The organism is Candidatus Pantoea symbiotica (assembly GCF_056491525.1).
On sequence record NZ_JBSZHR010000002.1, the window covers coordinates 1,550,350 to 1,779,937 of the forward strand.

The 229,588-nt window shown below is 55.5% G+C and carries 213 protein-coding genes, 3 tRNA genes, 1 other RNA gene and 1 other annotated feature (1 of these 218 cut by a window edge); of the genes, 123 read left to right on the forward strand and 94 right to left on the reverse strand.

All coding sequences use genetic code 11. The features are described from left to right. Positions 1–106: 106 nt before the first annotated feature. A complete protein-coding gene (gene spy, locus ACXIZX_RS07780; protein WP_479403884.1) occupies positions 107–604 on the forward strand; it encodes an ATP-independent periplasmic protein-refolding chaperone Spy in 498 nt (165 codons plus the stop codon). A gap of 78 nt (positions 605–682) precedes the next feature. Here spy and cho read toward each other — a convergent pair whose 3' ends face one another. From cho to ACXIZX_RS07795, 3 genes are all read right to left on the reverse strand, one after another. After that, positions 683–1,543, reverse strand: coding sequence for an excinuclease Cho (cho, locus tag ACXIZX_RS07785; protein WP_179451161.1), 861 nt, complete (start codon positions 1,541–1,543; stop codon positions 683–685). A 154-nt stretch (positions 1,544–1,697) separates the two neighbouring features. Next, positions 1,698–2,525, reverse strand: a complete 828-nt coding sequence (gene nadE, locus ACXIZX_RS07790) for an ammonia-dependent NAD(+) synthetase (RefSeq protein WP_479403885.1) — start codon at positions 2,523–2,525, stop codon at positions 1,698–1,700. Positions 2,526–2,642: 117 nt separating this feature from the next. Beyond that, on the reverse strand, positions 2,643–3,833 hold the full coding sequence (locus ACXIZX_RS07795) for a multidrug effflux MFS transporter (RefSeq protein ID WP_479403886.1): 1,191 nt from the start codon (positions 3,831–3,833) through the stop codon (positions 2,643–2,645). Between the two features lie 192 nt (positions 3,834–4,025). On the opposite strand from ACXIZX_RS07795, the gene osmE reads away from it, so the two are divergent. After that, positions 4,026–4,361: an osmotically-inducible lipoprotein OsmE gene (gene osmE / locus ACXIZX_RS07800; RefSeq protein WP_007892614.1), complete on the forward strand. Its 336-nt coding sequence runs from the start codon at positions 4,026–4,028 to the stop codon at positions 4,359–4,361. Between the two features lie 55 nt (positions 4,362–4,416). Here the strand turns inward: osmE and ACXIZX_RS07805 are convergent, their stop codons facing one another. From ACXIZX_RS07805 to hxpB, 6 genes are all read right to left on the reverse strand, one after another. Beyond that, positions 4,417–4,800 (reverse strand): DUF6515 family protein, encoded by a 384-nt coding sequence (locus ACXIZX_RS07805; protein ID WP_479403887.1) that lies wholly within the window; start codon positions 4,798–4,800, stop codon positions 4,417–4,419. Positions 4,801–4,997: 197 nt separating this feature from the next. Beyond that, positions 4,998–6,389: an L-cystine transporter gene (locus ACXIZX_RS07810; RefSeq protein ID WP_008102914.1), complete on the reverse strand. Its 1,392-nt coding sequence runs from the start codon at positions 6,387–6,389 to the stop codon at positions 4,998–5,000. A gap of 153 nt (positions 6,390–6,542) precedes the next feature. After that, positions 6,543–7,133 (reverse strand): metal-dependent hydrolase, encoded by a 591-nt coding sequence (locus ACXIZX_RS07815; protein WP_008102915.1) that lies wholly within the window; start codon positions 7,131–7,133, stop codon positions 6,543–6,545. 140 nt (positions 7,134–7,273) lie between these two features. Then, positions 7,274–8,035, reverse strand: coding sequence for a 2-dehydro-3-deoxy-D-gluconate 5-dehydrogenase KduD (gene kduD, locus ACXIZX_RS07820; RefSeq protein ID WP_061716712.1), 762 nt, complete (start codon positions 8,033–8,035; stop codon positions 7,274–7,276). Positions 8,036–8,048: 13 nt separating this feature from the next. Continuing rightward, positions 8,049–8,885, reverse strand: coding sequence for a 5-dehydro-4-deoxy-D-glucuronate isomerase (kduI, locus tag ACXIZX_RS07825; RefSeq protein ID WP_179451155.1), 837 nt, complete (start codon positions 8,883–8,885; stop codon positions 8,049–8,051). Positions 8,886–9,042: 157 nt separating this feature from the next. After that, positions 9,043–9,711: a hexitol phosphatase HxpB gene (gene hxpB / locus ACXIZX_RS07830; protein WP_179451153.1), complete on the reverse strand. Its 669-nt coding sequence runs from the start codon at positions 9,709–9,711 to the stop codon at positions 9,043–9,045. Between the two features lie 142 nt (positions 9,712–9,853). On the opposite strand from hxpB, the gene ACXIZX_RS07835 reads away from it, so the two are divergent. Further along, a complete protein-coding gene (locus ACXIZX_RS07835; RefSeq protein WP_179451150.1) occupies positions 9,854–10,390 on the forward strand; it encodes a YniB family protein in 537 nt (178 codons plus the stop codon). A gap of 4 nt (positions 10,391–10,394) precedes the next feature. Here the strand turns inward: ACXIZX_RS07835 and ACXIZX_RS07840 are convergent, their stop codons facing one another. Continuing rightward, positions 10,395–11,288 carry a fructosamine kinase family protein gene (locus ACXIZX_RS07840; RefSeq protein WP_179451148.1) on the reverse strand — a complete coding sequence of 298 codons (894 nt, stop codon included), beginning with the start codon at positions 11,286–11,288 and terminating at the stop codon, positions 10,395–10,397. 89 nt (positions 11,289–11,377) lie between these two features. Next, on the reverse strand, positions 11,378–11,668 hold the full coding sequence (gene ghoS / locus ACXIZX_RS07845; RefSeq protein WP_179451144.1) for a type V toxin-antitoxin system endoribonuclease antitoxin GhoS: 291 nt from the start codon (positions 11,666–11,668) through the stop codon (positions 11,378–11,380). Between the two features lie 331 nt (positions 11,669–11,999). Here ghoS and ACXIZX_RS07850 point away from each other — a divergent pair, with 331 nt between their 5' ends. The 16 genes from ACXIZX_RS07850 to ACXIZX_RS07925 all read left to right on the forward strand — a co-directional run bounded on the left by ACXIZX_RS07850 (position 12,000) and on the right by ACXIZX_RS07925 (position 26,341). Continuing rightward, positions 12,000–12,761 carry a DUF481 domain-containing protein gene (locus ACXIZX_RS07850; RefSeq protein WP_061716706.1) on the forward strand — a complete coding sequence of 254 codons (762 nt, stop codon included), beginning with the start codon at positions 12,000–12,002 and terminating at the stop codon, positions 12,759–12,761. A gap of 246 nt (positions 12,762–13,007) precedes the next feature. Then, positions 13,008–14,945, forward strand: coding sequence for a threonine--tRNA ligase (gene thrS, locus ACXIZX_RS07855; RefSeq protein ID WP_179451142.1), 1,938 nt, complete (start codon positions 13,008–13,010; stop codon positions 14,943–14,945). Next, positions 14,941–15,492 (forward strand): translation initiation factor IF-3, encoded by a 552-nt coding sequence (gene infC, locus ACXIZX_RS07860; protein WP_036647992.1) that lies wholly within the window; start codon positions 14,941–14,943, stop codon positions 15,490–15,492. The genes thrS and infC overlap by 5 nt, the downstream gene beginning before the upstream one ends. 99 nt (positions 15,493–15,591) lie before the next feature. Next, a complete protein-coding gene (gene rpmI / locus ACXIZX_RS07865; RefSeq protein ID WP_004157374.1) occupies positions 15,592–15,789 on the forward strand; it encodes a 50S ribosomal protein L35 in 198 nt (65 codons plus the stop codon). Between the two features lie 94 nt (positions 15,790–15,883). After that, on the forward strand, positions 15,884–16,240 hold the full coding sequence (gene rplT / locus ACXIZX_RS07870; RefSeq protein WP_007892678.1) for a 50S ribosomal protein L20: 357 nt from the start codon (positions 15,884–15,886) through the stop codon (positions 16,238–16,240). A gap of 116 nt (positions 16,241–16,356) precedes the next feature. Further along, positions 16,357–16,482, forward strand: a sequence feature (Phe leader region). Then, entirely contained in the window at positions 16,362–16,406 is a 45-nt protein-coding gene (gene pheM / locus ACXIZX_RS07875; protein WP_106120997.1) for a pheST operon leader peptide PheM, read from the forward strand. Its footprint overlaps the feature before it by 45 nt. 71 nt (positions 16,483–16,553) lie before the next feature. After that, entirely contained in the window at positions 16,554–17,537 is a 984-nt protein-coding gene (gene pheS, locus ACXIZX_RS07880; protein WP_061716705.1) for a phenylalanine--tRNA ligase subunit alpha, read from the forward strand. 14 nt (positions 17,538–17,551) lie between these two features. Further along, complete coding sequence (pheT, locus tag ACXIZX_RS07885) at positions 17,552–19,939, forward strand: phenylalanine--tRNA ligase subunit beta (RefSeq protein ID WP_479403889.1); 2,388 nt, start codon at positions 17,552–17,554, stop codon at positions 19,937–19,939. A gap of 4 nt (positions 19,940–19,943) precedes the next feature. Beyond that, positions 19,944–20,246, forward strand: coding sequence for an integration host factor subunit alpha (gene ihfA, locus ACXIZX_RS07890; RefSeq protein WP_007892687.1), 303 nt, complete (start codon positions 19,944–19,946; stop codon positions 20,244–20,246). Between the two features lie 190 nt (positions 20,247–20,436). Further along, positions 20,437–20,811, forward strand: a complete 375-nt coding sequence (locus ACXIZX_RS07895; RefSeq protein ID WP_479403890.1) for a DUF2502 domain-containing protein — start codon at positions 20,437–20,439, stop codon at positions 20,809–20,811. A gap of 90 nt (positions 20,812–20,901) precedes the next feature. Then, on the forward strand, positions 20,902–21,885 hold the full coding sequence (gene btuC / locus ACXIZX_RS07900; protein ID WP_479403891.1) for a vitamin B12 ABC transporter permease BtuC: 984 nt from the start codon (positions 20,902–20,904) through the stop codon (positions 21,883–21,885). 39 nt (positions 21,886–21,924) lie between these two features. Continuing rightward, positions 21,925–22,470, forward strand: a complete 546-nt coding sequence (locus tag ACXIZX_RS07905; protein WP_479403892.1) for a glutathione peroxidase — start codon at positions 21,925–21,927, stop codon at positions 22,468–22,470. Continuing rightward, positions 22,471–23,217 (forward strand): vitamin B12 ABC transporter ATP-binding protein BtuD, encoded by a 747-nt coding sequence (gene btuD, locus ACXIZX_RS07910; protein ID WP_479403893.1) that lies wholly within the window; start codon positions 22,471–22,473, stop codon positions 23,215–23,217. Between the two features lie 69 nt (positions 23,218–23,286). Next, entirely contained in the window at positions 23,287–23,745 is a 459-nt protein-coding gene (locus tag ACXIZX_RS07915) for an NlpC/P60 family protein (RefSeq protein WP_008102952.1), read from the forward strand. Between the two features lie 314 nt (positions 23,746–24,059). Next, a complete protein-coding gene (locus tag ACXIZX_RS07920; RefSeq protein WP_293798047.1) occupies positions 24,060–24,803 on the forward strand; it encodes an EAL domain-containing protein in 744 nt (247 codons plus the stop codon). Positions 24,804–24,901: 98 nt separating this feature from the next. Next, positions 24,902–26,341: a protein adenylyltransferase SelO gene (locus ACXIZX_RS07925; protein WP_479403894.1), complete on the forward strand. Its 1,440-nt coding sequence runs from the start codon at positions 24,902–24,904 to the stop codon at positions 26,339–26,341. A 7-nt stretch (positions 26,342–26,348) separates the two neighbouring features. Here the strand turns inward: ACXIZX_RS07925 and ACXIZX_RS07930 are convergent, their stop codons facing one another. Beyond that, positions 26,349–27,395: a 3-deoxy-7-phosphoheptulonate synthase gene (locus ACXIZX_RS07930; protein WP_479403895.1), complete on the reverse strand. Its 1,047-nt coding sequence runs from the start codon at positions 27,393–27,395 to the stop codon at positions 26,349–26,351. A 233-nt stretch (positions 27,396–27,628) separates the two neighbouring features. Further along, positions 27,629–28,456 (reverse strand): posphoenolpyruvate synthetase regulatory kinase/phosphorylase PpsR, encoded by an 828-nt coding sequence (ppsR, locus tag ACXIZX_RS07935; protein ID WP_008102960.1) that lies wholly within the window; start codon positions 28,454–28,456, stop codon positions 27,629–27,631. A gap of 449 nt (positions 28,457–28,905) precedes the next feature. Here ppsR and ppsA point away from each other — a divergent pair, with 449 nt between their 5' ends. Beyond that, on the forward strand, positions 28,906–31,293 hold the full coding sequence (gene ppsA / locus ACXIZX_RS07940; protein ID WP_479403896.1) for a phosphoenolpyruvate synthase: 2,388 nt from the start codon (positions 28,906–28,908) through the stop codon (positions 31,291–31,293). Positions 31,294–31,392: 99 nt separating this feature from the next. On the opposite strand, the gene rprA is transcribed toward ppsA, so the two are convergent. After that, an RNA gene (rprA, locus tag ACXIZX_RS07945) (antisense sRNA RprA) lies at positions 31,393–31,500 on the reverse strand. A gap of 339 nt (positions 31,501–31,839) precedes the next feature. Continuing rightward, the gene (ydiK, locus tag ACXIZX_RS07950; RefSeq protein ID WP_008102965.1) at positions 31,840–32,952 is read right to left on the reverse strand and encodes an AI-2E family transporter YdiK; all 1,113 of its coding nucleotides are present in this window, start codon (positions 32,950–32,952) and stop codon (positions 31,840–31,842) included. A gap of 205 nt (positions 32,953–33,157) precedes the next feature. On the opposite strand from ydiK, the gene ydiJ reads away from it, so the two are divergent. Beyond that, positions 33,158–36,211 carry a D-2-hydroxyglutarate dehydrogenase YdiJ gene (gene ydiJ, locus ACXIZX_RS07955; protein WP_479403897.1) on the forward strand — a complete coding sequence of 1,018 codons (3,054 nt, stop codon included), beginning with the start codon at positions 33,158–33,160 and terminating at the stop codon, positions 36,209–36,211. A gap of 30 nt (positions 36,212–36,241) precedes the next feature. Here ydiJ and ACXIZX_RS07960 read toward each other — a convergent pair whose 3' ends face one another. Continuing rightward, on the reverse strand, positions 36,242–36,646 hold the full coding sequence (locus ACXIZX_RS07960; protein WP_008102969.1) for a hypothetical protein: 405 nt from the start codon (positions 36,644–36,646) through the stop codon (positions 36,242–36,244). Positions 36,647–37,035: 389 nt separating this feature from the next. Between ACXIZX_RS07960 and sufA the strand changes: the two genes are divergently transcribed. The 7 genes from sufA to ACXIZX_RS07995 all read left to right on the forward strand — a co-directional run bounded on the left by sufA (position 37,036) and on the right by ACXIZX_RS07995 (position 43,640). Then, positions 37,036–37,410 carry a Fe-S cluster assembly scaffold SufA gene (gene sufA / locus ACXIZX_RS07965; protein ID WP_007892717.1) on the forward strand — a complete coding sequence of 125 codons (375 nt, stop codon included), beginning with the start codon at positions 37,036–37,038 and terminating at the stop codon, positions 37,408–37,410. Positions 37,411–37,417: 7 nt separating this feature from the next. Next, positions 37,418–38,911: a Fe-S cluster assembly protein SufB gene (gene sufB, locus ACXIZX_RS07970; protein WP_008102971.1), complete on the forward strand. Its 1,494-nt coding sequence runs from the start codon at positions 37,418–37,420 to the stop codon at positions 38,909–38,911. 34 nt (positions 38,912–38,945) lie between these two features. After that, positions 38,946–39,692, forward strand: a complete 747-nt coding sequence (gene sufC, locus ACXIZX_RS07975) for a Fe-S cluster assembly ATPase SufC (RefSeq protein ID WP_008102973.1) — start codon at positions 38,946–38,948, stop codon at positions 39,690–39,692. Then, entirely contained in the window at positions 39,667–40,944 is a 1,278-nt protein-coding gene (gene sufD, locus ACXIZX_RS07980) for a Fe-S cluster assembly protein SufD (RefSeq protein WP_479403898.1), read from the forward strand. Before sufC ends, sufD begins: the two co-directional genes overlap by 26 nt. After that, positions 40,941–42,164, forward strand: a complete 1,224-nt coding sequence (gene sufS, locus ACXIZX_RS07985; RefSeq protein WP_479403899.1) for a cysteine desulfurase SufS — start codon at positions 40,941–40,943, stop codon at positions 42,162–42,164. Before sufD ends, sufS begins: the two co-directional genes overlap by 4 nt. Positions 42,165–42,184: 20 nt before the next feature. Then, positions 42,185–42,601, forward strand: a complete 417-nt coding sequence (sufE, locus tag ACXIZX_RS07990) for a cysteine desulfuration protein SufE (protein ID WP_008102979.1) — start codon at positions 42,185–42,187, stop codon at positions 42,599–42,601. Between the two features lie 61 nt (positions 42,602–42,662). Further along, entirely contained in the window at positions 42,663–43,640 is a 978-nt protein-coding gene (locus tag ACXIZX_RS07995; RefSeq protein ID WP_154194138.1) for a L,D-transpeptidase family protein, read from the forward strand. A gap of 73 nt (positions 43,641–43,713) precedes the next feature. On the opposite strand, the gene ACXIZX_RS08000 is transcribed toward ACXIZX_RS07995, so the two are convergent. From ACXIZX_RS08000 to ACXIZX_RS08025, 6 genes are all read right to left on the reverse strand, one after another. Beyond that, the gene (locus tag ACXIZX_RS08000; protein ID WP_007892735.1) at positions 43,714–43,950 is read right to left on the reverse strand and encodes a major outer membrane lipoprotein; all 237 of its coding nucleotides are present in this window, start codon (positions 43,948–43,950) and stop codon (positions 43,714–43,716) included. 304 nt (positions 43,951–44,254) lie between these two features. After that, positions 44,255–45,667 (reverse strand): pyruvate kinase PykF, encoded by a 1,413-nt coding sequence (gene pykF / locus ACXIZX_RS08005; protein ID WP_061716691.1) that lies wholly within the window; start codon positions 45,665–45,667, stop codon positions 44,255–44,257. Between the two features lie 342 nt (positions 45,668–46,009). Next, a tRNA-Val gene (locus ACXIZX_RS08010) sits at positions 46,010–46,086 on the reverse strand. Between the two features lie 19 nt (positions 46,087–46,105). After that, a tRNA-Val gene (locus ACXIZX_RS08015) sits at positions 46,106–46,182 on the reverse strand. 3 nt (positions 46,183–46,185) lie between these two features. Next, positions 46,186–46,262, reverse strand: a tRNA-Val gene (locus tag ACXIZX_RS08020). Positions 46,263–46,396: 134 nt separating this feature from the next. Beyond that, entirely contained in the window at positions 46,397–47,770 is a 1,374-nt protein-coding gene (locus ACXIZX_RS08025; RefSeq protein ID WP_179451122.1) for an MATE family efflux transporter, read from the reverse strand. Between the two features lie 198 nt (positions 47,771–47,968). On the opposite strand from ACXIZX_RS08025, the gene ACXIZX_RS08030 reads away from it, so the two are divergent. Further along, positions 47,969–48,613, forward strand: a complete 645-nt coding sequence (locus ACXIZX_RS08030; protein WP_479403900.1) for a riboflavin synthase subunit alpha — start codon at positions 47,969–47,971, stop codon at positions 48,611–48,613. A gap of 49 nt (positions 48,614–48,662) precedes the next feature. Here the strand turns inward: ACXIZX_RS08030 and cfa are convergent, their stop codons facing one another. Continuing rightward, positions 48,663–49,811 (reverse strand): cyclopropane fatty acyl phospholipid synthase, encoded by a 1,149-nt coding sequence (gene cfa / locus ACXIZX_RS08035; RefSeq protein WP_008110314.1) that lies wholly within the window; start codon positions 49,809–49,811, stop codon positions 48,663–48,665. Between the two features lie 311 nt (positions 49,812–50,122). Beyond that, the gene (gene punC / locus ACXIZX_RS08040; protein ID WP_258144994.1) at positions 50,123–51,325 is read right to left on the reverse strand and encodes a purine nucleoside transporter PunC; all 1,203 of its coding nucleotides are present in this window, start codon (positions 51,323–51,325) and stop codon (positions 50,123–50,125) included. A 110-nt stretch (positions 51,326–51,435) separates the two neighbouring features. Here punC and punR point away from each other — a divergent pair, with 110 nt between their 5' ends. Next, on the forward strand, positions 51,436–52,347 hold the full coding sequence (gene punR / locus ACXIZX_RS08045) for a DNA-binding transcriptional activator PunR (RefSeq protein ID WP_479403901.1): 912 nt from the start codon (positions 51,436–51,438) through the stop codon (positions 52,345–52,347). Here punR and purR read toward each other — a convergent pair. After that, the gene (purR, locus tag ACXIZX_RS08050; RefSeq protein ID WP_479403902.1) at positions 52,344–53,369 is read right to left on the reverse strand and encodes an HTH-type transcriptional repressor PurR; all 1,026 of its coding nucleotides are present in this window, start codon (positions 53,367–53,369) and stop codon (positions 52,344–52,346) included. The genes punR and purR overlap by 4 nt on opposite strands. Positions 53,370–53,642: 273 nt before the next feature. On the opposite strand from purR, the gene cydH reads away from it, so the two are divergent. Beyond that, on the forward strand, positions 53,643–53,732 hold the full coding sequence (gene cydH, locus ACXIZX_RS08055) for a cytochrome bd-I oxidase subunit CydH (RefSeq protein ID WP_007892756.1): 90 nt from the start codon (positions 53,643–53,645) through the stop codon (positions 53,730–53,732). A 56-nt stretch (positions 53,733–53,788) separates the two neighbouring features. Here cydH and ACXIZX_RS08060 read toward each other — a convergent pair whose 3' ends face one another. Next, positions 53,789–54,580 (reverse strand): C40 family peptidase, encoded by a 792-nt coding sequence (locus tag ACXIZX_RS08060; protein WP_479403903.1) that lies wholly within the window; start codon positions 54,578–54,580, stop codon positions 53,789–53,791. A gap of 364 nt (positions 54,581–54,944) precedes the next feature. Here ACXIZX_RS08060 and ACXIZX_RS08065 point away from each other — a divergent pair, with 364 nt between their 5' ends. Further along, a complete protein-coding gene (locus ACXIZX_RS08065; protein WP_175501675.1) occupies positions 54,945–55,280 on the forward strand; it encodes a Grx4 family monothiol glutaredoxin in 336 nt (111 codons plus the stop codon). A 35-nt stretch (positions 55,281–55,315) separates the two neighbouring features. On the opposite strand, the gene rnt is transcribed toward ACXIZX_RS08065, so the two are convergent. The 5 genes from rnt to eptA all read right to left on the reverse strand — a co-directional run bounded on the left by rnt (position 55,316) and on the right by eptA (position 60,022). Beyond that, positions 55,316–55,984: a ribonuclease T gene (gene rnt / locus ACXIZX_RS08070; RefSeq protein ID WP_061716684.1), complete on the reverse strand. Its 669-nt coding sequence runs from the start codon at positions 55,982–55,984 to the stop codon at positions 55,316–55,318. Between the two features lie 107 nt (positions 55,985–56,091). After that, complete coding sequence (gene gloA / locus ACXIZX_RS08075; RefSeq protein WP_007892766.1) at positions 56,092–56,499, reverse strand: lactoylglutathione lyase; 408 nt, start codon at positions 56,497–56,499, stop codon at positions 56,092–56,094. Between the two features lie 101 nt (positions 56,500–56,600). Then, positions 56,601–57,698, reverse strand: coding sequence for an alkene reductase (gene nemA / locus ACXIZX_RS08080; RefSeq protein ID WP_277966037.1), 1,098 nt, complete (start codon positions 57,696–57,698; stop codon positions 56,601–56,603). A gap of 50 nt (positions 57,699–57,748) precedes the next feature. Further along, on the reverse strand, positions 57,749–58,345 hold the full coding sequence (locus ACXIZX_RS08085; protein WP_479403904.1) for a TetR/AcrR family transcriptional regulator: 597 nt from the start codon (positions 58,343–58,345) through the stop codon (positions 57,749–57,751). A 39-nt stretch (positions 58,346–58,384) separates the two neighbouring features. Beyond that, positions 58,385–60,022, reverse strand: coding sequence for a phosphoethanolamine transferase EptA (gene eptA, locus ACXIZX_RS08090; RefSeq protein WP_479403905.1), 1,638 nt, complete (start codon positions 60,020–60,022; stop codon positions 58,385–58,387). A gap of 228 nt (positions 60,023–60,250) precedes the next feature. On the opposite strand from eptA, the gene ACXIZX_RS08095 reads away from it, so the two are divergent. The 4 genes from ACXIZX_RS08095 to ACXIZX_RS08110 all read left to right on the forward strand — a co-directional run bounded on the left by ACXIZX_RS08095 (position 60,251) and on the right by ACXIZX_RS08110 (position 62,656). Then, positions 60,251–60,490, forward strand: a complete 240-nt coding sequence (locus ACXIZX_RS08095; RefSeq protein ID WP_008110296.1) for a DUF1289 domain-containing protein — start codon at positions 60,251–60,253, stop codon at positions 60,488–60,490. Positions 60,491–60,562: 72 nt separating this feature from the next. Then, positions 60,563–61,459, forward strand: a complete 897-nt coding sequence (locus tag ACXIZX_RS08100; protein ID WP_479403906.1) for an aldo/keto reductase — start codon at positions 60,563–60,565, stop codon at positions 61,457–61,459. 80 nt (positions 61,460–61,539) lie between these two features. Beyond that, the gene (gene sodC / locus ACXIZX_RS08105; RefSeq protein ID WP_479403907.1) at positions 61,540–62,058 is read left to right on the forward strand and encodes a superoxide dismutase [Cu-Zn] SodC; all 519 of its coding nucleotides are present in this window, start codon (positions 61,540–61,542) and stop codon (positions 62,056–62,058) included. Between the two features lie 130 nt (positions 62,059–62,188). Continuing rightward, the gene (locus ACXIZX_RS08110; RefSeq protein WP_479403908.1) at positions 62,189–62,656 is read left to right on the forward strand and encodes a hypothetical protein; all 468 of its coding nucleotides are present in this window, start codon (positions 62,189–62,191) and stop codon (positions 62,654–62,656) included. Here ACXIZX_RS08110 and ACXIZX_RS08115 read toward each other — a convergent pair whose 3' ends face one another. The 3 genes from ACXIZX_RS08115 to ACXIZX_RS08125 are packed head-to-tail and all read right to left on the reverse strand — an operon-like array spanning position 62,657 to position 65,765. Beyond that, positions 62,657–64,657: an FUSC family protein gene (locus ACXIZX_RS08115; RefSeq protein ID WP_265296895.1), complete on the reverse strand. Its 2,001-nt coding sequence runs from the start codon at positions 64,655–64,657 to the stop codon at positions 62,657–62,659. It lies immediately after the preceding gene. A 7-nt stretch (positions 64,658–64,664) separates the two neighbouring features. Then, on the reverse strand, positions 64,665–65,522 hold the full coding sequence (locus ACXIZX_RS08120; protein ID WP_154194157.1) for an HlyD family secretion protein: 858 nt from the start codon (positions 65,520–65,522) through the stop codon (positions 64,665–64,667). 6 nt (positions 65,523–65,528) lie between these two features. Then, entirely contained in the window at positions 65,529–65,765 is a 237-nt protein-coding gene (locus ACXIZX_RS08125; protein ID WP_479403909.1) for a DUF1656 domain-containing protein, read from the reverse strand. A 151-nt stretch (positions 65,766–65,916) separates the two neighbouring features. Between ACXIZX_RS08125 and slyA the strand changes: the two genes are divergently transcribed. Then, complete coding sequence (gene slyA, locus ACXIZX_RS08130) at positions 65,917–66,354, forward strand: transcriptional regulator SlyA (RefSeq protein ID WP_007892783.1); 438 nt, start codon at positions 65,917–65,919, stop codon at positions 66,352–66,354. 40 nt (positions 66,355–66,394) lie between these two features. Here the strand turns inward: slyA and slyB are convergent, their stop codons facing one another. Continuing rightward, positions 66,395–66,862: an outer membrane lipoprotein SlyB gene (slyB, locus tag ACXIZX_RS08135; RefSeq protein ID WP_008110282.1), complete on the reverse strand. Its 468-nt coding sequence runs from the start codon at positions 66,860–66,862 to the stop codon at positions 66,395–66,397. Between the two features lie 275 nt (positions 66,863–67,137). Between slyB and anmK the strand changes: the two genes are divergently transcribed. The 5 genes from anmK to pdxY all read left to right on the forward strand — a co-directional run bounded on the left by anmK (position 67,138) and on the right by pdxY (position 71,608). Further along, positions 67,138–68,259, forward strand: coding sequence for an anhydro-N-acetylmuramic acid kinase (anmK, locus tag ACXIZX_RS08140; RefSeq protein ID WP_479403910.1), 1,122 nt, complete (start codon positions 67,138–67,140; stop codon positions 68,257–68,259). A 9-nt stretch (positions 68,260–68,268) separates the two neighbouring features. Further along, the gene (locus ACXIZX_RS08145; protein ID WP_479403911.1) at positions 68,269–68,598 is read left to right on the forward strand and encodes an MliC family protein; all 330 of its coding nucleotides are present in this window, start codon (positions 68,269–68,271) and stop codon (positions 68,596–68,598) included. A 22-nt stretch (positions 68,599–68,620) separates the two neighbouring features. Next, a complete protein-coding gene (gene pdxH / locus ACXIZX_RS08150; RefSeq protein WP_479403912.1) occupies positions 68,621–69,277 on the forward strand; it encodes a pyridoxamine 5'-phosphate oxidase in 657 nt (218 codons plus the stop codon). Between the two features lie 139 nt (positions 69,278–69,416). Next, positions 69,417–70,691 carry a tyrosine--tRNA ligase gene (gene tyrS / locus ACXIZX_RS08155; RefSeq protein WP_479403913.1) on the forward strand — a complete coding sequence of 425 codons (1,275 nt, stop codon included), beginning with the start codon at positions 69,417–69,419 and terminating at the stop codon, positions 70,689–70,691. 56 nt (positions 70,692–70,747) lie between these two features. Further along, the gene (gene pdxY / locus ACXIZX_RS08160; protein WP_008110272.1) at positions 70,748–71,608 is read left to right on the forward strand and encodes a pyridoxal kinase PdxY; all 861 of its coding nucleotides are present in this window, start codon (positions 70,748–70,750) and stop codon (positions 71,606–71,608) included. A 69-nt stretch (positions 71,609–71,677) separates the two neighbouring features. On the opposite strand, the gene gstA is transcribed toward pdxY, so the two are convergent. The 3 genes from gstA to dtpA all read right to left on the reverse strand — a co-directional run bounded on the left by gstA (position 71,678) and on the right by dtpA (position 74,906). Continuing rightward, positions 71,678–72,283: a glutathione transferase GstA gene (gstA, locus tag ACXIZX_RS08165; RefSeq protein WP_179451782.1), complete on the reverse strand. Its 606-nt coding sequence runs from the start codon at positions 72,281–72,283 to the stop codon at positions 71,678–71,680. A 99-nt stretch (positions 72,284–72,382) separates the two neighbouring features. Then, positions 72,383–73,264 carry a LysR family transcriptional regulator gene (locus tag ACXIZX_RS08170; protein WP_008110268.1) on the reverse strand — a complete coding sequence of 294 codons (882 nt, stop codon included), beginning with the start codon at positions 73,262–73,264 and terminating at the stop codon, positions 72,383–72,385. Between the two features lie 136 nt (positions 73,265–73,400). Then, the gene (dtpA, locus tag ACXIZX_RS08175) at positions 73,401–74,906 is read right to left on the reverse strand and encodes a dipeptide/tripeptide permease DtpA (protein ID WP_277966047.1); all 1,506 of its coding nucleotides are present in this window, start codon (positions 74,904–74,906) and stop codon (positions 73,401–73,403) included. Between the two features lie 652 nt (positions 74,907–75,558). Here dtpA and ACXIZX_RS08180 point away from each other — a divergent pair. Then, positions 75,559–76,248, forward strand: a complete 690-nt coding sequence (locus ACXIZX_RS08180; RefSeq protein ID WP_479403914.1) for a CTP synthase C-terminal region-related (seleno)protein — start codon at positions 75,559–75,561, stop codon at positions 76,246–76,248. Positions 76,249–76,280: 32 nt separating this feature from the next. Here the strand turns inward: ACXIZX_RS08180 and ACXIZX_RS08185 are convergent, their stop codons facing one another. The 10 genes from ACXIZX_RS08185 to ydgT form a co-directional block, all read right to left on the reverse strand. Then, positions 76,281–77,264, reverse strand: coding sequence for a zinc-dependent alcohol dehydrogenase family protein (locus tag ACXIZX_RS08185; protein WP_479403915.1), 984 nt, complete (start codon positions 77,262–77,264; stop codon positions 76,281–76,283). Further along, complete coding sequence (gene nth, locus ACXIZX_RS08190) at positions 77,236–77,871, reverse strand: endonuclease III (protein WP_008110262.1); 636 nt, start codon at positions 77,869–77,871, stop codon at positions 77,236–77,238. The genes ACXIZX_RS08185 and nth overlap by 29 nt, the downstream gene beginning before the upstream one ends. Further along, positions 77,868–78,569, reverse strand: coding sequence for an electron transport complex subunit E (locus ACXIZX_RS08195; RefSeq protein WP_061716666.1), 702 nt, complete (start codon positions 78,567–78,569; stop codon positions 77,868–77,870). The genes nth and ACXIZX_RS08195 overlap by 4 nt, the downstream gene beginning before the upstream one ends. Next, complete coding sequence (rsxG, locus tag ACXIZX_RS08200; protein WP_479403916.1) at positions 78,562–79,197, reverse strand: electron transport complex subunit RsxG; 636 nt, start codon at positions 79,195–79,197, stop codon at positions 78,562–78,564. The genes ACXIZX_RS08195 and rsxG overlap by 8 nt, the downstream gene beginning before the upstream one ends. Positions 79,198–79,199: 2 nt before the next feature. Beyond that, positions 79,200–80,258: an electron transport complex subunit RsxD gene (gene rsxD / locus ACXIZX_RS08205; RefSeq protein ID WP_179451087.1), complete on the reverse strand. Its 1,059-nt coding sequence runs from the start codon at positions 80,256–80,258 to the stop codon at positions 79,200–79,202. After that, positions 80,259–82,442, reverse strand: coding sequence for an electron transport complex subunit RsxC (gene rsxC, locus ACXIZX_RS08210; RefSeq protein ID WP_479403917.1), 2,184 nt, complete (start codon positions 82,440–82,442; stop codon positions 80,259–80,261). After that, complete coding sequence (rsxB, locus tag ACXIZX_RS08215; protein ID WP_008110257.1) at positions 82,435–83,016, reverse strand: electron transport complex subunit RsxB; 582 nt, start codon at positions 83,014–83,016, stop codon at positions 82,435–82,437. Before rsxB ends, rsxC begins: the two co-directional genes overlap by 8 nt. Then, on the reverse strand, positions 83,016–83,597 hold the full coding sequence (gene rsxA / locus ACXIZX_RS08220; protein ID WP_008110256.1) for an electron transport complex subunit RsxA: 582 nt from the start codon (positions 83,595–83,597) through the stop codon (positions 83,016–83,018). The genes rsxB and rsxA overlap by 1 nt, the downstream gene beginning before the upstream one ends. 123 nt (positions 83,598–83,720) lie before the next feature. Next, positions 83,721–84,164, reverse strand: a complete 444-nt coding sequence (locus tag ACXIZX_RS08225; RefSeq protein ID WP_479403918.1) for a DUF2569 domain-containing protein — start codon at positions 84,162–84,164, stop codon at positions 83,721–83,723. Between the two features lie 110 nt (positions 84,165–84,274). After that, positions 84,275–84,490, reverse strand: a complete 216-nt coding sequence (ydgT, locus tag ACXIZX_RS08230; protein WP_036650139.1) for a transcription modulator YdgT — start codon at positions 84,488–84,490, stop codon at positions 84,275–84,277. A gap of 674 nt (positions 84,491–85,164) precedes the next feature. Here ydgT and ytfQ point away from each other — a divergent pair. Genes ytfQ through yjfF form a run of 4 tightly spaced genes read left to right on the forward strand, consistent with a single transcriptional unit; the run spans position 85,165 to position 89,690 of the window. Next, positions 85,165–86,121 (forward strand): galactofuranose ABC transporter, galactofuranose-binding protein YtfQ, encoded by a 957-nt coding sequence (ytfQ, locus tag ACXIZX_RS08235; protein ID WP_008110249.1) that lies wholly within the window; start codon positions 85,165–85,167, stop codon positions 86,119–86,121. A 56-nt stretch (positions 86,122–86,177) separates the two neighbouring features. Next, positions 86,178–87,698, forward strand: a complete 1,521-nt coding sequence (locus ACXIZX_RS08240; RefSeq protein ID WP_479403919.1) for a sugar ABC transporter ATP-binding protein — start codon at positions 86,178–86,180, stop codon at positions 87,696–87,698. Next, entirely contained in the window at positions 87,691–88,707 is a 1,017-nt protein-coding gene (gene ytfT / locus ACXIZX_RS08245; RefSeq protein ID WP_008110246.1) for a galactofuranose ABC transporter, ATP-binding protein YtfT, read from the forward strand. The genes ACXIZX_RS08240 and ytfT overlap by 8 nt, the downstream gene beginning before the upstream one ends. Continuing rightward, positions 88,704–89,690: a galactofuranose ABC transporter, permease protein YjfF gene (yjfF, locus tag ACXIZX_RS08250; RefSeq protein WP_008110244.1), complete on the forward strand. Its 987-nt coding sequence runs from the start codon at positions 88,704–88,706 to the stop codon at positions 89,688–89,690. Before ytfT ends, yjfF begins: the two co-directional genes overlap by 4 nt. Positions 89,691–90,126: 436 nt before the next feature. Here yjfF and araA read toward each other — a convergent pair whose 3' ends face one another. Together araA and ACXIZX_RS08260 are read right to left on the reverse strand one after the other, a co-directional pair. Continuing rightward, on the reverse strand, positions 90,127–91,629 hold the full coding sequence (gene araA / locus ACXIZX_RS08255; protein ID WP_479403920.1) for an L-arabinose isomerase: 1,503 nt from the start codon (positions 91,627–91,629) through the stop codon (positions 90,127–90,129). A gap of 12 nt (positions 91,630–91,641) precedes the next feature. Further along, on the reverse strand, positions 91,642–93,327 hold the full coding sequence (locus tag ACXIZX_RS08260) for a ribulokinase (protein ID WP_479403921.1): 1,686 nt from the start codon (positions 93,325–93,327) through the stop codon (positions 91,642–91,644). 365 nt (positions 93,328–93,692) lie between these two features. On the opposite strand from ACXIZX_RS08260, the gene ACXIZX_RS08265 reads away from it, so the two are divergent. The 5 genes from ACXIZX_RS08265 (at position 93,693) to ACXIZX_RS08285 (ending at position 99,402) form a co-directional block, all read left to right on the forward strand. Beyond that, positions 93,693–94,676: an arabinose ABC transporter substrate-binding protein gene (locus ACXIZX_RS08265; protein WP_061720153.1), complete on the forward strand. Its 984-nt coding sequence runs from the start codon at positions 93,693–93,695 to the stop codon at positions 94,674–94,676. A 98-nt stretch (positions 94,677–94,774) separates the two neighbouring features. After that, positions 94,775–96,295, forward strand: a complete 1,521-nt coding sequence (gene araG / locus ACXIZX_RS08270; RefSeq protein ID WP_479403922.1) for an L-arabinose ABC transporter ATP-binding protein AraG — start codon at positions 94,775–94,777, stop codon at positions 96,293–96,295. 17 nt (positions 96,296–96,312) lie between these two features. Beyond that, positions 96,313–97,299 (forward strand): L-arabinose ABC transporter permease AraH, encoded by a 987-nt coding sequence (gene araH / locus ACXIZX_RS08275; protein WP_008110235.1) that lies wholly within the window; start codon positions 96,313–96,315, stop codon positions 97,297–97,299. 67 nt (positions 97,300–97,366) lie between these two features. Continuing rightward, positions 97,367–98,284, forward strand: a complete 918-nt coding sequence (gene araC, locus ACXIZX_RS08280; protein ID WP_008110234.1) for an arabinose operon transcriptional regulator AraC — start codon at positions 97,367–97,369, stop codon at positions 98,282–98,284. 77 nt (positions 98,285–98,361) lie between these two features. After that, the gene (locus tag ACXIZX_RS08285) at positions 98,362–99,402 is read left to right on the forward strand and encodes an oxidoreductase (RefSeq protein ID WP_008110233.1); all 1,041 of its coding nucleotides are present in this window, start codon (positions 98,362–98,364) and stop codon (positions 99,400–99,402) included. A 66-nt stretch (positions 99,403–99,468) separates the two neighbouring features. Here ACXIZX_RS08285 and add read toward each other — a convergent pair whose 3' ends face one another. From add to malX, 3 genes are all read right to left on the reverse strand, one after another. After that, a complete protein-coding gene (add, locus tag ACXIZX_RS08290) occupies positions 99,469–100,467 on the reverse strand; it encodes an adenosine deaminase (protein WP_179451077.1) in 999 nt (332 codons plus the stop codon). A 118-nt stretch (positions 100,468–100,585) separates the two neighbouring features. Further along, positions 100,586–101,764: a MalY/PatB family protein gene (locus ACXIZX_RS08295; protein WP_479403923.1), complete on the reverse strand. Its 1,179-nt coding sequence runs from the start codon at positions 101,762–101,764 to the stop codon at positions 100,586–100,588. Next, a complete protein-coding gene (malX, locus tag ACXIZX_RS08300; RefSeq protein WP_479403924.1) occupies positions 101,764–103,350 on the reverse strand; it encodes a maltose/glucose-specific PTS transporter subunit IIBC in 1,587 nt (528 codons plus the stop codon). Before malX ends, ACXIZX_RS08295 begins: the two co-directional genes overlap by 1 nt. A 174-nt stretch (positions 103,351–103,524) precedes the next feature. Between malX and malI the strand changes: the two genes are divergently transcribed. Continuing rightward, positions 103,525–104,553, forward strand: a complete 1,029-nt coding sequence (malI, locus tag ACXIZX_RS08305) for a Mal regulon transcriptional regulator MalI (protein WP_479403925.1) — start codon at positions 103,525–103,527, stop codon at positions 104,551–104,553. A 142-nt stretch (positions 104,554–104,695) separates the two neighbouring features. Here malI and ACXIZX_RS08310 read toward each other — a convergent pair whose 3' ends face one another. Together ACXIZX_RS08310 and manA are read right to left on the reverse strand one after the other, a co-directional pair. Further along, entirely contained in the window at positions 104,696–106,195 is a 1,500-nt protein-coding gene (locus ACXIZX_RS08310) for a YdgA family protein (protein WP_479403926.1), read from the reverse strand. Between the two features lie 132 nt (positions 106,196–106,327). After that, positions 106,328–107,503, reverse strand: coding sequence for a mannose-6-phosphate isomerase (manA, locus tag ACXIZX_RS08315; protein WP_479403927.1), 1,176 nt, complete (start codon positions 107,501–107,503; stop codon positions 106,328–106,330). A 197-nt stretch (positions 107,504–107,700) separates the two neighbouring features. Between manA and fumC the strand changes: the two genes are divergently transcribed. Continuing rightward, positions 107,701–109,098 (forward strand): class II fumarate hydratase, encoded by a 1,398-nt coding sequence (gene fumC, locus ACXIZX_RS08320; protein ID WP_154152367.1) that lies wholly within the window; start codon positions 107,701–107,703, stop codon positions 109,096–109,098. 90 nt (positions 109,099–109,188) lie between these two features. Here fumC and ACXIZX_RS08325 read toward each other — a convergent pair whose 3' ends face one another. The 4 genes from ACXIZX_RS08325 to tus all read right to left on the reverse strand — a co-directional run bounded on the left by ACXIZX_RS08325 (position 109,189) and on the right by tus (position 112,015). Further along, a complete protein-coding gene (locus ACXIZX_RS08325; protein ID WP_479403928.1) occupies positions 109,189–109,833 on the reverse strand; it encodes an anti-sigma factor in 645 nt (214 codons plus the stop codon). Then, entirely contained in the window at positions 109,830–110,384 is a 555-nt protein-coding gene (locus tag ACXIZX_RS08330; protein ID WP_179451065.1) for a sigma-70 family RNA polymerase sigma factor, read from the reverse strand. Before ACXIZX_RS08330 ends, ACXIZX_RS08325 begins: the two co-directional genes overlap by 4 nt. A gap of 43 nt (positions 110,385–110,427) precedes the next feature. Then, the gene (locus ACXIZX_RS08335) at positions 110,428–110,991 is read right to left on the reverse strand and encodes a fasciclin domain-containing protein (RefSeq protein WP_008110148.1); all 564 of its coding nucleotides are present in this window, start codon (positions 110,989–110,991) and stop codon (positions 110,428–110,430) included. A 94-nt stretch (positions 110,992–111,085) separates the two neighbouring features. Further along, the gene (gene tus / locus ACXIZX_RS08340; RefSeq protein WP_479403929.1) at positions 111,086–112,015 is read right to left on the reverse strand and encodes a DNA replication terminus site-binding protein; all 930 of its coding nucleotides are present in this window, start codon (positions 112,013–112,015) and stop codon (positions 111,086–111,088) included. A 157-nt stretch (positions 112,016–112,172) separates the two neighbouring features. Between tus and ACXIZX_RS08345 the strand changes: the two genes are divergently transcribed. After that, a complete protein-coding gene (locus ACXIZX_RS08345; RefSeq protein WP_479403930.1) occupies positions 112,173–113,372 on the forward strand; it encodes an MFS transporter in 1,200 nt (399 codons plus the stop codon). Positions 113,373–113,530: 158 nt separating this feature from the next. Beyond that, complete coding sequence (locus tag ACXIZX_RS08350) at positions 113,531–114,016, forward strand: RrF2 family transcriptional regulator (protein WP_008110154.1); 486 nt, start codon at positions 113,531–113,533, stop codon at positions 114,014–114,016. A gap of 216 nt (positions 114,017–114,232) precedes the next feature. On the opposite strand, the gene oqxB is transcribed toward ACXIZX_RS08350, so the two are convergent. Together oqxB and ACXIZX_RS08360 are read right to left on the reverse strand one after the other, a co-directional pair. Then, positions 114,233–117,385 carry a multidrug efflux RND transporter permease subunit OqxB gene (gene oqxB, locus ACXIZX_RS08355; RefSeq protein WP_061720138.1) on the reverse strand — a complete coding sequence of 1,051 codons (3,153 nt, stop codon included), beginning with the start codon at positions 117,383–117,385 and terminating at the stop codon, positions 114,233–114,235. An 18-nt stretch (positions 117,386–117,403) separates the two neighbouring features. Beyond that, complete coding sequence (locus ACXIZX_RS08360) at positions 117,404–118,558, reverse strand: efflux RND transporter periplasmic adaptor subunit (RefSeq protein WP_479403931.1); 1,155 nt, start codon at positions 118,556–118,558, stop codon at positions 117,404–117,406. Between the two features lie 293 nt (positions 118,559–118,851). Here ACXIZX_RS08360 and ACXIZX_RS08365 point away from each other — a divergent pair, with 293 nt between their 5' ends. The 3 genes from ACXIZX_RS08365 to ACXIZX_RS08375 all read left to right on the forward strand — a co-directional run bounded on the left by ACXIZX_RS08365 (position 118,852) and on the right by ACXIZX_RS08375 (position 119,995). Continuing rightward, positions 118,852–119,199: a helix-turn-helix domain-containing protein gene (locus tag ACXIZX_RS08365; RefSeq protein WP_008110158.1), complete on the forward strand. Its 348-nt coding sequence runs from the start codon at positions 118,852–118,854 to the stop codon at positions 119,197–119,199. Between the two features lie 86 nt (positions 119,200–119,285). After that, complete coding sequence (locus tag ACXIZX_RS08370; RefSeq protein ID WP_479403932.1) at positions 119,286–119,720, forward strand: ribonuclease domain-containing protein; 435 nt, start codon at positions 119,286–119,288, stop codon at positions 119,718–119,720. A gap of 2 nt (positions 119,721–119,722) precedes the next feature. Further along, complete coding sequence (locus ACXIZX_RS08375; protein ID WP_479403933.1) at positions 119,723–119,995, forward strand: barstar family protein; 273 nt, start codon at positions 119,723–119,725, stop codon at positions 119,993–119,995. Position 119,996: 1 nt separating this feature from the next. On the opposite strand, the gene ACXIZX_RS08380 is transcribed toward ACXIZX_RS08375, so the two are convergent. The 4 genes from ACXIZX_RS08380 to ACXIZX_RS08395 form a co-directional block, all read right to left on the reverse strand. Further along, the gene (locus ACXIZX_RS08380; RefSeq protein ID WP_479403934.1) at positions 119,997–122,369 is read right to left on the reverse strand and encodes a virulence factor SrfC family protein; all 2,373 of its coding nucleotides are present in this window, start codon (positions 122,367–122,369) and stop codon (positions 119,997–119,999) included. Continuing rightward, the gene (locus ACXIZX_RS08385; RefSeq protein ID WP_479403935.1) at positions 122,366–125,338 is read right to left on the reverse strand and encodes a virulence factor SrfB; all 2,973 of its coding nucleotides are present in this window, start codon (positions 125,336–125,338) and stop codon (positions 122,366–122,368) included. Before ACXIZX_RS08385 ends, ACXIZX_RS08380 begins: the two co-directional genes overlap by 4 nt. A 2-nt stretch (positions 125,339–125,340) precedes the next feature. Then, a complete protein-coding gene (locus ACXIZX_RS08390; protein WP_479403936.1) occupies positions 125,341–126,681 on the reverse strand; it encodes an SrfA family protein in 1,341 nt (446 codons plus the stop codon). Positions 126,682–126,833: 152 nt separating this feature from the next. Continuing rightward, positions 126,834–128,012, reverse strand: a complete 1,179-nt coding sequence (locus tag ACXIZX_RS08395) for a benzoate/H(+) symporter BenE family transporter (RefSeq protein WP_479403937.1) — start codon at positions 128,010–128,012, stop codon at positions 126,834–126,836. Positions 128,013–128,108: 96 nt separating this feature from the next. On the opposite strand from ACXIZX_RS08395, the gene ACXIZX_RS08400 reads away from it, so the two are divergent. The 4 genes from ACXIZX_RS08400 to ACXIZX_RS08415 all read left to right on the forward strand — a co-directional run bounded on the left by ACXIZX_RS08400 (position 128,109) and on the right by ACXIZX_RS08415 (position 131,365). After that, on the forward strand, positions 128,109–128,654 hold the full coding sequence (locus ACXIZX_RS08400) for a helix-turn-helix domain-containing protein (protein WP_479403938.1): 546 nt from the start codon (positions 128,109–128,111) through the stop codon (positions 128,652–128,654). Positions 128,655–128,774: 120 nt separating this feature from the next. Next, a complete protein-coding gene (locus ACXIZX_RS08405; protein WP_154152344.1) occupies positions 128,775–129,200 on the forward strand; it encodes a MarR family transcriptional regulator in 426 nt (141 codons plus the stop codon). A gap of 17 nt (positions 129,201–129,217) precedes the next feature. Next, the gene (locus tag ACXIZX_RS08410; RefSeq protein WP_179451048.1) at positions 129,218–129,772 is read left to right on the forward strand and encodes an isochorismatase family protein; all 555 of its coding nucleotides are present in this window, start codon (positions 129,218–129,220) and stop codon (positions 129,770–129,772) included. 441 nt (positions 129,773–130,213) lie between these two features. Continuing rightward, entirely contained in the window at positions 130,214–131,365 is a 1,152-nt protein-coding gene (locus tag ACXIZX_RS08415; protein ID WP_479403939.1) for a DDE-type integrase/transposase/recombinase, read from the forward strand. Positions 131,366–131,451: 86 nt separating this feature from the next. On the opposite strand, the gene pqqU is transcribed toward ACXIZX_RS08415, so the two are convergent. After that, positions 131,452–133,563, reverse strand: coding sequence for a TonB-dependent receptor PqqU (gene pqqU, locus ACXIZX_RS08420; RefSeq protein WP_479403940.1), 2,112 nt, complete (start codon positions 133,561–133,563; stop codon positions 131,452–131,454). A gap of 218 nt (positions 133,564–133,781) precedes the next feature. Here pqqU and ACXIZX_RS08425 point away from each other — a divergent pair, with 218 nt between their 5' ends. Next, positions 133,782–134,645: an NAD(P)-dependent oxidoreductase gene (locus tag ACXIZX_RS08425; protein ID WP_479404858.1), complete on the forward strand. Its 864-nt coding sequence runs from the start codon at positions 133,782–133,784 to the stop codon at positions 134,643–134,645. A 1-nt stretch (position 134,646) separates the two neighbouring features. Beyond that, positions 134,647–135,429 (forward strand): AraC family transcriptional regulator, encoded by a 783-nt coding sequence (locus ACXIZX_RS08430; protein ID WP_061720126.1) that lies wholly within the window; start codon positions 134,647–134,649, stop codon positions 135,427–135,429. Here ACXIZX_RS08430 and leuA read toward each other — a convergent pair. After that, positions 135,380–137,065, reverse strand: coding sequence for a 2-isopropylmalate synthase (gene leuA, locus ACXIZX_RS08435; protein ID WP_479403941.1), 1,686 nt, complete (start codon positions 137,063–137,065; stop codon positions 135,380–135,382). The genes ACXIZX_RS08430 and leuA overlap by 50 nt on opposite strands. A 922-nt stretch (positions 137,066–137,987) precedes the next feature. Here leuA and ACXIZX_RS08440 point away from each other — a divergent pair. From ACXIZX_RS08440 to pqqF, 8 genes are all read left to right on the forward strand, one after another. Continuing rightward, positions 137,988–138,920: an ABC transporter substrate-binding protein gene (locus ACXIZX_RS08440; protein ID WP_479403942.1), complete on the forward strand. Its 933-nt coding sequence runs from the start codon at positions 137,988–137,990 to the stop codon at positions 138,918–138,920. A 78-nt stretch (positions 138,921–138,998) separates the two neighbouring features. Then, positions 138,999–140,024 (forward strand): dipeptidase, encoded by a 1,026-nt coding sequence (locus ACXIZX_RS08445; protein WP_479403943.1) that lies wholly within the window; start codon positions 138,999–139,001, stop codon positions 140,022–140,024. Positions 140,025–140,172: 148 nt separating this feature from the next. Continuing rightward, complete coding sequence (gene pqqA / locus ACXIZX_RS08450) at positions 140,173–140,244, forward strand: pyrroloquinoline quinone precursor peptide PqqA (RefSeq protein WP_002905689.1); 72 nt, start codon at positions 140,173–140,175, stop codon at positions 140,242–140,244. A gap of 55 nt (positions 140,245–140,299) precedes the next feature. Next, complete coding sequence (gene pqqB, locus ACXIZX_RS08455) at positions 140,300–141,226, forward strand: pyrroloquinoline quinone biosynthesis protein PqqB (RefSeq protein ID WP_061720123.1); 927 nt, start codon at positions 140,300–140,302, stop codon at positions 141,224–141,226. Next, a complete protein-coding gene (pqqC, locus tag ACXIZX_RS08460; RefSeq protein ID WP_179451032.1) occupies positions 141,223–141,978 on the forward strand; it encodes a pyrroloquinoline-quinone synthase PqqC in 756 nt (251 codons plus the stop codon). The genes pqqB and pqqC overlap by 4 nt, the downstream gene beginning before the upstream one ends. 4 nt (positions 141,979–141,982) lie before the next feature. Then, positions 141,983–142,261: a pyrroloquinoline quinone biosynthesis peptide chaperone PqqD gene (gene pqqD / locus ACXIZX_RS08465; RefSeq protein ID WP_061720121.1), complete on the forward strand. Its 279-nt coding sequence runs from the start codon at positions 141,983–141,985 to the stop codon at positions 142,259–142,261. Continuing rightward, positions 142,248–143,387, forward strand: a complete 1,140-nt coding sequence (pqqE, locus tag ACXIZX_RS08470) for a pyrroloquinoline quinone biosynthesis protein PqqE (protein ID WP_479403944.1) — start codon at positions 142,248–142,250, stop codon at positions 143,385–143,387. Before pqqD ends, pqqE begins: the two co-directional genes overlap by 14 nt. After that, a complete protein-coding gene (gene pqqF / locus ACXIZX_RS08475) occupies positions 143,387–145,708 on the forward strand; it encodes a pyrroloquinoline quinone biosynthesis protein PqqF (protein ID WP_479403945.1) in 2,322 nt (773 codons plus the stop codon). The genes pqqE and pqqF overlap by 1 nt, the downstream gene beginning before the upstream one ends. A 159-nt stretch (positions 145,709–145,867) precedes the next feature. Here the strand turns inward: pqqF and dld are convergent, their stop codons facing one another. Further along, entirely contained in the window at positions 145,868–147,568 is a 1,701-nt protein-coding gene (dld, locus tag ACXIZX_RS08480; RefSeq protein ID WP_479403946.1) for a D-lactate dehydrogenase, read from the reverse strand. 436 nt (positions 147,569–148,004) lie between these two features. Here dld and ACXIZX_RS08485 point away from each other — a divergent pair, with 436 nt between their 5' ends. The 12 genes from ACXIZX_RS08485 (at position 148,005) to ACXIZX_RS08540 (ending at position 157,547) form a co-directional block, all read left to right on the forward strand. Then, positions 148,005–148,985, forward strand: coding sequence for a 6-phosphofructokinase (locus ACXIZX_RS08485; RefSeq protein WP_256696386.1), 981 nt, complete (start codon positions 148,005–148,007; stop codon positions 148,983–148,985). 10 nt (positions 148,986–148,995) lie between these two features. Next, positions 148,996–149,310 (forward strand): PTS sugar transporter subunit IIB, encoded by a 315-nt coding sequence (locus tag ACXIZX_RS08490; RefSeq protein WP_008110086.1) that lies wholly within the window; start codon positions 148,996–148,998, stop codon positions 149,308–149,310. Further along, positions 149,303–150,676, forward strand: coding sequence for a PTS sugar transporter subunit IIC (locus ACXIZX_RS08495; protein WP_008110085.1), 1,374 nt, complete (start codon positions 149,303–149,305; stop codon positions 150,674–150,676). The genes ACXIZX_RS08490 and ACXIZX_RS08495 overlap by 8 nt, the downstream gene beginning before the upstream one ends. Then, on the forward strand, positions 150,663–151,505 hold the full coding sequence (locus tag ACXIZX_RS08500; protein ID WP_008110083.1) for a class II fructose-bisphosphate aldolase: 843 nt from the start codon (positions 150,663–150,665) through the stop codon (positions 151,503–151,505). Before ACXIZX_RS08495 ends, ACXIZX_RS08500 begins: the two co-directional genes overlap by 14 nt. 62 nt (positions 151,506–151,567) lie before the next feature. Further along, entirely contained in the window at positions 151,568–151,837 is a 270-nt protein-coding gene (locus tag ACXIZX_RS08505) for a hypothetical protein (RefSeq protein WP_061720115.1), read from the forward strand. Positions 151,838–151,846: 9 nt separating this feature from the next. Next, positions 151,847–152,284, forward strand: coding sequence for a PTS sugar transporter subunit IIA (locus ACXIZX_RS08510; protein WP_091003163.1), 438 nt, complete (start codon positions 151,847–151,849; stop codon positions 152,282–152,284). Further along, the gene (locus tag ACXIZX_RS08515) at positions 152,281–152,865 is read left to right on the forward strand and encodes a P-loop nucleotide/nucleoside kinase family protein (RefSeq protein ID WP_179451027.1); all 585 of its coding nucleotides are present in this window, start codon (positions 152,281–152,283) and stop codon (positions 152,863–152,865) included. The genes ACXIZX_RS08510 and ACXIZX_RS08515 overlap by 4 nt, the downstream gene beginning before the upstream one ends. A 124-nt stretch (positions 152,866–152,989) precedes the next feature. Then, positions 152,990–153,784 carry an SDR family NAD(P)-dependent oxidoreductase gene (locus ACXIZX_RS08520; protein WP_479403947.1) on the forward strand — a complete coding sequence of 265 codons (795 nt, stop codon included), beginning with the start codon at positions 152,990–152,992 and terminating at the stop codon, positions 153,782–153,784. A 140-nt stretch (positions 153,785–153,924) separates the two neighbouring features. Next, a complete protein-coding gene (locus ACXIZX_RS08525; protein ID WP_154152305.1) occupies positions 153,925–154,281 on the forward strand; it encodes a hypothetical protein in 357 nt (118 codons plus the stop codon). Between the two features lie 49 nt (positions 154,282–154,330). After that, positions 154,331–156,331, forward strand: coding sequence for a protein-disulfide reductase DsbD family protein (locus ACXIZX_RS08530; protein ID WP_479403948.1), 2,001 nt, complete (start codon positions 154,331–154,333; stop codon positions 156,329–156,331). After that, positions 156,331–157,053 (forward strand): DsbA family protein, encoded by a 723-nt coding sequence (locus ACXIZX_RS08535; RefSeq protein ID WP_479403949.1) that lies wholly within the window; start codon positions 156,331–156,333, stop codon positions 157,051–157,053. Before ACXIZX_RS08530 ends, ACXIZX_RS08535 begins: the two co-directional genes overlap by 1 nt. Beyond that, the gene (locus ACXIZX_RS08540) at positions 157,050–157,547 is read left to right on the forward strand and encodes a protein disulfide oxidoreductase (RefSeq protein WP_179451023.1); all 498 of its coding nucleotides are present in this window, start codon (positions 157,050–157,052) and stop codon (positions 157,545–157,547) included. Before ACXIZX_RS08535 ends, ACXIZX_RS08540 begins: the two co-directional genes overlap by 4 nt. A 16-nt stretch (positions 157,548–157,563) precedes the next feature. On the opposite strand, the gene ACXIZX_RS08545 is transcribed toward ACXIZX_RS08540, so the two are convergent. Further along, positions 157,564–157,893 carry a cupin domain-containing protein gene (locus ACXIZX_RS08545; protein ID WP_008110063.1) on the reverse strand — a complete coding sequence of 110 codons (330 nt, stop codon included), beginning with the start codon at positions 157,891–157,893 and terminating at the stop codon, positions 157,564–157,566. Between the two features lie 128 nt (positions 157,894–158,021). On the opposite strand from ACXIZX_RS08545, the gene ACXIZX_RS08550 reads away from it, so the two are divergent. Beyond that, a complete protein-coding gene (locus tag ACXIZX_RS08550) occupies positions 158,022–158,660 on the forward strand; it encodes an RpiB/LacA/LacB family sugar-phosphate isomerase (RefSeq protein WP_008110061.1) in 639 nt (212 codons plus the stop codon). 69 nt (positions 158,661–158,729) lie between these two features. Here the strand turns inward: ACXIZX_RS08550 and ACXIZX_RS08555 are convergent, their stop codons facing one another. Genes ACXIZX_RS08555 through ACXIZX_RS08580 form a run of 6 tightly spaced genes read right to left on the reverse strand, consistent with a single transcriptional unit; the run spans position 158,730 to position 165,112 of the window. Next, a complete protein-coding gene (locus ACXIZX_RS08555; protein ID WP_061720157.1) occupies positions 158,730–159,485 on the reverse strand; it encodes an ABC transporter ATP-binding protein in 756 nt (251 codons plus the stop codon). 18 nt (positions 159,486–159,503) lie between these two features. Further along, complete coding sequence (locus ACXIZX_RS08560; protein WP_179451019.1) at positions 159,504–160,370, reverse strand: ABC transporter ATP-binding protein; 867 nt, start codon at positions 160,368–160,370, stop codon at positions 159,504–159,506. Next, entirely contained in the window at positions 160,342–161,247 is a 906-nt protein-coding gene (locus ACXIZX_RS08565; RefSeq protein WP_061720102.1) for an ABC transporter permease, read from the reverse strand. The genes ACXIZX_RS08560 and ACXIZX_RS08565 overlap by 29 nt, the downstream gene beginning before the upstream one ends. Next, positions 161,244–162,269, reverse strand: coding sequence for an ABC transporter permease (locus ACXIZX_RS08570; RefSeq protein WP_479403950.1), 1,026 nt, complete (start codon positions 162,267–162,269; stop codon positions 161,244–161,246). Before ACXIZX_RS08570 ends, ACXIZX_RS08565 begins: the two co-directional genes overlap by 4 nt. After that, positions 162,266–163,897, reverse strand: a complete 1,632-nt coding sequence (locus ACXIZX_RS08575) for an ABC transporter substrate-binding protein (protein ID WP_479403951.1) — start codon at positions 163,895–163,897, stop codon at positions 162,266–162,268. Before ACXIZX_RS08575 ends, ACXIZX_RS08570 begins: the two co-directional genes overlap by 4 nt. A gap of 60 nt (positions 163,898–163,957) precedes the next feature. Beyond that, the gene (locus ACXIZX_RS08580) at positions 163,958–165,112 is read right to left on the reverse strand and encodes a mandelate racemase family protein (RefSeq protein WP_179451015.1); all 1,155 of its coding nucleotides are present in this window, start codon (positions 165,110–165,112) and stop codon (positions 163,958–163,960) included. Between the two features lie 323 nt (positions 165,113–165,435). Here ACXIZX_RS08580 and ACXIZX_RS08585 point away from each other — a divergent pair, with 323 nt between their 5' ends. The 4 genes from ACXIZX_RS08585 (at position 165,436) to ACXIZX_RS08600 (ending at position 170,368) form a co-directional block, all read left to right on the forward strand. Further along, on the forward strand, positions 165,436–166,551 hold the full coding sequence (locus ACXIZX_RS08585) for an ABC transporter substrate-binding protein (protein ID WP_479403952.1): 1,116 nt from the start codon (positions 165,436–165,438) through the stop codon (positions 166,549–166,551). A gap of 132 nt (positions 166,552–166,683) precedes the next feature. Continuing rightward, a complete protein-coding gene (locus ACXIZX_RS08590) occupies positions 166,684–167,106 on the forward strand; it encodes a DUF2231 domain-containing protein (RefSeq protein ID WP_008110043.1) in 423 nt (140 codons plus the stop codon). Further along, complete coding sequence (locus tag ACXIZX_RS08595) at positions 167,103–168,395, forward strand: PQQ-dependent sugar dehydrogenase (protein WP_479403953.1); 1,293 nt, start codon at positions 167,103–167,105, stop codon at positions 168,393–168,395. The genes ACXIZX_RS08590 and ACXIZX_RS08595 overlap by 4 nt, the downstream gene beginning before the upstream one ends. Positions 168,396–168,985: 590 nt before the next feature. Next, positions 168,986–170,368 (forward strand): M24 family metallopeptidase, encoded by a 1,383-nt coding sequence (locus ACXIZX_RS08600; RefSeq protein WP_479403954.1) that lies wholly within the window; start codon positions 168,986–168,988, stop codon positions 170,366–170,368. A 21-nt stretch (positions 170,369–170,389) separates the two neighbouring features. Here ACXIZX_RS08600 and ACXIZX_RS08605 read toward each other — a convergent pair whose 3' ends face one another. Further along, entirely contained in the window at positions 170,390–171,220 is an 831-nt protein-coding gene (locus ACXIZX_RS08605) for an SDR family oxidoreductase (RefSeq protein WP_479403955.1), read from the reverse strand. A gap of 155 nt (positions 171,221–171,375) precedes the next feature. Further along, the gene (locus ACXIZX_RS08610) at positions 171,376–172,269 is read right to left on the reverse strand and encodes a LysR family transcriptional regulator (RefSeq protein WP_479403956.1); all 894 of its coding nucleotides are present in this window, start codon (positions 172,267–172,269) and stop codon (positions 171,376–171,378) included. Between the two features lie 286 nt (positions 172,270–172,555). Between ACXIZX_RS08610 and ACXIZX_RS08615 the strand changes: the two genes are divergently transcribed. The 3 genes from ACXIZX_RS08615 to ACXIZX_RS08625 are packed head-to-tail and all read left to right on the forward strand — an operon-like array spanning position 172,556 to position 177,240. Then, positions 172,556–172,906 (forward strand): helix-turn-helix domain-containing protein, encoded by a 351-nt coding sequence (locus tag ACXIZX_RS08615; protein WP_179451001.1) that lies wholly within the window; start codon positions 172,556–172,558, stop codon positions 172,904–172,906. A gap of 33 nt (positions 172,907–172,939) precedes the next feature. After that, positions 172,940–174,112: an efflux RND transporter periplasmic adaptor subunit gene (locus ACXIZX_RS08620; RefSeq protein WP_479403957.1), complete on the forward strand. Its 1,173-nt coding sequence runs from the start codon at positions 172,940–172,942 to the stop codon at positions 174,110–174,112. Beyond that, entirely contained in the window at positions 174,112–177,240 is a 3,129-nt protein-coding gene (locus ACXIZX_RS08625; protein WP_479403958.1) for an efflux RND transporter permease subunit, read from the forward strand. The genes ACXIZX_RS08620 and ACXIZX_RS08625 overlap by 1 nt, the downstream gene beginning before the upstream one ends. Positions 177,241–177,367: 127 nt before the next feature. On the opposite strand, the gene uxuR is transcribed toward ACXIZX_RS08625, so the two are convergent. From uxuR to uxuA, 3 genes are all read right to left on the reverse strand, one after another. Further along, positions 177,368–178,144: a Uxu operon transcriptional regulator gene (gene uxuR / locus ACXIZX_RS08630; protein ID WP_179450996.1), complete on the reverse strand. Its 777-nt coding sequence runs from the start codon at positions 178,142–178,144 to the stop codon at positions 177,368–177,370. Positions 178,145–178,267: 123 nt separating this feature from the next. Beyond that, positions 178,268–179,683, reverse strand: a complete 1,416-nt coding sequence (uxaC, locus tag ACXIZX_RS08635; RefSeq protein WP_479404859.1) for a glucuronate isomerase — start codon at positions 179,681–179,683, stop codon at positions 178,268–178,270. After that, a complete protein-coding gene (gene uxuA / locus ACXIZX_RS08640) occupies positions 179,680–180,873 on the reverse strand; it encodes a mannonate dehydratase (RefSeq protein ID WP_061720093.1) in 1,194 nt (397 codons plus the stop codon). Before uxuA ends, uxaC begins: the two co-directional genes overlap by 4 nt. 230 nt (positions 180,874–181,103) lie before the next feature. On the opposite strand from uxuA, the gene ACXIZX_RS08645 reads away from it, so the two are divergent. From ACXIZX_RS08645 to ACXIZX_RS08690, 10 genes are all read left to right on the forward strand, one after another. Further along, positions 181,104–182,408, forward strand: coding sequence for an MFS transporter (locus tag ACXIZX_RS08645; protein ID WP_479403959.1), 1,305 nt, complete (start codon positions 181,104–181,106; stop codon positions 182,406–182,408). Positions 182,409–182,422: 14 nt separating this feature from the next. Beyond that, complete coding sequence (locus tag ACXIZX_RS08650) at positions 182,423–184,810, forward strand: glycoside hydrolase family 31 protein (RefSeq protein ID WP_479403960.1); 2,388 nt, start codon at positions 182,423–182,425, stop codon at positions 184,808–184,810. Between the two features lie 199 nt (positions 184,811–185,009). Continuing rightward, positions 185,010–185,219: a glycine zipper 2TM domain-containing protein gene (locus ACXIZX_RS08655; RefSeq protein ID WP_008110024.1), complete on the forward strand. Its 210-nt coding sequence runs from the start codon at positions 185,010–185,012 to the stop codon at positions 185,217–185,219. Positions 185,220–185,377: 158 nt separating this feature from the next. Next, entirely contained in the window at positions 185,378–185,596 is a 219-nt protein-coding gene (locus ACXIZX_RS08660) for a response regulator (RefSeq protein WP_479403961.1), read from the forward strand. Positions 185,597–185,732: 136 nt separating this feature from the next. Then, positions 185,733–185,990 (forward strand): response regulator transcription factor, encoded by a 258-nt coding sequence (locus ACXIZX_RS08665; protein WP_479403962.1) that lies wholly within the window; start codon positions 185,733–185,735, stop codon positions 185,988–185,990. Positions 185,991–186,067: 77 nt separating this feature from the next. Further along, positions 186,068–186,706, forward strand: coding sequence for a glutamate racemase (locus ACXIZX_RS08670; protein ID WP_479403963.1), 639 nt, complete (start codon positions 186,068–186,070; stop codon positions 186,704–186,706). 275 nt (positions 186,707–186,981) lie between these two features. Then, entirely contained in the window at positions 186,982–188,124 is a 1,143-nt protein-coding gene (locus ACXIZX_RS08675) for an efflux RND transporter periplasmic adaptor subunit (protein ID WP_258145068.1), read from the forward strand. Positions 188,125–188,126: 2 nt separating this feature from the next. Further along, a complete protein-coding gene (locus ACXIZX_RS08680) occupies positions 188,127–191,282 on the forward strand; it encodes an efflux RND transporter permease subunit (protein ID WP_479403964.1) in 3,156 nt (1,051 codons plus the stop codon). 1 nt (position 191,283) lies between these two features. Continuing rightward, positions 191,284–192,717: an efflux transporter outer membrane subunit gene (locus tag ACXIZX_RS08685; protein WP_479403965.1), complete on the forward strand. Its 1,434-nt coding sequence runs from the start codon at positions 191,284–191,286 to the stop codon at positions 192,715–192,717. A gap of 196 nt (positions 192,718–192,913) precedes the next feature. After that, on the forward strand, positions 192,914–193,495 hold the full coding sequence (locus tag ACXIZX_RS08690; RefSeq protein ID WP_479403966.1) for a TetR/AcrR family transcriptional regulator: 582 nt from the start codon (positions 192,914–192,916) through the stop codon (positions 193,493–193,495). Between the two features lie 2 nt (positions 193,496–193,497). Here the strand turns inward: ACXIZX_RS08690 and ACXIZX_RS08695 are convergent, their stop codons facing one another. Next, a complete protein-coding gene (locus tag ACXIZX_RS08695) occupies positions 193,498–194,061 on the reverse strand; it encodes a TetR/AcrR family transcriptional regulator (protein ID WP_479403967.1) in 564 nt (187 codons plus the stop codon). A 205-nt stretch (positions 194,062–194,266) separates the two neighbouring features. Between ACXIZX_RS08695 and ACXIZX_RS08700 the strand changes: the two genes are divergently transcribed. After that, the gene (locus ACXIZX_RS08700; protein ID WP_479403968.1) at positions 194,267–194,929 is read left to right on the forward strand and encodes a pirin family protein; all 663 of its coding nucleotides are present in this window, start codon (positions 194,267–194,269) and stop codon (positions 194,927–194,929) included. A 114-nt stretch (positions 194,930–195,043) separates the two neighbouring features. Continuing rightward, positions 195,044–195,760 (forward strand): GntR family transcriptional regulator, encoded by a 717-nt coding sequence (locus tag ACXIZX_RS08705; protein WP_179450975.1) that lies wholly within the window; start codon positions 195,044–195,046, stop codon positions 195,758–195,760. Position 195,761: 1 nt separating this feature from the next. Here ACXIZX_RS08705 and ACXIZX_RS08710 read toward each other — a convergent pair whose 3' ends face one another. Then, positions 195,762–196,961 (reverse strand): enolase C-terminal domain-like protein, encoded by a 1,200-nt coding sequence (locus ACXIZX_RS08710; RefSeq protein ID WP_479403969.1) that lies wholly within the window; start codon positions 196,959–196,961, stop codon positions 195,762–195,764. A gap of 304 nt (positions 196,962–197,265) precedes the next feature. Here ACXIZX_RS08710 and ACXIZX_RS08715 point away from each other — a divergent pair, with 304 nt between their 5' ends. Continuing rightward, positions 197,266–198,657 (forward strand): PTS transporter subunit EIIC, encoded by a 1,392-nt coding sequence (locus ACXIZX_RS08715; protein WP_479403970.1) that lies wholly within the window; start codon positions 197,266–197,268, stop codon positions 198,655–198,657. Between the two features lie 96 nt (positions 198,658–198,753). Here the strand turns inward: ACXIZX_RS08715 and ACXIZX_RS08720 are convergent, their stop codons facing one another. Continuing rightward, the gene (locus ACXIZX_RS08720; RefSeq protein WP_479403971.1) at positions 198,754–199,770 is read right to left on the reverse strand and encodes a lipoate--protein ligase A; all 1,017 of its coding nucleotides are present in this window, start codon (positions 199,768–199,770) and stop codon (positions 198,754–198,756) included. Positions 199,771–199,972: 202 nt separating this feature from the next. Between ACXIZX_RS08720 and ACXIZX_RS08725 the strand changes: the two genes are divergently transcribed. From ACXIZX_RS08725 to ACXIZX_RS08735, 3 genes are all read left to right on the forward strand, one after another. Beyond that, entirely contained in the window at positions 199,973–200,653 is a 681-nt protein-coding gene (locus ACXIZX_RS08725; RefSeq protein WP_277966106.1) for a type 1 glutamine amidotransferase domain-containing protein, read from the forward strand. 69 nt (positions 200,654–200,722) lie between these two features. Beyond that, positions 200,723–201,478, forward strand: a complete 756-nt coding sequence (locus tag ACXIZX_RS08730) for an alpha/beta fold hydrolase (protein ID WP_479403972.1) — start codon at positions 200,723–200,725, stop codon at positions 201,476–201,478. 54 nt (positions 201,479–201,532) lie between these two features. Continuing rightward, the gene (locus tag ACXIZX_RS08735; protein WP_179450970.1) at positions 201,533–202,138 is read left to right on the forward strand and encodes a TetR/AcrR family transcriptional regulator; all 606 of its coding nucleotides are present in this window, start codon (positions 201,533–201,535) and stop codon (positions 202,136–202,138) included. A gap of 113 nt (positions 202,139–202,251) precedes the next feature. On the opposite strand, the gene tkt is transcribed toward ACXIZX_RS08735, so the two are convergent. Further along, a complete protein-coding gene (tkt, locus tag ACXIZX_RS08740; RefSeq protein ID WP_479403973.1) occupies positions 202,252–204,243 on the reverse strand; it encodes a transketolase in 1,992 nt (663 codons plus the stop codon). 29 nt (positions 204,244–204,272) lie between these two features. After that, on the reverse strand, positions 204,273–204,731 hold the full coding sequence (locus tag ACXIZX_RS08745) for an RpiB/LacA/LacB family sugar-phosphate isomerase (RefSeq protein ID WP_008104031.1): 459 nt from the start codon (positions 204,729–204,731) through the stop codon (positions 204,273–204,275). Between the two features lie 446 nt (positions 204,732–205,177). Here ACXIZX_RS08745 and ACXIZX_RS08750 point away from each other — a divergent pair, with 446 nt between their 5' ends. The 6 genes from ACXIZX_RS08750 (at position 205,178) to ACXIZX_RS08775 (ending at position 211,877) form a co-directional block, all read left to right on the forward strand. Beyond that, complete coding sequence (locus ACXIZX_RS08750) at positions 205,178–206,512, forward strand: MFS transporter (RefSeq protein ID WP_479403974.1); 1,335 nt, start codon at positions 205,178–205,180, stop codon at positions 206,510–206,512. 1 nt (position 206,513) lies between these two features. Then, complete coding sequence (locus tag ACXIZX_RS08755; RefSeq protein ID WP_179450966.1) at positions 206,514–208,259, forward strand: dihydroxyacetone kinase family protein; 1,746 nt, start codon at positions 206,514–206,516, stop codon at positions 208,257–208,259. 3 nt (positions 208,260–208,262) lie between these two features. Further along, a complete protein-coding gene (locus ACXIZX_RS08760) occupies positions 208,263–209,039 on the forward strand; it encodes a triose-phosphate isomerase family protein (protein ID WP_479403975.1) in 777 nt (258 codons plus the stop codon). Continuing rightward, positions 209,036–209,845: a sugar phosphate isomerase/epimerase family protein gene (locus ACXIZX_RS08765; protein WP_179450962.1), complete on the forward strand. Its 810-nt coding sequence runs from the start codon at positions 209,036–209,038 to the stop codon at positions 209,843–209,845. The genes ACXIZX_RS08760 and ACXIZX_RS08765 overlap by 4 nt, the downstream gene beginning before the upstream one ends. Before the next feature lie 4 nt (positions 209,846–209,849). Beyond that, positions 209,850–210,707, forward strand: coding sequence for a phosphogluconate dehydrogenase C-terminal domain-containing protein (locus ACXIZX_RS08770; RefSeq protein WP_265296762.1), 858 nt, complete (start codon positions 209,850–209,852; stop codon positions 210,705–210,707). A 195-nt stretch (positions 210,708–210,902) separates the two neighbouring features. Next, complete coding sequence (locus ACXIZX_RS08775) at positions 210,903–211,877, forward strand: sugar-binding transcriptional regulator (RefSeq protein WP_008104043.1); 975 nt, start codon at positions 210,903–210,905, stop codon at positions 211,875–211,877. On the opposite strand, the gene ACXIZX_RS08780 is transcribed toward ACXIZX_RS08775, so the two are convergent. Next, positions 211,878–212,459: a nuclear transport factor 2 family protein gene (locus ACXIZX_RS08780; protein WP_479403976.1), complete on the reverse strand. Its 582-nt coding sequence runs from the start codon at positions 212,457–212,459 to the stop codon at positions 211,878–211,880. A gap of 107 nt (positions 212,460–212,566) precedes the next feature. Between ACXIZX_RS08780 and ACXIZX_RS08785 the strand changes: the two genes are divergently transcribed. Beyond that, a complete protein-coding gene (locus ACXIZX_RS08785) occupies positions 212,567–213,457 on the forward strand; it encodes a LysR substrate-binding domain-containing protein (RefSeq protein WP_479403977.1) in 891 nt (296 codons plus the stop codon). Between the two features lie 545 nt (positions 213,458–214,002). Further along, entirely contained in the window at positions 214,003–215,610 is a 1,608-nt protein-coding gene (locus ACXIZX_RS08790; protein ID WP_479403978.1) for a dipeptide ABC transporter ATP-binding protein, read from the forward strand. Here ACXIZX_RS08790 and ACXIZX_RS08795 read toward each other — a convergent pair. From ACXIZX_RS08795 to ACXIZX_RS08825, 7 genes are read right to left on the reverse strand one after another with little or no spacing between them, the layout of a single operon-like run. Beyond that, positions 215,596–216,414 carry a sulfurtransferase gene (locus ACXIZX_RS08795; protein WP_179450952.1) on the reverse strand — a complete coding sequence of 273 codons (819 nt, stop codon included), beginning with the start codon at positions 216,412–216,414 and terminating at the stop codon, positions 215,596–215,598. The genes ACXIZX_RS08790 and ACXIZX_RS08795 overlap by 15 nt on opposite strands. Beyond that, positions 216,404–217,387, reverse strand: a complete 984-nt coding sequence (locus tag ACXIZX_RS08800; RefSeq protein ID WP_479403979.1) for an ornithine cyclodeaminase — start codon at positions 217,385–217,387, stop codon at positions 216,404–216,406. Before ACXIZX_RS08800 ends, ACXIZX_RS08795 begins: the two co-directional genes overlap by 11 nt. Next, a complete protein-coding gene (locus tag ACXIZX_RS08805; protein ID WP_479403980.1) occupies positions 217,387–218,385 on the reverse strand; it encodes a 1-aminocyclopropane-1-carboxylate deaminase/D-cysteine desulfhydrase in 999 nt (332 codons plus the stop codon). Before ACXIZX_RS08805 ends, ACXIZX_RS08800 begins: the two co-directional genes overlap by 1 nt. Further along, positions 218,385–219,788 carry a M20 family metallopeptidase gene (locus ACXIZX_RS08810; protein WP_479403981.1) on the reverse strand — a complete coding sequence of 468 codons (1,404 nt, stop codon included), beginning with the start codon at positions 219,786–219,788 and terminating at the stop codon, positions 218,385–218,387. Before ACXIZX_RS08810 ends, ACXIZX_RS08805 begins: the two co-directional genes overlap by 1 nt. Beyond that, positions 219,785–220,699, reverse strand: a complete 915-nt coding sequence (locus ACXIZX_RS08815; protein WP_479403982.1) for an ABC transporter permease — start codon at positions 220,697–220,699, stop codon at positions 219,785–219,787. Before ACXIZX_RS08815 ends, ACXIZX_RS08810 begins: the two co-directional genes overlap by 4 nt. A 1-nt stretch (position 220,700) precedes the next feature. Further along, positions 220,701–221,561, reverse strand: coding sequence for an ABC transporter permease (locus ACXIZX_RS08820; RefSeq protein WP_479403983.1), 861 nt, complete (start codon positions 221,559–221,561; stop codon positions 220,701–220,703). Next, positions 221,558–223,048, reverse strand: a complete 1,491-nt coding sequence (locus ACXIZX_RS08825) for an ABC transporter substrate-binding protein (RefSeq protein WP_479403984.1) — start codon at positions 223,046–223,048, stop codon at positions 221,558–221,560. The genes ACXIZX_RS08820 and ACXIZX_RS08825 overlap by 4 nt, the downstream gene beginning before the upstream one ends. A 168-nt stretch (positions 223,049–223,216) precedes the next feature. Here ACXIZX_RS08825 and ACXIZX_RS08830 point away from each other — a divergent pair, with 168 nt between their 5' ends. From ACXIZX_RS08830 to ACXIZX_RS08855, 6 genes are all read left to right on the forward strand, one after another. Beyond that, entirely contained in the window at positions 223,217–223,879 is a 663-nt protein-coding gene (locus tag ACXIZX_RS08830) for a GntR family transcriptional regulator (protein ID WP_479403985.1), read from the forward strand. Between the two features lie 178 nt (positions 223,880–224,057). Then, entirely contained in the window at positions 224,058–225,158 is a 1,101-nt protein-coding gene (locus ACXIZX_RS08835; protein ID WP_479403986.1) for an ABC transporter ATP-binding protein, read from the forward strand. A gap of 27 nt (positions 225,159–225,185) precedes the next feature. Then, positions 225,186–226,460, forward strand: a complete 1,275-nt coding sequence (locus ACXIZX_RS08840; RefSeq protein ID WP_479403987.1) for an ABC transporter substrate-binding protein — start codon at positions 225,186–225,188, stop codon at positions 226,458–226,460. A 2-nt stretch (positions 226,461–226,462) separates the two neighbouring features. Continuing rightward, a complete protein-coding gene (locus ACXIZX_RS08845) occupies positions 226,463–227,374 on the forward strand; it encodes a carbohydrate ABC transporter permease (RefSeq protein WP_008104070.1) in 912 nt (303 codons plus the stop codon). After that, positions 227,371–228,189 (forward strand): carbohydrate ABC transporter permease, encoded by an 819-nt coding sequence (locus ACXIZX_RS08850; protein WP_008104071.1) that lies wholly within the window; start codon positions 227,371–227,373, stop codon positions 228,187–228,189. The genes ACXIZX_RS08845 and ACXIZX_RS08850 overlap by 4 nt, the downstream gene beginning before the upstream one ends. Before the next feature lie 12 nt (positions 228,190–228,201). Beyond that, on the forward strand, positions 228,202–229,143 hold the full coding sequence (locus ACXIZX_RS08855) for a metallophosphoesterase (RefSeq protein WP_479403988.1): 942 nt from the start codon (positions 228,202–228,204) through the stop codon (positions 229,141–229,143). On the opposite strand, the gene ACXIZX_RS08860 is transcribed toward ACXIZX_RS08855, so the two are convergent. Continuing rightward, positions 229,113–229,588, reverse strand: partial view of an HPP family protein gene (locus ACXIZX_RS08860; protein ID WP_479403989.1) — the 3' portion only. It continues 262 nt past the right edge of the window; only the last 476 of its 738 coding nucleotides appear in the window; the start codon falls outside the window, past its right edge; its stop codon occupies positions 229,113–229,115. The genes ACXIZX_RS08855 and ACXIZX_RS08860 overlap by 31 nt on opposite strands.

The window sequence follows — 229,588 nt, forward strand, 5'->3', positions numbered from 1 at the left end:
CAGGGCTTTACTCAGCCTCTGAGTAGTTGACGTTCAGCGTCGTATGCTTGTTTCCGAAGACGCGACACAGGCTGTCGTCATTAAACTGATAAGTAAGGACAATATTATGCGTAAATTAACTTCTGTGTTCCTGGCTACCGCAATGGCTCTTGGTGCTGCAAATATCGTCCATGCAGCGGCAGACAACCTGACACCGCCGCCAGCAGGCAGCGAAAAACCGATGCACAAGCCGCCGATGCGCCATCACGGTATGGAGATGATGTTTAAAGGTCTGAACCTGACCGATACGCAGAAAGCGCAGATCAAAACTATTCTGCGTGATGGTCACAAAGATATGAAACGCCCGTCGCTGGAAGAGCGTCGTGCTGACCATGCCATCATCGCTTCCGATACCTTCGACCGTGCGAAAGCCGAAGCGCAGGCTGAGAAAATGACAGCAAACGCCAAAGACCGCGCGCTGCAGATGATGGAAACCCAGAACAAGATCTACAACGTGCTGACACCAGAGCAGAAGAAACAGTACAACGCGAATTTTGAGAAGCGCTTAACTGAGAAAGGCCCGCACGATGGCAAAATGACGCCACCGCCGGCTGATGCTGAATAAGTTCTTTCGCTAACTGAATAGAGACCGCCGGGGTTGTCCATCGCATCTGATGCTTTGGGCAACCTCGGCGGTTTTATTTTACAGCTCGATCAGCGGGAACACGCCAGAAAGCAGTGGACGGCAGAGGATTTTGTAGCCGTCATGATCGAAGCCGTGCGAGGCGCGCTGCAGCTGGCGTGCTTCGGCTTCACTGTTTACCGATCCCAGCCAGAACCAGTGATCGATCACATGGATTTGGGTGAGGTCTGTCCCCGTTTCCACCATGCCAACCGGGCCTTGCCACGGCCAGCACTGAATGCGCATCTGCTCTAACGCCGCATGCAAGCGCTGCTGATGCTCAGCAACCGATTCGTTGCCACAACAGGCACCGGCGCAGCGTTTTAGCGCGGCGCGAAAACAGCCACGTCCCGGACGTAACGATTCCAGCCCCAGCAAGCCGTGACACAAGCGCTGCTCATCGGCGATGGCTTTTAGCTTCTCCAGCGCGGCAAAGCGACTGCGAAACAGGCCATAAAGATTGGGCGAGCGCGAGAAGTCGAGATCCTTTGCGTATACCACCTGTGGCGCACCGTCTCCCAGCTGCAGCGAACAGAGCTGGCGGTTCTTACGCAGGCGCTTATTAAACAGCGGCTGTTGCGTTTTGATCATCTGCGCTTCCAGCAGCTGTGCGCCGACGTCGCCAGCGGTGGGAATCCAGGTGACGCGTCGCGCCTGACGCAGCATTTTGGCTTCATCCGGCGTGCGGAAATGCGCCATCACCCGACTGCGCAGGTTGACGCTTTTGCCGATATACAGCGGCAGGTTTTCGCTTTCACCGTGAAAGGTATAGACGCCCGGCTGGTTGGGTAAACCTTCCAGCCACTGACGTAAATGTTCGGGATATTGATAGATTGCTGCCGCATCGAAATCGAGGCGGTGGCTGGCTGCACGTCTGACCAAAGCACACTCCAATTACTGGTTGTCTATCCAGTGTATCAAGCTGTGCTTTTTCTCGCCACTTTAGGTTTTGATTTGAATTAGGTCGCCATGAATGGCGACCCTACAGTGATTTGGCGAGGCGCATTTATGCGCACTTGCGTAACTTACGAGTAAATTACGGTTTCCAGAAATCGTCAAACACGGTGATTGGCGGGCGACGTTTATGCTCGGTTTTCAGATACCAGCCTTCGATGGTTTTTGCTGCTGCGGCATCGATGGTTTTGCCTTCCAGATAAGCATCGATTTGCTGATAAGTGACGCCTAGCGCCACTTCATCCTGCAAGCCGGGACGATCATCTTCCAAATCGGCGGTCGGATGTTTGAGATAGAGATGCTCCGGGCAGCCCAAAGTTTTCAGCAGCTGTTTGCCCTGGCCTTTGTGCAGACGGAAGATCGGGTTGATGTCGCTGCCGCCGTCACCGTACTTGGTGAAGAAACCGGTGATTGCTTCTGCTGCGTGATCTGTCCCGACCACAACGCCTTTGGTCATGCCAGCAATGCTGTACTGCGCTTTCATGCGCTCACGCGCTTTTTCATTGCCGCGCACGAAATCCGACACCGTGATACCTGCGTCTTTCAACGCACGTTCGCTGGCCAGAATCGCTTCTTTGATGTTTACCACCAGCGTGCGGTCCGGCTGGATAAACGCCAGCGCATCCTGACAATCCTGCTCATCGGCCTGCACGCCATACGGCAAACGCACGGCGATAAAGGTGTAATCGTTATCGCCGCTCTCTTCACGCAGTTCGCGAATCGCGGTCTGCGACAAGATGCCGGTCAGCGTCGAATCCTGGCCGCCGCTGATGCCAAGCACCAGCGTTTTCAAAAAGGGATGGGCTTTCAGGTAAGACTTCAGAAAATCAACGCTGACGCGGATCTCCTGCTGCGGGTCGATAACCGGTTTTACACCAAGGGCTTGAATGATTTCCTGTTGCAGTGACATGAACCTCTCCTCAAGTCAGTAGCCTGACGGCACAATGCGAATCATCTGCTAAAGCTAACGCCTCTCCCCACAAACAACAAGCCGCACGGCTTGTTGTCCAGGTTATTTGCTGGCAAATCAGGCGTTTTTTGCCTTCTGCACCAGCAAATTGAACGACACAATCGCCAGCATAAAGCAGCCAAAGATGGTGCCGGTCATGCTCGCCACCGAGGTGCCGCCCAGGCCGGTGATCGGCACGCTGATGGCACCAAAGGTGAACATGCACACGCCAATCACCGCCGAGGCACTGCCCGCTCGCTGGCCCTGGCTTTGCATCGCCAGCGAAGAAGCGGTGGTGGCGATTACGCCGTTACTGGCGATGGTGAAGAACAGCGCGACCAGCAGAATCGGCAGCGCGGCGCCTGTCAGTCCCGCCAGCAGCAAACAGCTCGAAGCGACAAACGCCAGCGTCAGGCCGCCTTTAAGTACACGGTATTCACCCCACAGCGGACAGAGGCGCGCACTGGTTTGTGATGCAATAATCAGGCCGAGGCCGTTAGCAGCGAAGCAGAAGCTGAAGGCTTGCGGTGTCAGGCCGTACAGCTGTTGCAGTACAAACGGCGAGGCGCCGATATAGGCAAACATGCCGGACATCATAAAACCTTGCGTCAGGCAGAAGCCCATAAACTGACGATGCGTGACGACCTGGCCGAGCGCCGCCCAGGTAGAAAAGATCGAGCCCTGGCTGCGGCGCTCTGGCGGTAAGGTTTCATGCAATTTCCAGCGGGCAAGGAAGATCAACACGATGGCGATGCAGCCGAGCACCACGAAAATGCCGCGCCAGTTGAGCACTGTCATCAAGGCACCGCCCAGCACCGGCGCACCAATTGGCGCTAAACCGTTGACCAGCATCAGCAGTGCAAAGAAACGCGTCAGTTCATGCCCGCTGTACATATCACGGGCAATGGCACGTGACAGCACCGCGCCGCCTGCGCCCGCCAGGCCTTCAAACAGACGCGCCACTAACAGCGAGTTGATATCTTTTGCCAGCGCACAGCCAATCGAGGCAATAAACAGCAGCACCAGCGATACCAGCAGCGGACGCAGGCGACCAAACTTGTCGCTCATTGGCCCAAACAGCAACTGACCGGCACCCAAACCGAGCAAGCCGGCGGTGAGGCTCAGCTGCGCTGTGGCGGTTTCGGTGTGCAGGTCGCGCGCCAGTTCCGGTAGCGCCGGCAGGTAAAGATCGATACAAAGTGGCCCGAGCGCCGCGAGCAGGCCCAGCGTGATGGCATAAACCAGCCGATTAGAAGGTGCAGGTGTCATTAATCCTCTGTCTTTATTCATTACTATAGGTATTTTTTCGCGGGTGATTATACGAACCGTAGCGCATCAACACAGCATTTTTACCAAATCCTAACGCTTCGGAATTTGGCTAAATTTATCCCATAAAGTTGATAAATCTGGGTTTATGTTCCAGGCTTACTCCACATGGACAAAAAAATGAGGAACAACAACATGAATAAAGTGATGGGATGTATCGCTGCCGCTATGACGCTGGCAGCCCTGTCTGGTTGTACGACTTATGACAAAGCTGAAAGCTACGTAACCAAGCCGGTGGTGAAGGATGTGAAGAAAGGCATGACACGTGATCAGGTTCGCCAGATTGCCGGTCCAGCCTCCACTGAAATCACCATGGTTCACGCCCGCGGTACTTGCCAGACTTACGTGATTGGCGAGCGCGACGGTAAACCGCAGACCTATTTCGTTAGCTATAACGATACCGGTCGCGTCATGAACTACGGTTTCCAGAGCTGTAAAGACTACGATACCGATCCGCAAGCGGCGCAGTAATCGCAGCAGAATAAGAAACGGCCCGTCATTGACGGGCCGTTTTTCGTTGTGGCGCTTATAAACCGTAGGGACGCGGCACTTCGATATAATCACCACCGATCTCACGCTGGTAGTAGTGACCTTCCTGCACGTAATAGCGCTTGCCGCTGAAATCCAGCACGCGCATTCCGCCGCCCGGCGGGGCTTCAGGCGGTTGCACCACGACATAGGTGTCGCCCTGGCGCTGATAGTAGTTGCCGTTCAACATGTAATAGGTCAGGCCGCCCAGCAAAACTGCGGTTGCCGCTTCTGGTAAGAAGCGCAGCGGGCCGGGACCGCCCCAATGTGAACCTCCACCCCAATGCGGACCTGGACCAGGGCCCCAACCGCCGGGATGGGCGAAACTGATTGCTGGTGTTAATAAGGTTAACGCCAGCACCGAGGCGATAACTGTTTTCATCGGTGATTCTCCTGCTGTGACTGACAGCAGAATTGGCCTTCCTGAGCGAAAACTCAAGCGAAAAGCAGCTGATTTTTCCTCTGTTTACCATGCTTAACGTTTTCCTGACGCTAGCGCCATGATTGGGTGGAATTGGGGAGAGCAGGGCATAAAAAAACGGCAGACCAATTGGCCTGCCGTTGTGGTATTGAGGAGTGTTAGCGGTGTGCCAGTTCGGCGTGCTCGTCGCTCTCCAGCACTTTTTTGTCGGTCAATCCGAGCCAGCGGCTGGTGAGTGAACCGGCGGTCATTGAACCATTTACGTTGAGCGCGGTACGGCCCATATCGATCAGCGGTTCGATGGAGATCAGCAGCGCCACCAACGTCACCGGCAAGCCCATCGCTGGCAGCACAATCAGTGCGGCGAAGGTAGCACCGCCGCCGACGCCGGCCACACCGGCAGAACTCAGCGTCACGATACCCACCAGCGTCGCAATCCACATTGGGTCAAACGGGTTGATGCCCACGGTTGGCGCAACCATCACCGCCAGCATGGTCGGATAGAGACCCGCACAACCATTCTGACCGATGGTGGCACCGAACGACGCCGAGAAGCTGGCGATCGATTCCGGCACGCCAAGGCGACGCGTCTGGGTTTCCACGTTCAGTGGAATACTGGCGGCGCTGGAGCGGCTGGTGAAGGCAAAGGTGATCACCGGCCACACTTTACGGAAGAAGCGCATTGGGTTGATGCCGTTAACCGACAGCAGCAGCGCGTGAACGGCAAACATAATTGCCAGACCGAGATAAGAAGCCACCACGAAGCCACCCAGCTTGATGATGTCTTGCAGGTTGGAACCGGCCACCACTTTGGTCATCAGCGCCAGTACGCCGTACGGCGTCAGCTTCATGATCAAACGCACCAGCTTCATCACCCAGGATTGCAGGGTGTCGATTGCAACCAGCACGCGCTCGCCTTTTACCTTGTCATCTTTCAGCAGTTGCAGCGCGGCTACACCGAGGAAGGCAGCGAAAATCACTACGCTGATGATGGAAGTTGGATTGGCACCCGCCAGATCGGCAAACGGATTTTTAGGAATGAAGGAGAGCAGCAGCTGCGGCGTGCTGAGGTCAGCCACTTTGCCTACATAGTTGCTCTGAATCGCGCTCAGACGCGCGGTTTCCTGCGCACCTTGCACCAGACCTTCCGCGCTCAGGCCAAACAGCCCAGTCACCAGCACGCCGACCAGCGCGGAGATTGCGGTGGTAAACAGCAGTACGCCAATGGTCAGCACGCTGATTTTACCCAGCGATGAGGCATTGTGCAGACGTGCGACCGCACTCAGGATCGAGGCGAACACCAGCGGCATCACGATCATCTGCAACAGTTGCACATAGCCGTTACCGACGATGTTGAACCAGCCAATCGACGCTTTTACGGTTGGGCTGTTTTCGCCATAGATGGTTTGCAGCGCCAGACCAAAGGCCACACCGAAAACTAATCCGGTCAACACGCGCTTTGACAGGCTCCAGCTTTGGTTGCCAATGCGATTCAGCAGAATCAGCAGCGCGATAAACGCCACGATATTAATAATGAGGGGAAAATCCATGCTCAACTCCAGAGTGTGACGCGCCATCGCCCTGGGATGGCACGTAAAACAGTAAGTCCCCGTTAGGGAATATTTAGAATGTTATCAGTTCAGCGTGGGGCGGGCTTATACCCAAAAAGAATGTTTTATAACTTTATCGCTTGATTCGACTGGTTATTGACCGCTTTGACCATTAACCAACCGACCGACGCCATTTTGTAGCGTATTGAACAGTTGTTCCGGCCAGCCGTTGGCACCAAAAGAGGGCATGCCGGGCGGGAACCACAAGGCATAACCGACCAGCGCCAGGCAAAGTGCGCGTTCCAGCTGATTACCTTTCTGGCTATTGAGGATTGGCAAACGGAAGCGCCAGCGGCAAGGCCACAGCAATGGCACGCCAGCGGGCGTTAGCATATCGGCGACAATATGGCTGAGATAGCCGAGCGTCATACCTTGCAGCACATCGGCGGGCAGAAACCAGTCGGCGGGCACATTGATTTGAAATAGCCACAAACTCACCGCTACCGCCAGCAAACTGTGGGTAAAACCGCGATGACCAAAGGCGCGGGCGATGGGATGCGACAGCCACTTTAATCGCTGGCCTAACACTGATTTAGGGTGATCGATATCGGGCAGCAGGCAGGTTAACAGCGCAGCAGGCACTAAATGCCACCAATCGGCGCTGGCCAAAACTGGCGTCAGCTCCGCGCGCTTGGCAAAAATGGCGCTGGCAATGGCAAAAATGATATGGCCTTCGGCCGTCATGATGAAACCTGGCTGCATAAAACTGTCGATGCATCCAGTATAGGGATTTATCCAGTGAATGAGAATGGTGACGCTGTAACGAAGCGTTAATATTTTTCACTTTCCCGCGTCACAATGACGCGGGAAAAGAACGGGTTAGCTTAGCGCGCTAACCATCCACCATCGACGGCCAATGTATAACCTTGCACATAATCGGAGGCGCTGGAGGCGAGGAACACAATCGGGCCCATCATGTCGTCCGGGACGCCCCAGCGACCTGATGGAATGCGGCCCAAAATTTCCTCGTTGCGTGACTCATCGCTGCGCAGCTGTTCGGTGTTATTGGTGGCCATGTATCCTGGCGCAATGGCGTTAACGTTGATGCCGTGCTTGGCCCATTCGTTGGCCATCAGGCGGGTTAACCCCATCACCGCGCTTTTAGATGCGGTATAAGAAGGCACGCGAATGCCGCCCTGGAACGACAGCATTGAGGCGATATTGATGATCTTGCCGCCGTTGCCTTGCGCGATAAACTGACGCGCGACCTGCTGCGACAGGAAGAACAGGCTTTTGCTGTTGATGTTCATCACATCATCCCAATCCTGTTCGCTGAAGTTGAGTGCATCCTCGCGGCGGATGATGCCGGCATTATTCACCAGGATGTCGATACGGCCGGCCTGCGCCACCGCCTGTTCAACAATGTGCGGCACGATGGACGGTTTAGTCAGATCGGCCTGAATCGACCAAAAACGGCGGCCTAACGCCTCAACTTTGGCCTGCGTATCATCTGGCCCAGCGCGATTGACGCCAATAACGTCACAACCTGCCTGCGCCAAACCCAGCGCCATGCCTTGTCCTAAACCGGTATTGCAACCGGTGACCAGTGCGACTTTGCCTTCAAGACTAAATGCGTTAAGTATCATGATTCGCTCCTTGTTAGCGCAGCGCGCTGATGGCGACGTGGTCCATGTCATCGAAAACCTGGTTTTCGCCCACCATGCCCCAGATAAAGGTGTAGCGCTGCGTTCCCACGCCCGCGTGAATCGACCAGCTCGGTGAAATCACCGCCTGCTCGTTGTGTACTAATAGATGACGCGTCTCCTGCGGCTGGCCCATCATGTGGAACACGGCGCTGTCGTCGGCCATATCGAAGTAGAAGTAGACTTCCATGCGGCGTTCGTGGGTGTGACACGGCATGGTGTTCCACAAGTTGCCATCATCGAGGCGGGTTAATCCCATGGTTAATTGGCAGGTTGGTAACACGTCGGGCACGATGAATTTATTGATGGTGCGGCGATTCGAGGTGGCCGCGTCGCCCAGCGTGGCTTTCACCGCTTCGGCGAGGGTGATTTTTTTGTCCGGATAATGAGTGTGTGCCGGCGCGCTGTTGTAGTAAAACTTCGCCGGATGATTGGCATCGCTACTGCGGAAAATCACGCTCTGCGCGCCTTGTCCGACATACAACGCTTCCTGATTACCTACTTCCCAGGTTTTGCCATCCACTTCAATCAATCCCGGTCCACCGATGTTGATTACGCCGAGCTCGCGGCGTTCGAGGAAGTAACTGACGCCCAGTTGTTTACCCACTTCATGGCCGATGGTCACGGATTTCTGCACCGGCATTACGCCGCCGATGATGATGCGATCGATATGGCTGTAAGTGAGGGTGTAATTGTCGGCGTCGAAAATCTTGTCGATCAGAAACTCACGGCGTAGGCCGTCAGTGTCCAGCGTTTTGGCATGTTCGCTATGAATGCTTTGACGAATGTCCATCTCAGGCCTCTCAAGAGTCAAAGGAAGTGGTCCCGATGCGGGTCTTTGGGCATCTTAGGCAGGATGGGATATGAATTCAATAAAAATGAAACGATGTTTTATTTATTTGCGTGTGCGATCAAATTGCACAAAAAAGCCCGCGATAAGCGGGCTGCGGTTAACCGTGCAGATGTTCGGGTTTGAGCTGAGTTAAATTATCAAGAATCACATTGGCTAACGCCCAACGCGCATCATCGCGATGATCGGCTGCTGGCACCACGATCGAGCGCATGCGTGCGGCTTTGGTGGCAATCATGCCGTTGAAGGAATCTTCCAGCGTCACACAGTTCAGTGGGTCGATACCCAGTTTGGCTGCGGCGTCGAGATAGACCTGCGGGTGCGGTTTGCTGTACGGCAGCGCTTCCGCAGACGCCAGCACATCAAAGTATTTGCGCAGGTCAAACATCTCCAGCACGCGCTCCAGCATGTGCAGCGGCGAGGCGGAGGCGAGGCCGATTTTCAAACCTTGCTGCTGGCACAGTTGCAGTGCCTGCTCCACGCCAGGCAGCAGCGGACGCGTCTCTTCAACCAGCGCCAGCGCGCGGGCAATGATGCGTTGGGTCACTTCCTGCTGATCCGGGCCGTTCCACGGCAGCGCTTCAAACCACATGCGCACGGTTTGATCGATGCGCAGACCCAGCGTATCGGGCAATTCGTGACGGCGGGTGATGTCGACGCCAAGGCTGGCGAAGATATCCAATTCCGCCTGATCCCACAGCGGTTCTGAGTCGATCAACAATCCGTCCATATCAAAGATGGCGGCCAAAACAGGACGACGATATGACATACAACTGCTCCCTTGGAAATTTGGCTTACCTTAGCACGAGTGCCGGAGAAAGCCGACTTGCGGCAGGCCACGCATTTTTCAGGAAAAATTGCAGTAGTGCAGGTAGACTTAGGCAAAACTATTATCGGTTCAGGGAGACACCATGACTTACCAACAGGCTGGCCGCATCGCCATCCTTAAGCGAGTGGCTGGCTGGGTGATTTTTATACCAGCACTGTTATCCACCCTTATTTCGCTGCTGGGCTTTATGTTTAAGCACAGTGAAAAGCAGCCAGGCATTGATGCCGTGATGCTCGATTTTGTCCATGTTATGGTCGACATGGTGAAGTTCAATACGCCGTTCCTTAATGTGTTTTGGCAGAACTCGCCGGTGCCGGAGTTTAATGGCGGCGCGAATATCGGCTTTTGGCTGATCTATATCCTGATTTTTGTCGGGATTGCGCTGCAGGCTTCGGGGGCGCGGATGTGGCGTCAGTCGCGCCATATTAAAGAGGGCATTGAAGATCAGCTGATCATGGAACAGGCGAAAGGCAGTGAAGGGCGTACGCGAACGCAGCTGGAAGAGAAAATCCATATGCCGCGTCACACCATTTTCTTGCAGATTTTTCCGCTCTACATTTTGCCGATTATCATCGCGATTGCCGGCTACTTTGTGCTGAAGCTACTCGGCATGCTGTAACGCGTCAGGCCGGTCTGGCCTGACGTTCTCCCAACACATCTTCATCCAACAACTGGCCGATGGCGAACTGCGCTTCGCCCGTCCAGTTGCCGCCGAACACATTGGCGCGATTGAGCAGGTAATAAAGCTGATAGACCGGCTGACGCTGTGAGAATCCGTCCTCCAGTGGCCAAACCGCGTGGTAGCCATCATAAATCTGGCGCGGTAAATCGGCGTAGTAGCTCAGCATCGCCAGATCGCATTCGCGGTCGCCCCAATAGCAGGCGGGATCGAACAGCCACGGACCGGTTGCGCTGCCAGCGCAGTTGGCGGGCCATAAATCGCCGTGTAATAAAGAGGGTTGCGGATGATGGTTGGCTAACGTGCGCTGCACACAATCGACAATCAGCTCGGTATCGCCATAATGCACGCCTTTTTCGGCAGCCAGTTGCAGCTGCCAGCCGATGCGCTGCTCAGCGAAGAACACCGACCAGCGGCGTAACCAGCTGTTCGGCTGAGGTGAGGTGGTGATGTTGTTGTCGTAATCAAGACCAAATTGCGGTTGCTCGCTCCATTGGTGCAGATGCGCTAACTGTTGGCCGAGCTGGAAGGCACTCTGATCGGTAAAGGGTTGAGGCGGAATATATTCCAGCAGTAGGAAGCTGGTATCACGATCGTTGCCGACGCCATACACTTTCGGTACGCGAACGGTTTGCGTGCGCGCCAGCAGGTCGAGTTGATCGGCTTCCCAGCTAAACAAGGTGAGCATGTCGCGGGTGTTACATTTGACGAACACATCTAACTCGCCATAGCGGATACGCCAGGCAGGATGGACATCGCCACCGGGAAGTTCCTGACGGTCGGTGATTTCAGCATCACCGGCGTGCTCGCTTAACAGACGACTAATGGCTGACCACATCGGGTAATCCTCTTTGTTCGCTGCGTGAGTTCGATTGTAACGCGCAAAACCTGAGCAAACCTGGCGTCGATGCCGTTTTTTGCACTGCGTCAGGATTGGTCTTTCAAAAATGCCTCTAGCGTGGTGACGGTGACTTCAGGTTTTTGGTCGAGAGCGATTTGCGCGTATCCTGCGGCCTGCTCCGCCACTTCATGTTCCTCTAAAGCGCTGACAATGCCAAAGCTGTTAGTGCCCAGCTCATGCGGATGACCTTCATCATCACTTAACGTGGTGCTATATCCGCCATTGATCATGGCGCTATTCACTGACTGCAAGTCGCCAAGTCCATTTTCCTGATACTTTAGCGTGACAATGTAACGTTTGACATCATGGTCACTCATTATTCACCTCATTGTTATCGAACAGATTTCAGCGTAGACCAGCGGGCAGGATAGAGCGAATTTTAGGCGATTGATCAGCAGGAATGGCAGGTAAAGCTCTGTCAAAAAAGTTCAGAAAATTCTTCTGGCTTTTGGGCTGCTATTTGAGTAATTGCCCCCTATAATGCGCAACGAAAATGGGAAAAGTCCCATTAAAAGAGCGGTCCAGCGACTTTCCTGGCTTTTTTTGCGGGTACATAATTTTTTACAAAACTTACGGTAAATTGCATTGATTGACCGGAGAAACGCTTCAGACTCTTCGTTTTTTAAACTGTCGTACGGGTTACTTTTAATGAAAGCCTTTAACAAGCTGTCCGCTGTTTTATTGCTCTCTGCTGGAGCATTTTGTCACCAGGCATTTGCAGATAACGCCGTTTTCACCTCCATGGATGACCCTTCAACGGCGAAAAAACCGTTTGAAGGCAGTGCGTCAGCGGGTTACCTGGCTCAAACCGGTAACACCACCAGTTCTTCGCTGAGTGCGGCTACCAATATGACGTGGTACCAAACCAACACCGCACTGAGCCTGTGGGGTAACGCCTCGAACAACTCCTCTAACGATGAGCGTTCATCTGAGACCTACAACATCGGTGGCCGTAGCCGTTATAACCTCAACAGCGCCGATTACCTGTTTGGTCAGGCGAGCTGGTTGAGCGACCGTTTCAACGGTTATGACTCACGCGATGTACTGACCGCCGGTTACGGTCGTCAGCTCCTCAACGGTCCGGTTCACTCACTGCGTGCTGAATTCGGTCCGGGTGTGCGTTACGACGATTTCCATGATGGCGGCCATGAAACCAAAGCATTGGGTTATGGTGCAGTGAGCTATCAATGGCAGCTGACAGATACCACCAAATTTATCCAGGGTGTTTCTGTGCTGAGCAGCTTCGGTGAAGACACCACGCTGAACTCAGAAACTGCGCTGCAGGTGGCCATCAATGCGCACTTCGCGCTGAAGTTGGGCTACAACGTGACCTGGAACAACAATCCGCCAGAATCTGCGCCGGATCGTACCGATACCAAAACCACGATCCAGCTCTCATACTCAATGTAAGCGAGACGGATGTGAATCACCGCTGCCAGGCCTGCGCCTCGCAGCGGTTTTTTTTATTTCTCTTTAGCTTAGCGAATTTCCGCACGGGTTTTGATCGGCGGCGAAAGCTGCTATTATCATCGCCGCTTTACATTCCTGGCGTCATTCCGACAACGTGGGTCTGACATCACGCCGGGTTACACACTACAAAACTCATTTTTGCATGTAGGCTTTCGTGTGGCTTACCACTGCAATTAAGGATATGAAATGCCAGTAATTACTCTTCCTGATGGCAGCCAGCGCAGCTTTGACCGTCCGGTCAGCGTGATGGATATTGCGTTGGATATTGGACCGGGTTTGGCGAAAGCCTGTATCGCGGGTCGCGTGAATGGCGAGTTGGTTGATGCGGTTGATCCGATCACCGAAGACGCTCAGGTCGCGATTATTACCGCTAAAGACGACGCCGGTTTAGAAATCATTCGTCACTCTTGCGCGCACCTGTTAGGGCATGCGATTAAGCAGCTGTGGCCAAACACCAAGATGGCTATCGGCCCGGTGATTGATAACGGTTTCTATTATGACGTCGACCTGGAACATACCTTAACCCAGGAAGATCTTGAGCTGCTGGAAAAGCGTATGCACCAGTTGGCTGAAAGCAACTACGATGTGGTGAAGAAAAAGGTGAGCTGGCAGGAAGCACGTGACGTGTTTGCTGAGCGTGGCGAAAGCTACAAAACCACCATTCTTGACGAGAACATCAGCCACAACGATCGTCCTGGCTTGTATCACCATGAAGAATACATCGACATGTGCCGCGGTCCGCACGTGCCGAACATGCGTTTCTGCCATCACTTTAAACTGCAGAAAATCTCCGGGGCTTACTGGCGCGGCAACAGCGATAACAAAATGCTGCAGCGTATTTACGGTACGGCCTGGGCGGATAAAAAGCAGCTGGCTGCTTATTTGCAGCGTCTGGAAGAAGCGGCGAAGCGCGATCACCGTAAAATCGGTAAGCAGCTTGATCTCTACCACATGCAGGAAGAAGCTCCGGGCATGGTGTTCTGGCACAATGACGGCTGGACCATCTTCCGCGAACTGGAAGTGTTTGTGCGTACCAAGCTGAAAGAGTACGACTACCAGGAAGTGAAAGGTCCGTTCATGATGGACCGCGTGCTGTGGGAAAAAACCGGGCACTGGGAGAACTATAAAGAAGCAATGTTCACCACCTCTTCAGAGAACCGTGAATATTGCATCAAGCCGATGAACTGCCCAGGCCACGTTCAGATCTTTAATCAGGGTCTGAAATCCTACCGCGACCTGCCGCTGCGTATGGCGGAATTTGGTAGCTGCCATCGTAACGAGCCATCAGGTGCCTTGCATGGTCTGATGCGCGTACGCGGCTTTACCCAGGATGATGCTCACGTCTTCTGTACCGAAGATCAGGTACGTGATGAAGTGAACAGCTGTATCCGCATGGTCTACGACATGTACAGCACCTTCGGTTTTGAAAAAATCGTGGTGAAACTGTCGACCCGTCCGGAAAAACGTATCGGTACCGACGAAATGTGGGATCGTGCGGAAGTGGATTTGGCAGAAGCGCTGAAAGAGAATGACATTCCATTCGAATATCAGCCGGGAGAAGGTGCCTTCTACGGCCCTAAAATTGAGTTTACCCTGTACGATTGTCTCGACCGCGCCTGGCAGTGTGGTACCGTTCAGCTAGACTTCTCCCTGCCGAAACGTCTGGACGCGACTTTTGTCGGTGAAAACAACGATCGTCAGACACCGGTGATGATTCACCGCGCAATTCTCGGTTCAATGGAGCGCTTTATCGGCATCCTGACCGAAGAGTTCGCTGGATTCTTCCCGAGTTGGCTGGCACCAGTGCAAGCTGTGGTGATGAATATCACCGACAGTCAGTCAGAATACGTCAGCGAATTGACAAAGAAACTGCAGAATGCAGGTATTCGTGTCAAAGCGGACTTGAGAAACGAGAAGATAGGCTTTAAAATCCGCGAGCACACATTACGTCGCGTCCCTTATATGCTGGTTTGCGGTGACAAAGAGGTGGAAGCAGGCAAAGTTGCCGTGCGCACCCGCCGTGGTAAAGACCTTGGGAGCATGGACGTAGATGTGTTTGTTGAGAAGCTGCAACAAGAGATTCGCAGCCGACATCTTCACCAATTAGAGGAAACAGGTTATTAAAGGCGGAAAACGAGTACAACCAACACGTCCGAACCGTATCAACGGCGAAATCCGTGCTACCGAAGTGCGCTTATCTGGCGTAGACGGCGAGCAACTTGGCATTGTCACCCTGCGTGAAGCCATTGAGAAAGCTGAAGAAGCCGGCGTAGATTTAGTTGAAATCAGCCCGAACGCCGAACCGCCGGTTTGCCGTATCATGGATTACGGCAAGTTCCTTTATGAAAAAAGCAAGTCTTCTAAGGAACAGAAGAAGAAGCAGAAAGTTATCCAGGTTAAGGAAATCAAATTCCGTCCTGGTACCGATGATGGCGACTATCAGGTCAAACTACGCAACCTGATTCGCTTTCTGGAAGAGGGCGATAAAGCCAAAATTACGCTGCGTTTCCGCGGTCGTGAGATGGCGCACCAGCAGATCGGTATGGAAGTGCTTAACCGCGTCCGTAAAGATCTGTGTGAAGACATGGATCTGGCGATTGTCGAATCCTTCCCTTCGAAGATCGAAGGTCGTCAGATGATCATGGTGCTCGCTCCTAAGAAGAAACAGTAGGCCTTCAAGTAATAAAGCCGCGCAGCGCTTGCGTTGTGCGGATTTTTATTCGCCTGTCTGATTCATTTTATTAACAATGCGAAGTGGATATTTGTAAAAATGCCAAAGATTAAAACTGTACGTGGCGCCGCTAAGCGCTTCAAGAAGACCGCTTCTGGCGGCTTCAAGCGTAAGCACGCGAACCTGCGTCATATTCTGACTAAAAAGTCTACTAAGCGTAAACGTCACCTGCGTCCGAAAGGCATGGTGTCTAAAGGCGATCTGGGTCTGGTTATTGCCTGCCTGCCGTACGCATAAGTAAGTTTTTTATAAATTTGCCCGAAAACTTTGCGTACTGGCCTTTGGCTTGCAAGGAATAGGGCGTCACAGAATATGATATAGGAGAGCTCACATGGCTCGCGTTAAACGTGGTGTAATTGCTCGCGCACGTCACAAGAAAATCTTAAAACAAGCTAAAGGCTACTATGGTGCACGTTCACGTGTATACCGCGTTGCCTTCCAGGCTGTTATCAAAGCTGGTCAGTATGCTTACCGTGACCGTCGTCAACGTAAGCGTCAGTTCCGTCAACTGTGGATCGCGCGTATCAACGCTGCGGCTCGTCAGAACGGTATCTCTTACAGCCGTTTCATCAATGGCCTGAAAAAAGCCTCTATTGAAATCGACCGTAAGATTCTGGCTGACATCGCTGTATTCGACAAAGTGACATTTACTGCACTTGTTGAAAAAGCAAAATCAGCTCTGGCGTAAGTCAGTTGAAAAAGGGAGCTTGCTCCCTTTTTTATTACCCGCAACTCACGCAAAAGATTGACATTTTGGCCGCTGCGCATTTCAATAGTGCGGTTTCTAAATATGACAAGGTAACGCAAGCATGAATGCTGCTATTTTCCGTTTCTTTTTTTACTTTAGCGCCTGAACATCAGGGGCTTTTGCGCATAAGAAAAGAAACGAAAAATCGCGCTAAAAGCCTCCCTCGTGGAGGCTTTTTTGTTTCTGGCGACACTTAATCGGATCAGCTGATCCCAACGAGAACTGACCAGCCCGGCTGGAAGAAGAGGAAATCATGTCCCAACTCGCAGACCTGGTGGCTCGTGCCACGGCCGCCATCGACGAGGCGGCGGATATCGCTGCTCTGGACGCCGTGCGCGTCGAATTTCTGGGTAAGAAAGGGCATCTGACGCTGCAAATGACCACCCTGCGTGAACTGCCAGCAGAAGAGCGTCCGGCAGCGGGTGCGGTCATCAACGATGCCAAACAGCAAGTGCAGGATCACCTTACCGCGCGCAAAGATACGCTGGAAAGCGCCGAGCTGAATGCGCGTCTGGCTGCAGAAACCATCGACGTGTCGCTGCCTGGCCGTCGCGTTGAGAATGGCGGCTTACATCCGGTGACCCGCACGATCGACCGTATCGAAACCTTCTTCGGCGAACTGGGTTTCGCGGTAGTGACAGGTCCGGAAATTGAAGACGATTATCACAACTTTGATGCGCTAAACATTCCCGGCCATCACCCGGCGCGTGCCGATCACGATACCTTCTGGTTCGATGCCACGCGTTTGCTGCGCACCCAAACCTCAGGCGTGCAGATTCGCACCATGAAAAACCAGCAGCCACCGATCCGCATCATCGCGCCAGGCCGTGTTTATCGTAACGACTACGATCAGACGCACACGCCGATGTTCCATCAGATGGAAGGTTTGATTGTCGATAAGGACATCAGCTTTACCAACCTGAAAGGCACGCTGCACGATTTCCTGAACAATTTCTTCGAAGAGAATCTGCAAATTCGCTTCCGTCCTTCTTACTTCCCGTTCACTGAACCGTCCGCAGAAGTGGATGTGATGGGTAAAAACGGCAAGTGGCTGGAAGTGCTAGGTTGCGGCATGGTGCACCCGAACGTGTTGCGCAATGTTGGCATCGATCCGGAAATTTATTCGGGCTTTGCGTTTGGCATGGGCATGGAGCGTCTCACCATGCTGCGCTACGGTGTGACCGATCTGCGCGCCTTCTTCGAAAATGATTTACGTTTCCTCAAACAATTTAAATAAGGGCAGGTTATCCAATGAAATTCAGTGAACTCTGGTTACGCGAATGGGTAAATCCAGCCCTGGACAGCGCTGCGCTGTCTGAGCAAATCACCATGGCCGGCCTTGAAGTGGACGGCGTGGATCCGGTTGCCGGCGCTTTCAACGGTGTTGTGGTGGGTGAAGTGGTTGAGTGCGGCCAGCATCCAAACGCCGACAAACTGCGCGTCACCAAAATCAACGTCGGTGGCGATCGCCTGTTGGATATCGTCTGCGGCGCGCCAAACTGCCGTCAGGGACTCAAAGTGGCGGTGGCGACCGTTGGCGCTGTGCTACCGGGCGATTTCAAAATCAAAGCGGCAAAACTGCGTGGCGAACCCTCTGAAGGCATGCTGTGTTCCTTCTCCGAGCTGGGGATTTCCGACGATCACAGTGGCATTATCGAGCTGCCAGCCGATGCGCCAATTGGTACCGACATCCGCAGCTATCTGCAGCTGGATGACAACACCATCGAAATCAGCGTTACGCCAAACCGCGCCGATTGCCTGGGCATCATCGGGGTTGCGCGTGATGTAGCGGTACTGAACGGTTTGCCGCTGACGGCGCCTGCCATTGAGCCGGTAAAAGCCACCATCACCGATACTTTCCCGATTCGCGTCGATGCCACCGCCGCGTGCCCGCGCTACCTTGGCCGCGTGGTGAAAGGTATCAACGTCAAAGCCGCTACGCCATTGTGGATGCGTGAAAAGCTGCGTCGTTGCGGTATTCGTTCAATCGATCCGGTGGTCGACATCACCAACTTTGTGTTGCTGGAGCTTGGCCAGCCGATGCACGCCTTTGATCTCGACCGTATCGACGGCGGCATCGTGGTGCGTATGGCAGAAGAGGGCGAAGTGCTGACGCTGCTGGATGGAACCGAAGCCAAACTCAGCAGCGACACGCTGGTGATCGCCGATCACCACAAAGCGCTGGCGATGGGCGGCATCTTTGGTGGCGAGCATTCAGGTGTGAATGAAGAGACGCAAAACGTGCTGTTCGAATGCGCCTACTTTGATCCGCTGGCGATTACCGGCCGCGCACGCCGTCAAGGCCTGCATACCGACGCATCACATCGTTATGAGCGTGGCGTCGATCCGGCGCTGCAGCACAAAGCGATTGAACGCGCGACGCAGCTGCTGCTCGACATCTGTGGCGGCGAAGCGGGCCCGGTCATCGATCAAACTGACGCGAGCGCGCTGCCGCCACGCGCCACCATCACGTTGCGCCGTGAAAAGCTCGATCGCCTGATTGGTCACGTGATTGCTGACGATCAGGTAACTGACATCCTGACGCGTCTCGGCTGTGAAGTGACGGTCAGTGCAGGCGAGTGGCAAGCCGTTGCGCCGAGCTGGCGTTTCGATATGGCCATCGAAGAAGATCTGGTCGAAGAAGTTGCACGCGTTTATGGCTACAACAACATTCCTGATGTGCCGGTGAAAGCCAGCCTGATCATGACGCAACATCGTGAAGCTGATCTGTCGCTGAAGCGTGCGAAAAATCTGCTGGTGGATAAAGGCTATCAGGAAGCGATTACTTACAGCTTCGTCGATCCAAAAATGCAGCAGTTGCTGCATCCTGGCGAAGAAGCGCTGATCCTGCCAAGCCCAATCTCCAGCGATATGTCGGCCATGCGCCTGTCGCTGTGGACCGGTTTACTAGGCGCGGTGGTGTACAACCAAAACCGTCAGCAGGGCCGCGTACGCCTGTTTGAAAGCGGTTTACGCTTTGTTCCTGATACACAGGCCGATCTGGGTATCCGCCAGGATCTTATGCTGGCCGGTGTTTTAAGCGGTAATCGCTATGAAGAGCATTGGGATCTGGCGCGTCAGACGGTTAACTTCTATGATTTGAAAGGCGATTTAGAATCGCTGCTGGATTTGACCGGTAAACTTGATGAGATTTCCTTCCGTGCGGAAGCCAATCCGGCGCTGCATCCAGGACAAAGCGCCGCAATTTATTTACGCGGCGAACGAATCGGATTTATCGGGGTGGTTCATCCAGAGCTGGAACGTAAGCTGGATCTTAACGGCCGCACCTTAGTGTTTGAACTGCTTTGGAATAAGGTCGCAGACCGCGTCCTGCCTGATGCGCGCGAGATTTCCCGCTTCCCGGCAAACCGTCGTGATATCGCCGTTGTCGTGGCTGAAAACGTGCCTGCAGCAGATATCATTGCGGAGTGTAAGAAAGTTGGCGTAAATCAGGTAGTTGGCGTAAACTTGTTTGACGTGTACCGTGGTAAGGGCGTGAACGAGGGTGAAAAGAGCCTTGCGATTAGCCTGATTTTGCAGGATACCAGCCGGACACTCGAAGAAGAGGAGATTGCCGCGACCGTTGCCAAATGCGTTGCGGCATTAAAAGAGCGATTCCAGGCAACCTTGAGGGATTGAACCTATGGCGCTTACAAAAGCTGAAATGTCAGAGTACCTGTTTGAAAAACTCGGGTTGAGCAAACGCGATGCCAAAGAGTTGGTAGAACTTTTTTTTGAAGAGGTTCGCCGCGCGTTGGAAAACGGAGAACAGGTAAAACTGTCCGGATTTGGTAATTTTGATCTGCGTGACAAAAACCAACGTCCGGGCCGTAACCCGAAGACGGGGGAAGATATTCCTATCACCGCGCGCCGAGTGGTGACATTCCGTCCGGGACAGAAGTTGAAAAGTCGCGTCGAGAACGCGACACCCAAGGATGCTGACTAATTTCAGTACGACAAAAAGGCCGCTTAGCGGCCTTTTTTTTGCCTTAAATTTGGTCGTTCTACACGATTTATCCACGATGTAAGGATTTCGTAAGTATCCGGAAAATAGGGCGAAAATCGGTCCTCACTGATAGTGACGGCGTCGACACTTTTGTTATAACAGCGCCATCACATAGCAAATGGTTTGAATAATGAAAAAGACAGCACTTTTATTAAGCATCCTGTTAAGCATGCCGCTGCTGGCTAGCGCCAATGTTTCCGTCAACATCAACACACCGGGCGTTTCGATTCATATCGGCGACCAGGATAAGCGTGGCTACTATTGGGATGGTTACGACTGGCGTGCACCAACGTGGTGGAAACAGCACCATAACCAGCGCATTGGCACCAAAGGTCCGCATGGTTACTGGAACGGTAACGGCTGGCAGGCGCAGCATCCGGGCAATGGACCGCATCGGGATGACAAACGTCAGCCACAGCATCAGCCGCAACCGCAGCATCACGACCAGCATGATAATCAGCAGAAGCGTGATAACCACGGTCAGCCGCTTCCTCCGCATCAGTAATGCTTCTCTGGCGGCGCCTCCACAGCGCCGCTTTCTTTTTGCTGTAATCCCACTACAATCAAATCTCTGTTTTCTCAGCCAATCTTATCTATGACTCTGCTGGATCAGCTTGCTTCACAGGCAAATCGCCGCAGCCAGCGCTGGCTCATCGCACTCAGTGCGCTGTTGTTGCTGCTCATTGGGCTTAGCCTGTCTGCCGGTGATAGCTGGATCTCCCCCACACAATGGTTTTCGGCGCAAGGCGATCTGTTCGTTTGGCAACTGCGCATGCCGCGTACGCTGGCGGTGCTGCTGGTGGGTGCGGCGCTGGCGGTGTGCGGCGTGGTGATGCAGGCGCTGTTCAACAATCCGTTAGCGGAACCTGGCTTACTGGGCGTGTCGAATGGGGCGGGGATTGGTCTGGTATTGGGCGTAATGCTCGGTAACGGTTCGTTATGGAGTTTAGCGCTGGCGGCAATGGCCGGTGCGCTGCTGATCACGCTGATTCTGCTGCATTTTGCTCACAAACAACTCTCGGTGAGCCGACTACTGTTAACCGGCGTGGCGCTCGGCATTATCTGTAGCGCCATCATGACGTGGGCGGTGTACTTTAGCACCAGCCTCGATCTGCGCCAGCTGATGTACTGGATGATGGGCGGCTTTAGCGGCATCGACTGGCGCTATGGCTGGATGATGCTGGCGCTGCTGCCGGTTACGCTGCTGCTGATCGCTACCGCGCGCATACTGAATTTGCTGGCGCTAGGTGAAACCTCGGCGCGTCAGCTCGGATTACCGCTGCTGCTGTGGCGCAACCTGCTGGTGCTGGCGATGGGCTGGTTGGTGGGCGTGAGCGTGGCGATGGCAGGGGCAATCGGCTTTGTCGGTCTGGTGATCCCGCATTTGTTGCGGCTCAGTGGTTTCAGCGATCATCGTTATTTGTTGCCTGCGGCGGCTTTAGCCGGTGCCGCAGTGCTGCTGGGCGCGGATATTATTGCGCGGCTGGTGTTAACCTCCGCCGAACTGCCAATTGGCGTGGTAACGGCCACGCTCGGCGCGCCGCTGTTTATCGTGTTATTAGTGAAGTCTTCGCGCTAGCTACGGCTGGCAACGTGTTATCAACAACAGGAATCGACTATGAGCATTTATCAAACAGAACTGGTGACGCTGGACGGTGAAAAAACCTCGCTGGCTGCCTATGAAGGCAAGGCGCTGCTGGTGGTGAACGTGGCATCGAAATGCGGCCTGACGGCGCAGTACGAACAGTTAGAATCGCTGCAAAAAGCCTGGCAGGATAAGAACTTCAGCGTGCTGGGATTCCCGTGCAATCAGTTCCTCGAGCAAGAGCCAGGCAGCAACGAAGAGATCAAAACCTTCTGCAGCACCACTTACGGCGTGACTTTCCCGATGTTCGATAAAACTGACGTCAACGGCGAGCATCGTCATCCGCTCTATGCCCAGCTGACGGCGGCGCAGCCAGTGGCGCAGCGCCCGGAAGGCAGCGGTTTCCTTGAGCGCATGGAGAGCAAAGGCCGCGCGCCGAAAGCGCCAGGCGATATCCTGTGGAACTTCGAGAAGTTCCTGATTAATAAGCAGGGCAAAGTGATTGCGCGCTTCTCACCGGATATGACGCCGGACGATCCGATCATCCTGAAAAGTGTAGAGCAGGCGCTGGCCGAGTAAATGCTATTGCAGTGTCAGGGAGTCAGCATCACAGGGCGCCTGGCTCCCGTTGAACTTAGCGTTAACGCCGGTGAATTAGTGCATCTGGTGGGGCCGAACGGTGCCGGCAAAAGTACCTTGCTCAACGCGCTGTCCGGTTTGTTGCCGAGCCAGGGCAGCATTCTGCTGGATGGCGCGCCGCTGTCCACGTTAAACGGTGCGGCATTGGCTCAGTTGCGTGGTTGGCTGCCACAGCAGCAGATGGCGCCGGGACAAATGCCTGTGTGGCATTACTTACACATGCATGTCTCCGCCCAGACGGCGGAAACAGACCGCATTTTACAGGATGTGTTCGCGCAGTTAGCTCTGCAGGACAAACTGACGCGCAGCCTGACCCAGCTTTCTGGTGGCGAATGGCAACGCGTGCGGCTGGCTGCCGTGGTGTTACAGGTTCATCCGGCGATCAATCCACGCGGCAAGCTGCTACTGCTGGATGAGCCGATGAGCGCACTCGATGTGGCGCAGCAACGCGCGGTTGATAAGTTGCTGGCTGAACTGTGTCGCAGCGGTCTGGCGATTGTTGCCAGTGGGCACGACCTCAACCACAGCTTGCGCCATGCCGATCGCGTGTGGTTAATGCACCAAGGCGCGGTTGTGCATCAGGGTAACGCCCGCGACGTGCTGACTGCTGCGCAGTTAACGCCGCTTTACCAAACCCCGTTTGAACAAATCGATACTGCACAAGGCCCGCTGCTGTTTATTCCCTGACGGAGGATTGCGTGGCGTGGCGCTTTGCCGCTAAAGTGACTGCCGGACGAGGGAGAGAGGAAAAGGCTGATGCGGCTGACAATTTTGATTTTGGCACTGTTGCTGGCGGGCTGTAGCCATCATGCGCCGCCGCCTAATGGTCGCCTTTCTGATTCCATCACCGTGATTGCCCAACTCAACGATCAACTGAGCCGCTGGCGCGGAACGCCATATCGCTATGGCGGGTTAAGCCGCGGTGGCGTGGATTGTTCCGGTTTCGTCTATCTGACCTTCCGCGATAAATTCGAGATGCAATTGCCGCGCTCGACCATTGACCAAACCGACATTGGTACGCGCATCGACAAAGGCGATCTGCTGCCTGGCGATCTGGTGTTCTTCAAAACCGGCAGCGGAGAAAACGGTTTGCACGTGGGTATTTACGATACCGACAACACCTTTATTCACGCCTCGACCAGCCAGGGTGTGATCCGCTCTTCGCTGGATAACGTATACTGGCGCAAAGTATTTTGGCAGGCGCGTCGCATCTAAATAGTGCTTTTATCGCTTAATAAAGACGCGGAAAAAGAAAGGTTATCTCACCCTGAATTAATTCCGAATCGTGCCGATATTTAACTATCATTTAGAATGGCACTTTACCCGCCATCGATTTAATACTAATAATAAAGCTAAATTTATTTAATTGGTATGGACATTAACCCCGGCTTATTTGGCTTAAGTATTATTTGCGGCTTAAATCGGCGTAATAAGACCTAAAACGGCACCTCTTCAAACGTTTGGTCCTATTGCCTGGTGGTATTTGTTGATATACGATGCGCCAATTGCCATTGCTTCTGGCTTGAAAAATGAAAGTCCATTTGTCTGCCGACTATCAGTCGGAAACCTGGTTTTATCCAGTTTACTCTCTGGCGGGCCAGCTGACTGCGGTCGAGCTGGTGACGCAATTTGTCCACGACAGTGCACCTATTACGCTGCCGCAGGATTTGCTATTGCCACAATTGGACGATGCGCAGCAATTACGTTTGCTGCAGAGCCAGCTTTCATTGCTGGAAAAGTACCGCGACTTTTTTGAGGTTAATCAAATTACCGCTTTGGTACGTATCGATGATTCCATGGCCAATACACTTTTAGCCAGCGAATTTCTGTTAAGGAAATTCCGACAAATTCCTTTTATTGTTTTGGATATCAGCGAAACGTTTCCGCAATTATCTTTGGGTAAATCCCATCCATTGCTCGCCGCATTACAAAGTGAATTTCGTTTATCGCTTTCACAATTTGGTGCAGGAAAAGCACCGGCAACGGCGGTATACGATAATCTGTTTAGCGTGTTAAAACTGGATAAAGTCTTTATTCAGAACCTGGCGAAACGTGCCTCGTTTACGCCTTTTATTCAGACGGTTATCAATAATTTTTCTGATTTTGCGGAGCAGATCATTATTTGTGGTATTGACGATAACCAAATGATGGAAAAGATGAGCACGTTGAGCGGTGCGCAGCTGCAGGGCAGTTTGTTCCCGGTGGTTAAAGCTGAACGCCTTAGCGATCTCATCTATTCCGATCTGAATTTACACACGCCTTCGCAGCAGTAATCCTTTCGCCTGTCTTCCGCGCCGCGTCGGCGTTACAATCCTGGTTATCTTAAAACTCAATGCAGGTGCCTTCATTAAGCGCACCTTCCGGAGTGTCGATGCAATTTACCAATAGCTGGCAGCAAGAATTAGCCGGATTCTACACCGCGCTGGACCCAACGCCATTGGCAGGTGGACGGCTGTTTTATCACAATGCGCCGCTGGCACAACAGATGGGTTTAGACGATGCGCTGTTCGCCGGCAGCGGGCATGGCGTGTGGTCAGGGCGCGAACTGTTGCCCGGCATGTCGCCGCTGGCGCAGGTGTATAGCGGCCATCAGTTTGGCGTCTGGGCCGGACAACTGGGCGATGGGCGCGGCATTCTGCTGGGTGAACAGCAGCTGGCAAACGGTCGTAAGCTCGACTGGCACTTGAAAGGCGCTGGATTAACTCCTTATTCGCGCATGGGCGACGGTCGCGCGGTGATCCGCTCCAGCGTACGCGAATTCCTCGCTTCCGAAGCGCTGCACCATCTTGGCATTCCCACCACGCGCGCGCTGGCGCTCGCCATCGGCGATGAGCCGGTGCTGCGCGAAACCCAGGAACGCGGTGCGATGCTGATGCGCATTGCCGACAGCCATCTGCGTTTCGGCCATTTTGAGCATTTCTATTACGGCGGTGAACAAGACAAAGTGCGCCAGCTGGCGGATTACGCTATTCGCCATCACTGGCCGCAGCTGAAAGAGGAAGCGGACCGTTATCTACTGTGGTTCACCGATATCGTTAAACGCACCGCCAGCCTGATCGCCCATTGGCAAAGCGTGGGCTTTGCGCACGGTGTGATGAACACCGATAACATGTCGATTCTGGGCTTAACGCTGGATTACGGTCCGTACGGTTTCCTCGACGACTATCAGCCGGATTACATCTGTAATCACAGTGATTATCAGGGCCGCTACGCCTTTGAAAATCAGCCGATGATTGGCCTGTGGAACCTTAATCGCCTGGCGAATGCCTTGTCGGGTCTGATGACCACCGAGCAACTCAAACTGGCGCTCGGTCATTATGAAAACGAGCTGATGCGCGTCTGGGGCGAGAAAATGCGCGCCAAACTTGGCTTGCTGACGGCGGATGCCAATGACAACACGCTTCTGACCGGCTTACTGTCGATGATGTCGGCGGAACGCAGTGATTACACGCTGACCTTCCGCATGCTAAGCGACACGCAGCAAGATGAAAGCCGTTCGCCGTTGCGTGATGAGTTTATCGATCGTGACGCTTTTGATCGCTGGTACAGCGATTATCGCCAGCGTTTGTTGCAAGATCACGCCAGCGATGCGCAGCGTCAGGCGGTGATGAAGGCGGCCAATCCGGCGCTGGTTTTGCGCAACTATCTGGCGCAGCAGGTGATTGAAGAGGTCGAGAACGGCGAGACCACGGCGTTAGCCAGGCTGCACCGCGCGTTACAGCAGCCGTTTAGCGATGTGGCCGTCAGCGCGGAGTTGCGCCAACGGCCACCAGAGTGGGGCAAAACGCTGGAAGTGAGCTGTTCCAGCTAGGTCGAAATTAAAAACGGCTGTCGACTGCGGCAGCCAGTTTCGCCAGCACCTCGGCGCTGTCTTCCCAGCCGAGGCACGGATCGGTGATCGATTGGCCGTAGGTCAGCGCTTCACCGCTCACCACTTTCTGATTTCCTTCCTGCAGGAAGCTCTCGATCATCACGCCCGCGACTGCGCGCGATCCGGCACGGATTTGCGCCGCCACGTCATCGGCAACATCACGCTGACGACCATGTTGCTTCAGGCAGTTGCCGTGGCTGAAGTCGATCACCAGCTGCTCCGGCAGATTGAAGTCGCGCATATTGGCCGCCGCAGCCGCCACATCTTCGGCGTGATAGTTCGGCTGACGACCGCCGCGCAGGATCACGTGACCATGCGGATTGCCGCTGGTTTGATAAATGGTCATCTGACCGTTTTTATCCGGTGACAGGAACATGTGGCTGCCGCGCGCGGCGCGAATCGCATCGACGGCGATCTGCACGTTGCCGTCGGTGCCGTTCTTGAAACCGACCGGGCAGGAGAGCGCCGATGCCATCTCACGGTGAATCTGGCTTTCGGTAGTACGCGCGCCAATCGCGCCCCAGCTGATCAGGTCGGCAATAAACTGGCCGATCACCATATCAAGGAATTCGGTGGCGGTTGGCATGCCCAGCGCGTTGATATCCAGCAGCAGTTTGCGCGCGATGGCGATGCCGCGATTTACATCATAGCTACCATCCAGATCCGGATCGGAAATCAGGCCTTTCCAGCCAATCACGGTGCGCGGTTTTTCAAAATAGGCGCGCATCACGATTTCCAGACGATCTTTATGGCGCTCACGCAGCACGTTCAGACGTTCTGCATACTCAATCGCCGCTTTAGGATCGTGCAGAGAGCAAGGTCCAATAATCACTAAAAGACGCGGATCTTCGCCGGTCAGAATGCGCGCGATGCGTTGACGGGAAGCCGTGACGTTGGCGGCAATCTCTGCCGAAATAGGGTGTTCATGCGCGAGCGCAGCCGGAGTTAACAGGCTACCGATGCGCGCGGTACGCAGTTCATCAGTCTTGTTCATTGGGATTCTCAAAAATTTTTTCTTCGCAGCGGTGAAATACCGGGAAGTGATGGTGGTCACAATAAACTAATAGCCTGCGAATTCAACCTGCTAAAAACAAAGGTCATCAAATCGGACGGAAGCGTGGCTTTACATTGGAATTACAGTGAGATCAGGTCGCCATAAATGGCGACCCTACGAATGTGTAGTGCGGTTTTTGTAGGGCCGCCATTTATGGCGACCGCCAGCAACACCTAATACATGTTGCGGTTCAGGCCCATGATGTCGAGGATTTTGGTGGCGATCTCCTCCACCGAATAGTTGGTGCTGTTGAGATAACGAATCTGATTGGTGCGGAACAGTGCTTCCACTTCGCCCACCTCGAGACGGCATTGGCGCAGCGAGGCGTAACGGGTATTTTCCGCGCGCTCCTGGCGAATCGCCGCCAGCCGTTCCGGATCGATGGTCAACCCAAACAGCTTATGCTGATGCGCACGCAGCGCCGGCGGCAGTTTCAGGTTATCCATATCATCGGCAATAAACGGATAGTTAGCGGCGCGCACGCCAAACTGCATTGCTAAATACAAGCTGGTGGGCGTTTTCCCGCAGCGAGACACGCCGAGCAAAATCACCTGCGCATCTTCCAAACCGCGCAAAGAAATGCCGTCATCATGCGCAAGGGTGTAATCGATGGCCGCGATACGCGCGTCATATTTGCCGAGGTTGCTGGCGGTTAAACCGTGTGTGCGGTGCGCCACTGGCATTGACGCCACGCCCAACTCGCTCTGCAGCGGTGCCACCAGCGCCTGCACGATGTCCTGACAAAAGCCTTCGCTCTCGAGAATAATTTCGCGTACATCGGGCGTGACAATGGAGAAGAACACCAGCGGGCGTACGCCGCTCTGCTGATAGAGCGCATTGATTTGTGCTTTAACCGCTTGAGCGCGCTGCACATTCTCAACAAACGGCAGCGTCACGCTGTGGGCCATTACCGGGAACTGAGATAACACCGCATGGCCCAGTACTTCGGCGGTTATGGCGGTGCCATCAGAAATGTAGAATACGCTGCGTTCAGTGTTCATTGTGCAAATATCCTCTTGCGTATCAATGCCTAAATTATCGATGACAACATTTCATTTTAATTAATAGTAAAATGAAATATCCATATTATCCGCTATTGCGCTCACAAAGATGAATCAGCGAATAATCAATATTAGATGAAATGCTGTTTTGAAAAGCGTTATTTTCGCGCATTTTCCTTTTCGCGCATGAAATAAAGTGTGAAGCCGTTGCGCAACAAAAATCAATCGCTAACCCTCTGAAAAGGGGAAAAATATCGTTGCAGCAATCCATTAGCGTGAAATAGCCAGGTTGCGCAACTCAATTAATTCTAAGTACTAATCCGATTTTGCCTTTCTTTTCCTGCTTTAACGATTCAACACTTAGTCTTTATTTATCGGTTGTGCCAGGCTGTTTTGGCGAATAGCAAAATGTTCCATGTGTATTCACATCATTTAAAAGGATAATCTCAATGTCCAATCAAGACCAACAGTCGCTAGTGCTCTGGTACAACCAGCTTGGCATGCATGATGTTGATCGGGTGGGAGGCAAGAATGCTTCCCTGGGAGAAATGATTACGAATTTGTCGTCGCTGGGTGTTTCCGTGCCAAACGGTTATGCGACCACATCTTATGCGTTTAATCTGTTCCTCGATCAAAGCGGACTGAACCAGCGTATTTATGATTTGCTGGATAAAACGGATGTTGATGATGTTGCTGAGCTCGCGCAAGCGGGTAAACAGATTCGTCAATGGGTGGTCGATACGCCATTCCAGCCTGAGCTGGAAGCGGCGATTCGTAGCGCCTACGAACAACTCTCTGCTGATGATGCCGACGCCTCTTTTGCGGTGCGCTCGTCAGCCACCGCCGAGGATATGCCCGACGCCTCGTTTGCGGGCCAGCAGGAGACTTTCCTTAACGTGCAGGGCTATGACGCGGTGATCATCGCGGTGAAGCACGTTTATGCGTCCTTGTTTAACGATCGCGCTATCTCTTACCGTGTGCATCAGGGCTACGACCATCGCGGCGTAGCGCTCTCGGCCGGTATTCAGCGCATGGTGCGATCGGATCTCGCCTCCTCAGGCGTAATGTTTACCATTGATACCGAATCAGGCTTCGATCAGGTGGTGTTTATCACCTCAGCCTTTGGTTTGGGCGAAATGGTGGTGCAGGGCGCGGTTAACCCCGACGAGTTCTACGTGCACAAACCGACATTGGCAGCCAACCGTCCGGCGATTGTGCGTCGCACCATGGGCTCGAAAAAGTTGCGCATGGTGTATGCCGATTCGCAGGAGCATGGCGAGCAGGTGCGCATTGAAGATGTCGAGCAGGAACAGCGCGATCGCTTCAGCTTAACCGATGACGAAGTGCAGGCGCTGGCGCGTCAGGCGATGCTGATTGAGCAGCATTACAAACGCCCAATGGACATTGAGTGGGCGAAAGATGGCCACACCGGCAAACTGTTCATCGTGCAGGCGCGTCCGGAAACGGTGCGCTCCAACGGTCAGGTGATGGAACGCTATACGCTGCAGGGCAAAGGCAAAGTGGTGGTCGAGGGCCGCGCCATTGGTCATCGCATCGGTGCCGGTGAAGTCAAAGTTATTCACGACATCAGCGAGATGCACCGCATTGAAAAAGGCGATGTGCTGGTGACCGACATGACCGATCCCGATTGGGAACCGATCATGAAGAAAGCCTCAGCCATCGTAACCAATCGCGGCGGTCGTACCTGCCACGCGGCGATCATCGCGCGTGAGCTGGGCATTCCGGCGGTGGTGGGCTGTGGCGATGCCACCGATCACCTTAAAGATGGCCATAAAGTCACGGTTTCCTGTGCCGAAGGCGATACCGGTTATGTCTATGACGAACTGCTGGACTTTGAAGTCACCAGCTCGCAAGTCGATACCATGCCGGAACTGCCGCTGAAGATTATGATGAACATCGGTAACCCGGATCGTGCCTTTGATTTCGCCTGCTTGCCGAACGAAGGTGTTGGGCTGGCGCGTCTGGAATTCATCATTAACCGCATGATTGGCGTGCATCCAAAAGCGCTGCTGGAGTTTGATCAGCAAACGCCGGAACTGCAGCAGCAGATTCGTCAGATGATGAAAGGCTTTGATGATCCGATTGAGTTCTACATCGGCCGTCTGACCGAAGGGATTGCGACCTTGGGTGCGGCGTTTGCGCCGAAGCGCGTGATTGTTCGTCTCTCGGATTTCAAAACCAACGAATATGCCAACCTGGTCGGCGGCGAGCGTTATGAGCCGGAAGAAGAGAACCCGATGCTCGGTTTCCGTGGCGCCGGTCGTTACGTTGCTGACAACTTCCGCGACTGCTTCAAGCTGGAGTGCGAAGCGGTGAAGCGCGTGCGTAACGAAATGGGACTGACCAACGTTGAGATCATGATTCCGTTCGTGCGTACCGTCGATCAAGCCGAAGCGGTGATCGCCGAGCTGGCGAAAAACGGTCTGAAGCGCGGCGAGAACGGCCTGAAAGTGATCATGATGTGTGAGATCCCGTCCAACGCCTTGCTGGCTGAGCAGTTCCTCGAGCACTTCGATGGCTTCTCAATCGGCTCAAACGACATGACGCAGCTGGCGCTAGGCCTTGATCGCGACTCTGGCGTGGTGTCCGCGCTGTTTGATGAGCGTAATGATGCGGTGAAAGCGCTGTTGTCGATGTCGATCAAAGCGGCGAAAAAACAGGGAAAATACGTCGGTATTTGTGGTCAGGGCCCATCAGATCATCAGGACTTTGCGGCATGGTTAATGGAGCAGGGCATTGATAGCCTGTCGCTGAATCCGGATACCGTGGTTGAAACCTGGTTAGGTTTGGCAGAGTTGAACGCTGCGAAACATTAACCAAACGGTAATTTGATGCTTCAAATGAGAGTTTGACGTGTCATTAAGGTAATTATCAAGGCCAGCGCTGCTGGCCTTGTTGTTTTGCCTGAAAAAAAGCCAAAAAAAAGCCCATCACAGGGGATGGGCAAAGACTACACACAGCAATTCTTCACTTTACTCAGGGGAATAAGGTTGTTTAAAAATCAGTAGCTTGATTCCAAACATAGGAAACATGTTATTGATCAGGCCCGCTGGCGTCTTTAAGAATCCTCTTATTAGTTTAAAGCTGATAACCTTTCGTGGTGATTTTCTTAGTGATCTACCGCTGTTTCAGCTGCAAAAATAATCATTCCGTAAGCGAATCCCACCTAAAGCGCCTAAAACTGCGTTTTTTCTTAAAAATCGCTTATGGAAAAAAATTATTATCGGTAGGGAATGCAAGGTGACGAAGTTAAGGCATTAGGCGGGTTAAAGTAAGGCCAGTGTAAAACGGAGAGTTTGTGCAACTTATGTAGGATGCACTTTCATGTGAATCAGGTCGCCATGAATGGCGACCCTACGAACTTAACGTTGTTCTTCTTCGTGATCGGCTAGTGCTTCGATGGCGGTTTGCATATCGTCATCGGGTTCAGGCGCTTCATGCATCCACACCGAAACCAGACGATAAGAGACCGCCAATACCACCGGACCGATAAATAGCCCAATCATGCCGAAAGCAATCAATCCGCCAATAACGCCGGAGAGAATCAGGATCATCGGTAAATCAGCGCCCATACGAATCAACATCGGACGCAACACGCTGTCCAGCGTACCGACCACGCAGCTCCACACCAGCAGCACCGTGCCCCATGTGGTATCGCCGCTCCAGTAGAGCCAGATAATCGCTGGCACTAACACCACCAGCGGTCCGAGCTGCACCAGACAGGTCAGAATCATCAGCACGGTTAACAGCGTGGCGTAAGGAATGCCGGAAATGGCTAAACCGATGCCGCCGAGTACGCCCTGCACCAGTGCGGTGACCACTACGCCGAGCGCCACGGCGCGAATCGCCTGACCAGCCAGCAGCACGGCGGCATCACCACGGCGTCCGCTCATGCGATAAGCAAAATGACGAATCCCGTGACCCACCTGCTCGCCGCGCCAGTAGAGCAGCACGCTGAACAGCAGCATCACGATGAGGTGCATCATAAAGCGGCCAAAGTGTCCGGCCTGCGCCACGAAGAAGCCCGTGGTGCGACCAATATAAGGCTGCACCTGATTGAGCATCGCCGCGCCGCCGCCATCCACTAATTTGTGGTAGCTGGAGTAGAGTTTTCTGCCGACATACGGAATCTGTCGCAACCAATCGAAGTCTGGCATCACCAGATGGCGCTGCGTTGCCCAGGCAATCACCGGCGCGCTGTTATCAATCAGGCTGCTGACCAGCAGGGCGATAGGAATAATAAACAGCAGTAATAGCAAAATGGTCATGGCGATGACCGCCAGCGAGCGGCGTCCCCATAACATTTGTTGCAGACGAATCATCAACGGCCAGGTGGCGATCACCACCATGCTGGCCCAGGCAAAGCCGAGAATAAAGGGCTGCACCACCCACAGACTGGCGATGATCATGATCAGAATGAACATCAGTGAAAACAGCATTTGCGGTAAATCCATACCGCGTTGCAGGTCTTTCATCACAACGGTTAACCTCGATTGAATCCTTCAGAGTGGGGCTGAACAGCCCTGATTAATGATGATCTATTTCCTGAAAATTAAACAGGAAAAGCAGCGACGGCGGCGCGCTTTCCTGAAAAAACAGCAGCCAGCAGAAAAGTATGATAAAACCAAGGGCTGAAAAAAATTACGACGCAAACGTTTACAACATCTCGGTCACTCAATAATGATCCCACAGATTTCTCAGGCACCGGGCCTCGTTCAACTGGTGCTGACATTCCTGCAGTCCTTAAATGAGCAAGGCTTTACCGGCGATACCGCCACCAGCTATGCCGATCGCCTCTCGCTATCCACCGACAACAGTATTTATCAGCTGCTGCCTGATGCGGCGCTGTTTCCGCGCTCGACGGCGGATGTAGCCTTGATTGCGCGCCTCGCCGGTGAAACCCGCTTTACCAGCCTGGTGTTTACGCCACGCGGTGGCGGCACCGGCACCAACGGGCAGTCGCTGAATCAGGGCATCGTGGTGGATATGTCGCGCTATATGAACCGCATCCTGGAAATCAATACCGATCAAGGTTGGGTGCGTGTCGAAGCGGGCGTGGTGAAAGATCAGCTCAATGCGTGGCTCAAGCCCTATGGCTTCTTCTTCTCGCCGGAGCTCTCCACCAGCAACCGCGCCACGCTTGGCGGCATGATCAACACCGATGCATCGGGTCAGGGTTCGCTGGTGTATGGCAAAACTTCCGATCACGTTGAAGGTCTGCGTGCGGTGCTGCTGGGCGGCGATATCCTGGATACGCGCGCCATGCCGACCGCACTGGCGGAACAGCTGGCGAACACGCCAACGGCGGAAGGGCGCATTTATCAGCAGGTTTTAAGCCGCTGCCGTGAACAGCGCGATCTGATTCTGGAGAAATTTCCCAAACTCAATCGCTTCCTGACCGGCTATGACCTGCGTCATGTCTTCAGCGACGATTTACAGACATTCGATTTGACGCGTCTGCTGTGCGGCGCGGAAGGTACATTGGCCTTTATTACTGAAGCGCGCCTCGACATCACGCCCATCCCGAAAGTGCGGCGTCTGGTGAACATCAAATACGACTCCTTCGACTCGGCGCTGCGTAATGCCCCTTTTATGGTGGAAGCCAAAGCGCTGTCGGTAGAAACCGTTGACTCGAAAGTATTGAACCTGGCGCGTGAAGATATCGTCTGGCATTCGGTGAATGAATTAATTACCGATGTGCCAGACAAAGAGATGCTCGGCCTCAACATCGTGGAGTTTGCCGGTGATGATGGCGAACTGATTGAGCAGCAAATCAGCACGCTGTGCCAGCGCCTGGATGAGCTGATGCAGCAGCAGATGGGCGGCGTGATTGGTTATCAACTGTGCGACGATTTAGGCGGGATTGAGCGCATCTATAATATGCGCAAAAAAGCGGTTGGCCTATTGGGGAACGCCAAAGGGCGCGCCAAGCCGATTCCGTTTGTCGAAGATACCGCCGTGCCGCCAGAACAGCTGGCGGATTACATCGTCGATTTTCGTGCGCTGCTCGACAGTCACGGCCTGAGCTATGGCATGTTTGGTCACGTGGATGCCGGCGTGTTGCATGTGCGGCCGGCGCTGGATATGTGCGATCCGCAGCAGGAGCTGCTGATGAAGCAGATCTCCGATGAAGTGGTGGCGCTAACCGCGCGCTACGGCGGTTTATTGTGGGGCGAGCACGGCAAAGGCTTCCGCGCGCAGTACAGCCCGGAATTCTTTGGCGAGACGCTGTTCAATGAGTTGCGTCGCATCAAAGCCGCCTTCGATCCTGACAATCGCATGAATCCCGGCAAGATCTGTACGCCGCTGGGCAGTGATGAAGCGATGATGCAGGTTGATGCAGTGAAACGCGGCACCTACGATCGGCAGATTCCGGTTACGGTGCGCAACGAGTGGCGCGGCGCGATGGAGTGTAATGGCAACGGTTTGTGCTTCAACTTTGATGCGCGTAGCCCGATGTGCCCGTCGATGAAGATTACCCGCAACCGCATTCACTCGCCGAAAGGGCGCGCCACACTCACGCGTGAATGGCTGCGCTTGCTCTCCGAGCAGGGCGTGGATCCGGTTCAACTGGAGCAGGCATTGCCCAAACAGGGCGCCAGCCTGCGTACGCTGATTCAGCGCACGCGTAATACCTGGCACGCGAATCAGGGCGAATATGACTTTTCGCACGAAGTAAAAGAGGCGATGTCGGGCTGTCTGGCGTGTAAAGCCTGTTCGACTCAGTGTCCGATCAAGATTGATGTGCCGAACTTCCGTTCACGCTTCCTGCAGCTTTATCACACTCGCTATCTGCGTCCGATGAGCGATCATCTGGTGGCCACAGTGGAAAGTTACGCGCCGTTGATGGCCAAAGCGCCCAAGGTGTTCAACTTCTTCCTCAAACAGCCGTGGATGCGCGAACTGAGCAAAACGCATATCGGCATGGTGGATTTGCCACTGCTGTCATCGCCGAGCCTCAAGCAGCAGTTAAGCGGTCATCCGGCGATGAACCTGACGCTGGAGCAGTTAGAAGCGCTGGATGCGGCGCAACGCGAAAACTGCGTGCTGGTGGTGCAAGATCCTTTCACCAGCTATTACGAGGCGCAGCTGGTCACCGATTTCGTCAAGCTGATTGAGAAACTCGGTTATCGTCCGGTGCTGCTGCCGTTTTCACCGAACGGCAAGGCGCAGCATGTGAAAGGCTTCCTGCAACGCTTTGCACGTACCGCCAGCAAAACCGCCGATTTTCTCAACCGCGTGGCGAAACTGGGCATGCCGATGGTCGGCGTCGATCCGGCGACCGTGCTTTGCTATCGCGATGAGTATAATCAGGTGCTGGGCGAGCAGCGCGGCGAGTTTAACGTGCAGCTGGTGCACGAGTGGCTGCAAACCGCGTTGTCTCCACGCGCGGAACAAACCGCCAGCGGCGAAGCCTGGTATCTGTTTGCGCACTGCACCGAAGTGACCGCGCTGCCATCCACGCCGAATCAGTGGCAGAGCATCTTTGCGCGCTTTGGCGCGAAGCTGGAAAACGTCAATGTCGGTTGTTGCGGCATGGCGGGAACCTATGGCCACGAAAGCGCAAACCTGGAGAATTCGCTGGGAATTTATGAGCTTTCCTGGCATCCGCAACTGCAAAAGCTGCCGCGTCAACGCTGTCTGGCAACCGGCTTTTCCTGTCGTAGCCAGGTGAAACGCGCAGAAGGCAATGGCATGCGTCATCCACTGCAAGCGTTACTGGAAATGATGTAAACAAATTGTAGGAGACGTCACAAAGCTGGATTAGAATATCCAGCCTGCGTGGCGAACAAAATCACTCTGCAGGCGGGTAGCTTGATCCCACTCGCCGCTGAGCGCCAGTTGATGACACAAACGTGTTAATGACAGGCGCGCCAGTTGATAGGCCTGAATCCGGAACAAACGGTCACGATCGGCATTGCCCATCTCCTGCACTAAGCGGTGATGGAGCTTGCCCATGGCATGCAGAAAGCTGTGATCGTCGCCGTTAAGTTCGCAGATTTCTGCCATATCGAGGCAGGTGTCGTTGAAGCGACGCAGTTGGTCGAGAGTGCAATCGGTGCGGTTGAGCTTTGCCTGAGCCATGTAGAAGTCAACGGTGATATCGCGCACCGAAAACTTATATTCGTCGATTTTATGTTGTAACCAGGCTGAGACGGTAAGCGTCATATCGCCACCTTTTTAGGTTAATGATAATCATTATCATATTCAACCGCGTCAGGAATGCAATTCCCGCTGTGAAATTTTATTGATTTCTTCTGCCTGTTACTAAAATCGGCAATAACAATTTCTTTACATTGTAGAAAGGCGTAACCTATCAATCAGGATTAAATCGTAAAATTGATTTTAAAAATTTTGCGGCAATTTAACGGGTTACGCTGGTCAGGCGCGCACGGGAATGCCGCCGTCAATCTGCTTTGAAGCGACTATGCTTAATAAAGCAGCAGTGAAAAATAGCACGAGATGATTATCCCTGCAAAACAAGAGGTTGAAGTGATATCTGATATCACTACCATAGGGGGATAGCCTGAAAAGGCCCAGACATACGAGGTAGCACAATGTCATCAGTAAATGCCGACTCCTTTTCACCCGAAGATTTCGTCTGGAAAGGGCTCACGCTGACCGAATCGGCAGCGAAACAGATTCTTAACCTTGTAGAACAAGACCCTGAAGTCAAGGGCTTGAAACTGGGTGTGAAAACGTCCGGCTGTGCCGGCTTTGGGTACGTTATGGATCTGGTAAAAGATCCTGCCGATGACGACCTGCAGTTTGAGCAATTCGGCGCAAAACTGTTTGTGCCACTTCAGGCGATGCCGTTTGTTGACGGTACCGAGCTGGATTATGTCCGCGAAGGTCTTAACCAGATTTTTAAATTCAACAACCCTAAAGCTCAACACGCCTGCGGGTGCGGTGAAAGCTTTGGCGTCGAGTAAGTAAAACATGTCACGACACACCGAAGCATCTGATGATGTACAAATGTGGGAAGGCAAGCTCAACTATAAAGAGGGCTTCTTTACCCAGTTACAAACCGAAGAATTTGCTCACGGCATCAATGAAGATGTGGTGCGCGCCATTTCGGCTAAACGTAACGAACCTGAATGGATGCTTGAATTCCGTCTCAAGGCGTTCCGCGCCTGGGAGCAAATGGAAGAGCCGCACTGGCTGAAAGCGCACTACGAAAAACTGGATTATCAGGATTACAGCTACTATTCCGCGCCGTCCTGCGGCAACTGCGATGACAGCTGTGCTTCTGAACCTGGCGCGACCCAAACCTCCGGCAGCGTCGCCTCCAGCGACTACCTGACGAAGGAAGTGGAAGACGCGTTCAACCAGTTAGGCGTTCCGGTGCGTGAAGGGCGTGAAGTGGCGGTGGATGCGATTTTCGACTCCGTGTCCGTTTCCACTACCTATCGCGGCAAGCTGGCGGAGCAGGGCATTATCTTCTGCTCGTTCGGCGAAGCGATTCACGATCACCCAGAGTTGGTGCAGAAGTATCTCGGTACTGTCGTGCCGCCTAACGATAACTTCTTTGCCGCGCTGAACTCCGCTGTGGCCTCTGACGGTACCTTCGTGTACATCCCGAAAGGCGTACGTTGCCCGATGGAGCTGTCGACCTATTTCCGCATCAATGCGGCAAAAACCGGTCAGTTCGAGCGCACCATCTTGATCGCCGATGAAGACAGCTACGTCAGCTACATCGAAGGTTGTTCGGCTCCAGTGCGTGACACCTATCAGCTGCACGCCGCAGTGGTAGAAGTGATCATCCACAAGAACGCTGAAGTGAAATATTCTACCGTACAGAACTGGTTCCCAGGCGGTGAAGGCGAGGGCGGTATCCTCAACTTCGTCACCAAACGTGCTCTGTGCGAAGGCGATCACAGCAAGATGTCCTGGACACAGTCTGAGACCGGTTCGGCGATCACCTGGAAATATCCAAGCTGCATTCTGCGCGGTGACTACTCGATTGGTGAGTTCTACTCCGTCGCGCTGACCGCGGGCCGCCAGCAGGCGGATACCGGTACCAAGATGATTCACATTGGTAAAAACACCAAGTCGACCATCATCTCGAAAGGTATCTCTGCCGGTAAGAGCCAGAACACCTATCGCGGCCTGGTTAAAATCATGCCAACCGCCACCAACGCGCGTAACTTCACCCAGTGTGATTCGATGCTGATTGGTGCCGAGTGCGGTGCGCATACTTTCCCGTATGTGGAAACGCGCAACAACACCGCCCATCTGGAGCACGAAGCCACTACCTCGCGCATCGGTGAAGATCAGATGTTCTACTGCCTGCAGCGCGGCATCAGCGAAGAAGATGCGATCTCAATGATCGTTAACGGCTTCTGCAAAGACGTTTTCTCCGAGCTGCCACTGGAATTCGCCGTGGAAGCGCAAAAATTGTTAGCTATCAGCCTTGAGCACAGTGTGGGCTGATGCCCGTTGCCGGAAGCAATGTGAAGGAAAGAGTATGTTAAGCATTAAAGATTTGCAGGTTAGCGTTGAAGACAAAGAGATTTTGCGCGGTCTGAACCTTGAAGTAAAACCGGGCGAAGTCCACGCCATCATGGGACCGAACGGTTCAGGTAAAAGTACCCTGTCTGCAACGCTGGCTGGTCGTGAAGATTACGAAGTCACTGGCGGTTCTGTCACCTTCAAGGGCAAAGACCTGCTGGAACTTGAGCCAGAAGAGCGTGCCGGTGAAGGCATCTTCATGGCGTTCCAGTATCCGGTAGAAATTCCGGGCGTCAGCAACCAGTTCTTCCTGCAGACCTCGGTCAACGCGGTACGTAAATACCGTGAGCAGGAGCCGCTGGACCGTTTCGACTTCCAGGACTTTATCGAAGATAAAATCCAACTGCTGAAGATGCCAGAAGATTTGCTGACCCGTTCAGTAAACGTGGGCTTCTCCGGCGGTGAGAAGAAGCGTAACGACATCCTGCAGATGGCGGCCCTGGAACCTGAGCTGTGCATCCTTGATGAAACCGACTCCGGTCTGGATATCGATGCGCTGAAAATCGTAGCCGAAGGCGTTAATAGCCTGCGCGACGGTAAGCGTTCATTCATCATCGTGACGCACTATCAGCGCATCCTGGATTACATCAAGCCGGATCACGTACACGTGCTGTATCAGGGCAAGATCGTTAAATCTGGCGACTTCTCGCTGGTGAAACAGTTGGAGGAGCAAGGCTATGGCTGGCTTACCGACCAAGAGTGATAACGCCCTGCAGCAGTGGCATCACCTGTTTGAATCGCGCGGTGACGTGCGTTCTTTACAGGCGCAGCAGCACTGGCAGCAACTGATGCGTGTCGGCCTGCCGACGCGTAAGCACGAAAACTGGAAATACACGCCGCTTGATGGCCTGCTGGCGCAGCAATTTGTGCTGCCACAGCCGCAGGAAGTGAGCGCTGAGCAAGTTGAAGCGCTGGCGCTGCCGGTTGATGCGGTGCGTCTGGTGTTTATTGATGGTCGCTTTCAGGCTGAATTGAGCAGCCGTGATACCGGCCTGTTTGAAATTCAGCATGCGCAGGCTTCTGAGCGTCGTCCGCTGCCGGCACCGATTCAGCCGGAAGTGTTCCTGCATCTGACCGAAAGTCTGGCGGAAGAAGCTACGACTATTCGTCTGGCGCGTGGCAAATCAGCGGCTAAACCGCTCTATCTGCTGCACATCACCAGCGGTCAGGACGCGGGCACTAACACCGTGCATCATCGCCATCATTTGCAGCTGGAAGCCAGCGCAGAAGCGGAAGTGATTGAGCACTACGTTACGCTGAATGACGTGGCGCACTTTACCGGCGCGCGTTTCACGTTCGACGTGGCCGACAATGCCAAACTGCAGCACATCAAACTGTCATTTGAGAGCGAGAAGGCTTACCACTTCGCGCACAATGACGTGGTGATGGGCCGTGATGCGAATGTAGCCACCACCAGCTTCCTGCTGGGTGCGGGCTTGTCACGTCACAACACCAGCGCGCAGCTGAATGGCGAAAATACCAATCTGGCGATCAACAGTTTGTCGTTGCCGGTGAATCAGGAAGTGTGCGATACCCGCAGCTATCTGGAGCACAACAAAGGCTATTGCACCAGCCGTCAGATGCACAAAGTCATCGCGCGCGATAAAGGTCGTGCGGTGTTTAACGGCATGATCAAAGTGGCACAGCACGCGCTGAAAACTGATGGACAGATGACCAACAACAACCTGTTGCTGGGCCGTCTGGCTGAAGTAGACACCAAGCCGCAGCTGGAAATCTATGCTGATGACGTGAAGTGCAGCCACGGTGCGACCATTGGTCGTATTGATGAAGAGCAGATGTTCTATCTGCGCTCGCGCGGCATCGATGAGACCGCCGCACAGCGTATGATCATCCATGCATTTGCCGCTGAACTCACCGAAACGCTGGAGAATCCGGTACTGCGTCAGGTGGTGCTGCAGCGCATTGCCGCGCGTATTCCGGGAGTTGAGTCATGAGTTTCGATCTCGAACGCATCAGAGCGGAATTTCCGATTCTGAAACGTGAGGTCAACGGACATCCGCTGGCCTACCTTGATAGCGCGGCCAGCGCACAGCGCCCGCTCGCGGTCATCAATGCGGAAAGTTATTTCTACCAGCACGGCTATGCGGCCGTGCACCGCGGTATCCATTCGTTGAGCGCGCAGGCGACCACCGACATGGAGAACGTGCGTCATCAGGCAGCGCGTTTTCTTAACGCCGCAACGCCTGAAGAGATCATCTTTGTCAAAGGCACCACCGAAGCCATCAATCTGGTGGCTAACAGTTGGGGCGGCAGTCAGCTGCAGCCAGGCGACAACATCATCATCACCGAGATGGAGCATCACGCTAACATCGTGCCGTGGCAGATGGTGGCGCAGCGAACCGGCGCAGAAATTCGCGTACTGCCGCTAAATGCGCAGGGCGAGCTGGCGCTAGAGCAGCTGAGCGGCTTGATTGATAGCCGCACTCGTTTGCTGGCGGTGACCCACGTTTCAAACGTGCTCGGAACCGTCAATCCTGTGAAAGCCATCGTGGCGCAAGCGAAAGCCGCTGGCGTAATTACCCTGGTGGATGGCGCGCAAGCTGTGATGCATCACGCGGTGGATGTGCAGGATATCGACTGCGACTTCTACGCCTTCTCCGGCCATAAGATTTATGGTCCGACCGGCATTGGTGTGTTGTATGCGCGTAAAGCGTTGCAGGAGATCATGCCACCGTGGGAAGGCGGCGGTTCGATGATTTCTGAGGTTGTGCTGCCAACCGGCACCACCTTTAACAGTACGCCATGGCGTTTCGAAGCGGGCACGCCTAATACCGGCGGTATCATTGGTTTGGGGGCGGCGTTAACGTGGATCAGCGAACTGGGCCTGGACGTTATTCATCAGCGCGAATCGATGCTGATGCGATATGCGCTGGATAAACTGGCTTCGGTGCCGGATCTGGTGATTTACGGTCCGGAGAGTCGTAGCGGCGTGGTGGCTTTTAACCTCGGCAAGCATCACGCGTTTGATGTCGGCAGTTTCCTTGATCAATACGGTATTGCGATCCGCACTGGCCATCATTGCGCAATGCCGCTGATGCGTCATTATGCGGTGCCGGCGATGTGTCGTGCCTCCTTCGCGCTGTATAACACCGAAGAAGAAGCCGATCGCCTGGCCGCAGGTTTGACCCGTATTCATCGTCTGCTGGGCGGTTGAGCAGATTTCAGGAGTGATTCATGGCGAATTTGCCAGATAAAGAGAGACTGGTTCGTAACTTTAATCGTTGCGCTAACTGGGAAGAGAAGTACCTCTACATCATTGAACTCGGTGGGAAATTACCAGAATCCTCCGAAAGCTTACAGCAGCCAGAACACGTGATTTCAGGCTGTCAGAGCCAGGTGTGGATACGCATGACCCCGCAGGCCGATGGCACCATCGCCTTCGAAGGTGACAGTGATGCCGCCATCGTTAAAGGGTTGATTGCAGTGGTGTTTAGCCTGTATCAGGGGCTTAAGGCGCCAGAGATTCTCGATCTCGATGTGCGTCACTGGTTCGGCGAATTAGCGCTGACCTCACATCTCACTCCCTCGCGTTCACAGGGTCTGGAAGCCATGATCCGGGCGATCCGGCATAACGCTCAGACCCTCAGCTAAGTTACACTCTCCAGACCCCGGCTTGACCGGGGTCTGTTCTATCCGACAAAGAGAAAATTGCATGAAACCAGCCTTACGTTTAGCCGGTGCATTGCTGTTGTCCTGTTGCGGACTCTCTGCACCTGCATTTGCTACGGAATATCCCCTACCAGCCGATAACAGCCGTTTAATTGGCGAGAATACCTTAACCACCGTGCCGGATGACAAACGGCCGCTGGAGAGCATTGCCGCGCGTTATAAGATAGGCATGCTCGGCATGCTGGAAGCGAATCCAGGCGTTGATCCCTGGCTGCCAAAGGCCGGCACACAATTAACCGTGCCGCTGCAGATGTTGCTTCCTGATGCGCCACGCGAAGGTATCGTGATTAACCTTGCGGAACTGCGACTCTACTACTATCCGAAAGGTGAAGATCGTGTGGTGGTCTATCCGATTGGTATCGGCCAATTGGGTGCCATGACGCCAACCATGGTTACCAGCATCAGCCAGAAAATCCCTAATCCTACCTGGACGCCAACCACTAATATCCGCAAGCGCTATGCCAAAGAGGGCATCACTTTGCCGGGCGTGGTGCCCGCCGGGCCAGATAACCCGATGGGGCTGTTTGCGATGCGTCTGGCGCGCGGTACCGGACAGTATCTGATTCATGGTACCAATGCTGACTTTGGTATTGGTATGCGCGTAAGCTCTGGCTGCATTCGCCTGCGACCGGATGATATTGAAGCGCTGTTCAATAGCGTGCCGAAAGGAACGCGCGTGCAGGTCATCAACCAACCGATCAAATATGCCATTGAGCCCGACGGTAAGCGCTACGTTGAAGTGCATCAGCCGTTATCGCGCAACGATAAGGACGATCCACAAACTATGCCAATTGCGCAGTCTGCGCAGCTGAAAGCCTTCTCGAAGAGTGAGAAGAGCGATACCGCGTTGATAAAGGAAGTGATAGCCCGACGTTCAGGAATGCCGGTGTTAGTGAGCAGCGGTGAGCCGGTAACTAATCAGAGTGCTGAAGCTGTAGGTGAAGCAGTAGCGCAACCCTAATTCGGACCAGAGAAACGCAGAATCAGAACAAAAAAAATGGTGCCACATGGGCACCATTTTTCAACCAGTACTCTTACTTACGGTAAGAGTGAGCCTGGTTGTCCAGACGCTGGTTAGCGCGAGCTGCGTCATCTTTAGCAGCCTGAACGTCAGAACGGATTGCGTTCACGTCGTTGCTCAGCTGATCAACTTTAGCGTTCAGAGTCTGAACGTCTGAAGACAGTTGGTCGATTTTAGCGTTGCTTGAGCAACCAGCCAGCATAGTTGAAGCCAGGATTACAGCGCCCAGTACCAGTTTAGTGCGATTCATTCTTTATACCCTCTAGATTGAGTTAATCTCCATGTAGCGTTACAAGTATTACACAAAGCTTTTTGAGTTGAGAATAAATTTTTGATGAGAACATGCTTAATTTTGATCGTTCGCTCAAAGAAACAGCATTTCACAGAAGAAGATGAAAATAATTAGCTAAAACAGAGAGATTTAATCGGACTAACCTTAATCATACGAGATTTTGAATAGTTAATTTCGATTGGAAATTTCTGGTTTTTGTATTACATCAGCAATAAAAAAAGCGCCTAAAAAAGGCGCTTTTTAATAAAAATTCAGTTGCTAATCAGATTACATGTACAGAAGCGGTGTTTGTCGTTCCGCTTGGTACTAATGCGCCTGAAACCATTACCACAACATCGCCTTTCTGCGCATATCCGCTTTCCAGCGCCATTTCTTTACCAATGCGATAGAAATCATCAGTTGAGGCAATTTCTGTCACCAGATGGGTTTCGATACCTTTGCTCAGAATCAGCTGACGCGCGGTGGTTTCGTTGGTGGTGAGCGCCAGAATGGTGGCATCCGGGAAATACTTACGGATGGCTTTGGCTGATTTACCGCCTTCGGTAGCTACAACAATCAGTGGTGCTTCCAGCTTCTCTGCAGTCTCAACGGCACCTCGGCACACTGCTTCGGTGATGCGCAGCTTGCGTGAGTCTTGCAGTGAATCGATGCGGGATTTCATCACGCGATCGGTGCGCTCACAGATGGTCGCCATGATGGTGACCGACTCCAGCGGATAACGGCCTTTCGCGCTCTCACCAGACAGCATCACCGCATCGGTACCATCGAGAATGGCGTTAGCCACGTCGCCGGCTTCTGCGCGGGTAGGGCGCGGGTTTTTGATCATTGAATCCAGCATCTGCGTGGCGGTGATCACCACTTTGCGGGCTTTATTACATTTTTTGATCATCATCTTCTGCGCGAAGATTACTTCTTCAACCGGGATCTCAACGCCGAGGTCGCCACGCGCAACCATGATGCCGTCTGACGCTTCAAGGATCTCGTCGAAGTTGTTCAGGCCTTCCTGGTTCTCGATTTTCGAGATGATCTGAATGTGTTCGCCGCCGTGCGCTTTCAGGTGCTCACGGATTTCCAGCACGTCAGAACGCTTACGGATAAATGAAGCGGCGACGAAATCAACGTTCTGCTCGCAACCAAAGATCAGGTCGCGCTTATCTTTTTCCGCCAGTGCAGGCAGCTGAATGGAGACACCTGGCAGGTTAACGCCTTTGTTCTCACCCAGATCGCCGTTGTTCAGGACATTACAGACCACTGAGTTCTCAGTGACTTCAGTCACCTGCATACCGATCAAGCCATCGTCGACCAGCACGGTGTTACCAATTTTCAGGTCTTCAGTGAAACCGGCGTAGGTCACGGCAACACGTTCGCTGTTACCAATTACCGACTGATCGGTAGTGAAAGTGAAGGTCTGGCCGGCTTTCAACGACACATCGTTGCCGCCTTCCAGTTTCATGGTACGAATTTCCGGACCTTTGGTGTCCAGCAGAATAGCGGCCTGACGACCGGTTTTTTCCATAACAGCACGCATGTTGGTGATGCGTTGGCCGTGTTCAGCGTAATCCCCGTGCGAGAAGTTCAGGCGCATCACGTTCATGCCCGCTTCCAGCAGTTGGGTCAGCATCTCTTCAGATTCGGTTTTTGGACCGATAGTACAAACGATTTTGGTCTTTTTCATGTCAGGTTTTCTATAAGTTGTGATGGATGATAAAGGTCGGGATTCGATGCGCATGGCACCGAAGTGAGAATATTTATGGTGTTGGAACGGATTTCACAGAAATAAGAATAGGAGACGAAAGCAAAGCGTGCAGAGAAGTTATGCAGTACGCGAGGGAACTGAGTGATCAGTGTTGCGCAAATCATTGGAGTTGTTTGCATAGGCACGTTAGCGCTGAAACCTTTCAGGTGGAACAACGCGGCATAGTATAGTCGCTAAGTATGCGAAAACCAATATAAAAGCGGCGTGATAAAGACGATGCAGATCAAGAAAAAGGTGTTGCGCAAGGAGATAAAACCAGAGTGGTGCGCTCTAATGGACTCGAACCATCGACCCCCACCATGTCAAGGTGGTGCTCTAACCAACTGAGCTAAGAGCGCATGCAGAATATTCAATAATTGGTGCGTCCGAGTGGACTCGAACCACCGACCCCCACCATGTCAAGGTGGTGCTCTAACCAACTGAGCTACGGACGCACTTGGTGCGCTCTAATGGACTCGAACCATCGACCCCCACCATGTCAAGGTGGTGCTCTAACCAACTGAGCTAAGAGCGCAACACGCTGTCAGGGCGACAGCGGGGACGAATATTAACGGCAGGCTGTGATGCTGGCAAGGGGAAAAAGTGTTTTTCCCCTACGACTGACCAGCAACTGTGCTATGCGTCGTTTTTTTCGCCGTTACCAGCCACTTAGCGCGCGGCGCGCGCTAAAATCACTTGCGCAGGCAGGCGCTGCAAACGACGGATGCGCCAAATCATCATCACTGCTGCGGAGGTCAGGCCGATAATAAAGCCACACCAGAAACCGGCGGGACCGAGTTTTGGCAATACCCAATCCGTCATCGCCAGTACATAACCCACCGGCAAACCCAGCACCCAATACGCGATAAAAGTAATGAAGAAGATCGAGCGCGTGTCTTTATATCCTCGCAAGATACCGCTGCCAATCACCTGAATCGAATCTGAGAACTGATAGATTGCCGCCAGCAGCATCAGTTGCGCCGCAAGGGTAATGACTTCAGGATTTGCGGTATAAAGCGCGGCGATATCATGACGGAAGATCACGGTAAAGAGCGCGGTGATGGCCGCCATGCTGATGCCGACGCCTTGCCCAGTCCACGCGGCAACGCGCGCCTGTTCGGCTGAACCTTGTCCGAGTCGATAGCCAACACGAATGGTGGTGGCCACGCCGAGCGACAACGGCAACACGAACATCAACGAACTGAAGTTGAGCGCAATCTGGTGCCCGGCCACTTTGACGATGCCGAGTGGTGATACTAGAAGCGCAACCACGGCAAACAGTGTCACCTCAAAGAACAGCGCCAACGCCACTGGCAAACCCAGCGTGAACAGGCGTGACAAGATTGCGCGTGACGGCGCGGACCAGCGCGTTTTCATGCGGATATCGCGCATGCTTGCCATGCGTTTCACCCAGAAGCGCATTACCAGGAACATCACCCAATATACCGATGCCGTCGCCACACCGCAGCCGACGCCGCCTAAGGCCGGCATACCGAAATGCCCGTAAATGAAGACATAGTTGAGCGGAATGTTCACCATCAGTCCGAGAAAGCCGAGCAGCATCGCCGGTTTGGTTTTCGACAAACCTTCACACTGGTTGCGCATCACCTGGAACAACAGATATCCCGGTGCGCCCCACAGCAACGCATGCAGGTATCCTTCGGCTTTGGCGGCCAATTCAGGATCGATGTCATGCATGGTGTTAATCAGATAACCGGCATTCCACAGCACCACCATAATCAGTAGCGCAACGGCAATTGCCATCCAGTATCCCTGGCGCACTTGTTCCGCGATACGTTCGCGTCGTCCTGAACCGTTGAGTTGCGCAACGGTAGGCGTCAAAGCCAGTAGAAGACCATGACCAAACAGAATGGCGGGAAGCCAGATAGAGGTGCCGACAGCAACGGCGGCCATATCCGTGGCGCTTACCGCACCGGCCATAACAGTATCTACAAATCCCATCGCCGTCTGGGCCACCTGAGCAAGGATGACCGGGATCGCGAGGGCCAGCAATTGACGCGCTTCTGTAAAATACTTCTGCACGTTACACCTGCTTAATTAAAGAAGAGAGCGGGGCTAAATCCCCAAAGAATGCGCGGCATAGTGTAGCGGCAGCGCTGGCTTCCGCCAAACGTTGATCGCATTTTGTTTAGCAATTTGTGTAAAGTTGGAACTCCGCCAAATTAAGCTGCCGCCAACAAGCTGTGATAAACTGACGCAAAATTTGCAGAGGCTGAGATTATGTTTACTGGAATTGTGCAAGGCACGGCAGAAATTGTCGGCATTGAAGAGAAAGATCTGTTTCGAACCCATATTGTGCGCTTACCGGAGGATCTGTTACCGGGACTGGCGCTTGGCGCATCGGTGGCACACAACGGCTGCTGCCTGACCGTAACCGAGATTAACGGCGATTTGGTCAGCTTCGATCTGATTAAAGAAACACTGCGCATTACCAACCTGGGTGAATTAAAGGTGGGGGATGTGGTGAATATTGAGCGTGCAGCGAAGTTCAGTGATGAAATTGGCGGCCATTTAATGTCTGGCCATATTATGACCACGGCGGAAATCTGCAAAATCATCCAGTCTGAAAACAACCGCGAAATCTGGTTTAAATTACAGGACGCCACGCAGATCAAATATATTCTGCACAAAGGTTTCGTGGGTATCGATGGAATTAGTTTGACCGTTGGCGACGTGACGAAAAGCAAATTCTGTGTGCATTTGATTCCGGAAACGCTGGAGCGCACCACTTTAGGCGCGAAGAAGTTTGGTCATAAGGTCAATATTGAGATTGATCCGCATACGCAGGCCATTGTGGAAACGGTTGAGCGCGTATTAGCGCAGCGTGAAGCCGCTGCACTGGCGCAGATTGCTGGCGCAGAATAATACCGTTAAAAAAGGCGCCATGCGGCGCCTTGATTCATTTGAAAGCTTATTAACGCGCAACGCGTAAACCGCCATCCTTGCCACGACTGAATACTACCTGCCACAGCTGAATATCACGGGCACGAAACGCACCGGCGCAGGCGTTGAGATAATAGTCGAACATTCGTTTAAAACGTTCGCCATATTTCTCAGCCAGCTGCGGCCACGCCGCCTGAAAACGTTCATACCATGCCATTAACGTCGTATCGTAATCTGCGCCAAAGTTATGCCAATCTTCCATGACGAAATGTGGCTCACTGGCGTCAGCGATTTGACGCACTGACGGCAAACAACCGTTCGGGAAGATATATTTATCAATCCACGGATCGACATTCATATCTGTGGTGAGGGCGCCAATGGTGTGCAGCAAAAATATGCCGTCTGGTTTGAGGTTGCGGTCAGCAACATCAAAATAAGTGGCATAGTTTTTCGGCCCGACATGTTCAAACATACCGACAGAAACGATGCGATCATATTGATTATTCAGGTCGCGATAGTCCTGAAGTAATATAGTCACATCCAGTCCTTCACAGCGTTGTTGTGCCAGTTTTTGTTGCTCAGCTGAAATAGTCACGCCATGCACCGTGACGCCATAATGGCGCGCGGCGTATTCTGCCAGTCCACCCCAGCCACAACCGATATCCAACAACGTCATGCCCGGTTCAAGTTGCAACTTGCGGCAAATCATATCCAGTTTGGCTTGCTGCGCGTTTTCCAGGGTATCAGCATCTTTCCAGTAGCCGCAGGAATATTGCATATAAGGATCAAGCATCAGTGAGAATAGATCATTACCAAGGTCGTAATGCTCTTTACCCACAATCCAGGCGCGTTTTTTTGATTGCAAATTAGTGAGACGCGCGGCGGCGATGCGCAACGTATCTTTAAAATGCCGGGGTAATTGTTTATCCAGATGGTGTTTTAAAACGCGATGGAAGAACATATCTAGCTGTTCGCACTCCCACCAACCATCCATGTAACTTTCACCTAATCCGAGCGATCCTTCCTCAAGAACGCGTTTAAAAAAATCTGGATGCTTTACCTGAATATCCCAGGGACGAGTGCCATTAACTGCAATATCAGCCCGCTCTAGCAGTTCATTGACGATCCGATACCAGTGGTTTTCTTCAAGGCTCACTTCTTCTATAACAGATGAACTCATAGCTTCTCCATCACCTTCCGATCTGAACCTGAGAAAAAGAATAGCCAATTTCCCAAGACCTGTGAGAGAACTCACGGAAAATCCGTGCGCCAGAAATCCGACGTTGTACGACGTAGTACAGAGGTATGAATTTGAGCAGAAAAGTGGGTCGCCGCACCGGATAATGTGCAGACGCCATCCCGCGACAGTGTCGCTAAAGGTATTACATTTATATTATTGATTTAATACAGAATTACTGACCCACAGAGTATATGCTCACGTGGGTCAATATTCAACGGGTTATCGTTAGTTTGCTAACGAAAATCATTGAGTCAGAGATTATCTTCGCAGGGACGGGAAGTGTGGGCAATATCACTTTGTGCGTTTAGCGATCGCTGGCAGACAAAGCCCGCCCACGCCAGTACCACGGTGGCGACCATCACTAACGTGGTGTTGAACAACGCCTGTTCAAGGCCGGCGGAGACCAGCAGGCTGGCAACAAAGCATAATCCTAACTGGAATAAGTTCTGTAATCCTGCGGCTTTACCGGTGGCGTGCGGGAAGGGCGCTAATGCGCTAGCAACCACAATCGGATAGATCGCACCATTGGCCAGCGCCATGCCGCAGAAGGGCATCAACAATACAAACAGCGGCGCTGAGGGCATCAGGGCGATGACAAACAAACTCAGGATGCTCAGGCTATACAACACCAGCAACCACGGCAGCAGTTGCGCGCCCTGATAACGATTTAACAGCGTGCGGCAGCCAAAGCCACCAATCAGAAATGCAATGGTCTGCGGAATATAGCTCAGGCCAATATCGCCCGGCGTCAGGCCAGCAGCGGCGAGAATGAAAGGTGATCCCGTCAGCCAGGCGAAAAAGCTCGCCGAACACGCCGAGTAGATCAAGACGTTACCGCTGTAAACGCGGGTGCCCAGCAAGGTCAACCATCCAGGTTGTTTGCCTGCCGCAACTTTCTCGCGCTTAGGCGAGGTTAACTGCAGCGTACCGATCAGCAACACCACGGCAACCAGCGTCAATGTGATAAAGATGCTGCGCCAGTGGAAGTGGCCGATAAGCCAGGCGCCGAGCAGCGGTGCCAGCGCCGGAGACAGCGCAACCAGCGGCATAATTGTCGCAAACACTTTATTGGCTTTGGCTTTTGGATAGTGATCCACCACCAGCGCCTGCCAGCTCACGGCAGCAGCACACACGCCAATCGCCTGCACAAAACGCAGCGCCAGCATCAGGCGGACATCGGTCACCCAAAGCATCCCCAGACAACCAAGGGCGAAGATGGCTAAACCGGCCAGCAAAATTGGTTTACGCCCGTAACGATCTGACAGCGGCCCCCAAAATACCTGGGCACAGGCGAAACCGCCGAGAAACAGACTCAGGCTGGCGCTAATGGTGCCAGGTGCGCTAGCGAAATCACGCTGCATATCGCCAAAGGCAGGTAAATACATATCCGTGGCAAGAAAGCCGAGCATGCTGAGCACGGCAAGATAAGGCATAAATGCTTTAGACGACAACATGTTGATTCTCTTTTGGGCAGGTTGAACGCCGGGGAGTGTAAAAGGATGCAACGCGCTTTGTGAAACGCTAATATTTGCATAGTGCTGTTAAATTTTTTGAAGGCAAAATTATGTGGTCAGAATATGCGCTTGAAGTGGTGGATGCGGTGGCGCGCACTGGGAGTTTTAGTGCGGCAGCGCAGGAGCTGCATCGTGTGCCTTCTGCCGTCAGCTATACCGTACGACAGCTGGAAACCTGGCTGGCAGTGCCGCTGTTTGAGCGTCAGCACCGCGAAGTGGTGATGACACCCGCGGGCGAGCATTTTGTGCGTGAAGGGCGATCTGTTATCAAAAAAATGCTGGCAACCCGTCGACAGTGTCAGCAACTGGCAAATGGCTGGCGTGGGGAGCTAAGTATCGCGGTTGACTGCATTGTTAAACCGCAGCGCACGCGGCAGTTAGTGAAGGATTTCTATCGCCATTTTCCCGATATGGAGCTGATTATCAGCTACGAAGTGTTCAACGGCGTATGGGATGCATTGGCTGATGGCCGGGTTGATGTGGCTATTGGCGCAACCCAGGCGATTCCGGTGGGCGGACGTTTTGCCTTTCAGGATATGGGCGCACTGAACTGGCGTTGTGTAGTGAGTCCCGATCATCCACTGGTTAACAGCAGGGAGCTGGATGATGAAACATTGCGGGCATGGCCATCGCTGGTGCTGGAAGATACCTCGCGTGCGTTGCCGCGCCGTATGACATGGACGCTGGATAATCAGCGACGTCTGGTGGTACCAGAATGGGAAACCGGAATGGATTGTTTGCTGGCAGGATTGTGCGTTGGAATGGTGCCGGGCCATCTGGCACGTCCGCTGCTGGATAGCCATAAACTGGTCGAACTGGCACTGCCGCAGGCCTTTCCGGACAGTCCGTGCTGCGTCAGCTGGTCAGAACAGCGCGCGTCACCGGCGCTGGAGTGGTTACTGGCTTATCTCGGGGATGCCGAAACGCTGAACCACGAATGGCTCAGCGAAGTGTCTGCTTAGCGGCGATAGTCGCGGAACGGACCGTACGCCACCGAACGGCGCTCAATCAGCGTTGGCTGAACCTCAATGGTTTGCGGATCTTCACGCTTGCTGGTGATGCGATCCAGTAGCATTTCCAGCGCTTTTTCACCCAGTTCGGCTTTTGGCTGATGCACGGTGGTCAGCGCTGGCGTGAAATAGCGCGCGTTGCGCACGTTATCGTAGCCGATGACCGAGATATCCTGCGGTACGCGCAAGCCCATCTCATCAGCAGCGCAAATCGCGCCCATCGCCATAATATCGCCGCCGCAGAACACCGCCGTTGGGCGCTGTTTCTGATTTAAAATCTGCTGCATCGCCTGATAGCCCGATTCAGGCTCAAAGTCGCCCTGAACTACCCATTCAGGACGCACCGTAATGTCCGCTTCGTTCATTGCCTGCAGGAAGCCAGCGTGACGGCCGCCGCCGGTGTTGCGCTCCATCTGGCCGGGAATGGCACCGATATCGCGATGACCGCGTTCAATCAGATAACGCCCGGCGAGATAGCCGCCCTGAAACGCATTGTCCTGCACGGTATCGGTGAAGTCACCGCGCGATGCACCCCAATCCATCACCACCATGGGAATGTTGCGGTTCTCTTCCAGCATCTGTAGCAAATCGTCTGGATACTCAGAACACATCACCAGCAAGCCATCGACGCGCTTTTGCGCCATCATTGACAGGTAAGCACGTTGCTTTTGCAGATCGTTATGCGCGTTGCCGAGAATCAGCGTGTAGCCGCGTTCGAAACAACGGTTCTCCACCGCTTCGATAATTTCAGCGAAATAGGGCGCTTCGCTGGAGGTCGCCAGCAAACCTAAGGTTTTGGTGTGATTAACTTTGAGACTACGCGCCACGGCACTGGGCGAGTAGTGTAATTCTTTGATCGCTTCCCATACGGCGTTACGCGTCTCTTCCGCAACGAAACGCGTTTTGTTGATGACATGCGAAACCGTGGTGGTTGAGACACCCGCGCGTTTTGCGACATCTTTAATTGTTGCCATGAAAATGGTACTCCTGGGCTTATCGCAACTTACTGATAAGTATATTGTTAAACGTTTGCGTCTGCTAATGCTTTTATAGCCCAAAAAGCAGGCGAAATGGTGTGTTTTAGCAGGCGAAATCACTTCATCACGCTGTAAATACAGCATGCGCAAAATCTGTTGCGCAACGAAAGGCGGCGATTCTAGCAAGCTGGCGCGGATAACACGAGATTTTTGCCCATTGCTGTGCGAAAATCGCTTTAACCCTAATAATTGTGTGACTAAGGAGTTGTAATGAATACCGACCTGAAGCTGGCGCTAATGACCACTGTTGGCGCACTGTTGATGATTATCGCCTTCAGCTTTACCGCGATCATGCATTAACAAAAAAGCCGGAGCTGAGAACAGCATCCGGCTTTTTTATGATTGTTGCGCAACAGCTAGCGAATAGTTTTTGGCGTCATCATACGACGCGCGCCCACATAGTGTTTTTGCCAGTAATCCTCACCCAATACGCTAATCTGAATATCTTTGCCGGTACGCGGCGACTGAATGAATTTCCCGTTGCCGAGATACACGCCAACATGATCGGCAGTGCCGCGATTATTGATGCGGAAGAACACCAGATCACCTTTCTCCAGCATTTCACGCTTAATCGGTGCCGCATCGCGCAGGTGATACATCTCATTGGCGGTGCGCGGGAATTTGAATTTCACCAGATCTTTATAGGCGTACCACACTAAGCCGCTGCAGTCGAAACCGGTGTGTGGCGAAGTGCCGCCCCACTGATAAGGTTTGCCGAGTTGGCCCATTAATTTGGTCATCGCCGTTTCACGCGCCTTTTGATAACGCTGGCGGTGCGCCTTACTCATTTTGATGCCGGTCAGCGCTAATGCTTCATCATCGACGGCGATCTCAGGTGTTTTCTTCGCTAAACGTTGATGACCGTATTTCTTAGCAGAGAGTTTCAGCGGGGATTTTTTGCTGGTGGTTTTATGCAGCGCAGTTTCTGTTTTGGTCTGTTTTTTGAGTTTGAATTTTTGAACAGCAGTCAGGCGCGATTTTTTGGTGGTGGTTTTCACCGGGCGTCGTTTGCGGCGCTCGTCTTCACGTGCGCTCTTTTTCTCTGCTTTAAGCGAACTGGCATTAACGGGCGCATGCGGAGATGCAGCAGCCACATTAAAAAACAGTTGGGCGAAAGCCAGTATGAAAAGCGTTATTAGTAGACGCATAATCCGGTTACAGGTTAAGCAGGCTGAATGAAAGCAGACTGCGTTAAAGTGAGAGAAATCTGATCAAGCGATCAGCGCCGAGGCAATTCTAATCCACTTTTTTTCCAAAAGGTAAGGCCTTTTTCCATTAATATGTTACCAGATTGATTCTGTAGCAAAAATGAGCTATTTCAGCTGGTTAACGCAGCGAAACTATTGCTAATTATTAATTTATTAATGCCAATTAATGATATGAAAATGTTATTTGTCATGCGTTAACTTAACAAACATGGCGATTAGCCAGTGCAAACGCAAAATCCCGTTTTCAGTCCGGGAGCGAAATCGCTACAATAAACAAACACGAAGTAGAAGATTAAGGAAGGCAATAATGAGTACTGTTGAAAAAATTCAGCGTCAGATCGCAGAAAACCCGATTCTGCTGTACATGAAAGGTTCTCCAAAGCTGCCAAGCTGCGGTTTCTCGGCGCAAGCCGTGCAGGCGCTTTCTGCGTGTGGCGAGCGTTTCGCATACGTGGACATTCTGCAGAACCCGGACATTCGCGCTGAAATGCCAAAATACGCTAACTGGCCAACCTTCCCGCAGCTGTGGGTCGATGGTGAACTGGTCGGCGGCTGCGACATCATCGTTGAGATGTTCCAGCGCGGTGAACTTCAGCCACTGCTGAAAGAGACCGCTGAGAAGTATAAAGAAGCGGAATAATGCAGAAGGCCGACAAATGTCGGCCTTTTCTTTGCTTACTCGACAGACGCGTCGTCTGCGGGTTCTTCACTGAAAGCCAGCGGCCAGCCGCCCAGGCGTTTCCAGCGGTTCACCAACTCACAAAACAGCGTCGCGGTTTGCTCGGTGTCATACAGCGCCGAATGCGCTTGCGTACTATCAAACTCCATTCCCGCCGCTTTACAGGCTTTCGCCAGCACGGTTTGCCCCAGCACTAAACCACTTAACGCTGCGGTATCAAAGGTGGCAAAAGGGTGGAACGGATTGCGCTTCAGGCTGGCGCGCTCTGCGGCCGCCATCACGAAGTTGAGATCGAAAGTGGCATTGTGCGCCACGATAATGGCGCGATTGCAGCCGCTATCTTTGGTGCCTTTGCGCACCATTTTAAAAATCGCATGCAGCGCTTCGTATTCGCTTACCGCACCACGCAGCGGATTGGTGGGATCGATGCCGGTAAACGCCAGCGCCGCAGGATTCAGAATGGCGCCTTCAAACGGTTCCACATGGAAGTGCAGCGTTTCATCGCGGTGCAACCAGCCGTCTTCATCCATTTTCAGCGTTATGGCTGCAATTTCCAGCAGTGCATCGGTTTGTGCATTGAAACCTGCGGTTTCAACGTCGATCACAACAGGATAAAAACCGCGGAAGCGTTGGTGGAGAGCGTTTAAAGCGTTCGATTCAGACATCAGGATCTCATGGCAATAAATAGGGCAGCGCGCATTATGGCAAAAATCGCAGGAGGGTGCAGCAGGAGAGGGAAGTCAGCCTGCAAATAGCAGGCTGACCAGCAACCTTAGTTGCCTAAGCCGTGACCGGCATGTTTGTTTTCAATCAGTTCGATCTTGTAACCGTCTGGATCTTCGACAAACGCAATAATGGTAGAACCGCCTTTTACCGGGCCCGCTTCACGCGTCACGTTGCCGCCCGCGCTGCGAATGCGTTCGCAGGTGTCAGCCACGTTGTCCACGCCCAGCGCGATATGGCCGTAAGCGTTGCCGAGATCGTATTTATCCACGCCCCAGTTGTAAGTCAGCTCAATCACCGCGCCTTCGCTCTCTTCGGTGTAGCCAACGAATGCCAGCGTGTATTTGTACTCGGTGTTTTCGCTCTGACGCAGCACGCGCATGCCGAGCACGCGGGTGTAGAAATCGATAGAACGTTGCAAATCGCCAACGCGTAACATGGTGTGAAGTAAACGCATAACATCCTCTTTTTTAAAACGTCATCAGTGAATGACAAGACAACTAAGTATACACACTGATGAAACAACGCTGCCGCCTATCCGACGCGGCAGCCATTTTCTTACAGGGTTGGATAATCGGTGTAACCTTCCGCGCCGCCGCCGTAGAAGCTCTCAGGACGCTGCGGATTGAGTGGCGCATCTTGCTGCAAACGAGCAACCAGATCCGGGTTAGCGATAAAGTCGCGACCAAACGCCACCGCGTCAATCAGGCCGCGTGCAATCAGATCATCTGCTTTCTCAACGGTGTAAGCACCGGCACCGATAATCACGCCCGGGAACAGCGCACGCACTTTCTCACGGAATGCATCGCTATAAGGCTGTCCGCCTGCCCAGTCTGGCTCAGAAAGGTGCAGATAGGCGATGCCGCGCTTGCCCAACTCGGCGATGTACCACAATGCCGCTTTCTCTTCTTCCGGGCCATTTTCCAGATTCTGGAAGGCACCGATTGGCGAAACGCGGATACCGATACGATTGGCAGACCAGTTAGCAATCGCCGCATCAACCACTTCCAGCGCGAAACGACCACGTTTCTCAATCGAACCGCCGTACTCATCGCTACGCTGGTTTGAGCCGGGTGCGAGGAACTGATGCATCAGGTAACCGTGCGCTGAGTGCAGTTCCAGCAGGTCGAAGTCGGCTTCGCGCGCATTGGCGGCGGCCTGGCCAAAATCTTTGACGATTTGCTGAATTTCAGCCACTGACAGCTCGCGCGGTACTGAGGTGTCTTCACGATAGACAGAACCATCCGCAGCGCGCAGGGAAGTGCGCGTACCTGCCGCTAGCGCGGTCGGTGCGACCGGCGCTTTGCCTTCTGGCTGCACGCTATTATGAGAAATGCGACCGGTGTGCCACAGCTGCACGGCGCTGTGACCGTTAGCGGCATGAATGCCTTCGTTAATCATTTTCCACGCGGCAATTTGCTGCTGTGTGTGCAGACCCGGCGCACCGGCATAGCCTTTCGCCTGGAAAGAGATCTGGGTGGCTTCGGTGATGATCAAACCGGCACTGGCGCGCTGCTGATAATATTCAGCCATCAGCGGCGTCGGAATATCGCCCGGCTCAATGCTGCGCAGGCGCGTCAACGGGGCCATAAAAATGCGGTTCGGTACGGTAATCGCGCCCACTTTGAGTGGGGAGAACAGCTGCTTACTCGCCATATTGATTGCTCCAGGAAGACCGGTCGTCTAGTAACGACGATTTTTAAAAATCAGTGACTTATCAGCCACTGTTCGATGGTTTCGAGCGCCAGACTAATCGGACCCGGCTCTCGGGAAATCTTGCTCTGCAAACTGGCCCCGAGCCACAACAAGTAGCAGCGCTGCGCCAGTTGCTGCGGTGTTTGCCCAAACGGCAGCGGCTGCTCAGCGGCTACCTCAGTCAAACAGCGCGTGTAGGCAGCGATGATGGCATTGGCGCCTTGTTGCAGGGCATCGCGCATGGGTTCGGAGAGATCGCACACTTCGGCTGACAATTTCACGCCAAGGCAGCCAACAATATGACCTTGCTCGATAAACAGCCTTTCGCCGTAGCGGAAATGCGCTAACAGGCGTTCGCTCGGCGGTAAACCGGGCAGATTCAGCTGCTGATCAATCTGTTGCTGGAAGTTGGCGAAGTAGCGCTCAATCAGCGCCACGCCAAAGGCCTCTTTCGAACCGAAATAGTGGTAGAACGAGCCTTTAGTGACTTCCGCCAGCGCCAGCATCTCGATCAATCCCATGCCGGTAAAGCCGCGCTGTAAACAAACCTGCTCGCCAATAGCGAGCAGATGTTCACGAGTGTCGTTGCGTTGCAGAGTCTTATTCATGGGTCGCAGGTTATTAGACCAGTCAGTCTAGCGCAACCCTCAGGTGGCGGTTTGGCACGATCTGTTCATATCCAACTGCGGTTGATACTGCTGAGTCTGGATATTGAACATACCTAAAAGCGTATGGAAAAGATTATCTTGCGATACCTTTGCATCGGCAGCTTGCTGGCGCAAACAGGCTTCATTGATGTGATTCGCCGCCGCGTAACCCGGTGACATCCACATCAGCAGAGGAATGTGTGTTTGCTGTGAGGGCGCAAACATATAAGGCGCACCGTGCAGATACATCCCGCGCTCGCCAAGCGATTCGCCGTGATCGGAGAGATAGACCAGCGCCACATTGAAGCGATCGCTCAGGCCTTTGAGCTTATCGATGGTGCGGCTCAGCATGGCGTCGGTATACAGCAGCGAGTTATCGTAGGTATTTACCAATGCCTGATGATCGCAATCCTGAATCTGTTTGCTGTCGCAGGTGGGCGTAAAACGGCGGAACTCAGCCGGATAACGCTGATAATAGGCCGGACCGTGGCTGCCCATTTGATGCAGTACAATAATGCCGTCGTTGTGCAGACTATCAATATAGTTATCAAGACGATGCAGCAACACATCATCCTGGCAAAACCCATCGTGACAATATTGCGGCAGTTTCCACTGTGTCATGTCGGTGTGCGGCACGCGGTCGCAGGCGCCTTTGCAACCACCATCGTTTTCGCGCCACAGCACGCTCACGCCGGCATGCGCCAGGATATCAAGCACGCCTTCCTGGTGGTGCGCCAGATTCGCGTCGTAATGCACGCGTGGCATATTGGAGAACATGCAGGGCACCGATATAGCGGTTTCTGTGCCACAGGAAATGGCGTTGGGATAGTAAATGACCTGCTGTTTTTTCAGCTCCGGATTGGTGTCACGCGCGTAGCCACCCAGCGAAAAATTCTCGGCACGCGCCGTTTCACCCACCACTAACACCACCAGCGTTTTCTTGGTTGCTGCGGAGATTAATGGGCCTTTGTGGGCATCCTCGCCAATCTTTACCAATTCCTGACTACCTTGCAGATAACGTTGATCGACATAGTGGCCAGTACCGCTAACCACGTTGGCCGGAGTAATCATCTTGATCAGGTTTTTATTGTTGCGAATCAGCGAGGCGTAATCTTTGTAAAACAGCGCCGCCATCAGCAATATGAGTAATATTGCGCCCAGTGCGCCCGTCAGGCGTTGCAGCAGATTCCACCACCAGCGCGTGCCGTTATTGATGCGCACGCCGCAAATCAGCGCCACCGGCACCATCCCCATCAACAGCATCCAGAGTAGATAGCGACTGCTGATCAGCGCACCGGCTTCCTGCGGGTCGGATTCAAAGACGTTTTGAATCATATTGGTGTCGATCACCGTGCCAAAACTGTGCATGAAGTAATTGGCGGCGGCGCTAACCAATACCAGCGCAATTAGCAACGGTTTGCGCAGATAAGGCCAGGCGGCTAGCGAGAAGAGAAAATAGAACGCCGAGGCGAGCACCAGCGGAATACTGGCGGCGAACAGATAATCGTGGACGTGATCGTAAGGGATCATTTCCCAGGCGCGCAGCAAGAAAAGGGCATTCAGGACTAATGCGAAAAACAGGGCGGCAATAAGATTAAATCCGTTGGTGCCGCACTGAAAGGTGATCGGGAATCTCATGAAAACTCAACGGTAAGAGGTAATGTGACAATCGTATGAAGACAAGATGAGGAAAACCTTAACGAAGATTAAACGTAAGCAATCCAAATCCTTTAAATGCTGGCTTTTTGGTAAACAGGCGTAACGAAATGCCGCGATGGCTTGATTATGCGCAATGCCCGTATACTCTTTGCACAATGTCATTAAGCTGTTATCAATGTGATTTGAGATGTTAATTGCGGAGTGCATGTGGCCGAGCAACTAGAGTTCTTCCCCGTTCCCAGCCCGTGTCGTGGCATTTGCCAGAGTGACGCGCGTGGCTATTGTCGTGGCTGTTTACGCAGCCGGGAAGAGCGCTTTAACTGGATGAAATTCAGCGATGCGCAAAAGCGCGATGTGCTGCGCTTGTGCCGGCAACGCTTTTTGCGCCTGCAGCGCCAGCAAAAAGTCGATGAAGATCATGATCCACAACAACCGGAACTGTTTTAAGAAAACGACGATTTGCCTTTCCGTTATACTCCCGCTTTCGTTATCTGGAATCGTGTTTAGGGGAGTTTAACCATGTTACAACCGCAGGCTATTTCACCGCAGGGACCGTCCTTTTCACCGCTGATTGCCGGTTACTGGCGTTTAATGGAGTGGGGCATGACGCCGCAGCAAGTGGTGCAGTTTATTGAGCACCATTTAGCGCTGGGCATTACCACTGTCGATCATGCTGATATCTACGGCGATTACCAGTGTGAAGCCGCCTTTGGTGCAGCACTGCGCCTCACGCCAGGTTTGCGTGAAAAGCTGCAAATCGTCACTAAATGCGGCATTGCGACGCGCGCCAAACCCGAACACCGCATTGGTCACTACATCACCGAAGCCAGCCACATTCTGCACAGCGCCGAGAACTCGCTGCGCCATTTCAATACCGATTACCTCGATTTGCTGCTGATTCATCGTCCGGACCCGTTGATGGACGCGGATGAAATTGCCGAAGCGTTTACGGCGTTGCATCAGAGCGGCAAAGTGCGCCATTTTGGCGTCTCTAACTTCACTGCGTCTCAGTTCACGCTGCTGCAATCGCGTTTGCCATTTAGTCTGGTCACTAATCAACTGGAAATCTCCCCGCTGGAGCAAACGTCGCTGCTGGATGGCTCGCTCGATCAGTGCCAGCAGAACCGTATCCGCCCAATGGCGTGGTCCTGCCTCGGCGGCGGTCGCGTGTTTAACGATCCACACTATCAGCCGTTGCGCGATGAGCTGGAGCAGGTGAAGCAGGAGATTGGCGCCAGCAATATCGAGCAAGTGGTGTATGCATGGGTGATGAAGCTGCCAAGCCGTCCGCTGCCGATTATTGGATCAGGCAAAATTGAACGTGTGAAAGAAGCGGTTGGCGCCTGCCAGTTAACCCTCGATCGCCAGCAATGGTTCCGCATCCGCAAAGCCGCCATCGGCTACGATGTGCCCTAAAGCGTAAAGCTGCGTCAAATTACGGCAGCCTGGATGAAAGCAGTCCAGGCTTACAGGGAATCTAACCGTAAGGAGACGTTATGAAGAAAACCCTCATTGTTATGCTGGCTCTGGCTTGCGCCGCAGGCGCGCAGGCGGCGTCAGAAGAAGTCACGCTGCACGAAACCACCGCGCAAGGAATTGGGGCGGCAATTGGCAAAGTCACTATCAGCGAAAAGCCGTACGGTGTGCAATTTACGCCAGCGTTAAGTGGCCTGAAGCCGGGCGTTCATGGTTTCCACGTGCATGCTAAAGGCAGCTGTGAACCGGGCGAGTCGGACGGAAAAACGGTGGCGGCCGGTGCGGCGGGCGGACATCTCGATCCGCAAAAAACCGGCAAGCATCTTGGCCCGTACGCCGATGGTCACCTTGGCGACTTGCCCGCGTTGTTTGTAACCGAAGATGGCAAGGCGACTTATCCGGTGGTTGCGCCACGCATCAAATCCCTGAGTGAAATCAAAGGAAAAGCCCTGATGGTGCATGTGGGCGGCGATAATCATGCCGACCATCCGCAACCGCTCGGCGGCGGCGGGGCGCGTTTTGCCTGCGGCGTAATTTAATCTCCTGGGCGGCAGCAGCTTGTCGCCCTGATTTCCTTACTTTGAAAAAAATTGACCCATTTTCTTGCTACTCTCAGCGGTTTTTCCGTCCTATGATATTGATTCAGGAATAAAACCTTCAGGGGCAGGAATGAAAGCGCGTGGGATGATGTTGTTATGTTTATTGCTGGTGGGATGCGATCAACCCAACGACACACAGCTGCGTTTAGATGCCAGTCGACAACTGCAACGCACCATCGATACCAACCCGCTGCGTGTTGAGTGTGAAAAGATTGCGCGTGGGCGTGAATGGCTGACACAGCACACCCTCCACCGTCTGGAAGCCAAAGGCTGCGAAAACGTTCTGCGCAGCGCCACCGAAACCAACTTCACCCACAGCGAAACTTATCGTCATGCGATGACGGTGGTATGCGGTGGCATTCAGGGTAAAAGTTTCACCGGCACCACCTTGTATCGACGTTTTATCTACTCTTCAGAAGAGAAGGCGCTGGTGATTGAACCGATGTCCGATCAGGACAAAACCCGCTTCGAAGGACAGAAATCGCTGCAGCAGTTGCAGGACGATTTTAATCGCCAGACCACGCAATATTGTCAGTGATTAATCCGGCACCGCCTGCGCCAACTGGGCGAGTGAGCAGCGCAGGCGCCACAAAATACCCGCCAGCGTATTGGCTTCGCTCTCCGCTTGCTGCTGCAGCTGGTTAATCATGGTTTCCAGCTCATCCAGCGTGGCCTGCAACGCGGTGTGATGCACGCCGCGCAGGCTCATAATCCGTTGTAGATCCTGCAGGCTGCTATCGCGCATTTGCCCCAGCGTTGCCGACGTCGGCTGCCATTCGCGCAGCTGCCAGACGATGTGAGAACAGTTGAGTAGTACCACGCCCCAGCGCAGCAGCCAAACACGCGCCTGCTCGTCACGACTGTTACTCAGCTGACTAATGTGATGATAAATCTGCGATTCAAAGTGGCTTTCGCTCAGACGCGGATGACGGCGTAGCTGATCGAGAAATGCATGGCGCAAGGCGCGAATATGCCGACGACTGCGACGCGCATCGGAACTGGGACGCAGCACCTGAAACGCCAGCCACGCCAGCAGTACGCCGCACACCTTGGCGATATTGTCATTGAGGAAGCTTTGGTAATCCCAGTCGGGCGGATTGGTGACGGCGATAAAGGATCCCATAAAAACAATGAATTGCCCCCACATTCCCGCACGTTTCTTCTGCTGCAGTTTAAACAACTGCAAGGTGAGCAGCAGCGGAAACAGCACCAGCAAAAATTGCCACAGCGCGCTGATTTGCACCATCAAACCGAACTGCAGCACAAAACTAAACAGCGACAGCCACAGCAAGGTCTTCAGTAATAGCGATACGCTGCCGCTCGGCGAAGGTGCGGAAGAGTAAAGCACGCACGCGATGGCGGTGAGCGTTAGGGCGGCGGCGCCGGAATCCCATTGCGTGGTGATCCAAAAGGCGCAGCCCAGCATGATGACGCTAAAAGTGCGCAGGGCGCTCCAGCCGGCTTCTGCGCTGTCGCTTTCGCGCGCCAGCGATGGCGCATACGGCGGCTGAAAACGGGTATCGGCATCGGCGCGTTCAATCAGGCGAATCCAGCGATTGACGTTGAGATAGACCCAGCAGAAATAACGCAGGCGCTGAACGAATGCGCGTTGGCGGTAATCACCGGTTGCTGATGGCGTGATGCCGCGCAAAATCAGCGCCAACCGGTATTTATCGCAGTGCGGCTGCGCCAATTCGTGAAGCAGTTTTGCCATGGCATCGTAAAGTTCAGGCGGCGCATCGGGCCAGTTCAGCAACATGCGGCGCAGACTGGAGAGCACGCTGGTCAGACGCAGCTGCTGATGCAGCACATAGTTCAGCACGTTGTTCTGACGGCGGAAGCGATAGTGGCTCCAGAACGCCTGAATGCGCAGCAAGTTCATGGTGAGAATCTGGCTAATGACATTCTCATGGGCGGTGCGCACGTTATCGGTGCTGCCTTGCTGCAGTAATAACACCGCATGATCCAGCAAACGCGCGTGCATCTGACGCAGTGAACTCATCAGTGCATTGCCATCCGAGGTGCTGGGCAGAATCATCATCATCAATCCGGCGCAAAGAATGCCGGAGATCACTTCGCACACGCGCGCTTGCGCGATATCCCATAGCTGAGTGACATCAGTGATATTGACGCTGCTAAAGGCAATGATGGCGGCGGTATATCCCGCCAGCGAAAACGCGTAGGCCACGTTGTTTTGGTAGTGATTGGCGATCCAGGTGCAGAACGCCAGCCAACCGGCCATGAAAAAGGCAAACAGCCAGGGCTCGTTTAGCGTGTGTCCGGCAATCAGCAGCGCGGCGCTGGCACCGAGCAAACTGCCAACGATACGCCCCAGACTTTTACTGATGGCGCCGCCGACGGTCGGGAAACTCACCACCGCTGCCGAGGTCATGGCCCAGTATGGTTCATCGAGTTGCAGCGCATAGGCGATGGTCAAGGCGAGACACATCGCAATGCCATTCCGCAGCGCATAGCGCCACTCGCCCCAGCTTGCTTTTATCCACGGCAGATTTTGCCAGGCCAGCCACTGAAAATTCATCACAACCTCAGTGCGCGATCGAGATGGTGCAGGTGGTGCCCGCCACCAGCGGCACGCCTTCCGGCAACGCGTCTAAGCGAATGCGTACCGGCACGCGCTGCGCCAGACGCACCCAGGGCACGTTAGGCTTGATATCCGGCACCAAACCGCCATCGCTGGCGACGCTTTGGTCGTAAATGGCGCGTCCGATACTCTCCACTTTGCCCTGCAAACGCGCACCGTTGCTGTACAACACAATCTGCGCCGCAGCGCCGGGTTGAATATGGCGCAGCTTGGTTTCTTCGAAATAACCCATCACGTAATAAGAGTGGCTATCGACCAGCGCAAACAGCGGCGTACCGGCGCTGGCATAGTTGCCGGTACGCAGCGTCAGGTTGCTGATCCAGCCATCGGTGGGCGCGGTAATCGTAGTTTGATCGAGGTTCCAGCGCGCCTGATCGAGGCTGGCCTGCGCGGCTTTCGCCGTTGATGCGGCGGCATTGGCGGTTAAGCGCGCGGCGTCCATATCTTCCGCTGAAATGACGTTGCGCGGCAGGCTGGCGCGGCGATTGGCTTCATGCTGCGCCTTCGCCAGGTCGGCCTGTGCTTTGGCTAACTGCGCTTCGGCGTTAGCCTGCGCAATTTGCCATGGCACCGGATCGAGCTTGAGCAGCACATCACCTTTATGCACGAACTGATTGTCACGCACCTCCAGGGCGATGATGCGCCCGGACACTTCCGGCGTGATATCCACCAGCTCGGCGCGCACTTTGCCATCACGCGTCCACGGCGATTGCATGTAGTAATTCCACATCCACCATCCGGCAAGCAGGGCCAGCGCAAAGATCACTACGGTTGAAAAATACTTAAAAGGGTTGAATTTCATAGTGATTTATCCGAGGCTCAGTAACCACAATGCGCCAGCGACGCACAGTACAAACAGGGAAAGGTCCATTAAGGTGGGATGCCAGACATCGCCGGAGTAGATCCAGCCGCGTATCAGCGGGTGAATCAACAGCCAGAAAAAGAATCCTAGTAACACCGCTTTAAACAGCGGCGGGAAAAACAGCGACGCACCGAACACTAGGTCGGTAAGCGGGGCGCTGGGGGAAAAAACGGTTAGGGACACGTGTCATCATCCTTTTTGACCGGGAATCATCTAAATAGAGCTTAGACGGCAAGCGTATATGCAGGCCTGGTATTTGTAATTTGCCAGGTAAACTCGCAGAATAGTGTAAAATCTGGCTTAATAGCTAGCAAGCTAATTATAAGGAGATGCAATGGATACGCCCTTGGGAACCGATCTGTCTCGCCTGGTGCGCATTTGGCGCGCGTTAATCGATCAGCGCTTAAAACCGCTCGAGTTGACACAAACACACTGGGTGACGCTACACAATATTCATCAACTCCCGCCAGAGCAGTCTCAGATTCAGCTGGCAAAAGCCATCGGCATTGAGCAGCCTTCACTGGTGCGCACGCTGGATCAGCTGGAAGAGAAAGGCTTGATCACCCGCGCCACCTGCGCCAACGATCGCCGTGCCAAGCGCATCAAGCTGACCAAGCAAGCTGAGCCGATCATCGAGCAGGTTGAGAATGTGATTGATGCCACGCGCGATGACATTCTTTCCGGCATCAGCCTGGAAGAGATCAATCAGATGGTGACGCTGATTGCGCGGCTGGAAAAAAACATTCTCGAGTTTCACAACCGCGAGAAATAAAAAAACCGACGCCAGGCGTCGGTTTTTTTTATCTATTCGCTTAACGTGGCGAAACGGTAACCTGGCTGCCGTTTGACGCCATCACGACGCGCTGGCCAACCGAGTAACGGGTGGCAGCTTGCTTCTGCACCACCATGATGGTGTTGCCATCATCCTTGCGGATTTCCAGCTCGACACCGTCAGATTTGTTAACCGCACCCTGCACGCCCTGACCGGCTACGCCACCGAGCACCGCGCCGCCTGCGGTTGCCAGACTGCGACCGCTGCCGCCGCCAATGGTGTTACCGAGGAAACCACCCAGCACCGCACCACCAATTGCGCCAATCACGTTGTTTTCATCGCCGCCCTGGATTTTCACCGGACGCACCGAAACCAGCGTGCCGTAGGAAACACTTTGTACTTGTTTAGCTTCGCTGGCGCTGTAAACGTCACCGGAAAGGGTGCTGTCGTTGGCACAACCTGCCAGAGTTAAGCCGGTCAACGCCACGGCTACAAAACGCTTAATCATCAGAACGCTCCTTAATGCAAAAAAACGCCATATTTCTCATCCTGTACTGCACAGAGTATAAGACAGAAAACTGGCAAATGACTCTAAGTCCGTATAATACGCGGCTGGGCCGAAGCATAGACCGTCTCCCATCAACAAAAATTCAATTACCTGCAGAAAATATTTCTGAGCTGGAACACACTGCGCAGTGACGCTGAAAAGCGGAATTTTATCATAGAATTAGCCCCGGTAATTTGCCAGGCTTAAGCCAGATGATGTTAAGGGAGTGAACCGCTATGAAATCAGGACGCTATATTGGCGTGATGTCCGGCACCAGCCTTGATGGCGTGGACGTGGTACTGGCGGCGATTGATGGGCAAATGGTGGCGCAGCAGGCCAGCTATTGTCATCCCATCCCGCAGGAATTACGTCAGCAGGTGTTGGCCATTTGTCAGGGACAATCATTGACGCTATCGCAGCTCGGACAACTGGACACGCGGCTTGGCAAACTGTTCGCCGAGGCGGTATTGACCTTGATGCACCAGCAGTCGCTGGAAGCCAGCGACATTATGGCGATTGGCTGCCACGGACAAACGGTGTGGCATGAGCCGCAAAGTGATGCGCCGAATACGCTGCAAATTGGCGATAACAACCAGATTGCGGCGGCCACCGGCGTGACGGTGATCGGTGATTTTCGTCGCCGCGATATGGCGCTCGGCGGGCAGGGCGCGCCGCTGGTGCCGGCCTTCCATCAGGCGCTGTTAATGGACAGCGCCGAGCGCCGCATGGTGCTGAATATTGGCGGTATCGCCAATCTGTCGCTATTAATTCCCGGCCAGCCGGTGCGCGGTTTTGATACCGGTCCGGGCAATATGCTGATCGATGCGTGGATTTGGCGCAATAAAGGTTTGCCGTACGATAAAGATGCCGCCTGGGCGCGCAGCGGTCAGGTGGTTCCGGCGCTACTGGAGTTAATGCTAGGCGATCCATGGTTTGCGCTGCCGCCGCCAAAAAGCACCGGACGCGAATATTTCAATCTCAGCTGGATTGAGCAGCAGTTGCAGCGTTTCCCGGCGCTGGCACCACAAGATGTGCAAGCCACGTTGACTGAGCTGACGGCGTTGACCATCGCGCAGCAGGTGCAGCTCAACGACGGTTGCGATCGCCTGTTGGTGTGCGGCGGAGGCAGCCGAAATCCGCTGCTGATGGCGCGCCTCGCCACGCATCTGTCGGGTACTGAAGTCGGTACCACCGACGAAGCGGGCATCAGCGGTGATGATATGGAAGCGCTGGCCTTTGCCTGGCTGGCGTTTCGCACATTAAATGGGTTACCGGGCAACCTGCCAGCGGTAACCGGCGCGCGGGAGATGAGTGTATTGGGCGCGATTTATCCGGCCAATCCCCGACCTATTCGTTAAGAGGTGATGATGAAAAAAACAATTATGATGCTGAGTAGCGTGGCGATATTAAGTGGTTGCGGCATGATGCATAAACAGGAAGAGACTCCACAACAGCTGCGCTACCAGTGCGGCACCTTGCCGCTGACGGTCACCCAGGATAACGCGAAGCAGCAGGTAAGCTTTATTCTGGATGGCAAGCCGCTGACGCTGACACAAACGGTCTCGGCCTCTGGCGCGCGCTACAGCGACGGCACTTACGTCTTCTGGTCAAAAGGCAATAGCGCTTTTGTTGAACGTAATGACAAAATCGTGATTAATGATTGTGAATTGCAGAACGCGGATACCTCCGCTCAGTAAACGTTAGAGAAAGAGAAACAGCATGAGCGACAGTGACAGCTTGCAAAATATTGCCCATCTGCGTCGTGAATACACTCGCGGCGGGCTGCGACGTAAAGATCTGCCCGATAATCCTCTGGCGCTGTTTGAGCAGTGGCTGCAGCAGGCTTGCACCGCGCAGTTGCCAGATCCGACGGCGATGACGGTGGCCACCGTTGACAGCAGCGGCCAGCCTTATCAGCGCATCGTGCTGCTTAAGCACTACGACGAGCAAGGAATGGTGTTCTATACCAACCTCGGCAGCCGCAAGGCGTTGCAGTTGGCAGAGAATCCGCGTATCTCGCTGCACTTCCCGTGGCACTTCCTGGAGCGTCAGGTGATGGTGCTGGGTGAAGTGGAAAAACTGTCGCCGCTCGAGGTGCTGAAATACTTCAGCCGTCGCCCGCGTGATAGCCAGATTGGTGCGTGGGTGTCGAAGCAGTCGAGCCGCATTTCGGCGCGCGGCGTGCTGGAAGGGAAGTTCCTCGAACTTAAACAAAAATTCCAGCAGGGTGAAGTACCGCTGCCGAGTTTCTGGGGCGGTTACCGCGTAAAATTCCACACCGTTGAGTTCTGGCAGGGCGGCGAACATCGCCTGCACGATCGCTTCCTCTATCAGCGTAATGACAATGGCTGGTCGATTGACCGTTTAGCCCCGTAAAACTGCGTTTTATCCCCTTTCAACGCTGGCGCAGTTGGCGTCAGCGCTTTATGCTATAGCCCTCTTTTTTTTCGTCTCCGCACGTCGGCGGAAAGCTGTGTACCAGCCTAGGTGCAGTCTGATCAATTTGGAGTCAGTGATGACCAGCAGTAACCTGATACAACAATTGCAAGAAAGGGGCTTAGTCGCCCAGGTAACGGATGAAGAAGCGTTAGCAGAGCGACTGGCGCAAGGGCCAATTGCACTCTATTGCGGCTTCGATCCTACCGCTGATAGCTTGCATTTGGGCCATCTGGTGCCGCTGCTCTGCCTGAAACGTTTTCAGGATGCCGGACACAAGCCGGTCGCGCTGGTGGGTGGTGCCACCGGTCTGATTGGCGATCCCAGCTTTAAAGCAGCAGAACGTAAACTTAACACCGCTGAAACCGTTAGCGAGTGGGTCGACAAGATCCGCAACCAGGTCGCGCCTTTCCTGAGCTTCGATTGCGGCGACAACAGCGCAATTGCCGCGAACAACTACGACTGGTTTGGCGGCATGAACGTGCTGACCTTCCTGCGTGACATCGGTAAGCACTTCTCCGTCAACCAGATGATCAACCGTGAAGCGGTGAAACAGCGTCTGAACCGCGAAGATCAGGGCATCTCCTACACCGAGTTCTCTTACAATCTGCTGCAGGGTTATGACTTTGCTGAGCTGAACAAGCGTCACGATGTGGTGCTGCAGATTGGCGGTTCCGATCAGTGGGGCAACATTACTTCTGGTATCGACCTGACGCGTCGTCTGCATCAGCAGCAGGCGTGGGGATTGACCGTACCGCTAATCACCAAATCTGACGGCACCAAATTCGGTAAAACCGAAGGTGGCGCGGTGTGGCTGGATGCGAAGAAAACCAGTCCGTACAAGTTCTACCAGTTCTGGATCAACACCGCAGATGCAGACGTGTATCGCTTCCTGAAGTTCTTCACCTTCATGAGCATTGAAGAGATCAATGCGCTGGAAGAAGAGGACAAAAACAGCGGCAAAGCGCCACGCGCGCAGTACGTGCTGGCTGAGCAGGTCACGCGTCTGGTGCACGGCGAAAGCGGCTTAACCGCGGCAAAACGCATCACCGAGAGCCTGTTCTCTGGCAGTTTGAGTGCGATGACCGAAGCAGACTTCGAGCAGCTGGCGCAGGACGGCATGCCAACCATCACGCTGACGGCAGAAGACGATCTGCAGCAGGCGCTGGTAGCGGCTGAGTTGGTGCCATCACGCGGCCAGGCGCGCACCATGATCGGTTCCAACGCGGTCTCGCTGAATGGCGAAAAACAGTCAGATGCGGAGTACCGTTTCAGCGACAGCGATAAACTGTTTGGACGTTTCACGTTGTTGCGTCGCGGTAAAAAACATTACTGCCTGATTAACTGGCAGTAAGCGTTCAGGGCCGGCTTCCGGCCCTTTTTTATGGCAAGACAGCAGTACAGGGCAAAATGAAAAATATTCTCGCAATTCAATCTCACGTTGTTTACGGACACGCCGGTAACAGCGCTGCCGAATTCCCGATGCGCCGCATGGGCGCAAACGTTTGGCCGCTGAATACCGTGCAATTTTCTAATCACACCCAGTATGGTCACTGGACCGGCACTGTGATGCCCGCCACGCATTTGACCGACATCGTTAAAGGTATTGCGGCAGTTGATCGCCTGAAGACCTGTGATGCGGTGCTGAGCGGCTATTTAGGATCGGCGGAGCAGGGCGAACAGATTCTGGAGATCGTGCGTCTGGTGAAAGAAGCCAACCCGAACGCATGGTTCTTCTGCGATCCTGTGATGGGCCATCCGGAAAAAGGCTGCATTGTGGCGCCGGGCGTGGCGGAGTTTCACTGCAAAATGGCGTTGCCCGCCAGCGACATCATCGCGCCGAACCTGCTGGAGCTGGAGATGCTCAGCGGGCATGAAGTGGCCAACGTGGAGCAAGCGGTGGTTGCGGCACGAGAACTGATTAGCAAAGGCCCGAAAGTGGTGCTGGTGAAACATCTGGCGCGCGCCGGACGCCGCAGCGACCGCTTTGAGATGCTGCTGGTGACCGCCGATGAGTGCTGGCACATCAGCCGTCCGCTGGTGGACTTTGGCGTGCGTCAGCCGGTTGGCGTGGGCGATCTCACCAGCGGCCTGCTGCTGGTCGATCTGCTGCACGGTAAGTCGCTGCAGGATGCGCTGGAGCATATTACGGCGGCAGTGTATGAAGTGATGCTGAAAACCCACGAAATGGGCGAGTACGAATTGCAGCTGGTGGCCGCGCAGGATGCGATTGCCAAACCGACGCAGCACTTCGCGGCAGAAAAGCTGTAAATTCCCGTAGGGTGCGCATTCATGCGCACCTGTAATCCAGGTCGCCATAAATGGCGACCTTACAAGAGATTAAACCAAACCTTCCGCCTTCAACGCCGCCTGCACCGCTGGGCGCTCCGCAACCCGGCTAAACCAGGCTTCCAGCGCATCCAGTCCCGCTAAATCCAGCTTGATGGCTTTAGCCCAGCGCGTCACCACGAACAGATACACATCGGCAACGGTAAAACGCAATCCCAGCAGCCACTGTTTATCCTGCAACGCCTCATTCACCTGTTGGTACTTCTTCTCCAGCTGCGCACGCGCAATGGCTTTGTACTCTTCCGGCGTATCAGGACGGAACAGCGGGCTAAAACCCTTGTGCAGTTCGCTGCTGACATAACTCAGCCATTCCAGCGTGTGATAACGCGTCAGGCTGCCGGTAGGCGCCAACAAATTGCGATCCGGCTTGAGATCCGCCAGATACTGCACAATCGCCACGCCTTCGGTCAGGATGCTGCCATCATCAAACTGCAGCGCCGGCACTTGTCCTTTCGGGTTAATCTGCCAGTAATCCTCTCCCTGCTCGGTCACTTTCTTCTGCAGGTCCACATTCACCTGGGTAAAGTCCAGTCCGCATTCCAGCGCGACAATATGCGGTGATAGCGAACAGGCACCGGGCTTACAATAGAGTTTCATCATGGCTTATCCTTGAGTGTTGTGGTGGTGGATGCAGCATAAATCTGCAAGGGATTTTTACCCGTGACAGCGGTCAGGAATTGCGGTCATCGTTCAGTTTTATTCAGCAAAGCATGGCAGTAATGGCAGCTTTTCGAGCGCGAAATCCCAAAATTGCCGCACTTTAGGCGTCATATTCTTCACGCGCTGGGTGACTAACTGCACCGGCAACGGTGCCGGCTCCCATTCAGGCAGTAAACGCAGCAATTTTCCGCTGTGGATATCGTCGATAACCTGATACGAGAGCAGCCGTCCAATGCCTTGTGCGCTGCGCAACGCTTCCAGCTGGCTCTCCACATCATTAACCCGCAGACGCGGCGTGATGCGCACGCGCAGATCCTGGGCGAAGCGCCACTCGCGTGTATGGCGCAGGCTCGTCACTAACGCATGTTGAGTCAGTTCAGTGGGATGAAGAGGCGTGCCAGCCTGTTGCAGATAGCCGGGGCAGGCAACCAGCGTTGAACGCACCGTGCCAACCTGACGCGCCACCATCGAAGAGTCCTGCAGTTCGCCAATGCGCAGCGCGATATCAAGACCGTTTTCAATCAGATCCTGATAGGTGTCGCTGAGCACCACCTCAATCTGCATCTCCGCATGCTGTTGCAGGAAGGCATTCACCAAGGGCATGACGTGGCGACGACCAAACTGCACCGGTGCGGTTAAACGCAGCAAGCCATGCAGGCCGCTGTGGTGAGCGCTGTCGATGGCACGCTGATAATCGCTCAACACCCGTTGCGCCTGCTCAAACAGCTGCCAGCCGGCTTCGGTGGGTGCCAGCTGGCGCGTGGTGCGTTCAATCAGGGTGGTGGCGAGACGGGCTTCGAGGGTATTAAGAGTGCGAGTGATCACCGGTGGCGATCGCTGTAACAAGCGTGCAGCGCCAGCCAAGCTGCCTTGCTGGATAACCGCGACAAACACCTCAAGCTCATCAAACCTGTCCATGCTTCTTCCACGCTGATTAACAGTGAGCCGACATCATGAAGTTAAGCGAGCGAAAAGCGAAGAGTGAGCAGCAGAAATCGTTAAAGGAAATGTGAATAGCGGGCAGAAAAAAGCCGGGACACGCCCGGCTTTCTGATTACTGATTGGCGTTAGCGCGTTTCAGTTCAGTTTGATTGTCATCCTGCGTCATGCGGTTCAGCAATGGCGCGGTGATCAACATCAGCAGGGCAATCACGCCGGTAGCAATACCAATCTGCTGGAACACATGGCTGTAAACTGCCAGCGAAGTATGCGGATCGGTCACATCACTCGGTACTGCCATCAGGTTGGCGACTTTACCCGCAATCATTGCTGCACCTGCGGTGGTCAGGAACCAGGAACCCATAATGAAGCCCATCAGACGCTGTGGAACCAGCTGTGCCACCATCGCCAGGCCCAGGCCGGAAATCATCAGCTCACCGATGCTCTGCAACGCATAGCTGAGGATCAACCAGTTCACCGAGACAATACCGGCTTCGTTGGCAAATTTGGCACCAAACGGCAGCACCAGGAAGGCCGCTGAACACAGCACCATACCGAAGGCGAATTTGTGTGGCATCGGCATTTTATCGCCGAGCTTGTTATACACCGCCGCCAGAATCGGGCTTGCCAGCATAATCCAGAACGGGTTCAGCGCCTGGAACTGCTCTGGCTCAAAGGTGATGCCGAGAATGGCATGCTCAACGTTGCGGATAGCGAAGAAGTTGAGTGAGGTCGGCATCTGCATATAGAGCACGAAGAACACAATCGCTTCTACCATCAGCAGGAAGGCCACGATCATCTTACGACGTGCCGCACCTTTCAACGCGAAAGCTTCTTTGGCGAAGATCACCACGATACCCGCGGCGATGACGCCCAGCGTCATACGCGCGATGCTCTGGTGATGCAGCAGCCAGGCCGCCAGCGCAATCAGCGCTACCACGCCAACCAGCGTCATCAGCAGTTTACCCATCTGCAGCGGGGCAAAATCCGGCTTGGAGCCGTAGTTTTTCACCACACGCTGGAAGAACAGGAAGTTCAGCAGCGTAATTACCAGACCGACAACCGACAGCGAGAACGCCGCGCCCCAGCCATATTTCGCAGCCAGCCACGGTGTCAGCATCATCGAGAACAGCGAACCGATGTTGATCGACATGTAGAACATGGTGAAGGCACCGTCGAGGCGCGCGTCATCTTTCTCATAGCAGGTCGAAAGCAGCGAAGAAGGGTTAGCTTTAAACAAGCCGCTACCCACCGCGATGGTCGCCATACCGATGTACACCATTGAGGTGTCATGACCGGAGAAGGCAATCAGCGCATAACCCAGCGCCAGTACCATCACGCCAAGCACGATAACGCGTTTGGTACCCAGCACTTTATCGCCGAGCCAGCCGCCGATGGCGACCAAACCATAAACCAGCGCGCTAAACGAGGTGAACAGCGTAATGGAGTCCGCTTCGGACATGCCAAGCTGTTTAACCAGGTAAACCGCCATGATGGCTTGCAGACCGTAGTAACCAAAACGTTCCCACAGCTCGATGGAGAAGATCAGATAAAACGCTTTCGGTTGCTTAAAAGCGTTGAGGCTTGGCGCCCCGTCAGTGTGTTTGTTTGCAGTTGACACGTGTACCTCAGTTTTAACATAGCCTGTTTTGCGACAGGAATTAAGTCTGCGTCGGGCTGGGTAATCCCGCGCAACATTGTTATTAGAAAGGAAAAACGGCGACTAATTTGGCTGAATCAGTCCAACAGGGCAAGCATTTTCTACACGCTGAAATACTTGCAATAGGTAGGGTTAATGCCGTTATACAAAGTTGTAAATCAGTGTTAAATCTCGCTGCGTGGCATTATATCAGGATAAACAGGTGAAATGCAGATCTGGAAGATCATTTTCCTGATATAAACTGCTCAGAGAGACATTGTTGGAATATAACGCTAAAGTTCATAAATTATACAGAGATTATTATTGCTGTTGTGCAGAATATAAGCACAACAGCTTGATTGATGAGCGTAATAAGCAGTCAAAAGATTCCAGAACGCTAATTAGTTGATCCTGCGCACAAAACCGTGAATTAATTAGCAGGCTAAAAGAAGAAAACGTTTGCGCAGCATACATCTGACGAATTTTAGCGCGATTGGATACATTATTTGCCAGATAAACAGGTCGCCATAAGCGCAATACGAGGAAACGAAAGGCGCAAAAATCGGCATTTAAGGCGTTTAGACAGCGCGTTAACTTTGCTGTAACCTCCTTTTTTCCCTGAAAGGACGTAGTCATGATGAAGTCGATTCGTGTTGCCCTGATTGGCGATTACCGTGCTGATGCCGTTGCGCATCAAGCCATTCCTCCCGCCGTACAACTCGCTGCAAAAACCCTTTCCCTTAACGTTAGCGCCGACTGGATTGCCACTCCCGAGCTCGACCAACATAACCTCAATGATTACCAGGCGATTTGGCTGGTACCGGGCAGTCCTTATCTCAATGACGCGGGCGTGTTTGCCACTCTTCGCTGGGCGCGGGAAAGCGGTAAGCCATTTTTAGGTTCGTGTGGCGGATTCCAGTACGCCATCGTGGAGTACGCGCGCAATGTGCTGGGTTGGGAAGATGCGGCGCATGCGGAAACCGATCCCAGCGGTCGCTGGGTGATTGCCCCGCTGGCGTGTTCACTGGTGGAACAGCGCGGAAGCGTCACCTTCCAGCCGGGTTCACGTATTGCAAAGGCTTACGGCGCATTGCAGAGCGATGAGGGTTACCACTGCAACTTTGGCGTCAACCCTGAGTTCAGCGAAGCGCTAGCGACACAGAATCTGCAGATCACTTCCTGGGATTTGGACGGCGACGTGCGCGGCATTGAATTGACCGATCACCCGTTCTTTGTGGCTACCTTGTTCCAGTCCGAACGTGCAGCGTTACAAAACCGGCTTTCGCCGCTAGTAGTCGCGTGGCTGCAGGCCGCCGCAGTTTAAATACGCAGGGTCGCCATTCATGGCGACCGCTTTCAGCTGATCTGCAACAACGGCTTACGCTCCCGCCCCGATTGGTGATAGCACTGAATTGCATCCCGCCAGTGCGCCAGCGGGAAAATCTCGACCTCGCCACACTCACTGGCACGTAACAGCGGCCAGATCTCACGGAATAACGTTTGCCAATTCTGATGTGCTAAATCCTCTAGCGTATGCCGCACGTGGAACCAGTGCAGCACCGGACGTGGCGCATTAACCCGCACCGGCTTGCCACTCAGCACGCCATAAGCAATGAATTCAGCGTCGACAGACAAAGCTTGCCAAATCAACTGGCCGATTTCGCCGCCCACGGCATCAAACACCAGATCGCACTGCTGCGCTTCAGCAGCGATTTCGGCCCGCTGCGTTTCAGCCAGCGCAGCGATGCCCAATTGCTGCAAGCGTGCGCCATGCTGCGGCGCACGATGAATCGCGGTGATGCTGCTCGCGCCCATCTGTCGCGCCCACTGCGCCAGTAACAGGGCACAAGCGGAACCGCCTGCGGTGATCAACACACGCTTACCGGCTGGCGACCACTGTTTGAGCATCAGCAACGCCGCAAGTGGATTGATATAGGCGCGTGCCGCCAGCATGCTGCTGATGTCGGGCGGAACCGGCACCGCAATCAGCGGATCGCAATCGACATAACGTTGCCAGGTGCCGGCGCCTCGCAGCGGCAGCACGCGCTGGCCGAGCAAATGGCTAAACGCAGACGGAGCAGTCATCACCGTGCCAACGCCCTCATAGCCAGCGATGAGCGGCGGCGAGACGCGATGGCGATAAGCGCCAGTAATCGGAATCAGGTCGGAAGCATTAATGGGAGCAAACTGCATCGCCACGCGCAGCAGGCCAGCCGCACAGGGCGCTAAAGCAGAGGATTCGAGCGTAAGTACGCTGGCAGGATCGCCAAACTGCCGATAAGCGAGGGCGAGATTGCTTATCGGCAGCGATTCAGAGTTCGGTTTTGGCGTCGAATTCACACAGATCTTCGATCAGGCAGGATCCGCAACGCGGTTTGCGTGCCACGCAGGTATAGCGACCGTGCAGTATCAGCCAGTGATGGCAGTCGACTTTAAACGCCGCCGGCACCACTTTCAGCAGTTTGTCTTCCACTTCTTCTACATTCTTACCCGGCGCGAAGCGGGTGCGATTACTGACGCGGAAAATATGCGTATCGACAGCAATCGTCGGCCAGCCAAAAGCAGTATTGAGCACCACGTTGGCGGTTTTGCGCCCAACGCCCGGCAGCGCTTCCAGCGCCGCACGATCTTCCGGCACTTCGCCGCCGTGCTGTTCCAGCAGAATGCGGCAGGTCTTGATGACGTTCTCCGCTTTGCTGTTAAACAGGCCGATGGTTTTGATGTACTCCTTCACGCCATCAACGCCGAGCGCCAGAATGGTTGCTGGCGTATTCGCCACTGGATAGAGCTTCGCGGTGGCTTTGTTGACGCTAACGTCGGTGGCTTGCGCGGAGAGTAACACTGCAATCAGCAGCTCAAATGGCGAGCTGAAGTTCAGTTCTGTGGTTGGATGCGGATTCTCATCACGCAGGCGCGTCAGGATTTGCGCGCGTTTCTCTTTATTCACACCGCTTTCCCGGTTGCGCCTTGCGGCTCGGCTTCAGGCTCTGCCGCACGTGTGGCAGCACGCTGTTTCATCTTCTGATCGATCAGGTATTTCGCCGCCAGCAGCATACCGAGGCCGATAAAGGCACCCGGTGGCAGCATCGCCAGCAGCATTGGGGAATCAAAATGCACCACTTCAATACGCAGCGCTTTGGCCCACGGCCCCAGCAGTTGATCCGCACCGTTAAACAGCGTACCGCTGCCAATCAGTTCACGAATCGAACCCAGCGTCACCATCGCACAGGTTGCGCCCATGCCGATGGCAAAACCATCCAGCGCGGAGAGCGGAATGCTGCTCTTCGAGGCGACCGCTTCGGCGCGACCCACCACGATGCAGTTGGTGACGATCAGCGGGATAAAGATGCCGAGCGATTGATACAAACCGTAGGCGTAGGCGTTGATCAGCATCTGCACGCAGCTCACCACCGAGGCGATGATCATCACGTAAATCGGAATACGGATTTCAGCCGGCACCCAACGACGTGAAGCAGAAATTGCGCTGTTGGTGATAGTCAGCACCAGCGTGGTCGCCAGGCCTAAGCCGAGGGCATTCGTGGCGGTTGAGGTGACCGCCAGCAGCGGACACAGGCCGAGCAGCTGCACCAGCGCGGAGTTATTTTTCCACAGGCCGCCGACCAGTAAATTCTTGGCTTCACTCATTTGCATCTCCACATTCAGGCAGCGAGGATAACTTCGCTGGCAGTGTTTCAATCAGCAGCGCGGTGCGCTTAGTGGCGTTGACCACCGCACGTGGCGTAATGGTTGCGCCGGTAAATTGGTCGAATTCACCGCCGTCTTTTTTCACCGCAAAATTTTTGTCATCAGCGCCGTGGATCACTTTGCCATTGAAGCTGTTGATCCAGTCTGAAATTCGCAGTTCGATTTTATCGCCAAGGCCCGGCGTTTCATGATGCTCAACCACGCGCACGCCCAGCACTTTGCCGTGGAAATCGGCCCCGACCAACATCTGAATCGCCCCAGAATAGCCGTCTGGCGCGGTGGTCTCAAGCGCCGCCGCCACCGGCTGATTGCCTTTACGCGCTAAATAGAGATGATGCGGTTTACCATTGCCCAGCGCCAGCGCATCGGTCACCAGATAACACTCTTGCTGGATGTGATTGTCGTACAGATCGGTCGGCACCACCTGATCTAACAGATTTTTCTGTTGCAGTGCGGTCTGATGCTCCACCGTCGGTTTGGTAACATAGTTAACCACCGCCGTCACGCCGGTGGTGATCACCGCAAACGCCGCCAGCGTCACCGCATTTTTACGAATAGCTTCGATCATCTTCAGTCCTTGCGATGGCCGTAAACGCGCGGCTGAGTGTAGTAATCAATCAGCGGCACACAAATATTGGCCAGCAATACCGCGAAGGCGACGCCGTCTGGATAGCCGCCAAAGCTGCGAATTAGCCACACCAGCAAACCAATCAGCGCGCCGTAAATCAGGCGTCCGCGATTGGTGGTCGATGCCGTTACCGGATCGGTGGCAATAAAGAACGCGCCAAGCATGGTGGCACCGGAGAACAGGTGAATCAGCGGTGAGTTAAGCGACTCCGGCGAGAACAGCCAGCCCAGCGTGGCGCAGAACGCCAGCGAGACGAGGAAGCTAACCGGAATGTGCCAGCGGATGGCATTTTTCGCCAGCAGCAGCACACCGCCCAGCAGATAACCGAGGTTAACCCACTGCCAGCCAAGACCGGCTAACACGCCACTGTAAATCGGTTGCGCCAGCAATTGATCGGCGCTGTGTCCGGCACGCAGACCGGTTTTAAAGGTATCGAGCGGCGTCGCCTGGCTGACGCCATCAACGCCGAGTTGCAGCTGCTGCATGGTTTCACCGGCCAGCGTGTGATGGGTGAAGATCATGCTGAGTGAATCCAACAGACCAGGTTTGATCGCCTGCAAACTATCGGGCGGCAGCCAGCTGGTCATCTGCACTGGGAAAGAGATCAGTAGCACCACGTAACCGACCATCGCCGGGTTAAACGGGTTTTGCCCCAAACCGCCGTACAGCTGTTTGGCGATGACGATGGCAAAAATGGTACCCAATACCACCAACCACCACGGCGCAAGCGGCGGCAGGCTAATGCCGAGCAGCAACGCGGTGAGCAGGGCGGAGTTATCGGATAAGGTTGGCACCACCGGCGTTTTGCGCAGGCGCAGAATCGCGCCTTCGGTGGCCCACGCGGTGGCGGTCGCCAGCAAAACCTGAATTAAAAAACCCACGCCAAAGAAATACCATTGTGCGGCCATGCCCGGCACTGCGGCCAACACCACCAACAGCATAATATTGCCGGTGCTGCGGCGGTTGTGGGTATAGGGAGAACTTGCGATACGAAAAGCCATTTAATCCTCAGTCGTCGAAGGCTGCTGCTGCGCTTTACGCGCTTTGGCACGGGCGACCGCAGCGGCAATTGCCGCTTTGCGTGGGTCGGCGGAGTCAGGAGAGGCAGCAGCCTCCACTTCAGGAGATGGTGTTTCAGCCTGCTGCGCGGCTGCCGCAGCGGCTTTTTTGGCTTTAGCGCGCGCTATTGCCGCTTCAACGGCGGCTTTGCGCGGATCGACTTCAGCAGTAGGCGCGTCAGCTGGCGGCTCGACTGGCGCAGGTTCAGCAGGTTGTGCGGCAGCGGCGGCTTTCTTCGCTTTCGCGCGGGCAATCGCTGCTTCAACGGCAGCTTTGCGTGGATCGACTTCAGCAGCAGGCGCGTCAGATGGCGTCTCGGCAGGTGCCGGTTCAGCGGCAGCTTTTTTCGCTTTCGCACGGGCAATCGCCGCTTCAACGGCCGCTTTGCGCGGATCGACTTCAGCCACCGGTTCAGCGGCAGGCGCTACCTCAGCCACAGGTGCGCCGGCTTTCTTCGCCTTCGCACGCGCAATTGCCGCTTCCACCGCTGCTTTACGCGGATCGCCAGATTGGCGACTCAGCGCCTGAGTTTCAGCTTGCTTCTCGGCCTGCTGCGCTAAGGCTTGCGCGTGACGCGCTTCGCGCTCTGCAGCATCCTGCTCCGGCGTTTTTTCCTGGCGCGCTTTCACACGTGCCACGGCAGCGTCTCGTTCACCCTGGTCGCTGCGCGCCACGCGCTGTTTGGCGTTTTCATGACGCGCTTCACGCGCCTGTTTTTCGCGCTCTAAACGGGCCAGACGCGCTTCAAAACGCGCTTTCGCTTCGGCGGTGCGTTTCGCTTCGAGGTCGATGGCGCGCAGTTCCGCCTTCTCCTGGCGATAATATTGCACCAGCGGAATGTTACTCGGGCAGACGTAAGCGCAGGCACCACACTCAATGCAGTCATCAATATTGTGTGCGCGCGCTTTTTCGTGATCGCCGCCCTGGCTGTACCAGAACAGCTGCTGCGGCAGCAGTTTAGCCGGACAGGCATCAGCGCAGGCGCTGCAGCGGATACAGGATTGTTCTTCCTGATCGTTGCCCATTTCGCTGGCGGACGGCGCCAGAATACAGTTGGAGATTTTCACCAGCGGCACGTTCAGCGACGGCAGGGTAAAGCCCATCAGCGGACCGCCCATAATCACCATCTGGCGCGATCCCGGCGTAAAACCGGCATGCTGCAGCAGGTGACTCACCGGCGTACCGAGACGTCCCCAGACATTGCGTGGGCGCGCCAGCGCTTCGCCGGTCAGCGTCACCACGCGTTCAGTGATCGGTTCGCCGTCAACGATGGCGCGTTTTACCGCCCACGCGGTTCCGACGTTCTGCATCAACACACCGATATCGGTGGAGCGTCCGCCGTGTGGCACTTCGAGACCGGTAAGAATCTGCGTCAGCTGTTTCGCGCCGCCAGAAGGATATTTGGTCGGGATGACGCGAATCTGCAATTCACGATCGCCACCCAATGCCTGCTTCAGCGCAGCAATGGCTTCAGGTTTGTTATCTTCAACGCCGATCAGCACGCGTTCCGCCTGCAACACCCACGCCAGAATGCGGCAGCCTTCCAGCACTTCGGCGGCACAATCCTGCATTAAACGGTCATCGGCGGTGATGTAAGGCTCGCACTCGGCGGCGTTGATGATCAGGGTTTTTACGCCGCGCAGGCCGCCGCGCAGTTTGGTGGCGGTCGGGAAGCCCGCGCCGCCTAAACCGGCAATGCCGGCATCGTGAATGCGTTTGACGGCCTCTTCACGCGACAGGGCGCGGTAATCGTGCTGCGGATCGAGTGTCGTCCAGCGATCTTCGCCGTCGGCACGCAGGAAAATGCACAGCTCGGATAGTCCAGAAGGGTGCGCCGTCATGTGTGGCGCAATCTCTTCGATAGTGCCGGAGGTCGGGGCGTGTACCGGCAGCATGCGTCCGCCGCCAAAGGTCAGCGGCTGACCGCGTAACACTTTGTCGCCGGGCGCGACGCAAATCTCGCCTTCATGGCCGATATGCTGTTTTAACGGAATGATAAAGCGCTCAGGCAGCGGTAACTGACTCAGCGGCGTGCCGTTGGACTGTGTTTTCATTTCCGGCGGATGAATGCCGCCCTGAAAATCCCACAGCTTCTCTTTGCGGAACAGGTTAAACAAATTAAGCATGGGTTGTTTCTACCGGGATCACCCGTACAGGAATGGTGTCGAGATTCCACTTCCAGTTGGCCGTGGTGGTGGCAACCGGGCGCATCTCAATGCAGTCGGTCGGGCAAGGCGCAACGCAGAGATCGCAGCCGGTGCAGACATCGCTCAGCACGGTGTGCATGGCGCGCGTGGCACCGACGATGGCGTCAACCGGACAAGCCTGAATACATTTGGTGCAGCCGATGCAGTTCTCCTCATCGATCCACGCCACGGTACGTATTGGCTCCAGCACTTCTGCGCCGCCGTCGAGCGGTTGCGGTTCAACGTTGAGCAGCGCGGCCAGCTTGAGCATGGTCTGCTCGCCGCCAGGCGCGCACTTATTGATGGCTTCGCCGTTATTACCTACCGCATCGGCATACGGACGACAGCCGGGATAGCCGCACTGCCCACACTGGCTCTGCGGTAAAATCTCATCGATCTGTTCAACAATCGGATCTTCTTCCACCTCGAAGCGACGCGAGGCGTAACCGAGCAGGGCACCGAACACCAGGCCCAATGCAGCAAGTGCGACAATCGCAATCCAAATCGCGGTCATTAGAATTTCACCAGCCCGGTGAAGCCCATAAAGGCCAGCGCCATCAAACCGGCGGTGATCAGCGCAATTGAGTTGCCTTTAAACGGTGCAGGAACATTCGCCAGCACCAGCCGCTCACGCATACCCGCGAATAGCACCATCACCAGCGAGAAGCCGAGTGACGCGCTGAAGCCGTACAGCGCCGCTTGCAGGAAGGTGTGATTCAAATTAACGCTCAAGAGTGGCACGCCCAGTACCGCGCAGTTGGTGGTGATCAGCGGCAAAAAGATACCCAGCAGGCGATAAAGTGACGGGCTGGTTTTGCGCACCACCATTTCGGTGAACTGCACGACAACAGCAATCACCAGGATGTAGGCGAGGGTACGCAGATAAACCAGATCGAGCGGCACCAGAATCAGGTGGTTCACCAGCCAGGCGCAGATCGCCGCCAGCGTGATCACGAAAGTGGTGGCAAGTCCCATGCCGATGGCCGTTTCCAGTTTTTTTGACACGCCCATAAAGGGACAAAGGCCGAGGAATTTGACCAACACGAAGTTGTTCACCAGCACTGTGCCAATAAAGAGAAGTAAGTAATCGGTCATTTTTTAACCTGGGAAGCCGAAAGGCGTCTATTATCCGGAATTGAGAGGTGCATCTCAACCTTCACCGGGTTTGTGTGGTCGTTGAGAGCACTCAGAATTAAATTGCTGACGAAACTCACATCATTATGGCTGGATAAACGTCTGTTTAACGCGTTGAGAGCGTTTGAAATAGGGCACAAACACCGCAGCGGCCAGCAGTGACAGCAGCAACGTCTGAATCGCCTTGCCGTCGGCAACGGGCGTGAAGGCAAAGGTTTTTAACGCCAGCAAAACCGTCATCAACAGCCACAGAATGTAGTGGCGCGGTAAGCGACGCGAACGTTTACAGAAAATCCAGCACACCCACATGCTGTATAGCCAAACCACTGCGGCGGTCAGCAGTGAGATCGACCATTGCGTGAGCAAAATGCCGCCGTGTGAAAACAGCGTAGTACGCAATTCGGGATTGAACAGCGGGCTCAAATACATCGCCACCACCAGCGCGCTGGTCAGCATGGTCATGATCAGCCACGCCAGCGGCAGCAATAACCAGCCAGCGATACGCGGCGGGAACACCTGTTCGGTCATCGGGAAGATCCTGTTTGCAGAATAGAGGGCGATGCAGAGCGTATCATGTCCAAACGGGGCACGCCCGACCTGGACAACGCAAGAGCGCAGATAAAGAGGGGATAAATCAATTAGATCACGTAACGCCAGACGGTTTTAGGCACGCGGCCCATGTCGAACAGACGTCCGCCAGAGACCAGTTCAGCACGTCGATGGTCGGCAGCGCGATACATATTGATGATCTCATTATCATCAGTCAGCGAATAATTAAGATGGTCGTAGAGTTTTTCCAGACTATCGAGATTATTCACTTTGCGGAATTTCAGCAGGTAATCTAACGCAGTCATGATTGCCATTTAAATATAAAGTACTCGGAAGTGTCCAAGTATAGGGAGCACGCAGCGAGAGTCCATACGCGACTTGTAAAAAAATACAAAATTCAGACAACATGCGCTAATTCGCTCATGAAACGACACTTTTTTGCCTTTTAAATGTTTTAAACGCGTATTTGAAAAGCGATTTAAGGCAAATTCAGGCCGGTAATTAGCGGGTATGTGAGAAAATCTCACACTAATTAATCCATACTGGTTAGCCATTATTTATCCGTCTCTATAATAGTTATTTCCGATCGTGCTGCTGACGAATCCGCTAATTATTAGCGACTGGTCGGCAAATTTATGCACACGCCATGAAACCAGCACTCACAATCTGTGCGAGCAGTCACAAAACCAATAATTGATTGTCCGGACAGACAATAACCATTCTTTACGTACCTGCTGTAATCGTTTCCAGTAGTGAGAAACATAACCGATTCTGTTTATTACATTTATTTAACCACCTGCGCAATAATTAGCAGGCATTTTGTCCATAACGGCACTCTCCTTAAAGCCTTGCTCGTTCGCGTAACTCCTTTAATTCACTCTGATTTGTGAAGTAAGTCGCGCTTGTTTACGCGCTTTTCAGCCAGGCTTAATTCGCGTTTTGTACCCCTACAACACACTCCCTTCAGAGGAATGAAATTATGTGGAAACGTTTACTCTTGACCGCCATGGTGAGCTCGGCACTGAGTACGTCGGTGTTGGCTGCTGATATGACGGTGGGCTTCTCACAGGTTGGCTCGGAATCTGGCTGGCGTTCAGCAGAAACCAATGTGGCAAAAAGTGAAGCGCAAAAGCGCGGCATCACACTGAAAATCGCCGATGGCCAACAGAAACAAGAGAACCAAATCAAAGCGGTGCGCTCGTTCATTGCGCAGGGCGTTGATGCCATCTTCATTGCGCCGGTGGTGCAAACGGGATGGGAGCCGGTGCTGGAAGAAGCCAAAGACGCCAAAATTCCGGTGTTCTTACTTGATCGCGCCATCGTGGTGAAAGACAAATCGCTGTACATGGCGGTGGTCACCGCTGACAACGTGCTGGAAGGCAAGTTGATTGGTGACTGGTTGGTCAAAACCGTTGCGGACAAAAAATGTAACGTCGTCGAGTTGCAAGGCACCGTTGGCGCTAGCGTGGCAATCGACCGTAAGAAAGGCTTTGCCGAGGCCATCGCGGGACACGACAACATCAAAGTGATTCGCTCTCAGTCCGGCGACTTTACCCGCAGCAAAGGTAAAGAGGTGATGGAGAGTTTCATCAAGGCGGAAAACAACGGCAAGAACATCTGCATGGTTTACGCGCATAACGATGATATGGCGATCGGTGCAATTCAGGCGATCAAAGAAGCCGGCCTCAAGCCAGGTAAAGATATCCTGACCGGTTCGATTGACGGCGTGCCCGATATCTACAAAGCGATGCTGGCCGGTGAAGCCAATGCCAACGTGGAGCTGACGCCAAACATGGCGGGGCCGGCATTTGACGCGCTGGAGAAATTCAAGAAAGACGGCACGATGCCGCCGAAAATCATCAAAACAGAATCGAAACTGTATCTGCCGGACTCCGCGCAGGCACAGCTCGATACCAAAAAAGGCATGGGTTACTGATCCCCGCAACCGCCCTTCGGGGCGGTTTTTGATGACGTAAAGCGAGGTAGAACCCGATGAGCACCTCCGATGAAACCGCACTGCTGACCATCAGCGGCGTCAGCAAAGGCTTTCCCGGCGTGAAGGCGCTGGATAATGTTTCGTTCAGCATCCGTAAGGGCGAGATCATGGCGCTGCTGGGCGAAAATGGCGCGGGCAAATCTACGCTGATTAAAGTCCTGACCGGCGTTTACACCCGCGATGCCGGCACCGTAACCCTGAATGGCAAGGCGATTACGCCGCACAATACCGCTGATGCGCAGGAGATGGGCATTGGCACCGTTTATCAGGAAGTGAATCTGCTGCCGAATATGTCGGTGGCGGATAATTTGTATATTGGCCGCGAGCCGCGTCGCTTTGGCATGATCGATCGCAAGCGCATGGTGCGCGATGCCGATGCGCTGATGCGCAATTATAGCTTCGTGCTCGACGTGACGCGTCCGCTGGGCCACTACTCGGTGGCGATGCAGCAGATCATTGCGATTTGCCGCGCGGTCGATCTCTCCGCGCAGGTGCTGATCCTCGATGAACCGACTGCCAGCCTCGATGCCAATGAAGTCGAAATGCTGTTTACCCTGATGGCGCAGCTGAAAGCCAAAGGGATGAGCCTGATTTTTGTGACCCACTTTCTCGACCAGGTTTACCGCATTACCGATCGCATCACCGTGCTGCGAAACGGCCAGTTTATTGCCACGCGCGATACCGCCACGCTGCCGCAGATTGAACTGATTAAGCTGATGCTGGGGCGCGAGCTGCTGGAAACCGCTTTGCAGCGTCAGGGCAGCACGCTGCGCAGCAATCAGCCGGTGGTGTCGTTTGAAGATTACGGCAAGAAGGGCACCATTGAACCGTTCAACCTGCAGGTGCGTCCGGGGGAAGTGGTAGGCCTGGCCGGATTGCTCGGTTCCGGTCGTACCGAAACCGCCGAAGTGCTGTTTGGTATTCGCCGCGCCGATCGCGGGACTGCAACTATCAAGGGCAAAGTGCAGAGCATCCGCACGCCCGCGAAGGCCTCGCGCCTTGGTATGGGTTTCTGCCCGGAAGATCGTAAAACCGACGGCATCATTGGTGGCGCATCGGTACGCGAAAATATCATTCTGGCATTGCAGGCACAGCGCGGCTGGCTGCGACCGATTAAGCGTCGTGAGCAGCAGGAGATCGCCGAACGCTTTATTAAGAGCCTTGGCATTCGCACGCCGCATGCCGATCAACCGGTTGAGCTGTTGTCCGGCGGCAATCAGCAAAAGGTGCTGCTGTCGCGCTGGCTGGTCACTAAACCGCAATTCCTGATCCTAGACGAACCAACGCGCGGTATCGATGTGGGCGCGCACGCCGAGATCATTCGCTTAATTGAAACACTGTGCGCCGACGGATTGGCGCTGCTGGTTATCTCCTCTGAACTCGAAGAACTGGTGGGCTATGCCGATCGCGTGTTGATTATGCGCGATTTGAAGCAGGTGGCCGAAATCCCGCTGGAGCAGCTGTCGGTGGCCGCGATCGTCAACGCCATCGCTGACGGAGGAGCACAACATGCTTGAATCCCCTATGACACATGACAAACCCGAACGGCGTAAGCCGAAGCTGCCGCCTGGCATGCCGCAGATTGTGGCGCTGATTCTGGTGCTGCTGGTGGATAGCCTGGTGGCGAATAACTTTTTTGCTATCCACATTCAGGATGGCCGTTTGTTCGGTAGCCCGATTGATATTCTCAATCGCGCCGCGCCGGTGGCGCTGCTGGCGATCGGCATGACGCTGGTGATTGCCACCGGCGGCATCGATCTGTCGGTGGGCGCGGTGATGGCGATTGCGGGCGCGACGGCGGCGACGCTGACCGTGGCGGGGCACAGTTTGCCGTTCATCATTCTGGTGACACTCGGTACCGGCCTGGCCTGCGGTTTGTGGAATGGCATTTTAGTGGCGCTACTAAAAATTCAGCCGTTTGTCGCCACCTTGATTTTGATGGTGGCGGGACGCGGCGTGGCGCAGCTGATTACGCAGGGGCAAATCGTCACCTTCAACAGCGATAGCCTGGCGTGGTTCGGCAGCGGTTCGCTGTGGCTGTTGCCAGTGCCGGTATGGATTACGCTGCTGGTGGCGTTAGTGGTGTGGTTACTGACGCGCAAAACCGCGCTTGGGCTGTTTATCGAAGCGGTCGGTATCAACCTGCGCGCGGCGCGCAATGCCGGTGTGAATGGCTGGCTGGTGGTGATGTCGACCTATGTGATTAGCGGCATGTGTGCGGCGGTGGCGGGCATGATCGTCGCGGCAGATATCCGTGGTGCCGATGCCAATAACGCCGGTTTGTGGCTGGAGCTGGATGCGATTCTGGCGGTGGTGATTGGCGGTGCCTCGCTGATGGGCGGACGCTTTAATCTGGTGCTATCGCTGATTGGCGCGTTGATTATTCAGTCGATGAATACCGGTATTTTGCTGTCCGGCTTCCAGCCTGAACTCAATCAGGTAGTGAAAGCGGTGGTGGTGATGTGCGTGCTGCTGCTGCAGTCGCCACGCTTTATTGCCATGTTGAAACGGAGACGCCCGAAATGATTAAACGTCATCTGCCTTTGATGATCACGCTGCTGGTGTTTGTGGCGGGTTATCTGTTTTGCCTGAGTCAATTTCCCGGCTTCGCTTCAACGCGCGTGATCTGCAATATCCTTACCGATAATGCCTTCCTCGGCATTATCGCGGTGGGAATGACGTTCGTGATTTTGTCCGGCGGGATTGATCTGTCGGTGGGCGCGGTGATCGCCTTCAGCGGCGTGTTCCTCGCGCGGGTGATTGGCGATTATCATCTCGATCCGCTTCTGGCGTTTGCGCTGGTGCTGGCGATGGGCGCGCTGTTTGGCGCGATGATGGGCTGGTTGATCGATGCGCTGAAAATCCCGGCATTTATCATTACGTTGGCGGGGATGTTTTTCCTGCGCGGCTGTAGCTATCTGGTGTCGGAGAATTCGATTCCTATCGATCATCCGCTCTACACCACGCTGTCGAGTCTGGCGTGGAAGATCCCCGGCGGCGGGCGTTTGAGCTTGCTGGCGCTGATTATGCTGGTGGTGGTGCTGGGCGGCATTATTCTGGCGCACCGCACGCGTTTTGGTAATCAGGTATATGCGATTGGCGGCAGCCTGACTTCGGCACAGCTGATGGGCGTGTCTACGCGCGCGACCACCATTAAGATTTATATGTTGTCGACCACGCTGGCGACGCTGGCGGGCATTGTGTTCTCGATTTATACCTCGGCGGGTTATGCGCTGGCGGGATTGGGCGTGGAACTTGACGCGATTGCCTCAGTGGTGATTGGCGGGACGTTATTGTCCGGCGGCGTCGGCACGGTATTGGGCACGCTGTTCGGCGTGTTGATTCAGGGATTGATTCAGACCTGGATTAACTTCGACGGTACCTTGAGTTCATGGTGGACAAAAATCGCCATCGGCATTCTGCTGTTCGCCTTTATCGCGCTGCAGCGCCTGTTAACGGTTATGTGGGATCGGCAGCAGAACGCACCTGTCAAAAGATTAACCTCGTAATTGTCGTAGGGTGGCCATTAATGGCCACCTGGTTTTCTTGATGGCTGCTGGATCGGCGCCAGGGCCAGAAAAGGCCAGCCCGATCGCAAAGAAACCCTGCATCCCTGCAGATCGGCCTCGCCATCCATGGCTCGGACGCTTTGCTCTTCGGGCTGGCCTTTCCTGACCTCGTTACCAATTTCATCGCTTTTTTTTGGTTAATTGTTATGCCGGACCGTTTCGTAGGGTGGCCATTTATGGCCACCTGCTTTGCTTGGTGGCTACTGGAACATGCTGGTCTTTCCTGTCCCAATGGATAATTTCATCGCTGTTTTATCCCAGGTGCGCATGAATGCGCACCCTACATCTTCGTAGGGTCGCCATTTATGGCGACCACCGTTACCGCCGCCAACAAAAAGGCCGCGAATCATCGCGGCCTTGTTCATTCCAGATCACATCAACGTGTCAGGCGGTAGTACGCCTCATTCCAGCGCAGCGCATCTTTAAATGCCGGTAAGCGCGTCTCCTCATCAATCACCAGCACTTCAATGCCGTTCAGCTCGCCGTACAGATACATATCATCCAAATCCAGCGCCTGGCTGAACACCGTGTGGTGCGCGCCGCCGGCCAGAATCCAGGCTTCGGAGGCCGTTGCCAGCGACGGCTGGGCACGCCACAACGCACGCGCCACCGGCAGTTTTGGCAACGGTTTAGGTTGTTCGATGGCATCCACCACATTCACCAGTAAACGGAAGCGATCGCCCATGTCGATGACGCTGGCATTCACCGCACGCCCGGCTGGCGTGGAGAAGATCATGCGCGCTGGATCGGCTTTATCGCCAATGCCGAGGAACTGCACATCAATCAGCGGCTTCTCCTCTTTGGCGATGGACGGGCACACTTCCAGCATGTGCGAGCCCAGCACCAAATCGTTGCCCGGTGAGAAGTGATAAGTGTAATCCTCCATAAAGGAAGTGCCGCCTGCACGCGTGCCTGCTTGTACCTTGAGGATGTGCAGCAGCGCGGCGGTTTTCCAGTCGCCTTCACCGGCAAAGCCGTAGCCCTGGCCCATCAAGCGCTGCACCGCCAAACCGGGCAGTTGCGTCATACCGTGCAAGGTCTGGAAGTTGGTGGTGAAGGCTTTGCAGCCCTCGGCTTCGAGGAAGCGCTTCAGACCCAGCTCAATGCGTGCCGCATCCAGTACGTTTTGCCGTTTTTCACCGTTAACCGCTGCAACATCGGTAAAGCGATATTGGCTTTCGTATTCATCAATCAACGCGTTGACATCACCATCGCTGACGCTGTTAACCACCTCGACCAGATCGCCCACGCCCCAGCCATTCACGGAGTAACCAAACTGAATCTGCGCCGCGACTTTATCGCCTTCGGTCACCGCCACTTCGCGCATGTTGTCGCCGAAGCGCGCCACTTTCAGCTGCTGGCTGGCCTGTTTTGCCAGCGCGGCATTGATCCAGCGTCCGATGCGCTGCTGGCTGGCTTTATCCTGCCAGTGACCCGTCACCACGCTGTGCTGCAAGCCCATGCGCGCGCCGATAAAGCCGAACTCGCGGCCGCCGTGTGCGGTTTGGTTGAGGTTCATAAAGTCCATATCCATGCTGTCCCACGGAATCTCCGCGTTGAACTGGGTATGGAATTGCAGCAGCGGCTTATTGAGGATGCTCAGACCACCAATCCACATCTTGGCTGGCGAGAAGGTGTGCAGCCAGGTAATGATGCCGACGCACTGATTGTCGTGGTTGGCAGCGCGGCACAGGGCCAGCGCTTCGTCCGGCGATTTCACCAGCGGCTTCAACACCAGCGACACCGGCAGCGTGCCAGCCTGATTCAAGCCTTCCATCACCTGGCGAGCGTGCTGTTCCACCTGACGCAAGGTTTCCGCGCCGTAAAGGTGCTGCGTACCAATAACAAACCACACCTGTTGTACGTTGTGCTGTTCCATTAAATCTCTCCTTTACTGAGCGGATGCGGTGCGTGCGGCATACTGCGGTTCAGCGGCCTGGCACCAGTTTTGATAACGTTGATAAAGTTGCTGATAAACCACCACGCGCTCGGCGTTGGGTTGCAGCGTGACATCAATTGGACTGGCCATCACGTGCTGGGCGGCAGGCACATCGGCATACACGCCCGCAGCGACGGCGGCAAAAATGGCGGCGCCGAGTGCGCAGCATTCGTCAGAGGCGACGATATCCAGCGGACGGTTCATTACGTCGCAGCACGCCTGCATGATGGCGGGGGATTTGCGGGCAATGCCGCCGAGCGTCAGGATGCTCTGTACCGGAATTTGCTGCTGCTCGAAACACTCCATAATGGCGCGCGCGCCAAACGCGGTCGCGGCGATCAAGCCACCAAACAGCGCTGGCGCATCGGTGCCAAGGTTGAGATCGGTGATCACGCCTTTTAAGCGCTGATTAGCATCCGGCGTGCGGCGGCCGTTGAACCAGTCAAGCACCACCGGCAGGTGATCGAGCTGCGGATTGGCCGCCCAGGCTTCGGTGAGATTACGGATCAGATCCTTTTGCAGCGCGGCTAACTGCGGTTGCAGCTCCGGATGCTGCTGCGCCGCCTGCTGCAATGGCCAGCCGAGCAAGCGGCTGAACCAGGCATAAATATCGCCAAACGCCGACTGACCGGCTTCGCAGCCAATCGCGCCCGGCACCACGCTGCCATCCACCTGGCCGCAGATCCCTTTGATGGCGCGGTCGCCAACGGTGTCGCTGTCGGCAATCAGAATGTCGCAGGTTGAGGTGCCAATCACTTTCACCAGCGTATATGGCTGCGCACCGGCACCGACCGCGCCCATGTGGCAGTCAAACGCACCGCCCGAAAGTATCACCTTTTCCGATAAACCGAGGCGCTGCGCCCATTCGCTGCTGAGCGTGCCAACCGGCACATCGGCGGTCCAGGTTTCTTCGAACAGGGGAGAATCAAGCTGCTCGACCAGCAGAGGATCGAGTGCGCGGAAGAAGTCAGCCGGTGGCAAGCCTTGCCACTCTGGATGCCACAGTGATTTGTGCCCGGCGGCACAGCGTCCACGACGAAGTTGCGCAGGTGCAGTGGTGCCGCTGAGTAACGCGGGCACCCAATCGCACAGTTCCACCCAAGACACTGCCGCGTCACGTACCGCAGCATCGGCGCGTGACACGTGCAGTATCTTGGCCCAGAACCACTCCGACGAATACACGCCGCCAATATAGCGGGTGTAATCGTTGAAACGACCGCTACGACACAGCTGATTGATCTCTTCGGCTTCTTCAATCGCGGTGTGATCTTTCCACAGCACAAACATCGCGTTGGGGTTATTGGCGAATTCCGGGCGCAGCGCCAGCACGTTGCCATCACGATCGATGGGCGCGGGCGTCGAGCCGGTGGAATCCACACCAATCCCGACCACGGCGGCGCGCTGTTCAGGTGTTAAGGCGTTAACCACGGTGACAATCGCCTGTTCTAACGCATCAATATAGTCCTGCGGATGGTGACGAAAACGGTTGGCGTGCGCGTCGCAGAATTCGCCGTTGGCCCAGCGTGCATAGTTGACCACCGCTTTTTCCAGCTCTTTGCCACTATGACAGTCCACGGCCAGCGCACGCACCGAGTCACTGCCGAAATCCAGCCCAATTGTTATGGTGCCAGCACCCATTGGGATTCTCCTGTGTGAGTTATCTGGCTCTATCCTGGAATGGGGCGGCAGAAGCGGTTAGTCATCAGTCGCTGAGAATATGCACTTTTCTGTCATCGGCGAGGATGTGTGATCCATAGCAAAAGTTAATGACCGGTTAAATTTGCTGAATATATGGAGGATTTTGTCATCGTTTTGGGATGTGATACCGCTCTACATTTTTCATCTCCATTCCCGCTACAACTAGCCCAGCGTTTGCGCAGCCTTTGTACAACCTTTGTGCTAACGCGCTGATTTTTAGCTGTACCCCACAGAATTATTTGATTGGTAGCGTTTACACCGATTGGTTAATAACAGCCTAAAACAACATTGTGCCGGAGAGCATCATGCATAAATTCACTAAAACGCTGGCGGCGGTTGGTCTCGCTGCGGTTATGTCACAATCCGCTATCGCCGAGACCATGAAACTCGGTTTCCTTGTCAAACAACCGGAAGAGCCCTGGTTCCAGACCGAATGGAAATTCGCGGATAAAGCCGGCAAGGATCTCGGTTTCGAAGTGATCAAAATTGCGGTGCCTGACGGCGAGAAAACCCTCAACGCTATCGATAGCCTGGCCGCCAGCGGTGCGAAAGGCTTCGTTATCTGTACGCCGGATCCCAAACTCGGCTCGGCGATTGTCGCCAAAGCGCGCGGTTACGGTCTGAAAGTGATCGCCGTCGATGACCAGTTCGTCACCGCCAAAGGCAAGCCGATGGATACCGTGCCATTAGTGATGATGGCCGCGACCAAGATCGGCGAGCGTCAGGGACAAGAACTGTATAAAGAGATGCAGAAACGCGGCTGGGATGTGAAAGAGACCGGCGTGATGGCCATCACCGCCAACGAGCTCGACACTGCACGCCGCCGCACCAGCGGTTCAATGGATGCGCTGAAAGCCGCCGGTTTCCCGGAGAAGCAGATTTATCAGGTACCGACCAAATCCAACGATATTCCTGGCGCGTTTGACGCCGGTAACTCGCTGCTGGTGCAGCATCCGGAAGTTAAACACTGGCTGATTCTCGGCATGAACGATAACACCGTGCTGGGCGGCGTGCGCGCCACCGAAGGTCAGGGCTTCAAGGCGCCCGATGTGATTGGTATCGGCATCAACGGTGTCGATGCGGTGAGTGAGCTGTCTAAAGGTTCCGCCACCGGCTTCTACGGTTCGCTGCTGCCAAGCCCGGATGTGCACGGTTATAAGAGCAGCCAGATGCTCTACAACTGGGTAACCAAAGATCAGGAGCCGCCGAAGTTCACCGAAGTCACCGATGTGGTGCTGATTACCCGCGATAACTTCAAAGCCGAGCTGGATAAGAAAGGGCTGAAGTAAGGATCAGCGGTTTTGGAAGGTCGCCATAAATGGCGACCCTACGATGCGGTTTTGTAGGGTGCGCATTAATGCGCAGGGCCCATGACTTAGGAGTTTCCATGAACACTGATCAAGCCTTTCTGTCGTTTCATGGCATCAGCAAAACCTTTCCCGGCGTGAAAGCGCTGCAGGATATCTCATTCAGCTGCCGCGCCGGTGAAGTGCACGCGCTGATGGGGGAAAACGGTGCCGGTAAATCGACGCTGTTGAAAATCCTCAGTGGCAGTTATCAGCCGAGCGGCGGCGAAATTCGCATTAAAGGCCAGCCGAAGAGTTTCAACACTACCGTGGATGCGCTGGACGCCGGCGTGGCGATCATTTACCAGGAACTGCATCTGGTGCCGGAAATGAGCGTGGCGGAGAACATCTATCTCGGCCAGCTGCCGCACAAGCGCGGTTTGGTGAATCGCAAACTGCTGCGCTATGAAGCCGGTTTGCAGCTGCAAAATCTCGGCATGGATATCGATCCGGATATGCCGCTGAAATACCTGTCGCTCGGCCAGTGGCAGATGGTGGAGATCGCCAAAGCGCTGGCGCGTAACGCGCGCATTATCGCCTTTGACGAACCGACCAGCTCGCTGTCAGCGCGCGAGATTGATCACTTGTTCCGCGTCATCCGCCAGCTGCGCGAGCAGGGCCGCACCGTGCTTTACGTGTCGCACCGCATGGAAGAGATTTTCGCGTTGAGCGATGCCATCACCGTGTTTAAAGATGGTCGCTATGTGCGTACCTTCACCGACATGAAAAACACCCATCACGACGATCTGGTGCAGGCGATGGTGGGACGCAATCTGGGGGATATTTATGGTTACGCGCCGCGTGAACTTGGTCCCGTGCGTCTGCAGCTGGACGCGGTAGAGGCGAAGGGCGTGCGCACGCCGATTTCGTTAACGGTGCGCGCCGGTGAAATCGTTGGGCTATTTGGCTTAGTTGGCGCAGGACGCAGCGAATTGATGAAAGGGCTGTTCGGTGCCACCAAACTGCGCGGCGGTACCGTGACGCTGGATGGCAAAAAGCTCAACATTCGCCAGCCGATCGACGCTATCCGCGCCGGCATCATGCTGTGCCCGGAAGATCGCAAATCTGAGGGCATCATTCCGGTGCATTCGGTGCGCGATAACATCAACATCAGCGCGCGTCGCCACAATCTCACCGCCGGTTGCCTGATCAAACCGAGCTGGGAGGCGAAAAATGCCGATATCCACATTCGTTCACTCAACATCAAAACGCCGGGTCCGCAGCAGCTGATCATGAACCTTTCGGGCGGTAATCAGCAGAAGGCAATTCTGGGCCGTTGGCTGTCGGAAGAGATGAACGTGATTCTGCTCGATGAGCCAACGCGCGGCATTGACGTCGGTGCCAAACACGAAATCTACAACCTGATTTATGCCCTGGCGAAAAAAGGCATTGCGGTGCTGTTTGCCTCCAGCGACTTGCCGGAAGTGATGGGATTAGCCGATCGCATTCTGGTGATGCGTGAAGGTGAAATTGCCGGTGAACTGTCCCACGACACGGCCACAGAGCAGCTGACGCTGAGCCTGGCGATGCCGAAAACCACTCAAGCGGCCGCCGTGGCCTGATGTAAAGGAGAGCAATAATGGCTTCATCTACCACTTCCAACACGCCACCGGTGCAACGCAACGGGCTGCAACTTGGGCGGATTTGGGACAACTTCGGCATGCTGGTGGTGTTCGCACTGCTGTTTATCGTTTGTGCCATATTCGTACCGAACTTTGGATCCATCATCAATATGAAAGGGCTCGGTCTGGCGATGTCGATGTCCGGCATGGTGGCGTGCGGCATGCTGTTCTGCCTCGCCTCAGGCGACTTTGACCTTTCAGTGGCGTCGGTGATCGCCTGCGCCGGTGTGGTCACCGCAGTGGTGATCAACATGACCGAAAGTCTATGGATTGGCGTCGCGGCCGGTTTACTGCTCGGCATGGCCACTGGCTTTATCAACGGCTTCGTCATCGCGCGGTTGAAAATCAATGCCTTAATCACCACGCTGGCCACCATGCAGATTGTGCGCGGTCTGGCTTATATCTTCTCCGACGGCAAAGCGGTGGGCATTGAAGACGAGCGCTTCTTTACCCTCGGTTACGCCAACTGGCTCGGCGTGCCGGCGCCAATCTGGCTGACCATTGCCACCATGGTGCTGTTCGGCTTCCTGCTAAATAAAACCACCTTTGGCCGCAATACGCTGGCGATTGGCGGCAACGAAGAAGCCGCGCGTCTGGCCGGTGTGCCGGTGGTGCGTACGCGCATCATCATCTTCATCTTGTCGGGTTTAGTGTCGGCGGCGGCGGGCATCATTCTGGCGTCGCGCATGACCAGCGGCCAGCCAATGACGTCGCTCGGTTACGAGCTGATTGTGATTTCGGCTTGCGTGCTGGGCGGCGTATCGCTGAAAGGCGGCATCGGCAAAATTTCGTACGTGGTAGCGGGCGTGCTGATTCTCGGCACGGTTGAGAATGCGATGAATTTATTGAATATCTCGCCATTCTCACAGTATGTGGTGCGCGGTTTGATACTGTTAGCGGCGGTGATTTTTGACCGTTACAAACAAAAAAGTAAAGCCGCCTGATAACCAAGGCTGAGCGCGCCGGATAGCGGGCGCGCTCGCCGCATTTCACGCGATAAGTGAGGCCACTATGTACCATCGTGAACCCCCGAGTGAGCAGCAGAATCCCTTATTGCCGGGCTATGCGTTCAATGCCTGGCTGGTGGCAGGATTGACGCCGATTAACGCCAATGACGCGCTCGATTTCTTTATCGATCGTCCGCACGGCATGAAAGGCTACATCCTCAATCTGACTATTAAAGGTCAGGGCCGCGTGTTTGATGGTGAATCCGCTTTCGACTGCGAGCCGGGCGATCTGCTGCTGTTTCAACCGAAAACACCGCACTATTACGGACGCGCACCCGATAGTCCATGCTGGTTCCATCGCTGGGTCTATTTCCGTCCGCGCGCCTACTGGACCGATTGGTTGCAGTGGCAGGATGAAAGTCAGGGCGTGGGGCGTTTACGTTTGTCGGAAGCGCAGCGTGCCGAGTTTGATCGCCTGTTCGCCAGCATCGAACAAACCCACAACTCCGGACGTCGCTTCGCCGAAGAGCTGGCGATGAACCTGCTGGAGCGCCTGCTGCTGCGCGCGGTGGAAGAGGACCCGCGCAGCCATCAACAGATTCGCGATCCACGCGTGATAGAAGCTTGCCAGTACGTCACCAATCATCTGGCGGGCGAAGTGAAGATTGAAGAAGTGGCGCGTCACGTTTGTCTGTCGCCGTCACGGCTGGCGCATCTGTTCCGCGAGCAAATGGGTATTAATCTGCTGCGCTGGCGCGAAGATCAGCGGGTTATCCGCGCCAAACTGCTGCTGCAAACCACTCAGGAACCGATTGCTTCTGTTGGCCGCGAAGTGGGCTACGACGACCAGCTCTACTTCTCGCGCGTGTTCCGCAAACGCGTTGGCGTCAGCCCCAGCGACTTCCGCCGCCGCAGCCAGGATGCCCAGGATGCTTTGGTGGCTCATGAGAGCTGGCAATCCGCACGGAGTGCTATTTCCTGAGTTTTCAGGTGATTCCGCCTTGTTCTTATAGACCGATTCGTCTTAAATCAGTCTGGTAACGAACAAGAGGAATGAGAATGAGCGATAAATTACGTGTCGGCCTAATCGGCTACGGTTTTGCCAGCAAAACCTTTCATGCACCCTTGATCGCCGGTACGCCGGATGTTGAGCTGGCGGCGATCTCGAGCAGCGATGCCAGCAAAGTGCATGCTGACTGGCCGTCAGTGCAGGTGGTTTCCGATCCACAGGCGCTGCTGGACGACCCGACACTGCAACTGATTGTTATTCCGACCCCGAATGACACCCATTTTCCCTTAGCCAAAGCGGCACTTAACGCCGGTAAACACGTGGTGGTCGATAAGCCATTTACCGTGACGTTGTCACAGGCGCGTGAGCTGGATGCGCTGGCCAAAGCCAAAGGTCTGCTGCTGTCGGTGTTCCATAACCGCCGCTGGGACAGCGATTTCCTGACGCTGAAATCCTTGCTGAACGACGGCACCTTGGGCGAAGTGCGTTACTTCGAATCCCACTTTGACCGTTTCCGCCCTGAAGTGCGTCAGCGCTGGCGTGAAATGAAAGGCGCGGGCAGCGGCATTTGGTTCGATCTCGGACCACACGTGCTGGACCAGGCGCTGCAGCTATTTGGCACGCCGGTCGCTATCAATGTCGATATGGCAGAGCTGCGTCCAGGCGCTCAAACCACCGATTACTTCCATGCCGTGTTGACCTATCCAACGCGCCGCGTGGTGCTGCACGCCAGCATGCTGGTGGCGGCGGAATCAGCACGCTTTGTGGTGCACGGCACGCGCGGCAGCTACGTGAAATACGGCCTCGATCCACAGGAAGATCGTCTGAAAGCGGGTGAACGTCCGCCGCAGGAAGATTGGGGCTACGACATGCGCAACGGTACGCTGACGCTGGCGGAAGGCGATGTGATGGTGGAGAAAGAGCTTCTGACTTTGCCAGGCAACTATCCGGCATATTACGCAGGTATTCGTGATGCAATTGCGGGCACAGGTGCAAATCCGGTGCAGGCAGAAGAGGCGATTCAGGTTATGGAATTGATCGAGCTGGGCTTGCAGTCCGCCGAGAAGCGCCAGACTATGTCGTTGCGTTAATTCTGTAAAGCGGTCGCCATGAATGGCGACCCTACAATGTAAGGTGCGCGTTATGCGCACCTTTTTTTATCCCGCCACGCGTGCGCGCAGCGCGGCTTTCTCGGCATCACTCAGGAACGCGATGGTTACGCCATTATCCTGCGCCTGACGCATCTCTTCCGCCGTCAATCCTGCTTGCGGTGCCGCCACTTCATACTCATGTGCCAGCTCAACGCCCTGGACCGCCGGATCGTCAGTGTTAATGGTGGCGAGAATGCCGTGCTGCAGGAAGGTTTTTAGCGGATGGCTGCTCAGCGATGATACGGTGCTGGTCTGAATATTCGAGGTCAGGCAAGACTCAATACCAATGCGCTGCTCGGCAAGGAAATCCATCAGTGCGCGGTCTTCAATCGCCTTCACGCCGTGACCAATACGCTCTGCGCCCAGCTCGCGAATCGCTTGCCAGATGCTTTCCGGGCCTGCGGCTTCACCGGCGTGAACCGTAATGCGGAAACCGGCGTCACGCGCACGATTAAAGTGGCTGAGGAATTCGCTGCCTGGGAAGCCTAATTCGTCACCGGCCAAATCGACGGCGGTGATGCCATCGCGATGCGCCAGCAAACCTTCCAGCTCGCGCAGGCAAGCTTCTTCACCAAAGGTACGGCTCATAATGCCGGTCAGGCGCACATCAACGCCATATTGCTGAATACCGGCCCGCACGCCATCAATCACCGCTTCAACCACGCCGGCAATCGGCAGCTTGTGGGTCATTGCCATATAGCCCGGTGAGAAGCGCAGTTCCGCATAGTGAATGCCAGCGCTCGCCGCATCTTCAACGTTTTCCAGCGCGATACGGCGGCAGGCATCAAGATCGCCCAACACTTTCACGCCCCAGTCGAGTTTCTGCAGGAAGCTCACCAGATCCGGTTCATTCGCGGTGACCTGCACATGCGGGCGCAATGCATCAAGCGAATCAGCGGGCAGCGCAAGATTATGCTGACGACCTAAATCGAGAATGGTTTGTGCGCGGATATTGCCATCAAGGTGGCGGTGAATGTCGGTGAGGGGGAGTTTTAGATCAATCATGGCGCACTCGCTTAAGTTTCATAAAGTGCAGAGGATTATAAAAACATCTTGCGCAACAGCGCCAGCGATTTGCGCAAACAGGAAAACGGATGCTGAATTAATCAGCATCCGTCGCATTTCAGAACGATTTTAACCCGGCGATGAGACGATCCAGCCCATCATCCAGCTTGCTGCGCGGGCAACCGGCGTTGAGACGCAGATAACCGCGACTGGCTGCACCGTAAGTCGAACCGGGCATGATCGCCACTTTGTGTTGATGAATCAGACGCTGTTGCAGCGCCTGTTCGTCAATGCCAAGCGGATTGAGATCGATCCACGCCAGGTAAGTGGCGGCGGGCGGCTGCCAGTTAAGCTGCGGAAATGCCGTATTCAGGCGCTGCGCGATGTGCTGCATATTGCCACGTAAATGGGTACGCAACGCATCCAGCCACGGCGCGCCATCGCGATACGCGGCGATGGTGGCGGCAAGCGCCATTACTGCCGGCGAGGATAAACCATCCTGCTGCTTCAGCGCGTGGAACCACGCCTGACGATCGCGCTCGTCCGGAATGATGCCCCACGCGCCGGTCAGCGCCGGAATATTGAAGCTCTTGGAGGCCGAGGTGAACAGCGCCCAATCGGACTGCGCAACCTCGCTCCACGGCGTATGCCGCGCATCACTCAGCACCATATCCATATGGATTTCATCGCTGATCACCTTCACGCCATGCTTTTCGCACAGCGCGGCCATCTGGCGCAGCTCGTCTTCGCGCCACACTTTGCCGGTAGGATTGTGTGGACTGCACAGCAGCATCATTTTACAGCGCGGACGCGCCAGCAAGCTTTCCAGCTGCGCCATGTCGCACAGCCATTCACTTCCGTGGCGCTGCAGCGGCAGCTCCAGCACGCGACGCTGATTGCCGTTGATGGTGTGGTAAAACGCATCGTAAGCAGGCGTGTGGATCAGCACTTCATCGTCCGGCTGCGTCCAGTGGCGCAACAGCTGCGCCACCATGTAAATCACCGACGGGCCATAAATCAACGATTCTGCCGCGACTTCAGTAGCGAAACGGCTGCGCATCCAGTGTTGAATGGCAGAAAGAAAATCATCATGCTGCCAGCGGCTGTAACCAAACACCCCGTGCGTGAGGCGCTGTTGCAGCGCCTCGATGATGCAAGGCGCGGTGGCGAAATCCATGTCGGAGATGGTGAAGGGCAGTAAATCCGCCACGCCAAACCGATCGGCCACGAAATCCCACTGCGTACACCAGCTGCCGTGGCGATCCACCACCTGATTGAAATTAAAATCCGGCATCATTACACCGTCGCACTCATCAGGTGTGCCATCTCATCTTTGACCGACTGCACCTGCGGGCCCATCACCACTTGCAGATTGGTGGCATTGACATGCACCACGCCAATCGCGCCGTTGGCTTTCAGTATTGCATCATCCACCTTGCTCATATCGACCACGGTAATGCGCAGACGCGTCAGGCAGTTATCCAGTGAAGCGATGTTTTCCACGCCGCCCAGCGCCGACAGAATCGCTGGCGTGTTGAAGCCCGATTTACCGACAGCTGCGCGATTAACCTGCTGCTCCACGCTGTTGGTTTCCACTTCGCGACCTGGGGTTTTGATATTGAAGTGGCTGATGGCAAAACGGAAGATAACGTAATAAGACACGAACCACACCGCAGCAATGACCGGCACCCAATACCATTTGGTGGAGAGGCCGTGCAGCACGCCGAAGACGAAGAAGTCGATCACGTTGCCGTCGGTGTTACCGATAGTCACACCCAGCATCGCCATCACGGTGAAGCCTAAACCGGTCAGCAGTGCGTGGATCAGATACAGCACCGGCGCGACAAACAGGAACAGGAACTCCAGCGGTTCCGTGGTGCCGCCCACGACGCACGCCACCACGCCGGAAATCAGCAGGCCTTTAATTTTATGACGGTTTTCCGGACGGGCGCAGTGATACATCGCCAATGCTGCACCCGGCAAACCGCCGAGGAAGGCCGGCATTTTACCCTGCGACAGGAAACGCGTGGCGCTCTCGGCAAAGCCGTGCGTATCCGCACACGCCAATTGCGCCTGGAAGATGGTTAACGCACCGCTGACACTTTTACCGCACACATCCATGGTGCCGCCCGCATCGGTAAAGCGGATGATCGCCACCAAAATGTGCTGCAAACCAAACGGCAGCAGCAGACGTTCGCCGGTACCAAAAATCATCGGACCAAATTCACCGGCGCTGTTAATCACCCAGCCAAGGCCGGTAATCGCACGGGCGAAGAATGGCCAGATATGCGGAACCACTAAGCCCAGCACGCCCATCGCCATCGCGGTGACGATCGGCACAAAGCGCGTGCCACCGAAGAACGCCAGCGCATCTGGCAGGCGAATGTTGTGGAAACGCTCATGCAGCCAGAACACTACGATACCGACGATCACCGCGCCGAGAATGCCGGTGTCGATGGACTGAATGCCGAGAATATTTTGTACGTTATTGGCTTTCAGTACCGCCGCATCGGTGGTTGGCAGAATGCCGTTGATGTTGAGCCAGAAGTTGATGCTCAGGTTCAGCACCGCATAGCCAACAAAACCGGCAAACGCTGCCACGCCTTTGTTCTCACGCGCCATACCGAGCGGAATGGCAATCGCAAACATCACCGGCAGATAGCTAAAAGCAAAGGAACCGATCTTCGCCAGCCAGATAAACATATATTGCAGGAAAGGCTGATCGAGCGCGGGGATGAGCGTGAGCACATCGCGGCTGCTGAGCGAACTGCCGATGCCGAGCAGGATACCGCAGAACGAAAGCAGTGCGACGGGCAACATAAATGTTTTGCCCAGACTTTGGAAAAACTCCCAAAGTGACATTTTGGGACGACTGGCGGACATAGACTCTCCTGGCAATAAAAGTTAAAGGCTTCAATGTGGTCAAGGATGATAAAACGTTTTACCACTTATTTTTGTGGCTATAATCACAAAGAGTGACTAATTGCAGACTTTATTTTTGGTGCAATCAGTGTAACGTTTTACCTCTTTGAATTTGGACGTTGGTAACGGAACGCTATGTCCCAGCAGAAAACCACTATTCATGATGTGGCGTTGGTCGCCGGGGTGTCGGTCTCTACCGTGTCGTTGGTGCTCTCCGGCAAAGGGCGTATTTCGCCCGCTACGGCCACACGTGTCAATCAGGCGATTGAGCAGCTTGGCTACGTGCGTAATCGTTCGGCCTCAATCTTGCGCGGCGGCGAAAGCGGCGTAATCGGCTTGATCGTGCGCGATCTCAGCCAGCCATTTTATGCTGCGATGACGGCCGGGCTTAGCGAAGTGCTGGAGCAGCAGGGCAAAGTGCTGGTGCTGACACAAAGCGGTCAGCACGGCCAACATCTTAAACGCTGTTTTGACACGCTGGTGGCGCAGGGCGCGGAAGGGATTGTGCTCGGCGGCGCGGTGGCGCAGGCGGAAACGCTGGTGCCGCAGGCGCAGGAGCAGAACATTGCGTTAGTCTGCGCCTCACGCGCCAGCAGCCTGGATAACGTCGACTCATTGCGTCCCGATAATAGTCAGGCGGCGCGCATGGCGACGGAGTATCTGATTCGTCAGGGCCATCAGCGCATCGCCTGGATGGGCGGTTTGGGATCGTCACTGACGCGCGCCGAGCGGATTGGCGGCTATTGCGCCACTTTGCTGCAATACGGTTTGCCGTTTCGCTCCGACTGGATCATTGAGTGTGACGATCGCCAGCAAAGCGTGTCGGCGTTGACGCTGCAATTGTTGCGTCAACATCCCGGCATCACGGCGATTTTGGCGCATAACGGCAGCACCGCGCTCGGCTGCTATTTCGGCGCGTTACGCTGTGGGCGAACCTTTGGTGAAGGCGCGGTGGATAGCTACTACACGCAGCAGTTGGCGCTGGTGGGCTTTAATGACGATCCGCAGCGGGAGTTGCACGATCCCACCATGACCTTTGTCAGTAGCGAAGCGCGTGATGTAGGAAGAAGGGCGGCGGAAAGGATGTTGCAGCGGCTGGCGCAGCCGGAAGCGGAGATTCAAAACTTGATTGTGCCGCCGCAGCTAATGCGCGGGGAAGTTTAAGGGCGGCCAATTGGCCTAATGCTTGTCAGTTAAGCGTGAAAAGGTCGCCATAAATGGCGACCCTACGGGGATTTGGCGGGATTTTCGTAGGGTGCGCATTCATGCGCACCTGCATACATTGGCAATTTATTGCTTAAGTGATTTACTCAGGCATGCCTTCGCTGGTCGGTGCGCCAAGCATATAACGTGACAGGAACTGCTCCAGCGTCATCTTGTCGCCGTTCATGGTTACCTGACCGTTGCCGTATTGCAGGCTGGTGACGATGTTGTCATCCTGCTGCTGCGTCAGGCGGAACATCTGGCCCATCGCCGCTAAACCTTTCACCTGCTGATCCGCCAGCTTCTGCGCATCATCACCCTGATAACCTTCCGCTAAACCGACATGACGCATGGTTTCTGTCGCCATCGGCATATTGATCGCCAGCTTGCCGTCGAGGGTTTTCAGCACGCGATCCACTGCGGCACCCAAACTCTGCGCTTCGCCGGTGACGGTGGCCGGATCGTTAAAGCCGACGTTCAGGTTAAAGGTGCTTTCACCTTTGTCATTTTTCCAGCTCAACGGCGCGATGCTCAGCGTTGGCGAGCCTTTCAACAGCGTTGGCAGGTTATTACGCAGGATGGTTTGCACGCTGGCCTGATAGCGAATTGGATCTTCCGCCACGCCCGGCTGGTTCAGCAGATCCTGCATCTGCGCATTGTAAGTATCCGAGAAGGCTTTCACCGCCTGCGCATCAAATTGCGCAAACTTCATCGCCAGCTTAGCTTCACCAAATGGCTGCTTCTGCAGGGTAATCTTGTCAACGTTGACATCCAGCTGCCCGCCAATCTTGCCCTCTTTATTGTCGAAGGAAGAGGTGGTTTTCAGCTTCTCCAGTGACAAACCTTCCTGACCGTTGATGCTGGCATCCAGTTTATCCAGAGAGATCGACTGATCGCCAACGCGCACGCCTTCCGGGCTGAGGTGGGTATCGCCGCTCAGCTTCAGGCCATTGAGCGTGAACAGCACTGGCTGTTCCACCTGATTTTTGCTGGTGACCGCGATGCTGGAGAAGTCGCCGTCGAGGCTGACTTTGTCGCCTTTGCTGTCGGCGCTGATGTTCAGCGTGCCGCCGTTGGTGGCCAGACGATCGCCGGTCTGCGGATTATTGTAATCCACCGCCAGCAGGTTGAGATCGGTATTGGTCGCACCGCTGTAACCGACGCGGGTATCAGCATTAACCAGCGATCTGCCGTTGGTTAGTTCAAACAGTTTCTTCACCGCATCGGTGTTTTCCAGCTCGGTATGCACCGACGCCATGCTTGGGATCAGGCTGCCGCGCTTCAACTGGGCGAACGGGAAAGGACCGTGATCAATAGTCTCGTTCAGCACGATGCTTTGACCAGGCTTCAACAGCGGGTTGTCATTGGTTTGCGAGCTAGCCTGTACTACCAACTTGGTTTTGCTGCTGAACACGCCGCGCTGGTAATCCTGATAGCTCAGCGTAAGTCGGCTGTTCGGTGCGTAAGCATTCAGCTGCGCGTTGGCATTCTGCAACATCTGATCCATGTGGCTTTCCAGTTGTTTACCGGTAAACCATGCAGCACCAGTCCAAATCACGCCGAGCGCCACAATTACACCTACGGCAACCTGGGTCTTTTTCATCGCTGTGTCGTCCTTATCCTTGCGTCCGCACGCCGCTGGTCGGTGCGCGACGGGTGAAGAAAAACGCCCGCAGGCGTTTTAAATTAATAGTTTGAAAGAATAGCAGTTAATGCTGGCAGCGTCAGCCGGAACTCAGTTGAGCGTGTTAAATACGCGCGCCAGACGACCGGTGCCCGCCGCGTTGACCGGCGACTCATTGGCGGCGACAAAGCAGGATTCGCCTGGCTTCAGCACCAGCTGTTGACCGGACTTCTCAATCACCGCCTGGCCTTCAATACAGAACAGCAGGGCAGCGCTGTTTTGTGCCAGCGATTGCGGCGCAGCAGAAAGTCCATGAATGGCAAAGGCAAAGTCTTCTACCGGAATCGGGAAGTTCAGGGTTTCGCCGTCGCGCTGCGGCTGAGTCAACAGCGTCGCGGCCGGTTTTGCCTGGAATTTCAGGTTAGCCAGCAGTTCCGGGATATCGATAAACTTCGGCGTCAGACCGGCGCGCAGCACGTTATCGGAGTTCGCCATCACTTCCAGCGCCACGCCTTTCAGATACGCGTGCGGCGTTTCGGCAAACAGGAACATCGCTTCACCCGGCTGCAGGGTGATGACATTGAGCAGCAGCGGCGAAAACAGCCCGCTGTCGTCCGGATAATCGGTGGCGATGGATTTGATCGTCTGCCACGGTTCGCCTTCACGCGCATTGAGCGCCGATTTCAGTACGCCGATGGCGCGCGATTTGGCCTCGTCTTGCAGCGAAAGCAGGGTGGCGAACAGTTTTGCCAGATTGGCTTCGTTAGCGTTTTCGAGGAAGTGAGCGATTTGCGGATGCGCACCGGCCACCGGCTCCAGCAGCGAGACAATTTCATGCAGCTCGCGGAAACCGTTCATCGCCTGGAATGGCGTCAGCGCATACACCAGCTCGGGCTTGTGATTGGCGTCTTTATAGTTACGTTCAGCGGCGCTGAGTGGAATACCAGCGGCATTTTCACGCGCAAAACCCTCTTCAGCAGCGGCTTTGCTCGGGTGTACCTGAATCGACAAAGGCTGATCGGCGCACAGTACTTTAAACAGGAATGGCAGCTCGCCGAAACGTTCCGCCACCGCATTGCCTAGCGTGGCGACTTTGTCGGCATCAATCACTTCGCGCAGAGAACGCGCTTCACCGTTGATCTCAACGGTCGAAGGGCTTTTCGGGTGCGCGCCCATCCACAGTTCCGCCATCGGCAAACCTTGTGGATTTTCGATGCCGTAGAGTTCTGTCAGCGCAGTTTTGCTGCCCCAGGCGTAATTTTGCAGCGAATTGTTCAATTTTTGCATCGTTTACCCTTAATAACCGTAAGTAAATAGGCTTATTAAAGCAGAAAGTGCCATAGAAAATACACGAACAAGTGCAATAAAGGCGATAGGCTCGCATAATGTTAAATTCTTGTATGTGACAATCTTGCTCGCTCAACGGCGTCGCGGGAAGGCGTTTAGAGCGGAAACCTCAAAATCTGAGCTAAGGAGACGTAGTCATGGCAGCCAATCGCATTGAAAAAGACTCAATGGGACCGATCGAAGTACCGGCAGATAAGTTGTGGGGCGCACAAACCCAGCGTTCGCTGGAACATTTCAAAATCTCAACCGAGAAAATGCCAGTGGCATTGGTGCATGCGCTGGCGCTGACCAAGCGTGCGGCGGCGCAGGTGAACCAGGATCTCGGCTTGCTTCCTGCCGATCGCGCCCAGGCGATTCTTAAAGCCGCCGACGAAGTGCTGGCAGATAAACACAGCGACGAGTTCCCGCTGGCGATCTGGCAGACTGGCTCCGGCACCCAGACCAACATGAACATGAATGAAGTGCTGGCCAACCGCGCCAGTGAAATTCTTGGCGGCGAGCGTGGCATGTCGCGTCTGGTGCACCCCAATGACGACGTGAATAAAAGCCAAAGCTCCAACGATGTGTTCCCCACCGCCATGCACGTGGCCGCGGTCATCGCCGTGCGGGAGCAGCTGATTCCGCAGATTCATGTGCTGAAAAAGACGCTGAGTGAGAAGTCCGACGCTTTCAAAGATATCGTCAAGATTGGCCGAACCCACTTGCAGGATGCGACCCCGCTGACGCTCGGCCAGGAGATCTCCGGCTGGGTGGCGATGCTCGAGCACAATCTCAAGCACATCGAAAACAGTATTCCGCACGTGGCGGAGCTGGCGCTGGGTGGCACCGCAGTTGGTACCGGCCTGAATACCCATCCGGAATACGCGGTACGTGTAGCCAAAGCGCTGGCCGATTTGACCAAACAGCCATTTGTTACTGCGCCGAATAAGTTTGAAGCGCTGGCGACCTGCGATGCGCTGGTCCACGCGCACGGTGCGCTGAAAGGTCTGGCGGCTTCGCTGATGAAAATTGCCAACGATGTACGCTGGCTGGCCTCTGGCCCGCGTTGCGGCATCGGCGAACTGGCGATCCCGGAAAACGAACCTGGCAGCTCAATTATGCCGGGCAAAGTGAACCCGACGCAGTGCGAAGCGCTGACCATGCTGTGTTGCCAGGTGATGGGCAACGACGTGGCGGTGAACATTGGCGGCGCGTCCGGCAACTTTGAGCTCAATGTGTTCCGTCCAATGGTGATCCACAACTTCCTGCAATCGGTGCGACTGCTGGCCGACGGTATGGACAGCTTCAATCACCACTGCGCGATTGGCATTGAGCCGGTACGCGAGCGCATCGATCAGTTGCTGAACGAATCGCTGATGCTGGTGACCGCGCTGAATACCCATATCGGTTACGACAAAGCGGCGGAAATCGCCAAGAAAGCCCATAAAGAGGGCCTGACACTAAAAGGCTCGGCGCTGAAGCTCGGCTATCTGACCGAAGAGCAGTTCGATGAGTGGGTACGTCCGGAAGAGATGGTTGGCAGCATGAAGCAGTAATTTGCTGTTAAAAGTTAGGAGACATAGCACCCATCGTAGCGGCGCAATTCATTGCGCGATAAATCGCGCCGCTACGGAATGTGCGTTGATTTACAGCTGCCCGCTATACATCACCGGACCGGTTGGCTGGCCCGTTGGCGAGCCGCCGCGCGGTTCAAGGCTGATAGCGATCACGCCTGAGCGAGAAATCGTGCTATTTAACGCAACATCGGTTGCCTTCTGGTTATCCAGCAAACCCAGCGAAATCGGCGATTTGCCCGGCGGAATCAGCCACAGCTGCAAACTGTTGCTGTCGGCGATGGCCACCGGATGTAACGGCGTCAGGCTCAGCTGCGCCAGTTTGCTGTCCGCGCTGACCACCCATTGCTGTTGATGCTGAGCATCGTTCAGTACCGTCAACGGTGTTAACGTCGGCTGCTGCAGGAACAGTGAGGCGAGCAGGGCGATCGCCGCGATACTGGCGGCCGCCAGCCAGCCGGCATAATGACGTTTAGGTTGAATCGCGCGTTGCTCGGGCAAGCTCAACGTAATCTTCTTCCACACCTTTTCCGGCGGCGTGACCGGCGCAAGCTGATTATCAAGGCCCGCCAGCATGGTTTGCCAGCGTGCGACGTTAGCCGCAAGCTCGGGCTCGTTACGCAGCCTGCGCTCAAAGCGCAAACGCGCCAGCTCGCTTAAGGTGCCCAGCGCATACTCGGCCGCTAAGGCATCATCGCGTTGTAAGTTTTCGTTCATAGGCCCACACACTCCCGCAGATGCTCCAGCGCGCGGCGAATCCAGCTTTTTACCGAGCCAACTGGCTGTTGTAGCCAGGCGGCAATATCACTGTGGGACATTCCCTGATAATAGGCGAGCGTGATGCTTTGCTGCTGTTCGCTGCTCAGGTGGCCAATGCAGTGTCGCAGGCGATCGGCTTGCGCCGGATCGTGCCAGGTATTCTGTTCGTCTTCCGCCGTTATCTGCATTAGATCGTCAAACTCTTCTGTATTAAGCGTCATGCGCGCTTGTCCGCTGCGTAACCCGTCAATGCAGCGATTGCGCACAATGTGCGTCATCCATGTCATCGGCGCGCTAAGGGCGGCATCGTAGGCGTTGGCGCGGTTCCAGATAGTGAGATAGCAATCGTGCAGCACCTCTTCCGCCCAGCCTTGCTGGCGTAGCATGCGCAGGGTGAGGGCGAAGAGATGTGGCGAAGTCAGTCGATAGAGTTGTTCAAACGCGCGGCGATCGCCCTGTGCGATCGCCGGCAATAACGTCACTAATTGTTCTGTTAGCCTATTATCCATAATCTTCCCGGTTGGCTAAAATGCCCAATCCGAGTATAGGCAATTACTTAGGCATTAAGACGGTATCAATCACATCAATCACACCATTTTTCTGATTGACGTCATAAGTGCTGATATTCGCCACATTGCCTTGACCATCTTTCAGTTGAATATTGTGCGGGCCATTATTCATAATCCACAACGGTTGGCCGTTAACAGTTTTCAGCTCGGCATGACCGCCACCTTGCTTGATTTTCATCTCCAGCGCTTTCATGTCGTATTTGCCCGCCACCACATGATAAGTCAGGATGCTGGTCAACTTCGCTTTGTTCTCCGGTTTCACCAGGCTATCAACGGTGCCCGCTGGCAACTTGGCGAAGGCCGCATTGGTTGGCGCGAAGACGGTAAACGGACCTTTACCTTCGAGGGTTTCCACCAAGCCCGCCGCTTTAACAGCAGCAACCAGCGTGGTGTGATCTTTAGAGTTCAGCGCGTTTTCAACGATGTTCTTTTGCGGATACATCGCGGCTCCGCCTACCATCACGGAGCCATTATCCATCGCGGCGAATGCACCTGCGGTGAACAGTAAAGTGCTGGATACGACTGCAATGCCCATTAGCTTTTTCATCATAAATCCTCGTAGTAGGGAGCGAAGAAGTTGCTCACACTCTGATATACGAGGGCAGGTGATGAATTGGATGCAGTGATTTTGAAATTTATTTTTAAACCTGCCGATCGCTCCATAAATGCAGGCGCGGAATGATCAGATGCAGCGGCTCGGCCAGCGGTTTGTGGCGATAAGCCACGTTATCGGCATCGTAATTCAGCAGCTCACCCAGAATCGGTACCTGGGTGCGATCGCGGCACAGCACCAACAGCGGAGAAGGGCAGGCAAGTTGCACCTGTTTCTTTTCGCTGGCGCGCCACACGCGGGCAATCGGCTGCACCTTAACCGGACGTTTGATTTTCAGTTTCGCACCCGCCGGTAACGCGAGGATCGCTTCCAGCTCCAATTGCACTTTTTCCGCCCACTGCTCGCGCGTCCACGGCGCCTGAGCGCGATTGGCCTTCAGGCTGCGCTCCAGCTGTTCAACCACCTCATCACGCGTGACGTTTTTGATGATATTTTTATTTGCCCAGCCGAAGCGCAAACTGTCCGGTGAGTGAAGCAGCGTCACGCTGCGGTAAGCATTGAGCGTAATTAACCCGCGCAGATGCTGGTGGACAAACTCAAAGCGCGCTTCGCTCGGCAAGCCCGACTCCACGGTAATCAGCTGTTCCAGCCGCTGCTTCAGGGTATTTATTTCCGCAACCTGCTGCGTAATCTGTTCATGCACATCGCCGTCGGCTTCAATGCAAATCGCGCCCGGCAAACGCACGGCGGCTTTGGTGCTGAGCTTTTCCGATTGATGCTGCATAAACAGGCGGCAATAGTGCGCCAGCGCCATATCGCGCGCCGTTTTGCCAAGATGCTGCGTCACCGCGATGCGTTCAATTTCATCATGTTCACGGCCTTTCTCGATTTCCGGCAGGCCAAACACCCGCGCAATCAGCAGCGGTTGCTGCTCAATCTGTTGACGCAACGCGCCCAAACCCGCTTCCAGCGCATTGACGCAGTCATGCAGATCGGCAACCAAATCATAACGAGCCATAATTGGCCTCCATAGTTACAACATACTGTTCAGTGTACTGACTTAGATGCCGGTCTGCCAGCGCAGCGCAAGGTTTTTGTTAAGCAGCTAACGGCGGGATTTTTCCAGCGGGATGAACGTGTTATAACAATGCTTTGCCTGCTAATGGATAATTGTTGTGAAGCCTCAGCCAAAGCCACCTGCCGCCGCCATCGTTACGCTTGGATTAGTGCAAATCCTGTCATGGGGCGGCTCCTTCTATCTTATGGCGGTGATGGCTAATCCCATCGTGGCGGAAACCGGCTGGTCGCAACAATGGGTGTATGGCGCGCTATCGCTCGGCATGCTGATTTCCGGTTTGCTGGCACCGCTGAGCGGGCGACTGATTTCTCGCACTTATGGCCGCGCATTGCTGGCGGCGAGCGGGGCGGTGATGGCACTCGGTCTGGTGATCATGGGATTGAGTCATAACCTGCCGCTGTTTCTTTTTGCCTGGCTGATTATCGGCATTGGTATGGCGATGGGCCTGTACGATGCGCTGTTTGCCACGCTCGGCACGCTGTACGGCGGCCAGGCGCGCGGTGCGATTACAGGCATCACGCTGATCTCCGGCTTCTGTACCACTTTAGTGTGGCCTGGCACCGCGCTGCTGATTCACTGGCTGGATTGGCGTGGCGCCTGTTTTGCTATCGCCGGATTGCTATGTGTTTCAGTGTTGCCCGCCTACCTTTACGCGCTGCCCGCGCCGGAAGGTAAAATTGCCGCCGCCAAAGCAAAACCAACCGCGCAGGGCGACGAACTGGCGCCAACGCTGTTTTGGCTGCTGTGCAGCATTTTCACTCTCGCATCGGTGATCATGACGGCCATTTCGGTACAGCTGATCACCTTGCTGCAGGCCAGCGGCCACACGCTGGCGTCGGCGCTGGCCATCAGCGCGATTCTCGGCCCGTGTCAGGTGGGATCACGCATCGTGGATATCGCCTTTAAGCGCGGTCACCCGATCTGGACCACCTTTTTCTCGGTGGGATTAGTGGCGCTCGGCTTGCTGCTGCTGGCGTGTTATCCGCAATTTGCGGTGCTCAGCATGGTGCTGTACGGTGCCGGGAATGGGTTGCGTGCCATTGTGCGGGGAACTTTACCGCTGGTGATGGTCAAACCAGAGGCTTACGCGATTGTGGTAGGGCGCATGGCGCGTCCCGCTTTAATCGGCCAGGCATTGACGCCGCTGGTTGGCGGCTATGTGTTTCAGCACCTCGGAGCCAGCGCCACGCTGTGGTTGTTGTGCGTTCTGGCGTTGATTAACGTGCTGTTGGTGGTGCTTTTGCAGCAGAAGTTGCCGCAGGCCAGCCCACAGTCGGAAAGGGGAGTGATAAACTAAGCAGCCTGTGCGCTTCTGCCCGATTAAATGGGGAATACGTGCCTGGATCACGGACGTTGACTTCTAAAAAGCAACAGTGTTTGTTATATTTATTGCTCATTGATTACTCACTGTCGCGGCATAAAAACAACAAGATAACCGCAACTCAGGATATAGAAATGCTTGATTACCGCTTCCCGACAGCTTTGCAGATGGTTTTGAGCGTAGCGATGGCGGAGCAACTGGGTAAACGCTCGACCAGTGCCATATTGGCGTATGGTCTTGAAGCGAACCCCAGTTTCATTCGGAAACTTATGGTTCCGCTCACGCGTGACGGCATCATCGTCTCAACGCTTGGCCGCACCGGCTCGATTCATTTGGGTCGCCCGGCCGCTGAGATCACGCTGCGCGATATTTATACTTCTGTGATTGAAGATAAAAAACTCTGGGCATCGCGCCCTGATGTGGCACCGCGTTGTTTGGTCAGTGCCAACCTGTGTTGGTATTTCAAATCGATTGCTGAAGAGGCTGAAGAAGCGTCGTTAAAAGTGCTGGAAACCCGCACCGTAGCGGACGCGCTGGCCGAACTGAAGCATAACGACACCAGCAACTGCGAAGAGCTGCCCGATCTCGAACTCGCCGACCTGTGTAAGAAAGGCCGCTAAAACCACACCCCGTAGGGTCGCCATTCATGGCGACCTTTTTTATTACCTCATGCTCCAGCCATACAATTCCATGCACATTAGCGAACTGCACTTCATTTTTAGCTAATCGGTCACCATAAATGGCGACCCTACGGTTGTTTGACAAGGTTTCTGTAGGCTGCACATTTATAAAAAATCCGGGCACTTGGCCCGGATTGTTCATTTAACCTAAAACCTTCACACCGTTTGCACTTCACCCTGCGGCTGCTTGCGCGTCACCAGCTTACGCAGCGTCACATAGAACACTGGTGTCAGGAACAGACCAAATAGCGTCACGCCCAGCATGCCAGAGAACACGGTAATTCCGGTAACGCCGCGCACTTCCGCGCCCGCACCTTCACCAAGAATCAGCGGAATGGTACCGGCGATAAAGGCAATCGAGGTCATGACGATGGGACGCAGACGCAGACGACAGGCTTCCAGCGCCGCATCGACAATGCTCTTGCCCTGCATCTCCAGCTCACGCGCAAACTCGACGATGAGAATCGCGTTCTTACACGCCAGCCCCATCAGCACCACCAGCCCAACCTGCACAAACACGTTGTTATCGCCACCGGTCAGCCACACGCCGACCAGCGCAGAGAGCATGGTTACCGGCACAATCAGGATCACCGCCAGCGGTAACGTCCAGCTTTCATACAGCGCTGCCAGCACCAGGAACGCCAGTAAAACGGCGACCGGGAAGACGATCAGCGCGGTATTGCCCTGCGTTGATTGTTGATAGCTCAGGTCGGTCCATTCAATGTTCATGCCGTTTGGCAGCACCTGCGTCGACATCTCTTCCAGCTTCTGCATCGCCTGCGCCGAAGAGAGCACGCGTGGGTCGGCATCGCCAATCAGGTCCGCTGCCGGATAACCGTTGTAGCGAATCACCGGATCCGGGCCGTACGTGGTGGTGATATTCACCATGCTGCCAATCGGCACCATTTCGCCGCGATCGTTGCGGGTACGCAGATTACCGATATCCTGCACGCTATCGCGGAAATCGCCGTCCGCCTGCGCCATTACGCGCCAGGTACGACCAAACTTATTGAAATCGTTAACGTACGACGATCCCAGATAGGTTTGCAGCGTACTGAACAGTTCGGTCAGCGACACGCCTTGCGCTTTGGCTTTATCACGATCCACCTGCACATCCAACTGCGGCACGTTGGCCTGGTAGGATGAAATCGGGAACATCATGCCCGGCGTCTGTAACACCGCACCCGTCATGGTGTTGATGGCGGTTTGCAGCGCGCCGTAACCCAAGCCTGCGCGATCCTGCACATACAGCGAATAACCCGAACCTTGTCCCAGACCCAAAATCGGCGGCGGCATAATCGAGAAGCCAAAGCCTTGCTGGATTTTCGAGATTTTGGCGTTGATCTCGGCGTTGATCTCCGCCGCACTGCGCTTACGCTCGTTGAACGGTTTCAGGCCGAAGAACACCGTGCCGGTATTCGGCGTGTTGGTGAACTGCAACGCATTCAGGCCGGGGAAGGCGACCGAATAGGCCACGCCTTCGGTGTTCATGCCGATTTCGCTCATCTTGCGAATCACTTCATCGGTACGTGCCAGCGACGAACCTTCCGGCATCTTCACGCCGCCAATCAGATAGAGCTTATCCTGGGTCGGAATAAAGCCGCCCGGCACGGTATGGAACATAAAGCCCGCACCGGCCAGCAGCAGCACGTACACGCCGAACACCGCACCACGACGACGCAAGGTTTTACCCACCAGCGATTCATAGCCATCCGAACTGCGCTGGAAGAAGCGGTTAAACGGACGGAACAGCCAGCCGAGCAGGCGATCGATAATTCGCGTCGGCATATCCTTCGCGGCATCATGCGGCTTCAGCAGCAGCGCCGCCAGCGCCGGTGACAGTGTCAGCGAGTTGATGGCGGAGATCACCGTCGAAATGGCAATCGTCACCGCAAACTGCTTATAGAACTGACCGGTAACGCCGGACAGGAACGCCATCGGTACGAACACCGCACACAGCACCAGCGCAATGGCGATAATCGGCCCGGACACTTCACGCATCGCCTGATGCGCCGCCGCCGTCGGCGACAAGCCTTGTTCGATATTACGTTCGACGTTCTCCACCACCACGATGGCGTCATCCACCACGATACCGATTGCTAACACCAGCCCAAACAAACTCAGGGTATTGAGCGAGAAGCCGAGCAGATAGAGGATGCTGAAGGTACCGACCACCGAAACCGGCACCGCCAGCAGCGGGATGATCGACGCGCGCCAGGTCTGCAGGAACAGAATCACCACCAGCACCACCAGCACAATCGCTTCGAACAGCGTTTGCACCACGGCACGGATCGAATCACGTACGAACACCGTTGGATCGTACGGCGCGGCCCACTGCACATCGTCCGGGAAGCGGGTTGCCAGTTCAGCCATTTTGTCGCGCACCGCATTCGACAGGTCGATAGCATTGGCACCCGGCGCCTGGAAGATACCGATACCCACCGCATCTTTGTTGTTCAGCTGCGAACGCAACGCGTAGCTGCCGGAACCCATCTCAATGCGCGCCACATCACGCAGGCGCACCAGCGTGCCGTCGTCGGCGGTTTTCAGGATGATATTGCCGAACTGCTCTTCGCTCTCCAGACGACCTTGGGTGTTGATCGACAGCAGGAAATCACTCTGTTTCTTCAGCGGCTCCGCGCCAAGCTGACCGGCAGAAACCTGCACGTTCTGCTCCTGCATCGCGCTGACCACATCGGATGCGGTCAAGCCACGCGCCGCCACCTTATTGGGATCGAGCCACACGCGCATCGCGTATTCACCGGCCCCGAAGATCTGAATCTGACCCACGCCCGGCAGGCGCGCCAGTTCATCTTTCACCTTCAACGTGGCGTAGTTACGTAGATAGAGTGAATCGTACTTGCCGTGCGGCGAGAACATGTGCACCACCAGCGTCAGCGTCGGTGACATCTTCTGCGTGGTGAGGCCGAGTTGTCGCACCTCTTCCGGCAGACGCGCTTCGGCCTGAGCCACGCGGTTCTGCACCTGAACCTGCGCCTGATCCGGATCGGTGCCTGGACGGAAGGTCACGGTGGTGACCAGCACGCCATCAGAACCGGCCACGGATTTCATGTACATCATGTTTTCTACCCCGTTGATGGCTTCTTCCAGCGGCGTCGCCACGGAATCTGCAATCACTTTGGGGTTGGCGCCGGGATATTCCGCGCGCACCTGCACGCTGGGTGGCACCACGTTGGGATATTCACTGATCGGCAGCAGCGGAATGGCGATCAATCCGGTGGTAAAGATCAAAATCGACAGCACCGCGGCGAAGATCGGCCGGTCGATAAAAAAGCGGGAGAAATCCATAAAAGGCAGTCTCGAAGGTTATTGAGCGGAGCGCATCGCCACCGGTTGGGCGGTCACCGGCATGCCAGGCATAAAGACTTTCTGCAAGCCGTTAACGATCACCTTGTCGCCGGGTTTCAGGCCTTGCTGCACAATGCGCAGGCCATCGGCTAAATCACCGGCCTGAATATCGCGGCGCTGGGCTTTACCCTGCGCATCGACCACGTAAACGTACTTACGATCCTGATCGGTGAGCACGGCTTTATCGTCGATTAACAGGGCGGTGAAGTCGGCGCTGCCCGGCAGGCGCACGCGGGCAAACAGGCCTGGCGTGAACTGACGCTGCTGATTATCCAGCGAGGCGCGCATGCGGATGGTACCGGTGCTGGCGGTCAGCTGGTTATCAAGGAAATCCACGGTGCCGCGATGCGGAAAGCCCTCTTCGCCGGTCAACGCCACTTCCACCGGCAGCGATCCGCGATTTTCGCCTTTACGCGCCATCGCCTGATAATGCAGATAGGTAGCTTCATCGACGTCGAAATAGACGTACATGCGATCCTGCGACACTAACGTGGTCAGCACGCTGGCGCTGTCACCGGCGGTCACCAGGTTGCCGGTGGTGATCATCGCGCGGCTGGCGCGGCCTTCAATCGGTGCGGTGACGCGGGTGAAATCGAGATTCAGCTGCGCCATATCCACCGCCGCTTGGGCTGACAGCACGCTGGCCTGCGCTTGATTAGCCGCCGAGCGACGCTGTTCCCACTCTTCGCGTGACACCACATTGGTGCCGATCAGTTTATCGGTACGTGCCGATTCACTGCGGGCCAGCGTGGCCTGGCTGCGCGCGTTGGCGAGTTCGGCCTGCGCCTGTTCGAGCGTGGCGCGATAGGTGCGATCGTCAATAGTGAACAGCACCTGACCTTTTTTCACCTCGTCGCCTTCGCGATAATTGACCTGATCGATATAGCCGGAAACGCGCGGCCGCAGCTGCACGCTCTGCACCGCTTCGAAACGGCCATTGAAGCTATCCCATTGGCTGACTTTCTGCACTACCACCTGCGCGACACTTACTTCGGGCGGCGGCGGCGGGGCGTTTTGCGCCACCCCGCGATCGCAACCGGCCAGCAGGCTTCCCAGCAACATCACTCCTGACAGGCTTACCGCCCATTGAACCCTATATGTTTGCAGATGCATTGTTGTTATTCCGCATTGGTGAAAAAGAAAGGAGACGTACGAAAAATCTGCAACTTTTATGATTGCATTAAAACGCCACGAGTGTAGGCTTGCTCAAACTGCATCTGCAAGAATATCTGATACACTTTATGTGCTGTTTTGATCATTACGTTGCAGAAGGATCAAAGCCCCTACGCGCAGTGCGGCATTTAATGCAATAATAAAACTTGCATTAACTGGCATAGTCGTTCAACCTTAAAGTGTAATTGCAACTGATACTGATACTGTTCGCAACGGCGACCGGAGAAAACGAGATGATGACCACCGCATTTATTCACGATTTGATCGACTGGATTGACAACAATATTGAAACGCGTCTGGATCTGGATACCGTAGCGGGGCGCGCCGGTTATTCGAAATGGCACCTGCAACGTATGTTCAAAGAGCACACGGGTTTGCCTCTGGGCGAATACATTCGTGAGAAGAAGCTGAAGAAGTCAGCGGATCGCTTGACCACCAGCAATGAACCGATTCTTAACGTGGCGATTTCACTCGGTTTCGACTCGCAGCAGTCGTTTAACCGCAGCTTCAAACGCCAGTATGGCGTAGCGCCGGGAGCATGGCGTCGTCACGCCGCGCCATCCGCCAGCGCAATGCAGTAAACCCCGCCAGGGCCAGCTTTGCTGGCCCGCGTTTTTCCCTGCCTTAAATCTGTTATTATCGTCGTCCTGTTTTTCAGGATGCCACCATGTCAAAAAAACTCTGGATTGCCTTAATTCTGGTCCTCGCTGCGCTGTGGCTCGGGCTGAAACCGCGTTTGTCCGATAAATGGTCCGCCAGCCACCCCGATATCTCGCAGCTCACCGATGCCAACACCGTGGCGCGTTGGCTGCAGCAGCATCACAAATTACCCGATCTCTATCTCACCAAAAATGAAGCGCGTCGCCAGGGCTGGAATCCCAGCAAGGGCAACTTATGTGAGGTATTGCCGGGCCGCGCGATTGGTGGCGATCGCTTTAGCAATCGTGAAAGAAGGTTGCCGATGCAGGCGGGCAGGCAGTGGTTTGAAGCGGACGTCAATTACGATTGCGGCCACCGCGATGCCGATCGTCTGCTTTACTCTTCCGATGGGCTGATTTTCCTTACCACCGATCACTATCGCAGCTTCAAACAGGTGCCTTAAACATGTTGACGCTCCATTTTGACTTTGAAATGTTGTCGGATCGCCAGGCGTTTTACCGCGCGCTGGTGCAGCAAAGTGCCTGCCCAGTGGATTTCGGTAACAATCTTGATGCGCTGTGGGATTGGCTGACTGGCGGCATGGTGCTGCCGGCGACCTTCTATTTAGCGCATGCCGATGACGCCAGCGAGAGTGCCGAATTCGCGCCGGTGCTGGCGTTACTGGAAGAGGCGCAGCAGCAGTTAGAAGGCGAGCTGCGCCTGGTGCGTGGCGAGTAAATTACGCGTGCAGCGGTAACAGCAAAATCGCCAGCATCTGGCGGGCATTCGCGGGCAAATCGCCACCGCCGGTATAGCCATTGTTCTCAACGATCACCGAATTCAACCCCACCAGCCAGTCATAGATGTAGTAAGCGGTATGATTGGCGGGAGCGGCCGACAGACGTGTTAAGCGCTGTCCCGGCGAGAAGCTCACGCTTGGCGCGGGCGGACGGGCAAAAATCGTCTGACCGCGATTGACGCGGCTTTCAGGACGCTCGCTCTCCGGGCGCTGTAAAAAGCCCAGCCACGCGACAAAATCACCCAGCACCGTCATGGCACGAGAAACCTGACGATCGGTACGTGCTTCGTGGGCGCTGGCATGCGCATCCGGCTCATTCAGCGCGTTTTGCAGTTTGCTCAGCACCTTGAGACGGAAGCTGGCGGTAATCAACTCTTCCACCAGCATCTCCAGCGTCGGCTTATCGACGTTGAGCAGCGCCAGCAGGCTGCGGCTTTCCGGCAACTGACGCAAATGCTCAAGCCACAGCGCAAACACCTGCTGCGGAAATTGCTGATCGCGCTGACCGCCCGAGCTGCGCGGCTCAGCGGCGGCGACCGGCTCGTCTTTAAACAGATCAAACTCAAAGCCGATGCCAAAATAGCTCTGCTCAGCGGCTGCGGTTTTGGCGCTGTGCTGAATAGTAGTGCTGCTGCTCTGGCTCAGCCACAGCTGACGTACCGCTTCACGCGACGGCTGCAAACGTTCCAGCAGTTCACCGTGCAAACCGGTGCGATGTTGCAAACATTTCAGCAACGTATCGGAGATCGCCTGCTTGCGAGCCGCCTGTTCTGGCGTGGCGCTGGATTCGGTCCACGGCTGCAAACGTTCCACCAGCTTCTGCTGCAGCGCGCCGAGCTGCAATGCCAGACGATCGCGGCGCGCTTCCGGCTGCATCTCATCCTGCAACCAGCTGCCCATACGATCGACGCCTGCGCGATCCAGCGCCAGCATCGAACCCCAACTTTGTCCCGGCTGACCAATCTGCCGTTGCACTGCTTCATCAACGTTAATCTGCTGCTGCTGATAGCGCGCGTCATGTGGCGTGATCGCCCAAATCAGACGCGGCTTCTCACCGCTGGCGGCGATGGTTTGATGCATGTGCCACTCGCGCAGTGCGCTAGCGGCGACATCGGTATCCTGACGCTGACTGGCGGCGGTACAGATCAGCATCAAATCGATGCCCTGACGCGCGGCGTACAGGCCCGGCAGCAGCGCACGTTTCTGTTCCAGCAGCGTGGCGCGCAGCGGATCGCGTTTGCGCAGCTGCGCCAGTTCATCCTGTTGGGCGCGATCGGCTGGCGTGCCCGGCGCGGGCAGCTCGAGCATATCCGCATCATCGTACAGCGCCTGACGCGGCGTGGAGCTGAGCGGCAAGGTAATCTCCAGCGTTAGTAGCGACAGCAATCCCAGCGGCACATGCTGCGCTTTCCCCACACGATTGGCGACGATCGGACACACTTCGATCATCTCCTGCCAGTCGGCATCGTTACCAATCAGTTTTTCTGCCGGCAGCGCGGCGTCGTCCACCAGCACGCTGAGCGGCGCTAACACGCGCGGCGCGTGGCGCAGCTGGTGGCGTAAGTGCATCAGGCTGCGCAGGCTTTCGTTCAGCGCGTTTTGGCCTGGCCACAGCAGGGCAAACAGCTGCACGCGATCGTCGACGTTAAGCCACGGTGCCAGCGCAATCGCCTGCGGCCAGAAGTGGCGATCGAGAATCTCGGCATGACGATGGTGCCGACGGCTCCACGCCCACAGCGTGATCAGCGCATCGCTGTCGAGGCCCGGCTGCGGTTCATCCTGGCGATGGCGCTGCAAACGCTGCAAAGCGGCATCGATCTGCGCGGTGTCGGGCTGAAGCTCGGTTTTGGCGCAGGCCAGCATCAAACGAATCAGTTCCACTTCGCTCAGCAGCGTCATCTCCAGCGGCCAGGCGTTGGATTGGGTTTCGCGCTGGTGGCTGAAGCGGGTGGCGATAGCGTAATCGAGATTGCCGGGATTGATGTTTTGGAAATAGTTCAGGGTTTTATCGCCGAGACGCGCGATCAGTTGGCCTTGCGCATCGCCGACCATCTCACTCAGCAGCCAGGCTTTGCCCGCCTGCGACTGACCAAACAGCGCCAGCGTCACCGGACGCGCCAGCTGGCGCGCCAGTGCATGGCTTTCCACGCGCGCGCGGCGCAGCTGCAGCGTCAGGGTTTCGGCTTCCAGCGCCAGACGCGGCGCGTGCGACTGATGGGTTTCCACCCAGTTCAGCGCGCCATCCAGCGTTTCCTGCATCAGGCTCAGACGTTTCGCGGGTGTAACCGGCGAGGCTTTTTTGGCAGTTCTCATCGTTTGCAGACGCTCCCGCTGTCGATCCAATATTGCGCATTCGCGTTGCCGGTGGCGGAAAGCGTATTCAGTTTCAGACTCAGCTGCTCCAGCGGCACGCGCGTGCCGTCATCCATGCGTGCATCGCTTAACACTAAGCGTTCAGGGCCGAGATTATCCGGGCCCGGCTGCACCGCCAGTTTGATGCGCAGTACGCTTTCACCGGCGACCTGACGCGCCAGCGTCGGGTCGACAATGCTCAGGCTATACAACGGCGATGCCGGCCAGCGATCGTTTTCCAGCTGGCGGAAGCCGAGGCAAACGTTGCCGCGAATGCGGAAGCTGCTTTTGCGATCCAGCGCGAAACTGCTGCTGTCGAGGTCGATCTCGCTGTAGCACAGATTATCGTCGCTAAGCGCTGAGGTCTCATCCAGCACGCCGAGATAGCGAATGGTGGAGTAAGGTTCGAAATCACCGGCGCGGAACCAGAAGCTGCTGAGGCGCAGATCGAGCGCCAGCAAGCACAGCATCGCGCCCACCGCGGCGGTGGATTTCGGGTTATCAATACGGCCTTGCTTGTTGAACGGATACCAGTCGCTGGTGTGATAGCCTTCCAGCGACAAAATACGGCTGCCCGGCAAGGGTTGCAGATGGCGCACCAGCGCCTGAATGCCGGGGAAGCGTGACGGGCGACCGGTAAGCAGCAGCACATCGCACTGATACAAAGACACCACTTCGCACATTGCGCGCAGCGCCGGAATAATTGCCATGCGGTGTTGCAGGAACTCGCCGTGCAGCTGCGCCATGCTGACCACCAGCGGCACCTCAAGCAGATCGAAACGGCTATCGCCGCCGAGCGTGCGCTGAATTTCGCCGTTCACAAACGCCAGCACGCTACTGGCCGGTTTTTGTGGCACCAGCTCGCCAAACAGCGCGTTGATTTCGCTGTGGCTGTCGAGCGGATCCCAGTTTTCATACTGCTCCAGCACCGCCTGCGCCAGCGGAATGAACAGCTGCAGCGTCACCTGTTGCCGCAGCGTGGCTTGACCGTCCATGCGGCTGTCGTGACCAAACAGCTTGTTCATTAGCGGTTCTGCCAGCTGTAATCCGGCTTTCTGCAAGCTCTGCTGCAATGCCGGCAGAATCCACAGCTGAATCACATCCAGCAGAATATCGTCACCGGCGACTTTGAAGCCTTCGCGGAACAGTAAGCGCGGGGTGATTTTGACGTTGTTGCCCTGGCCATCATCAAGGCGATATTGGGTGATGGCTAAATCTGTGGTGCCGCCGCCGATATCAATTGAGGCGATGCGCAGGCTTTTACCCGGCAGCTCATCGACTTCACGCGGACGATCCGGGCGCGCCATGCTGCTGAAGAAATCTTCTGCGCGACCAGCAAAGTTGACCTGAGTTTCGTTGAACAGCCACACCATTTGACCGCAGGTGGCTTCGTCCCACTCCATCTGCACATCCGGCACCGGACGCAGGCTGCTTGCCTGGCTGGCGGCGGTGAACTCTTCTTCGGCTGGATGCCAGCCTTCGGCTTTCCACACCAGCGCGATGGCTTCCTGCATGCGGCGACGGAAAATCTCACGCTCCGGCTTCGGCATCGCCGACGGCAGCGTCAGAATCACATGACGCAGCTGACGCGGTGCCTGGCTTTGCGGCATACGCTGGCGCTGCGCCACGCTGTTCATCTGCATCATCGCCTGCGCCAGCAGTTCGCACAGCATAAAGGTCATCAGCGAACTGCGGCTGTAGCTGGCGGAAAACACTGGCAGACGATCGTCTTCCGCCAGCGCGTGCAGCGGCTGGCCTTCGTCATTGATCAGTAAAGTGAACGGCAGCGCAGTCGCCTGCGGCTCATCGCTGCTGCCGTTGGCGTTGAAGCGCCAGCCTGGCTGATAGCGCGCTTCATCCCATAAATAGCGGCGCGGACTGGACAAGCCGGTGCTGCCTTCGGTGCCGGCACGCAGCAGCGCCAGACGGCTGGCTTCACGGCCCACGCGCGTCAGAGACGGCCACATAAAGGCGTTTTCACGGCCGCTCTCCAGCGAGAAGTTAGCCTTGCCGAAACGGGTTTCAGCAAACTCCAGACGGCTGTCGAACAGTTCGTTGTACACCTGATGCGGCTCAGAGAGATCGCGCAGCTGCAGCTCGTAAGTTTGACGCAGGCCGCTGCTCTCTTCGGCGTGATCTTCCACCAGAATGCCGCAGGTGTGCGAGTTGCCGACGTCGAGAATGATATCGACGTTGACCGCCGGCGTTTGCAGCGACGTCGCCTGGATATAGATCTCCGCCAGATCGAGCTGTTCGCCCAGCAGTTCCAGCAGGTTGAGATAGTGCGCCTGATATTCGAACTCACGCAGCGCCTGGTTCAGCTCCTGCTCACGGCGTGATTCCAGCGCATGCACCTGCTGGCTAAAGGTTTCACGCAGCCAGCCATCAACCCAGGTGTGATCAAGAAATTCGCCCAGTTCGTAGTTGTGCCAGGCGAGGGCGAAACTGACGCCGTTCTGCGCATCGGCTTTGCTTAAACCGTGCTGTTCGCCGCCATCCTGCTCTGAAACAATGCGCGTATCGAAGGCGAGGGTGATTCGATGGGTGTTGCCTGCCGCATCGGGTTGCGCCAGCGGCGCCAGATGCAGACGCGCCCAGTTATCCGGGCCGCCAATAAAACGACGTCCGCTGGTGCAGCGCAGCACCGGCAGCGGCAGCCATTGATGAGCCAGCAGCTTCAGCGAATCGGCCAGCGCGATATCCGTTTCCGGTCGCACCACTTCCGCCGCGCCGCCATCTTCCGGATAGAGCAGGAACTTGCCGCTGTTGCCGTCGACGTTGAGGCGCAGCAGCGGGCCGTTGGCGGTTTGACGCACGAACTGGCGGCGAGCCTGCAACGCAGGCAAACGCAAACCAAAATCAAGAAACTGCACACCGCTATCTTCAATCAGCGTGATTTTCTGTTTGTCATCGATGAGGGGAGCCAACATGTTTACTTACTCTCACGCTTAATCGTCAACGGGAAGACCTGATCTGCGCCGTATTGCGCAGTACAGCTGGCGATGCCATCACCGGCTTTACACACCAGTTCCGGCATGCGGTAACGCGATTTGTCGCTGCAGGCCGCAGTATAGCGGCTGCGTACTTCCATGCTGCCGGAGCTGGTCATCGCGGCGGTGACATCGGCTTTGCAGCGGATGTTGTCGCCCTGGGTAATGGTGGCGGTGCCTTTGCCGTTGCGGATCTGATAGCGCAGGCTTGGCGGTTTGCCGGTCGGCAGATTGGTTTGACGCAACGTCACGCGCCAGGTGCCATTGATAAATTTCACCGAGCCAACGCGCGCGTCTTCGGTGGTCATCACCAAATCATCCGCTTTGGCCGGTTCGGTGTGTTCAGCGACCACCTCAGGCGGCGCGACAGGTGAAGCAACCGGCACTGGGGCGGCAATGACGGTGGCGGCGGTTTGTGGCAGCGTGGCGGCGAGTTTTTCCGCTTTCACCATCACGGCTGGCGGCTTACTCACCGGCACAGGTACATCTGCAACGCTAATCGCAGCCGGTTGTGGTGCGCTGTGCAGCCAGAAGGCGACGCCCGCAGCGACCACCGCCGCAACCGGCAACAGCAGCATCAGCGGACGCACGGCAAAGGCGCGACGTGGCGGCACAACAGGTGCCGGTTCAAGCGCTGGCTCAGGAATGACTTCGGCTTCTGGTTCTTCGACTTCAGGTTCTGGCTCGATCAGCGGTTCGGCAGCAGCAGGTGGCACGTCGATCAGTGGCGCAATCACTGGCGCGACCACCAGCGGAGCGGGCGCTGGCGGTTCTGGCAGTAGCGGCGGCAGTTCATCTTCCAGTGAATCACGCAGGCAAGCCAGCGCGTCATCACGCGAACGCGCCTGCGGATCGACAAAGCCCCAGAAGGTGATCACCGGTTTGCCATCCACCAGATAAACGTACTGCTGATCCGGGAACTGCAACGTCTTGCTCAGCAACGCACCAAACAAGCGCATCGCCGGATTCTCCGCGTCGCGCGCGCGCAGGCTCAGCGCCTGCAAATCTTGCTGGTTCAGCGTCAGCAGTTCCAGCGCCTGACGGCGCTCGTGATCGCTGGCACCCAGCCAGGATTTTACTTTGCCATTAAACGGGGCGTACCAATCGAGGCGGTCACCGCGCTCGTTGACCTGCGGAATCGCGAGGCAATTGGCCAGCGTGGTTTGGCGGCGCAGGCGCAGGGTTTCACGGATTTGCAGCGCGGACGTCCAGACCGGCTGGCCGTTTTCACCCAGCGCCAGTACCGTGTCCAGATTGCCGCTGCGCAGAAAAGTTTTTGCCACTCGTTGGGCCCTTATCGGTGGTTGTCTGAGGCAGAACAGTGTGTGTTTTTGGCGATGATAGTGATCTTAAGCCAAATGCTGCGAAATCAAACGGCTGATAAAGGGGGAAAAACAGGGCGTTTTTCCCGGGTGCGGAGAAGATTGCTGAAATTTTAAGCGCGGCGTCGTGGAGAAAGTATCAAATAGGTCAGCATGCCGCCGAGCAAGCCCCAAAAGGCGGAGCCGATGCCCAACAGCGAAATGCCGCTGGCAGTGATCAGGAATGCCACGATGGCGCTATCGCGCTGATCCGGCTCGGCTAAAGCGCGCTGCAAACTGCCGGAGAGCGTAGCCAGCAGCGCCAAACCGGCCAGCGTGGCGATCATTACCGGCGGCAAGGCGCTCAGCATGATGGCGATCAATCCGCCGGTAAAACCGGTCAGCAGGTAGAACACGCCCGCCAATGCGGAGGCCATCCAGCGTCGCGCCGGATTCGGATCGACATCGTCGCCCATGCAGATGGCGGCGGTAATGGCGGCGATACACACCGAAAATCCACCAAACGGCGACAGCACTAAGGCGATAAATCCCGTCCAGCCGGTCAGCGTCGAAACCGGCGGCTGGTAACCGTGCGCCTGCAAGGTGGCAATGCCCGGCGCGTTTTGTGACGCCATGGTGACGAGAAAATAGGGCAACCCCACGCCAATCAGCGCTGGCAGATTAAATTGCGGCATGATGAATTCGGGACGACTGATCGCCAGCGCATGCGGCGGAAAGTGGATCGATTGCTGGCCCAGCGCCACCAGCACGCCGGCGATCAACGCCAGAATAATGGCGTAGCGCGGCAGCCAGCGACGGCTCAACAGCCACACCAGACACATGCTGCCGCACAGCGCGAAATTGCTCTGCAAACCGCTAAAGGTGCCGATGCCAAACTTCAGCAGAATCCCGGCCAGCATCGCTGCCGCCAGCGACTGCGGAATGTGATTCATCAGGCGAGCAAACAGGCCGGTGACGCCGCACAACACAATCAGCAGGTTAGTCGCGACAAACACGCCCACCACTTCATTCAGCGTCAAACCCTGTACGCTGGTGGCGAGCAGCGCCGCGCCTGGCGTCGACCATGCGGCGAGGATTGGCATGCGCGTCCACAGCGATAAGCCGAATGAGGCCAATCCCATGCCGACGCCGAGCATCGACAGCCAGCCGCCAATCTGCTCCGGCGATGCGCCCGCCGCCTGCGCCGCCTGAAAAATCAGTGCCGCCGTGCTGCTGTAGCCCACCAGCACGGCGATAAAACCAGAAATCAGCATCGGGAAAGAGAAAGCACTGCGCGTGGTGGCGGTTGTCATCAGGTCACATCCGGTTGTGCGTTATAGCGCACATAGTGGCATGGAGCGTTATAGCGCACAAGTGTTACACTGCGCGCGAGCTTTTCGGGAGAACACATGGAAAATTTGCATCAACATTTGAGTCTGGCGCTGAAGCAGCTGCGTCAGGCCAACGGCTGGAGCCTGACACTGGCAGCGGATCGCACCGGCGTGAGCAAAGCGATGCTCGGCCAGATCGAGCGCGGCGAATCGAGCCCCACGGTGGCGACGCTGTGGAAAATCGCCACCGGCTTTAACGTGCCGTTTTCCTTCTTTGTGCAGGGCAGCGATCAACCGCCGGGCAGCGTGGCGACCTTCAGCCAGCCTAATGCGCAGATGCAGGTTAAGCCGCTGCTGCCGTACGATGCCAAACTGCGTTTTGATCTACTGGAAGTGACGTTAGCGGGTGGCGCGCAGAGCGATTCATCGGCGCATGAAAGCGGGGTGATTGAGCAAGTGGTGGTGCTGGAGGGCGAACTGCTGTTGGGCGTGGAAGGCACATGGCGGCGTTTGCTCGCGGGCGATGCCAGCCAATTCGCCGCCGATACGCCGCACAGCTACCGCAATCCTCTCAGCACGCCGCTGCGTTTCCACAGTTTGATCCATTATCTGCAGCGCCCGTAGGGTCGCCATTCATGACGACCACCTCATAACCCGGCACAATTACAAATTGATACGAAGGTAAACTACACAGTTTGCCTTCGTATTTATATACTCGCGGCTCATCAGTAAGGAGAAGGTGCCATGAGCGACCTCAACAGCGCGGCGGCGTTACTGCGCAGCATCAATGGCAAACTGGCGCGTCGTCTGCGTGAATCGGCGCCGCCGGGCGATCTCACCTGGCCGCAGGTATCGGTCCTCGGTTATCTGGTGCGCGAGGGTGCTATGACGGTGACGGAATTGGCTACGCTGGAAGGTGTGCGCACGCAGTCGATGGGCGCCACCGTGGCCAGCTTGCAAACGCTGGGTATGGTGCAGGGCACCGCCGATCCGCAGGATGGCCGCAAAACCCGTTATCAACCCACCGATGCTTGCCTGAAACTGATCGCCGCCAACCGCGCACAACGTGATGACTGGCTGCTCAACAGCATCGCGACGCAGTTGAATGCGCAGGAACAACACACGCTGCTGGCCGCGATTCCCTTACTGCAACGACTTGCTGACCAATAATCCTGAGAGGACTCAACATGGCTTTAACTACCCTTGACGACAACACCGCGCTGATTGTAATTGACCTGCAGAACGGCATCGTTGCGCTGCCTGTCGCTCCGTTAGAGGCGCATGAAGTGATTGAGCGCTCAGCGCGTCTGGCCGATGCTTTCCGTGGGCAAAAGCGCCCGGTGGTGCTGGTTAACGTTGCGGGCGGCGCACCTGGCCGTAATGAGCAGCCGAAACACGGTGGCGATCTGCCTGCCGATTGGGCCACGTTGGTGCCGGATCTGGCGCAGCAGCGCGGTGATATCGCCATCACCAAAAAAACCTGGGGCGCATTCCACAACACCGATCTGCATGAGCAGCTGCAGCAGCGCGGCATCACGCAAGTGGTTATTTGCGGTATCGCCACCAGCATCGGTGTGGAATCCACGGCGCGCCAGGCGTATGAATTGGGTTACAACGTCACGTTGGCAACCGATGCTATGACCTGCCTGAATGCCGAAACGCATAAAAACAGCGTCGAGCGCATCTTCCCGCGCCTGGGCGAAACCGGCACAACCGATGATGTACTGGCGTTGTTGAAGTAAAAGATAACTACCATTCGACGGGGCGAGAGATGATGTTCAGCCTGACAGGTACAAAGTCGATTTCAGATGTATAAGGATCTGAAATTCGTTGATGTATCCGAGTGAAGGAGCGCTTTACTGCTTTCACTTTATGATTGGGTACTGGACGTTTCGCTGAGATTTTCTTTTTAGTCATGTTCTTTCTCATATTGAAAAAGAAAATGAAAATAGCGAATCAGCAGCTTCTTCCCTAAGTAAAAACAGTAAAGGCCCTGCAATTCAGACAGGTCTTGCATGCTGCTTGTTAGCTGAGCGTGAATCGGTCGCCATTAATGGCGACCCTACGGTAATTGGCGAGGTTTTCGTAGGGTGCGCATTTAGGTACAAACCGGCCACATGGGTAACACTTTAGACCGGGCACATGGGTAACAGTTATAAACGGCATAGCAGAGGAGACTCACTATGCCCTGGACTGAGAAAGTACCCATGCAACGGCTTCAATTCATTAGTGCCTGCGAAGCAGGCACGCATTCCATTTCTGAGCTCTGCCGTCTCCACGGCATTAGCCGCAAAACTGGCTACAAGTGGCTTAAGCGTTTTGACCCTGACAATCTCCGCTCACTTGAAGACCGGCTCTCTGTAAGGCTTACTCAGCCGGATAAAATCCCTGAGGATATTGCCGACCAGCTTGTGAGCTTCCGCATTCAGCATCCCGACTGGGGACCCAAAAAAATCCGCCAGTGGTTCCTTAACCAAAACGTAGACTTCATCGTTCCCGCAGCCAGCACCATCGGTGACATGTTAAAAGACAGGGAGCTTGTGAAGAAGCGGGAGAAACGTAAACGCACGCCTGTCAGCCAGCGAAAGCTCACGGAGCCTGAACGCATTAATCAGGTCTGGAGCGCCGACTTTAAAGGCCGCTTCCGTCTGAAAGACCGAAGCTACTGCCGTCCATTTACGCTGACGGACAATCACAGCCGCTATATCCTGGCCTGCGAAGCGGGTGTCGCAGAGACCACAGAGTTCGTGCGAAGCTGCATGGAAAGGGCTTTCCGGGAAGGCGGACTCCCCGAAGTCATCCGTACAGACAATGGCTCGCCCTTCGTTGCGCCAGGCATTGCCGCGCTGACGCAACTGATCGTGTGGCTGATCAAGCTGGGTATCCAGCCGGAACGTACCGCACCGGGCTGCCCGGGCCAGAACGCACGTCATGAGCGCATGCATAAGTCGCTGAAAGCCGCGATGAACCACGGAAAAATCTTTACCACACAGGCCGAACAGCAGGCATGGTTCAGCACCTGGCGTAAAGAGTTCAACCATGAAAAGCCGCATGAAGCCCATGGAAATCAAACACCCGCCAGCCAGTGGACACCTTCATTGAGGCAATGGAATGGAAAGGTGCCAGAGGTCGTTTATCCGGAAGGAGCGAAACTTTATAAAGTGGGTGTAAAAGGCGATCTTCGACTCAACGGAAGAATGTTCCTGAGTGCAGCGCTTCGGGGAGAATATGTACGGTTCCTGGAAGTGGATGACGGCATAGACGTCATCCTGTTCGACAGGTTGATGCTGGCATATTACGACCGGGCAGAAAAGCGTATTATCCGAATCGACTGAGCACAAATGTGTTACCTATGTGCCCGGTCTGATCTGTAACCCATGTGCCCGGTTCTACCTTTATGCGCACCGGCATTCGCGTTTATTTACTGGAACGCATAACTCACCGTTAGACCCACGCTGTAATTGCGGCCCGGTGCCGGTTCGTAATAGCGGCCGTTGCTTTCATTGACGATTACTGAACCGATGTAGTTGCGGTCGAACAGGTTATCGACGCGGCCAAACAGATCCAGCGTCCAGTTCTGCACCAGCCACTTATAACCGCTGTTTACGCCGACCACGGTGTAAGACGGCGCTTTCACATCGTTCTCATCATCCGCCGCGATATCGCTCAGGTAGCGCACATCGGTTCCGGCATACCAGCCTTGATCGGGCGCGTAAGCCAGACCGGCGTAGGCCATGTTACGGGCGATGCCGGGAATACGGTTGCCGTCGCAGCTTTCGGTGCCGCAAGCGTTGGAGCGATAGCGGGCATCCAGCAAGGTCCATGCGGCTTTGAAGCGCCAGCTTTCACCAAACTGCTGGTCGAGGCCGAGTTCCAATCCACGGCGGCGGGTTTCCCCGGCGTTTTTGTAGCTGGTGCGGCCTTCAAAGCTGCTGTCGGAAACGATCTCGTTTTTGGTGTCGGTCTGGAAAATCGCCGCGGTTAACAGGCCATTGCCGATACGTTTCTTACTGCCCAGTTCCACGGTTTCGCTGGTGGCGGGTTGCAGGTTGAGATTCAGTCCGGCCTGATCGGCGGCGCGATAGGACAACTCATTCAGCGTCGGCGTTTCGAAGCCGCGACCAGCAGAAACGTAGGCGTTCCAGCTGTTATCAATCGCGTAATTCAGCGCAGCGGCAGGCAACCAGCGATGGTAGCGACGATTGCCGCTGTCATCCGGATCGGTTGAGGTGACGTAATAGTCATTGGAGTCGAAATTCACCGTACTGAAACGCACGCCGGCATCCAGCGACAGTTTATCAGTCAGCTGCCACGCGGTTTGCAGATAAGGATCGAGGTTCCACATTAGGTTGCGTTCGTTACGACGCATCTCGCCCTGTACGCCCAATTCGTCGCCGCTAAAGTTCTGATAACCTTTGCGCTTCTCGGTCATAGTTTCATAGTCGAGGCCGCCGGTGAAGGTCACCGGAATGGTGAACAGCGCGTCGCGGTGCGTCCAGCGGGTATCGATGCCCTGATAATGACGTGACAGAGAGATGACGCCGCCGGGATAACCTGGGCGCAACTGGGTGGCTTTAGGAATCGATTGATACTGCGTGGTTTCACGTTCCCCCGCGTACATCATCACGCTCAGGTCATCGTTTTCACTCATCTGGCGCTGATAATGCAGGCCCGCCTGGGTTTGATCGACGGTTTTACGCGCGTCGTACAAGGTCACGTTGCTGGCGACCTGGCGCGGATTGTCTTTCCACTGTTCAGCGGTCAAACCGCCCGGATCCTGCGCCTCAACGTGCACGCTGTTGAACAGCAGCGTCAGGGTGCTGACATCATCAATGCGCACGCCGAGTTTGGCGTTGCCGAGGTTCTTGTCCGCCGAGCTGTGATCGCGGAAGCCGTGCGTGGTAAAGCGTGAGGCGGAAACCGTGTAATTAACGTCGCCGGCTTGCGTACCGTCGCCGGTTGCGCCGCTGGCTTTAACGCTGTTGCGCCAGCTACCATAACTGCCGTACCAGCTGCTGGCTTCCAGCGTGGTAGGTTGCTGACCGGTTTCGGTTTCAACGTTAATCACGCCGCCCGACGAGTTGCCATATAGCGCCGAGAACGGGCCGCGCAGCACGTCGATGTGATCGATTGAGCCGATATCGATATTGGAGGTTTGACCCTGACCATCAGGCATGGTCGCTGGAATGCCATCAACGTACATGCGAATGCCGCGCAGGCCGAAGGTGGAACGCGAACCAAAACCGCGCACCGAAATCTGCAAATCCTGCGCATAGTTCTGGCGGTTTTGAATCTGCAGACCTGGCACGCTGCTGAGGTTTTCTGACAAATTGACGCGCGGTGCCGCGTGGCGCATATCTTCGCCGGAAACCACGCTAACTGCTGCTGGTGTATCAAGTTCAGAAAGTCCGGATGCGGACGGCGCCGCGCTCACCACCATGGTGTTATTGGCCGCGTTCGCCGCCAGCGCTGAGACCGGCAACATCGCAGGCAGCATCAGCAACGAAGCCTGTCGCAGTAAAGCTATTTTCATTATGAAAGACCGTAAAAAGGGCGTGGAATGTACCGAATGGAACATTAATGGCGCGTATGTTAATCGTTTTATCATTTGTTTGAAAAGCGTTAATAGTATGACGGATTATTAATAATTGCGGTGTTGAAAATGTTTTTTCATCGCATCTCTGGCCTGGCTGCGTCAGGGAAATTCTGTCAGTCTGCGGTTTTGTCTGAAAGCACAAAAGAGAGGGAATGATGAGTCAACAACCTGTGGTCGCGGTACTGGGATTGGGCGCGATGGGCCATGCGTTTGCCGCTAACCTATTGAAAAAAAGCTTCACGGTACGCGGCTGGAACCGTACACGCGCCAAAGGCGAAGATCTGCTGGATGCTGGCATCACGCTGACCGATAGCGCCGCGCAAGCGGTAGAAGGTGCGGATGTGGTGATCGCCATGCTGTCCGACGGCGATACCACGCGTCAGGCGCTGAACGACGCCAGCAGCGCGCTTAAGCAGGGCGCGACCATTTGTCAGATGGGCACCATCGGCGTGGAAGCCACCGATCAACTGATCGCTGAATTCAAAAGCGCGCGTCCGGATGTGGTGTTTATCGATGCACCGGTTTCCGGCACCAAAGCGCCGGCAGAAAATGCACAAATTCTGGTGATGGCCAGCGGCGATCAGAGCAAAGCGCAGGCGGCCGAGCAGGTGTTTGCCGCGATTGGTAAAGGCACGCAATGGCTGGGCGAGGCGGGCGCTAGCTCGCGCATGAAGCTGGTGGTGAATAGCTGGTTGATTGGTCTGATGCAGAGCCTGGCGGAAAGTACCCGTCTGGCGGAAGAGTTTGGTTTCAGCACCGACGATCTGTGGAAAGTGCTGGATGGCGGTCCGCTGGCGGCACCGTACGCCAAAATGAAACTCGGCATGATTGCCAGCGGCGATTTCACGCCGCAGATGCATCTGGTGTGGGCGCTGAAAGACGCCAAACTGGCGCTGGATGCGGCAGGCGACAGCAAGCTGCCGGCGCTGGAAAACATCGTAGATGTCTGGCAGCAAGCGGTGGACGCCGGTTACGGCGAGCAGGATCTGGCGGCGGTTTATCAATATCTGAAACGCTAACATGAGTGCGCGGCTCAACTTCGACTTCGCCCATCGTCCGCTGGTGCCTTATGCGCATGATTATGCGCATGGCGACGTGGAGCCGTGGCATCACCACGATTGCGCGCAGCTGATCCACACGCTGAGCGGCGTGGTGAAAGTTGAAACGCAGCACGGCAGCTGGATTGTGCCGCCGAGTCGCGGCGTCTGGCTGCCAGCGGGAACGCGTCACGCGCTGCACATTGTCGGCGCAGTTGCGGCGCGCACGCTGTTTGTTGATCCGCTGGCGCGCGCCGATCTGCCCGCCAGTTGTCAGGTGGTGCAGATTTCGCCGCTGCTGCGCGAGTTGATTGTCAGCGCGCTGGCGCTGCCGGAGCAGTACGTTCCCGGCAGCCGCGCCGAGCGGATTTACGAGTTGATCCTCGATGAAATCCGCGTGATGGATGTGTTGCCGTTTGGCCTGCCGCTGCCGGAAAGCGAGCGGCTGCTGAGTTTGTGCCAGCACATCCAGCAAGCGCCCGGCGAAAACTGGACGCTGGCCCGCGCGGCTACGCAACTCTGCGTGGCGGAACGCACGCTGGCGCGGCATTTCAGCCGCGAAACCGGTTTACAGTTCAGCGATTGGGTGCGCCGCGCGCGACTGAGCGTGGCGTTAACCCGCTTAGCGCAGGGCGAAAGCGTGCTGACGGTGGCGCTCGATCTCGGTTACGACAGCCCGAGCGCCTTCAGTGCGATGTTTCGCCGCGTGCTCGGCGTTACACCAGCGAACTACTTTCCTGCGGCAGAAAAGCGTGCGCTGCGTTGAGCAGCGCCTGCAATGAAGCGCGCGCCACATCGTTATCAATGCCCACGCCCCACGCGCGTTCACCGCGTGCGTTAATGCAGCTGATGTAGGTCACCGAACGACTATCGCTGCGTTTGCCCAGCGTGTGTTCGTGATAATCCTCGATGGTGATGACGATGTCGTAGCGCTGACGCAGCGCGGTGACGGCAGCAGAGAGCAAGCCGTTACCTTTGCCTTCCAGCGTCACCGGCTGCGCGCCCTGTTGCAGCCGCGCTTTGAAACGCGTTTCGCCTTTATCATCGCTGTGGCTTTCCGCTTCCAGCAAACGACGTGCGGGCTGGGTTAAGCCGTAGTGCTGACAAAACAGCTGCCAGAGCGCGTGGTGCGTCATCTCCTGGCCGTGCTGGTCGGTTTGCTGCTGCACCAGACGGCTGAAATCCTGCTGCAAACCGCGCGGCAGTTGCAGGCCGTGATTCTGCTCCAGCAGCCACGCGGCGCCACCCTTGCCGGATTGACTGTTGACGCGGATTACCGCTTCGTAGCTGCAGCCGATATCCAGTGGATCGAGCGGCAGATACGGCATCTGCCAGATCGTTTCTTCACGCTCAGCGCGTTCGGCAAAGCCTTTGCGAATCGCATCCTGATGTGAACCGGAGAAGGCGGTAAACACCAGCTCACCGGCATACGGATGGCGCGGATGCACCGGCAGCTGGTTGCAGCGCGTCACCACTTCCAGCACCTGCTGGATATCGCTGAAATCGAGTTGCGGCGCCACACCTTGGGTATAGAGATTGAGCGCCAGCGTGACGATATCAACGTTGCCGGTGCGCTCGCCGTTGCCGAACAAACAGCCTTCGACGCGATCGGCACCCGCCAACAGCGCCAGCTCGGCGCAGGCAATGCCGGTACCGCGATCGTTATGCGGATGCACGCTGATCGACACCTGCGAACGCTGGCTGAAGTGGCGACAGAAATACTCAATCTGGTCGGCATAGACGTTTGGCGTATTCACTTCGACGGTGGCAGGCAGGTTGATGATCATCGGACGCGTCGGGCCCGGTTGCCAAATCGCCGCCACCGCTTCGCAAATCTCCAGCGCAAACTCCGGCTCGGTAAAGCAGAAGGTTTCTGGCGAATACTCGAAGGTCCACGCGGTATCCTTTTGCGCTTCGCAGCGGGCGCGAATTTGCCGTGCACCGGCGCAGGCCAGTTCAATAATTTCTGCTTTACTCTGGCGGAACACACGCTCGCGGAACAGCGGCGCGGTGGCGTTGTACAGATGAATAATGGCGTTCGGTGCGCCACGCAGCGCTTCAAAGGTACGATCGATCAGGTCGCTGCGCGCCTGGGTCAGCACCTGAATCGCCACATCGTCTGGGATATGGTTTTGCTCAATCAGCAAACGGACAAAATCAAAATCGGTCTGCGATGCCGCCGGGAACGCCACCTCAATCTCCTTAAAGCCACAGCGCAGCAGCAGTTGCCAGAACTCCAGCTTGCGCGCGCTGTCCATCGGCGTCGCCAGCGCCTGATTGCCATCGCGTAAGTCGGTAGAGAGCCAGCGCGGTGCCTGTGTCAGCTGGCGTGATGGCCATTGACGATCGGGTAAGTGGATGACCGGAAACGGACGGTATTTTGCAGCGGGTTGCGTGAGCATAACGATCTCCTTGTGATGTTGTATTCAGTCTCACCCAGCAGCACGCGGCCCGGCTCGCGCATTGCTGACAACCATACGCGCAAAAGTGACAACCGTGCGGTATGCCTGGTCGCCATAAATGGCGTAATGCTTATTAGATAAGCTGTGAACTGGCATCGCAGGGGGTCCGCCCGCTAAGCATCTGGCAGTTTCAGAATGCCTGAAGCAGGCGGCCGGGCTAAGGTCCGAAGGCGCGGACCTTAGCAATCCGCGCCTGCGCCGTCCTCGCTGTTCCCTCGCTTATCCTTCCGGCATGACGGACCACGCGGATTCGCCTTCCTGGCTCATACCGCGTTTTCGCCGACGTCCTGTCGGCTCATCCTGGCCGTCACTCTGCGCTCGGCGCTGCGGATGGCGCCCAACACCGCCGCCTGTGATGACAGTGCCCAAACTGGTTTTTCGTAGGGTGCGCATTCATGCGCACCTGGTCGCCATAAATGACGACCCTACGGGATTTGTGACGACTGTGAGTCAAAATAATGCATTGATGCAGCAGCGCGGGTGTTGAGGCGGCATCCCAAACCGCTGAGCGAAAGAGGGATTCCAGGGCGAGCCGCATGGATGCGGCGAGAGGTGGCGCTGAGCAGGAGCGAATCGCCGCCGGTCCGTCAGGAATCGTGAATGAGTGAAGGCACCGCGAAGCGGCGGGTTGGGCTGGCGCAAGGCCCGGGAGTGAAGAGGGCGCGGCCAGGCGTCCTCTTCTCGGTCGCCGCACAAAGTTACTGCAACTGCCCCAGCACATGGCGAACGAAAGTTGCTCCGCGCCTAACTGAGCAGCATATCACCGCTATATACCATTGTCGGCATATCTCATGCGAAATCGGCATCGGTCATTTGGCGCGCGCGGGTTAGGCTGGGGTTTTGCGCGATGGGATAAAACACAATGAAAAGAGCAGCTTTGGCACTATTGATCGTGACAGCGGGCAGCGCGGTAGCGGCAGAACCCGTGACGCTGCGCATTGCCGATCAAAAGGGAAATATGCACGCGGAAATGGCCGCAGCGCAGCAGTTGAACAACCTCAATTACAAAATCGAATGGGCCGAGTTCCCGGCGGCGGCACCGCTGGCGGAGGCGCTGAATGCCGGTGCGGTGGATGCCGGTATTATCGGCGATGCGCCGCTGCTGTTCTCGCTGGCGGCCGGTTCGCAGGTGAAAGCAGTGGCGGTGAGTAAGTCGATACCTGAAGGTTTGGCGGTGCTGGTCAGCCCGGATTCACCCATCAAAACCGTGGCCGAGCTGAAGGGCAAAAATATCGCCACTGGACGCGGATCGATTGGTCACTTTGAGGCGCTCAAAGCGCTGGAGCAGGCGGGCGTCAGCGATAAAGAGGTTAAGTGGCGCTTCTTAACGCCGGCGGATGCGCGCATCGCGCTGGCTAACGGTTCGGTGGATGCCTGGTCAACGTGGGATCCCTATACTGCGCTGGCAGAAGTGACCCATACCGGCCGCGTGCTGGTTAACGGCGTCGGCCTGTCCAGTGGCAACAGTTTCCTCGCCGCCACCGACGCTGCTTTGCAAGATGACGCCAAACGCGCGGCGCTGCAGGATTATGTCAATCGTTTAGCGGCTGCCGATCGCTGGGCCAACAGCCATGTCGATGAGTACTCCACCACACTGGCGAAAATCATCGGCTTCCCGAAAGAAGCGGCGGCGAAATCCTTCTCACGCCGCAAATCGCACTGGCAGAGCATTGATGATGCCACCATCACCCAGCAGCAGGAGACCGCCGATTTTTACCAGAAATACGGTTTGATCCAGCAGCATCTGGATGTGAAACCAACCTTCTATCACGGCTTAAAGGTTGCGCAGAACTAACCCTTTGTGCGCCCACATTTGGCGAAACAGCAGCGCGCGCGTAGCATGGCGGCATGTTGTTTCGCCAAAGATCTCCCTATGTTGCTAAAAACCTTCGACGGTCATAACGACCTGCTTCTCAATCTGTGGCTGCATCATCGCGATGATCCGGCGCAGGCATTTTTTCACGGCATCGAAAAGGGCCACCTCGATTTTCCGCGTATGCAGCGGGGCGGTTTTGCCGGAGGGCTGTTCGCGATGTTTGTGCCGCCACAGCGTTATGTCACAGAGGTCGCGCCGCAGCGAGCGGAGGAAAATCTCGAACCGCTGGAGATTCTCTGGCAGCAGCTCGACATCCTGAAAACGCTGGCGGCGCAATCTGACGGTCGTGCGCGTTTATGCCTCAACGCCGCTGATATTGCCGCCTGTCGTGCGGACGGCGTGCTGGCGCTGGTGGCGCACATTGAAGGCGCAGACGGTTTTGATGGCGATGGCGCTGCGCTTGATGCGTTCTATAAAGCGGGCGTGCGCAGCATCGGGCCGTTCTGGAATCTGCCTAATCGCTTTGGTGAAGGCGTCAGTGGATCATTCCCCAACTCGCCGGACAGTGGACCGGGTTTGACCGCACAAGGCGAGCAATTGATCGCCGCAGCCAACCGCCATCGCATGCTGATCGATATGTCGCACATGAACGAGAAAGCCTTCTGGGACACCGCGCGCCTGTCAACTGCACCGCTGGTGGCGACGCACTCCAATGCGCATGCGCTCTGCGCACAGCCACGTAATCTTACTGACGATCAACTGCGCGCCATCCGCGACAGCGGCGGCGTGGTGGGCGTGAATTTTGGCAACGCTTTCCTGCGCAGCGACGGAAAACGCGACAGCGACACCGCATTGATCGAAATTGTTAAACATGTTGAGCACCTGATCGCGATAATGGGCCGCGATCATGTGGCGCTGGGCTCCGATTTTGACGGCATCAGCGTGCCTGATGCGCTGAAAGATGTAAGTGGATTGCCGCATCTTTATGCGTTGTTGCGTTCGTTCGACTACGATCAAACAGCACTTGAGCAGCTCGCATGGGGCAACTGGCAGCGCGTGTTGCAACAAATTTGGCAGGATTAGCACAATTCCCTTACCGAATCAGGGTTGATCTGCTCGCTACATTGGCGCAACATCTGCGCGCGTACGGATTGCGATGTGATCTACGTCACAGCTGCAATCCTCTTCAGCAGAGATTTCTCTGCGTTTTTGCTTTATGAGGAAGACCATTATGTGGAAAAAACCTGCGTTTATTGACCTGCGTCTGGGCCTGGAAGTGACTCTGTACATCTCCAACCGCTAAGACTTCTGCCCGCCGTTCGTGCGGGCATTTTGTTTTCTCTCTCTGGTCAACTTTCATGTTTATTAAAGTCCTCGGTTCAGCGGCTGGCGGCGGCTTCCCGCAGTGGAACTGCAACTGCGCCAATTGCAGCGGCCTGCGTAACGGCAGCATCCAGGCGCAGGCGCGCACGCAATCTTCGATCATTGTCAGCGACAACGGTGAAGATTGGGTGTTGTGTAACGCTTCGCCGGACATCAGCCAGCAAATTGCCCACACGCCAGAACTGATCAAAAAGGGTGTGCTGCGTGGCACGGCGATTGGCAGCATCATTCTGACCGACAGCCAAATCGATCACACCACCGGCTTGCTGAGCCTGCGTGAAGGTTGCCCACATCAGGTGTGGTGCACGCCGGAAGTGCATGGCGATCTCACCAGCGGCTTCCCGATTTTCACCATGCTGCAGCACTGGAATGGCGGCTTGCAGCATCATGCGTTAACGCCGCTGGAACCGTTTCGCGTCGATGTCTGCCACAGTTTGCAGTTCACCGCGATTCCGATTCTCAGCAACGCGCCACCGTATTCGCCGTATCGCGATCGCCCGCTGCCGGGCCACAACGTGGCGCTGTTTATTGAAAACACCGCCAACGGCCAAACGCTGCTGTATGCGCCGGGACTCGGTGAGCCGGATGCGGTGATCATGCCGTGGCTGCAAAAAGCCGATTGCTTGTTGATTGATGGCACGGTGTGGCAGGACGACGAGCTGCTCGCTACCGGCGTCGGCAAAAATACCGGCAAAGCGATGGGCCACTTAGCGCTGGCTGAAGAACAAGGTTTGATGGCGCTGCTGGCTGCGCTGCCGGCCAAACGCAAGATTTTGATTCACATTAACAACACCAATCCGATCCTTAATGAGCAATCGCCGCAGCGCGCCTATCTGACGCAGCAGGGCATTGAAGTGAGTTGGGATGGCATGGCGATTCATCTGCAGGAGTTTGCATCGTGATCATTACTGAAGCGTTATCACCCGCCGCGTTTGAGCAGGCGCTGCGCGATAAAGGCGCGTTCTACCACATTCATCATCCGTACCACATCGCCATGCACAATGGCGATGCGACGCGCGAGCAGATTCAAGGCTGGGTGGCGAACCGCTTCTATTATCAGACCAATATTCCGCTGAAAGACGCGGCGATCATGGCGAACTGCCCGGATGCGGCCACGCGGCGTAAATGGGTGCAGCGCATCCTCGATCACGACGGCAGCAACGGTCACGAAGGCGGCATTGAAGCCTGGCTGCAGTTGGGTGAAGCGGTGGGCCTGGATCGTGAGGTTTTGCTGTCGGAGAAGCTGGTGCTGCCGGGCGTGCGCTTTGCGGTGGATGCCTACGTTAACTTTGCGCGTCGTGCCAACTGGCAGGAAGCGGCCTGCAGCTCGCTGACCGAACTGTTTGCGCCGCAGATTCATCAGTCGCGCCTCGACAGCTGGCCGCAGCACTATCCGTGGATCAAAGAGGAAGGCTATTTCTACTTCCGCAGCCGTCTGAGCCAGGCGAACCGCGATGTGGAGCATGGATTGGCGCTGGCGCTTGAGGTGTTCACCAGCGCCGAACAGCAGAATCGCATGCTGGAGATCCTGCAGTTCAAGCTCGATATTCTCTGGACCATGCTCGATGCCATGACCATGGCGTATGCGCTGCAACGTCCGCCTTATCATACGGTCACCGATCAGGTGTCCTGGCACAGCACAAGACTGGTATAACAATATGAAAGATAATGTGATTCCGGCTTTCCGTCGCGGCTACCGCATGCAGTGGGAAGCGGCGCAAGATAGCCATGTAGTGCTCTATCCAGAAGGCATGGCCAAACTGAACGAAACCGCTGTGGCGATCCTCGAGCTGGTGGATGGCAAACAGGATGTGGCGGCGATTGTTGCCACGCTGGATGCGCGTTTCCCGGATGCGGGCGGCGTCGGCGATGACGTAAAAGAGTTCCTGCAATCAGCCATCGAACAAAAATGGATACAGTGTCGTGAACCCGAGTAAAAGCGTGACGCCGCCGCTGTGGCTGCTGGCAGAACTGACCTATCGCTGCCCGCTGCAGTGTCCGTACTGCTCCAATCCGCTGGATTTTTCCCAGCAGGAGAAAGAGTTGACCACCGAACAGTGGATTGAGGTGTTTCGTCAGGCGCGCGCCATGGGCAGCGTGCAGCTCGGTTTTTCCGGCGGCGAACCGCTGACGCGTAAAGACCTGCCGGAACTGATCCGCGCCGCGCGCGATCTCGGTTTCTACACCAACCTGATCACCTCCGGCATTGGCCTGACGGCGAAAAAACTCGATGCCTTTGCTGATGCCGGGCTCGATCATATTCAGATCAGTTTCCAGGCCAGCGATGAAACGCTTAATGCCGCGCTGGCCGGGTCGAAAAAGGCCTTCCAGCAGAAGCTGGAGATGGCAAAAGCGGTGAAAGCACACGGCTATCCGATGGTGCTGAACTTCGTACTGCATCGCCACAATATCGACCAGATCGACAAAATCATCGATCTCTGTATCGAACTGGAAGCCGACGATGTCGAGCTGGCGACCTGTCAGTTCTACGGCTGGGCGCAGCTCAATCGTGAAGGATTGCTGCCGACGCGCGAGCAGATCGCTAACGCTGAAGCGGTGGTGGCCGATTATCGTCAGCGCATGAGCGCCACCGGTAATCTCACCAATCTGCTGTTCGTCACGCCGGATTACTACGAAGAGCGCCCGAAACCCTGCATGGGCGGTTGGGGATCGATCTTCCTCAGCGTCACGCCAGACGGCACCGCGTTGCCGTGCCACAGCGCGCGTCAGCTGCCGGTCGAGTTCCCGTCGGTGCTGGAACGCACGCTGGACGATATCTGGTATAACTCCTTTGGTTTCAACCGCTATCGCGGCTTTGACTGGATGCCGGAACCGTGCCGCTCCTGTGATGAGAAAGAGAAAGACTTTGGCGGCTGTCGCTGTCAGGCCTTTATGCTGACCGGCGATGCCGATAACACCGATCCGGTGTGTAGCAAATCGCCGCATCACGGCAAGATCCTCGAAGCACGGCGTGAAGCCAACTGCAGCGATATCAAAATCCAGCAGCTACAGTTCCGCAATCGCAGCAACTCCGAACTGATCTTTAAGCAGCGCGTTACCTGATGAACACGCGCCAGCTCACGCTTACCAACGGCCTGCGCTGCCATCTTTATCATCAGCCCGACGCGCGTGAGGCGGCGGCGCTGGTGCGCGTGCAGGCCGGCAGTCTGGATGAAGCCGATCGCTGGCCGGGTTTGGCGCATCTGCTGGAACATCTGCTGTTCTGCGGCAGCCAGGACTTTAACGGCGACGATCGCCTGATGCCGTGGCTGCAGCAGCAGGGCGGCCAGGTGAATGCCACCACACAGTTGAGCCGCAGCGCCTATTTCTTTCAGCTCCCAGCACCGGCGTTGTCGGCAGGCGTGCAGCGGCTGTGCGATATGTTGGCGTCGCCGTTGCTGACGACGCAGGCCATTCAACAGGAAGCAGCGGTGATTGAAGCAGAGTTTCAACTGCTGCAAAAACATGCCGACACGCTGAGTGAAGCTGCCATCCTGGATAAGCTAAAGGGACGCTTTCAGCGCTTTCGTGTCGGCAGTCGGCTTGCGTTTAGTGACAATGTCACGGAATTGCAATCCGCACTCCGCAATTTTCATTGCCGCTTCTATCGCGCTGAAAATATGGAACTTTGGCTGCAAGGGCCGCAATCGCTTGACGAGTTAGCACAGCTGGCGGCGCGCTATGGCGGCAGTTTGCTGGCGGGTGGAAAACGCGCTGCGGCGGTTAGACCTACGCTGCTGCCCGGCGATCGTTTGCTGCAATCAGGCGGTGAAGAAAATTTCTGGCTGACGTTATTGATCGCGGGCGATGAACAGACTGTGCGTGACAATGTCACCTTGCTTAAGATGTTCTGGCAAGACGAAGCGCCGGGCAGTTTGCTGGCGCAGTTGCGGGCAGAGGCGTTATGCGAAACCTTTGATGTGCAATGGTTATGGCAAGATGAACAACACGCATTACTGGCGCTGCGCTTTAGCGCCAGGCACATATCTTCTGCGCAGGCGCAACAGATTGAACAACGCGTTTGGCAGCATCTGGCTGCGTTAGTCGAGAGTAACGCGATTCAGCTGCAGCATTACGCGCAACTCGCGCAGCAGGATTTCGCGGCCTTGTCGCCGCTGGAACAGTTGCGCGGCCGCGCGTTGGGCTTCGCGCCTGGTTTAGCGGTTTCAGATAACTTCACGGATTTTGCCGCCGCGTTGCCGCGTTGGCCGCGCACGCGTCTGCTCACGCAGCGACAGATCGACGGCGCACCGAATCAGACGCAAGGCTTTACTCTGCAACTGGCCGAGTGGCTGCCAGCGACGCTGAATGCGGCAGAATCCGCAGCGTTTCACTTCTATCCCGCTTCAGGCGACATTCAGCTCCCTCGTCTTCCGCCCGTGGCGCAATCGTTGCCGATTATTGCGCCGGTAAAACAGGTCGAAACGCTGCTGCTGCGTCCGGCGTTTTATCAAACCTTGAGCGATGAAGAAGCGCAGGCGCGGCAGCGCCAGTTGCGCCCAGTGCTGGCGGAACTTCGCCACGCCGGCGGCAACGGCACCTGGCAACAAACGCAGGGAAGCTGGCAGCTGTTGCTCAATCTGCCCGCATCCGAAGAACGCGCGTTGTTAAGCGTGCATCAGGCATTACGGGCGCTGAACACGCCGGTGCTGGCACAATCCGCAGCGACAACACACTCTATTGTGATTCGTCAGCTACTCGCCGCTTTGCCAACTCGCTTGATTAAGCCATCGCCCTCGCCGCAATGGCTGGCGGCATGGTGCGGCACCAATAGCGCGCTAAGCCAGCGCGTGGCGCTTCTGCTCAGCGATTTTGCACCGGATCTGGCGCGCTACACGCCGCCCGCACAACTGCAATGCGGCATTGTGCCCATCAACTGCGATGGACCCGATCAGGCGCTGTTGCTGTTTATGCCGTTATCGCACGCCGACGATGCCGCCCTGGCTGCTTTACGCGTGCTGGCACTGATGCTGGAAACGCGTTTCTTCCAGCGGCTGCGCGTGGATCAGCAAATTGGTTATGTGGTGTCAGCGCGTTATCAACGGGTGGCAGATGTGGATGGCTTAATGCTGGCGCTGCAATCGCCGGATATCACCTGGCGCGCGTTGCTGGGTCACTGCAAACGCTTTATGCGTGAGATGGTTGCCGAGATCGCAGCAGTTTCCCCTGAAAAGCTGGCGGCATGGCAGGCAAGCTTACTGACGCAGTGCGCAAGCAAAGACAATGGCGATGCCGCACTCGAAACCCTGCGCCAGCAGCACGGCCTGGCGACGCTCAATCGCGCTGCCATTCAGGCTCTGACGCTGCCGCAGCTTGAGCAACTGCACCAGCGTCTGCTGCGCGAACGGCATCGTTGGTTGATTTTGGTGACCAGGTGCGCATAAATGCGCACCCTACAAAACCCGCACCGTTGTCGTAGGGTCGCCATTTATGGTGACCAGGTGCGCATAAATGCGCGCCCTACGAAACCCGCACCGTTGTCGTAGGGTCGCCATTTATGGCGACCAGGTGCGCATGAATGTGCACCTTTCGAAACTCCGACGCTACATCTCCCGCCAAAACTTCTTCTTACTGGTTTTACCAATCCCCGGATTACAGCTATTGGTCGGATCAAGTTGTTTCCAGTGCTCGACATGCTCACACGATGCCTGATAGAGGTGTCCGACATTGTGCTCGGCGGGATACTTCGCGCCGCGCTGCTCCAGATAGCGCTTCACCTCTTCCTTAAACACTTTCGCGTCGTAGCCCGGCTTCAGCACGTAATCCTGATGATTGACGAAACAGAAGAAGTGTCCACAGCAGGAATCAACCTGTACCTGGGCCGCCAGATGATCCGGCAGCGTCAAACGCCACGCGTCATCATTGCGGCGCAGCGCCACGTCAAACGCCACCAGCCGTTCGTTGGGGTTGTAGCCCAGCGCATCGCAGTAGGAAATGGTGCAGCCGCCGACGCCGAAACGCACCAAAAATGCATCCGCCGCTTCGCGTGCATTGCAGAGGAAAAAGCCGCCTGGCTGCTCAGCAAAAAACTGCTGTAACAAGCTTTGTAATTCTGCGGTTTGCGGCGACTCCACTTTGATCATCAGATGATGTTGATACTCGCTGCGGTAATCCATGATGCGCGGCGCGATAAAGCTCGGCGTCAGCTGGTTAAAGAATTGCAGCACCCGATCAACAAAATTGCGCGGCAGGAATTTCAGGTGGCTGACGCGCACATCCCATTTGGCTTTGTTGGCCATCATCTGCGGAATGGCCTGCGGTCCCAGTTTGCGGATCGCCAGATACATATGTTTGGCGTAGCGCACGGTTAAATCGAAGGCGTTGCGATGGATATATTCCGCCTGCAGCGGCAACTCGCTCATCTTCGTTAGCAGGAAACGGCGCAGCGCCACCAGCACGCTCTCATCGTTAGTGCCGATGTAAAAGGTATCGCTGCCGGTGCTGGCTTCGAAGGTCGGCAAGCGCACGGCGAACACCACCACTTTACCGGCGCTGCCTGAACTGTCGTGCAGGTAACGCAGATCGCCATTGAAGCGCGCCGGAGAATCTGCGGCCACATCTCGCAGGCGGTCGGCATAATCATCAGCCCAGATTTTTCCCTGCCAGTCGGGCTGCTCACCGGTTTGATAGCGCTGCTGCGTCAGGTTTTCCAGCATCACTTCTGGCGTGTCGCCCAACTCGATGCCGAGATGGTTGACCATCTCTAAACGACCATCGTCATGAATGCGGGCGAACAAGGATTTTTCGGTGAAAGCGGGGCCGCGCCGAATCAGCGAGCCACCGGAATTATTGCAGATGCCGCCGACCACCGACGCGCCGATGCAGGATGATCCAATCACCGAGTGCGGCTCACGACCCAGCGGCTGCAAGGTGTGCTCCAGTTCGGTCAAGGTGGTGCCAGGGAAAGCAATCACCTGACGCGCCTGATCGATCACCTGCACGCCTTTGAGCTGGCGGGTGCTGATAATCACGATATCGCGGTCATAATCATTGCCGTCGGGCGTTGAGCCGCCGGTAACGCCGGTATTCGACGCCTGCATCAGCACAATGACATCGTGCGCCACGCAAACCTGCAGCGTTTGCCACAGCTGCAACAGTGTTTGCGGTAACGCCACCGCCAGCGCTTCACCGCGTCCGACGCGGAATCCCTTTATGTACCAGGCTTTGTCATCCGCATGGGTTAATAGCTGTTTCTCGCCAACTACCTCTGCCAACTTACGCAACATATCCTTCTGCATGCTCATTTTTTTCTCTTGTTTATTCTTTATCTGCCACGGTATTGGACAAGTGCATCGGCATTGAGTCAATCGTTCACTGGCCCTGACGCATAAATAACGCACGTAATCATTATCCCTTTATCTGATGCGGAATAAGCGTCAGGAACCGATAAAAATGCGCGGGAAATCACAAAATAGATCGAAAGCAAAACAGCGAGCAGGGTGTTAATTTAAGCTGCCGAGTTTACTGCGCAAAATAAATATAACTCTATGATTTTATTTGTTATTAATGCTTTAAGGTGAAAAGTGTCATGTGATTTATATCACAAAATTTAGCCTGTATTGGATGCTGTCAATGATCTCACTCGGGGAATTCATCGCAAAAGTGTGACATTCGTTGCAAATAACAATGTCGTTAATCGGAAGAATGAATTCCAGACGCACAGCATAAAGGATGATGACAATGAGAATTGGCATGGTGATCAGCGGTGGCGATGTTACCGGGATTAATAACTTTGTGTATCAAATATCGCGATTAACTCAGGCGGAAATGGTGTTATTTAACGGTGGTATTCCGGGATTGCTGGAAAACAATCACCAGGAAATATCCCAACGCGATTTAGTGGATTACGCTATCGCCGCTATTCCGGTGATGCAATCGGGACGAACCAGCAGAAAATTAATTCGTCCGGAATATGAAACCATCGCCAAACATCTTAAGTCGCTGCGCATCGATGTATTAATTATGGCGGGCGGTGATGGTTCATTACAATTCCTGCATACGCTAAGCGAATTTGGCGTTAACTGTTTTGGCGTCGGCATGACCATCGATAATGACGTATTTGGCAGTGATTACAGCATCGGCTTTTCCACCGCCTGTGAGCAGGTTTTAAAAGAGGTGGCGAAATTACGCAATACCGGCCGCGCCTTAACCGGTCGTGTCTTTATGGTTGAGTTGCTGGGCGGTTATTGCGGTGAGTTAACCCTGCAGTCAGCGATCAAATCCAATGCGGATTTCGCGCTGATCCCGGAATGCCAGATTGCGCCGCAGGAGCTGGCCGAGCGCATCACGCAGCGTCTGGCGGCGCAGAACAGCGTCATTATTTTGTGTTCGGAAGGCTACACCCGTGAATATTCGCCGGGCTTTCAGGGCGCCATCGATACCTTAATTAAACAAATTGAACCGTTAATTGGTGTGCGTATTCGTAAAACAATTATCGGTTATGGTCTGCGTAATGGCGATCCTACCTGTGAAGAGATTTATCAGGGCACCATTATGGCCAGTGAAGTCGCGCGTTGTATTCAGTCGGGAATGCGCAACAAAGCGGTGATTATTAATGGCAGTAATCGACCGATTCCGATTGATTTAATAAGCATGAAAAAACGCCTGGTCGATACGGAAGGGCATCATTATAAACTCGCTAAACAACTGCAAATTCTGTGAGGAAATAGCCATGCTGAAAATATTATGTGTCTGTGGATGTGGTTTGGGTTCAAGCTTTGCGATTGAGATGAGCGCCAAGTCAGTATTAAAGAAACTCGAAATTGATGCTGATATCGATCACACCACCATTTCTGAAGCCAACGCCTTTAAATCCGACATGATTTTAACCCAGAAAGCTTTTGCTGATGTGTTAAATGCCGATGCCAGCCCGGAACAGATCAAACGGGTGATTATTCTCAATAAGCTGACCGACAAAGCGGAAATTGAAGAGAAAATCGTGGCGTTTATGAAAGAACGTAACTTAAAGGTTGCTAATCATGAATAGTGTGATCGACTTCCTGGTAAAAGACTTATTGGGGCAGGCATCAATTCTGATCGCCTTTATTGCCCTGATTGGTCTGCTACTGCAAAAAAAATCAGCAGGCAAGGTGGTGGAAGGCACCTTTAAAACCCTGCTTGGTTTCTTAATTATGATGGCCGGTATCAACATTATTGTCGGTACGCTGACCTTCCTGAACACCATTTTTACCCACGGTTTTGGCATGCAGGGTTATATCACCGACGTTGCCGCCATTGCAGGGTTAGCAAACCGCGAGCTGGGTTCAGAAGTGGCGCTGACGCTGTTGGTGATCTTTATCGTCAACATCATCATTGCCCGTCTGACACCGTTCAAATACATCTTCCTTACCGGTCAGGCGCTGCTGTGGATGGCGACCATCGGTGCGGTGATTGGCTATAAAGCGGGGCTAACAGGCTTACCTCTGATCCTTACCGGTGGCATCTTTGGCGGCATTATGGCGGTCGTGATGCCTGCGCTGGCACAACCGGTGGTGCGTCGTATCACCGATTCCGACGATGTGGCGCTCGGTCACTTCTGCACCATCGGCTACCTGCTGACGGCGGCGGTGGCGAAGGTGGTGGGCAAAGGTTCGCGCTCCACGGAAGACCTCAAACTGCCCGACAACTTTAAATTCCTGCAGGACACTTATCTGTCGATGGCGGTGGTGATGGTGCCGATGTACCTGATTCCTGCGGTCGCCGCCGGCCCGGAATTTATCGGCCAGTACAGCAACGGCATGAACTATCTGATGTACGCCTTTATGCAGTCGATTCAGTTCGTGTGCGGTGTGTTCGTGCTGTATAGCGGCGTGCGTCTGCTGCTGAACGAACTGGTGCCAGCTTTCCGTGGTATCGCCATGCGTCTGGTTCCGGATGCGAAACCGGCGCTCGACTGCCCGGTGATGTTCCCATACGCCCCGAATGCGGTGATCGTCGGCTTCCTCGCCACCACGCTGGGTTCGGTGGTGGGCATGCTGGTGTTCCCGATGTTTGGTCTGGCGATGATTCTGCCAGGTCTGCTGACCAACTTCTTTGCCGGTGGCACCGCAGGCGTGTTTGGTAATGCGCTTGGTGGTCGTCGCGGGGCGATGATCGGCGGTTTCGTGCACGGTCTATTCATCACCTTCCTGCCGGCGATTCTGGTGCCGATGCTGGAAAGTTACGGTTTTACCGGCGTCACCTTCAGTGATTCGGATGTGATCAGTACCGGCCTGGTGCTCGGCCATGCATTCCAGAATAACTGGCTGTTCGTCGCGCTGTTTATTGCCTTCATTACTCTCATCGCCTGGTTTGTTAACGGAAAATCCACCAAGTCTAAATCCCATGAGGAAAAGCTCCATGAAACTTTATAACTTTACCGATCTGTTACAGGTGGCTAAAGAACGTGAATTTAAAGCGCTCGGTTCCTTTAATTTGCACTGCCTGGAAATGCTGCCGGCCTTTTTTAAAGCGGCGGAGAAAACCAATAGTCCATTAATGATTCAGATCTCAACCGGCACAGCGAAATATCTCGGACACAAATTATTGGTGGATGCGATTCGCTCACTGTCAGAAAGCCGTAACGTGCCGACCTGTTTGCACCTCGATCACTGTTCGGATTTAGACGCTATTCAAACCGCGCTGGATGCGGGCTTTAGTTCAATTATGTATGACGGCTCACATTTGCCGATTGAAGAGAACATCGCCAATACGCGCCGTGTTATTGATATGGCGCGCCCGCTGGCTGTTTCGGTAGAAGCTGAACTGGGCGCGATTGGCGGCTCGGAAGATGGCAAAGAAGTGGAAATGAACGATGCGGCCTTTACCACCGTCGATGAAGCCAAACGCTTTGTCGATGAAACCGGCGTCGATATGCTGGCGATCTCCATCGGTACCGTGCACGGCTTGTATACTGGTAAAGCGCATATTCAGCATCAGCGCCTGGCGGATATCACCGATGCCACTAAAACGCCACTGGTGCTGCACGGCGGAACGGGCGTCAGCGATGAAGATATGCGTCTTGCGGTGCGCAGCGGCATTGAGAAAGTCAACGTCGGCACCGAGATGAATGTACAGTGGGTCGCAAACTGCAAGCAGACGTTTGAAAAGGGCAAGGTCAACGACAGCGTGCGTAATTTCCTTGTGCCGGCCAACGATGCCGTAACCAATGTGCTGGTAGAAAAGATTCAGCTGTTCCGCTAATTCCGACTCACTCATGACGTAATAACCTGAGGTGCCCGGCGCCATTCGGGGCAGGAGACGCTATGTTTGGATTCTTGAAAAAAGGCTCCGATAATAAGAGCCAGGATTCACAGGAAATAGATCTTCAGGCTGAAACCATCAGCGGAAAAATAAGCGAACTGGAGCAGCAGTTAGCCAATAATCCGCAGGCGACAGATACGCAAAAACAATTAATGCTGGAATATAATCGTGCATTAAATATCTTTGCGAAAAGCCGCCGCTTTCGTCAGGAAATTGATCCGCTGTTTGTCAAAATCGATGAACTGCGCAACACCATTCGCAAATCATTTTAAGGAGGCAGTATGAGTATTAAACAGCTGCTGCAGGAGGCAAGTGCGATTCAGGTGGGGATCAGCGCCAGGGATTGGCGCGAGGTGATCGCGCTGGCGGCGTTGCCGCTGGTGAACGGCGGTTACATCAAAGCCAGTTATCCGGAAGCGGTGATCGCCAACACGCTGGAGCATGGCGCTTATTACGTGTTTGAGGAGGGCATCGCTATTCCCCATGCGCGGCCTGAAACCGGCGTGCTGAAAGATTGTTTCAGCATGATTGTGCTGGATGAGCCGATTTCCTTCGACGGCAGCGACAAAGCCGACATCGTGATTATGTTCGGTGCGCGTGACAGCAACGCCCACATTGAAGAGGGCATCCGCGCGATTGTCACGCTGCTGGAAGATGAGGAGACGCTGGTGCGCTTGCGCAACGCCAGCAGTGCTGCGGAGGTGATAGAGATCCTATGACAACCGACACTGAAGAGAAGATGGTGGTGCTGGTGAACGGCATTCCGGCTTCCGGCAAAAGCACCCTCACGCGCGCGCTGGCCGAGCAATTCGGCTTTCCGGTGCTGACGCTGGATAGCCTGAAAGAGCCGTTTATGGCCAGCTTTGCGCCGGTGGATCGCCTGCGCAATCGCCAGTTAGGTTGTGCGGCGTATCAGGCGATCTGGCAAGTGGTGGCGCAAGCACCGACGCGTTGCATCTATGTCATCGATGCCTGGTTTGGCTTCCAGCCGAAAGAGGTGTTGCAGCAAGGATTGCAGAAGGCGGGCGTGACGCGGGTGCTGGAGCTGTGGCTGGCGATCACGCCGGATGAGGCGGTGGCGCGGTATCAGGCACGCTTGACCGATCGCATGCCGGGACATCCGGGCGCTGAGTATCTGCCAGAACTGCGCAAGCTGGCGGAAACGGCACAGCCGATGGCGCTGGGTCCGGTGTTGCAGCTTAACGCGCGCAACCCGGACCAGGCAGCGGCCTGCGCCTGGTTGCAGCGTCAACTGCGGCTGCCAATCAGCGCTCAACCGGCTTTATCGGCCTCGGGTTGAACCATGTCGGCAGCAGGCTGAACGCACATCAGCATTGCGGCCGACACCTCCATCGCATGATTCGTCAATGCATCTTCTCCTGCCTGAACCAGGCTTTGTGATTACGCTCACAGAGGAAAGCATAATGAATATCGATCTACACGGAAAAACAGCCTTAGTTACCGCATCAACCGGCGGCATCGGTTTTGCCATTGCACAAGGTCTGGCGGCCAGCGGGGCGGAAGTGGTGCTGAACGGGCGCAGCGAAGCCTCGGTGAGTCGTGCGCGCGAGAAGCTCAACGGCTTAGTGGCGGGGGCGAAAATTCACACCTTTATCGCCGATCTCGGCAGTGCGCAAGGTGTTAAGCAACTGCTCAACGGTTTGCCGCCGATCGATATTCTGGTGAATAACGCCGGGATTTACGGTCCGCAAGATTTTTATCAAGTGGATGACGAAACCTGGGATGCCTACTGGCAAACCAACGTGATGTCCGGTGTGCGCCTGTCGCGGGCCTTATTGCCGGAGATGGTGAAACGCGATTGGGGTCGCGTGGTGTTTATTTCCTCAGAGTCGGCGCTGAATATTCCCGCTGATATGCTGCATTACGGCGTGAGTAAAACCGCGCAGTTGTCGTTGGCGCGCGGGCTGGCGAAAGTGGTGGCGGGCAGCGGCGTGACGGTGAACAGCGTGTTGCCGGGCCCAACGCTCTCCGATGGCTTTGCCGCCATGATGGAAGATGAAGTGAAGCGCACCGGTAAGCCGCTGGAAGAGCTGGCGAAAGAGTTTGTGATGGCCCAGCGTCCGAGTTCGGTGATCCAGCGCGCCGCCACGGTGGAAGAGGTGGCGAACATGGTGGTGTACGTTTGTTCGAAACAGGCGTCGGCGACGTCCGGTGCCGCGCTGCGCGTCGATGGCGGCGTGGTGGATGATATTGTTTAGCCGGATGCGGTGATTGACAAGGTCGCCATGAATGGCGACCCTACGACGCTCGCACCACAAAGACAAAAGTTTACACAGCAAAGCTTGGTGTTTCTGCTGCAGATGCTTAAAATGCCCGCACTTTTCTCTGAGGCTGCGGCATGACGATATCGCTATCACGCGCAAAATGGATTCTGGCACTGGTTTGTCTGGTGCTGGCGTTTTGTCTCGTCCAGCGCAGCTTCAATTTGCCTTCCGCACCTTTAGCGCAGGTCAGCGCGTCCGCGCAAACTCACAGCAGTGACGATGCCAGCGGCAGTGAAAAACCCTGTGCGTTGAGCGCCAAATCGCTCAGTGCCGCCGCACCCATCCTTGATACCGCATTGCCTTTCCTGCTGTTGTTGCTGGCGCTGATCGCCACCTTCACACAAACCACCACTTCCGTCGGCTATCGCCGCGCACCGCTGTTTCCGCCTCTGCGACGGCGGCATCTGACCTTCTGCGTCTTCCGGGAATAACACCTGCGCGTTGCATCGCGTAAACCCTGTTATTCACTGGAGAATTCACATGACTGTATTGATCAGGAGCCTGCTGCTCCTGCTGGCGAGCTGCGCGATCACTGCGCAGGCGGCAGACACTGGCTGGCTGCGTAATGCGCAAAATAGCCATGCCGAAGTGCGCCTGCGCAGCGCCAGCCACAACGATAATCAGCAATTGCTGCTGGATATTCGCCTGCAACCCGGCTGGAAAACCTACTGGCGTACGCCAGGCGAAGGCGGCGTTGCGCCGGAAATCCGCTGGCAAACGCCGGAGGTAAAGGCGCAATGGTTCTGGCCTGCGCCTGAGCGTTTTGACGTTAGCGGCTTGACCACCCAAGGCTACAAAGGCGATATCACGCTGCCGATTGAACTGGCGAAACTGTCGAGCCAGCAGCTCGCAGGAACGCTGACACTCTCGACCTGCAGCGACGTCTGCATCCTCACCGACTTCCCGTTCAGCCTCGATCTGACGCAGCCCGCTGACGCCGATTTTGCCCGCGATTTCGCCGAAGCGATGGGACGAATCCCGGCCGCCAGCGGCTTAACCGATCAACTCGACGCCAGCTTTGTGAATGGCGAATTGCAGATTCGCGCACAGCGTCAGGGCGGCTGGCAACAACCTGAACTGTTCTTCGATTATCCGCAGGGCAGCATGCTGGCGGCACCGCAAATCAGTGTCAAAGGCGACACGCTCAGCGCACGCGTGGCGGTCACCGATGAATGGGGCGAAGCGGCTCCGGATCTGCGCGGCAAAACGCTGTCGCTGGTGGTTGCCGATGGTGGGATTGCACAGCAAAGCGCGATTAATATTGGCGCGGAAGCGTTGGTATACGGCGATGGCGCGCAAACCTTCTTGTCGGTGTTGCTGCTGGCGCTGCTCGGTGGCTTGATCCTCAACCTGATGCCGTGCGTATTGCCGGTGCTAGCGATCAAGCTCAGCAGCCTGGTGCAGCAGCAAGGGCAAACGCAGCGTCAGACGCGCCAACAGTTTCTTGCTTCCAGCGCCGGGATCATTTTCTCCTTCCTGCTTTTGGCGCTGCTGATGACCGGACTGCGGCTCAGCGGTCAGGCGCTTGGCTGGGGCATTCAGTTCCAGAGCAGCGGCTTCCTGCTGGTGATGGTGCTGGTGATGTTCCTGTTCAGCGCCAGCCTGTTTGATCTGCTGCATTTCCGCTTGCCGTCGGGTTTGAATACCAAACTGGCGACGCAGGGCGGCGACGGCTTGCTTGGGCATTTCGGCCAGGGCGCGTTTGCCACTTTGCTGGCCACGCCGTGCAGCGCGCCGTTTCTCGGTACAGCGGTGGCTTATGCGCTGACGGCACCGCTGCCGCAGCTGTGGCTGCTGTTTGTCGCGCTCGGCGTCGGCATGAGTTTGCCGTGGCTGCTGGTGGCGGCGTTGCCGGGCATGGCCCGCTGCCTGCCGCGTCCGGGGCGCTGGATGGTGCATCTGCGCAGCGTGCTCGGCCTGTTTATGCTGCTCGCCACCTTCTGGCTGGTGACATTGCTGGTACCGCATTGGGGCAGCACCTTCGCGCTGGTGCTGGCGGGTATGTTACTCGCGGTACTTTGCGGCTGGCTGGTGAAACGTCGCGCGCTGCAGCAGGCGGGGGTGGTGTTTATCACTCTGACGCTGGCTGGTGCGCTATTCCTGATGACGCGCATCACGCCGGAAGAGGAAACGCTGCACTGGCAGCCGCTGACCGAAGCGGCGATCCATCAGGCACTCGAGCAGGATAAACGGGTGTTTGTCGATGTCACCGCCGACTGGTGCATCACCTGCAAAGTGAACAAATCCCGCGTTCTGAATCAGCCCGATGTGCGTGCTGCGCTAAGAGCCGATGACGTGGTGCTGCTGCGCGGTGACTGGACGCAGCCCGATCCCGCCATCGGTGAATTCCTGCGCCGCCGCGACCGCGTGGCAATCCCTTTTAACCAAATTTATGGCCCGGCACTGCCGCAAGGCCAGATTTTGTCACCGCTGCTGAGTCGTGAAGCGGTGATCTCCACTCTCTCTGAGGCGAAAAAATAATGAAGAAATCCCTGTTACTGCCACTGATGTTCCTTGCCATGCCTGCACTGGCGGCCGCGCCTTTTACTCCTGAGCAGGAAGCGCGCATCAAAGAGCTGATCCGTGAAACCCTGGTGCAGAATCCGTCAATTCTGGCGGAAGCGGCTGATGCGTTTGATAAAGAGGCCGCACAACAGCAGCAAAATGTGGTGGCGCAGATGGTGAAGAAAAACCATGACGCGTTGTTCAACGATGCAGGTTCACCGCGCATCGGTGCTGAAAAACCGGCGCTGACGCTGGTCTATTTCACCGATTACAACTGCGTGTTCTGCAAGAAGTTTGAAGCCGATATCGAAAAACTGCTGAAATCGTATCCGCAGGTTGCGGTGGTGATTAAACCGCTGCCGTATCGCTCTGAAACCTCACTCACCTCGGCGCGTCTGGCGCTCACTGTGTGGGAGCAGCAGCCGAAAAACTTCCTTAAATTGCATGAACGTTTGATGGCGAAAAAGGGCAATCACGATACCGCCAGCATTGACGCGGCGCTGGAGAAAACCGGCATCAAGCTGAAAGAGCCAAGCAAAGTGAGCCTCGACACCATCAACAGCAACCTGACACTGGCGCAGCAGCTCGGCGTGCAAGGTACGCCAGCGACGCTGGTGGGCGACCAGATGATCAGCGGCGCGGTGCCGTATGAGCAACTGGAAGCGGCAGTGAAAGGCGCGCTGCAGGCAAAGCCATGAGTCGACTAAAGCGCTGGCTGCGTGAGGCGCTGCTATTGGTGCTGATTGTCGCGGCGGCGCTGTGGGGCATGGATTGGCTGCGCGCGCCGCAGCTGCCTGCCGACCTGGCGCAACAGCCGCTCACCTCGCTGCAAGGCGAGGTCAATCTGGCGGAGCTCAGTCAGGATCGGCCATTGCTGGTTTACGTCTGGGCAACCTGGTGCGGCGTATGCAAACTCACCACGCCAACTGTGGCGGCGATGAGCCAGCAAGGTTACAAGGTGGCGAGTATTGCGCTGCGATCCGGTAACGATACGCGCGTAGCAACCTGGCTGGAAAAGAAAGGGCTGCAAGGCGTGGCGATCAATGATGAGAGCGGGGCGATCGGCCAGCGCTGGGATATTCAGGCCACGCCGACCTTTATCGTGCTGCATCAGGGCAAAGTCATCAGCACCAGCAGCGGCTGGACCAGCGCTTGGGGGCTGAAGCTGCGCCTCTGGTGGGCTTCCCGCTAGTCTCTCTGGCGGCACGTTACGGTGCCGCCAGAAAATCCTCGCGCTGCGGCGTAAAGGTATCCAGCAATACGCCCGCTTCCAGACACACGCAGCCGTGCACAATGTTCGGCGCTTTATACAGCGTATCGCCGGCGCTGACTTCTTTGGTCACGCCATCAATGGTGAAGGCAAAACGTCCGGACAGCACGTAGGTGAGCTGCTCATGCGGATGATGATGCAACGGACCAACAGCATCCTGCTCAAAGGTGACTTCCACCGCCATCATGGTGCCGCCGTGCGCCAGAATTCGGCGCGTCACGCCGTTGCCTAAATCGTCCAGTTGGGTTGCGCTTTTATAGATAAACATGGTTTCTCCTTGCAGGTTGCATCGTCAATGTGTGACTTAACTCACAGTCAAAAAGGCATTTAAAGGCTGCATTTTAACGATCTTTGATTAAAATGAAACGGTGTTTCAATTTAATCTGAGGATGGATCATGAAAATCGCTTTGATGATGGAAAACAGCCAGGCTGCGAAGAACGCAACGGTGTTGAAAGAGCTTCAGTCTGTGGCGCAACCGCTCGGGCATCAGGTGTTTAACGTCGGTATGAGCGACGAACAGGATCACCATCTTACCTATATTCACCTCGGCATCATGGCCAACGTACTGCTTAACAGCAAAGCGGTGGACTTCGTGGTAGCTGGTTGCGGCACCGGCCAGGGTGCGCTGATGTCGCTGAACCTGCATCCCGGCGTGGTGTGCGGTTACTGCATCGATCCTGCTGATGCCTATCTGTTTGCGCAAATCAATAACGGTAATGCGCTGTCGCTGCCGTTCGCCAAAGGCTTTGGCTGGGGCGCGGAACTGAACCTGCGCTTTATCTTCGAAAAAGCCTTCACCGGCGAAAAAGGTCACGGCTATCCGCCAGAGCGCAAAGAACCCCAGGTGCGCAACGCAGGTATCCTGAACGAGGTGAAAGCCGCGCTGTTGAAAGAGAATTACCTCGATTCACTGCGCGCCATCGATCCTGAACTGGTGAAGACCGCTGTAAGCGGCCCGCGCTTGCAGCATTGCCTTTTTGAGCATGGGCAGAATCAGGAGATCGTGGGTTTTGTACGTGAACTGACACAGTAATTTTCCGATGTTGTTCGTAGGGTGCGCATTTATGCGCACCTGGTAAAGTGGTCGCCATAAACGGCGACCCTACGCCAAAACCCCGTTATCCTGCCGGCTCGCATCCACCAGCATCTGCGTATAGGCCACCTGCGCGCGATTGTGCACCAGCGCATCGACATCCAGCGTCTCCAGCACTTTGCCGTGCTGCATCACCGCCACGCGATGGCACAAATGCGCCACCACGCCGAGATCGTGCGTCACCATCAAATAGGTTAGCTTCTCCTGCTGCTGCAAATCGCTGAGCAGATTGAGGATCTCCGCTTGCACCGACACATCCAGCGCTGAGGTTGGTTCATCCAGCAGCAGCACACGCGGTTCCAGAATCAGCGCGCGGGCAATCGCGACACGCTGGCGCTGGCCGCCGGACAACTGGTGCGGATAGCGGGTTTGCCATGCGCGATTAAGGCCGACTTTCTCCAGCATGGCGATAACGCGCTGCTGGCGCTGACCGATGCCGTGAATCTGCAGCGGCTCCTCAAGAATATCGCCGATGGTGTGACGCGGATGCAGCGATCCGTAGGGATCCTGAAACACCATCTGCACGCTGCGGCAGCGCTCGCGGGCGATACGATGTTCGAGCGGCACGCCATCAATCGCCAGCTCGCCGTGCCAGTGGGTGAACAGCCCGGCAAGGCACTTCAATACTGTGGTTTTGCCCGATCCCGACTCGCCAACCAGGCCAAAGATTTCACCCTCGCGAATCGACAAATTGACGTCGAACAGCACCTGATTACGCCGCTCCTCCTCACCGAAACTGAGGTTGAGATTACTTACGCGGATCATCTCGTTCATCATTGCTCCTTAGGATTGCAGCCAACTGGCTTGACGTTGCAGCACCGGCAGACGGGCGCGACGTTGATCCATATCCGGCAGCGCGGCGAGTAGGCCTTGCGTATAGGGATGCTGCGCCTGATTGAGCTCGCTGGCCGCCAGCGACTCCACCACGCGCCCGGCATACATCACCAATACGCGGTCACAGAAGCGGCGCACCAGATTGATGTCGTGACTGATAAAAATCAGCCCCAGACCGCGCTGTTTAACCAAATCGTCCAGTAGCGCCAATACCTGCAAACGCACCGACACATCCAGCGCCGAAGTGGGTTCATCGGCAATCAGCAGTTCAGGATCGGTAATCAGCATCATGGCGATCATCACGCGCTGGCCCTGACCGCCGGAAATTTCGTGCGGATAACATTGGTAGATGCGGCCCGGATCGCGTACCTGCACCACTTCGAGCATCTCCATCGCTCGCTGCCGCGCAACCTCGCGCTGGCCGGGATGATGACTGCGCCAGGCTTCAGCAATCTGCTCGCCCACACGCACCACCGGATTCAGCGAGTATTTCGGGTCCTGCATAATCATTGAGATGCGCTTACCGCGAATGGCGCGCATCTGTGCTGGCGTGGCGCGCAGCAGATCCACGTCACCAAACTGCATGCGCTGTGCCGTAACCTGCGCGCTGCGCGGATGCAGCTGTAACAGCGCTCGGCCCACGGTGGATTTGCCGGAACCGGATTCACCGACAATCGCCAGTTTCTCCTTGCCCAACTGGAAGGAGATGCCGCGCACGGCGGGCGTCACCAGTCGACCATTGACGAAATTGACCTGTAAATCCTGCACGTCAAGCAATGGTGCAGCGCTATTCGCTGCGGGGATCGAGGATGTCACGTAAGCCATCTCCTAAGAAGTTGAACGCTAAGCTATTGATCAGAATCGCCAGACCCGGCACCGTCACCACCCACCAACACTCCAGCATGTAAGTGCGGCCGCTGGCGATCATCGCACCCCATTCCGGATCCGGTGGCTGGGCGCCCAAACCGAGAAAACCGAGTCCGGCAGCAGTCAGGATGATGCCCGCCATATTCATGGTGATGCGGATGATTACCGACGGCAGGCACAGCGGCACAATGTGCTTCCACAAAATGCGCAGTGAAGAGGCGCCCTGTAAGCGCACCGCGGAGACAAAATCGGCCTGGCGCAGCGACAGCGCTTCGGCGCGCGCCAGTCGCGCAATCGGCGGCCAGGCGGTGAGGGTAATGGCGATCACCACATGCTCCAGTCCCGGACCGAGCGCGGCGACAAACGCCAGCGCCAGCACCAGGCTCGGAAAGGAGATGAAGATATCGGTGACGCGCATCAACACGCTATCGACTTTGCCGCCGAAGTAACCGGCGGTGACGCCGAGCAGCAAACCCAGCGGGCCAACGGTGATCGACACCAGCAGCACGATATACAGCGTGATGCGCGCGCCCCACACCAGACGGCTGAAGATGTCGCGGCCAAACTCATCGGTGCCAAACCAGTGCTGCGCGTTCGGCGGCGTCAGCGCATTGTTGAGATCCTGAATCAGTGGATGGTAGGGTGCGATCCACGGTGCGAACAGCGCCACTATCAGCAGCAGCAAAATGATGCCGCCGCCAATCGCGGTTAACGGGTTGCGCGCCATCTGCCAGAGAAAATGGCCGATACGTGCGCCGGTGCGGCGACAGCGCGCCAGCCGTTCGCGCGTCTGGCTGGCTAACGGCGTATCGAGAGAAATCGTCATACTTTGGTCCTCGGATCGAACACCTGATAGAGCAGGTCAGAGAGAAGATTGAGCAGCACGAAAATCAGGCCGACCACCAGCACGCAGCCCATCACCGCATTCATATCGCCGAGCATCAAACTGCCGGTGAGATAGGAACCAAAACCGGGCCACGAGAACACGGTTTCAATCAGCACCGCGCCCTCCAGCAGCGAGCCGTACGCCAGCGCTACCACCGTCAGCAGCTGCACCAGAATATTGCGGAACGCGTGCTGCCAAATCACCTGCCATTCGCTGAGGCCTTTCACCCGCGCCGTCAAAATGAACTCCTGCGACAGCTGCGCCAGCATGAAGCTGCGCGTCATACGGCTGATGTAAGCCAGCGAGTGAAAGCCGAGCAGCGACGCGGGCAGAATCAGATGATTGAGCGCATTGCTGAACACCGTGAAGTTGCCCACCAGCAAGGCGTCAATGAGCAGAAAACCGGTGCGACGCGGCACAATGCCATCAAGACTGAAATCAACACGCCCGGCGCCGCCGACCCAGCCGAGATGGGCATAAAACAGCAGCAAGCCAACCATACCTACCCAGAAGATCGGCGTGGAGTAACCCGCCAGGCTGATGATGCGCACCAGATAGTCAATCACGCTGTTGCGGCGCGCGGCGGCCCACACGCCCAGCGGGACGCCGAGGCCGGTACCGATCACAATCGCCAGCGTTGCCAGTTCCACCGTGGCCGGGAAGACGCGCAGGATATCGTTGATCACCGGTTGTCCGGTCAGCAGCGCCAGCCCGAGGTTGCCGTGCAGCAGGCCTTGCAGATAGATACCAAACTGCACCCACAGCGGTTTATCGAAGCCGAGCTGGTGATAAACCTGCTGATAGGTGTTGTGATCGGCATCCGGCCCGACAATCGCCAGCACCGGATCGAGCGGCATCACGCGTCCGATAAAAAAGGTCAGCAGCAGCAGGCCAAACAGCGTGATCGCGACCTGCAAACTGCGGCTACGCAGGCGTCGCCAGTGGCTTTTTGTTAGCTTCATTGCGCACCTCCAGCCAGGCTGTCTGGCGTTTTCCAAACGTCACGCAGGAAAGTGGTGGCCGACGGATGCGGCACGTAATCCTGCACGCGATTATTCACCACCACCGAATCGGTCATTTGCGAGATTGGCATCAGCGCCGGAATCAGCTGGTCGTAGCGCTGCTGGATGGCGAAGTAATCCTGCTGTTGCTGTTTTACATCGCGCTCCAGCAGCGCTTTATCGATCATGCTGTTCAGCTGCGCGTCATAAAAACCGGTGCGCCAGCCCTGAAAATTGGTGAGTCGCGCGCTATCGGCATTATTCGGGTTATACACCAGCGCGCGCAGGCTGGAGTGCGGATGCGGCTCCACGCCGCTGCCGCCGCGTCCCACCAGCAGGTTGAACTGGCGTTCCCGCATTGCACCGTAAATCTGGTTGCCGGTGCCGGTGATGATTTTGGCGCGAATCCCGCCCTGCATTAGCGTGGACTGAATCGCAATCGCGACATTAAGGAACGGCTGATCGGCCAGCACGCGCAGCGTGGTATCAAAACCGTTGGGATAACCGGCGGCGGCGAGCAGCGCTTTGGCGCGTGGCACATCCAGCTTGTAGCCCGGATCGGGTAACGTTGCCGGCATGCCGGATTGAATCGGCCGCTGATGCAGCGTGCCGTAACCGGCCATCAGCGTTTTGTTAATTCCCTGATAATCCACCAGATAACGCAGCGCTTCGCGCACCTGCGGATTGGCGAAGTGATCGTCCTTCATGCTCATCGCCAGGTAATAAATCGTGCCTTTTTGTACCGCGTCGATGGTGAGGTCGGGATCGTGGCACAGCGCTTTCACGTCGGGGATCGCCATATTGCTGGCGATATCAAGATCGCCTTTCTCCATCATCAGGCGCAAGGTTTGCGACTCCTGCAGATGACGGAACACCACGCGCGTCAGCTTCGGCGCACCGCGCCAATAGTTGGCATCACGGCTGATGCGCAGCACATCTTTGGCCTGCCACACATCCAGGCGGAACGGCCCGGAACCCGCTTCGTGGGTGGTGAGCCAGCGATTGCCCCAATCGTTATTCACCGCCTGCGCCTGCACAGTTTTGCTATCGAGCACCACCATGCTGCCGAGCGCCGCCAGCGAGTAGAGCACCAGCTTGGGATCGTTAGGCTTGGGCAGGCGAATCACCACCGTGCGCGCGTCTGGCCCGGTGATCATCTGATCCACGTTCTCTTTACTGAAGCCGTAAGATTTCCATACCGACGCCTGCGCGAGATTAAGGTGCAGCACGCGGCGCATCGACCAAATCACATCGGCGCTACTCAGTGCATTGCCGGAGTGGAAGGTGACATTGTCACGCAGGTGGAAGGTGAGTTGACGGTTGTCGGGGCTGATCTCCCAACGCTCCGCCAGCGCGGGGCGCACGTTGGTGAGCTGTTGCGGATCTAACTCGACTAAACCGTCATAGAGATTAACCACAATGCCGACCACTTCGTTGCCGGTCATGGCGGCGGGATCGAGCGTGAGTAAGTTGTTCATGTTCATGCCCACAATTAGCTGGTCGTCTGGCGTGGACGCCAACAGCGACGGGCTACAGGTGAGCAACAGCAGCGCGGCGCACCACGCTCTGCATGGGTTCATCAGGTTCATAAGCAAAGTCCAGCAGGTCAGAGGTTTATAGTTTTTTGCCGTACTGCTTGTGTTGGGCGCTTACCAGCGATTTAGCGTGTGCGTCTCAATCCACGCGAAATTGATATCCTCCCCAAGTCCAGGGCGCGTTGGCAGATGCACAAAACCGTCGGCATCCATCGGATCAACCAGCGCGTTGAGATAGGCGGGTGGCTGTTCGTAATCAAGGAACGGATGCAGCAGACCGCGTTCGTACCAGCGGCAGTTGCGGATGGCGCCAACCACCGCGATGCTGGCGGCGCCGTTGCCGTGCACTTCGCAATCCATACCAAAGGCTTCGGCCAGGCTGGCGACCTTCATGGTGGCCGAGATGCCGCCAACGCCGTTCGCACCGGCGCGCAGAATGTCGCAGGCACCGGCACGCACCCAATCGGCGCGGCTGTGGTGTTTGCCGCCGAGACTTTCCGGGCCGAGCACATCAATGCTGAGGTTTTCCGCCAGCCACGCGTACGACGCCATGCTTTCTTCTTCCATCGGCTCTTCGAACCAGGCGAAATTGAGTTTTTCCAGCGCTTTACCGATGGTGAGCGCATCGCTGCGGCTGTACCAGTGATAGCCGTCGAGCATCAGGGCGATGTCTGGACCAACCGCTTCGCGCACCGCTGCGCAGGCTTTGATGTCCATTTGTGGACTTGGCGCGAACGACACCGGCGGCATCCAGGTGTGCAGTTTGATAGCTTGATAACCGCGCGCGACCAGCTTTTCGGCAAACTGCGCGTATTCATCGGGTGTGGATAAACCGCCTTCCAGTTCATCGCCGCACATGGTGCTGCCGTATGCAGGAATTTTCTCGCGATAACCGCCAAGCAACTTATGCACCGGCTGCTTGAGTTTGCGGCCAATCAAATCCCACAGCGCCTGTTCCACCGCCGATAACGCGCGTTCGGTGAGCTGATGGGCGCTACCGCGCTGCCAGTGCACCAAATCCTGCCACAGACGTTCGCGATCAAAGGCATTTTGCCCAATCAGCACTTTGCGGAAGAAGGCGTTCACCACGTGCGGACGAATCACTTCGGCCGGGGCGAAGCTGTAGCCGCAATCGCCATCTTCGCTGGTGATGGTTAGCAGCGCCATTTGCGCATCGGTCTCTGCGCCGGGATGCGAATGTCCGGCGCTGTCAGAGACGCGGCGCGTAGGGTAGCTAAACAGGGTGACATCAATGGCACTGATCTTCACGGTAACTCCTCCTTCAACTCGGTAGCTTGCCCAGCTGGGCATTAACATAAAAAATAAAACGCCGTTTCATTTTGTAATTTAGCGTTCACATTTTGTTTACGCATTAGCCAAAGCGCGGGATAGCGCGGCGATTAATTGGGCATTTGCCCGGTGCGCTGTGAGGTTTTTCACGAATGAAGGGCATTTTGTGAGCGATTGCACAGTGGGAAATCTCTGAGTGAATGTAAAAAAATGTGTCTCCGGGGCTTTTCATTTGCTGTCAGCCAGGTAATAGTGACGCCGCGAAATTTTAATAATAATCATTATCATTCCGGGTCGATCAAATGAAAAAATGGCTGTTAGCACTGGGGTTACTGGCGGTGGCGAGTCACGCTTCTGCTAAAACGATTACCGATGTGGCTGGACGACAGGTTGAAGTCAAAGAAGAATCCAAACGCATTATTCTCGGCGAAGGGCGCCAGATGTATCTGCTGGCGGCGTTTGATACTGCTGCGCCGTTCCAGCGCGTGGTGGGCTGGCGCGACGATTTCCATAAAGCCGATTACGACGGCTATATGGCGTATGAGAAGAAATATCCGCAGATCAAAAAGCTGCCGACCTTTGGTGGCGCGAAAGATGGCACCTTTAACGTCGAGCAGGCGCTGACGCTGAAGCCGGATTTAGTGCTGATGAACCTCGAATCTAAAGCCGCGACCGACGAAGGCAAGCTGATCGAGAAGTTACAAGCGGTGGGCGTGCCGGTGGTGTTTATCGACTTCCGTGAGAAGCCGATGGAACATGCTGAGCAAAGCATTCGCATCATGGGCGAGCTGGTCAACAATCCGCAGCGCGCCGAAGAGATTGTGGCGTTCCGCCGTGCGCAAATCGCCAGGGTGACCGATCGTCTGAAGAACTTTAACGGTACGCGCCCGAAAGTGATGATTGATCGCGCCGGCGGCTACACCGACGAGTGCTGCATGTCGTTTGGTAACGAGAACTTTGGGCAGATGGTGGAACTGGCGGGCGGCAGCAATATTGCCAAAGACCTGATTCCGGGCACCTTTGGCACGCTCAATCCAGAACAAATCATCGCCAGCCGTCCCGATGTGGTGGTGGTAACCGGTGCGAACTGGAAAAACTACAACACCGTCGGCAAATGGGTCGGCGTGGGCCCCGGTGCAGATGTGAAAGAAGCGACGGCGCGTTTACAGCTGCTGATGATGCGTGACGCCTTCAAAACGCTGCCGGTAGCGCATAACGGTAACGCGCATGCCATCTGGCATCAGTTCTACGACAGCCCGTATCAGTTTGTCGCGATTCAGGCGCTGGCGAAGTGGCTGCATCCTGAACTGTTTGCCGATCTCGATCCGGACGCCACGTTCCGTGAGTTCCACGAAAAGTTCCTGCCATTGCCCTATCAGCCGGGTTATTGGGTAAGCCTGCCGGCAGATAAGTCTTAAGTTTGAACGTGTTAGATAAGTGTTAAACGTTACTGTTTATCTTTACTAATATTTCACAGGTGGTGGCACGTTGTTTCAGTAAAGCGAAACGCGTGCACCATCTGATGTTAATACGGTAAAAGGGAGAGAGTAATGTTTCATACCTCAGGAAGATCGGTGTTCGGTGTGACGTTGTATACGCTGCTGGAACCGTTGCCGCTGGGCTTTTTTGTTGCCGCCTGGTTTTTCGATATCCTCTATTTGCAAACCTTCGTCATCATGTGGACCAAATCGGCCAGCTGGCTGATCACCATTGGTCTGGTGCTGGCTATCCTGCCACGATTAATCAGTTTGGTTTATTTATTCCGTGGCGCGCGGCCGAATGAGAAAACCCATTTCTGGTTGTCGCTGCTGGCAATCGTGCTGGCGGTGGTTAATGCCTTTATTCACAGCCGCGATGCTTACGCAGTGGTGCCACTGGGCGTGACGCTGTCGACGCTGGTGGTGGCGCTGCTGCTGATCGCTAACGTGCAGCTGGTGTTGCGCGAACGTCGCACACAAGGAGGTCGCGTATGAAATACTTACTCAGCGCGGTAGCCATCGCGATGCTGCTTAGCGCCTGTGACGACGGGGCGCTGATCGATCCTCAAAAGCAGATTGGTCCAAATCCTGAACTGCCGCAGGCGCAGAACTTCTTTATGCCGCCGATGCAGGTGCCGGAAGGCACGCCGTGGAAAGCCGGTGAAATGCCGAAAGTGGCGGATGGGTTGAAGATCGAAAAGATCGCCGAAAATCTGCAGCATCCGCGTCAGGTACTGGTGCTGCCGAATAATGATGTGCTGGTGGCGGAATCTAATGGTATGGCTAAAACCATCAGCGCGCCCAAAGAGTTGATCATGGGACTGGTGCAGAAAGCGTCCGGTAAAGGCGGCGCGGGCGGTAATCGCATCACCTTGTTGCGTAACGTTAACGGCAAATGGGAACAGCATCGCTTCATCGAAAATCTGACCGCACCGTTTGGCATGCAGCTGGTGGGCAACACCTTGTATGTGGCGAATGCCGATAGCCTGGTGAAATTCCCGTATGAGACCGGGCAAACCGAGATCCGCACACCGCCGGTGGAAGTGACCGAACTGCCGGGCGGGCCGATTAACCATCACTGGACCAAATCGCTGCTCGCCAGCCCCGACGGCAGCAAGCTGTATGTTGGGGTGGGATCGAACAGTAACGTGACGGAAAACGGCATTGGCGAAGAGTATCGCCGTGCGGCGGTGCTGGAAGTGGATGCGGCCAGCGGTGCCAGCCGGATTTATGCCAGCGGCCTGCGCAATCCAACCGGCTTACAGTGGGAGCCGCAAAGCGGCAAGCTGTGGGCTGTCGTCAATGAACGCGACGAGATCGGTTCGGATTTAGTGCCAGATTACCTGACGTCGGTGCAGGACAAAGGCTTTTACGGCTGGCCGTACAGCTATTATGGTCAGCACGTGGATGAACGCGCGCAGCCGCAAAGGCCAGATTTGGTGGAGAAAGCGATCAAACCGGATTACGCCCTGAGCTCACACGTTGCACCGCTCGGCCTGTTGTTCTATGGCGCGGATAATATGCCGCAGTATCGCGGTGGCGCGTTTATCAGCGAACACGGCAGCTGGAACCGCACGCCGCTCAACGGCTATCAGGTGGTGTGGGTGAAATTCGAGAACGGGAAACCGGTAGGGCAGCCACAGCCGGTAGTGACCGGTTTCCTGACGGACGATCAGAAGCAGGTGCGCGGTTTGCCGGTGGGTTTAGCCACCGATCAGCAGGGCGGCGTGTTGATTGCCGATGATGCGGGAAATACCATTTGGCGTATCAGTTCCGCCAGATAATCAATCGCGGGCAATAAAAAAGGATTTGGCATTAAGCCAAATCCTTTTTTTTATATTCGCTAACCGGCTGGTAACCGCGCCGCGAACGGGGTGCTCAGCACTCCTCACAAAGGCGATAATAAAATGTGCGGCGATATATTTCAAGTTTTGCCATAATACTGTATGGTTATACAGGTGTTGAGTGACGAGCGAAGCCTCATTGTTTTTCTGATGACTCCAGGGGCGCGGATAGTCAAATCCCGGCAGGTTTCAGGTGGTGCTGGCCTGTGGCTTTTACAATGAGAGCCGCTCAGCACTCCTCACAATTGTGCTTAGGCGGTCGGCGGGTGGAGTCAAAGCCCCGGCAGCTGAAAGGCGCGCTCCTCTCAGAGGAGAAGGAAAGTGATGGAACTTGTTCGATTGCTGCTGGACATCGTCCGCATCATTCTTCAAATCATCGTTGCCCTTTTGCAACTGACCGGTCAGGCACACTGATCGGAACTTGAGACAAGGCGGAGCTCACCCCTCCGCCTTTTTTCGTTTGGATCAAAATCCGCTGCGCTAAAAACGCTAATATCCTCAACTCATTCTGTAATGCGAGGAAGTGCATCATGGCAATCACGTTTGGGCCGATTAGCGCGCCGGTGAAGTTTAGCGACGTTGAACCGGTTTTTCTCACCGATGATACGCTGCAGGCGCGAAAAAACGCGCTGCTGGCGGGCATGCAGCGCGAGGGTTTTGACTGGCTGGTGATTTATGCCGACAAGGAACACGGCGGCAATTTCGAATATCTCACCGGATTTATCCCGCGTTTCGAAGAAGGGTTGCTGCTGCTGAATCAGTCCGGGGATTGCACGCTGGTACTGGGTAACGAAAACCTCAAAATGGCGCGCTTCTCACGCACCTCTGCTGCGCTGGTGCACACGCCATACTTCTCGCTACCCAATCAGCCCATGGACAATGAAGCGCCGCTGGAAAGCCTGTTCAAAGACGCTGGCTTAGCCAACGGCGATAAAGTCGGGCTGGTGGGCTGGAAGATGTTTACGCCCGCCGCGGGCAATGGGCGCGCTATGTTTGATCTGCCGTATTTTATCGTCGACGCCATCCAGCGCACGCTCAGCGATAACGCCTTATTAGAAAATGCCATCCACTTGTTTATTGGCGATCACGGCGCGCGCACTACCTGCAATGCCAATGAAATCGCGCATTACGAATATGGCGCAAACCTCGCATCAAATTGCATGCTGGAGGCGCTAAATGCCATCGAGGTGGGCGTGCGTGAAACCGAGTTGGGCGCGTTACTTCAGGCGGAAGGGCAATGCAACACGGTGGTGACCATCGCCGCGACCGGCAGCCGTTTCGACAAGGCGAATCTCTATCCGACTTACAAAAAAGTGCAACGCGGCGATCCGCTCTCGCTGACCACCGCTTTCAAAGGCGGGCTCTCCAGCCGCAGCGGTTTTGTCATTGCCGATCAACGCGAACTGCCGTCAGGCCAGCAAGATTATCTGGATCGCATCGCCAAACCCTATTTCTCGGCGGTGGTGGCGTGGCTGGAAAATATTCGCTGCGGCATGAGCGGCGGGGCACTGTATGCGCTGGTCGAGCAGGTGTTACCAAAAGAGCGCTTCGGCTGGCATCTCAATCCGGGACATCTGGTGGCGGATGAAGAGTGGATGTCTTCGCCGATTTATCATCATTCCACCGAATTGCTCAAAAGCGGCATGATGCTGCAAATTGATATCATCCCATCGGTGCCGGGCTACAACGGTGCCAGCGCCGAAGAGTGCGTGCTGCTGGCTGATGCGGCGCTGCAAAGCGACATCCGCAATCAATATCCGGCGCTGTGGCAACGCATCGAAACCCGCCGCCGTTATTTGCGGGAAACCATCGGCATTCAGTTCAGCGATGAAATCTTGCCGTTATCGAATAGCGTGGGGTATTTAAGGCCGTTCTTTTTAGCCAAAGATCTCGCGTTGAGCGTGGAGCAATAATCATCGGATTTGGTGTGGCGATCATTTTGCTGGCTTGAGATCGCCATACCAATAAGAAGCGGTAACACCACCATCCATCAGGAAATCACTGCCGGTAATAAAGGTGCCTTCCGGCCCCATCAGCAGTGCGGCGACCACCGCCACTTCATCCGGTGAACCGCCGCGACCCACCGGAGAGCGCTCAAGCATGTCGCGATAGCCCGCGCCACGCGGTCCCGAAAGCTCATCATTGGCCAGCGGCGTGTAGATGATGCCGGGACTGATGGTATTGACGCGCGCGCCCCGTTTGCCCCATTTCACCGCTTCCGCCATCACACGCAGCGCATTGCCACGTTTGGAATATTGATACGCCAGCAGGGAATCGCTGATGTTATCTGCCTGCAGAAACGGCAGATCGAGCAGCGCTTCGGTCGGTGTGGTGGCGAGGGCTTCATTCTGCTCCACCGAAAGCGGCGGCAGGCGATGTCCGGATTGCGAAGCGATCACAATCCCCGATCCGCCTGGCGCAATTACGGCACCAAACTCCTCGAGCACCACCGCCGTGCCGTAGAGGTCAACTTGCATGATGGTGGCAGATGAAGCCTGTGAAGGCGACACGCCAGCGGAGTGGATAACGCCTTTGATCGCACCCAGCGAACCTGCCAGCTTGACCAGTTCCTGAATGGATTGCCGTAAAGAGACATCCACCTGTGCGGTGTTAACCACAAAACCGGCATCGCGCAGCGTCTTTGCGGCGGCCTCGGTATTTTCAGGACGCAGGTCGGCCAGCAGAATCACTTTCCCCTGGCTCACCCGACGCGCGATTGCTTGCCCAATCGATCCGGCACCGATAACCACATATACTTCTTTCATATCCACTCCTGAAGTTAGCTTGATTTAACGTCAATCACTATAAGCGCTCAGGGCGCAGCTGACTGTACTCATAAATCGCAAGACTTTATGAGTACAGTTCATGAAATGGTTTTTTTCTTAAGAGCAGTGGTTTAATTAATGATAAAAATCGATCGTTAACCTTTATATTTAATGGCTTCAATCAATTTCTCAAACGCGGCGGTGTGCTGTTTGCGGCTCGGATAATAGAGATAATATCCGCTAAACGGTTCGCACCAATCTTCAAGCAGGGATTTCAGTTCGCCATTGGCAATATGCTGTTTTACGGTATCTTCGGGAACATAAGCAATGCCCATGCCGGAAAGTACCGCATCAATACGCGAAGCCAAATTATTAAATATCAGCTGCCCTTCGACTTTAACGCGAATATCTTTGCCATCTTTGCTGAATTCCCAGCTATATATTCCTCCCAAGGTAGGAAGGCGCATATTAATGCAGTTGTGATTCTGCAATTCATAGGGCGTAGCCGGAATGCCGTGTTTTTGCAGATAGTCTGGCGATGCCACCGCGACCATTTTCCAGTCCGGTCCGATTCTAACCGCCACCATATCTTTCTCAATGCTCTCGCCAAGTCGTACGCCAGCATCGAAACGTCCGCTGACGATATCCGTTAAGGTGTTATCAACGGAGAGCTCCACATTCACTTCGGGATAGGCTTGCAGAAACGGTTTGAGCAGCGGCCACAACGTGGAAGACAACGCATGTTCACCGGCGGTAATACGAATATTTCCCGACGGCTTGCCCTGATTATCGGTCAGTTGCAGCAGGGCTTTCTCAATATCGGCCATCATCGGTGCCACGCTCTGAATCAGGTTTTCACCTGCTTCGGTCGGCGCGACACTGCGCGTGGTGCGCGTTAATAAACGCGTATTTAATCGCTCTTCAAGACCGCGAATCGAGTGGCTTAACGCCGATTGCGACACGCCTAATTTGGCCGCAGCGCGCGTGAAGCTACATTCGCGCGCCACCATCACTAAATAGATCAGGTCGTTGAAGTTTTCCCGCAGCATGGCTTTACCTTTATCAATTTTGGTTAGGTTTAAGCCTAACGCCTGCACATAACCTGAAATATATGTGAGATTCTCACGAATTTTCCAGTAAAAACTGACGCAAAGTGATGGTCATCAAGATTTAAGCCGCTCGATTTGCTTCTGCTTAACCTTTTGCCGCTTCATTAATGATTTTGCCTCATAAACCTTTCCCATTTTCACTGCCTAATAAAAAGCAACTTGTAATGATACGCTTCTTTTCCATCAATGCTGTGACTTCCCGTGGCTGTGAGAGAAGAGGTGAAAAATGGATCGACATGAAATTATTATCCGCGACCTGCTGTCGTGGATAAATGCGAACATTCGTAGCTCGATTAAGATCGAAGATGTGGCTCTTCGTTCCGGTTATTCTAAATGGCATCTGCAGCGTATGTTTCAGCGCATCATGCATATTAGTCTCGGGAATTATATTCGCGATAAAAAGCTGGAGTTAGCCGCGCATGATTTACTCGATAGCAGCGCGGCAGTGATTGATATCTCCATGAAGTATGGCTACGACTCGCAACAATCTTTTACTCGCTCATTTGCCCGTAAATATCGTGTGCCACCAGCGACCTATCGCCGTTTAAATACCCACAATTTTAACTTCCCACATTAATTTTTCATTACCGGTTTCCGGGAGATAATTTCAATGCCCAAACACGAGGCAATTAAGCCTTTGGCTTTGCTATACGCGTTTTTCATTTTACCCACCACAGGATGTGATGATTCATCGAATAAAACCGCTCAGGCGCCGGCCGCGCCCGAGGTGAAAGTCATTACGCTTACCACGCAATCACAAGCGATCACCAGCGAATTACCTGGCCGCACTCTGGCGTATCGGGTCGCTGATGTGCGTCCTCAGGTTTCCGGAATTGTGCTGAAACGCAGCTTTACCGAAGGCAGTGATGTGATCGCCGGGCAGACGTTGTATCAAATTGATCCTGCACCGTTCCGCGCCAGTTTCACCAGTGCCAAAGCGTACGTCGCGCAAGCCGAAGCCAACGCGCGTATCGCGCAGGTGACGCTGAATCGCTATCGCTCGCTCAGCGGCAGCCAATTTATCAGCCGACAGGATTATGACCAGGCGCAAGCCACCGCTGCGCAAACCCGTGCCGCGGTGGATGTCGCCAAAGCCACGATGCAAAGTGCGCGCATCAATCTGGCGTGGAGCACCATTACCGCGCCGATAAGCGGTCGCATCGGGCGTTCGTCGGTCACCGAAGGCGCGCTGGTGGCTGATGCGCAGAGCGATTCGCTGGCCACCGTGCAGCAACTGGATCCGATGTACGTCGATGTCACCCAGTCGAGCCAGGATTTCCTGCGTTTACAGCAGGAGTTTGCCGCGGGTCGTTTACGTCAGAACGATGGTAAAGCGCTAGTTAGCGTGGTGATGGGCGACGGCTCACTCTATTCGCAACGCGGCACGCTGGCGTTTTCCGATGTCACCGTCGATCGCACTACCGGTTCCATTACGCTGCGCGCCATTGTCCCCAATCCCAACCATACGCTGCTGCCCGGCATGTTTGTACGCGCGCGGCTGGATGAAGGCACCGATCCCAAGGCCATGCTGATTCCGCAGCAGGCGGTGACGCGCACGCCGCGCGGCGACGCCACGGCGATGGTGGTGGGCAGTGACAACAAAGTGGAAATCCGCACTATCCAGGTTTTTCAGGCGCTCGGTGATCAATGGCGCGTGGCGGGTGGCTTGCAGGCGGGTGAACGCGTGATTGTTTCCGGCGTTCAGCGTGCTCAGCCCGGCATGATCGTCACTCCTCTTGCTGCTGATGCAACATCCTCCCCGTCGAAAGGAACCGCTTTCTGATGTCCCGATTTTTTATTGATCGCCCCATTTTTGCCTGGGTACTCGCGATTATCGTCATGCTGGTGGGTGGCATTTCGATCCTGAAGTTGCCGGTTGAGCAATATCCGGATGTCGCGCCCACTGCGGTTCAGGTGCGTGCAACCTATCCGGGTGCTGATGCCACCACCTTGCAGAATAGCGTGACGCAGGTGATCGAGCAGAACATGAGCGGGCTGGATGGCCTGATGTATATGTCCTCGACCAGCGATTCCTCCGGCACCTTGCAGCTGACGCTGTCGTTTGAGAACGGCACCGATCCTGATATCGCGCAAGTGCAGGTGCAGAACAAATTACAGCTGGCAACGCCATTGTTGCCGCAGGAAGTGCAGCAGCAGGGCATCACCGTGCGCAAATCGTCCAGCGTCTTCTTCCTTGTCCCCGGCTTTGTGGATGAGTCGGGCCGCATGAGCATGGAAGACATTGCCGATTACGTGGCAACCAACCTGAAAGATCCCATCAGTCGCATTAACGGCGTAGGCGATACCACGCTATTTGGCTCGCAATACGCGATGCGCATCTGGCTCGATCCTAACAAGCTCAACACCTATCAGCTGACACCGGTGGATGTGATCAGCATGCTGGAAACGCAGAATGCTCAGGTCGCGGCGGGCCAGTTGGGCGGCGCGCCGCCGGTGAAAGGGCAGCAGCTAAACGCTTCGATTATCGCGCAGACGCGCCTAACCTCACCGGAAGCCTTTGGCAATATCCTGATGAAGGTCAACAGCGATGGTTCTCAGGTGCGGCTGCATGATGTTGCGCGCATCGAGCGCGGCGGTGAAAACTACAACTTTGTGGTGAAAATCAACGGTAAACCGGCGTCAGCGCTGGGTATTCAGCTGGCGAGCGGCGCCAATGCGCTGGATACCGCCAATGCGATTCGCGGCAAAATCGACGAGCTGAAACCCTATTTCCCGCAAGGGCTGAAAGTGGTTTATCCGTACGACACCACACCGTTTATCAGCATTTCGATTCACGAAGTGGTGAAAACGCTGTTTGAAGCCATCGTGCTGGTGTTCCTGGTGATGTACCTGTTCTTGCAGAATCTGCGCGCCACGCTGATTCCCACCATTGCTGTACCGGTGGTATTGCTGGGGACGTTCGGCATTCTTAATGCCTTTGGTTATTCCATTAATACTCTCACCATGTTTGGCATGGTGCTGGCGATTGGGTTGCTGGTGGATGACGCCATTGTGGTGGTGGAGAACGTTGAGCGCGTCATGGCGGAAGAGGGGCTAAAACCCAAAGCCGCCACCCGCAAATCGATGGGCCAGATTCAGGGTGCGCTGGTGGGGATTGCGCTGGTGCTATCGGCGGTATTTGTGCCGATGGCGTTCTTTGGCGGCAGTACCGGCGTGATCTATCGCCAGTTCTCCATCACCATTGTTTCGGCGATGGTGCTGTCGGTGCTGGTGGCGTTGATCCTCACGCCCGCGCTGTGCGTCACCATCCTGAAGCCAGTAAAACCGGGTTCCCACGGCCAGCAGCGTGGATTCTTTGGCTGGTTTAATCGCAAGTTCGATCAAAGCGCTCATCATTACTCCAGCTCCGTGGCGCGCATGGTGTACCGCAGCGGGCGCTATCTGGTGATTTATGGCGTGATTGTGGTCGGTATGGCGCTGCTGTTTATGCGCTTGCCGACCTCGTTCCTGCCTTCGGAAGATCAGGGCGTGTTGGCAACGCAGGCGATTTTGCCGGCGGGTGCAACCCAGGAACGCACGCAAGTGGTGCTGGATCAGGTGAATGACTATTATCTCTCCAGTGAAAAGAGCAACGTCGAGAACGTCCTGACGGTTAATGGCTTCGGTTTTGCCGGACGTGGTCAGAACGTCGGTATTGCTTTCATCGGTTTGAAGGATTGGTCCGAGCGCGCCGGTGATGAAAACAAAGTCGACGCTATTGTGGCCCGCGCCATGAAAAGCTTCGGCAATATCATGGACGGCAATGTGGTTGCCTTTAACCTGCCGCCGATCATCGCGCTGGGCAATGCCACCGGCTTTGATTTTGAGCTGATTGATCAGGCAGGGCTTGGCCATGACAAGCTGATCGCCGCGCGTAATCAGCTACTGGATCTGGCGCGTCAGCATCCTGAAACCCTGGCGGCGGTGCGTCCCAACGGCATGGAAGACAGCCCGCAGTTCAAGCTCAACATTGATCAGGAAAAAGCCACCGCGCTGGGCGTCGATCTCTCTGACATCAACACCACGCTGAGCAGCGCGTGGGGCGGCAGTTACGTGAACGACTTTGTCGACAATGGCAGGGTGAAGAAGGTGTACGTCATGAGTGACGCGCCGTATCGCATGATGCCGGAAGACCTGAATAAGTGGTACGTGCGTGCCAGCAACGACAAGATGGTGCCTTTTGCCAGCTTCTCGACGGCAGAATGGGTGTATGGATCGCCGCGTCTGGAGCGCTTTAATGGCCTTTCAGCTGTGGAAATTCTTGGGCAACCTGCACCGGGCAAAAGTTCGGGTGAAGCGATGGCCTTGATGGAGCAACTGGCGCAGCAACTGCCCTCAGGCATTGGCTACGACTGGACAGGAATGTCGTATCAGGAGCGCATGACCGGAGAACAGGCACCGGCGTTGTATGCGCTTTCGCTGATTGTGGTGTTTCTGTGTCTGGCCGCACTGTACGAGAGTTGGTCAATTCCGTTCTCGGTGATGTTGGTGGTGCCGTTGGGCGTGTTTGGTGCACTGGTAGCCACGCTGCTGCGCGGCTTAAACAATGACGTGTATTTCGTGGTCGGACTGCTGACTACCATTGGCTTGTCGGCAAAGAACGCCATTCTTATCGTCGAGTTTGCCAAAGATCAGATTGAGAAAGAGGGTAAAAGCGTGATTGAAGCCACGCTGGACGCGGCACGTATGCGACTGCGACCGATTTTGATGACATCGCTGGCCTTTATTCTTGGCGTGTTACCTTTAGCCATCAGCTCCGGCGCGGGTTCTGGCGCACAGAATGCGGTGGGTACCGGCGTGATTGGCGGCATGGTAGCGGCAACGCTGTTAGCCATTTACTTTGTGCCGGTATTCTTTGTGGTGGTGCGCAATCGCTTTGGCGGCAAAGCAGCCGATGAGGATGATGAGTAAATCTTAGCGAAAGTGCTGGCGTTGTCCGGTCACCATGAATGGCGACCCTACGATTTGGCGAGGATTTTCGTAGGGTGCGCATTCATGCGCACCTGCATACGTACGGCATTCATGCCGATCAAGTGCATCAATTATTGGGATTGCTGGCTGCATACAGCGGCCAGGATTCAAACAGATAACCATCGAAATCAATATCATCAACGTCTGAGAACTCCAGCAGCCGTTGCTTGACGTTTTCCAGATGTTGCCACATCGCCAGTTTGGCGGCGCGCGCGTCTTTTTTGATCAGCGTCGCGAGGATCTTTTTGTGATCGTCGAGCCACTGTTTGCGGTAATTGTTGTTGACCAGATGGCGATGCAGTTGGCTCCACATCACGTTATCTTCACGCCATTGCCAGGATTGTTTAAACAGCTCAACCAGCATGCTGTTGTGCGTGGCTTCGGCAATCGCCAGATGGAAATCACGATCGCCATTTTCGCTTTGGTTGACCGCACCGGAAGCCAGCTCTTTCTCTTCCAGCTCCAGCGCCTGGCGCATCTTCATGATGTCCTCACGCGTAGCCTGCAGCGCGGCGAACTCAGCGATATTGCTCTCCAGCAGCTGGCGCGCCTGCAACATCTCAAACGGTCCAGCATCGTTGCTGGCCTTGTGAAGCGAAACGGGCTGTTGCGGCGAGTCGTGAATCACGTAGATGCCCGCACCGCGACGCACCTCGATTAATCCTTCCAGCTCCAGCATGATCAGCGCTTCACGCACCAGCGTGCGCGTCACGTCCAGCAGCGCGGCGAGTTCGCGCTCCGGCGGCAGCCGTTCGCCCACCGCATACTGCTTCTGGGTGATCATCTGGCGGAGCATTTCCCCGACTTCCTGATAAGGGCGCTGTGCTGAAGTTTGAGTTTTCATCGTGCTCTTTTCTGTGTGTTAAAGGATTCACAACCTCTGATACAGCCTCACTCAGAGACGCGCACTATAGCATAGCGAATAAGAATCGGCCTGGTCACGACGTGCAGTACCAGGCCTTAATGACTAAGCGTTAAGTGCGAAATAGCGTTCGGCATTATTGAAGCAGATGTCGCGCAGCATGCTGCCAAGCATCGGCTCATCATGCGGCACAATGCCCTCTTGCACCCACTGCGCCAGCAGATTGCACAGAATACGGCGGAAGTATTCGTGGCGCGTGTAGGAGAGGAAGCTGCGCGAATCGGTCAGCATGCCAACAAACTGGCTGAGCAAGCCGATTTGCGACAGCTGCTCGAGCTGACGCAGCATGCCGTCGCGCTGATCGTTGAACCACCAGCCGGAGCCAAACTGCACTTTGCCAGCGATACCCGCGCCCTGGAAGTTGCCCGCCATGGTCGCCAGCACTTCGTTATCGCGCGGATTAAGGCAATAGAGAATGGTTTTCGGCAGCTGATCGTTGAGGTCCATCGCATCCAGCAGGCGCGCCAGCGGCCAGGCAATATTGTTATCGCCAATCGAATCAAATCCGCTGTCTGGCCCAAGCTGACGGAACATGCGCGTGCTGTTATTACGAATCGCGCCGATGTGCAGCTGCATCACCCAGCCGCGCCGCGCATATTCACTGCCGAGCCACACCAACACCGCGCTGCTGAACTGGGCGATTTCTAATTCATCCAGAACATCGCCACGGCGACGTTTCGCCAAAATTGTATCAAGCACGCTGTCGTCCGGCACCGGCGCAAAACGCAGGGTTTCGATGCCGTGATCCGATGCGCGACAACCGTGAGCGGAGAAGTGGTCAAGGCGTCGTAACAGCGCGCGGCGTAACGCATCAAAGCTGTCGATGGCGACATCGGCGGCGGCTTCCAGGCGACCAAGATAGTCGACAAAACCCTCAAGCTCGATTTTGAAGACTTTGTCCGGACGCCAGCTCGGCGCAACGTCAATATCAAAGCTGTTGTCATCGGCGATTTGGCGGTGATAGCGCAGCGAATCAACCGGATCGTCGGTGGTGCCCACCATGCGCACCTTCATCTGGCGCATGATGCCGCGCGCGGAGAATTCCGGCGTCGCCAGCTGTTCCGCGCAGCGCTGCCAGATCGCAGGCGCGGTGTCCGGGCCAAACAGCGTATCAGTGATGCCAAACGGGCGACGCAATTCAAGGTGCGTCCAGTGATAAAGCGGGTTACCGAGGGTTTTGGGCACCGTTTGCGCCCACGCGAGATACTTGTCGTAGTCGCTGGTGCTCTTGCCGGTAATTAACGACTCATCCACGCCGGCGGCACGCAGCGCGCGCCATTTGTAGTGATCGCCTTCCAGCCAGATTTGGCCGAGGTTGGCAAAGCGACGATCTTCAGCAATCTCCTGCGGATTGAGGTGACAGTGATAATCGTAGATCGGCATATCCGCAGCGAAGTCGTGGTACAAGCGTCGCGCGATGTCGCTCTGCAGCAGAAAATCTTCATCCATAAAGCGCATTATTGGGCTTCCTGAGCAAAATAGGCGCGGTGGATCGCCAGTTCGACGCCGCGAATTTCAGCCAATCCTTTCAGTCGACCAATCGCCGAATAGCCGGGATTGGTTTTCTTCTTCAAGTCATCCAGCATTTGGTGGCCGTGGTCGGGACGCATTGGAATCAAATCTTCCTCGCCCGCAGCTTTACGGCGCTGCTCCTCTTCGGCAATCGCCTTGATCACCGCAAACATATCCACATCGCCACCTAAATGCGCGGCCTCGTGGAAGCTGTTGGGGTTCTCTTCACGTTTGGTGGATCGCAGATGCGCGAAGTAGATGCGCGGGCCAAAGCGTTTGACCATGCCGGCTAAATCATTCTCTGCCAGTACGCCGTACGAGCCGGTACACATGGTGAAACCGTTAGCGGGACTGCTGACGGTATCGATCATCCACTGCAGATCATCAGCGTTGGAAACAATACGCGGTAAGCCAAGAATCGGGCGCGGCGGATCGTCCGGATGCACCGCCATGCGCACGCCCACTTCTTCGGCAACCGCAACAATGGCGCGCAGGAAGGTGGCAAAGTTCTCACGCAGTTCGGCTTTTCCGATGCCTTCATAGCGCGCCAGCTGGGCGCGGAATTGATCCAGCGTGTAACCTTCCTCAGCGCCCGGCAAACCAGCTATGATATTACGCATCAGGCGGTTACGGTGCTCTTCACTCATCGTCGCAAACCGTTCAGCGGCCTGGGCGATCTCTTCCGCACTGTAATCCTGCTCCGCGCCGGGACGTTGCAGAATGTGAAGTTCAAACACCGCGAACTCAATCTGATCAAAGCGCAGGGCTTTCGCGCCATCCGGCAGCAGATATTCGAGATCGGTACGCGTCCAGTCGAGGATTGGCATGAAGTTGTAGCACACGGTTTTGATGCCGCACTGCGCCAGATTACGCAGCGACTGCTGATAGTTGCTGATCCAGTGCTGACAGCGGCCGCTGCCGGTTTTAATCTCTTCATGAATCGGCACGCTCTCCACCACCGACCACACCAAACCTGCGGCTTCCACCAGCGCTTTACGCTGCATGATTTCGTCGACTGACCACACTTCGCCGTTGGGAATGTGATGCAGTGCGGTGACGATGCCGGTTGCGCCCGCCTGGCGCGCATCGGCCAGAGAGACAGGATCGTTGGGGCCGTACCAGCGCCAGGTCTGCTTCATGTTGTTACCTCACTCACGATTGGTTGACCAATATTCCTTGCTAGCGTGTTACTTCAAACATTAACCACGCGATTCGCGGTTAAAACTCTGCTCTTTGTCCGGTTAAGTCAACCTGGTGAGTGATTTTGGTTAACCAGATCACATTTGCGACATCGAGCTGGCGACCACTTTTCGCAACTGTGGTTCACTCCTGGCGGATGGTTAGAAATGACTCACTAACGGAGAATCAGATGAACCGCAGTTTAAATCCAGGGATAACCGCCGCTGGCACCAAACGCACCTTCCGCCATATGCGCTGGTGGGTGCTGGTGCTGTTCTTAGCCGGCGTGACGGTCAATTACATCACGCGTAACTCGTTAGGGCTGCTGGCCCCAGAGCTCAAAGACAGCCTTAACATCACCACCGAGCAATATTCCTACATCGTCGGTGCCTTCCAGCTGGCCTATACGTTCTTCCAACCGATTTGTGGCTGGTTGATTGATGTGATTGGCCTGAAAGTAGGCTTCCTGATCTGCGCCTCGGTGTGGGCCATTGCCTGTTTATTCCATGCTGGAGCGGGCAGTTGGCTGCATCTGGCGATTCTGCGTTTTGTTATGGGCAGCGCAGAAGCCGCTGCCACGCCAGCCAACGCCAAAGTAATTGGTGAATGGTTCCCGAAAAAAGAGCGTCCTATCGCCGCGGGTTGGGCGGGTGTCGGATTCTCCCTCGGCGCTATGCTGGCACCGCCGATTATCTACTTTGCCCATGCGGCTTTTGGCGGCTGGCAGGGCGCATTCCTGTTCACCGGCGCGCTGGCACTGGGTTGGGTGTTGCTGTGGTGGTGGCTGTATCGCGATCCCGATCAGCACCCTAATTTGTCGAAATCCGAACTGGATTTCATCCGCCAGGACAACGAACCACCGGCAGTGAAACTGCCATTTTTTACCGCGTTGAAAACCGTATCGAAGAACAAGCGTTTCTACGGCATTGCCATTCCGGCATTCATGGCCGAACCGGCGTGGGGCGTACTGAGTTTCTGGGTGCCGCTCTATCTGGCAAAAGAGCTCGGCATGGATCTGAAACAGATCGTCATGTTCGCCTGGCTGCCGTTCCTCGCCGCCGACCTCGGCAGCGCCGCCAGCGGCTATTTGACGCGCCTTTACACCAAAATTTTTGGCTTCACCCAGGTGAACTCGGTAGTCGCCAGTTCAGTTACCGGCGCGTTCCTGATGCTGTCTCTGGCCGCAGTGGCAGTGACCAAAGATCCGTATGTGGCGATTGCGTTGATCTCAATTGGTGGCTTCGGTCACCAGATCATCTCCTGCATGCTGAGCGCGCTGGTGGTGGAAAAGTTTGATAAAGGCCAGATGGCCACCGTCAACGGCATGCGCGGCTCGTTCGCGTGGATCTCCAGCTTCCTGTTCTCACTGCTGATCGGCGTTACCGCCGACACCATTGGATTTAATCCGCTGTTTGTCGCCATGGGCTTCTTTGACCTGATTGGCGCCGTATTCCTGATTGCTTTTATTGCTGAACGTCGCGCACAGCGCGCATGAAAAAGTAGGTAACGATGAAAACGTTAAAAAATTGGTCATTAGCCGGTTCCGATGCGCACCACGTGGCGTTAACCGTCGACGGCAAACACACGCTGTGTCTGTATGTGCTGGAAACGGGCATGTTCCGCGTGGTGATTAAACGTCAGGGCGCGTATAGCCTTGATCGCACCTGGAGCATCGCGCCTGAAAGCGATGTGCCGTGGGAAGGGCGTCAGCGCGACAGCCTGGCCGGCTTCGCCTTGCCATCGTTCACGCTGGAAGAAGAGGGCGACACGCTGGTGGTCGCCACCGCTAAGCTGCGGGTGATCGTCCATCAACCGCTGGCGCTGGAGTGGCAATATTGCGACAGCCACGGCGCATGGCAGTTACTGACCTGTGACCGTCCAACCAGCGCTTACCAAATTAACGCGCACGGCGATGGCGTGGCGCACTATCAGTGCCGCATGAACGACGATCGTTATTACGGCCTCGGCGAGAAAAGCGGTGATTTGCAGCGTAACGGTCAGCGCTACGAGATGCGTAACCTTGACGCGATGGGCTACAACGCGGCCTCCACCGATCCGCTGTATAAGCATGTGCCGTTTACCATCACGCGCCGCACCGACGTCAGCTTTGGTCTTTATTACGATAACCTCAGCAGCAGCTGGTTTGATCTCGGTAATGAGCTCGATAACTATCACAAGCCGTATCGCCGCTGGCAGGCCGAAAGCGGTGATATCGACTATTACCTGTTTGTCGGTGACAAGGTGCTGGATATCACCAAAGCCTTTGTGCGTCTGACCGGTAAAACGCTGTTCGGCCCGAAATGGAGCCTTGGCTACAGCGGTTCAACCATGCATTACACCGATGCGCCGGACGCGCAAAATCAGCTGATGAACTTCATCCGCCTGTGTGAAGAACACGATATTCCGTGCGATTCGTTCCAGCTCTCGTCCGGTTACACCTCGATTAACAACAAGCGCTACGTGTTCAACTGGAACTACGACAAAGTGCCGCAGCCGGAAGTGATGAGCCAGGCGTTTCACGACGCGGGCTTGCGCCTTGCCGCTAATATCAAACCGTGCCTGTTGCAGGATCATCCGCGTTACAACGAAGTGGCTGAACAAGGTCTGTTTATTCGTGACTCGGAAGAGGATGCGCCCGAGCGTTCGGTGTTCTGGGATGATGAAGGTTCACATCTCGATTTTACCCATCCGCAAGCCGTTGCCTGGTGGCAGGACAACGTCACCAAACAGCTGCTGGAAAAGGGCATTGATTCCACCTGGAACGATAACAACGAATATGAAGTGTGGGATGGCGAAGCGCACTGCCATGGTTTCGGCACGCCGATTGCTATTAAGCACATTCGCCCGGTGATGCCGCTGCTGATGATGCGCGCCTCAATGGAAGCGCAGCAGCGTTTCGCGCCGGAAAAGCGCCCATTCCTGATTTCCCGTTCGGGCTGCGCCGGGATGCAGCGCTACGTGCAAACCTGGAGTGGCGATAACCGCACCAACTGGACCACGCTGCGTTACAACATCCGCATGGGATTGGGCATGAGCCTGTCCGGTTTGTACAACGTGGGACATGATGTGGGTGGCTTCTCTGGCGATAAGCCAGATGCAGAACTGTTTGTGCGCTGGGTACAGAACGGCGTGATGCATCCGCGTTTCACTATTCACTCGTGGAATGACGATCACAGCGTCAATGAACCCTGGATGTATCCAGCGGCCACGCCTGCAATCCGCGCCGCAATTGAGCTGCGTTATCGTCTGCTGCCTTATCTCTATACGCTTCTGTGGCAGGCGCATGCTGACGATGAACCGATGCTGCGTCCGACTTTCCTCGATCATGAACAGGATACGCAGACGTTCGCCGAGTGCGATGAGTTTATGCTGGGCCGCGATCTGCTGGTGGCCAGCGTGGTTGAGCCCGGTCAGCGCGAACGTCGCCTCTGGCTGCCTGACAACCAAACCGGCTGGTATGACTTTGCCACTCAGCAATGGTACAGCGGCGGTCAATGGATCACGCTGGCAGCACCGCTGGAAACTCAGCCGATGCTGGTGCGTGCCGGTGCGGGCTTACCGCTTAGCGAGCGCCTGCGTCATGTTGATGCTAAAACTGACGATCGCCGCACCTTGCAGCTGTTCCCGCTCAAAGGCAAAGGCGTCAGCCACGGTGTGCTGTTTGAGGATGATGGCGAAAGCTGGGGTTATCAGCAGGGCAATGCGCTGTGGCTCAACTGGGAAATGCGCAGCGATGCTGAGGCAATCCACCTTAACTTCCAGCGCAAAGGCAGCTTCCTGCCAGCCTGGCAAACGCTGAACGTTACGTTGCCGCCGGGTGAACAGCGTCAGTTGTTTATTGATGGCGTAGCGGTGGATAAGGCGCAGGCAGAAGTTATATTGGCGGAGATAAAATAGTCACTATTTTCGGGGTGCGCATCTTTGCGCCCCCCGACACAGGCAGTGCCATCATTAAATAGGAATTTTTACCTTCCAGCGCGTACGAAAAACCCCTAAATTCACGTCGACAACCAGTACCACTCACAACACGTGAGTATCTAAACAACAATCAAATAAACATTTTTGCATGCCAAAATTCGTGGCAGTGAGGATTTGTATGCTTTTAAAACGCAGCTGTAATATTGCCATTGTTCTGGTGGTTATGTTTTCTGTCACCGCTTGTGGAATGTCGCATCGTGGACGCAATACTGCTATCGGTGCCGGAGTAGGTGCGGTGGGTGGTGCAGTATTAACCGGCGGCAGCACGTTCGGAACACTGGGTGGTGCGGCCATTGGTGGTTTGATTGGGCACGAAGTCAGCCGTTAACGAATATAGATAATGCAAATAAAAAAGGGCCTTAAAGGCCCTTTTTATTTGCATTCGCAACGCTGAAAATAATCTGTTTTTTCGCTGGAATGTGTTTTCAATATATCTTGTTTAAGAAAATTAAAATACCAGGCTGAGTCATAGTTGTTACGTATGTTGTGTTAGATATGAGTATGCAAAAAATTAATGGCTTTCATGTGAATGAATATTTACGCAGTCAAATTCAGCAGATCAAAATTTTAGTTCTGACTTATCAGGCAAAGATTCACTTTACTCATCGCTGTCAGAAGACCGGGGCGAATAGTTTTGTCACTAAAACGGAAGACCTTTCTGGATTAGTTTATGCTGTACGCGTGATTGGACGAGGATACAATTAGCTGGGTATCAAAGGCTATATATCTAAGCGCGAGAGTGGCGCAGTCTATAGCTCCGCGATTCGTACTGTAGCGCATGGTCAGCGGTTCATTCCGCTTGCTATCGCGGAACAACTGGTGCAGTTCACCGGCAAAAATAATGACTATCTGCCTAAGCCGCACATCTCATGATGTGAATGCTTCGTCCGTACTGAACAAACTGTTAACACCCAGTGAAACGACGGTGATCAGCTATTTCTTGTCAGGAATGTCGATCAGCGATATCGCCAAAGAACTTGAGCGCAGTCGTAAAACAGTCGCCGGACATAAAAATAATGCGCTCAGGAAAATGGGGATGAAAAGTGATTTAGAGCTATTCAAATTCCATAATGATTTTTTTAAGCAAAAAATCGCCTGAGGTACGCGCATCCAGTGATATTAAGCGCCATTAGGTTATAGTGTTTCTTATTTAGCCGTCGTCTTTACAGGAGCACTATGACCATCGCCTGTTTGCATACCGCCGCCAGTAATATCGCTATTTTCGATGACGCTGCGCGCTCATTGGCCCTCCATAATTCCCTTAGCCATATCGTCATGCCACATTTGCTGGGGGAAGCGGAGCTGACCGGTGGCATGACCGCGCCGCAGCAGCGAAAACTGGAACAATTGTTACACAGCCTGACGCCGTGGTTCGACGCGATTCTGATTACCTGCTCGACGCTGGGCCCGGTTGCCGATGGTTTTCACGCTGAAGGACATGATTGCCCGGTGTACCGCACCGATCGCATGCTGGCCGATGCGGTGCACCGTTTGCCGGGAAAATCGCTGGTGCTGTGTGCGGCAGAATCCACGCTGGCGGCAACGCGCGCGCTGTTTTGCCCAGCGACGCTGCCGGTTGCACAGCATCCTGACGTGCAGCTGATTCCCGGCGCATGGGCGGCGTTTAAAGCGGGCAAACAGGAGGCGTATCTGCAGATGATTGCGCAAGCGGTGGCCGACGGGAAACAGCAGGGCGCGGATCACGTGGCACTGGCCCAGGTTTCGATGGCGGCTGCGACCAGTTTGTTTAGACCGGATAATCAGCCGTTAACCAGCCCACAATTGGCGTTGAAGGTTGTAAGTCATATTTCGTAGGGGCGCATTTATGCGCACCTGGAAGGAGGTCGCCATAAATGGCGACCCTACAACTTATCTGTAAATAATAATCATTTGCATTAATGCTTATTACTCATTATCTTTAGCAACACTTTGTAACCTATAGCGATTTAACCACTAAATATCCTCAATCAAAGAGGACGCTTTTCTGCTGACGCTTTTCAGGATCGCTCTTTTCATTTTCCTGACATACGCCCACATCTGCGATTTGGTAGACTTAAAACTGAGAATGAACGTTCACTACAGGATTATTCATGAAGAATTTTCAGCGCACGGCCATCGCCGGGCTGGTGTTATTGCTCGCCGCCTGTGACCAGAACAGCGCCCCGCCAGCGGGCGAGATGACCACCGAAGTCGGCGTGAAAACGCTGCAAACCGAGCCGGTGACGCTCGATAGCCAGCTCACCGGACGTGTGGTGGGCAGCATGGTGTCGGAAGTGCGTCCGCAGGTGGATGGCATCATCCAGAAGCGACTGTTTACCGAAGGCGATGAGGTCAAGGCTGGTCAGGTGCTTTATCAAATCGATGCGGCTAGCTATCAGGCCAGTTACGACCAAGCCGTTGCCCAGTTGAAAAATGCGCAGGCGTTAGTGAAAAGTAGCCAGTTAAAATCCGCGCGTTACAGCGCGCTGGTGAAAGAGAATGGCGTGTCGCGCCAGGATGCCGACGATGCGCTGGCAACCTATCAACAAAACGTGGCGTCGGTTGATCAATATCGTGCCGCCGTCGAAAGCGCCCGCATCAACCTCAACTACACGCAAATCAAAGCGCCGATTTCGGGCCGCATCGGCATCTCGTCGGTAACGCCGGGCGCGCTGGTGACGTCCGCGCAAACCACGGCGCTGGCGACCATTCGCGCGCTCGATCCAATCTATGTCGATCTCACGCAATCCAGCGTGCAACTGCTGAAACTGAAGCGTCAGCAGGCTTCCTTGCAGCAGAGCGGCGATGTGGTGCCGGTAACGGTAAAACTGGAAGACGGCAGCAATTATGATCATCCCGGCAAGCTGGAACTGACCGAAGTAGCAGTTGATGAAGCCACCGGAACCGTCACGCTACGCGCGATCTTCCCCAATCCGCAGCATGAATTGTTGCCGGGCATGTATGTGCGCGCCAGCGTCACCAACGGGGTTAAAAACGATGCGATTCTGGCCCCGCAGCAGGGCATCACGCGTGATGCCAAAGGCAACGCCACGGCGCTGGTGGTGGATAAAGAGAACAAAGTGCAGAGCCGGGAAGTAGTGACCGATCGGGTTATTGGCAACACCTGGCTGGTGACCAGCGGTTTGAACAGTGGCGACAAGCTGATTGTTGAAGGCACCGCCAAAGTGCAGGCCGGGATGACGGTGAAAGCAGTTGAAGTGACGCCGAACAGCGCCAGCAGCGGAGGCCAGTAATTATGTTGGCTCAGTTCTTTATCCGCCGCCCGGTATTTGCCTGGGTGATCGCCATCTGCATCATGATGTTCGGCGTGCTCAGCATTAAAAGTCTGCCGATTGCGCAGTATCCCGACGTCGCACCGCCGCAGATCAGCATTCAGGCCACTTACACCGGTGCATCTGCGGAAACGCTGGAAAGCAGCGTCACGCAGGTGATTGAACAGCAGCTCACTGGCATCGACGGCTTGCTCTATTTCGATTCCACCAGCACCGCTTCAACCGGGCAGGTGAAAATCAACGTCACCTTCCAGCAGGGCACCGATCCGGACATTGCGCAGGTGCAGGTGCAGAACAAAGTGCAGCAGGCCGAAAGCCGCTTGCCGACGTCCGTCACCACGCAAGGCGTGACGGTAGAGAAGGCGCAGAGCGACTTCCTGCTGATTCTGGCGCTGTACGATAAAACCAACAAAAGCACCTCGGCCGATGTAGCGGACTACATGGTCAGCAACATGGAAGACTCGCTGGCGCGCGTGCCGGGCGTCGGCAGCGTTCAGGTGTTTGGTGCCGAATACGCCATGCGCATCTGGCTTGATCCCGCCAAACTCGCCTCCTATTCGCTGATGCCGTCCGATGTCACAACCGCGCTGGAGAGCCAGAATACCCAGGTTTCATCGGGTCAGTTAGGTGCGCAACCGGCCAGCAAAGAGCAGCAGCTGGTGGCAACCGTGCGCTCGCGTTCGCGTCTGCAAACGCCGGAACAGTTCCGCAATATCGTGCTGAAAAGCCAAAGCGACGGCTCGGTGGTGCATCTTAGCGATGTGGCACGCGTAGAAATGGGAGATGAGGATTACAGCGCCAACGTGCTGGCCAACGGTCATCCGGCTTCGGGGATTGCGGTGCAGCTGGCGTCCGGCGCCAATGCGCTGTCAACCGCTGAACAGGTGAAAGCCACCATCGACGAATTCCGCAGCAGCATGCCAGCGGGCTATGAAGTGGCGTATCCGCTCGACAGCACCGACTTCGTGAAAATCTCGATCGAAGAAGTGGTGAAAACCCTGATTGAGGCGGTGATTTTGGTGGTGATCGTGATGTTCGTGTTCCTGCAGAACATCCGCACCACGCTGATTCCGGCGATTGCCGTGCCAGTGGTGTTGCTCGGAACCTTTGGCGTGCTGTCGCTGTTCGGATACTCGATCAACACCTTAACCATGTTCGGCATGGTGCTCGCCATCGGGCTGTTAGTGGATGATGCGATTGTGGTGGTGGAAAACGTCGAGCGCGTGATGCGCGAAGAGGGTTTACCGCCGCGTCAGGCCACCGAGAAATCGATGAAAGAGATCACCGGCGCGTTGATTGGTATCGCGCTGGTGCTGTCGGCGGTGTTCCTGCCGATGACCTTCTTCAGCGGCTCAACCGGCGTTATCTATCGTCAGTTCTCCATCACTATTGTTTCATCGATGGTGCTGTCGGTGATTGTGGCGCTTACGCTGACGCCAGCGCTGTGCGCCACGCTGCTTAAACCGCATAACGAAGAAGGCGGCAAAAAGGGCTTTTTCGGCTGGTTTAATCGCAGCTACGAGCGCGTGCAGGCGCGTTATCACAATGGCGTTGGTCACGTGCTGCACAGTTCGGTGCGCTATCTGCTGCTCTATGCGGTGCTGCTGATCGGTTGCGCGGTGATGTACATGCGGTTGCCGACCGGCTTCCTGCCGACTGAAGATCAGGGTTACATCATGGTGCAATATCAGCTGGCACCGGGCGCGACGGAAAACCGCACCAGCGAGGTTCGTCGTCAGGTACAGGAATACTTTGCCACCAAAGAAAAAGACAACGTCAACGTCAGCATGCTGGTGAACGGCTTCAGCTTTGCCGGCAGCGGCCAGAACGCCGGGATTGGCTTTATCTCGCTAAAGAACTGGAGCGAGCGAAAAGGTACAGAAAACAGTGCCGATGCGATTGCCGCACGTGCCATGGCGAGCCTGGCCAGCATTCGTGATGCGCAGATCTTCGTGCTGTCGCCGCCGTCGGTGTCCGGTTTAGGGCAGTCAGACGGATTCACCTTTGAGCTGCAGGCGCGTGGCACCACCGGGCGCGACCAGCTACTGAAGATGCGCAATCAGCTGATTGCTGAAGCCAATCAGGATCCGCTGCTCAGCGCGGTGCGCGCCAACACCTTGCCGGATTTACCGCAGCTGCAGGTCAATATCGACGATGAAAAAGCGCAGTCGCTGGGGCTCACCATCAGCGACATCAACGACACGCTCAGTGCGGCGATTGGCGGCAGCTACATCAACGACTTCACCGATCGTGGCCGAGTGAAAAAGGTCTACATGCAGGGCGATCAGCAATTCCGCAGCAAGCCGGAAGATATCGATCACTGGTACGTGCGCGGCAGCGATAGTAACAGCAATACCACCATGGTGCCGTTTGCGTCGTTTGCCTCCTCCGAATGGGCGTACGGCCCGGATGTGCTGTCACGCTATAACGGCCTGGCCTCCTACGAAATCGAAGGTTCGGCGGCGGCAGGCAAGAGTTCCGGGGACGCGATCAGCGCGATGGAAAAACTGGCGGCGAAGCTACCGGCGGGCACCACCTTTGCGTGGAGCGGTTTGTCCTATCAGGAAAAACTCTCCGGCAACCAGGCGATGTCGCTGTATGGCATCTCGCTGATTGTGGTGTTCCTGTGCCTGGCTGCATTGTATGAAAGCTGGTCGGTGCCGTTCTCGGTGATGATGGTAGTGCCGCTCGGCGTGATCGGTTCGTTGCTGGCAATCAGCCTGCGCGGACTGGAAAACGACGTCTATTTCCAGGTGGCGCTGTTAACCATCATTGGCTTGTCGGCGAAGAACGCGATTCTGATCGTTGAGTTCGCCGAAGACAATTACCGCAAAGGGGAAAACCTGGTGAAGGCGGCGACGCATGCGGCATCGATGCGCCTGCGTCCTATCATCATGACTTCACTGGCGTTTACCGCTGGCGTATTGCCACTGGCGATTTCCACCGGCGCGGGCGCCAACAGCCGCATTGCGATTGGTACCGGCATTATTGGCGGCACGCTGACCGCCACCTTGCTGGCGCTCTTCTTTGTACCGCTGTTCTTTGTTTTGGTGCGTCGCGTCTTCCCGGCGATTCCGCATGACGATAATCATCAATCTGTGGCGAAGGCGGGGGAATAACATGTCGGCAAAACTCTTAATGGTATTAATTCCCGCGCTGCTGTCGGGTTGTGTCTCGCTCGATCCGCACTATGACCGCCCGCAAGGCGCGGTCAGCAGCCAGATGCCGAGCGGTGATGCCTATCGTTCATTGCAAGGCACGCAGGCCAGCAACTACCGCGACCTGAGCTGGCAGGATTATGTGCTCGACGCCAAACTGCGTCAGGTGGTGGCGATGGCGCTGGATAGCAGCCGCGACTTGCGTGAAGCGGTGGCCAGCGTGAAGTCTGCGCATGCGCAATATGGCGAAGAGCGCGCCAATCTGTTCCCGACCCTCAGCGCAGGCGTGAGCGGCACGCGTTCACGCGCGTTAACCGGCGAAGGCAATCAAACTGCCATCAGCAACAGCTATTCGGCGGAAGGCAGCGTGAGTTCGTTTGAACTCGATCTGTTTGGCAAAAACCAGAGCCTGACGCGCGAGCAGTATGAAACCTATCTCGGCACGCTGCAGGGCGCTCGCAGCACGCGCCTGACGGTGTTGTACAACACGGTGGATTACTGGCTGCAACTCGCCGCCGATCGCAGCAATCTGGCGATTGCCAAAGAGACCGCCGAGAGCGCGCGTCAATCGTGGCAGGTCACGCGTAAGCAGATGGAAAATGGCATCGCTTCGATGGTGGATGTCTCGTCTGCGGAAACCACCTATCAATCTGCGCAGGCCGATGTCGCCAGCTACACCACGCTGGTGGCGCAGGATAAAAATGCGCTGGATTTGGTGGTGGGCCGCAGCGTGCCGGATAACCTGCTGCCGGACAGCATTGAGTCGATTGGTAACGCATTGCGTGAGGTGCCGGCGGGCGTCTCGTCGGATGCGCTGCTAAATCGCCCTGATGTGTTGCAAGCCGAGCATAATCTTAAATCTGCTAACGCCAGTATTGGTGCGGCGCGTGCCAACTTCTTCCCGAGCATTACGCTGACCGGTAGCGGCGGCGTCGGCAGTGCCGATCTCTCGACGCTGTTTAAAAATGGGGCGGGCATTTGGTCGTTTGCGCCGAGCATTTCGCTGCCAATTTTCCAGGGTGGCTACAACGTTTCTTACCTGAAATACACCAAAGCACAGAAAGAGTATTACGTGGCGGCGTATGAGAAAGCGGTGCAAACCGCCTTCCAGGAAGTGGCGGATGCGCTGGCGCGTCGCGGCACCATCAACGATCAGCTCAGCAGTCAGCAGAGTAATGTGGCGGCATCGCAAACCTATTACCATCTGGCGGATTTGCGCTATCGCAACGGCGTTGATACTTATCTCAATGCCCTGACCGCGCAGCGCACGCTGTACAGTGCCCGCACCAGTCTGGTGAGTACGCAGCAAGCCTATTACCTGAATTTGATCACCTTCTATAAAGTGATGGGCGGCGGCACGGCGTTGAAAGAGTCTGAAATAATGAGCACGCAATAAATTGCGTAATGCTCGTCAGTTAATTGTCTTTCGGTCACCATAAATGGCGACCCTACAAAGGATTGGCGCGTTTTTCGTAGGGTGCGCATTTATGCGCACCAACCGCAAATATTGGAAACATTGTCATGGTTTCTCACCGGATACGCATCGCGTATGATAACGCAATTAAAACGATAAATTCTTTTTCGGAGCTAATGTGAGCCACTCTGAACATGACGAATTCTTTTTGCAGCGTCAGCAGCAGATTATTAATGCGGCAAAAGTTTGTTTCAGTCGCTCCGGATTTCATGGCGCCAGCATGGCGGATATTAGCCGTGAATCCGCTTTAGGGGCAGGGCAAATATATCGTTACTTCAGCAGTAAAGAGCTAATTGTCACGGAAACAATCAAAAGCATCGCACAGAACTGGCGCCAGTTTTTAGTACAACATTTACCTGCGCAACAATCGACTCAGGATATTATCAACGCCGATTCCCCATTCTGGCAGCATTGGCCGAGTCAGGACCGGAAATTATTACTGGAAATGTATTCTGAGGCGTCGCGTAATGAATCGGTACGCACCATTTTGGCCCAGCAGGAGCAATTATTACTCGCCGAATTAGATGTGCGTTTTGCCGCAAAAACACCTGAAACCAACGCAACGCAACGTGCCAACCGTATTCAATTTTTATTGCTGATGGTGGATGGCGTCGCCTGCCGCGCTTTTGGCGATAGCGACCTTGATCAGAATGAAATGCAGCGCGTGAACGGCATTCTCAGCCAGCATCTATTCGGTTGAGATTAGGCAGCACTGTGCGGGTAGATGTCATTCACCACCGCATTGAAAAACGGCATAAAGCCCGGTGCGATATCGCGCTGCTTCATGCAGCGGCGAATAATGATGCCGTCAATAATCAGCGACATCACATATAAGCGGGTATGAATGGCATTGGCGTCCTGTTCGGGATGCAGCGCCTGCTCCTGAGCGATAAAGTTATTTTTAAGCTCATGCCAGGCATCGAACATAATTTGCTGGATGCTATTATTACGCGTGGCTTCAGACGACACTTCCATCAGCAGAATAATACTGTTTTCCACGGCCGCAGGCACAATATCTTCCGCTTCATGATAATGTCCTTTCATATGTGCGATACGTTCGAAATCAGCATTCAATAGCGTGATCATTCGCTGCACCACACTGGTGACTAACGCCTCAATGATCGCCTCTTTATTTTTATAATATTTATAAATTAAACCGATGCTGACGTCGGCCTGAGTGGCAATATTCTGAATCGATGTCTGGTGAAAACCTTTTTGCCGCATGCACTGCTCGGCGGCGGCAAGAATCTGTTCGCTTCGGTTCATGATTATTACACTCACAGAATAAAGCGGCTATTTTACGCAATTAAACCTGCGCTGGCGATGAATAAAAACATTAACTTGATCTTATTATTTAGGCACTTAATCGTTGTTCAGTTTTTTTGATTTAAGCGAGCAGTTTTGCCTGCTGTTCATGATTTTCCAGATCTCTATGATGGTGGACAGAGAAAAATCATCGAGGAGTTACACCATGAACCTTCTGCGCGCCCAACGCGATCAGCTGTTTGAATATGGTCCGTTTAACATTCGCCGTCAGCGTCCTGGTGAAGCGTTTGGACCGCTGGAGATTATCGATCAAATGACGCTGCAGCTGGATGCCACCATCCCGCTGCATTCGCATCAGGACAGTGAGATTTTCAGCTACGTTTTGCGCGGTTCGCTGCTGCACAGCACCGAGCAGGGGGAAACGCATTCCCTCAACGCCAAACGCGCGCTGCTGCTGAGTGCCGGTAGCGGGATACGCTTTGCCGAGTCTGCGCCTTTTATCGAAACCGAAATGCTGCAGGCCACTATTCGCCCAGCAAAAACCGGCGGTGAACCGCAGGTCAATACCTTTACTCGTGTGGACGGTGCGGCAGCAAACGCATGGACGTTACTGGCAGGGCCGCACGGCAGCGAGGCGCCGCTGCCACTGAATCAGGCGGTATATATTTATGACCTGAAACTGGAACGCGGCCAACAGGTGGATGTGCCACAGCGTGCAGGCTATTCTAGCTGGATTACCGTGCTGGACGGCATTGTGCGTATCGATAATGAACGGTTGCACAAGGGCGATTCCGTGAGCGATACCGCGCCATTACCCGCGCTGACGGGAGAAAGGGATGCAACACTGATCGCCTTTCTGGTGCAGTAATACATGTAGGGTCGCCATTCGTGGCGACCTATGCCCATTGATGCACACCTAACCCTTTCTCCTCATAACATCGTGTTATCATCTGCGAACACAACACAGGAGCAGGCTAATCCCATGAAAAAGAAAGAGTTCGTTACCCAGGATTTGCTGAGCAAGATCTATCAGGAAGATACCTCCGCGCCACGCAAATTACCGCCTGAACGCCAGCTGGCCGAAGAGTATGGCGTATCGCGTTTCACCATCCGGCAAGCACTGGAGAAACTGGTCAGTATCGGGGCGGTACGTATCGTGCAGGGATCGGGCATCTGGATTAACGAGACGGTGCGCAATAACCCGCTGGTGTATAATTCGATCACCGAAAAGCGCTTTGACCAAATGCGTTATCGCACAATCAGTCTGCGTAAAAGACGGCCCGACAGTGACGAGCAACAGATATTCGCTATTAACGACGATGCTTTTATCTGGGAGTTTTCCCGCCTGCGCTATGTCGATAATGTGGCCGTGCAGATTGAAATATCGCGCATGCCAGCAACCTTATTTAGCGATCTCAACGGTGACATTATTGAGCGCTCAATACAGCAATATGTGTTGTCCAAAGGCTATCAAATCTCACATTTACTCACCAGCTACCGCGCAATTAGCGTTAATCGCGAACAGGCGACGTTACTGGGCTGTAAAAAAGGCAGTCCGGCTATGCACATTATTAATCGTGGTATTTTGCAAGGTGGGCAGGTGTATGAAATCAGCGACATCGTTGATATTAATTACACCTGCACTTATTTGATTCCGCATAACCCGGATAATCTGCGTTTCCGCCAGCAACAGCGCTAAATTATGGCGTGTGAATGGTGCCGTCCGGCAGGCGACTCTGCGTCCATTCATGCGGACGGTAAACCACCGGATGTTTTTCCGCTAACGCTTGATCAAAGCCGACGCCAATACCCGATGCTTGTGGTGGATAAATATAGCCATTTTTAATCTCCGGCGCGCCAGGGAAAACGGCATCCGTCAGCCTTGATCTCGGAATAAATTCCTGAATTGCTGCATTGTGCAGATGAATATTCAGGTGTGTATTGATTGCCACGCCAATCGGCGTCATATCGCCCGGTCCGTGCCATGCCAGTCGCACGCCAAATGCCTGACACAGCGCGGCCAGTTTTAACGCTGGCGTAATGCCACCAATCTGTGAGATGTGACAACGAATAAAGTCGATGCGACGATTAACAATTAACTCGTGCCATTCCGCTGGATTATTAAATAATTCACCTAAGGCTAATGGCACCGCGCTTTGCTGACGCAGCTGCTCTAGCCAACCGGTTTGCGCGGGAGGAAGCACATCTTCAAGAAAATAGGGCATATACGGCTCAAGCTGTTTAACCAGTTGAATTGCCTGCTGTGGGAATAAGCGCTCATGCACGTCATGCAGAATTTCGAAACGATGTCCGTATTTCTCTCTTAATGCCCGGAACATCTCAACCGTATTTGCCATGTACTCTTGCTGCGAGTAATAAGCGCCTGAGGTGCTATTTTCCGGTGCGTTGAGTTCTTTGGGCGTTCCGCCGTAAAAACCCAGCTGACAGCGGATATGGCGATAGCCTTTCTCTAAGGCGTTATCGACCGAGGTATAAAGTTCGTCCAGTGTTTCACCGCTGGCATGGGTGTAAGCCGCAATTGCATCGCGCGCTTTACCGCCCCACAGCTGATAAAGAGGCATATCGGCTAACTGCGCCTTAATATCCCACAACGCCATATCCACGCCCGAAATGGCATTGTTAGTCACTGGCCCGTTACGCCAATAGGCATTAACGTTCATCATCTGCCACAGGTCTTCAATATTGTTGGCATCGCGTCCAGTTAATAGCGGTACCAGATACTCATCCACCATGGTTTTAACCGCTAAAGGACGCTGTTGAAAGGTGGCGCAGCCGTGACCGATAATCCCTTTATTGGTGGTAACACGCACGGTAATAAGGTTATGGCGATCGGGTCGGGTAATAAAACACTCAATACTTTCAATAATGGTTGGGGTCACGAGAAATACTCCTGTGGTGCAGTGACTGCACGCAATATCAAGGCATGTTGATAAGCTACTTTTGCCGTATCATTACCGGGTTTTTATAGAGACGCAAACCCTTTTTTGGGCAATAAATATTGGTCAGTAAATCAGAGCGTTTATCGCCATAAAACAGACCAATTCGCCAGTTTAGGGCTTAATGAGTCTGATGCAGCGGCTTTTGTGATCGCAGTCATGATTTATTGGTTTGTTTTGTCCGGTGTCATTTATTACCATCCAGTGCAGATTTCATCAGGCTGTTTTTCTTCCCTCAGGAGCACGTATGGGAACGCAGGAAGTAATAAAAAATATAATCCACTTAGTGGGTGGGAAGAATAATATCAATAAAGTCTGGCATTGCATGACGCGTTTGCGCTTTGACCTTATTGATGACAATAAAGTTAACCAGAGCGAAATTAAAACCTTGCCCGGTGTGCTGGGCGCGCAAATGCAGAGCGAACAATTCCAGATTATTATCGGGCCCAAGGTGAATAGCTGGTATGAGCAAATCGTTCCGGTATTAAATAATGATGGCGTACAGCCGGCGCAAAATGAGAAAACACGTAAAAGCCTGATATCGCTGTTTATGGATACCGTCTCGGGCGTGTTTGGACCGATTGTTCCCGCGATTGCCGGCGCAGGGATGATCAAAGGATTGCTGGCTGGATTAGTGGCGTTGCAGCTGGTCTCGGCCAAAAGTGACACGGTGATGGTGATTGATTTAATTGCCAGCGGCGTGTTCTATTTCCTGCCGTTCTTTTTAGCGGTCTCCGCCGCCAAAATTTTCAAAACCAACGAGTATTTAGCCGCGGCCGTGGCGGCTTGTTTAATGTATCCCTCTTTGATTGATGCAGCAAAAGCGCTGGCGGCGCATCAGGAGGGCGCAGTGAGCGCGTTTTGGCTGATGGGCGTGCTGCCAGTTTCGGTATTTAATTATGCCTCCAGCGTTATCCCGGTCATCTTCTCTATCCTGGCGCTCAGCTATATCCATCGCTGGGTGGATCGCATTATGCCGGAAGTATTGAAAACCGTATTTACCCCAACTTTGACGCTGTTCCTCGCGGCATTGACCGCGCTAGTGGTGATTGGCCCGATGGGGATTTGGCTTGGCAAAGGTTTGGCGCTGTTTATTGAGGGCTTATTCAGTATCTCAGCGAGCTTTGCTGGCTTAATTGTCGGCGCCATTCGCCCGGTTGCCGTGCTAACCGGCATGCATCACGCGATGACACCGATTGCGCTACAGAACTTTAGCGATCGCGGTTATGACATGTTGATGCCGATGATGTTTATGGCAAATATGTCGATCGCCGGAGCGACATTTGCTATCTGGAAATTAAGTAAAAATCGTCAGGACAAAGTGGTCACGCTTTCAGCCGCGATTTCAGCGTTATTAGGCATCACGGAACCGGCGCTGTTTGGCGTATTAACGCGCTACAAAAAAGCCTTTATCGCGGCAACAGTTTCCAGTGCGCTGGCTTCAGCCTTTATCGGTTTCTTTGGCGTGCGTTTATATGGCTATATTCTTTCCAGTATATTCAGTCTGCCAGCCTATATTGGCCCGTACTTTATCTGGGCCGTTTCTGGCGTCGCCATTGCGCTTATCATGTCATTTAGTCTGACGTTGATTTTGGTGGGTAAGGAACCTGATTTAGTTATTCAGGCAGAGAATAAGTAATAAATTGTCTATGCAACCAGGTGCGCATGAATGCGCACCCTACAAAAAAACCGCCAAACAAATGTAGGGTCGCCATTTATGGCGACCGATTTCCACTTAGCTCACACTCACCACCAGCCAGCTTTCCAGCTCGTTCAGTTCATTAATCTGTTCCGGATATTCCGTTTTCAAAAGCGTTAATTGCGCCAACATGGTTTCAGGTCGATATACCGCGCCTTGCAGACGTAACGCCAGCGCTTCTAATGGTGAAGGGTTCAGGCTATCGGTGAAAATCTGGCAGCGAGAAATCACGCCGCGCTCCACATCAAAATGGATCTCTACGCCGCCCCAGACAAAGCGCTCATTCAACTGATGCGAAAAATCCGGTGCGTTACCAAAATTCCATTCCCAGCTGCTTAGCCGCGCAAACTGTTCTTCAAAACCGGGCAAATCAGGTAGTGCGGCGGGGGAAATATGCTCCGGTTCGCACTCTTCCTGGTAGTAAACGAAATACGCGGCAATCACCTCACGGCAGATTGCGTCAAAGCTGATGCCCGGCACCAAATCGGCAATGTTGGCTACGCGTGAGCGCACCGAGGTAATGCCTTTCGCCTGTAATTTTTTAATGTCTGGATTGAGGTAATCGGCGAGACGCGAAAGGTCGGCATCCATCAAAAATGTGCCGTGATGAAAACCGCGATCCGGCGTTTCACGATAGGCAGATCCGGAAATCTTGCGCACCTCGCCATCCACATTCACCACGATATCGTTGCGACCCGATGCTTCAGCTGGAATGCCAAGCTGTTCCAGCGCGCGCAGGATAATCGCCGTTGACACCGATTTATCATATTCCGGTTTGCCGGCCATAAAGGTGAAGCAGCAGTTTCCCAAATCGTGAAACACCGCGCCACCGCCGCTGCTGCGTCGTGCCAGCTTGATACCGTCTTCCGCCATCCGCCGCGTATTGCACTCTTTCCACGGATTCTGGGCGCGCCCGATCACCACCGTTTCGGCGTTCTGCCAAAGAAACAGCACGCGCTGCGTTGTCGGCATCTGGCGGAAAATACACTCTTCTACTGCGAGGTTGAACCAGGGATCGTGTGAGTCAGAAATCAGCAAACGTAGGGTGGACATGATTTTTCGGTTCCGTGAGAAAGGGCAAATCGGGATAGAGTACGCTTAAGCTAATCGAAAGATAAGAAACAGCGGCGCATTTCATTTCAGTAAAAAAATGATTTAACCACTAGACGACTGGTCTATTAGCTGTTACTTTGAATTCAAGCGCTAGACGACTGGTCTAGTTTAGATGTTTAAATCCAGCAGCAGGAGATTGATGATGAAGATTCTTATGGTTTTAACCTCACACGACCAATTGGGTAACACCGGACGTAAAACCGGTTTCTGGCTGGAAGAGCTGGCCGCGCCTTACTACGCATTCAAAGATGCTGGCGCAGAAATCACGCTGGCGTCGCCAAAAGGGGGCAACCCGCCGTTAGATCCTAAAAGCAATGAGCCGGATTTCCAGACTGAGCAAACGCATCGTTTTGAAGCGGATGCCGCAGCAACCGCGCAACTCGCCGCCACCGTGCGTCTGGACAGCGTATCGCCAGCCGATTTCGACGCGGTGTTTTACCCAGGCGGCCACGGCCCACTGTGGGATTTAGCAGAAGATCAGCACTCCATCGCGCTGATCGAAGGCTTCCTGGCTGCGAATAAGCACGTTGCACTGGTGTGTCATGCGCCGGGCGTGCTGCGTCACGTCAAAACGCCGGAAGGAAAACCGCTGGTAGAAGGCCGTAAAGTCACCGGCTTTACCAACAGCGAAGAGGAGGCGGTCGGCCTGACTCAGGTGGTGCCTTTCCTGGTGGAAGACGAGCTGATTGCGAAGGGCGGTCTGTATTCGAAAGGCGCGGACTGGAGTTCTTATGTGGTCAGCGATGGTTTGCTGATTACCGGACAAAACCCAACTTCTTCAGCAGAGACGGCGCAACAGTTGATCAAGCAACTGGCGCAATAAACGCATCGGGAGGCGAGCCGCTGTTCGCCTCCTATGTTTTGCATCGTGAAAATTGTGGAGAGAAAAATCATGTTTAAAAAATCATTAACCACGTTAGCGTTAGGCGCAGTTCTGTCGGTGTATGCGCAGGCGTCACTGGCTGAGCCGGTGAAAAACATTGTGCTGGTTCACGGTGCGTTTGTGGATGGCTCGGGCTGGAATCCGGTGGCGCGCATTCTCGATAAAGCCGGTTATAAAGTGTCGATTGTGCAGGAGCCGCAAACTTCGCTGGCTGATGATGCGGCAGCCACCCGACGCGTTCTGGCATTGCAGCAGGGCAAATCACTGCTGGTCGGACACAGTTATGGCGGCATGATTATCAGCGATGCGGGTAACGATCCGTCGGTTGCTGGCCTGGTGTACATTGCCGCGTTCCAGCCAGATCAAGGGGATTCGCTGTTGAGTCTGGCGAAAAAATATCCGCCCGCCGCGCAATCCATCGCTGAAACGCCCGACCATTATCTCTATTTGAAACCGGAAAAATTCCACGCTGATTTCGCCGCCGATTTGCCCGTTAAAGAGACCGATTTGCTGGCGCGTTCTCAGGTGATGCCTGCTGTCGCGGCCTTTGCTGCACCGGCCGGTGCGCCAGCGTGGAAAAACAAACCCAGCTGGGCGGTGGTAGCAACCGAAGATCGCGCGATCAATCCGCAACTGGAACGCTTTATGGCGCAACGTGCGCACAGCAGCGTGACGGAGTTAAAAGGAAATCATGCGATTTACGCCTCACAGCCTAAAGAGATTGCGGCGGTGATCGAGAAAGCGGCACGCAGCTTATCGCAGTAGTAAACGCATGCTCTGCATCTAGACGACTGGTCTAGTATTTGGTAATCTAACGCTATGACGACTACATCCCAATTGCATAGCAATGAAATCCGCGATCACATCCTTGCCACTGGCCAACGCATTATGGCCGGCAAGGGTTTTTCGGCTGTCGGATTAAATGAAATCCTCACCGATGCCGGTGTGCCCAAGGGCTCGTTCTATCACTACTTCAGCTCGAAAGAGGCTTTTGGGGTGGATATGCTGGCGCGCTACTTCGATGATTATCTGGCTGAGCTTGATGCGACGTTGAGTCAGCCGGGCCTGACGATGGCCCAGCGGCTGATGAATTACTGGCAGCTGTGGCGTGAATCGCAATCGTTCTCCGATTGTCAGGGCAAGTGTCTGGCGGTGAAGCTGGGCGCGGAAGTTGCCGATCTCTCGGATAGCATGCGCGGCACGCTACAGACCGGCACGGCCGGCATTATCGCGCGACTGGCGGATGCGTTAGAAGCGGGTGTTGAGGAAGGTTCGCTGTCTATCGATGATAAACCGAGCCGTGTGGCAGAAAGCCTGTATCAGCTGTGGGTGGGCGCCAGCGTGATGGTGAAAATCGTGCGCAATACCGGCCCGTTTGATTCTGCCATGAGCATGACGCAAAAGATCATTCGTATCACCGCGTAGTAAGAAGGGCGACTCAACAGAGCCGCCCTTTATTTTGTCGGGTTGGCATGAATGCGCACCCTACGAAAACCTCGCCAAACAACCGTAGGGTCGCCATTAATGGCGACCTGAAATCACAAAACCGATTTCGCCGTATTAACCACGTTCTCAACGGTGAAGCCAAACTCCTTGAACAGCTTATCCGCAGGCGCTGACTCACCGAAGGTGGTCATGCCGACGATCGCACCGTTCAGGCCGGTGTATTTGAACCAGTAATCCGCGATACCCGCTTCAATCGCCACGCGTGCGGCAACCGCTTTCGGCAGCACGGATTCACGGTACGCCGCGTCCTGCTTGTCGAAGGCGTCGGTGGATGGCATAGCCACCACGCGCACCTTGCGGCCTTCCGCCGTCAGCTGCTCATAAGCGCTCACCGCCAGCTCCACTTCTGAACCGGTAGCGATCAGGATCAGCTCTGGCGTACCTTCGCTGTCCTTCAGCACGTAACCACCGCGCGCCACGTTAGCCAGCTGCTCAGCGCTACGATCCTGCTGCGCCAGGTTCTGACGCGAGAAGATCAGCGCCGACGGGCCATCAACACGTTCGATAGCGTACTTCCACGCCACCGCAGACTCAACCTGGTCGCACGGGCGCCACAGGCTCATGTTTGGCGTCACGCGCAGGCTGGCCATCTGCTCAACCGGCTGATGCGTCGGGCCATCTTCGCCCAGACCAATCGAGTCGTGGGTGTAGACCATGATCTGACGGATTTTCATCAGCGCGGCCATACGTGCGGCGTTGCGCGCGTACTCGACGAACATCAGGAAGGTGGCGGTGTACGGCAGGAAGCCGCCGTGCAGCGCGAGGCCGTTGGCGATGGCGGTCATACCGAACTCGCGCACGCCGTAATGGATGTAGTTGCCCGCCGCGTCTTCATTGATCGGTTTAGAACCGGACCACATGGTGAGGTTGCTTGGCGCCAGGTCAGCAGAGCCGCCCAGATATTCCGGCAGGATTTTACCGAAGGCTTCGATGGCGTTCTGCGAGGCTTTACGGCTGGCGATTTTCGCCGGATTGGCCTGCAGCTGCTCAATAAACTTCTGCGATTCGGTTGCCCAGTTAGCCGGCAGCTGGTTGTTGACGCGACGTTTGAACTCCGCAGCCAGTTCCGGATGTGCAGCGGCGTAGGCAGCAAACTTCTGGTCCCACGCAGACTCTTTCGCCTGGCCGGCTTCTTTGGCATCCCACTGCGCGTAGATATCTGAAGGGATTTCAAACGGACCGTGATTCCAGCCCAGCTGCTTACGGGTCAGCGCGATTTCATCGGCACCCAGCGGCGCGCCGTGCGAATCGTGCGTACCGGCTTTGTTCGGCGAACCGAAGCCAATCACGGTTTTGCACATCAGCAGCGAAGGCTTGTCGGAAACCGCTTTGGCTTCTTCAACCGCTTTCTTAATTGCGTCTGCGTCGTGACCGTCCACGCCGCGCACCACGTGCCAGCCGTAGGCTTCAAAGCGTTTAGCGGTGTCGTCGGTGAACCAGCCGTCAACGTGACCGTCGATGGAGATGCCGTTGTCATCGTAGAAGGCAACCAGTTTGCCCAGCTTCAGGGTACCGGCGATGGAGCAGACTTCGTGTGAGATGCCTTCCATCATGCAGCCGTCGCCCATAAACACGTAGGTGTTATGGTCTACGATGTCATGGCCCGGACGGTTGAACTGCGCCGCCAGCGTGCGCTCGGCAATGGCAAAACCGACTGCGTTCGCGATGCCCTGACCGAGCGGGCCGGTGGTGGTTTCAACGCCTGCGGTGTAACCGTATTCCGGGTGACCTGGAGTTTTAGAGTGCAGCTGGCGGAAATTTTTTAATTCGCTGAGCGGTAAATCGTAACCGCTCAGGTGGAGCAGGCTGTAAATCAGCATTGAGCCATGACCGTTCGACAGCACAAAGCGGTCGCGGTTAGCCCAGTTGGGATTGCGTGGATTGTGCTGCAAAAAGTCGAGCCACAAGACTTCAGCGATATCCGCCATGCCCATCGGGGCACCCGGATGTCCCGAATTGGCTTGTTGTACGCCATCCATACTCAAAGCGCGGATGGCGTTGGCTCTTTCCCGGCGTGTAGACATAAGGTTCTCCAGAGGTGCGACGTCGGCGCTTATTTAGCGTGAGATACTTGTTCGTAGTAACCAATCTTCTCAACTTTGGCGGTTGAGCCGCCACCTTCAAACTCCGATGCCAGCCAGGCATTAACGATGTTCTTCGCCAGCTCAGGCCCGATGACGCGCGCGCCCATGGTCATGATCTGTGCATTGTTGCTCTTGCGAGCACGCTCGGCAGAGAAGGTGTCGTGACACTGCGCTGCACGCACGCCTTCCACCTTGTTAGCGACAATCGCCACACCGATGCCGGTGCCGCACAGCAGAATACCGCGCTCAAATTCGTTCTTCTGGATGGCGGTGGCGAGCGCAAATGCCACATCCGGGTACATCGGACGGTCGTTTTGCGCGTCATTAGTGTAATCCGTCACCACATACTCTTTCTCTTCCAGCAGCTTTTTAATCACATTTTTCAATTCGATAGCCGCATCATCGGCGCCAATTGCGATAGTTTTCATCGTCGTTCTCCAGCAGGGTGTGCAATGACGCCTGCACGTTTGTTCAGCAGGCGAGAATATGTTCATGGTTAGCCTGCCATAAATACAATCATATGTTCAATGGCTGTTCATATGAATTGCCTTCAGGATCGCGCCTGAATTCCTCAGGAAACCCTGTCAAACCGCCTTTGCTGCGCTGGATGGGCGCAGTAATCCGATAAATTGACCAAAATCAAATCTCATGAAGCCGCTCACACTTTCACGTGTTGCAGTTGAGAGATGCACAATTATCCGTGTAGTGTTCATATGTTCGCATGACTATACCAATGTACAAGAAGACCCATCGAGGACTCGAACATGTGTCATTTACACCGTACCTCTCAGTACTCCTGCAGCCAGCGCCTCTTTGGCGATTGGTCAACACCACATAAAGAAATGATCACTCACGCACGTCGTGGAGGTGCGTTATGAACCAACAAACAATGACGGCGGTGGAACAATCCACCATCCGAAAAATCTCCTGGCGCTTAGTGCCGTTCGTGGCGCTGATGTTCTTTATCAACTTCCTCGATCGCACCGCGATTTCGTTTGCCGGCCCCAACGGCATGACGCAAGACCTTGGCCTCACCGCGCTGCAGTTTGGCCTGGCGTCGGGCATCTTCTTTATTGGTTACATCCTGCTGGAAGTGCCAAGCAACCTGGCGCTGCATAAGTTCGGCGCGCGTCGCTGGCTGGCGCGCATCATGATCAGCTGGGGCATTGTCTCGCTGCTGTTCACCTGGGTGAGCAGTGTGGAAGGCTTGTATACGCTGCGTCTGTTGCTGGGTATCGCTGAAGCCGGCTTCTTCCCTGGCGCGATTCTCTATCTCAGCATGTGGGTGCCGGGACGTCATCGCAGCAAAATCCTGTCGCTGTTCTATCTTGCGCAGCCGCTGACGGTGGTGTTCGGTGCACCTTTAGCCGCGTCACTGATTCAGCAGCATGGCCTGTTTGGTATGGAAGGCTGGCGCGTGATGTTTATGGGCGTCTCAATTCCCGCGATTCTGATTGGTATCGTCGCACTGTTCTGGTTGGTGGATTCGCCGCGTCAAGCCAAGTGGCTGAGCGCCGAAGAGAAAACCTGGCTGACCACCGAACTGGAAGCCGAGCATCAACAGAAGCAGGGCCATCAAAAACATAGCCTGCGTTCGGTGATGGGTAACGGCCGCGTCTGGATGCTATGCCTGATTTACTTCGGCTTTATCTATGGCCTGTATGCGCTGGCGTTCTTCCTGCCGACCATCATCGCGGGCTTCCAGCAGCAGTTTGGCACCACCTTTAACGTGATGCAGAAAGGGCTGATTACCGGCGTGCCGTACCTGATCGCGGCGGTGGTGATGTTCTTCTGGTCGAAAGATGCCACACGTCGTGGCTGCAAAACCTGGCACATCGCCATTCCGGCGCTGGCAGGCGGCATCAGCGTGCCGTTGGCGCTATATATGGATTCGCCGTTCACCACCATCATGGTGATTGCGATTACTGCCAGCTCCATCTTCGCCGCGCTGCCGAACTTCTGGACCTTACCGACGCAATTCCTGACCGGCGCATCTGCCGCCGCAGCCATTGCCTTGATCAACACCTTAGGAAATGTAGCGGGCTTCTCTGCGGGCTACATCACCGGCGCACTGCATGACGCCACCAACAGCTACGCCTTGCCGATGTTTGTGGTAGGTGGATTCATGCTGCTGTCCGCGTTCCTCATGCTGTTACTTAATCGCCGTCGCTCGCCGTCTCGGCCGACCTCTTTAGCTCAGGAGCATTAATATGACGTACCTGTTTAACCAACCTTCAGCCTTTGCCGCTGAGCTTATCGAAGGCTTTGTTGCCGCCAACGCCGATAAAGTCCGTCAGGTCGCCGGAGGCGTGGTGCGCAGCACCCGCAGCCAGCCGAATACGGTGGCGGTGATTGTGGGCGGCGGGTCCGGTCACTATCCGGCGTTCGCCGGGTTGGTTGGACAAGGTCTGGCGCACGGCGCGGCGATGGGCAACTTATTCGCGTCGCCGTCGGCACAGCAGATCTACAACGTGGCGCGAGCGGCCCATAACGGCGCGGGCGTATTGCTGATGTTCGGTAACTACGCTGGCGATGTGCTGCACTTCGGCCAGGCCTGCGAGCGTCTGCGCGCGGAAGGCATCGCTTGTAAAGTGCTGGCGGTAACCGACGATATCTCCAGCGCGGGTAAAGATGAGCTGGAGAAGCGTCGCGGTGTGGCAGGCGATCTCTGCGTGTTCAAAGCCGCCTGCGCCGCAGCTGAAGCGGGTCACGATTTATCACAGGTGTTGCAGCTGGCACAGCACGCGAATAACCGCACGCGTACATTTGGCGTGGCGTTTTCCGGTTGCAGCTTGCCGGGTGCTTCACATCCGCTGTTTGAAGTGGAAAAAGGGCGCATGGCGCTGGGACTTGGCATTCACGGCGAGCCGGGGATCAAAGAGACCGACATGCCGAGTGCGGATGAGCTGGCCGAGATCTTCGTGGAGCGCTTGCTCAATGAACTGCCAGCCGACATCCCGCAGGCTGAAGGTCAGCGCGTGGCGGTGATCCTCAACGGGCTGGGCTCGGTGAAATATGAAGAGCTGTTTGTCGTTTATCGTCGCGTTGCGCAACTGCTGGAGGCGGCTAAGCTGCAGGTGGTTGAGCCGGACGTCGGTGAGTTTGTCACCAGCTTCAATATGGCTGGTGCGTCACTGACGCTGATGTGGCTGGACGATCAGCTGGAAACTTTGTGGCGTGCGCCGACCAATACGCCCGCTTACCGTAAAGGCAGCGTATTGGTGGCCGAGCCGTTAAGCGCCGCAGAGTTGGTGGAAAGCACGGAAGAAGCCTTGCCAGCAGCTACAGCCGAATCGCAAGAGAGCGCGAAACGCGTGCTGCAGCTGCTCGAAGCAGTGGCAGAAATGTTACAGCGTAACGCTGAGCGTCTTGGCGATATCGATGCGGTGGCCGGCGACGGCGATCACGGTATCGGCATGGAGCGCGGCGTGCTGGGCGCGGTTGAGAAGGCGCGTGAAGTTGCGGCGCGCGGTGCCGGTGCGGGCAGCTTGCTGTGCCGCGCGGCGGATGCGTGGGCCGATAAAGCCGGTGGCACGTCGGGCGCATTGTGGGGCGTGGCGCTTACCGCGTTGGGTACCGCGCTTGGCGATCGTCAGACGCCAGATGCGCAGCGCGTGGCAACCGGCGTACGTGAAGCGAAAGAAGGCATCATGCACTTTGGTAAAGCGCGCGTCGGCGATAAAACCATGGTGGATGTGCTGGTGCCGTTTAGCGACAGCCTGAACGACGCCGTTGCCGCTGGCGCGTCACTAACTGATGCCTGGCTGAAGGCGGCGCAGGTGGCCGATAAAGCCGCGCAGGACACCGCCCAGCTGGTACCCAAAATGGGGCGCGCGCGTCCGCTGGCAGAAAAAAGTGTTGGCACGCCGGATGCCGGAGCGATTTCGCTGGCATTGATCGTCAATACCGTCGGCGATCTGCTAAAAGAACACAGTGCCTCTGAACAAGGAGCTTGAAGCATGTCTCAGCCAAAAATCTGGCTCGGCGTCAGTTTGAAAATGTACTTCGGCTACCAGCAAACCTTGCAATGGTGTCGCGATGTGGCGGCATTAGCCAACCATGCTGCGGTGAAAAACGGCGAAGTGGGCTTGTTTGTGTTACCGGCTTATCCGGCGATTCCGGCGGTTGCAGAGATCTTCGCTAACACACCAGTGCGCTTCGGCGGCCAGGATGTTTGCCAGGCGGAGAACGGAGCCTGGACTGGCGAAGTCAGCGCCAGCATGTTGCAGGAGTTGGGCTGCTCGCTGGCCGAAATTGGTCACGCTGAGCGCCGTCGTCATTTCCACGAAGATAAAGTGCAAATTGCCGCCAAAGTGGCAATGTCGCTGCGTCACGGCATCACGCCGGTGCTGTGCATCGGTGAAGAAGTGCAGGCAGAACCGCAGCAGGCGATCGCACTGTGCCTGCAGCAGCTGGCCGAAGCGCTGGCCGAGTCGGCGCAGCAGGGCTTAAAGGGCGAAGTGTTCTTTGCCTACGAACCGCAGTGGGCGATTGGTGCGCCGCAACCGGCACCGGACAGCTACATCCGCGCCGTGTGCGCCGGGTTGCAGCAACTCGCTACGCCGCCCGGCATCACTCTCAAAATCATCTACGGCGGCAGCGCGGGTCCGGGACTGATTCAGCGGCTTGGCGCGGACGTGAATGGCCTGTTCCTGGGGCGCTTTGCCCACGATCCCAACGCGTTGGCACAAATAATTGATGAAGCCAGTGAGCTGGCTCAGGAGCTCGATTCATGAGCCGTATCGGACTCAGTACCTACGCCTTTTTCTGGCGCATGTCGTCGAAAGTACCTCATCCGCTGACGCTGGAGCAGATGCTGCAACAGACCGCCGATCTCGATGTGTCGGTGTTTCAAATCTGCGACTACCCGGCGATTGAAAGCTGGTCTGACGCACAGCTGTTGACGCTGCGTCAGCAGGCCGATGCGCTCGGCATCACGCTGGAACTCGGCACGCGCGGCCTTGGCACAGAGCATCTGCGTCGTTATCTGCATATGGCGGAAATCCTCGATGCGCGCGTAATACGCTCGATGTTCTACACCGCCGATCACCGTCCTTCGCTCGACGAAGCTGCCGCGCTGATTGGCGCGGTGTTGCCAGATTTTGCCCGCCAGCAGGTGCGTCTCTGTCTGGAGACATACGAGCAGGTGAACAGCGGCGCGATGATGTCGGTGATCAACAAGTTCCTGTCGCCGTGGCTCGGCGTGTGTCTCGATCCCGCCAACTGTGTCGCCGGACTCGAATTGCCAGAGCAGGTGATTGCCAACACCGCCGCGCGCGTCGGCAATCTGCACATCAAAGACTTTGCTTTCACGCGTCGTGATGGCTGGGTCGGCTTTACCTTTGCCGGTTGCCCAATGGGCGAAGGCTTGCTGGATTACGACCGGATGATCGCCAGCGTGCGCCCGGCGGATAAAGGCATTAACCAAATCGTCGAACATTGGTTGCCGTGGCAGGACGATGCCGCGCTGACCTGCGAGCGAGAAGCCGAATGGACTCGCCGCACCGTTGAATTCTTACGTAGTAAACAAGATCAGGAGTAACAACATGAGCGTGCAACTGAAAACCATCACCGTGATTGGCGCGGGCGGCAAAATGGGTATGCGTATTTCTGCCAACTTCCAGAAAAGCGATTACCAGGTGTTTTACTGTGAGAACTCACCTAAGGCGCAAGAGCAGGTAAGCGCACAGGGGCGTGAACTCTCTGATGCGGCCTCCGTGGTGCCATTGAGCGACGTGGTGATTCTGGCGGTGCCGGATATTGTGCTGGGTAAAGTCTCTGAAGGCGTGGTGCCACAGATGAAACCGGGCGCGATTCTGCTGACGCTGGACCCCGCAGCGGCATACGCCAATTTGATTGCCCATCGCGATGGCATTGAATACGCGGTGGCGCATCCTTGCCATCCGTCGGTCTTCCTTGAGCGTTACACCAAAGAAGAACATGCCGATGCTTTCGGCGGTATCGCGGCGGTTCAGCACGTGGCGGCTTCGTATGAAACCGGTTCGGATGAGCAGAAAGCCGAGTTGAGCAAGGTGATCAGCGTGATGTACGGGCCGGTGGAGCAAGTGCATTGGGTTACCGTGACGCAGCTGGCGTATCTGGAACCCACGCTGGTGGAAACCGTGGCCTGCATGGTCGGCGCGTTCATGAAAGAAGCGCTGGACGAAACAGTGAAACACAGCGGCGTGCCGGAAGAAGCGGCCAAAGCGATGTTGTACGGCCACATTCAAATCGCGCTGGCCGTGGCGTTCCGCGCGACTAACCCGTTCTCGGATGCTTGCATGATCGCCATGGAGTACGGCCGTGAGAAGATTGTGAAACCTGACTGGAAACAGATCTTCGATCAGAAAGAGCTGGATATCGTGATTGCCCGTATGCTGAAAATCGACGCCATCAAGCGCTAAGCGTGATGCTCGATCGACTCGCGGCGCTGTTGTCTGGCGAAGCGAGTCGTATCAATGATATAACTCCCTGCCAACGTCAGATCTCGCCCCATTTTGTAGGGTCGCCATTCATGGCGACCTGGTGCGCATGAATGCGCACCCTACATGGCGCGGTCTTTACATCTTCAAATAACACCCAAATAAGACAGGTTACGGATGGAAAAAAACACGCTTTCTCAGGACTCCGAGCTGCTGACGGAAATAGCTGTCGCCTATTATCAGGACGAAATCACCCAGGAGGAGATTGCGCGTAAGTTTGGTATTTCCCGCATTAAAGTCGGTCGACTGCTCAAACGCGCGCGCGAAGAAGGCATCGTCGAAATCAACGTGCGTTACCATCCCGTCTTCAGCACCCGCCTTGAACAACAGCTGCAAAATCGCTTCCCACAATTGCAACGTGCGCTGATAGCGCTCGATCAGCCCGATCAGGAAGAGCAGCGACGTCAGGTTGCCGCGCTGGTGTCGTCACATTTAGCGCAGTCGCTGAAAGACGACGCCATTGTCGCCGTTGGGCAAGGGCGCAACGTTGCCGCTGTCGCCGATTATCCCGGCCAGGTACCGACGCGTAACTGCCTGTTCATTAGCGGCATTGGCGGCACGCATCGTCCAGGCGATGCTATCAATGCTGACCATATCAGCCGTCGTCTGGCGAAGAAGTTTGGTGGCATCAGCGAAACACTGTATGCGCCCGCCTATGTTGAGAACCGCGCGCTGCGCGATGCCTTTATGCAAAACGGCACCATCAAAGAGACACTGGACCGCGCGCGCAAAGCAGATGTGGCGCTGGTGGGCATCGGTGACATGAATGAAAACAGCTACATGGTGAAACTCGGCTGGTTCACGCCGCACGAAATCATCGATGCCAGCGTTAATCAGGGCGTGACGGGCGATGTCGCCGGCTATGACTTCTTTAATTCACAAGGTCAACATGTGGATACCGTGATGAACGATCGCGTGATTGGACTGAGCATCGATGAGCTGCGCAAAATTCCCTGCGTGATCGCCATTGCCGCAGAAAATACCAAAGCGATGGCGATTCTCGGTGCACTGCGCACTGGCGCGATCGATATTATCGCCACCACCGCGCAGAACATCCGCACCATATTGAGTTTGTCGCAGGAAAAGGTTTAGTTAAAGGGCCAACCACTGCTGAGCATCGCGTTTGATGTTTTGCTCCAGTTCACTGCCACGCGTAGCAAATACGCGCTGTAACGGGAAGCCGCTCTGCTCCAGCAAATACGCCAGCGTGGCGTATTCACGCGGATATTTCGCTACCACGGCGTGGTCTATTTCCACCAGACCCAGCGGGAAGGTAAAGGTCCCCATATCGTAAATACTTTGGCGACGCACCAGTCGCCACACGCCGTCGCGTTTTTCAGCCATGTCATAAAAGCGGTTGTGGCATTCACAGCCGACATTCAGTTTTACATTCTCCGCAATGATCATCGCATTGGTTTCAAGAATCGCTTTGTTGCCACTGGCGTTGAAGGTGATCGCTGGAGAGGCAATGAAGTGTTTGGTGCGCAGATCGGATTTCCCCATGCGCATTGAACCCGTGACAAAGTCACTTGCCAGCCCTTCAAACCAGGTAATTTCAATCGTGCCATCGGCGTGGAACAGATCGCGTAATTGATCCCATTCACCCAAATCGCGGTGCATCCAGCCATTCATAAGGTCATTGAGTTGTTGGCGATCCTGTAATTGGTTTTGCATGTTATTGCTCCTGTAAGTTGACGGCGTTCAGTTTGTGCGCTGATTGCGCTAAACTCAAATAGATAGAAATTACGGATCAATCATTTTTTGTGATTAATGGGGCGAATATGGAATTGCGTCATCTGCGCTACTTTTTAACTGTTGCAGAAGAGGGGCATTTTGGCCGCGCGGCGCAACGGCTGAATATTGTGCAACCGGCATTGAGTATGCAGATTAAAGCGCTGGAAGCTGAGCTAGGCGGCCCGTTGTTTATGCGCACCAGTCGTCGCGTCGAACTCACCGAAGCGGGCCTGCTATTGCAAGCCGAGGCGAAACGGACGCTGGAGCAAGCTGAGCACACTCGTCATGTGGTTCAACGTTCAATGCGCGGAGAAATTGGTCGGGTACGCGTTGGCTTCGCTGGCAACGCCGTGTTTAGCGGCAGATTGATGCGCGACATCCGCGCCTTTCATCATGCATATCCGCAGGCGGAATTGGTGTGTCAGGAGATGGCACCGCATCTGCAACATGAGGCGATTAACAGCGGCATGCTCGATGTCGGCTATATGCCTGACTATCATCCAGAACCGACCTCTGCGCTGGCGTATGACTTAATTGGCGAATGGCCACGCGTGGTGGTGATGTCCAGCGATCATCCGCTGGCGGCGAAGCCGAGCGTGACCATTGAGATGCTGGCGCATCAGCCACTGATTATGTACGCCACCCATGAAGGTCATTCTCATTTTGACGTCGCTTTACATCGCCTGTTGGGTGACAGATTGCATATCGCGTATCGCATCTCCAGCACACTAAGCGTGCTCGCGATGGCCGGTGCCGGGCTTGGCATCGCGCTGGTGCCAGCACCGTTAACACAAGTGGCAATCCCCGGCGTGGTTTATCGAACGCTGGACTTAGCTGAGTTATCGGCGAATTTAATGATGGTCAGTCGTAAGGATGCGTGCAGCGGCGCGGTTTTGGCGTATCTTGCTACCGCGCGGGTAACAGCTTCTGAAGTGTAAATCTTTAAGCCATGCCCGAAGTGCCCCCGTCCAGCTCCGAAACTTCATTACGTGTTGTTAAAAAGGGCTGATTAGCGTCAGGCGCTGGCATGTCTGCTGCGGCAAAAAGGGCTATTCGCAGCGCTGAGGCTTTTGCGTTGGGCCAGGAGCTTCACGCATGGATGCGTGAGGCAGTTCGGGGCCGGCCAGGACGGCCGATCCCCGAACGGTCCGTCGGCACAATGTGAAAGCCGAAGGTACCGCGCCAGCGGCGCGAGGACGGCCCGTGCCGCAGCAGATGTGTCAGTGCCCGCACTAACTTTAAAGCAAAATGCATTTTTATCGACAAGCATTAGGCAATAATTGCCGTCGTTATAAATTAAAAACCACATAACCAACAGGTTTGCCATTTTGCTCATCGACGGCAATTACTGCCGTTAATACGGGATATGTTAAACCCATTCGCCAGACTTATTCCGCAACGCGCAGTGCCATAACCGAACGGTCTTGTTCGTGCTATGTTCAGGATATATCCTGTATTTTTCCTTGTTGAGAATCCCTACCAGATGACTAATGCGCGCTTGCTCTCGGTTGAAAACCTCTCGCTGCACACTCACGATCAGCGCTTGCTGGTGGATAACGTCTCTTTTGATCTCGATCGCAAGGAAATCCTGGCGTTAGTCGGCGAGTCGGGATCCGGCAAAACCTTAACATCGCTGGCGCTGATGAGCTTGCTGCCGCCGGGCGTGCAGCAGAGTGGTGGCCGCGTGGTGTTTAATGGCGAGCCGCTCGATGCGCGTAAGACCCAGCAATTACGCGGCTGCCGCATCGCCACGGTGTTTCAGGAGCCGATGACCAGCATGAATCCCACGCTGCGTATTGGTGAGCAGATTGCCGAAGTGCTGGTACGGCATCGACAGTTCAGCTGGAAACAGGCGCAGCAGGAAGCGATAGCGCTGCTGGAACGCGTTGGCATCGTCAATCCCGCACAGCGTGCGCGGCAGTATATTCATCAGCTGTCGGGCGGCATGCGTCAACGTGTGATGATCGCCAGTGCCATTAGCGGTCAGCCGGAATTATTGATTGCCGATGAACCGACCACCGCGCTGGACGTCACCATTCAGGCGCAGATTCTGGCGCTGCTGCAGGAACTGCAACAAGATATGGGCATGGGGATCTTATTGATCACCCACGATCTCTCGGTGGTGGCGCGCTACGCCGATCGCGTCTGCGTGATGCAGCAAGGGCAACTGGTTGAACAGGGCGCGGTGCTGAGCACGCTCGGCGCGCCAACGCATCCTTACACGCGCAAATTGATTGCCGCTTCAGCGACGCAAATCCCTGAGGCAATTGCGCCGGTTGAGCAGCCGCCGCTGCTGGTGCTGCGTGACATCAGTAAAAGCTATCCGCTGCCGCGCCGCATGCCGCTGTGGCCAGCCAAACGGCAAACCGTTTTGCATCCGGCTAATCTGTCGATTGCGCAGGGCGAAATCGTCGGGCTGATTGGCGAATCCGGCTCCGGCAAAACCACCTTGGGTAGCGCGGCGATTGGCCTGATTACGGCGGATGGCGGCGAGGTACATTTTCAGGGGCAGCATCTGCAACGGCGCCAGCTGAATACGTTACGTCGTCACGCTCAGATCATCTTTCAGGACCCTTACGCCAGTTTGAATCCCAAAATTCCGGTCGGTGAGCAGATCGCTGAACCGCTGCGCGTCTGGCAACTGCGCAAAGGCGCGGCGGTGGATGAGCGGGTTAAAGAGTTGCTGGCGTTGGTGGGATTGAAGGCCGAACATGCCGGACGTCTGCCGGGCGCGTTTTCCGGCGGCCAGCGTCAGCGTATTGCCATTGCGCGCGCGCTGGCGATGGAGCCGAAGTTGCTGGTGGCGGATGAAGCGGTGGCGGCACTGGATTTATCAGTGCGCGGGCAGATTCTGGCGCTGTTTAATGATTTACGCCACAAGCTGGGATTATCGGTGCTGTTTATCAGCCACGATCTCAGCGCGGTGCGTCAGTTGTGCGATCGCGTGGTGGTGATGTATCACGGCAGGATTGTGGAGTCCGGCGCGACCGCCAGCGTGATTAATTATCCGCAGGACAATTACACACGCCAACTGCTCGCCGCTGCGCCGGACGTTCAGCAGGCGCTGGCGCTGCGATCAGCTGCCGTGTAACAGCGGCAGTTCGTGATGTTCGGCCCATTCGTGCCAGGAACCGACATACACCGAAACATGGGGATAGCCCGCCAGCTTCAACGCCGCCAACACCGTGGCGGCGCGGGCACCGCGATGGCAATAAACCTGCAGCTTCGCGTCTTTACTCAATCCTGCCGCCTCGGCGCGTGCGGCAATCTGCTGCGCTGATAAGAAATGGCCGTTGGCAATGACATCCTCCCAAAACAGCAGCTGAGAATGCGGAATGCGTCCGGCGCGCTGGCAGCAGGCATGCGCAAAGCTGCCGTCAAATTCGCTGCGGCGACGAGCATCAACGTTGATCACATTCACTCCATCTGCTGCCAATACCTGTTCCCGGCTGCACACCAATTCGCGGTTCCACGCGGGTGCGTTTGCTGCGGGTGGATGCGCCACCGTGCGGCTTAACCCCAATCCCGGACTGAGTTCATAGCCTGACGCAATCCACGCCTCCACGCCGCCATCCAGAATCAGCGCATCATCACGCTTCAGCAGCCAGGCGAACCAGGCCCCACGCGGCGAACGCATGCCAACCTGCTGTTCGAAAAACACCGGCGTGGCGTTGGGATAGGCGGTAAACATCGGTTGCAGCGCGGTGGCGGCTTCTGCAGCCATCACCGCTAAACCTGCCTCGCTGCAATCCTCAATAAAATAGTCGTAGACGTTACAATGCTGCGCGCCGGGCAAGGTGGCGCGTTGCCAGTCGGCGAACTCGCGCACGTCGATCAGCAGAAACGCTTCGCCTTTTGCCTGGCGCTGATGCAGGGATAGCACATCAATGATCATGCAGAACTCCTGAAAACAGCGACTGCAACGAACCGAGTTCGTCGTGCTCGGCGGCCTGCAACACGCGGGCGGCGAGGGCGATATCAAACACGTTGAGGCCAAACGAGGAAAAATAGACGCTATCTTCAGGCTGTGGACGCCAGTTATCCAGCAGCAGCGCGGCGAGATCGGCCGCCACATCCTGCTCACCAAACTCACCGGCGCGGAACATCTGGAACAGGCTTTTGGCGCTGCGCTGGGCAAAATCGCCCCACGCATCAACCACCACCTTGCTGCTGGCTTTGATGGCGGCAAAACTGACTTCGTGATAGCCGACCTGCACAATGATCCTGCCAGGCTGGACTGCTGTGGCATCAATAATCGGCTGCTCGGCGCTGGTGCAGGTCAGCACCGCGTCATAAGGCTGCGCCAGAGCGAGCTGCAAATCAGTTTCGATCTGCACTTCGCGCAACGCATTGAGTTCAAAAGGCGAGCGATTCCACACGCCAATCTGTTCCAGCTGCGGAAACAACTGCTGCAACATGCGCAGATGCGCCTGAGCATGCAAACCGGCACCAAGCAGCAGCACGCGTTTCACAGGACGCGGCGCGGCCAGCTGTAACGCCAGTGCGCTCACCGCCGCGGTGCGCGCAGCGGTTAATGCGCCGCTGGCCAGCAAACCACGCGGAATACCGCTTTGCGCATCGTTAATCAGGGTTAAGGCTAAGGCGGCGGGCAGCGCATCCGGTCGCTGTGGACGATGCGCTGTCCACTTTACGCCCGCAGCGTTGTAGCTGCCGCCCACGCGCGCTGGTAAGGCATAAGCTTTACCAAGCGGCGTACCGAGATCGATGTGATTTTCAGCGGGCATTTGCGCCTCGCCGAGACGCATCAGGCGAATCACCGCTTTGACGTCTTCCAGCGCCAGAGCGACATCGCCGCCGCCTAATTGCGCGACGGTGGCTTCATCCAGTACACGCAATAACGCTTCCATTACTGCTCCAGCAGGCGATCGGCGAAGGGATAGAGCGCCGGAGAACCGCCACAATGCACAAAGGTAACGCGCGATCCTTGCGGAATGCGCCCTTGCTCCACCAGCGAGAACAGGCCGTGCATCGCTTTGCCGGTGTAGACCGGATCCAGCAGCACGCCTTCCAACTGGGCGAGTTGATAGATGGCGGCAATGCCACCGTCCGATGGCACGCCGTACGCCTGACCGACATAACCATCTTCAATCCAGATATCCTCCGGCTGCCACTGCTGCGGCCATTGCAGCAGATCGGCACAATCCTGCGCCATGCCGGCAATGCGCGGCTGGAACCAGTCGGCTTTGGCGCTAACGCTCACGCCAATCACCCTGGTATCGGGCCAATAGCGGCGCGTACCCACATGCAATCCCGCCAGCGTGCCGCCAGAACCGGTGGGCGCTACGATGAAATCGGGCGCGGGCGTCTGGCTGGGTGCCAGCTGCGCCGCGATCTCTTCCACGGCCCGCACATAACCCAATGCGCCGAGTGGCGTTGCGCCACCCAGCGGAATAATCATTGGGGTTTCACCTTGCGCGACAGCCGCATCAGCATGCGCCTGCATCGCACCTTCGATCTGCGTGAAATAGCCGTCGGGATCGAGGAACTGCACCTCGGCCCCGAACAGCTTGTCCAGCAGCAGATTACCTTGCCAGCTTGCGGGCGGATTGCCCCGCAGCACCAGCACCGGACGCATACCAAACTTGCGTGCGGCGGCGGCCACCATGCGGGCGTGGTTCGACTGATGCCCGCCGGTGGTGATCACCACATTCACGCCTGTTTTGCAGGCCTCCGCCATCAGATACTCCAGCTTGCGTACTTTGTTGCCGCCGCCGCCGAAGCCACTGTAGTCATCACGTTTGATCGTCAGCGTAATCCCAAGTGCCTCACTGAGCCGCGGCAGCGGCTCGTGAGGCGTGGGGAAGAAGCCGAGCGGAACGCGTTCAAACTCTTCAACTGATTTCATTATGTGTTACCTATATTTTTATGTACTGCGGTGTTTCCCTGGTGTGGCGCGACCCGGCCAATGGCCGAATCATTGAATGCGTTGAGCCATAAGCTCATGGATTGCTGGAAGCGTTCGAGTCCCGCCAGCGTGACAAACTCATTGACGGCGTGGGCGTTGCCGCCGTGGCCTAATCCGCCAATCAGAAAGGCGGGAGCGACGGCCGCGAAAGCGTAAGCGGGCGCACAGCCCGGTGCCCACGGCCAGATTTGCGGTGCCGCGCCTAGCGTTTGATAGCTGGCTATCAAAGCATCGACGCCGCTGGCACTGCGGCTAAAGCGCACGCCGGGATAGCGATCGAACAGTTGCAGTTCGCTGCCGGCTAAATCGGCTTGCGCCAGGCGCTGCTGCGCGGCTTCAATCATCGCGTCCTGATCGAAACCCGGCGGAATGCGAAACGCCAGTTCCGCGCTGGCACGGAACGGGATGACGCCGCGTCCGCCCGGCGGATCGCTGTGCAGTTCGGCCAGCGTTAAGACCGCGCTGCCGAGCAGCGTTTGCAGGCAGCTTAGCGTGTCGCCTTCAATCATCAGGCGCTGGCTGCGACGGAACTGTAGTTCATCATTGATGCTGAACTCGGCGGCTAAGGTCGCCAATAACTGATTCGCCTCATCGTCCGTGGCGTGACACGCCAGCACGCCGCTGTGTGCGGCCGGTGCGATGGCATCTAATGCCTGCACTAAGCGCCACGCCGGATTGGCGATCCAACCGGCATTGCTGGCATGAATAGCGGAGGAAGGTCCGCCCCAAGCGCCGCCGCTGACGCTGAGACGTCCGCTGGCCAGTCCGGTAAAGCCGAGATAGACGCGCGGTGCGCCGCCACCGTATTCGCACAGTGAGGGGAACAGCACCGCTTCAGCGGGAGCGATCGGGCAAGGCTGCTGCGCCAGATAACGTCGCAGTGCGCCGCTGCCGATTTCCTCTTCACCTTCGAGCAAGATTTCGATATTGAAATCGAGCAGCTGGCTTTGCTGCAGTTCGCGCAGCAGGATCAGCAGGGCGGCGACCGGGCCTTTATTGTTCTCTGCGCCGCGTCCGACAAAGACCGCGCCAAGATCGTCCCAGTGACACACGCCACCGACAAACGGCGGCACATCCCAACCGGCATCATCCGCAGGCATCACGTCATACATGTTGTAGAGCACCACGGTTTTGGCACTGCCGTTATCGATGCGCACATGCACCAGCGGCGGAGAATTGTCGGTTTGCGCCGCCACCGGATAAATCACGCTGGCGCCAAGTTGCTCCACCATCCACTGTTCCAGCCAGGTGGCCAACCCGCGCTGCGAGGATAACTGACCGGCCACGCTCGGCCAGCGCGTCAGTTCACTCAGCAGTTCAAGCGTGGCATCAAGGCGACTCATAAACGAATCCTCGGGTTCAGCACCAGATAGAGCAGGTCGATCAGCAAATTGATCGCCACAAACACCACCGCAGCGAGCAACACAATCGCTTGCACCAGCGGGAAGTCGCGGTTTTGAATCGCCTGAATCGCCAGACGACCAATACCTGGCCAGGCAAAAATAATCTCTGTTACCAGGGCGCCGCCGAGCAGCGAGGCGAAATACATGCCTTGTACGGTGATCACCGGAATCAGTGCGTTACGCAAACCATGGCGTACCACAATGCGCCAGGCGCTGAGCCCTTTGGCGCGCGCGGTGCGGATATAATCCTGTTGCAGCACATCCAGCAGGCTGGCGCGCGTCAAACGCGCTACGGCGCTCATGTAAAACGCACCGAGGCTGAGTGCGGGCATCACCAGCGCGGCGAAAGTGCCGTAACCGCTGGACGGCAGCCACTGTAACTTCAGGCTAAACAGCAAAATCAGCAGCAGACCCAGCCAGAACACCGGAATCGCCTGGCCGGAGAAGGCCAGCAGGCGGCACAGCAAATCCCACATGCTGTGCGGTCGCAGGGCGCTGATAATGCCCAGCAGCAGACCGAGCAGCGAACTCCACGCCAGCGCACTCACCGCCAGCAGCACCGTTGCGGGCAAGCGCTCAGCAATCAGCGCCAATACCGGCTGGCTGTAACGCAGGGATTCACCAAAATCGCCGTGCAGCACGCCGCCAAGATAGTGGCTGTATTGCCACAGCAGCGGACGATCAAAGCCCATGCTGTGACGAAAAGTATCAATCTCCTGCTGGCTGGAGCCGGGCGGCATCATCAGCGCCGCCGGATCGCCCGTCATGTGCAGGCTAAAGAAAATCAGCAGCGACACGCCAAGCAGCACTAATATCGATTGGCCAAGGCGATTGAGCAGAATGTTCAGCATCTTAATCCAGCCTTGTGTGCGTGCGACGTAGCAGCGCATCGCCCAGCAGGTTGCAGCCAATCACCAGCGCCGCAATCACTAATCCGGGATAGAGCACCAGCCATTGCGATAGCAGCATGTACGAGCGGCCTTCGCCAATTAAGTTGCCCAGCGTCGGCGTGGGCGGCTGAATGCCCATGCCAAGAAATCCCACGGAGGCTTCGAGCACGATTAAGCGTGGGATATCCAGCGTCAGCAGCACCACCAGTGGCGTCAGCAGATTTGGCAGGATATGCCGCAGCAGCACGCGCAGCGGCGAAAAGCCCATGGCGCGCACCGCCTGAATGTATTCCAGTTCACGAATTTCTAAGGTTTTGGCGCGCGCCACGCGGGCATAAATCGCCCAACTGGTGCAGCCCATAATCACAATAATGTTGGTGAGTGAGGCGCCCATCAGCGCAATCACCAGCAAAATTAACAGAATAAACGGCACCGCCAGCTGGATGTCGATCAGGCGCATGATCAGCGCATCAACCCAACCGCCGGCGTAACCGGCAATCATGCCGAGCGCGACGCCAATCACCGCGCCAATCGCCGCCGCGACCAATACCACCAGCAACGACAAGCGCGTGCCGGAGAGAATACGCGCCAGCAGATCGCGCCCCAGTTGGTCGGTGCCGAGCCAATGCGTGGCCTGCGCGCCGGGCGAACCCGGCGGCAGAAACATCTCGCTGAGGTTATTACTTAAGGCATCGGGCAACGGCAGCCAGGGAGAGAGCAGCGCCGCGGCAATCACCACGATCAGCAATACGCTGCCGATTACCGCATCGCCGTAAATCAGGCGGCGCGGACGGCGCTGCAGCACGGTGCCCGGTGAAATCATTTCAGCCTCAGATCAAACAGCGGGATGCGGGCATCGACGCGGCCTTTGAAGTTGAGCGAGGTGCTGTGCGCATACAAGGTGTCTTCACGATACAGCGGCAGCAGCGGCTGTTGTTCAGCGACGCGTTGCTGAATCTGCTCTAACACTTTTTTGCGCGCAGCGGGATCAACAATCTGGCGACTTTGGTCGAGCAGCTTATCCAGCTCCGCATCATGCACGGTGGAATAGGGCTCGCCGCTGCGCAGAATCGGGAACAGCGCGGCATCGGCATCCAGCGTTTGGGTTGAGCCCCACGCCAGCATATACATCGGAGCCTGTTTCTGTGACGCAACCTGCTGGGTGTAAACCGACCATTCCGGCACTTCCAGCTCGGCTTTCACACCAATCGCAGCTAAATCCTGCACGATGGCTTGCGCCACATCGGCGCTGGCAATGTAGCGACGCGGTGCCTGGAAGCGCAGGGTAAAGCCGTTAGCGTAACCGGCTTCAGCCAGCAGCGATTTGGCTTTCGCCACATCCTGCGCGATCGCCGGAACCGCCAGATAACCGAAGTCATTAGCACCGGCCATGGTGCCGGTTGGTGTGCCGAAACCGTGCAGCAGCTGTTGGGTATACGCCTGGCGATTCAACGCCAGCGAAAGCGCCTGACGTACGCGCACATCACTCAGCGGTTTCTCATCATCTTTAAGGCCGAGGTAAATCGTCAACCCGCCGCCTTTCACCTGTTCCAGCTCGACGTTGGGGCGATTTTTCAACGCGGGGACTAAATCGGCGGGCACGCTTTCAATCAGCTGCACTTCGCCGGTCAGCAGCGCGGTAAGGCGCGCGGTGGCTTCGGGAATTGGACGCCAGGTAACGCGATCAATCGCCGGTTTGCCGCGCCAGTAAGTTTCATTGGCGACCATCACCACTTTTTCGTCCGGGATAAAGCTATCCAGCTTGTAAGCGCCGCTGCCCACTGGCTTGCGCGCAAACTCGCTGGCACCGACTTTCTTCACGTATGCGGGTGGCACAATGTAAGCCGGGTAGCGGCTCATGCGCGTCGGCAGCAGAGGATCCGGGCCGTTGGTGTGGATCTGCACCTGATAATCGTTGATCACCTCCACCGATTTGATGGTGCGGATATAGGAAATCGTCGGCGCGTGATTGGCGGGGTCTAAAATACGATCGATGGAGAATTTCACCGCTTCGGCGTTCACCGGCTCGCCATCGGTAAATTTCACGCCCTGGCGCAGGGTAAATTGCCAGGTGGTTTCGTTAATCGCTTTCCACTCAGTGGCTAAGCCTGGCTGCAATGACATGTCATCGGCGCGGCGCACTAAAGTATCGAAGATGTTATCTACCAGTGTGGCAGATTCTTTAAGAAAGCCGGGATCCATCGCCGTGGCAGACGTGGGTTGGCCAATGGTCAGTTCTGCCGCCTGTACAGCAGGCATCAGAGCAAATAGCAACGCGGTAGTGACAAACTTCACTGCAGGTAGTCTCATAACGTTTTCCAAAAATTGCCAGGGCAAGGTAGTGAAAAGAGTGGCTGCGGCCAGAATCAAGACTGTGCTTATTTGTAATACATGATATATCCTATAATCTGGCCGGTTGGCAATAAAACATTAAAAATAACTTACCATTTGCGGATTTCGGTAAAGGGCTCACAAAAAATGATCGAAATGGATAAAGCGCAGCGCATGAGTTTGACCGCGCAGGTGGAATCGTCACTGCGCAGCGCGTTGATTGTCGGCAAGTTAAAACCTGGCGCACGGCTGGTGACGCGCGATCTGGCGGCTCAACTGGGTACCAGCATCACGCCGGTGCGTGAAGCCTTATTGCGTCTGGTTTCTGCCGGCGCGCTGGATGCCACGCCCGCCGCCGCCTTTTTAGTGCCGGAAATGTCACTGCAGCGCTTCGAGGAAATCACGCTAATCCGTAAGCAGCTTGAAGGTTTAGCCGTGAGGACGGCGACGCCCTTTGTGGGAAAAAAACAGCTTTCTGAGCTGAAAAAACTCTGCGTCAGCTTTATGCAGGCCAAGTTAAGCGGTGATGCAGCAGTGGCGCTCGAAGCCAATCGTGCGTTTCGTTTTACGCTGTATGGCTATGCGCAAATGCCCACGCTCGAAGCGCTGATTGAACAGCTTTGGGTGCAGATTGGTCCGTGCTTTAACTATCTCTATCCGCAGCCGGCCGAGGTGGTGAATGGGCATCATAATTATGATCATCTGCTGGAAGCGTTGCAGGCGGGTGATGGCGTTACCAGTGAGAAGATTTTGATGAAAGCGATTGATGATGGGGCGGCGATTCTGAAGCAGCATTATTTTGATCAGTGATTCATTTTAGAAGGTCGTCATAAATGACGACCCTACGAAATACGGGCGGGTTCCTGTGGGGTCGCCATTTATGGTCACCGCCGATGTCTCCCTTTAACCGCCCGGTCACCGCAGTGACATAAATCCTTCATTTCCTTCCGCTAGCTTACCGCCATTCTGATTTCTGGATTGCGGATGCATGAGCCACCTTTCGCTTCATCACATCACTAAAGCCTGGGGCGAGAAAATCGCCCTGGACGACATCAGCTTCGACGCGGCAGAAGGCTCGTTTGTCGCGCTGCTCGGTCCATCAGGCTGCGGTAAATCGACGCTGTTGCGCACTATTGCCGGGCTGGAAACGGCCGATCGCGGGGCGATCCACTTTAAACACGCCGATATCACCCATTTGCCGCCATCGCAGCGCAAGTTATCGATGGTGTTTCAGTCCTACGCGCTGTTTCCCCACCTTAACGTGCGTGAAAACCTGCTGTTTGGTTTGAAAGCGCGCGGCGAGGAGAAGCAGTCGTTTGCTGCACGCCTCGATAACGTCGGTAAGCTGATGGAGTTGGATAAGCTGCTGGATCGTTTGCCGTCGCAGCTCTCCGGCGGACAGCAGCAGCGCGTGGCGCTGGGCCGTGCGGTGATCGCCAACAACACGCTTTGCCTGATGGATGAGCCGCTGTCGAACCTCGATGCCAAGCTGCGTCAAAGCATGCGCCGTGAAATCCGCGCGCTACAGAAAAAACTCGGCCTGACCATGCTGTACGTCACGCACGATCAAACCGAAGCGATGAGCATGGCCGACAGCATTATCCTGCTCAACGACGGCCACATCGAACAGCACGGCTCGCCAGACGATCTCTACAACAATCCTGCCAGCGTGTTTGCCGCGCAGTTCATTGGCGCACCGCCGATGAATATCCTGCCGCTGCAGCGCAACGGCGCACATCACACCCTGATGCACCTCACCGCGCCCGTTGTGGAATACCACGAAGCAGCGCTGAGTCTTGGATTGCGTGCCGAAGATATCCAGCTGATCGCCGCAGATCAGGCAGCGCTGACCGCGCGAGTGATCAGTTCCGAATATATGGGGGCGGATACCTTGCTGGTGTGCCAGCTTGCCGGCATCAGCGAGCCGCTGACGGTCAAAGTGCCGGGCATGCAGCGCTTTATCGATGGCAGCGAAGTGGGATTGCAGTGGTCCGCCGCGCGGCAATATCTGTTTCACAGCCAGAGCGGTAAGCGCTGCGCGCCAGCTGAACAACAGATATTTGCCTCACAGAAAAAATACGCCGTTTAACCGTTGTCATTTGCCCAAGGGAAAATCATGTCTGCAATTCGTTATTCACGTCTTTCTGCATTAGTCCTCGCCGTTAGCACCTCAGCTTTTGCGGCTGAACCGGTCAAGCTGCAAATGTATTACCCGATCGCGGTGGGCGGCAAAGTGAGCCACACCGTGGATACGCTGGTGGCGGATTTCCAGAAAGTGCATCCGGACGTGAGCATTCAGCCGGTGTATACCGGTGACTACGCGACCACCGTGACCAAAGCGCTGACCGCATTTCGTGGTGGCAACGCGCCGCAGCTGGCGGTTATCGGCGATATCGAAGCCTATTCTCTGATTGATGCCGGTGCGATTGTGGCGGCCAGCGATTTAGCGCAGGGCGATGCAGGCAAAAAATGGATCGACGGTTTCTATCCGGCGTTTCTGCGTCACATTGACGGCAAAGTGTGGGGCGTACCGTTCCAGCGTTCAACCGTGGTGATGTACTGGAACAAACAGGCGTTTGAGAAAGCCGGTTTGAACGCCGATACGCCACCGGCCAACTGGCAGCAAGTGGTCGAGTTCAGTAAGAAACTCACGATCAAAGATGCTAACGGCGTCAGCCAATGGGGCATCGAGATTCCGTCCACACCAAACGGCTACTGGAACTTCCAGGGCTTGTCTGCCACCAACGGCGGTCGTCTGGATAACGGCAAAGGCACGGCGGTGCACTTCAACACGCCGGGCAACGTGGAAACGCTGCAGTGGCTGACCGATCTCGGCCAGAAAGAGGAAGTGTCGCCGAAAGGTGCGATTGCGTGGGGCACCACGCCGCAGGACTTCATCAGCGGCAAAACTGCCATGATGGTGACCACCACCGGCAACCTGACCAACGTGCGTGATAACGCCAAGTTCCCGTTCGGCGTAGCGATGCTGCCGGAGAAAACCCAGCGCGGCAGCCCAACCGGCGGCGGCAACCTGTATGTCTTCAAAAACGCTTCGCCAGAACAGCAGAAAGCGGCGATGGAATTTATCCGTTGGGTCACGTCACCCGAGCAGGCGGCGCGCTGGAGTATCGCTACCGGTTACGTTGCGACGTCTCCGGCCGCGTGGGATACCACGGTGATGAAGGATTACGTCAAAGACGTTCCGCAGGCATTGGTGGCGCGTGAACAGCTGAAATATGCGCAGCCGGAACTCTCTACCTACAACAGCGTGCAGATTCAGGATGCACTCAATCACGCGGTAGAAGCGGCGGTAACGCAGGCGAAAACCCCAGCCGAAGCACTTGAAGGCGCGCAGAAGCAAGCCGATCGTCTACTGAAGTCATACCAATAATTATGAGCACGATTCTCACCGTCGCGCCGGTTCGTCGTCCCCGGTTATGGTCGATGCAGCTGTATGGCTATCTGCTGATTTTGCCAGCACTGAGCTTTTTGCTGCTGTTCACCCACTATCCGGCGGTTGCGACCGTGTGGGAAAGCCTGTTCAGCGCAGCGCGTAACGGTCGTCCAGCCCATTTTGTTGGGCTGGATAACTATCTCGCGCTGCTGGATGACGACATCTTCATCCAGTCGCTGTGGAATAACCTGTTATATGCGCTGATCACCATTCCGCTGGCGGTCACGCTGGCGCTGCTGATGGCGCTGGCGGTCAATCGCCATATGCGTGCGAATGCGCTGGTGCGCACCGCGTTCTTTATTCCTTCGCTGCTGCCGATGATTGCTATCGCCAATCTGTGGCTGTTCTTCTACACGCCGCAGTTGGGCTTGCTGAATAAGCTGCTGGCGCTGTTTTCCCTGCCGGCGATTAACTGGCTCGGCGAACCGGGTAGCGCGTTGTACTGCTTGATGGCAGTTTCGGTGTGGCGCGAAGCGGGCTTCTTTATGATCTTTTATCTCGCCGCTTTGCAGCAGATCGATCCACGCCTCAGCGAAGCCGCGCAGATAGAAGGGGCGTCGCGCAGCTATTTCTTCCGTCGCGTGCAGTGGCCGCTGCTGATGCCTACCACGCTGTTTGTACTGATCAATGCGTCGATGAATGCCTTCCGCATTGTCGATCAGGTAATTGCTATGACCAACGGCGGGCCGAATAACAGCAGTAGCTTGCTGCTGTTCTACATCTATCGCACCGCTTTCAGCTTCTGGGATATGCCCGCAGCGGCGGCCATGACGGTGGTGCTGTTGGTGATTCTCGCCGCAATTGCGCTGCTTAAATTCAACCTGCTGGACAAGCGAGCCCATTACCAATGAAGCCGACAATCACATTTGGTCGCCTGTGCCTGAATACGGCCATTGGGCTTGCCGCGTTGCTGTGGTTTTTACCGATTCTGGTGGCGTTTTGGGTGGCGATTCATCCGGCATCCGATCAGGCGAGCTTTTCGCTGTTTTCGCCGCTGACGGTACAAAACTTCGTTAATGCCTGGCATGCCGCGCCCTTTGGTCGCTACTTCCTCAATACCAGTTTGCTGGTGCTGATGATTGTGGTGGTGCAGCTGATTCTGGCGACCATGGCCGCTTACGCATTAGTGCGCTTCCGCCTGAAATTCTCGGGTGCGATCTTCGCGCTGATCCTGCTGCAGCTGATGATCAGCCCGGACGTGCTGATTTTGAATAACTACAAAACCATCGGCGCGCTGGGTTTCCGCGATACGCTAACCGGCATCGCGCTGCCGTACTTCTCCTCGGCCTTCGCCATCTTTCTGCTGCGTCAGACGTTTAAAAGTATTCCGCTGGTGCTGGAAGAGGCGGCGATTGTCGAAGGTGCCAGCCGCTTTTACATTCTGCGCAAGATTTACATCCCGCTGGCGAAGCCGATTTATGTGGCGTTTGCGCTGGTATCGATCAGCTTCCACTGGAATGATTTCCTCTGGCCGCTGGTGATTACTGATTCCGTCAACGTGCGGCCGCTTACTGTTGGCCTGCAACTGTTTTCGGCGCCAGAGCAGGGCGTGCAATGGGCGTTGATTGGCGCTGCTACGTTGATGACCACCTTGCCGCTGCTGGTGCTGTTCCTGATTTTCCAGCGTCAGTTTATTCAATCGTTTATGCGTGCCGGTATTCGCTAAGGAGTGCTTTTCGTGTCTTATCCGCATCCGCTGACTGAATTACAGCGTGAACTGCTGGGCGATGTCGCCGAGCTCTATGCCTTACCTGATGTGCGTTCCGCTCCGCTGAGTAGCACGCTACGTTTTGGTTTGATTGCCGATCCGCAATATGCCGACATCGACGCCGATATTGCGAAAAATCTCTTCTATCGTCATGCGCTGCGCAAGTTACCGCAGGCGATTGAAGTGTTGAATCAACAGCCGCTGGATTTTGTCGTCACGCTGGGGGATTTAGTCGATCGCGACTGGAGCAGCTACGCGGCGATATTGCCGATATACGATCGCCTCGAACATCCGCATGCAGTGGTGCTGGGCAATCACGATGCGCAGACCATCGCGCAGCATCTCAACGAAGCTGCCGCGCTGCCAAAAAGCTACTACGCCTTTGGATTGCAGGGCTGGCGTTTTATTGTTTATGACGGCAACGACATCAGCCTCTATTGCAACACGCAGAATGGTGACGATCGCGCACAGGCGGAGGCGCTGCTGGTGGACCTGACCGAGCGCCAGCAGCCGCAGGCGAAACCGTGGAACGGCGCGGTAGGCACGCAGCAGTTAGCGTGGATTGAGCAGCAGTTGCAACAAGCCCAGCAGCAAGGCGAGAAAGTGGTGGTGTTTGGCCATTATCCGCTGGCACCGCACAACAGCCACAACTTGCTGAACGGCGGTGTGCTGGCAGAGCTGTTTTCTAGTTACAACATACATTTCTGTTTCTCTGGACACGACCACCGCGGCGGCTTTGCGCGCATCGGTCAAACAGGCTTTTATACGCTTAAAGGCATGCTTGATGGGGCTGACGAAGTACCGTTTGCAGTAGTTGAGATTGAGGGCGATGAGGTACGCGTGAAAGAATACGGCGTTGGGTCGCCGTTTATGGCGACCGCTCATGATGATACTGGCATTTGCCCGCGCTGACGAAGAATCGCAATCTCCTCGGCGCGCTGCAGCAACTGCTGCAAATCATCTTCATCAATATCCAACACTTCACCGCTTTCCAGCGCCTGATGCAGGTCTTCACGCGTAATCGGTACGTCGATCACCACAGGCGGTGCTTTGATTTCAGTTGCAGCCAGCGGATGCGGGTAACGACGCCCGGCGAGATTATTAAACACCAACGCCAGCAGCGCCAAACAAACCGAGTTCAACAATACCGGCGTTAAAATAAAGTGGTAACCGAGCTGCTGGACGCCGTTACCGCCTAAAATCGCGGTCAGCGCTACCGCGCCGCTCGGTGGATGCAGGCAGCGCAGTTGAAACATCAGCGCAATGGTCAAACAGGCCGCGATGCCGCACGCCAATGCAGCATGGGGAACCAACAGCGCAATGGTAACACCGACAACGCCCGCCACCAGATTGCCGC

What these genes read in the sequence shown, in the direction of transcription:
- spy (WP_479403884.1), top strand. Translation starts at nt 107, where the DNA reads ATGCGTAAATTAACTTCTGTGTTCCTGGCTACCGCAATGGCTCTTGGT.
- nadE (WP_479403885.1), bottom strand. Translation starts at nt 2,525, where the DNA reads ATGTCACTGCAACAGGAAATCATTCAAGCCCTTGGTGTAAAACCGGTT.
- ACXIZX_RS07795 (WP_479403886.1), bottom strand. Translation starts at nt 3,833, where the DNA reads ATGACACCTGCACCTTCTAATCGGCTGGTTTATGCCATCACGCTGGGC.
- osmE (WP_007892614.1), top strand. Translation starts at nt 4,026, where the DNA reads ATGAATAAAGTGATGGGATGTATCGCTGCCGCTATGACGCTGGCAGCC.
- ACXIZX_RS07805 (WP_479403887.1), bottom strand. Translation starts at nt 4,800, where the DNA reads ATGAAAACAGTTATCGCCTCGGTGCTGGCGTTAACCTTATTAACACCA.
- ACXIZX_RS07810 (WP_008102914.1), bottom strand. Translation starts at nt 6,389, where the DNA reads ATGGATTTTCCCCTCATTATTAATATCGTGGCGTTTATCGCGCTGCTG.
- ACXIZX_RS07815 (WP_008102915.1), bottom strand. Translation starts at nt 7,133, where the DNA reads ATGACGGCCGAAGGCCATATCATTTTTGCCATTGCCAGCGCCATTTTT.
- kduD (WP_061716712.1), bottom strand. Translation starts at nt 8,035, where the DNA reads ATGATACTTAACGCATTTAGTCTTGAAGGCAAAGTCGCACTGGTCACC.
- kduI (WP_179451155.1), bottom strand. Translation starts at nt 8,885, where the DNA reads ATGGACATTCGTCAAAGCATTCATAGCGAACATGCCAAAACGCTGGAC.
- hxpB (WP_179451153.1), bottom strand. Translation starts at nt 9,711, where the DNA reads ATGTCATATCGTCGTCCTGTTTTGGCCGCCATCTTTGATATGGACGGA.
- ACXIZX_RS07835 (WP_179451150.1), top strand. Translation starts at nt 9,854, where the DNA reads ATGACTTACCAACAGGCTGGCCGCATCGCCATCCTTAAGCGAGTGGCT.
- ACXIZX_RS07840 (WP_179451148.1), bottom strand. Translation starts at nt 11,288, where the DNA reads ATGTGGTCAGCCATTAGTCGTCTGTTAAGCGAGCACGCCGGTGATGCT.
- ghoS (WP_179451144.1), bottom strand. Translation starts at nt 11,668, where the DNA reads ATGAGTGACCATGATGTCAAACGTTACATTGTCACGCTAAAGTATCAG.
- ACXIZX_RS07850 (WP_061716706.1), top strand. Translation starts at nt 12,000, where the DNA reads ATGAAAGCCTTTAACAAGCTGTCCGCTGTTTTATTGCTCTCTGCTGGA.
- thrS (WP_179451142.1), top strand. Translation starts at nt 13,008, where the DNA reads ATGCCAGTAATTACTCTTCCTGATGGCAGCCAGCGCAGCTTTGACCGT.
- rpmI (WP_004157374.1), top strand. Translation starts at nt 15,592, where the DNA reads ATGCCAAAGATTAAAACTGTACGTGGCGCCGCTAAGCGCTTCAAGAAG.
- rplT (WP_007892678.1), top strand. Translation starts at nt 15,884, where the DNA reads ATGGCTCGCGTTAAACGTGGTGTAATTGCTCGCGCACGTCACAAGAAA.
- pheS (WP_061716705.1), top strand. Translation starts at nt 16,554, where the DNA reads ATGTCCCAACTCGCAGACCTGGTGGCTCGTGCCACGGCCGCCATCGAC.
- pheT (WP_479403889.1), top strand. Translation starts at nt 17,552, where the DNA reads ATGAAATTCAGTGAACTCTGGTTACGCGAATGGGTAAATCCAGCCCTG.
- ihfA (WP_007892687.1), top strand. Translation starts at nt 19,944, where the DNA reads ATGGCGCTTACAAAAGCTGAAATGTCAGAGTACCTGTTTGAAAAACTC.
- ACXIZX_RS07895 (WP_479403890.1), top strand. Translation starts at nt 20,437, where the DNA reads ATGAAAAAGACAGCACTTTTATTAAGCATCCTGTTAAGCATGCCGCTG.
- btuC (WP_479403891.1), top strand. Translation starts at nt 20,902, where the DNA reads ATGACTCTGCTGGATCAGCTTGCTTCACAGGCAAATCGCCGCAGCCAG.
- ACXIZX_RS07905 (WP_479403892.1), top strand. Translation starts at nt 21,925, where the DNA reads ATGAGCATTTATCAAACAGAACTGGTGACGCTGGACGGTGAAAAAACC.
- btuD (WP_479403893.1), top strand. Translation starts at nt 22,471, where the DNA reads ATGCTATTGCAGTGTCAGGGAGTCAGCATCACAGGGCGCCTGGCTCCC.
- ACXIZX_RS07915 (WP_008102952.1), top strand. Translation starts at nt 23,287, where the DNA reads ATGCGGCTGACAATTTTGATTTTGGCACTGTTGCTGGCGGGCTGTAGC.
- ACXIZX_RS07920 (WP_293798047.1), top strand. Translation starts at nt 24,060, where the DNA reads ATGAAAGTCCATTTGTCTGCCGACTATCAGTCGGAAACCTGGTTTTAT.
- ACXIZX_RS07925 (WP_479403894.1), top strand. Translation starts at nt 24,902, where the DNA reads ATGCAATTTACCAATAGCTGGCAGCAAGAATTAGCCGGATTCTACACC.
- ACXIZX_RS07930 (WP_479403895.1), bottom strand. Translation starts at nt 27,395, where the DNA reads ATGAACAAGACTGATGAACTGCGTACCGCGCGCATCGGTAGCCTGTTA.
- ppsR (WP_008102960.1), bottom strand. Translation starts at nt 28,456, where the DNA reads ATGAACACTGAACGCAGCGTATTCTACATTTCTGATGGCACCGCCATA.
- ppsA (WP_479403896.1), top strand. Translation starts at nt 28,906, where the DNA reads ATGTCCAATCAAGACCAACAGTCGCTAGTGCTCTGGTACAACCAGCTT.
- ydiK (WP_008102965.1), bottom strand. Translation starts at nt 32,952, where the DNA reads ATGAAAGACCTGCAACGCGGTATGGATTTACCGCAAATGCTGTTTTCA.
- ydiJ (WP_479403897.1), top strand. Translation starts at nt 33,158, where the DNA reads ATGATCCCACAGATTTCTCAGGCACCGGGCCTCGTTCAACTGGTGCTG.
- ACXIZX_RS07960 (WP_008102969.1), bottom strand. Translation starts at nt 36,646, where the DNA reads ATGACGCTTACCGTCTCAGCCTGGTTACAACATAAAATCGACGAATAT.
- sufA (WP_007892717.1), top strand. Translation starts at nt 37,036, where the DNA reads ATGTCATCAGTAAATGCCGACTCCTTTTCACCCGAAGATTTCGTCTGG.
- sufB (WP_008102971.1), top strand. Translation starts at nt 37,418, where the DNA reads ATGTCACGACACACCGAAGCATCTGATGATGTACAAATGTGGGAAGGC.
- sufC (WP_008102973.1), top strand. Translation starts at nt 38,946, where the DNA reads ATGTTAAGCATTAAAGATTTGCAGGTTAGCGTTGAAGACAAAGAGATT.
- sufD (WP_479403898.1), top strand. Translation starts at nt 39,667, where the DNA reads ATGGCTGGCTTACCGACCAAGAGTGATAACGCCCTGCAGCAGTGGCAT.
- sufS (WP_479403899.1), top strand. Translation starts at nt 40,941, where the DNA reads ATGAGTTTCGATCTCGAACGCATCAGAGCGGAATTTCCGATTCTGAAA.
- sufE (WP_008102979.1), top strand. Translation starts at nt 42,185, where the DNA reads ATGGCGAATTTGCCAGATAAAGAGAGACTGGTTCGTAACTTTAATCGT.
- ACXIZX_RS07995 (WP_154194138.1), top strand. Translation starts at nt 42,663, where the DNA reads ATGAAACCAGCCTTACGTTTAGCCGGTGCATTGCTGTTGTCCTGTTGC.
- ACXIZX_RS08000 (WP_007892735.1), bottom strand. Translation starts at nt 43,950, where the DNA reads ATGAATCGCACTAAACTGGTACTGGGCGCTGTAATCCTGGCTTCAACT.
- pykF (WP_061716691.1), bottom strand. Translation starts at nt 45,667, where the DNA reads ATGAAAAAGACCAAAATCGTTTGTACTATCGGTCCAAAAACCGAATCT.
- ACXIZX_RS08030 (WP_479403900.1), top strand. Translation starts at nt 47,969, where the DNA reads ATGTTTACTGGAATTGTGCAAGGCACGGCAGAAATTGTCGGCATTGAA.
- cfa (WP_008110314.1), bottom strand. Translation starts at nt 49,811, where the DNA reads ATGAGTTCATCTGTTATAGAAGAAGTGAGCCTTGAAGAAAACCACTGG.
- punC (WP_258144994.1), bottom strand. Translation starts at nt 51,325, where the DNA reads ATGTTGTCGTCTAAAGCATTTATGCCTTATCTTGCCGTGCTCAGCATG.
- punR (WP_479403901.1), top strand. Translation starts at nt 51,436, where the DNA reads ATGTGGTCAGAATATGCGCTTGAAGTGGTGGATGCGGTGGCGCGCACT.
- purR (WP_479403902.1), bottom strand. Translation starts at nt 53,369, where the DNA reads ATGGCAACAATTAAAGATGTCGCAAAACGCGCGGGTGTCTCAACCACC.
- cydH (WP_007892756.1), top strand. Translation starts at nt 53,643, where the DNA reads ATGAATACCGACCTGAAGCTGGCGCTAATGACCACTGTTGGCGCACTG.
- ACXIZX_RS08060 (WP_479403903.1), bottom strand. Translation starts at nt 54,580, where the DNA reads ATGCGTCTACTAATAACGCTTTTCATACTGGCTTTCGCCCAACTGTTT.
- rnt (WP_061716684.1), bottom strand. Translation starts at nt 55,984, where the DNA reads ATGTCTGAATCGAACGCTTTAAACGCTCTCCACCAACGCTTCCGCGGT.
- gloA (WP_007892766.1), bottom strand. Translation starts at nt 56,499, where the DNA reads ATGCGTTTACTTCACACCATGTTACGCGTTGGCGATTTGCAACGTTCT.
- nemA (WP_277966037.1), bottom strand. Translation starts at nt 57,698, where the DNA reads ATGGCGAGTAAGCAGCTGTTCTCCCCACTCAAAGTGGGCGCGATTACC.
- ACXIZX_RS08085 (WP_479403904.1), bottom strand. Translation starts at nt 58,345, where the DNA reads ATGAATAAGACTCTGCAACGCAACGACACTCGTGAACATCTGCTCGCT.
- eptA (WP_479403905.1), bottom strand. Translation starts at nt 60,022, where the DNA reads ATGAGATTCCCGATCACCTTTCAGTGCGGCACCAACGGATTTAATCTT.
- ACXIZX_RS08100 (WP_479403906.1), top strand. Translation starts at nt 60,563, where the DNA reads ATGTTACAACCGCAGGCTATTTCACCGCAGGGACCGTCCTTTTCACCG.
- sodC (WP_479403907.1), top strand. Translation starts at nt 61,540, where the DNA reads ATGAAGAAAACCCTCATTGTTATGCTGGCTCTGGCTTGCGCCGCAGGC.
- ACXIZX_RS08110 (WP_479403908.1), top strand. Translation starts at nt 62,189, where the DNA reads ATGAAAGCGCGTGGGATGATGTTGTTATGTTTATTGCTGGTGGGATGC.
- ACXIZX_RS08115 (WP_265296895.1), bottom strand. Translation starts at nt 64,657, where the DNA reads ATGAATTTTCAGTGGCTGGCCTGGCAAAATCTGCCGTGGATAAAAGCA.
- ACXIZX_RS08120 (WP_154194157.1), bottom strand. Translation starts at nt 65,522, where the DNA reads ATGAAATTCAACCCTTTTAAGTATTTTTCAACCGTAGTGATCTTTGCG.
- slyA (WP_007892783.1), top strand. Translation starts at nt 65,917, where the DNA reads ATGGATACGCCCTTGGGAACCGATCTGTCTCGCCTGGTGCGCATTTGG.
- slyB (WP_008110282.1), bottom strand. Translation starts at nt 66,862, where the DNA reads ATGATTAAGCGTTTTGTAGCCGTGGCGTTGACCGGCTTAACTCTGGCA.
- anmK (WP_479403910.1), top strand. Translation starts at nt 67,138, where the DNA reads ATGAAATCAGGACGCTATATTGGCGTGATGTCCGGCACCAGCCTTGAT.
- ACXIZX_RS08145 (WP_479403911.1), top strand. Translation starts at nt 68,269, where the DNA reads ATGAAAAAAACAATTATGATGCTGAGTAGCGTGGCGATATTAAGTGGT.
- pdxH (WP_479403912.1), top strand. Translation starts at nt 68,621, where the DNA reads ATGAGCGACAGTGACAGCTTGCAAAATATTGCCCATCTGCGTCGTGAA.
- tyrS (WP_479403913.1), top strand. Translation starts at nt 69,417, where the DNA reads ATGACCAGCAGTAACCTGATACAACAATTGCAAGAAAGGGGCTTAGTC.
- pdxY (WP_008110272.1), top strand. Translation starts at nt 70,748, where the DNA reads ATGAAAAATATTCTCGCAATTCAATCTCACGTTGTTTACGGACACGCC.
- gstA (WP_179451782.1), bottom strand. Translation starts at nt 72,283, where the DNA reads ATGAAACTCTATTGTAAGCCCGGTGCCTGTTCGCTATCACCGCATATT.
- ACXIZX_RS08170 (WP_008110268.1), bottom strand. Translation starts at nt 73,264, where the DNA reads ATGGACAGGTTTGATGAGCTTGAGGTGTTTGTCGCGGTTATCCAGCAA.
- ACXIZX_RS08180 (WP_479403914.1), top strand. Translation starts at nt 75,559, where the DNA reads ATGATGAAGTCGATTCGTGTTGCCCTGATTGGCGATTACCGTGCTGAT.
- ACXIZX_RS08195 (WP_061716666.1), bottom strand. Translation starts at nt 78,569, where the DNA reads ATGAGTGAAGCCAAGAATTTACTGGTCGGCGGCCTGTGGAAAAATAAC.
- rsxG (WP_479403916.1), bottom strand. Translation starts at nt 79,197, where the DNA reads ATGATCGAAGCTATTCGTAAAAATGCGGTGACGCTGGCGGCGTTTGCG.
- rsxD (WP_179451087.1), bottom strand. Translation starts at nt 80,258, where the DNA reads ATGGCTTTTCGTATCGCAAGTTCTCCCTATACCCACAACCGCCGCAGC.
- rsxC (WP_479403917.1), bottom strand. Translation starts at nt 82,442, where the DNA reads ATGCTTAATTTGTTTAACCTGTTCCGCAAAGAGAAGCTGTGGGATTTT.
- rsxB (WP_008110257.1), bottom strand. Translation starts at nt 83,016, where the DNA reads ATGACCGCGATTTGGATTGCGATTGTCGCACTTGCTGCATTGGGCCTG.
- rsxA (WP_008110256.1), bottom strand. Translation starts at nt 83,597, where the DNA reads ATGACCGATTACTTACTTCTCTTTATTGGCACAGTGCTGGTGAACAAC.
- ACXIZX_RS08225 (WP_479403918.1), bottom strand. Translation starts at nt 84,164, where the DNA reads ATGACCGAACAGGTGTTCCCGCCGCGTATCGCTGGCTGGTTATTGCTG.
- ydgT (WP_036650139.1), bottom strand. Translation starts at nt 84,490, where the DNA reads ATGACTGCGTTAGATTACCTGCTGAAATTCCGCAAAGTGAATAATCTC.
- ytfQ (WP_008110249.1), top strand. Translation starts at nt 85,165, where the DNA reads ATGTGGAAACGTTTACTCTTGACCGCCATGGTGAGCTCGGCACTGAGT.
- ACXIZX_RS08240 (WP_479403919.1), top strand. Translation starts at nt 86,178, where the DNA reads ATGAGCACCTCCGATGAAACCGCACTGCTGACCATCAGCGGCGTCAGC.
- ytfT (WP_008110246.1), top strand. Translation starts at nt 87,691, where the DNA reads ATGCTTGAATCCCCTATGACACATGACAAACCCGAACGGCGTAAGCCG.
- yjfF (WP_008110244.1), top strand. Translation starts at nt 88,704, where the DNA reads ATGATTAAACGTCATCTGCCTTTGATGATCACGCTGCTGGTGTTTGTG.
- araA (WP_479403920.1), bottom strand. Translation starts at nt 91,629, where the DNA reads ATGGAACAGCACAACGTACAACAGGTGTGGTTTGTTATTGGTACGCAG.
- ACXIZX_RS08260 (WP_479403921.1), bottom strand. Translation starts at nt 93,327, where the DNA reads ATGGGTGCTGGCACCATAACAATTGGGCTGGATTTCGGCAGTGACTCG.
- ACXIZX_RS08265 (WP_061720153.1), top strand. Translation starts at nt 93,693, where the DNA reads ATGCATAAATTCACTAAAACGCTGGCGGCGGTTGGTCTCGCTGCGGTT.
- araG (WP_479403922.1), top strand. Translation starts at nt 94,775, where the DNA reads ATGAACACTGATCAAGCCTTTCTGTCGTTTCATGGCATCAGCAAAACC.
- araH (WP_008110235.1), top strand. Translation starts at nt 96,313, where the DNA reads ATGGCTTCATCTACCACTTCCAACACGCCACCGGTGCAACGCAACGGG.
- araC (WP_008110234.1), top strand. Translation starts at nt 97,367, where the DNA reads ATGTACCATCGTGAACCCCCGAGTGAGCAGCAGAATCCCTTATTGCCG.
- ACXIZX_RS08285 (WP_008110233.1), top strand. Translation starts at nt 98,362, where the DNA reads ATGAGCGATAAATTACGTGTCGGCCTAATCGGCTACGGTTTTGCCAGC.
- add (WP_179451077.1), bottom strand. Translation starts at nt 100,467, where the DNA reads ATGATTGATCTAAAACTCCCCCTCACCGACATTCACCGCCACCTTGAT.
- ACXIZX_RS08295 (WP_479403923.1), bottom strand. Translation starts at nt 101,764, where the DNA reads ATGATGCCGGATTTTAATTTCAATCAGGTGGTGGATCGCCACGGCAGC.
- malX (WP_479403924.1), bottom strand. Translation starts at nt 103,350, where the DNA reads ATGTCCGCCAGTCGTCCCAAAATGTCACTTTGGGAGTTTTTCCAAAGT.
- malI (WP_479403925.1), top strand. Translation starts at nt 103,525, where the DNA reads ATGTCCCAGCAGAAAACCACTATTCATGATGTGGCGTTGGTCGCCGGG.
- ACXIZX_RS08310 (WP_479403926.1), bottom strand. Translation starts at nt 106,195, where the DNA reads ATGAAAAAGACCCAGGTTGCCGTAGGTGTAATTGTGGCGCTCGGCGTG.
- manA (WP_479403927.1), bottom strand. Translation starts at nt 107,503, where the DNA reads ATGCAAAAATTGAACAATTCGCTGCAAAATTACGCCTGGGGCAGCAAA.
- fumC (WP_154152367.1), top strand. Translation starts at nt 107,701, where the DNA reads ATGGCAGCCAATCGCATTGAAAAAGACTCAATGGGACCGATCGAAGTA.
- ACXIZX_RS08325 (WP_479403928.1), bottom strand. Translation starts at nt 109,833, where the DNA reads ATGAACGAAAACTTACAACGCGATGATGCCTTAGCGGCCGAGTATGCG.
- ACXIZX_RS08330 (WP_179451065.1), bottom strand. Translation starts at nt 110,384, where the DNA reads ATGGATAATAGGCTAACAGAACAATTAGTGACGTTATTGCCGGCGATC.
- ACXIZX_RS08335 (WP_008110148.1), bottom strand. Translation starts at nt 110,991, where the DNA reads ATGAAAAAGCTAATGGGCATTGCAGTCGTATCCAGCACTTTACTGTTC.
- tus (WP_479403929.1), bottom strand. Translation starts at nt 112,015, where the DNA reads ATGGCTCGTTATGATTTGGTTGCCGATCTGCATGACTGCGTCAATGCG.
- ACXIZX_RS08350 (WP_008110154.1), top strand. Translation starts at nt 113,531, where the DNA reads ATGCTTGATTACCGCTTCCCGACAGCTTTGCAGATGGTTTTGAGCGTA.
- oqxB (WP_061720138.1), bottom strand. Translation starts at nt 117,385, where the DNA reads ATGGATTTCTCCCGCTTTTTTATCGACCGGCCGATCTTCGCCGCGGTG.
- ACXIZX_RS08360 (WP_479403931.1), bottom strand. Translation starts at nt 118,558, where the DNA reads ATGCATCTGCAAACATATAGGGTTCAATGGGCGGTAAGCCTGTCAGGA.
- ACXIZX_RS08365 (WP_008110158.1), top strand. Translation starts at nt 118,852, where the DNA reads ATGATGACCACCGCATTTATTCACGATTTGATCGACTGGATTGACAAC.
- ACXIZX_RS08370 (WP_479403932.1), top strand. Translation starts at nt 119,286, where the DNA reads ATGTCAAAAAAACTCTGGATTGCCTTAATTCTGGTCCTCGCTGCGCTG.
- ACXIZX_RS08375 (WP_479403933.1), top strand. Translation starts at nt 119,723, where the DNA reads ATGTTGACGCTCCATTTTGACTTTGAAATGTTGTCGGATCGCCAGGCG.
- ACXIZX_RS08380 (WP_479403934.1), bottom strand. Translation starts at nt 122,369, where the DNA reads ATGAGAACTGCCAAAAAAGCCTCGCCGGTTACACCCGCGAAACGTCTG.
- ACXIZX_RS08385 (WP_479403935.1), bottom strand. Translation starts at nt 125,338, where the DNA reads ATGTTGGCTCCCCTCATCGATGACAAACAGAAAATCACGCTGATTGAA.
- ACXIZX_RS08395 (WP_479403937.1), bottom strand. Translation starts at nt 128,012, where the DNA reads ATGACAACCGCCACCACGCGCAGTGCTTTCTCTTTCCCGATGCTGATT.
- ACXIZX_RS08400 (WP_479403938.1), top strand. Translation starts at nt 128,109, where the DNA reads ATGGAAAATTTGCATCAACATTTGAGTCTGGCGCTGAAGCAGCTGCGT.
- ACXIZX_RS08405 (WP_154152344.1), top strand. Translation starts at nt 128,775, where the DNA reads ATGAGCGACCTCAACAGCGCGGCGGCGTTACTGCGCAGCATCAATGGC.
- ACXIZX_RS08410 (WP_179451048.1), top strand. Translation starts at nt 129,218, where the DNA reads ATGGCTTTAACTACCCTTGACGACAACACCGCGCTGATTGTAATTGAC.
- ACXIZX_RS08415 (WP_479403939.1), top strand. Translation starts at nt 130,214, where the DNA reads ATGCCCTGGACTGAGAAAGTACCCATGCAACGGCTTCAATTCATTAGT.
- pqqU (WP_479403940.1), bottom strand. Translation starts at nt 133,563, where the DNA reads ATGAAAATAGCTTTACTGCGACAGGCTTCGTTGCTGATGCTGCCTGCG.
- ACXIZX_RS08425 (WP_479404858.1), top strand. Translation starts at nt 133,782, where the DNA reads ATGAGTCAACAACCTGTGGTCGCGGTACTGGGATTGGGCGCGATGGGC.
- ACXIZX_RS08430 (WP_061720126.1), top strand. Translation starts at nt 134,647, where the DNA reads ATGAGTGCGCGGCTCAACTTCGACTTCGCCCATCGTCCGCTGGTGCCT.
- leuA (WP_479403941.1), bottom strand. Translation starts at nt 137,065, where the DNA reads ATGCTCACGCAACCCGCTGCAAAATACCGTCCGTTTCCGGTCATCCAC.
- ACXIZX_RS08440 (WP_479403942.1), top strand. Translation starts at nt 137,988, where the DNA reads ATGAAAAGAGCAGCTTTGGCACTATTGATCGTGACAGCGGGCAGCGCG.
- ACXIZX_RS08445 (WP_479403943.1), top strand. Translation starts at nt 138,999, where the DNA reads ATGTTGCTAAAAACCTTCGACGGTCATAACGACCTGCTTCTCAATCTG.
- pqqB (WP_061720123.1), top strand. Translation starts at nt 140,300, where the DNA reads ATGTTTATTAAAGTCCTCGGTTCAGCGGCTGGCGGCGGCTTCCCGCAG.
- pqqD (WP_061720121.1), top strand. Translation starts at nt 141,983, where the DNA reads ATGAAAGATAATGTGATTCCGGCTTTCCGTCGCGGCTACCGCATGCAG.
- pqqF (WP_479403945.1), top strand. Translation starts at nt 143,387, where the DNA reads ATGAACACGCGCCAGCTCACGCTTACCAACGGCCTGCGCTGCCATCTT.
- dld (WP_479403946.1), bottom strand. Translation starts at nt 147,568, where the DNA reads ATGAGCATGCAGAAGGATATGTTGCGTAAGTTGGCAGAGGTAGTTGGC.
- ACXIZX_RS08485 (WP_256696386.1), top strand. Translation starts at nt 148,005, where the DNA reads ATGAGAATTGGCATGGTGATCAGCGGTGGCGATGTTACCGGGATTAAT.
- ACXIZX_RS08490 (WP_008110086.1), top strand. Translation starts at nt 148,996, where the DNA reads ATGCTGAAAATATTATGTGTCTGTGGATGTGGTTTGGGTTCAAGCTTT.
- ACXIZX_RS08495 (WP_008110085.1), top strand. Translation starts at nt 149,303, where the DNA reads ATGAATAGTGTGATCGACTTCCTGGTAAAAGACTTATTGGGGCAGGCA.
- ACXIZX_RS08500 (WP_008110083.1), top strand. Translation starts at nt 150,663, where the DNA reads ATGAAACTTTATAACTTTACCGATCTGTTACAGGTGGCTAAAGAACGT.
- ACXIZX_RS08505 (WP_061720115.1), top strand. Translation starts at nt 151,568, where the DNA reads ATGTTTGGATTCTTGAAAAAAGGCTCCGATAATAAGAGCCAGGATTCA.
- ACXIZX_RS08510 (WP_091003163.1), top strand. Translation starts at nt 151,847, where the DNA reads ATGAGTATTAAACAGCTGCTGCAGGAGGCAAGTGCGATTCAGGTGGGG.
- ACXIZX_RS08515 (WP_179451027.1), top strand. Translation starts at nt 152,281, where the DNA reads ATGACAACCGACACTGAAGAGAAGATGGTGGTGCTGGTGAACGGCATT.
- ACXIZX_RS08520 (WP_479403947.1), top strand. Translation starts at nt 152,990, where the DNA reads ATGAATATCGATCTACACGGAAAAACAGCCTTAGTTACCGCATCAACC.
- ACXIZX_RS08525 (WP_154152305.1), top strand. Translation starts at nt 153,925, where the DNA reads ATGACGATATCGCTATCACGCGCAAAATGGATTCTGGCACTGGTTTGT.
- ACXIZX_RS08530 (WP_479403948.1), top strand. Translation starts at nt 154,331, where the DNA reads ATGACTGTATTGATCAGGAGCCTGCTGCTCCTGCTGGCGAGCTGCGCG.
- ACXIZX_RS08535 (WP_479403949.1), top strand. Translation starts at nt 156,331, where the DNA reads ATGAAGAAATCCCTGTTACTGCCACTGATGTTCCTTGCCATGCCTGCA.
- ACXIZX_RS08540 (WP_179451023.1), top strand. Translation starts at nt 157,050, where the DNA reads ATGAGTCGACTAAAGCGCTGGCTGCGTGAGGCGCTGCTATTGGTGCTG.
- ACXIZX_RS08545 (WP_008110063.1), bottom strand. Translation starts at nt 157,893, where the DNA reads ATGTTTATCTATAAAAGCGCAACCCAACTGGACGATTTAGGCAACGGC.
- ACXIZX_RS08550 (WP_008110061.1), top strand. Translation starts at nt 158,022, where the DNA reads ATGAAAATCGCTTTGATGATGGAAAACAGCCAGGCTGCGAAGAACGCA.
- ACXIZX_RS08555 (WP_061720157.1), bottom strand. Translation starts at nt 159,485, where the DNA reads ATGATCCGCGTAAGTAATCTCAACCTCAGTTTCGGTGAGGAGGAGCGG.
- ACXIZX_RS08565 (WP_061720102.1), bottom strand. Translation starts at nt 161,247, where the DNA reads ATGACGATTTCTCTCGATACGCCGTTAGCCAGCCAGACGCGCGAACGG.
- ACXIZX_RS08570 (WP_479403950.1), bottom strand. Translation starts at nt 162,269, where the DNA reads ATGAAGCTAACAAAAAGCCACTGGCGACGCCTGCGTAGCCGCAGTTTG.
- ACXIZX_RS08575 (WP_479403951.1), bottom strand. Translation starts at nt 163,897, where the DNA reads ATGAACCTGATGAACCCATGCAGAGCGTGGTGCGCCGCGCTGCTGTTG.
- ACXIZX_RS08585 (WP_479403952.1), top strand. Translation starts at nt 165,436, where the DNA reads ATGAAAAAATGGCTGTTAGCACTGGGGTTACTGGCGGTGGCGAGTCAC.
- ACXIZX_RS08590 (WP_008110043.1), top strand. Translation starts at nt 166,684, where the DNA reads ATGTTTCATACCTCAGGAAGATCGGTGTTCGGTGTGACGTTGTATACG.
- ACXIZX_RS08595 (WP_479403953.1), top strand. Translation starts at nt 167,103, where the DNA reads ATGAAATACTTACTCAGCGCGGTAGCCATCGCGATGCTGCTTAGCGCC.
- ACXIZX_RS08600 (WP_479403954.1), top strand. Translation starts at nt 168,986, where the DNA reads ATGGCAATCACGTTTGGGCCGATTAGCGCGCCGGTGAAGTTTAGCGAC.
- ACXIZX_RS08605 (WP_479403955.1), bottom strand. Translation starts at nt 171,220, where the DNA reads ATGAAAGAAGTATATGTGGTTATCGGTGCCGGATCGATTGGGCAAGCA.
- ACXIZX_RS08610 (WP_479403956.1), bottom strand. Translation starts at nt 172,269, where the DNA reads ATGCTGCGGGAAAACTTCAACGACCTGATCTATTTAGTGATGGTGGCG.
- ACXIZX_RS08615 (WP_179451001.1), top strand. Translation starts at nt 172,556, where the DNA reads ATGGATCGACATGAAATTATTATCCGCGACCTGCTGTCGTGGATAAAT.
- ACXIZX_RS08620 (WP_479403957.1), top strand. Translation starts at nt 172,940, where the DNA reads ATGCCCAAACACGAGGCAATTAAGCCTTTGGCTTTGCTATACGCGTTT.
- ACXIZX_RS08625 (WP_479403958.1), top strand. Translation starts at nt 174,112, where the DNA reads ATGTCCCGATTTTTTATTGATCGCCCCATTTTTGCCTGGGTACTCGCG.
- uxuR (WP_179450996.1), bottom strand. Translation starts at nt 178,144, where the DNA reads ATGAAAACTCAAACTTCAGCACAGCGCCCTTATCAGGAAGTCGGGGAA.
- uxuA (WP_061720093.1), bottom strand. Translation starts at nt 180,873, where the DNA reads ATGAAGCAGACCTGGCGCTGGTACGGCCCCAACGATCCTGTCTCTCTG.
- ACXIZX_RS08645 (WP_479403959.1), top strand. Translation starts at nt 181,104, where the DNA reads ATGAACCGCAGTTTAAATCCAGGGATAACCGCCGCTGGCACCAAACGC.
- ACXIZX_RS08650 (WP_479403960.1), top strand. Translation starts at nt 182,423, where the DNA reads ATGAAAACGTTAAAAAATTGGTCATTAGCCGGTTCCGATGCGCACCAC.
- ACXIZX_RS08655 (WP_008110024.1), top strand. Translation starts at nt 185,010, where the DNA reads ATGCTTTTAAAACGCAGCTGTAATATTGCCATTGTTCTGGTGGTTATG.
- ACXIZX_RS08665 (WP_479403962.1), top strand. Translation starts at nt 185,733, where the DNA reads ATGACTATCTGCCTAAGCCGCACATCTCATGATGTGAATGCTTCGTCC.
- ACXIZX_RS08670 (WP_479403963.1), top strand. Translation starts at nt 186,068, where the DNA reads ATGACCATCGCCTGTTTGCATACCGCCGCCAGTAATATCGCTATTTTC.
- ACXIZX_RS08675 (WP_258145068.1), top strand. Translation starts at nt 186,982, where the DNA reads ATGAAGAATTTTCAGCGCACGGCCATCGCCGGGCTGGTGTTATTGCTC.
- ACXIZX_RS08680 (WP_479403964.1), top strand. Translation starts at nt 188,127, where the DNA reads ATGTTGGCTCAGTTCTTTATCCGCCGCCCGGTATTTGCCTGGGTGATC.
- ACXIZX_RS08685 (WP_479403965.1), top strand. Translation starts at nt 191,284, where the DNA reads ATGTCGGCAAAACTCTTAATGGTATTAATTCCCGCGCTGCTGTCGGGT.
- ACXIZX_RS08695 (WP_479403967.1), bottom strand. Translation starts at nt 194,061, where the DNA reads ATGAACCGAAGCGAACAGATTCTTGCCGCCGCCGAGCAGTGCATGCGG.
- ACXIZX_RS08700 (WP_479403968.1), top strand. Translation starts at nt 194,267, where the DNA reads ATGAACCTTCTGCGCGCCCAACGCGATCAGCTGTTTGAATATGGTCCG.
- ACXIZX_RS08705 (WP_179450975.1), top strand. Translation starts at nt 195,044, where the DNA reads ATGAAAAAGAAAGAGTTCGTTACCCAGGATTTGCTGAGCAAGATCTAT.
- ACXIZX_RS08715 (WP_479403970.1), top strand. Translation starts at nt 197,266, where the DNA reads ATGGGAACGCAGGAAGTAATAAAAAATATAATCCACTTAGTGGGTGGG.
- ACXIZX_RS08720 (WP_479403971.1), bottom strand. Translation starts at nt 199,770, where the DNA reads ATGTCCACCCTACGTTTGCTGATTTCTGACTCACACGATCCCTGGTTC.
- ACXIZX_RS08725 (WP_277966106.1), top strand. Translation starts at nt 199,973, where the DNA reads ATGAAGATTCTTATGGTTTTAACCTCACACGACCAATTGGGTAACACC.
- ACXIZX_RS08730 (WP_479403972.1), top strand. Translation starts at nt 200,723, where the DNA reads ATGTTTAAAAAATCATTAACCACGTTAGCGTTAGGCGCAGTTCTGTCG.
- ACXIZX_RS08735 (WP_179450970.1), top strand. Translation starts at nt 201,533, where the DNA reads ATGACGACTACATCCCAATTGCATAGCAATGAAATCCGCGATCACATC.
- tkt (WP_479403973.1), bottom strand. Translation starts at nt 204,243, where the DNA reads ATGTCTACACGCCGGGAAAGAGCCAACGCCATCCGCGCTTTGAGTATG.
- ACXIZX_RS08745 (WP_008104031.1), bottom strand. Translation starts at nt 204,731, where the DNA reads ATGAAAACTATCGCAATTGGCGCCGATGATGCGGCTATCGAATTGAAA.
- ACXIZX_RS08750 (WP_479403974.1), top strand. Translation starts at nt 205,178, where the DNA reads ATGAACCAACAAACAATGACGGCGGTGGAACAATCCACCATCCGAAAA.
- ACXIZX_RS08755 (WP_179450966.1), top strand. Translation starts at nt 206,514, where the DNA reads ATGACGTACCTGTTTAACCAACCTTCAGCCTTTGCCGCTGAGCTTATC.
- ACXIZX_RS08760 (WP_479403975.1), top strand. Translation starts at nt 208,263, where the DNA reads ATGTCTCAGCCAAAAATCTGGCTCGGCGTCAGTTTGAAAATGTACTTC.
- ACXIZX_RS08765 (WP_179450962.1), top strand. Translation starts at nt 209,036, where the DNA reads ATGAGCCGTATCGGACTCAGTACCTACGCCTTTTTCTGGCGCATGTCG.
- ACXIZX_RS08770 (WP_265296762.1), top strand. Translation starts at nt 209,850, where the DNA reads ATGAGCGTGCAACTGAAAACCATCACCGTGATTGGCGCGGGCGGCAAA.
- ACXIZX_RS08775 (WP_008104043.1), top strand. Translation starts at nt 210,903, where the DNA reads ATGGAAAAAAACACGCTTTCTCAGGACTCCGAGCTGCTGACGGAAATA.
- ACXIZX_RS08780 (WP_479403976.1), bottom strand. Translation starts at nt 212,459, where the DNA reads ATGCAAAACCAATTACAGGATCGCCAACAACTCAATGACCTTATGAAT.
- ACXIZX_RS08785 (WP_479403977.1), top strand. Translation starts at nt 212,567, where the DNA reads ATGGAATTGCGTCATCTGCGCTACTTTTTAACTGTTGCAGAAGAGGGG.
- ACXIZX_RS08790 (WP_479403978.1), top strand. Translation starts at nt 214,003, where the DNA reads ATGACTAATGCGCGCTTGCTCTCGGTTGAAAACCTCTCGCTGCACACT.
- ACXIZX_RS08795 (WP_179450952.1), bottom strand. Translation starts at nt 216,414, where the DNA reads ATGATCATTGATGTGCTATCCCTGCATCAGCGCCAGGCAAAAGGCGAA.
- ACXIZX_RS08800 (WP_479403979.1), bottom strand. Translation starts at nt 217,387, where the DNA reads ATGGAAGCGTTATTGCGTGTACTGGATGAAGCCACCGTCGCGCAATTA.
- ACXIZX_RS08805 (WP_479403980.1), bottom strand. Translation starts at nt 218,385, where the DNA reads ATGAAATCAGTTGAAGAGTTTGAACGCGTTCCGCTCGGCTTCTTCCCC.
- ACXIZX_RS08810 (WP_479403981.1), bottom strand. Translation starts at nt 219,788, where the DNA reads ATGAGTCGCCTTGATGCCACGCTTGAACTGCTGAGTGAACTGACGCGC.
- ACXIZX_RS08815 (WP_479403982.1), bottom strand. Translation starts at nt 220,699, where the DNA reads ATGCTGAACATTCTGCTCAATCGCCTTGGCCAATCGATATTAGTGCTG.
- ACXIZX_RS08820 (WP_479403983.1), bottom strand. Translation starts at nt 221,561, where the DNA reads ATGATTTCACCGGGCACCGTGCTGCAGCGCCGTCCGCGCCGCCTGATT.
- ACXIZX_RS08825 (WP_479403984.1), bottom strand. Translation starts at nt 223,048, where the DNA reads ATGAGACTACCTGCAGTGAAGTTTGTCACTACCGCGTTGCTATTTGCT.
- ACXIZX_RS08830 (WP_479403985.1), top strand. Translation starts at nt 223,217, where the DNA reads ATGATCGAAATGGATAAAGCGCAGCGCATGAGTTTGACCGCGCAGGTG.
- ACXIZX_RS08835 (WP_479403986.1), top strand. Translation starts at nt 224,058, where the DNA reads ATGAGCCACCTTTCGCTTCATCACATCACTAAAGCCTGGGGCGAGAAA.
- ACXIZX_RS08840 (WP_479403987.1), top strand. Translation starts at nt 225,186, where the DNA reads ATGTCTGCAATTCGTTATTCACGTCTTTCTGCATTAGTCCTCGCCGTT.
- ACXIZX_RS08845 (WP_008104070.1), top strand. Translation starts at nt 226,463, where the DNA reads ATGAGCACGATTCTCACCGTCGCGCCGGTTCGTCGTCCCCGGTTATGG.
- ACXIZX_RS08850 (WP_008104071.1), top strand. Translation starts at nt 227,371, where the DNA reads ATGAAGCCGACAATCACATTTGGTCGCCTGTGCCTGAATACGGCCATT.